Annotated in this window: 242 protein-coding genes (2 of these 242 only partly in view); 82 read left to right on the top strand and 160 right to left on the bottom strand. The window is 27.2% G+C overall.

Annotation, left to right across the window (positions count from 1 at the left end; genetic code table 11):
• The 3 genes in view from ACKU4C_RS05125 to ACKU4C_RS05115 are tightly spaced (at most 56 nt apart) and all read left to right on the top strand, a layout consistent with a single transcriptional unit that may run on beyond the window.
• Positions 1 to 586 carry the 3' portion of a cell division protein FtsX gene (locus tag ACKU4C_RS05125; RefSeq protein ID WP_321315029.1) on the top strand. The gene continues 233 nt to the left of window position 1, outside the view, so the window shows 586 of its 819 coding nt (coding positions 234-819); the start codon falls outside the window, past its left edge; its stop codon occupies positions 584 to 586.
• Positions 579 to 1,877, top strand: a complete 1,299-nt coding sequence (locus ACKU4C_RS05120; protein WP_321315027.1) for a peptidoglycan DD-metalloendopeptidase family protein — start codon at positions 579 to 581, stop codon at positions 1,875 to 1,877. The genes ACKU4C_RS05125 and ACKU4C_RS05120 overlap by 8 nt, the downstream gene beginning before the upstream one ends.
• 56 nt (positions 1,878 to 1,933) lie before the next feature.
• Complete coding sequence (locus ACKU4C_RS05115) at positions 1,934 to 3,775, top strand: GGDEF domain-containing protein (protein WP_321315024.1); 1,842 nt, start codon at positions 1,934 to 1,936, stop codon at positions 3,773 to 3,775.
• 52 nt (positions 3,776 to 3,827) lie between these two features.
• On the opposite strand, the gene ACKU4C_RS05110 is transcribed toward ACKU4C_RS05115, so the two are convergent.
• From ACKU4C_RS05110 to hypB, 18 genes are all read right to left on the bottom strand, one after another.
• Positions 3,828 to 5,015 (bottom strand): tetrahydrodipicolinate N-succinyltransferase N-terminal domain-containing protein, encoded by a 1,188-nt coding sequence (locus tag ACKU4C_RS05110; protein ID WP_321315022.1) that lies wholly within the window; start codon positions 5,013 to 5,015, stop codon positions 3,828 to 3,830.
• Between the two features lie 62 nt (positions 5,016 to 5,077).
• Positions 5,078 to 6,925: a primosomal protein N' gene (locus ACKU4C_RS05105; RefSeq protein ID WP_321315020.1), complete on the bottom strand. Its 1,848-nt coding sequence runs from the start codon at positions 6,923 to 6,925 to the stop codon at positions 5,078 to 5,080.
• Positions 6,922 to 7,353 carry a type II secretion system protein gene (locus tag ACKU4C_RS05100; protein WP_321315018.1) on the bottom strand — a complete coding sequence of 144 codons (432 nt, stop codon included), beginning with the start codon at positions 7,351 to 7,353 and terminating at the stop codon, positions 6,922 to 6,924. Before ACKU4C_RS05100 ends, ACKU4C_RS05105 begins: the two co-directional genes overlap by 4 nt.
• A gap of 2 nt (positions 7,354 to 7,355) precedes the next feature.
• Complete coding sequence (locus ACKU4C_RS05095; RefSeq protein WP_321315016.1) at positions 7,356 to 7,565, bottom strand: hypothetical protein; 210 nt, start codon at positions 7,563 to 7,565, stop codon at positions 7,356 to 7,358.
• Positions 7,555 to 7,758, bottom strand: a complete 204-nt coding sequence (gene zapB / locus ACKU4C_RS05090; RefSeq protein ID WP_320033615.1) for a cell division protein ZapB — start codon at positions 7,756 to 7,758, stop codon at positions 7,555 to 7,557. Before zapB ends, ACKU4C_RS05095 begins: the two co-directional genes overlap by 11 nt.
• A gap of 62 nt (positions 7,759 to 7,820) precedes the next feature.
• Positions 7,821 to 8,222, bottom strand: a complete 402-nt coding sequence (locus tag ACKU4C_RS05085; RefSeq protein WP_321315013.1) for a TerB family tellurite resistance protein — start codon at positions 8,220 to 8,222, stop codon at positions 7,821 to 7,823.
• A gap of 104 nt (positions 8,223 to 8,326) precedes the next feature.
• Positions 8,327 to 9,022 (bottom strand): ABC transporter ATP-binding protein, encoded by a 696-nt coding sequence (locus ACKU4C_RS05080; protein ID WP_321315011.1) that lies wholly within the window; start codon positions 9,020 to 9,022, stop codon positions 8,327 to 8,329.
• Entirely contained in the window at positions 9,015 to 9,782 is a 768-nt protein-coding gene (locus tag ACKU4C_RS05075) for an ABC transporter ATP-binding protein (protein ID WP_321315009.1), read from the bottom strand. Before ACKU4C_RS05075 ends, ACKU4C_RS05080 begins: the two co-directional genes overlap by 8 nt.
• The gene (locus ACKU4C_RS05070) at positions 9,779 to 10,810 is read right to left on the bottom strand and encodes a branched-chain amino acid ABC transporter permease (protein ID WP_321315922.1); all 1,032 of its coding nucleotides are present in this window, start codon (positions 10,808 to 10,810) and stop codon (positions 9,779 to 9,781) included. The genes ACKU4C_RS05075 and ACKU4C_RS05070 overlap by 4 nt, the downstream gene beginning before the upstream one ends.
• A gap of 17 nt (positions 10,811 to 10,827) precedes the next feature.
• Complete coding sequence (locus ACKU4C_RS05065) at positions 10,828 to 11,724, bottom strand: branched-chain amino acid ABC transporter permease (protein ID WP_321315006.1); 897 nt, start codon at positions 11,722 to 11,724, stop codon at positions 10,828 to 10,830.
• Between the two features lie 117 nt (positions 11,725 to 11,841).
• The gene (locus tag ACKU4C_RS05060) at positions 11,842 to 12,957 is read right to left on the bottom strand and encodes an ABC transporter substrate-binding protein (protein ID WP_321315003.1); all 1,116 of its coding nucleotides are present in this window, start codon (positions 12,955 to 12,957) and stop codon (positions 11,842 to 11,844) included.
• Between the two features lie 119 nt (positions 12,958 to 13,076).
• Positions 13,077 to 14,987, bottom strand: coding sequence for a diguanylate cyclase (locus ACKU4C_RS05055; protein WP_321315001.1), 1,911 nt, complete (start codon positions 14,985 to 14,987; stop codon positions 13,077 to 13,079).
• A gap of 95 nt (positions 14,988 to 15,082) precedes the next feature.
• Entirely contained in the window at positions 15,083 to 15,424 is a 342-nt protein-coding gene (gene hypA, locus ACKU4C_RS05050) for a hydrogenase maturation nickel metallochaperone HypA (protein ID WP_321314999.1), read from the bottom strand.
• A 45-nt stretch (positions 15,425 to 15,469) separates the two neighbouring features.
• A complete protein-coding gene (hypE, locus tag ACKU4C_RS05045; RefSeq protein ID WP_321314997.1) occupies positions 15,470 to 16,465 on the bottom strand; it encodes a hydrogenase expression/formation protein HypE in 996 nt (331 codons plus the stop codon).
• Entirely contained in the window at positions 16,458 to 17,177 is a 720-nt protein-coding gene (locus ACKU4C_RS05040) for a glutamine amidotransferase (RefSeq protein WP_321314995.1), read from the bottom strand. The genes hypE and ACKU4C_RS05040 overlap by 8 nt, the downstream gene beginning before the upstream one ends.
• Positions 17,178 to 18,302, bottom strand: a complete 1,125-nt coding sequence (gene hypD, locus ACKU4C_RS05035) for a hydrogenase formation protein HypD (protein ID WP_321314993.1) — start codon at positions 18,300 to 18,302, stop codon at positions 17,178 to 17,180.
• 1 nt (position 18,303) lies between these two features.
• Positions 18,304 to 18,588, bottom strand: a complete 285-nt coding sequence (locus ACKU4C_RS05030; RefSeq protein WP_321314991.1) for a HypC/HybG/HupF family hydrogenase formation chaperone — start codon at positions 18,586 to 18,588, stop codon at positions 18,304 to 18,306.
• 160 nt (positions 18,589 to 18,748) lie between these two features.
• Positions 18,749 to 19,543 carry a hydrogenase nickel incorporation protein HypB gene (hypB, locus tag ACKU4C_RS05025; protein ID WP_321314989.1) on the bottom strand — a complete coding sequence of 265 codons (795 nt, stop codon included), beginning with the start codon at positions 19,541 to 19,543 and terminating at the stop codon, positions 18,749 to 18,751.
• Between the two features lie 186 nt (positions 19,544 to 19,729).
• Here hypB and ACKU4C_RS05020 point away from each other — a divergent pair, with 186 nt between their 5' ends.
• From ACKU4C_RS05020 to ACKU4C_RS05010, 3 genes are all read left to right on the top strand, one after another.
• On the top strand, positions 19,730 to 20,344 hold the full coding sequence (locus tag ACKU4C_RS05020; protein ID WP_321314987.1) for a hypothetical protein: 615 nt from the start codon (positions 19,730 to 19,732) through the stop codon (positions 20,342 to 20,344).
• Positions 20,345 to 20,459: 115 nt separating this feature from the next.
• On the top strand, positions 20,460 to 20,753 hold the full coding sequence (locus tag ACKU4C_RS05015) for a DUF3817 domain-containing protein (RefSeq protein ID WP_321314985.1): 294 nt from the start codon (positions 20,460 to 20,462) through the stop codon (positions 20,751 to 20,753).
• Position 20,754: 1 nt separating this feature from the next.
• Entirely contained in the window at positions 20,755 to 21,231 is a 477-nt protein-coding gene (locus ACKU4C_RS05010) for a DUF420 domain-containing protein (protein WP_321314983.1), read from the top strand.
• Here ACKU4C_RS05010 and hypF read toward each other — a convergent pair.
• The 14 genes from hypF to ACKU4C_RS04940 form a co-directional block, all read right to left on the bottom strand.
• On the bottom strand, positions 21,228 to 23,447 hold the full coding sequence (gene hypF, locus ACKU4C_RS05005; RefSeq protein ID WP_321314981.1) for a carbamoyltransferase HypF: 2,220 nt from the start codon (positions 23,445 to 23,447) through the stop codon (positions 21,228 to 21,230). The two genes, ACKU4C_RS05010 and hypF, sit on opposite strands and share 4 nt — an antisense overlap.
• A gap of 18 nt (positions 23,448 to 23,465) precedes the next feature.
• Positions 23,466 to 25,091, bottom strand: a complete 1,626-nt coding sequence (locus ACKU4C_RS05000; protein WP_321314979.1) for a hypothetical protein — start codon at positions 25,089 to 25,091, stop codon at positions 23,466 to 23,468.
• A complete protein-coding gene (locus ACKU4C_RS04995) occupies positions 25,075 to 25,638 on the bottom strand; it encodes a HyaD/HybD family hydrogenase maturation endopeptidase (RefSeq protein WP_321314977.1) in 564 nt (187 codons plus the stop codon). The genes ACKU4C_RS05000 and ACKU4C_RS04995 overlap by 17 nt, the downstream gene beginning before the upstream one ends.
• A complete protein-coding gene (gene cybH, locus ACKU4C_RS04990) occupies positions 25,638 to 26,306 on the bottom strand; it encodes a Ni/Fe-hydrogenase, b-type cytochrome subunit (protein WP_321314974.1) in 669 nt (222 codons plus the stop codon). The genes ACKU4C_RS04995 and cybH overlap by 1 nt, the downstream gene beginning before the upstream one ends.
• A gap of 9 nt (positions 26,307 to 26,315) precedes the next feature.
• Positions 26,316 to 28,046, bottom strand: coding sequence for a nickel-dependent hydrogenase large subunit (locus ACKU4C_RS04985; RefSeq protein WP_321314972.1), 1,731 nt, complete (start codon positions 28,044 to 28,046; stop codon positions 26,316 to 26,318).
• Between the two features lie 3 nt (positions 28,047 to 28,049).
• Positions 28,050 to 29,237: a hydrogenase small subunit gene (locus tag ACKU4C_RS04980; protein WP_407933766.1), complete on the bottom strand. Its 1,188-nt coding sequence runs from the start codon at positions 29,235 to 29,237 to the stop codon at positions 28,050 to 28,052.
• A 331-nt stretch (positions 29,238 to 29,568) separates the two neighbouring features.
• Entirely contained in the window at positions 29,569 to 31,104 is a 1,536-nt protein-coding gene (locus tag ACKU4C_RS04975) for a hypothetical protein (RefSeq protein ID WP_321314969.1), read from the bottom strand.
• The gene (locus tag ACKU4C_RS04970) at positions 31,095 to 31,670 is read right to left on the bottom strand and encodes a HyaD/HybD family hydrogenase maturation endopeptidase (RefSeq protein WP_321314967.1); all 576 of its coding nucleotides are present in this window, start codon (positions 31,668 to 31,670) and stop codon (positions 31,095 to 31,097) included. Before ACKU4C_RS04970 ends, ACKU4C_RS04975 begins: the two co-directional genes overlap by 10 nt.
• 128 nt (positions 31,671 to 31,798) lie before the next feature.
• The gene (locus tag ACKU4C_RS04965; RefSeq protein WP_321314965.1) at positions 31,799 to 32,524 is read right to left on the bottom strand and encodes a cytochrome b/b6 domain-containing protein; all 726 of its coding nucleotides are present in this window, start codon (positions 32,522 to 32,524) and stop codon (positions 31,799 to 31,801) included.
• A gap of 1 nt (position 32,525) precedes the next feature.
• Complete coding sequence (locus tag ACKU4C_RS04960; protein WP_321314963.1) at positions 32,526 to 34,262, bottom strand: nickel-dependent hydrogenase large subunit; 1,737 nt, start codon at positions 34,260 to 34,262, stop codon at positions 32,526 to 32,528.
• Entirely contained in the window at positions 34,262 to 35,503 is a 1,242-nt protein-coding gene (locus ACKU4C_RS04955) for a hydrogenase small subunit (RefSeq protein ID WP_321314960.1), read from the bottom strand. The genes ACKU4C_RS04960 and ACKU4C_RS04955 overlap by 1 nt, the downstream gene beginning before the upstream one ends.
• A 269-nt stretch (positions 35,504 to 35,772) precedes the next feature.
• The gene (locus tag ACKU4C_RS04950; protein WP_321314958.1) at positions 35,773 to 37,128 is read right to left on the bottom strand and encodes a nickel-dependent hydrogenase large subunit; all 1,356 of its coding nucleotides are present in this window, start codon (positions 37,126 to 37,128) and stop codon (positions 35,773 to 35,775) included.
• A gap of 22 nt (positions 37,129 to 37,150) precedes the next feature.
• Positions 37,151 to 38,038 (bottom strand): Ni/Fe hydrogenase, encoded by an 888-nt coding sequence (locus ACKU4C_RS04945; RefSeq protein WP_321314956.1) that lies wholly within the window; start codon positions 38,036 to 38,038, stop codon positions 37,151 to 37,153.
• Positions 38,028 to 38,618, bottom strand: a complete 591-nt coding sequence (locus ACKU4C_RS04940) for a TetR/AcrR family transcriptional regulator (RefSeq protein WP_321314954.1) — start codon at positions 38,616 to 38,618, stop codon at positions 38,028 to 38,030. The genes ACKU4C_RS04945 and ACKU4C_RS04940 overlap by 11 nt, the downstream gene beginning before the upstream one ends.
• A 188-nt stretch (positions 38,619 to 38,806) precedes the next feature.
• Between ACKU4C_RS04940 and ACKU4C_RS04935 the strand changes: the two genes are divergently transcribed.
• The 6 genes from ACKU4C_RS04935 to ACKU4C_RS04910 are packed head-to-tail and all read left to right on the top strand — an operon-like array spanning position 38,807 to position 44,414.
• Positions 38,807 to 39,583 (top strand): DeoR/GlpR family DNA-binding transcription regulator, encoded by a 777-nt coding sequence (locus tag ACKU4C_RS04935; protein WP_321314952.1) that lies wholly within the window; start codon positions 38,807 to 38,809, stop codon positions 39,581 to 39,583.
• The gene (locus ACKU4C_RS04930) at positions 39,583 to 40,656 is read left to right on the top strand and encodes an ABC transporter ATP-binding protein (protein ID WP_321314950.1); all 1,074 of its coding nucleotides are present in this window, start codon (positions 39,583 to 39,585) and stop codon (positions 40,654 to 40,656) included. The genes ACKU4C_RS04935 and ACKU4C_RS04930 overlap by 1 nt, the downstream gene beginning before the upstream one ends.
• Positions 40,657 to 40,683: 27 nt before the next feature.
• A complete protein-coding gene (locus ACKU4C_RS04925) occupies positions 40,684 to 41,952 on the top strand; it encodes an ABC transporter substrate-binding protein (protein WP_321314948.1) in 1,269 nt (422 codons plus the stop codon).
• An 8-nt stretch (positions 41,953 to 41,960) separates the two neighbouring features.
• Positions 41,961 to 42,824 carry a sugar ABC transporter permease gene (locus tag ACKU4C_RS04920; protein ID WP_321314946.1) on the top strand — a complete coding sequence of 288 codons (864 nt, stop codon included), beginning with the start codon at positions 41,961 to 41,963 and terminating at the stop codon, positions 42,822 to 42,824.
• Positions 42,825 to 42,831: 7 nt separating this feature from the next.
• Positions 42,832 to 43,629, top strand: a complete 798-nt coding sequence (locus ACKU4C_RS04915; protein WP_321314944.1) for a carbohydrate ABC transporter permease — start codon at positions 42,832 to 42,834, stop codon at positions 43,627 to 43,629.
• Positions 43,629 to 44,414, top strand: a complete 786-nt coding sequence (locus tag ACKU4C_RS04910) for an HAD-IIA family hydrolase (RefSeq protein WP_321314942.1) — start codon at positions 43,629 to 43,631, stop codon at positions 44,412 to 44,414. The genes ACKU4C_RS04915 and ACKU4C_RS04910 overlap by 1 nt, the downstream gene beginning before the upstream one ends.
• A 16-nt stretch (positions 44,415 to 44,430) precedes the next feature.
• Here the strand turns inward: ACKU4C_RS04910 and ACKU4C_RS04905 are convergent, their stop codons facing one another.
• The gene (locus ACKU4C_RS04905; protein WP_321314940.1) at positions 44,431 to 47,007 is read right to left on the bottom strand and encodes a bifunctional aconitate hydratase 2/2-methylisocitrate dehydratase; all 2,577 of its coding nucleotides are present in this window, start codon (positions 47,005 to 47,007) and stop codon (positions 44,431 to 44,433) included.
• A 329-nt stretch (positions 47,008 to 47,336) separates the two neighbouring features.
• Here ACKU4C_RS04905 and ACKU4C_RS04900 point away from each other — a divergent pair, with 329 nt between their 5' ends.
• Positions 47,337 to 47,777: a YiiD C-terminal domain-containing protein gene (locus ACKU4C_RS04900; protein ID WP_321314938.1), complete on the top strand. Its 441-nt coding sequence runs from the start codon at positions 47,337 to 47,339 to the stop codon at positions 47,775 to 47,777.
• Here ACKU4C_RS04900 and ACKU4C_RS04895 read toward each other — a convergent pair.
• Entirely contained in the window at positions 47,767 to 48,663 is an 897-nt protein-coding gene (locus ACKU4C_RS04895; protein WP_321314937.1) for an EamA family transporter, read from the bottom strand. The genes ACKU4C_RS04900 and ACKU4C_RS04895 overlap by 11 nt on opposite strands.
• A gap of 87 nt (positions 48,664 to 48,750) precedes the next feature.
• Between ACKU4C_RS04895 and ACKU4C_RS04890 the strand changes: the two genes are divergently transcribed.
• Both ACKU4C_RS04890 and ACKU4C_RS04885 read left to right on the top strand, forming a co-directional pair.
• Positions 48,751 to 49,539 carry a DUF3108 domain-containing protein gene (locus ACKU4C_RS04890; protein WP_321314936.1) on the top strand — a complete coding sequence of 263 codons (789 nt, stop codon included), beginning with the start codon at positions 48,751 to 48,753 and terminating at the stop codon, positions 49,537 to 49,539.
• A 104-nt stretch (positions 49,540 to 49,643) separates the two neighbouring features.
• A complete protein-coding gene (locus tag ACKU4C_RS04885) occupies positions 49,644 to 50,702 on the top strand; it encodes a CsgG/HfaB family protein (RefSeq protein WP_321314934.1) in 1,059 nt (352 codons plus the stop codon).
• Positions 50,703 to 50,714: 12 nt separating this feature from the next.
• Here the strand turns inward: ACKU4C_RS04885 and ACKU4C_RS04880 are convergent, their stop codons facing one another.
• Positions 50,715 to 51,425: a YebC/PmpR family DNA-binding transcriptional regulator gene (locus tag ACKU4C_RS04880; protein WP_321314932.1), complete on the bottom strand. Its 711-nt coding sequence runs from the start codon at positions 51,423 to 51,425 to the stop codon at positions 50,715 to 50,717.
• A gap of 93 nt (positions 51,426 to 51,518) precedes the next feature.
• Between ACKU4C_RS04880 and ACKU4C_RS04875 the strand changes: the two genes are divergently transcribed.
• The 8 genes from ACKU4C_RS04875 (at position 51,519) to ACKU4C_RS04840 (ending at position 58,491) form a co-directional block, all read left to right on the top strand.
• Positions 51,519 to 52,370, top strand: coding sequence for a M23 family metallopeptidase (locus ACKU4C_RS04875; RefSeq protein ID WP_321314929.1), 852 nt, complete (start codon positions 51,519 to 51,521; stop codon positions 52,368 to 52,370).
• Between the two features lie 67 nt (positions 52,371 to 52,437).
• Complete coding sequence (locus tag ACKU4C_RS04870) at positions 52,438 to 53,292, top strand: VacJ family lipoprotein (RefSeq protein ID WP_321314928.1); 855 nt, start codon at positions 52,438 to 52,440, stop codon at positions 53,290 to 53,292.
• Between the two features lie 3 nt (positions 53,293 to 53,295).
• Positions 53,296 to 53,880: an ABC transporter substrate-binding protein gene (locus ACKU4C_RS04865; RefSeq protein WP_321314925.1), complete on the top strand. Its 585-nt coding sequence runs from the start codon at positions 53,296 to 53,298 to the stop codon at positions 53,878 to 53,880.
• Complete coding sequence (locus ACKU4C_RS04860; RefSeq protein ID WP_321314923.1) at positions 53,877 to 56,345, top strand: MMPL family transporter; 2,469 nt, start codon at positions 53,877 to 53,879, stop codon at positions 56,343 to 56,345. The genes ACKU4C_RS04865 and ACKU4C_RS04860 overlap by 4 nt, the downstream gene beginning before the upstream one ends.
• A gap of 2 nt (positions 56,346 to 56,347) precedes the next feature.
• Positions 56,348 to 56,542 (top strand): CPXCG motif-containing cysteine-rich protein, encoded by a 195-nt coding sequence (locus tag ACKU4C_RS04855; protein ID WP_321314920.1) that lies wholly within the window; start codon positions 56,348 to 56,350, stop codon positions 56,540 to 56,542.
• Positions 56,542 to 57,114, top strand: a complete 573-nt coding sequence (locus ACKU4C_RS04850) for a TIGR00730 family Rossman fold protein (protein WP_321314918.1) — start codon at positions 56,542 to 56,544, stop codon at positions 57,112 to 57,114. Before ACKU4C_RS04855 ends, ACKU4C_RS04850 begins: the two co-directional genes overlap by 1 nt.
• A gap of 273 nt (positions 57,115 to 57,387) precedes the next feature.
• Positions 57,388 to 57,795 carry a ModE family transcriptional regulator gene (locus ACKU4C_RS04845; protein WP_321314916.1) on the top strand — a complete coding sequence of 136 codons (408 nt, stop codon included), beginning with the start codon at positions 57,388 to 57,390 and terminating at the stop codon, positions 57,793 to 57,795.
• Between the two features lie 60 nt (positions 57,796 to 57,855).
• Positions 57,856 to 58,491, top strand: coding sequence for an HAD-IA family hydrolase (locus tag ACKU4C_RS04840; protein WP_321314914.1), 636 nt, complete (start codon positions 57,856 to 57,858; stop codon positions 58,489 to 58,491).
• Here ACKU4C_RS04840 and ACKU4C_RS04835 read toward each other — a convergent pair.
• Positions 58,477 to 59,592 (bottom strand): aminotransferase class I/II-fold pyridoxal phosphate-dependent enzyme, encoded by a 1,116-nt coding sequence (locus tag ACKU4C_RS04835; RefSeq protein WP_321314913.1) that lies wholly within the window; start codon positions 59,590 to 59,592, stop codon positions 58,477 to 58,479. The genes ACKU4C_RS04840 and ACKU4C_RS04835 overlap by 15 nt on opposite strands.
• A gap of 329 nt (positions 59,593 to 59,921) precedes the next feature.
• Between ACKU4C_RS04835 and ACKU4C_RS04830 the strand changes: the two genes are divergently transcribed.
• Positions 59,922 to 60,671, top strand: coding sequence for a hypothetical protein (locus tag ACKU4C_RS04830; protein WP_321314911.1), 750 nt, complete (start codon positions 59,922 to 59,924; stop codon positions 60,669 to 60,671).
• A gap of 72 nt (positions 60,672 to 60,743) precedes the next feature.
• Complete coding sequence (locus tag ACKU4C_RS04825) at positions 60,744 to 61,211, top strand: ferritin family protein (RefSeq protein WP_321314909.1); 468 nt, start codon at positions 60,744 to 60,746, stop codon at positions 61,209 to 61,211.
• 16 nt (positions 61,212 to 61,227) lie between these two features.
• Here the strand turns inward: ACKU4C_RS04825 and ACKU4C_RS04820 are convergent, their stop codons facing one another.
• The 6 genes from ACKU4C_RS04820 to ACKU4C_RS04795 all read right to left on the bottom strand — a co-directional run bounded on the left by ACKU4C_RS04820 (position 61,228) and on the right by ACKU4C_RS04795 (position 65,827).
• Positions 61,228 to 61,524, bottom strand: coding sequence for a hypothetical protein (locus ACKU4C_RS04820; RefSeq protein ID WP_321314907.1), 297 nt, complete (start codon positions 61,522 to 61,524; stop codon positions 61,228 to 61,230).
• Positions 61,525 to 61,538: 14 nt separating this feature from the next.
• Positions 61,539 to 62,732: a hypothetical protein gene (locus tag ACKU4C_RS04815; protein ID WP_321314905.1), complete on the bottom strand. Its 1,194-nt coding sequence runs from the start codon at positions 62,730 to 62,732 to the stop codon at positions 61,539 to 61,541.
• Between the two features lie 92 nt (positions 62,733 to 62,824).
• Entirely contained in the window at positions 62,825 to 63,382 is a 558-nt protein-coding gene (locus tag ACKU4C_RS04810) for a TlpA disulfide reductase family protein (RefSeq protein WP_321314903.1), read from the bottom strand.
• A gap of 8 nt (positions 63,383 to 63,390) precedes the next feature.
• The gene (locus tag ACKU4C_RS04805) at positions 63,391 to 63,819 is read right to left on the bottom strand and encodes a disulfide oxidoreductase (RefSeq protein ID WP_321314901.1); all 429 of its coding nucleotides are present in this window, start codon (positions 63,817 to 63,819) and stop codon (positions 63,391 to 63,393) included.
• A 58-nt stretch (positions 63,820 to 63,877) separates the two neighbouring features.
• The gene (gene mltB / locus ACKU4C_RS04800) at positions 63,878 to 64,873 is read right to left on the bottom strand and encodes a lytic murein transglycosylase B (RefSeq protein ID WP_321314900.1); all 996 of its coding nucleotides are present in this window, start codon (positions 64,871 to 64,873) and stop codon (positions 63,878 to 63,880) included.
• Between the two features lie 27 nt (positions 64,874 to 64,900).
• Entirely contained in the window at positions 64,901 to 65,827 is a 927-nt protein-coding gene (locus ACKU4C_RS04795; RefSeq protein WP_321314899.1) for a methyltransferase domain-containing protein, read from the bottom strand.
• Positions 65,828 to 65,958: 131 nt separating this feature from the next.
• Here ACKU4C_RS04795 and ACKU4C_RS04790 point away from each other — a divergent pair, with 131 nt between their 5' ends.
• Positions 65,959 to 67,335, top strand: coding sequence for a PhoH family protein (locus ACKU4C_RS04790; RefSeq protein WP_321314898.1), 1,377 nt, complete (start codon positions 65,959 to 65,961; stop codon positions 67,333 to 67,335).
• A gap of 74 nt (positions 67,336 to 67,409) precedes the next feature.
• Positions 67,410 to 67,772: a hypothetical protein gene (locus ACKU4C_RS04785; RefSeq protein WP_321314896.1), complete on the top strand. Its 363-nt coding sequence runs from the start codon at positions 67,410 to 67,412 to the stop codon at positions 67,770 to 67,772.
• 18 nt (positions 67,773 to 67,790) lie between these two features.
• Here ACKU4C_RS04785 and ACKU4C_RS04780 read toward each other — a convergent pair whose 3' ends face one another.
• From ACKU4C_RS04780 to ACKU4C_RS04765, 4 genes are read right to left on the bottom strand one after another with little or no spacing between them, the layout of a single operon-like run.
• Positions 67,791 to 68,072 carry a peptidylprolyl isomerase gene (locus tag ACKU4C_RS04780; RefSeq protein ID WP_321314894.1) on the bottom strand — a complete coding sequence of 94 codons (282 nt, stop codon included), beginning with the start codon at positions 68,070 to 68,072 and terminating at the stop codon, positions 67,791 to 67,793.
• A gap of 43 nt (positions 68,073 to 68,115) precedes the next feature.
• The gene (gene dbpA, locus ACKU4C_RS04775; RefSeq protein WP_321315921.1) at positions 68,116 to 69,447 is read right to left on the bottom strand and encodes an ATP-dependent RNA helicase DbpA; all 1,332 of its coding nucleotides are present in this window, start codon (positions 69,445 to 69,447) and stop codon (positions 68,116 to 68,118) included.
• Positions 69,448 to 69,500: 53 nt separating this feature from the next.
• Positions 69,501 to 71,807: a PAS domain S-box protein gene (locus ACKU4C_RS04770; RefSeq protein ID WP_321314892.1), complete on the bottom strand. Its 2,307-nt coding sequence runs from the start codon at positions 71,805 to 71,807 to the stop codon at positions 69,501 to 69,503.
• 2 nt (positions 71,808 to 71,809) lie between these two features.
• Positions 71,810 to 72,340: a DedA family protein gene (locus ACKU4C_RS04765; protein WP_321314890.1), complete on the bottom strand. Its 531-nt coding sequence runs from the start codon at positions 72,338 to 72,340 to the stop codon at positions 71,810 to 71,812.
• A 567-nt stretch (positions 72,341 to 72,907) separates the two neighbouring features.
• Here ACKU4C_RS04765 and ACKU4C_RS04760 point away from each other — a divergent pair.
• A complete protein-coding gene (locus ACKU4C_RS04760) occupies positions 72,908 to 74,059 on the top strand; it encodes an EAL domain-containing protein (RefSeq protein WP_321314889.1) in 1,152 nt (383 codons plus the stop codon).
• Positions 74,049 to 74,852, top strand: coding sequence for a diguanylate cyclase domain-containing protein (locus ACKU4C_RS04755; RefSeq protein ID WP_321314887.1), 804 nt, complete (start codon positions 74,049 to 74,051; stop codon positions 74,850 to 74,852). The genes ACKU4C_RS04760 and ACKU4C_RS04755 overlap by 11 nt, the downstream gene beginning before the upstream one ends.
• On the opposite strand, the gene ACKU4C_RS04750 is transcribed toward ACKU4C_RS04755, so the two are convergent.
• The 4 genes from ACKU4C_RS04750 to ACKU4C_RS04735 are packed head-to-tail and all read right to left on the bottom strand — an operon-like array spanning position 74,839 to position 77,631.
• Positions 74,839 to 75,753 (bottom strand): biotin-dependent carboxyltransferase family protein, encoded by a 915-nt coding sequence (locus ACKU4C_RS04750; RefSeq protein ID WP_321314886.1) that lies wholly within the window; start codon positions 75,751 to 75,753, stop codon positions 74,839 to 74,841. The genes ACKU4C_RS04755 and ACKU4C_RS04750 overlap by 14 nt on opposite strands.
• Complete coding sequence (gene pxpB / locus ACKU4C_RS04745; protein WP_321314885.1) at positions 75,750 to 76,427, bottom strand: 5-oxoprolinase subunit PxpB; 678 nt, start codon at positions 76,425 to 76,427, stop codon at positions 75,750 to 75,752. Before pxpB ends, ACKU4C_RS04750 begins: the two co-directional genes overlap by 4 nt.
• Positions 76,427 to 77,158, bottom strand: a complete 732-nt coding sequence (locus ACKU4C_RS04740) for a 5-oxoprolinase subunit PxpA (RefSeq protein ID WP_321314883.1) — start codon at positions 77,156 to 77,158, stop codon at positions 76,427 to 76,429. The genes pxpB and ACKU4C_RS04740 overlap by 1 nt, the downstream gene beginning before the upstream one ends.
• 38 nt (positions 77,159 to 77,196) lie before the next feature.
• On the bottom strand, positions 77,197 to 77,631 hold the full coding sequence (locus ACKU4C_RS04735; protein WP_321314881.1) for a hypothetical protein: 435 nt from the start codon (positions 77,629 to 77,631) through the stop codon (positions 77,197 to 77,199).
• A gap of 82 nt (positions 77,632 to 77,713) precedes the next feature.
• Here ACKU4C_RS04735 and ACKU4C_RS04730 point away from each other — a divergent pair, with 82 nt between their 5' ends.
• Positions 77,714 to 78,520, top strand: coding sequence for a DUF4197 domain-containing protein (locus ACKU4C_RS04730; RefSeq protein WP_321314879.1), 807 nt, complete (start codon positions 77,714 to 77,716; stop codon positions 78,518 to 78,520).
• A 3-nt stretch (positions 78,521 to 78,523) separates the two neighbouring features.
• Here ACKU4C_RS04730 and ACKU4C_RS04725 read toward each other — a convergent pair whose 3' ends face one another.
• Together ACKU4C_RS04725 and ACKU4C_RS04720 are read right to left on the bottom strand one after the other, a co-directional pair.
• Entirely contained in the window at positions 78,524 to 79,144 is a 621-nt protein-coding gene (locus ACKU4C_RS04725) for a hypothetical protein (RefSeq protein WP_321314878.1), read from the bottom strand.
• Complete coding sequence (locus ACKU4C_RS04720) at positions 79,134 to 79,691, bottom strand: hypothetical protein (protein ID WP_321314877.1); 558 nt, start codon at positions 79,689 to 79,691, stop codon at positions 79,134 to 79,136. The genes ACKU4C_RS04725 and ACKU4C_RS04720 overlap by 11 nt, the downstream gene beginning before the upstream one ends.
• A 137-nt stretch (positions 79,692 to 79,828) precedes the next feature.
• On the opposite strand from ACKU4C_RS04720, the gene ACKU4C_RS04715 reads away from it, so the two are divergent.
• Positions 79,829 to 80,221 carry a hypothetical protein gene (locus ACKU4C_RS04715; RefSeq protein ID WP_321314876.1) on the top strand — a complete coding sequence of 131 codons (393 nt, stop codon included), beginning with the start codon at positions 79,829 to 79,831 and terminating at the stop codon, positions 80,219 to 80,221.
• A gap of 3 nt (positions 80,222 to 80,224) precedes the next feature.
• Here the strand turns inward: ACKU4C_RS04715 and ACKU4C_RS04710 are convergent, their stop codons facing one another.
• The 4 genes from ACKU4C_RS04710 to ACKU4C_RS04695 form a co-directional block, all read right to left on the bottom strand.
• Complete coding sequence (locus tag ACKU4C_RS04710) at positions 80,225 to 81,175, bottom strand: tetratricopeptide repeat protein (RefSeq protein WP_321314874.1); 951 nt, start codon at positions 81,173 to 81,175, stop codon at positions 80,225 to 80,227.
• Between the two features lie 77 nt (positions 81,176 to 81,252).
• Positions 81,253 to 81,732: a GNAT family N-acetyltransferase gene (locus ACKU4C_RS04705; protein WP_321314872.1), complete on the bottom strand. Its 480-nt coding sequence runs from the start codon at positions 81,730 to 81,732 to the stop codon at positions 81,253 to 81,255.
• A gap of 41 nt (positions 81,733 to 81,773) precedes the next feature.
• Positions 81,774 to 82,592, bottom strand: coding sequence for a LysR family transcriptional regulator (locus ACKU4C_RS04700; RefSeq protein ID WP_321314871.1), 819 nt, complete (start codon positions 82,590 to 82,592; stop codon positions 81,774 to 81,776).
• A 45-nt stretch (positions 82,593 to 82,637) separates the two neighbouring features.
• Positions 82,638 to 83,381 (bottom strand): sulfite exporter TauE/SafE family protein, encoded by a 744-nt coding sequence (locus tag ACKU4C_RS04695; RefSeq protein ID WP_321314870.1) that lies wholly within the window; start codon positions 83,379 to 83,381, stop codon positions 82,638 to 82,640.
• Between the two features lie 157 nt (positions 83,382 to 83,538).
• Here ACKU4C_RS04695 and ACKU4C_RS04690 point away from each other — a divergent pair, with 157 nt between their 5' ends.
• Positions 83,539 to 83,883, top strand: a complete 345-nt coding sequence (locus ACKU4C_RS04690; RefSeq protein WP_321314869.1) for a DUF6172 family protein — start codon at positions 83,539 to 83,541, stop codon at positions 83,881 to 83,883.
• 17 nt (positions 83,884 to 83,900) lie between these two features.
• Here the strand turns inward: ACKU4C_RS04690 and ACKU4C_RS04685 are convergent, their stop codons facing one another.
• From ACKU4C_RS04685 to htpG, 4 genes are all read right to left on the bottom strand, one after another.
• Positions 83,901 to 84,233, bottom strand: a complete 333-nt coding sequence (locus ACKU4C_RS04685; protein ID WP_321314867.1) for a HepT-like ribonuclease domain-containing protein — start codon at positions 84,231 to 84,233, stop codon at positions 83,901 to 83,903.
• On the bottom strand, positions 84,226 to 84,522 hold the full coding sequence (locus ACKU4C_RS04680) for a nucleotidyltransferase domain-containing protein (RefSeq protein WP_321314865.1): 297 nt from the start codon (positions 84,520 to 84,522) through the stop codon (positions 84,226 to 84,228). Before ACKU4C_RS04680 ends, ACKU4C_RS04685 begins: the two co-directional genes overlap by 8 nt.
• A 100-nt stretch (positions 84,523 to 84,622) precedes the next feature.
• Positions 84,623 to 85,201, bottom strand: a complete 579-nt coding sequence (locus tag ACKU4C_RS04675; RefSeq protein WP_321314864.1) for a hypothetical protein — start codon at positions 85,199 to 85,201, stop codon at positions 84,623 to 84,625.
• Between the two features lie 1,195 nt (positions 85,202 to 86,396).
• Complete coding sequence (gene htpG / locus ACKU4C_RS04670; protein WP_321314862.1) at positions 86,397 to 88,310, bottom strand: molecular chaperone HtpG; 1,914 nt, start codon at positions 88,308 to 88,310, stop codon at positions 86,397 to 86,399.
• Between the two features lie 218 nt (positions 88,311 to 88,528).
• Here htpG and ciaB point away from each other — a divergent pair, with 218 nt between their 5' ends.
• The 4 genes from ciaB to ACKU4C_RS04650 all read left to right on the top strand — a co-directional run bounded on the left by ciaB (position 88,529) and on the right by ACKU4C_RS04650 (position 92,573).
• Positions 88,529 to 90,409, top strand: coding sequence for an invasion protein CiaB (ciaB, locus tag ACKU4C_RS04665; protein ID WP_321314860.1), 1,881 nt, complete (start codon positions 88,529 to 88,531; stop codon positions 90,407 to 90,409).
• Positions 90,410 to 90,599: 190 nt separating this feature from the next.
• Positions 90,600 to 91,172, top strand: a complete 573-nt coding sequence (cysC, locus tag ACKU4C_RS04660) for an adenylyl-sulfate kinase (protein ID WP_321314859.1) — start codon at positions 90,600 to 90,602, stop codon at positions 91,170 to 91,172.
• Between the two features lie 539 nt (positions 91,173 to 91,711).
• Positions 91,712 to 92,290, top strand: coding sequence for a hypothetical protein (locus tag ACKU4C_RS04655; protein ID WP_321314857.1), 579 nt, complete (start codon positions 91,712 to 91,714; stop codon positions 92,288 to 92,290).
• 4 nt (positions 92,291 to 92,294) lie between these two features.
• On the top strand, positions 92,295 to 92,573 hold the full coding sequence (locus ACKU4C_RS04650) for a hypothetical protein (protein WP_321314856.1): 279 nt from the start codon (positions 92,295 to 92,297) through the stop codon (positions 92,571 to 92,573).
• Between the two features lie 27 nt (positions 92,574 to 92,600).
• Here the strand turns inward: ACKU4C_RS04650 and ACKU4C_RS04645 are convergent, their stop codons facing one another.
• The 30 genes from ACKU4C_RS04645 to ACKU4C_RS04500 all read right to left on the bottom strand — a co-directional run bounded on the left by ACKU4C_RS04645 (position 92,601) and on the right by ACKU4C_RS04500 (position 125,961).
• Positions 92,601 to 93,200 carry a hypothetical protein gene (locus tag ACKU4C_RS04645; protein ID WP_321314854.1) on the bottom strand — a complete coding sequence of 200 codons (600 nt, stop codon included), beginning with the start codon at positions 93,198 to 93,200 and terminating at the stop codon, positions 92,601 to 92,603.
• Between the two features lie 2 nt (positions 93,201 to 93,202).
• Positions 93,203 to 93,709 carry a prepilin-type N-terminal cleavage/methylation domain-containing protein gene (locus ACKU4C_RS04640; protein ID WP_321314852.1) on the bottom strand — a complete coding sequence of 169 codons (507 nt, stop codon included), beginning with the start codon at positions 93,707 to 93,709 and terminating at the stop codon, positions 93,203 to 93,205.
• Positions 93,706 to 94,101, bottom strand: coding sequence for a prepilin-type N-terminal cleavage/methylation domain-containing protein (locus ACKU4C_RS04635; RefSeq protein WP_321314851.1), 396 nt, complete (start codon positions 94,099 to 94,101; stop codon positions 93,706 to 93,708). The genes ACKU4C_RS04640 and ACKU4C_RS04635 overlap by 4 nt, the downstream gene beginning before the upstream one ends.
• Entirely contained in the window at positions 94,102 to 95,607 is a 1,506-nt protein-coding gene (locus ACKU4C_RS04630) for a GspE/PulE family protein (RefSeq protein ID WP_321314849.1), read from the bottom strand. It abuts the gene before it with no gap.
• A 2-nt stretch (positions 95,608 to 95,609) separates the two neighbouring features.
• On the bottom strand, positions 95,610 to 97,532 hold the full coding sequence (gene gspD / locus ACKU4C_RS04625; protein ID WP_321314848.1) for a type II secretion system secretin GspD: 1,923 nt from the start codon (positions 97,530 to 97,532) through the stop codon (positions 95,610 to 95,612).
• Complete coding sequence (locus tag ACKU4C_RS04620; protein WP_321314846.1) at positions 97,519 to 98,334, bottom strand: site-2 protease family protein; 816 nt, start codon at positions 98,332 to 98,334, stop codon at positions 97,519 to 97,521. The genes gspD and ACKU4C_RS04620 overlap by 14 nt, the downstream gene beginning before the upstream one ends.
• Complete coding sequence (locus ACKU4C_RS04615) at positions 98,318 to 98,845, bottom strand: hypothetical protein (protein ID WP_321314844.1); 528 nt, start codon at positions 98,843 to 98,845, stop codon at positions 98,318 to 98,320. The genes ACKU4C_RS04620 and ACKU4C_RS04615 overlap by 17 nt, the downstream gene beginning before the upstream one ends.
• Entirely contained in the window at positions 98,845 to 99,240 is a 396-nt protein-coding gene (locus ACKU4C_RS04610; protein ID WP_321314842.1) for a hypothetical protein, read from the bottom strand. The genes ACKU4C_RS04615 and ACKU4C_RS04610 overlap by 1 nt, the downstream gene beginning before the upstream one ends.
• Positions 99,237 to 100,157, bottom strand: coding sequence for a hypothetical protein (locus tag ACKU4C_RS04605; RefSeq protein ID WP_321314841.1), 921 nt, complete (start codon positions 100,155 to 100,157; stop codon positions 99,237 to 99,239). The genes ACKU4C_RS04610 and ACKU4C_RS04605 overlap by 4 nt, the downstream gene beginning before the upstream one ends.
• Positions 100,138 to 100,782 (bottom strand): hypothetical protein, encoded by a 645-nt coding sequence (locus ACKU4C_RS04600; protein WP_321314840.1) that lies wholly within the window; start codon positions 100,780 to 100,782, stop codon positions 100,138 to 100,140. Before ACKU4C_RS04600 ends, ACKU4C_RS04605 begins: the two co-directional genes overlap by 20 nt.
• 3 nt (positions 100,783 to 100,785) lie before the next feature.
• A complete protein-coding gene (locus ACKU4C_RS04595; protein WP_321314838.1) occupies positions 100,786 to 102,003 on the bottom strand; it encodes a type II secretion system F family protein in 1,218 nt (405 codons plus the stop codon).
• A complete protein-coding gene (locus tag ACKU4C_RS04590; protein WP_321314837.1) occupies positions 101,993 to 102,535 on the bottom strand; it encodes a prepilin-type N-terminal cleavage/methylation domain-containing protein in 543 nt (180 codons plus the stop codon). The genes ACKU4C_RS04595 and ACKU4C_RS04590 overlap by 11 nt, the downstream gene beginning before the upstream one ends.
• A 3-nt stretch (positions 102,536 to 102,538) precedes the next feature.
• Positions 102,539 to 102,913 carry a type II secretion system major pseudopilin GspG gene (gene gspG, locus ACKU4C_RS04585; RefSeq protein ID WP_321314835.1) on the bottom strand — a complete coding sequence of 125 codons (375 nt, stop codon included), beginning with the start codon at positions 102,911 to 102,913 and terminating at the stop codon, positions 102,539 to 102,541.
• A gap of 75 nt (positions 102,914 to 102,988) precedes the next feature.
• Positions 102,989 to 103,756: a GGDEF domain-containing protein gene (locus ACKU4C_RS04580; protein WP_321314833.1), complete on the bottom strand. Its 768-nt coding sequence runs from the start codon at positions 103,754 to 103,756 to the stop codon at positions 102,989 to 102,991.
• Between the two features lie 44 nt (positions 103,757 to 103,800).
• Positions 103,801 to 103,926, bottom strand: a complete 126-nt coding sequence (locus tag ACKU4C_RS04575; protein ID WP_321314830.1) for a hypothetical protein — start codon at positions 103,924 to 103,926, stop codon at positions 103,801 to 103,803.
• Between the two features lie 55 nt (positions 103,927 to 103,981).
• Entirely contained in the window at positions 103,982 to 105,667 is a 1,686-nt protein-coding gene (locus tag ACKU4C_RS04570) for a pentapeptide repeat-containing protein (RefSeq protein ID WP_321314828.1), read from the bottom strand.
• 18 nt (positions 105,668 to 105,685) lie between these two features.
• Complete coding sequence (locus ACKU4C_RS04565) at positions 105,686 to 110,770, bottom strand: hypothetical protein (RefSeq protein WP_321314826.1); 5,085 nt, start codon at positions 110,768 to 110,770, stop codon at positions 105,686 to 105,688.
• Positions 110,771 to 110,958: 188 nt separating this feature from the next.
• A complete protein-coding gene (locus ACKU4C_RS04560; RefSeq protein ID WP_321314824.1) occupies positions 110,959 to 112,245 on the bottom strand; it encodes a SagB family peptide dehydrogenase in 1,287 nt (428 codons plus the stop codon).
• Between the two features lie 122 nt (positions 112,246 to 112,367).
• Positions 112,368 to 112,577, bottom strand: a complete 210-nt coding sequence (locus ACKU4C_RS04555; RefSeq protein WP_321314822.1) for a hypothetical protein — start codon at positions 112,575 to 112,577, stop codon at positions 112,368 to 112,370.
• Positions 112,578 to 112,697: 120 nt separating this feature from the next.
• The gene (locus tag ACKU4C_RS04550; protein ID WP_321314820.1) at positions 112,698 to 115,895 is read right to left on the bottom strand and encodes an NAD-glutamate dehydrogenase domain-containing protein; all 3,198 of its coding nucleotides are present in this window, start codon (positions 115,893 to 115,895) and stop codon (positions 112,698 to 112,700) included.
• A gap of 88 nt (positions 115,896 to 115,983) precedes the next feature.
• The gene (ybaK, locus tag ACKU4C_RS04545) at positions 115,984 to 116,451 is read right to left on the bottom strand and encodes a Cys-tRNA(Pro) deacylase (protein WP_321314818.1); all 468 of its coding nucleotides are present in this window, start codon (positions 116,449 to 116,451) and stop codon (positions 115,984 to 115,986) included.
• Positions 116,448 to 117,521, bottom strand: a complete 1,074-nt coding sequence (locus ACKU4C_RS04540) for a DNA alkylation repair protein (RefSeq protein WP_321314817.1) — start codon at positions 117,519 to 117,521, stop codon at positions 116,448 to 116,450. Before ACKU4C_RS04540 ends, ybaK begins: the two co-directional genes overlap by 4 nt.
• An 11-nt stretch (positions 117,522 to 117,532) precedes the next feature.
• Positions 117,533 to 117,886 carry a hypothetical protein gene (locus ACKU4C_RS04535; protein ID WP_321315923.1) on the bottom strand — a complete coding sequence of 118 codons (354 nt, stop codon included), beginning with the start codon at positions 117,884 to 117,886 and terminating at the stop codon, positions 117,533 to 117,535.
• 88 nt (positions 117,887 to 117,974) lie between these two features.
• On the bottom strand, positions 117,975 to 118,343 hold the full coding sequence (locus tag ACKU4C_RS04530) for a HepT-like ribonuclease domain-containing protein (protein ID WP_321314816.1): 369 nt from the start codon (positions 118,341 to 118,343) through the stop codon (positions 117,975 to 117,977).
• Entirely contained in the window at positions 118,336 to 118,626 is a 291-nt protein-coding gene (locus ACKU4C_RS04525) for a nucleotidyltransferase family protein (RefSeq protein ID WP_013135040.1), read from the bottom strand. Before ACKU4C_RS04525 ends, ACKU4C_RS04530 begins: the two co-directional genes overlap by 8 nt.
• A gap of 29 nt (positions 118,627 to 118,655) precedes the next feature.
• Positions 118,656 to 119,402: a DUF2971 domain-containing protein gene (locus ACKU4C_RS04520; RefSeq protein ID WP_321314814.1), complete on the bottom strand. Its 747-nt coding sequence runs from the start codon at positions 119,400 to 119,402 to the stop codon at positions 118,656 to 118,658.
• Between the two features lie 548 nt (positions 119,403 to 119,950).
• Positions 119,951 to 121,252 carry a 2-isopropylmalate synthase gene (locus tag ACKU4C_RS04515; protein WP_321314812.1) on the bottom strand — a complete coding sequence of 434 codons (1,302 nt, stop codon included), beginning with the start codon at positions 121,250 to 121,252 and terminating at the stop codon, positions 119,951 to 119,953.
• Positions 121,253 to 121,433: 181 nt separating this feature from the next.
• Positions 121,434 to 122,216 carry an AraC family transcriptional regulator gene (locus ACKU4C_RS04510; protein WP_321314810.1) on the bottom strand — a complete coding sequence of 261 codons (783 nt, stop codon included), beginning with the start codon at positions 122,214 to 122,216 and terminating at the stop codon, positions 121,434 to 121,436.
• A gap of 2 nt (positions 122,217 to 122,218) precedes the next feature.
• Positions 122,219 to 124,765 carry a bifunctional diguanylate cyclase/phosphodiesterase gene (locus ACKU4C_RS04505; protein ID WP_321314806.1) on the bottom strand — a complete coding sequence of 849 codons (2,547 nt, stop codon included), beginning with the start codon at positions 124,763 to 124,765 and terminating at the stop codon, positions 122,219 to 122,221.
• A 275-nt stretch (positions 124,766 to 125,040) separates the two neighbouring features.
• Positions 125,041 to 125,961, bottom strand: a complete 921-nt coding sequence (locus tag ACKU4C_RS04500) for a manganese-dependent inorganic pyrophosphatase (protein WP_321314805.1) — start codon at positions 125,959 to 125,961, stop codon at positions 125,041 to 125,043.
• 151 nt (positions 125,962 to 126,112) lie between these two features.
• On the opposite strand from ACKU4C_RS04500, the gene ACKU4C_RS04495 reads away from it, so the two are divergent.
• The 5 genes from ACKU4C_RS04495 to ACKU4C_RS04475 all read left to right on the top strand — a co-directional run bounded on the left by ACKU4C_RS04495 (position 126,113) and on the right by ACKU4C_RS04475 (position 131,581).
• Positions 126,113 to 126,619 carry a ferritin gene (locus ACKU4C_RS04495; protein ID WP_321314804.1) on the top strand — a complete coding sequence of 169 codons (507 nt, stop codon included), beginning with the start codon at positions 126,113 to 126,115 and terminating at the stop codon, positions 126,617 to 126,619.
• Positions 126,620 to 126,728: 109 nt separating this feature from the next.
• The gene (locus ACKU4C_RS04490; RefSeq protein ID WP_321314803.1) at positions 126,729 to 127,697 is read left to right on the top strand and encodes an HlyD family efflux transporter periplasmic adaptor subunit; all 969 of its coding nucleotides are present in this window, start codon (positions 126,729 to 126,731) and stop codon (positions 127,695 to 127,697) included.
• 8 nt (positions 127,698 to 127,705) lie between these two features.
• Positions 127,706 to 129,403: an ATP-binding cassette domain-containing protein gene (locus ACKU4C_RS04485; RefSeq protein ID WP_321314802.1), complete on the top strand. Its 1,698-nt coding sequence runs from the start codon at positions 127,706 to 127,708 to the stop codon at positions 129,401 to 129,403.
• Entirely contained in the window at positions 129,396 to 130,499 is a 1,104-nt protein-coding gene (locus tag ACKU4C_RS04480; RefSeq protein ID WP_321314801.1) for an ABC transporter permease, read from the top strand. The genes ACKU4C_RS04485 and ACKU4C_RS04480 overlap by 8 nt, the downstream gene beginning before the upstream one ends.
• Positions 130,499 to 131,581 (top strand): ABC transporter permease, encoded by a 1,083-nt coding sequence (locus tag ACKU4C_RS04475; RefSeq protein WP_321314799.1) that lies wholly within the window; start codon positions 130,499 to 130,501, stop codon positions 131,579 to 131,581. Before ACKU4C_RS04480 ends, ACKU4C_RS04475 begins: the two co-directional genes overlap by 1 nt.
• Here ACKU4C_RS04475 and ACKU4C_RS04470 read toward each other — a convergent pair whose 3' ends face one another.
• Entirely contained in the window at positions 131,582 to 132,076 is a 495-nt protein-coding gene (locus tag ACKU4C_RS04470) for an asparaginase domain-containing protein (RefSeq protein ID WP_321314797.1), read from the bottom strand.
• Positions 132,077 to 132,078: 2 nt separating this feature from the next.
• Positions 132,079 to 133,482, bottom strand: a complete 1,404-nt coding sequence (gene aspA, locus ACKU4C_RS04465) for an aspartate ammonia-lyase (protein WP_321314795.1) — start codon at positions 133,480 to 133,482, stop codon at positions 132,079 to 132,081.
• A gap of 580 nt (positions 133,483 to 134,062) precedes the next feature.
• Here aspA and ACKU4C_RS04460 point away from each other — a divergent pair.
• From ACKU4C_RS04460 to ACKU4C_RS04410, 11 genes are all read left to right on the top strand, one after another.
• Positions 134,063 to 135,307 (top strand): diaminobutyrate--2-oxoglutarate transaminase, encoded by a 1,245-nt coding sequence (locus ACKU4C_RS04460; protein ID WP_321314793.1) that lies wholly within the window; start codon positions 134,063 to 134,065, stop codon positions 135,305 to 135,307.
• A gap of 10 nt (positions 135,308 to 135,317) precedes the next feature.
• Positions 135,318 to 136,712: an NAD-dependent succinate-semialdehyde dehydrogenase gene (locus ACKU4C_RS04455; RefSeq protein ID WP_321314792.1), complete on the top strand. Its 1,395-nt coding sequence runs from the start codon at positions 135,318 to 135,320 to the stop codon at positions 136,710 to 136,712.
• Positions 136,713 to 136,737: 25 nt separating this feature from the next.
• Positions 136,738 to 137,922: a M24 family metallopeptidase gene (locus tag ACKU4C_RS04450; RefSeq protein ID WP_321314789.1), complete on the top strand. Its 1,185-nt coding sequence runs from the start codon at positions 136,738 to 136,740 to the stop codon at positions 137,920 to 137,922.
• A gap of 94 nt (positions 137,923 to 138,016) precedes the next feature.
• The gene (gene dctP, locus ACKU4C_RS04445) at positions 138,017 to 139,024 is read left to right on the top strand and encodes a TRAP transporter substrate-binding protein DctP (protein WP_321314787.1); all 1,008 of its coding nucleotides are present in this window, start codon (positions 138,017 to 138,019) and stop codon (positions 139,022 to 139,024) included.
• A 90-nt stretch (positions 139,025 to 139,114) separates the two neighbouring features.
• Entirely contained in the window at positions 139,115 to 139,687 is a 573-nt protein-coding gene (locus ACKU4C_RS04440; RefSeq protein ID WP_321314785.1) for a TRAP transporter small permease, read from the top strand.
• A 9-nt stretch (positions 139,688 to 139,696) separates the two neighbouring features.
• A complete protein-coding gene (locus ACKU4C_RS04435; protein WP_321314783.1) occupies positions 139,697 to 141,460 on the top strand; it encodes a TRAP transporter large permease in 1,764 nt (587 codons plus the stop codon).
• Positions 141,461 to 141,476: 16 nt separating this feature from the next.
• Complete coding sequence (locus ACKU4C_RS04430) at positions 141,477 to 141,929, top strand: universal stress protein (protein WP_321314781.1); 453 nt, start codon at positions 141,477 to 141,479, stop codon at positions 141,927 to 141,929.
• A 173-nt stretch (positions 141,930 to 142,102) separates the two neighbouring features.
• Entirely contained in the window at positions 142,103 to 143,257 is a 1,155-nt protein-coding gene (locus ACKU4C_RS04425; RefSeq protein ID WP_321314780.1) for a zinc-binding dehydrogenase, read from the top strand.
• Positions 143,254 to 144,288, top strand: coding sequence for a proline racemase family protein (locus tag ACKU4C_RS04420; RefSeq protein WP_321314778.1), 1,035 nt, complete (start codon positions 143,254 to 143,256; stop codon positions 144,286 to 144,288). The genes ACKU4C_RS04425 and ACKU4C_RS04420 overlap by 4 nt, the downstream gene beginning before the upstream one ends.
• Before the next feature lie 11 nt (positions 144,289 to 144,299).
• Positions 144,300 to 145,454, top strand: a complete 1,155-nt coding sequence (gene doeB2, locus ACKU4C_RS04415) for a N(2)-acetyl-L-2,4-diaminobutanoate deacetylase DoeB2 (protein WP_321314777.1) — start codon at positions 144,300 to 144,302, stop codon at positions 145,452 to 145,454.
• 15 nt (positions 145,455 to 145,469) lie between these two features.
• On the top strand, positions 145,470 to 146,015 hold the full coding sequence (locus ACKU4C_RS04410; RefSeq protein ID WP_321314775.1) for a YgjV family protein: 546 nt from the start codon (positions 145,470 to 145,472) through the stop codon (positions 146,013 to 146,015).
• A 1-nt stretch (position 146,016) separates the two neighbouring features.
• On the opposite strand, the gene ACKU4C_RS04405 is transcribed toward ACKU4C_RS04410, so the two are convergent.
• From ACKU4C_RS04405 to ACKU4C_RS04385, 5 genes are all read right to left on the bottom strand, one after another.
• Positions 146,017 to 146,691, bottom strand: coding sequence for a response regulator (locus tag ACKU4C_RS04405; protein WP_321314773.1), 675 nt, complete (start codon positions 146,689 to 146,691; stop codon positions 146,017 to 146,019).
• Positions 146,692 to 146,694: 3 nt separating this feature from the next.
• Positions 146,695 to 147,816: a HAMP domain-containing sensor histidine kinase gene (locus tag ACKU4C_RS04400; RefSeq protein ID WP_321314772.1), complete on the bottom strand. Its 1,122-nt coding sequence runs from the start codon at positions 147,814 to 147,816 to the stop codon at positions 146,695 to 146,697.
• Between the two features lie 69 nt (positions 147,817 to 147,885).
• Positions 147,886 to 149,328 carry an alanine/glycine:cation symporter family protein gene (locus tag ACKU4C_RS04395; protein ID WP_321314771.1) on the bottom strand — a complete coding sequence of 481 codons (1,443 nt, stop codon included), beginning with the start codon at positions 149,326 to 149,328 and terminating at the stop codon, positions 147,886 to 147,888.
• 75 nt (positions 149,329 to 149,403) lie between these two features.
• Complete coding sequence (locus ACKU4C_RS04390) at positions 149,404 to 149,613, bottom strand: 4-oxalocrotonate tautomerase family protein (protein ID WP_321314769.1); 210 nt, start codon at positions 149,611 to 149,613, stop codon at positions 149,404 to 149,406.
• 8 nt (positions 149,614 to 149,621) lie between these two features.
• Complete coding sequence (locus ACKU4C_RS04385; protein ID WP_407933765.1) at positions 149,622 to 150,806, bottom strand: YbfB/YjiJ family MFS transporter; 1,185 nt, start codon at positions 150,804 to 150,806, stop codon at positions 149,622 to 149,624.
• A gap of 97 nt (positions 150,807 to 150,903) precedes the next feature.
• Here ACKU4C_RS04385 and ACKU4C_RS04380 point away from each other — a divergent pair, with 97 nt between their 5' ends.
• Together ACKU4C_RS04380 and ACKU4C_RS04375 are read left to right on the top strand one after the other, a co-directional pair.
• Positions 150,904 to 151,728 (top strand): LysR family transcriptional regulator, encoded by an 825-nt coding sequence (locus ACKU4C_RS04380; protein WP_321314767.1) that lies wholly within the window; start codon positions 150,904 to 150,906, stop codon positions 151,726 to 151,728.
• Between the two features lie 95 nt (positions 151,729 to 151,823).
• A complete protein-coding gene (locus tag ACKU4C_RS04375; protein WP_321314766.1) occupies positions 151,824 to 153,710 on the top strand; it encodes a HAMP domain-containing sensor histidine kinase in 1,887 nt (628 codons plus the stop codon).
• Here the strand turns inward: ACKU4C_RS04375 and ACKU4C_RS04370 are convergent.
• Both ACKU4C_RS04370 and ACKU4C_RS04365 read right to left on the bottom strand, forming a co-directional pair.
• Positions 153,707 to 154,873 (bottom strand): MFS transporter, encoded by a 1,167-nt coding sequence (locus ACKU4C_RS04370; RefSeq protein WP_321314765.1) that lies wholly within the window; start codon positions 154,871 to 154,873, stop codon positions 153,707 to 153,709. The two genes, ACKU4C_RS04375 and ACKU4C_RS04370, sit on opposite strands and share 4 nt — an antisense overlap.
• Before the next feature lie 16 nt (positions 154,874 to 154,889).
• Positions 154,890 to 155,606 carry a sulfite exporter TauE/SafE family protein gene (locus ACKU4C_RS04365; protein ID WP_321314763.1) on the bottom strand — a complete coding sequence of 239 codons (717 nt, stop codon included), beginning with the start codon at positions 155,604 to 155,606 and terminating at the stop codon, positions 154,890 to 154,892.
• A 63-nt stretch (positions 155,607 to 155,669) separates the two neighbouring features.
• Between ACKU4C_RS04365 and ACKU4C_RS04360 the strand changes: the two genes are divergently transcribed.
• From ACKU4C_RS04360 to ACKU4C_RS04335, 6 genes are all read left to right on the top strand, one after another.
• Complete coding sequence (locus ACKU4C_RS04360; RefSeq protein ID WP_321314762.1) at positions 155,670 to 155,915, top strand: CBU_0592 family membrane protein; 246 nt, start codon at positions 155,670 to 155,672, stop codon at positions 155,913 to 155,915.
• Complete coding sequence (locus tag ACKU4C_RS04355; RefSeq protein ID WP_321314760.1) at positions 155,912 to 156,163, top strand: hypothetical protein; 252 nt, start codon at positions 155,912 to 155,914, stop codon at positions 156,161 to 156,163. The genes ACKU4C_RS04360 and ACKU4C_RS04355 overlap by 4 nt, the downstream gene beginning before the upstream one ends.
• Positions 156,156 to 156,941 (top strand): exodeoxyribonuclease III, encoded by a 786-nt coding sequence (locus tag ACKU4C_RS04350; protein ID WP_321314758.1) that lies wholly within the window; start codon positions 156,156 to 156,158, stop codon positions 156,939 to 156,941. The genes ACKU4C_RS04355 and ACKU4C_RS04350 overlap by 8 nt, the downstream gene beginning before the upstream one ends.
• Positions 156,942 to 157,009: 68 nt before the next feature.
• Positions 157,010 to 158,140, top strand: coding sequence for an FIST N-terminal domain-containing protein (locus ACKU4C_RS04345; RefSeq protein ID WP_321314756.1), 1,131 nt, complete (start codon positions 157,010 to 157,012; stop codon positions 158,138 to 158,140).
• 3 nt (positions 158,141 to 158,143) lie between these two features.
• On the top strand, positions 158,144 to 159,130 hold the full coding sequence (locus ACKU4C_RS04340; protein WP_321314755.1) for a HAMP domain-containing sensor histidine kinase: 987 nt from the start codon (positions 158,144 to 158,146) through the stop codon (positions 159,128 to 159,130).
• A gap of 280 nt (positions 159,131 to 159,410) precedes the next feature.
• Positions 159,411 to 160,439 (top strand): cytochrome-c peroxidase, encoded by a 1,029-nt coding sequence (locus ACKU4C_RS04335; protein WP_321314753.1) that lies wholly within the window; start codon positions 159,411 to 159,413, stop codon positions 160,437 to 160,439.
• Between the two features lie 25 nt (positions 160,440 to 160,464).
• Here ACKU4C_RS04335 and ACKU4C_RS04330 read toward each other — a convergent pair whose 3' ends face one another.
• From ACKU4C_RS04330 to ACKU4C_RS04315, 4 genes are read right to left on the bottom strand one after another with little or no spacing between them, the layout of a single operon-like run.
• On the bottom strand, positions 160,465 to 160,884 hold the full coding sequence (locus tag ACKU4C_RS04330) for a hypothetical protein (protein WP_321314751.1): 420 nt from the start codon (positions 160,882 to 160,884) through the stop codon (positions 160,465 to 160,467).
• A gap of 8 nt (positions 160,885 to 160,892) precedes the next feature.
• On the bottom strand, positions 160,893 to 161,759 hold the full coding sequence (locus tag ACKU4C_RS04325) for an ADP-ribosylglycohydrolase family protein (protein WP_321314749.1): 867 nt from the start codon (positions 161,757 to 161,759) through the stop codon (positions 160,893 to 160,895).
• Positions 161,760 to 161,770: 11 nt separating this feature from the next.
• Positions 161,771 to 163,210: a DUF4139 domain-containing protein gene (locus ACKU4C_RS04320; RefSeq protein WP_321314747.1), complete on the bottom strand. Its 1,440-nt coding sequence runs from the start codon at positions 163,208 to 163,210 to the stop codon at positions 161,771 to 161,773.
• A 1-nt stretch (position 163,211) separates the two neighbouring features.
• Positions 163,212 to 163,475, bottom strand: coding sequence for a DnaJ domain-containing protein (locus ACKU4C_RS04315; protein ID WP_321314745.1), 264 nt, complete (start codon positions 163,473 to 163,475; stop codon positions 163,212 to 163,214).
• A gap of 174 nt (positions 163,476 to 163,649) precedes the next feature.
• Here ACKU4C_RS04315 and ACKU4C_RS04310 point away from each other — a divergent pair, with 174 nt between their 5' ends.
• From ACKU4C_RS04310 to ACKU4C_RS04300, 3 genes are read left to right on the top strand one after another with little or no spacing between them, the layout of a single operon-like run.
• Positions 163,650 to 165,461: an ATP-binding protein gene (locus tag ACKU4C_RS04310; protein WP_321314744.1), complete on the top strand. Its 1,812-nt coding sequence runs from the start codon at positions 163,650 to 163,652 to the stop codon at positions 165,459 to 165,461.
• A complete protein-coding gene (locus tag ACKU4C_RS04305; protein WP_321314742.1) occupies positions 165,448 to 166,806 on the top strand; it encodes a dihydrolipoyl dehydrogenase in 1,359 nt (452 codons plus the stop codon). The genes ACKU4C_RS04310 and ACKU4C_RS04305 overlap by 14 nt, the downstream gene beginning before the upstream one ends.
• A 3-nt stretch (positions 166,807 to 166,809) precedes the next feature.
• Positions 166,810 to 169,086, top strand: a complete 2,277-nt coding sequence (locus ACKU4C_RS04300; protein ID WP_321314740.1) for a fatty acid cis/trans isomerase — start codon at positions 166,810 to 166,812, stop codon at positions 169,084 to 169,086.
• On the opposite strand, the gene ACKU4C_RS04295 is transcribed toward ACKU4C_RS04300, so the two are convergent.
• The 3 genes from ACKU4C_RS04295 to ACKU4C_RS04285 form a co-directional block, all read right to left on the bottom strand.
• Complete coding sequence (locus ACKU4C_RS04295) at positions 169,041 to 169,715, bottom strand: gamma-glutamyl-gamma-aminobutyrate hydrolase family protein (protein ID WP_321314738.1); 675 nt, start codon at positions 169,713 to 169,715, stop codon at positions 169,041 to 169,043. The genes ACKU4C_RS04300 and ACKU4C_RS04295 overlap by 46 nt on opposite strands.
• Positions 169,682 to 170,701: an amidoligase family protein gene (locus ACKU4C_RS04290; RefSeq protein WP_321314737.1), complete on the bottom strand. Its 1,020-nt coding sequence runs from the start codon at positions 170,699 to 170,701 to the stop codon at positions 169,682 to 169,684. The genes ACKU4C_RS04295 and ACKU4C_RS04290 overlap by 34 nt, the downstream gene beginning before the upstream one ends.
• A gap of 123 nt (positions 170,702 to 170,824) precedes the next feature.
• Entirely contained in the window at positions 170,825 to 172,516 is a 1,692-nt protein-coding gene (locus tag ACKU4C_RS04285; protein ID WP_321314736.1) for an L-lactate permease, read from the bottom strand.
• A gap of 203 nt (positions 172,517 to 172,719) precedes the next feature.
• Between ACKU4C_RS04285 and ACKU4C_RS04280 the strand changes: the two genes are divergently transcribed.
• The 5 genes from ACKU4C_RS04280 to ACKU4C_RS04260 all read left to right on the top strand — a co-directional run bounded on the left by ACKU4C_RS04280 (position 172,720) and on the right by ACKU4C_RS04260 (position 176,128).
• Positions 172,720 to 173,208: a DnaJ domain-containing protein gene (locus ACKU4C_RS04280; protein ID WP_321314734.1), complete on the top strand. Its 489-nt coding sequence runs from the start codon at positions 172,720 to 172,722 to the stop codon at positions 173,206 to 173,208.
• An 18-nt stretch (positions 173,209 to 173,226) separates the two neighbouring features.
• A complete protein-coding gene (locus ACKU4C_RS04275) occupies positions 173,227 to 174,138 on the top strand; it encodes a hypothetical protein (protein ID WP_321314732.1) in 912 nt (303 codons plus the stop codon).
• Between the two features lie 147 nt (positions 174,139 to 174,285).
• Positions 174,286 to 174,768, top strand: a complete 483-nt coding sequence (locus tag ACKU4C_RS04270; RefSeq protein ID WP_321315917.1) for a glutathione peroxidase — start codon at positions 174,286 to 174,288, stop codon at positions 174,766 to 174,768.
• A 54-nt stretch (positions 174,769 to 174,822) separates the two neighbouring features.
• The gene (gene pnuC, locus ACKU4C_RS04265) at positions 174,823 to 175,392 is read left to right on the top strand and encodes a nicotinamide riboside transporter PnuC (protein WP_321314730.1); all 570 of its coding nucleotides are present in this window, start codon (positions 174,823 to 174,825) and stop codon (positions 175,390 to 175,392) included.
• A complete protein-coding gene (locus ACKU4C_RS04260) occupies positions 175,373 to 176,128 on the top strand; it encodes a phosphotransferase (protein WP_321314729.1) in 756 nt (251 codons plus the stop codon). The genes pnuC and ACKU4C_RS04260 overlap by 20 nt, the downstream gene beginning before the upstream one ends.
• Position 176,129: 1 nt before the next feature.
• Here the strand turns inward: ACKU4C_RS04260 and ACKU4C_RS04255 are convergent, their stop codons facing one another.
• The 5 genes from ACKU4C_RS04255 to ACKU4C_RS04235 are packed head-to-tail and all read right to left on the bottom strand — an operon-like array spanning position 176,130 to position 178,238.
• Positions 176,130 to 176,459: an HD domain-containing phosphohydrolase gene (locus ACKU4C_RS04255; protein WP_321314727.1), complete on the bottom strand. Its 330-nt coding sequence runs from the start codon at positions 176,457 to 176,459 to the stop codon at positions 176,130 to 176,132.
• Between the two features lies 1 nt (position 176,460).
• Complete coding sequence (locus ACKU4C_RS04250; protein ID WP_321314725.1) at positions 176,461 to 176,928, bottom strand: HD domain-containing protein; 468 nt, start codon at positions 176,926 to 176,928, stop codon at positions 176,461 to 176,463.
• 14 nt (positions 176,929 to 176,942) lie between these two features.
• Positions 176,943 to 177,320, bottom strand: coding sequence for a DUF1987 domain-containing protein (locus ACKU4C_RS04245; protein WP_321314722.1), 378 nt, complete (start codon positions 177,318 to 177,320; stop codon positions 176,943 to 176,945).
• Entirely contained in the window at positions 177,321 to 177,878 is a 558-nt protein-coding gene (locus ACKU4C_RS04240; RefSeq protein WP_321314720.1) for a SiaB family protein kinase, read from the bottom strand.
• Positions 177,879 to 177,881: 3 nt separating this feature from the next.
• Positions 177,882 to 178,238 (bottom strand): response regulator, encoded by a 357-nt coding sequence (locus ACKU4C_RS04235; protein ID WP_321314718.1) that lies wholly within the window; start codon positions 178,236 to 178,238, stop codon positions 177,882 to 177,884.
• A 132-nt stretch (positions 178,239 to 178,370) separates the two neighbouring features.
• On the opposite strand from ACKU4C_RS04235, the gene ACKU4C_RS04230 reads away from it, so the two are divergent.
• The 3 genes from ACKU4C_RS04230 to ACKU4C_RS04220 are packed head-to-tail and all read left to right on the top strand — an operon-like array spanning position 178,371 to position 183,186.
• Complete coding sequence (locus ACKU4C_RS04230; RefSeq protein WP_321314716.1) at positions 178,371 to 179,084, top strand: transporter substrate-binding domain-containing protein; 714 nt, start codon at positions 178,371 to 178,373, stop codon at positions 179,082 to 179,084.
• Entirely contained in the window at positions 179,081 to 182,245 is a 3,165-nt protein-coding gene (locus ACKU4C_RS04225; protein WP_321314714.1) for a transporter substrate-binding domain-containing protein, read from the top strand. The genes ACKU4C_RS04230 and ACKU4C_RS04225 overlap by 4 nt, the downstream gene beginning before the upstream one ends.
• Complete coding sequence (locus ACKU4C_RS04220; protein ID WP_321314712.1) at positions 182,242 to 183,186, top strand: HAMP domain-containing sensor histidine kinase; 945 nt, start codon at positions 182,242 to 182,244, stop codon at positions 183,184 to 183,186. The genes ACKU4C_RS04225 and ACKU4C_RS04220 overlap by 4 nt, the downstream gene beginning before the upstream one ends.
• Here the strand turns inward: ACKU4C_RS04220 and ACKU4C_RS04215 are convergent.
• On the bottom strand, positions 183,183 to 184,910 hold the full coding sequence (locus ACKU4C_RS04215; RefSeq protein ID WP_321314711.1) for an ATP-binding protein: 1,728 nt from the start codon (positions 184,908 to 184,910) through the stop codon (positions 183,183 to 183,185). The two genes, ACKU4C_RS04220 and ACKU4C_RS04215, sit on opposite strands and share 4 nt — an antisense overlap.
• A gap of 299 nt (positions 184,911 to 185,209) precedes the next feature.
• Between ACKU4C_RS04215 and uvrC the strand changes: the two genes are divergently transcribed.
• The 6 genes from uvrC to ACKU4C_RS04185 all read left to right on the top strand — a co-directional run bounded on the left by uvrC (position 185,210) and on the right by ACKU4C_RS04185 (position 191,263).
• Entirely contained in the window at positions 185,210 to 187,042 is a 1,833-nt protein-coding gene (gene uvrC / locus ACKU4C_RS04210) for an excinuclease ABC subunit UvrC (RefSeq protein WP_321314709.1), read from the top strand.
• A gap of 4 nt (positions 187,043 to 187,046) precedes the next feature.
• Positions 187,047 to 188,069 carry an alanine racemase gene (locus tag ACKU4C_RS04205; protein ID WP_321314707.1) on the top strand — a complete coding sequence of 341 codons (1,023 nt, stop codon included), beginning with the start codon at positions 187,047 to 187,049 and terminating at the stop codon, positions 188,067 to 188,069.
• Entirely contained in the window at positions 188,069 to 188,734 is a 666-nt protein-coding gene (locus tag ACKU4C_RS04200; RefSeq protein ID WP_321314706.1) for a tetratricopeptide repeat protein, read from the top strand. The genes ACKU4C_RS04205 and ACKU4C_RS04200 overlap by 1 nt, the downstream gene beginning before the upstream one ends.
• 102 nt (positions 188,735 to 188,836) lie before the next feature.
• On the top strand, positions 188,837 to 189,265 hold the full coding sequence (locus ACKU4C_RS04195) for a RimK/LysX family protein (RefSeq protein ID WP_321314704.1): 429 nt from the start codon (positions 188,837 to 188,839) through the stop codon (positions 189,263 to 189,265).
• The gene (gene rimK, locus ACKU4C_RS04190; protein ID WP_321314702.1) at positions 189,266 to 190,207 is read left to right on the top strand and encodes a 30S ribosomal protein S6--L-glutamate ligase; all 942 of its coding nucleotides are present in this window, start codon (positions 189,266 to 189,268) and stop codon (positions 190,205 to 190,207) included.
• A gap of 3 nt (positions 190,208 to 190,210) precedes the next feature.
• The gene (locus ACKU4C_RS04185; RefSeq protein WP_321314700.1) at positions 190,211 to 191,263 is read left to right on the top strand and encodes a succinylglutamate desuccinylase/aspartoacylase family protein; all 1,053 of its coding nucleotides are present in this window, start codon (positions 190,211 to 190,213) and stop codon (positions 191,261 to 191,263) included.
• A gap of 9 nt (positions 191,264 to 191,272) precedes the next feature.
• Here ACKU4C_RS04185 and mgtE read toward each other — a convergent pair whose 3' ends face one another.
• The 15 genes from mgtE to ACKU4C_RS04110 form a co-directional block, all read right to left on the bottom strand.
• Complete coding sequence (mgtE, locus tag ACKU4C_RS04180) at positions 191,273 to 192,634, bottom strand: magnesium transporter (protein WP_321314698.1); 1,362 nt, start codon at positions 192,632 to 192,634, stop codon at positions 191,273 to 191,275.
• A 1-nt stretch (position 192,635) separates the two neighbouring features.
• A complete protein-coding gene (locus ACKU4C_RS04175) occupies positions 192,636 to 193,610 on the bottom strand; it encodes a zinc transporter ZntB (RefSeq protein WP_321314697.1) in 975 nt (324 codons plus the stop codon).
• Positions 193,611 to 193,619: 9 nt separating this feature from the next.
• A complete protein-coding gene (locus tag ACKU4C_RS04170) occupies positions 193,620 to 194,363 on the bottom strand; it encodes a sensor domain-containing diguanylate cyclase (RefSeq protein ID WP_321315916.1) in 744 nt (247 codons plus the stop codon).
• A gap of 29 nt (positions 194,364 to 194,392) precedes the next feature.
• Positions 194,393 to 195,226 (bottom strand): hypothetical protein, encoded by an 834-nt coding sequence (locus ACKU4C_RS04165; protein ID WP_321314695.1) that lies wholly within the window; start codon positions 195,224 to 195,226, stop codon positions 194,393 to 194,395.
• Between the two features lie 59 nt (positions 195,227 to 195,285).
• Positions 195,286 to 196,005 (bottom strand): 2OG-Fe(II) oxygenase, encoded by a 720-nt coding sequence (locus tag ACKU4C_RS04160; protein ID WP_321314694.1) that lies wholly within the window; start codon positions 196,003 to 196,005, stop codon positions 195,286 to 195,288.
• Positions 196,006 to 196,134: 129 nt separating this feature from the next.
• A complete protein-coding gene (locus ACKU4C_RS04155) occupies positions 196,135 to 196,896 on the bottom strand; it encodes a molybdopterin-binding protein (protein WP_321315915.1) in 762 nt (253 codons plus the stop codon).
• Positions 196,893 to 197,462, bottom strand: coding sequence for an adenylate kinase (locus ACKU4C_RS04150; RefSeq protein WP_321314693.1), 570 nt, complete (start codon positions 197,460 to 197,462; stop codon positions 196,893 to 196,895). The genes ACKU4C_RS04155 and ACKU4C_RS04150 overlap by 4 nt, the downstream gene beginning before the upstream one ends.
• Before the next feature lie 86 nt (positions 197,463 to 197,548).
• Positions 197,549 to 197,986 carry a hypothetical protein gene (locus ACKU4C_RS04145; RefSeq protein WP_321314692.1) on the bottom strand — a complete coding sequence of 146 codons (438 nt, stop codon included), beginning with the start codon at positions 197,984 to 197,986 and terminating at the stop codon, positions 197,549 to 197,551.
• Positions 197,983 to 198,393 carry a thioredoxin family protein gene (locus ACKU4C_RS04140; protein ID WP_321314690.1) on the bottom strand — a complete coding sequence of 137 codons (411 nt, stop codon included), beginning with the start codon at positions 198,391 to 198,393 and terminating at the stop codon, positions 197,983 to 197,985. Before ACKU4C_RS04140 ends, ACKU4C_RS04145 begins: the two co-directional genes overlap by 4 nt.
• Positions 198,394 to 198,402: 9 nt before the next feature.
• The gene (locus ACKU4C_RS04135) at positions 198,403 to 200,133 is read right to left on the bottom strand and encodes a YgiQ family radical SAM protein (protein ID WP_321314688.1); all 1,731 of its coding nucleotides are present in this window, start codon (positions 200,131 to 200,133) and stop codon (positions 198,403 to 198,405) included.
• 62 nt (positions 200,134 to 200,195) lie between these two features.
• Complete coding sequence (locus ACKU4C_RS04130; protein WP_321314685.1) at positions 200,196 to 202,784, bottom strand: chemotaxis protein CheW; 2,589 nt, start codon at positions 202,782 to 202,784, stop codon at positions 200,196 to 200,198.
• Between the two features lie 281 nt (positions 202,785 to 203,065).
• Positions 203,066 to 203,863: a metal ABC transporter solute-binding protein, Zn/Mn family gene (locus ACKU4C_RS04125; protein ID WP_321314683.1), complete on the bottom strand. Its 798-nt coding sequence runs from the start codon at positions 203,861 to 203,863 to the stop codon at positions 203,066 to 203,068.
• Between the two features lie 16 nt (positions 203,864 to 203,879).
• On the bottom strand, positions 203,880 to 205,643 hold the full coding sequence (gene aspS, locus ACKU4C_RS04120; RefSeq protein WP_321314682.1) for an aspartate--tRNA ligase: 1,764 nt from the start codon (positions 205,641 to 205,643) through the stop codon (positions 203,880 to 203,882).
• Positions 205,644 to 205,710: 67 nt separating this feature from the next.
• Entirely contained in the window at positions 205,711 to 206,814 is a 1,104-nt protein-coding gene (locus ACKU4C_RS04115; protein ID WP_321314680.1) for a hypothetical protein, read from the bottom strand.
• Positions 206,811 to 207,476: a uracil-DNA glycosylase gene (locus tag ACKU4C_RS04110; protein WP_321314679.1), complete on the bottom strand. Its 666-nt coding sequence runs from the start codon at positions 207,474 to 207,476 to the stop codon at positions 206,811 to 206,813. The genes ACKU4C_RS04115 and ACKU4C_RS04110 overlap by 4 nt, the downstream gene beginning before the upstream one ends.
• Positions 207,477 to 207,596: 120 nt before the next feature.
• Between ACKU4C_RS04110 and ACKU4C_RS04105 the strand changes: the two genes are divergently transcribed.
• Positions 207,597 to 207,809, top strand: coding sequence for a hypothetical protein (locus tag ACKU4C_RS04105; protein ID WP_321314677.1), 213 nt, complete (start codon positions 207,597 to 207,599; stop codon positions 207,807 to 207,809).
• Between the two features lie 82 nt (positions 207,810 to 207,891).
• Here the strand turns inward: ACKU4C_RS04105 and ACKU4C_RS04100 are convergent, their stop codons facing one another.
• The 24 genes from ACKU4C_RS04100 to rpsJ all read right to left on the bottom strand — a co-directional run bounded on the left by ACKU4C_RS04100 (position 207,892) and on the right by rpsJ (position 219,822).
• Positions 207,892 to 209,139 (bottom strand): GGDEF domain-containing protein, encoded by a 1,248-nt coding sequence (locus ACKU4C_RS04100; RefSeq protein ID WP_321314675.1) that lies wholly within the window; start codon positions 209,137 to 209,139, stop codon positions 207,892 to 207,894.
• Between the two features lie 74 nt (positions 209,140 to 209,213).
• The gene (gene infA / locus ACKU4C_RS04095) at positions 209,214 to 209,432 is read right to left on the bottom strand and encodes a translation initiation factor IF-1 (RefSeq protein ID WP_072682044.1); all 219 of its coding nucleotides are present in this window, start codon (positions 209,430 to 209,432) and stop codon (positions 209,214 to 209,216) included.
• A 16-nt stretch (positions 209,433 to 209,448) separates the two neighbouring features.
• Positions 209,449 to 210,213, bottom strand: coding sequence for a type I methionyl aminopeptidase (gene map / locus ACKU4C_RS04090; protein ID WP_321314671.1), 765 nt, complete (start codon positions 210,211 to 210,213; stop codon positions 209,449 to 209,451).
• 5 nt (positions 210,214 to 210,218) lie between these two features.
• Positions 210,219 to 211,481, bottom strand: coding sequence for a preprotein translocase subunit SecY (secY, locus tag ACKU4C_RS04085; protein WP_320033399.1), 1,263 nt, complete (start codon positions 211,479 to 211,481; stop codon positions 210,219 to 210,221).
• Between the two features lie 2 nt (positions 211,482 to 211,483).
• Positions 211,484 to 211,882 (bottom strand): 50S ribosomal protein L15, encoded by a 399-nt coding sequence (gene rplO / locus ACKU4C_RS04080; RefSeq protein WP_321314670.1) that lies wholly within the window; start codon positions 211,880 to 211,882, stop codon positions 211,484 to 211,486.
• Between the two features lie 3 nt (positions 211,883 to 211,885).
• Positions 211,886 to 212,329: a 30S ribosomal protein S5 gene (gene rpsE / locus ACKU4C_RS04075; RefSeq protein WP_128981879.1), complete on the bottom strand. Its 444-nt coding sequence runs from the start codon at positions 212,327 to 212,329 to the stop codon at positions 211,886 to 211,888.
• Positions 212,330 to 212,338: 9 nt separating this feature from the next.
• Positions 212,339 to 212,701 (bottom strand): 50S ribosomal protein L18, encoded by a 363-nt coding sequence (gene rplR / locus ACKU4C_RS04070; protein WP_321314666.1) that lies wholly within the window; start codon positions 212,699 to 212,701, stop codon positions 212,339 to 212,341.
• A 10-nt stretch (positions 212,702 to 212,711) separates the two neighbouring features.
• A complete protein-coding gene (rplF, locus tag ACKU4C_RS04065; RefSeq protein WP_321314665.1) occupies positions 212,712 to 213,248 on the bottom strand; it encodes a 50S ribosomal protein L6 in 537 nt (178 codons plus the stop codon).
• Positions 213,249 to 213,257: 9 nt separating this feature from the next.
• Positions 213,258 to 213,656 carry a 30S ribosomal protein S8 gene (gene rpsH, locus ACKU4C_RS04060; RefSeq protein ID WP_321314663.1) on the bottom strand — a complete coding sequence of 133 codons (399 nt, stop codon included), beginning with the start codon at positions 213,654 to 213,656 and terminating at the stop codon, positions 213,258 to 213,260.
• A gap of 13 nt (positions 213,657 to 213,669) precedes the next feature.
• On the bottom strand, positions 213,670 to 213,855 hold the full coding sequence (locus ACKU4C_RS04055) for a type Z 30S ribosomal protein S14 (protein WP_114838563.1): 186 nt from the start codon (positions 213,853 to 213,855) through the stop codon (positions 213,670 to 213,672).
• The gene (gene rplE, locus ACKU4C_RS04050) at positions 213,855 to 214,403 is read right to left on the bottom strand and encodes a 50S ribosomal protein L5 (protein ID WP_321314660.1); all 549 of its coding nucleotides are present in this window, start codon (positions 214,401 to 214,403) and stop codon (positions 213,855 to 213,857) included. The genes ACKU4C_RS04055 and rplE overlap by 1 nt, the downstream gene beginning before the upstream one ends.
• Before the next feature lies 1 nt (position 214,404).
• Positions 214,405 to 214,644 (bottom strand): 50S ribosomal protein L24, encoded by a 240-nt coding sequence (rplX, locus tag ACKU4C_RS04045; RefSeq protein ID WP_320033393.1) that lies wholly within the window; start codon positions 214,642 to 214,644, stop codon positions 214,405 to 214,407.
• On the bottom strand, positions 214,644 to 215,012 hold the full coding sequence (gene rplN, locus ACKU4C_RS04040) for a 50S ribosomal protein L14 (RefSeq protein WP_321314657.1): 369 nt from the start codon (positions 215,010 to 215,012) through the stop codon (positions 214,644 to 214,646). The genes rplX and rplN overlap by 1 nt, the downstream gene beginning before the upstream one ends.
• Positions 215,012 to 215,266, bottom strand: a complete 255-nt coding sequence (gene rpsQ, locus ACKU4C_RS04035) for a 30S ribosomal protein S17 (protein WP_321314656.1) — start codon at positions 215,264 to 215,266, stop codon at positions 215,012 to 215,014. The genes rplN and rpsQ overlap by 1 nt, the downstream gene beginning before the upstream one ends.
• Before the next feature lie 11 nt (positions 215,267 to 215,277).
• The gene (gene rpmC, locus ACKU4C_RS04030; RefSeq protein ID WP_321314655.1) at positions 215,278 to 215,469 is read right to left on the bottom strand and encodes a 50S ribosomal protein L29; all 192 of its coding nucleotides are present in this window, start codon (positions 215,467 to 215,469) and stop codon (positions 215,278 to 215,280) included.
• Positions 215,456 to 215,881 (bottom strand): 50S ribosomal protein L16, encoded by a 426-nt coding sequence (gene rplP / locus ACKU4C_RS04025; RefSeq protein WP_320033389.1) that lies wholly within the window; start codon positions 215,879 to 215,881, stop codon positions 215,456 to 215,458. The genes rpmC and rplP overlap by 14 nt, the downstream gene beginning before the upstream one ends.
• Before the next feature lie 2 nt (positions 215,882 to 215,883).
• Positions 215,884 to 216,585: a 30S ribosomal protein S3 gene (gene rpsC, locus ACKU4C_RS04020; protein WP_321314652.1), complete on the bottom strand. Its 702-nt coding sequence runs from the start codon at positions 216,583 to 216,585 to the stop codon at positions 215,884 to 215,886.
• On the bottom strand, positions 216,585 to 216,917 hold the full coding sequence (rplV, locus tag ACKU4C_RS04015; protein ID WP_321314649.1) for a 50S ribosomal protein L22: 333 nt from the start codon (positions 216,915 to 216,917) through the stop codon (positions 216,585 to 216,587). The genes rpsC and rplV overlap by 1 nt, the downstream gene beginning before the upstream one ends.
• 2 nt (positions 216,918 to 216,919) lie before the next feature.
• Entirely contained in the window at positions 216,920 to 217,195 is a 276-nt protein-coding gene (rpsS, locus tag ACKU4C_RS04010; protein WP_321314648.1) for a 30S ribosomal protein S19, read from the bottom strand.
• Positions 217,196 to 217,204: 9 nt separating this feature from the next.
• Entirely contained in the window at positions 217,205 to 218,032 is an 828-nt protein-coding gene (rplB, locus tag ACKU4C_RS04005; RefSeq protein ID WP_321314646.1) for a 50S ribosomal protein L2, read from the bottom strand.
• 12 nt (positions 218,033 to 218,044) lie between these two features.
• A complete protein-coding gene (locus ACKU4C_RS04000; RefSeq protein WP_044415633.1) occupies positions 218,045 to 218,326 on the bottom strand; it encodes a 50S ribosomal protein L23 in 282 nt (93 codons plus the stop codon).
• Between the two features lies 1 nt (position 218,327).
• Positions 218,328 to 218,918 carry a 50S ribosomal protein L4 gene (gene rplD, locus ACKU4C_RS03995; RefSeq protein ID WP_321314644.1) on the bottom strand — a complete coding sequence of 197 codons (591 nt, stop codon included), beginning with the start codon at positions 218,916 to 218,918 and terminating at the stop codon, positions 218,328 to 218,330.
• Positions 218,915 to 219,490, bottom strand: a complete 576-nt coding sequence (rplC, locus tag ACKU4C_RS03990) for a 50S ribosomal protein L3 (RefSeq protein WP_321314641.1) — start codon at positions 219,488 to 219,490, stop codon at positions 218,915 to 218,917. The genes rplD and rplC overlap by 4 nt, the downstream gene beginning before the upstream one ends.
• A gap of 17 nt (positions 219,491 to 219,507) precedes the next feature.
• Entirely contained in the window at positions 219,508 to 219,822 is a 315-nt protein-coding gene (rpsJ, locus tag ACKU4C_RS03985; protein WP_044415638.1) for a 30S ribosomal protein S10, read from the bottom strand.
• A 251-nt stretch (positions 219,823 to 220,073) separates the two neighbouring features.
• Here rpsJ and ACKU4C_RS03980 point away from each other — a divergent pair, with 251 nt between their 5' ends.
• Positions 220,074 to 220,487: a hypothetical protein gene (locus tag ACKU4C_RS03980; protein WP_321314638.1), complete on the top strand. Its 414-nt coding sequence runs from the start codon at positions 220,074 to 220,076 to the stop codon at positions 220,485 to 220,487.
• Here ACKU4C_RS03980 and ACKU4C_RS03975 read toward each other — a convergent pair.
• Positions 220,484 to 221,110 (bottom strand): CPBP family intramembrane glutamic endopeptidase, encoded by a 627-nt coding sequence (locus ACKU4C_RS03975; RefSeq protein ID WP_321314636.1) that lies wholly within the window; start codon positions 221,108 to 221,110, stop codon positions 220,484 to 220,486. The two genes, ACKU4C_RS03980 and ACKU4C_RS03975, sit on opposite strands and share 4 nt — an antisense overlap.
• A gap of 131 nt (positions 221,111 to 221,241) precedes the next feature.
• Here ACKU4C_RS03975 and ACKU4C_RS03970 point away from each other — a divergent pair, with 131 nt between their 5' ends.
• Both ACKU4C_RS03970 and ACKU4C_RS03965 read left to right on the top strand, forming a co-directional pair.
• Positions 221,242 to 222,525, top strand: coding sequence for an FAD-dependent oxidoreductase (locus ACKU4C_RS03970; protein ID WP_321314634.1), 1,284 nt, complete (start codon positions 221,242 to 221,244; stop codon positions 222,523 to 222,525).
• Between the two features lie 111 nt (positions 222,526 to 222,636).
• Positions 222,637 to 222,960, top strand: a complete 324-nt coding sequence (locus ACKU4C_RS03965; RefSeq protein WP_321314631.1) for a ribonuclease E inhibitor RraB — start codon at positions 222,637 to 222,639, stop codon at positions 222,958 to 222,960.
• A 13-nt stretch (positions 222,961 to 222,973) separates the two neighbouring features.
• Here the strand turns inward: ACKU4C_RS03965 and ACKU4C_RS03960 are convergent, their stop codons facing one another.
• From ACKU4C_RS03960 to def, 3 genes are all read right to left on the bottom strand, one after another.
• Positions 222,974 to 224,221 (bottom strand): FAD-dependent oxidoreductase, encoded by a 1,248-nt coding sequence (locus ACKU4C_RS03960; protein ID WP_321314630.1) that lies wholly within the window; start codon positions 224,219 to 224,221, stop codon positions 222,974 to 222,976.
• 103 nt (positions 224,222 to 224,324) lie between these two features.
• Positions 224,325 to 224,675, bottom strand: coding sequence for a RidA family protein (locus ACKU4C_RS03955; RefSeq protein WP_321314628.1), 351 nt, complete (start codon positions 224,673 to 224,675; stop codon positions 224,325 to 224,327).
• Positions 224,676 to 224,705: 30 nt separating this feature from the next.
• On the bottom strand, positions 224,706 to 225,230 hold the full coding sequence (gene def / locus ACKU4C_RS03950; protein ID WP_321314627.1) for a peptide deformylase: 525 nt from the start codon (positions 225,228 to 225,230) through the stop codon (positions 224,706 to 224,708).
• Between the two features lie 137 nt (positions 225,231 to 225,367).
• Between def and ACKU4C_RS03945 the strand changes: the two genes are divergently transcribed.
• Positions 225,368 to 225,637 carry a hypothetical protein gene (locus ACKU4C_RS03945; protein ID WP_321314625.1) on the top strand — a complete coding sequence of 90 codons (270 nt, stop codon included), beginning with the start codon at positions 225,368 to 225,370 and terminating at the stop codon, positions 225,635 to 225,637.
• Between the two features lie 636 nt (positions 225,638 to 226,273).
• Here the strand turns inward: ACKU4C_RS03945 and ACKU4C_RS03940 are convergent.
• The 5 genes in view from ACKU4C_RS03940 to ACKU4C_RS03920 are tightly spaced (at most 54 nt apart) and all read right to left on the bottom strand, a layout consistent with a single transcriptional unit that may run on beyond the window.
• A complete protein-coding gene (locus ACKU4C_RS03940) occupies positions 226,274 to 227,401 on the bottom strand; it encodes a protein kinase domain-containing protein (protein ID WP_321314623.1) in 1,128 nt (375 codons plus the stop codon).
• 12 nt (positions 227,402 to 227,413) lie between these two features.
• Positions 227,414 to 227,905 carry an HIT domain-containing protein gene (locus ACKU4C_RS03935; protein WP_321314621.1) on the bottom strand — a complete coding sequence of 164 codons (492 nt, stop codon included), beginning with the start codon at positions 227,903 to 227,905 and terminating at the stop codon, positions 227,414 to 227,416.
• A gap of 54 nt (positions 227,906 to 227,959) precedes the next feature.
• Complete coding sequence (locus ACKU4C_RS03930; RefSeq protein WP_321314619.1) at positions 227,960 to 229,399, bottom strand: UDP-N-acetylmuramoyl-tripeptide--D-alanyl-D-alanine ligase; 1,440 nt, start codon at positions 229,397 to 229,399, stop codon at positions 227,960 to 227,962.
• Complete coding sequence (locus tag ACKU4C_RS03925) at positions 229,399 to 230,118, bottom strand: alpha/beta hydrolase (RefSeq protein ID WP_321314617.1); 720 nt, start codon at positions 230,116 to 230,118, stop codon at positions 229,399 to 229,401. Before ACKU4C_RS03925 ends, ACKU4C_RS03930 begins: the two co-directional genes overlap by 1 nt.
• On the bottom strand, positions 230,119 to 230,686 hold the 3' portion of the coding sequence (locus ACKU4C_RS03920; RefSeq protein WP_321314614.1) for a D-alanine--D-alanine ligase. The gene runs 467 nt beyond the window's last position; the window shows 568 of its 1,035 coding nt (coding positions 468-1,035); the start codon falls outside the window, past its right edge; its stop codon occupies positions 230,119 to 230,121. It abuts the gene before it with no gap.

Genomic DNA, 230,686 nt, shown 5'->3' with positions numbered 1-230,686 from the left:
AAATATAAGTTCAAGTTTATCTAGTACTTCAGTTGATTTATTAAAAAGAAAACTTCCACATTTTTATAAAATAAAACTAGAAGTTTTTCCAACAACAAGTGAATTAGATAGTATTAAAAATGAACTTTATGAAAATAAAAATATAAGAAAAGTAGAAATATTTTCTAAAAATCACAATAGTATCTATCTTCTGCTTCTTCTGCTTAGTCAAATAAGTATGATACTTTTTTCTATTATTACTATTTTTGCAATTATTATGATTTCAAAACAAATAAGAATTTGGTTTTATGAACATCATGAAAAAATTACAATTTTAAAGTTACATGGTGCCTCTATTTTGTATAGTTCTGCAACTATATTGAAATATGCTATATTTAGTTCTCTAATATCATTTTTTGTAGTTTCAGCAATTTTTATATATTTAGTTGGAAATATAGGAATTATATTACCTGATGATTTAGAAAACATTGTTTTAGTTACACTCACAATAGAAGATTCACTTATGAAGATATTTCTTCTATCGTTTGGTATTTCTATATTAACTATAATTGGTGTACTTTTAAAATATAAAATGAAACATGACTAAATTTTTATTTATTTTTATTTTAATTATCTCTTTTTTAGATGCATCTACTAAAACTATTGATAAAAAAATTGAAAAAAATAAACAAATATTGGAAAAAAATAAAAGTAAACAAGAAAAAGCAGATATTCAAGTTAAAATATTAGCAAAACAAATCTCTAATCAAAATCAAGAATTAAGTAAATTAGAAAAAGTTATTGATATTGTAAATAATGATATTAAAAAACATCAATCACAATTAGAAGATGCTAAAAAATCTTTAGGCAATCTACAAGAAGATTCAAAATCTTTAATGAAAAAAAGAGAAGATAATGAAAAACAAATCATAAAAGTTATAATAGATGATTTTTCCTCTTCTATTGCACTTAAACTTGCAGGGGAAAGTAATCTTAAAGAATTAGTAGATTCAGAAATATATTCAATACTTTCACAAAACTCAAAAGATGAAATACTTAAACTAAATAATAGCTATGAGCTTATTACACAAAATAAAAAAGAAAATCAAAAACGTATTAAAAAAATATCTGCATATATTGAAGATAGGAAAAAGAAAAAAAATGAACTAAATATTTTAAAAAAGAAATACTCTAAATCTTTAGTTAGCCTAGAAAAAAAACATAAAGAATACCAAGCTGAATTAAAAAAGACTGTACAAAAACAAGAATCTCTAAAAGACCTTTTAGGTAGACTTAATATCTTAAAAAAAGAAGAATTAGAAAAAGAAAGAAAAGCTAGAATAGCAAAAGCTAGAAGACTTGCAAAACAAAAAAAGAAAAAAAGAAAAAGTTCTTCAAAAAAAGATTATACTTTAGATGAAGAGGCTAGAAATAGTAAATATGCAAATGACATTGATATAGATGTTAGAATGATTGGTTCATCAACTTCTGGTATAAAAATGACAAAATATAGAGGAAGAAAAACAATCGCACCTTTAGATTCATTTAATGTAGTTAAAAAGTTTGGTAAATATTTTGATCCTGTATATAAGATTGAGCTTTTTAATGAGTCAATTGTATTAAAAACAAAAAAACCCCAGGCAAAAGTAAAAGCAATATTTAATGGTAAAATAGTATATGCAAAGAAAGATGCTGGTATGCTAGAAAATGTAGTGATAATCCAGCATAAAGATGGATTACACACAATATACTCACATTTAGATCAAATATCACCATCTTTAAAAGTTGGTCGTTGGATAAAAAAAGGTTATGTTGTAGGAAGAGTAAATGATACACTTACTTTTCAAGCTACAAAAAATGAAAAACACGTAAATCCTAAAGACTTATTTAGAATATAAAAATAAGCTATTAAGAAAAATTATAATAAAATAATATTCTTAAAGGTATTTATAATATGAGTCGAAATATAATCTTAAATTCTGTTTTAATGGTAATTGCATTATCTATCTCAATTACTGCATTAAGTTTATACAACTTAAGAAGTGCAGGTATTAAATCAGCAATTCATAACGCTGTTTCTATTTCTGAAGCTGTAAAAAGTGGATTAACTTCACATATGGTTAATGGAAATATGGATCAAGTTGGAACTTTTATCCAATCAATATCAAATATGAAAAATGTTAATAAACTTTGGATATCAAGAAGTGATCATGTTAATGAACAATTTGGTAATGTAAGAGATTTACCACAAGATGATATTGATAAAAAAGTATTAAATAGTGGTGAGATGTATTATGAACTTGATGAATCAATAACCCATACAACTGTTAGGGTTACTATTCCATACAATGCCATAGCTGAAAAAGGGATTGATTGTTTACAATGTCATAATGTAAAACAAGGAACAACCTTAGGTGCTGTGTCACTAGTTTTAGATATAAGTACACTAAAAGAGATAGGAATTGAATCTATTTATATCGTTTCTGTATTTATTCTACTGACGATTATATTCTTCTTAATTTATAATAAAAAATATATAATGCCATATTTTAGACTATATGAACTATTTAAATCAAATATATCAAATGCAACACAAGGTATATTTGATAAAATTGATGCACCAAAAGAGTTGTCAAATGATATTATTCATATTACAAATGATTATAATAATCTACTTGAAATTTTTAAAGATACAACAAGTGATATTGATAAAAAACTACAAGTTTATACAGGATTTAAAACTTCAAATATACAAAGAAATCCTTTAATAGAATCTAAAGAGATTATCGATAACTTATCAAATCTTTTTGAATACAAAAAACAAATCGAATTTGATAGTACTTTAGATGAAATCTACTGTAGACTAAAACAAGTTATGATAAATAGATTTGACTTAGAAAATTTTACTTTTGTTGAAATAGATGTAGCAAAACATAAAATGAGAAAAGTTATTGAGTATGGTGATTCTTTTTATTGTGAAAAAACTATGACTAGTACACCTGAATTGTGTAGATGTGCTAGAACTAAACACGATGTAGTATCTATTGATTTTCATAATAGTTGCCAATATTATACAAACACGGAAAAATTCTATTATTGTATAAATATTGATATTTCAAAAAGTCATTATCTAATTATTCATATCACATGTGATACAAAAGAAAAACTAGAAAAATTAAAAGAAAAAGTTACATTTATCAAAAGTTATTTAACTGAAACTGCTCCCGTAATAGAAGTTAAATTATTAATGGCAGTATTAAAAGAATCTGCATTTAAAGATGGACTAACTGGTTTATATAATAGAAAATTTTTAGAAGAACACTCTAAAAAGCTTCTCCCTCAAATAAAAAGAGAAAATGGAAATATTGGTATCTTAATGCTTGATATGGACCACTTTAAAGCTGTAAATGATGAATATGGCCATGATATTGGGGATTTAGTATTAAAAGAATTAGCTCAAATACTAGAAGATACAGTTAGGGAATCAGATATTGTTGTTAGATATGGTGGTGAAGAGTTTATTGTACTTCTTGTAAATATTAAATCTGAAGAGGATGCTTTAAATGTGGCACAAAAAATTGCCCAAAGAGTTAGAGAAAATGAGATTGATGTTTATGCAGGAAGTAAATTGAAAAAGACTGTAAGTATTGGTTTATCTATGTATCCTCAAGACTCAACAAAACTAGATACAGTAATTAAAAATGCTGATATAGCACTTTATGAAGCTAAAAATAGTGGTAGAGATAAAGTAGTTAGATTTAAAGAGGAACAAGTTACTAGTGTAGATCTATTTTAATCTACACTAATCAAAAAAGATATAAAAGGTTTTCACCTTTTATATCTTTTTACTAGTGAAGGTCAGCGTTAAGTTTAACTTCTCTAGTACTTCTCATAGCAATAATTTGCCCTGTAACAGAGTTTTGTCTAAAGTGAACTCCATTTACTCCTAAGAAGTCCATACCTCTCATAAGTGTTTTAATCTCTTTATCTGGATTAATCTCAGCAATTGCTGCTACAGCTTTTTCAGAAAGAGTAATTTTTGTTCCTGGTAAGATTGTTACACCTGCATCTAAAATACATCCATCACCAATAGCTGTACCAGTACAAGAGTTAGCACCAAGAAGTGTATTCTCACCAATAGAAACAGGTACACCATCAGTTCCAGAAAGAACACCAAGAATAGAAGCTCCTCCACCAACATCTGAACCAGCTCCAACTACAGCAGAAGAAGAGATTCTTCCCTCAACCATTACTGAACCTTCAGTACCAGCATTAAAGTTAATATATGCAGCACCAGGCATAACTGTTGTTCCAGCTGCCAATTGAGCACCAAATCTAACTTTACTAGTTTCTAAAATTCTTGTATTATCAGCAGGAATTACATGAGATAAAAATCTTGGGAACTTATCAACCATTGTAACTTCTGGATATTTACCACTTAATTTTAGTGAAATCTCATTCTCTCTTAACCAATCTAATTCAATAGGTTCATTTCCAACCCATGCACAATTGTGAAGTGCTCCAAAAATACCATTTAAATTAAGTGATCTAAGAGCAGCTTTTCCAGTTGAAAGTGCATATAGTTTTAAATATGCAGCTTCTACAGACTCAACTGTTTCATCAGCGAAAATAAATACAATCTTATAATCATCACCAGAAAAACCTGTATCTATAGGTAATGAAGCTAATTGTGAAACAACTTGAACATTTCTATGCTCAGATCCTTTTGCTTCTGGAATATATGGTCTAAAAACTTCAATACAAGAAGTTAAAAATTCATCACTTACACTACATACAAATTCAGACTTTGAAGTATCTACTTCAACACCTGATTCTTTTAATGCATTTAAGAAAACTGCTGCTGAACCATAATTTTCTTTCCAGTTTACTACAGGATAAGTAGCTTGTAGAATTTTATCTTTATTTAATTGTCCTCTATCAACTCTTGCAATACCAAAACCTAAAGGTTCTTTATACCAAGGTTGAGATTGAATCTCTTCAATTTTATTTTTAAAATCATCTTTTGTAAATGCCATAACTTTTCCTTATAAAATTTTGAGGCTGATTATACTCAAATTTGTCATAAAAGCTTCTAAACCTAAAAGTTAGTATCCATATCAATAGTTGCCATAGAAGAATCAATACTATGTAAAGCAGTTAATAGAGCTTTTATATTTGAAGAGCGTAAAATAATCTCATATCTATATTTATTTGCCAACTTAAAAATTGCACTTTGTCCAAAGCCTACTACTTCAATATTCTCAATCTTTTTCAAAATCTTTATATATTTATCCATTTCATCTTTTACTTTTAAACCATTTGAATGGGCAAATAATACTTTTGCCATCTTTAAAAATGGAGGATAAAGCTCTTCTCTAAACTCTAATTCACTAGATAAAAACTCTTCATAATCACAATCATTCATATAAAATTCAAAGAAGTCTTGATTTTGCGTTTGAACTATTACTTCACCTTCACCTTTTCTTCCACTTCTTCCAGCTATTTGTATAAGTAAAGACAAGGCTCTTTCCCTTGATTTATAAGAGTTCATATTTAAAACAGCATCAATTCCTAAAACAACTGCTAATTTAACATTGTGATAATCATGCCCTTTTGAAAGCATTTGTGTACCAACTAAGATATCTATTTTATTGTTGTTAAAATCATTTAACACAGATTTTAGTTTTGTATCTGTTTTTATCTCATCTCTATCAAATCTTTTTATAGATTTTTCTGGAAATAACTCTTTTAATCTCTCTTCTATCTCTGCTGTACCAACTCTTAAATTATGTATTACCCCAGTATTACAAGAGGGACAGGTTTCAGGTATTTTTTGTGTGTATCCACAATAATGGCACTTTAAGGCTAAATCATTTTTATGTAAACTCATTGATACTGAACAAAAAGGACACTCTACAGATTTTCCACAATCTGTACATATTTGATATTTAAAATTTGCTCTAGTAGGTAAAAATACAATTACCTGATTTTCATTGTTTAAAGTTGAAGCTATTTTATTGATAATCTTAGGAGATAATTCTAAAGAGGAATCATCAAATAAAATCCTTTTTTTAGTTTCATAAAATGTTTGTTTTAATCTATAATATGGAATTTTATGGAAAGAAGAGATAGAAGCTGTAGCACTTCCTAATATAAGTCTTAAATCATATTTTTTAGCAATATATAAAGATAAATCTTTTGCATTGTATCTTGGTTTACTATCACTTTTATAAGACTCATCATGCTCTTCGTCAACAACTATTAATTTTAAATCCTTAAAAGGTAAAAAAAGTGCGGATCTTGCTCCTGCTATTAACTTTATTTTATTTGTATAAACACCTTCTAATATTTCATTTTTTCTTTTTTTAGATACTTTAGAGTGCCATATTGCAACATTTTCACCAAAAACTTTTTCTAATCTATTTTGCATTTGAGGTGTTAGGGAAATTTCAGGCATAAGAAGTACTGCATTTGATCCACTATTTAAAATTTTTTCTATAGTTTTTATATAAATTTCTGTTTTACCACTACCAGTATTTGCAAAAAGCAAAGCTTGTTTTTTCTCTTCACAAAAGTCGAAAGCTTTTTGCTGTTCAGTAGATAATTGTATATTTGAGTTATAATTAATCTCATCATTTATATATTCTATCTCTTTGTTATATGGGGTAAAAATGCTTAATGCCTCACCTAAAGAACAAACATAATACTGAGAGATAAATGTTGAGATTCCAATCATCTTGTCATTATAAAAGTATTTAGTAATCTCAAGTATATCATTACATTTAAAAGATGGCTTTTCAACATTTTTAATAACTACAGCTTCACATAAGTTTTTTCTATTTCTTATTGAAACTAAAACTTTTGAACCAATTTCTAGTTGTTCATCACTCTGATAAGTTAATGGTGACTGAGGAGATTTTAATATAACAAGTTCATAATAATTCATTCATAACTCACACATAATTCTTTATCACTTTTACATACAAAACTGTTATTTTCAAAAGTAAATTCTAAATATTCATCATTTGAGATATAAATTATATATCTATTTGATGAAGTTTTTATCCACTTTCCTAACTCTTTTTTGTCTTCACTTGTTGAGATTAAAGGAAAATCCAAAATATTTTTAAAAAGTAAACTTCCTTCTAGATTAACACTCTCTTTATCTAAATATATATTTTCATCTTTATTTAGTAAAACATTGGAGCTAATTTGTTTACTTATTCCGTTTCTAATAAGTGCAATTTCTGATTTAACTTTTGTTTTATTAGCAAATTCCGAAGAGTCATCAAATTTTGACAAAATAAATACAGATAATATTGAGATAACTACAAGTACTAATATTAATTCAATTAGTGAAAAAGCTTTCCTCATAATTAAAGTTTGGGTATTTTTTCAGAAATCTCTTCTAAATCGTTCTTAAAACTACTAAATTCTTGCGAAATTCTAATATAAGCAGCTAATAATTCTCTTGTATCTAAATTTTTATCTAAATCTAAATATCGAGTAATCTCTTTTGCTATTTTTTCATCTACAACAATAGTATAAGCCATATTATTTATATGAAATGTCAATTTATTTTCCAATATTCTTTGCCTCTACAAAAGTTAGAGTACTATCAATTCTTAGAAGCATATCTTGGTTATTTCTCTCCAACTCATCGTTTTTATTTTTTAAATCATCTAAATCTTGACGTAAGTTTTCATTCTCTTTTTTCAAGAGTTCATATTGATATAATAGTTTGTCAATTTTCATATTTAATTTTTCAATGATTTCCATACATATTATTTTATCTAATTTATCCTAGAAAAACTGTTTAAACAGTAAAAATTATTTTTTTATTAGTTATTAATAAAAAGTTTTCCCTGTGAATATAACGCTGCAACACCTTTTCCCCATTGTGAACAAAACTCTAAATTTTGTGGAGATAATTTAAAAGTATCATTTATTTTTGAGATCAATGTTCTTTCTTTTAAATCAAATTTATCATCAGCATGTATTAAAATCATTAATTCTAATACAACAATTTTTTTACTCTTTTCCGTTCTAAAATCTTTTAATGTATCTTCTAAAGAAAACTCATTTATATCAAAATTATCATCATTTTCAATACCCATCTCTGCACAATATTCTAAAATAATTTCTTGTTCTTTTTCACCATAATCATTATCAATTCTCGCTAAATAGTGCGCAAGTTGCAAAAAAGAGAATTTCTCTCTTGCTTCAAGTTTCATTAAAAGCATATCTATCCTAATTTAAATTTATCATTGTAATTATAGTGATAAAAAGTTAATAGTTTATAAATAGTTTTACTATTAACTTTTTAAATTTTGCAGAAAATATTTAATTAAGCACCTAAATATTTTTTTCTTATTTCATCTGAGTTAATAAGTTCTTTTGCATCACCTTCTAAAGCTACTAGACCATTTTCTAATACATACGCATAATTAGATATATCTAAAGCTGCAAAAGCATTTTGCTCAACTAAAAGAATTGTAATACCCTCTTCTTTTAATTTTATAATTGTTTCAAAAAGTTCACCCACAATTTTAGGAGCTAAGCCTAATGAAGGTTCATCTAACATTAAAAGTTTAGGTGAAGACATCAATGCTCTAGCAACTGCAAGCATTTGTTGCTCTCCACCACTCATTGTACCTCCTAATTGACCTTTTTTATCAATCAATCTTGGAAATAATTTAAACATCCTTTCTTGATACTCTTTGTATAACTCATCATTATTAAAAGCACCCATTCTAAGATTTTCTTCTATAGTTAAATTTTGGAATACTCTTCTTCCTTCTGGAACTAATGAAATCCCCTCTTTTATTATCTTATGTGTTTTATGATTTGAGATATCTAAATCATTAAAAATAATCTCACCTTTTTTCTTTACATCATTAACAATTGATTGCAAGGTTGAAGTTTTACCAGCACCATTACTTCCTATTAAAGAAACTATTTGCCCAGCTTTTACTTCAAAATCAATTCCTTTTACAGCCTTAATTAAACCATAATATACTTCTAAATTTTTTACACTAAGCATGTTTAAAATCTCCAAGATAAGCTTTTATAACTTCTTCATCTTTAATTGCATCTTTAATATCACCCTCAAAAATAGTTTTACCATAATCAAGTACCATAACTCTATCACAAAGTTTGTTTACAAATTTCATATCATGTTCAATTAATAAAATTGTAATATCAAATTCATCTCTAATCTTAAAAAAAAGTTCTGCTAACTCATGGGTTTCTTGAGGATTCATTCCTGCAGCTGGCTCATCTAATAATAAAAGTTGAGGAGAAGCTGCCAAAGCTCTTGCTATCTCAACTTTTCTTTGCTGACCATAAGAAAGTGAAGTTGCCATCTCATCTGCATATTTAGAGATACCTAGTATTTCCATAATTTCAAAAGCTCTTTTTTTAACTCTTATTTCTTCTTTAAAAAATCTAGGTAATCTAAAAATAGCTTCTAAATAAGTATACTCCGCTTGATAATCAAATCCTATTAAAACATTATCTAAAACAGTCATAGATGTAAATAATCTAATATTTTGAAAAGTTCTTGCTATTCCTCTATGTACAATTTTATGAGGCTTTATACCATCAATTCTTTGACCATGAAATTTTATTTGTCCTTGAGTTGGTTCATAATTACCTGTAATAATATTAAACATTGTAGTTTTTCCAGCACCATTTGGACCAATTAAACCATAAATCTCTTTCTCTTTTACATGAAAAGATGTTTCATTTATAGCTGTAACTCCACCAAATTTTTTTGTTACGTTACATACTTCTAAAATCATTTACCACCCTTTCTTTTTTTGAAAAATTTCAATTCAAATAATTCTTTTTTACCCATCATTCCTTCTCTTGCAAATAACATAACTATGATAAGAATAAGAGAGAATACAACCATTCTCATTCCAGGTAAACCTTCTGTTTGATAACCAAATATATTCATTGGTTCATCTAAGAATCTAATCCATTCAAGTCCAGCCATAACAAACACAGTACCAATAATAGCACCTGTTGTACTTCCTAAACCACCTAAAATTATTATAATTAAAAGTTGGAAAGTTAAGAAGAAAGTAAATAAATCTGGAGAAATAGATGTTAATAAAGCAGCTAACAGACCACCACCTACACCTTCAAAAAATGCTGAAGTTGTAAATGCTAATGTTTTCGTTTTAAAAGTATTAATCCCCATAGCTGTAGCTGCATCTTCATCATCTCTAACAGCTTTCATAGCTCTACCATACTTTGAATAGATTACATTTAAAATTGCTAAAACTGCTAAAATACAAATACCACCTGTCCAATAAAGATTTGAAAATTCAGGTATATCATTTAAACCTAAAGAACCATTTGTCACTTGAGGGTTATTGATTGCTAAAATTCTAATAATAAAACCAAATCCTAGTGTTACTATCGCTAAATAGTCACCTCTTACTCTAAATACAGGAAATGACAAAGATAAAGCTAAAAGTGATGAAACAATCCCAGCTAATAAAAGCGCCCAAATAAAATCTGCTTGTAAAACTAGTATCCATCCAGCAGGATCTTCAATATCAAATTGATAATACATAGCATCTGCATCTAAAGTTAAGATTGCTGTAACATAAGCTCCTACAGCAACAAATCCATTTGGTTCAAGTGATAATTGACCTGTAATACCATTTATTAAATTATATGAAACTGCAAGTATAATAAAAATTGCAACATTGTTAATTATCCTTACAGTATATTCATCAAAAAAGTTTTGTGCAAACCAAGTAAACCAAATAGCTGTAATTATAATCGCTAGATTTATTAATCTTTGTTTTGTAAAAATTTTATCTTCTATCATAATTAAAACCTACTCTTTTCTAAATCTTCACCCATAATTCCTGTTGGTCTAAATAAAAGTACAAAAATAAGGAAAATAAAAGCAAATGCATCTTTATACCCACCAAGTTCAGGGAAAAATGCAATAACTACAACTTCAGTAAATCCTATAATAAATCCACCAAGAACAGCACCTGTCACAGAACCAATTCCTCCAACAACAGCTGCAGCAAAAGCTTTTAATCCTACTAATACACCCATCATAGGTTCAACAGAAGGATAATTAACTGCCCAAAAAATACCTCCTACCGCTGCTAAACCTGAACCTAAAGCAAAAACCAATGAAATAATTTTATTTGCATCAATACCCATTAGATTTACTGTTTTAAAATCAAAAGATAAAGCTCGAATAGCCATACCATATTTTGTTTTATATAAGATATATAGTATTCCTGCAAGTAATATTAATGTAACAATAGGAACCATTATAGAGGATACAGAAAAGGTAACACCAACTACATTAAAAATATTTTCCATATATGCTGGAACAGGAAATGCTCTTGGAATTCCACCTGCAAAAACAGTAAAAGCATTTTCTAAAAAGAAAGATACTCCAATTGCAGTAATTAATAAAGATATTCTTGGAGCTTCCCTTAAAGGTTTATAAGCAATCTTATCTGTTAGCATCCCTAATAATGCCGAACCAATCACTGCTAATAAAACTGCTAAAGGAAAAGGTAAACCAAAAATTGCAATAAATGCATAACCTAAAAAGGCACCAACCATCATTATATCACCATGTGCAAAGTTAATAAGTCTAAGCACACCATAAACCATAGTATAACCAATAGCAATCAAGGCATACATAGATCCTAAAGAGAATCCATTTACCATCTGCTGCATAAATGTTAATAAATCCATCGAGTCTCCCAAGTTTTTTTAAGACTTTTACCATAAGAAAAGAAAAATTATTTATTTTCTTATAACAAAAAAAAAGAGCTTGGCAAAATATGCCAAACTCATAAAATCATATTTTAATTATGGATTAACAGTAGCTTTAAAACCTGCTTTACCATTTTTAATCTCTTTTATAACAGCTGATCTAGTTGCATTACCAGTTTTATCAATTGTTATAGTTCCTGAAACACCATCGAAGTTTGTTGTTTTTTTAATTTCATTGTTAACACAAATAGAGTCAGTTGGATCTTCACATCTATTCATTGCATCAAGTAAAATATTATAAGTATCAGCTCCAAGAGCAGTAAATGAATTAACCTCTTTATTTCCAGTCTCTTTTTCATGGAAAGCTACAAAGTCTGCTGAAGTTTTAGATGGAGGATTTGTATAATCAAAAAAGTCAGTAAACATATAACCTTCAATTGAATCTCCACCTAAATCAATAAATGTTTGATTTGCAACACCATCACCACTAAACATTGGTTTATCTAAACCTAACTGTTTAGCTTGTCTAGCAATCATTGAAGCTTCTGGATGATATAAAGGTAAGAACATAAAATCAGGATTTAAACTTTTAATTTGAGAAACAACTGCTTTAAAATCTTTATCCCCAGATGTTACCATGATTTTTTTAAGTAGTTTTCCACCATTTTTCTTAAATGCTTTTTGAAAAGCTTTTGCAAGACCTAGAGAATAAACTTGTGCCTGGTCTACAACTACAACTGCAGTTTTATAACCTTGCTCTTTTGCATAATTTGCAACAACTTCTCCTTGAAATGAATCTGTAAAACAAACTCTATTTGCAAAACTTCTTCTTGCTGTAAGTTTATCATTTGTAGCAACAGAAGCAATAACTGGAACTTTCTTTTTATCTGCAATTGCAATAGTCTGTGCTGTATTAGTAGAAGTTAATGCACCTAAAATAGCTACAACTTTATCTGATGAAATCAATCTAGTTGTTGCATTTGCAGTTTCTACTTTATCACCTTTATTATCTAATAAAACAAGCTTTATAGTATCACCATTTTTTAGTGTAGGTTGTAATTTATTTGCTAATTCTAAACCTAAATAACAAACTTGACCATAAGCAGCTAATGGCCCTGACATTGGCATTACTGCTCCAACTTTAATCTCTTTTGCTAATGCTATACCACAAGTTAAAGCAGAAGCTAGTGCTAAACTAATTAGTTTCTTCATATATACTCCTTTTAAATCTATTGGGAGATAATAACATAAAATTATAAAAACTTATTATAAATGCTGTATAAATTATTTATAAATTACATGTAAGTTTCTTTTTTTTGCAAGTTAGATATTTAAATAATACAGTTTTTTCCTTGGGCTTTTGCCTTATAAAGATGTTTGTCTGCTCTTTTAATTGTGTCAACTATACCCATATCATCTTTTTCATAATTTGCAGATCCTATACTAATTGTAAAATTTATTTCAAATGATTCTAGTTTTTCATTTCTTTCATTTATTTTTTCAATAAGTTTTATTGCTATTTTTTTGCAGTTTTTAAGATTACTACTTGGTAAAAGTATTAAAAATTCATCCCCACCTAATCTTACTATAAAATCATTTTTTCTTATTACTGATTTTACAATGGAAACAAGAGTTGTAATAACTTCATCTCCTCTATCATGTCCATAAGTATCGTTTATATTTTTAAAGTTATCAATATCTACTACAAATAAAGATAATCCCTCTTTACTTGATGATATTTCATTTGAATATTTATTTGAAAACTCATCTAAAAATCTTCTGTTATAAACTTTAGTCAAAGAATCAGTCAATGCAAGTTTTTCATTAAAAGCAACCTTATATTCCGACTTAATAAGCTCTCGGTTTTTTTCTTCTAACTTATCTGCCATTTTATTAAAATTATCATTTAGCAAATCAATCTCGTATACTCCACACTCTTCAAGTTTTTCAGCTGATTTTTTATTTCCAATATTTTTAGTCATCTCAATAATTTTTGATAAAGGAAGATTTATTTTTCTTACAAAATCTTTTGCTCTAAAGTGTAAAAAAACAAAAAATGCTAAATAAAAAATTATAATAGAGGCAATAATTGTGTACCCAAGATTTTTATAATAACTTTCTAAACTTCTAACCTCTGAAGTAATATTATCCTCATTTATTAAAGATACAACATACCATGATGTTTTTTTTATTTTTTCTGAGAAAAGAAGATATTTTTTGTTATTTAAATAAATCTCTCTTGAATAATTTTCTTCATTTAACACTTTACTAAATATCTCTCTTATTTTTTCGTCTTTATGATTTAAAATATTAAAACTATCCCTTTTATATATTGTTTTACCTATTTTTTCATCTTTAAAATGTTTATAATCACTACTATCTTTTAGATTAAGAGTATCTTCACTGTTTTTTGTCAGACCAATTATACTTCCATGTTTGTCTAAAAGTATTGATGACGCATTGTAAGGAATTTCTGATTCAAGAATATTTTTAATAATATTCTCAACTGTAATATCTATTCCTGATACCCCTTCTAAAAAATCATTATTGTAAATTGGGACAACTACACTCAACATCCAACCTTGACCAGCTGGATCTAAATACACATCTGTCCATACAGCTTTTTTCTCTGGATTATTTTTTTTATTTGCTTCATAATAAAAATTGTAGTTTGAGATTTCAAAATCAGAAGGGAAAACATTATATGCATTTTTTAAAAAAGGATAATACCTAATATAATTTCTATGGGAATTATAATAAGCAGCAGTTATTAAATTGTTTCTATCAACAAGTGTTTTTAATGTATTATCAAAAATTTCTGTTTTAAATATTTCTTCTTTTAAACTCCTATCTATTTTTTCCTTATTTGATACAAAAAGTGAAGCTCCATCTATATTTTTATATTTATAGAAAACTCCATTATTTGCATACCTATAATATTTACCATCAAAATCATTTAATTTAACAACATATTTAAAAAAGTTTTGATGTTCATTTTGTAAGATATAAGATAAATTTTCTATATTATTAAATTTTTGTTCAGTATCTTTAATAGAATTTTTAATCGTCGAATAAACACTTTTTTCTATATCACTCAATAAACTTTGAATGCTTATATTAACAATTTTATTATTTACTGTGAAATATATAATTAAAAGTGCAAGTTCAATAAATAGAATAGAGAATACAGATGTTTTTAAATAATTTTTATATATTAGTTTTTCAAGTCTAATCTTATTCATAATGAATCTCTATATAAAGTTTTAACTATTATATAACCTAAAGATAATTTTTATAAATAAAAAAATCAACTAAAAAAAATTCTTAAGTTTATTTATTATTCCATCTCTAAACTCATAAGAAACATATCCTCACCATCAATAACTTTTACTTGATTTGATTTACATTTTGGGCATAAAAACTCATTTTTTTCTAAAACTGATTCCTCATCACAGGATAAACAATGTATCACTACTTTCTGATGGTTAATAATAAATTGTGCATTATCACAAACTGTTTTTTCTTTAAATGTGTCAAATGCTGTCTGAAGTAAGTCTGGTTCAACACCTGAAAGTACTCCAATCTTAACTATTACTTTAGTAACTTTTGAAGATTCATTTTGTTTTGCGTGTTCCTCACAACTATCTAATAATGATTGTACAATGCTGTATTCATGCATATATGCTCCTATTTTGATGGGGACTAAATTCTTATTTATCTTCTTTTAACAAATTCTTGGAAGAAGTTCACCTGTAGGCAAATCAATAAATCTTTGAGTTCCCCAAGCTGTATTTAAAACAACTTTCCCTTTATGTTTAGATGTAACTTGTCCAATGATACTTGCTTCTTTTGAAGTTTCAATTGATTTTAAAACTTCCATTGCTTTTGAAACCTGCTCTTTTGAAATAGCCATTACAAATGTTCCTTCATTTGCTAAACTTAAAGCTTCAAAGCCTAAAAGTTCACAAACCCCATTTACCTCATCACATACGGGGATTTTTTCTTCTTCAATCTCTACGCAAATATCAGATTGCTTTGCCCATTCATTTAAAACAGCACTAACTCCCCCTCTAGTTGCATCTCTCAAAGCTCTTACATCAATCTTCGCTTCTATAAGTTTTTCAACAACTGGCCATAAAGATGCACAATCAGATTTTAAATCTGTAGAAAAATCTATCCCTTCTCTTGCTGCAAAAATTGTTGCTCCATGTTTACCAACAGAATTTGATACAATTATTACATCATCCTCTTTAATTGAGTTAGAAGAGATCCCTTTTTGTTTTATCTCGCCTATTCCAGTAGTATTAATAAATATCTTATCAACACTTCCTCTTGGAACAACTTTAGTATCACCACTTACTACAATTGCACCATTTAACTCTAACTCTTTTTCCATACTAGATACAATTCTTTTTAAAGTATCGACTTCAAAGCCCTCTTCTATTATCACAGAACAAGTAAGATATTTAGGTTTTGCTCCCATCATAGCCAAATCATTACAAGTACCACAAACTGCTAACTTACCAATATTTGCTCCTGGAAACTCTAAAGGACTTACAGTAAAAGAATCAGTTGAAAAAGCTAAAGTTCCATTTTCAATAACTGCGGCATCTTCACTTTTTGATAATATTTCATTTTTAAAAGCTTTATAAAAGATCTTTGTTATTAACTCATTATTTTCTTGTCCACCATTTCCGTGTGCTAGTGTTATATTAGTCATTTTTAACCTCTTCTTCAACTATCTCACCAAACCTCTTTAAAACTAGATTTGCATATGGAGTTTTTTCTATATTTTTTATCAATTCTTCAACAGGAATATTTTTTGACTTCCCTACTTCTTCTATATATGATTTCATAATTTCTTCATTGTATTCAGGATGAAACTGTACACCCCAAGCATTTTTCCCTAATCTAAAAGCATGATTTTTATCATGTTTATTATATGCTAGATTAATACTACTTTTAGGTAGTTCTAATACAGATTGAGAATGAATAGTATGAGCCATAAATGATTTTAGAATTCCTTTAAACAAAATGTCATCTTTAGCATTTTTTGATAAAGTTATTTCTACACTTCCTATTTCTATTCCATTGGCATGATATCCACTTACTCCACCCATACTTTTACCTAACAGTTGGTGTCCATAACATATACCTAATAATGGAATTTCATTTTTTATTAAAATTGGAATCCATTTTTCTATAGCCACACTCCATGACTCTTCATCAGTAACCATAGAATGTGAACCAGTTATAACAACTCCTGCAATAGTATCAAGTTCAGGTAAATAGATTTTTTCTTGAATATGAATTACTTCTATATCCAAATTTTGATTATCTAATTTATCAATTACCCAAGTATCAAAATCTTTATACGATTTTTTTGTATTTTCAAAAGTAATACCAGCTTTTATAATAAAAAGTTTTTTCATCTACAATAAATTTCCATATTTATAATAAGCACTACATGCACCCTCACTACTTACCATACAACTTCCTAAGGGTGAACTTGGCTTACAAGCCGTTCCAAAAACCTTACAATCATTTGGTTTTGCAACTCCACGCATAATATCCCCACAAATACAAAGTTTATGATCATCAATTTTTTCATTTGGCAAAATATCTTTATAAAGTATTTCCGCATCTAAAAAAACAAACTCATCTTTTAATCTAAGTGCAGAGTGTGAAATATCACCTAAACCTCTCCATCTAAAATGTGTAGCTCTAGTAAAATATTTATCATTTAATTTTTGTGCAGCTAAGTTTCCATCATAAGAAACTGCTCTTGAGTATTCAATCTCTAATTCACATCTATTTTCATTAAACTGTTTGACAATTGCTAATATTGATTGCATAACATCAACTGGCTCAAAACCTGCTACAACAACTGGTTTATTATAGTTTGATACAAACTCTTCATAAATCTTTGAACCTGTAATCACACTCACATGAGAAGGACCAATAAAAGCATCTATTTTACAATCTTCACTATCAAGTAAAACTCTCATTGGTTCTGGTACAGTTATATGATTTATATGAAAAAAAACATTCTTTAATTTATTTTTTGTTACATGTTCTAAAAGTGCAGCTGTCATAGGAGTTGTCGTTTCAAATCCTATTGCAAAAAATATAATCTTTTTATTTGGATTTTCTTGGGCAATTTTTATAGTATCTAAAGGTGAATATACAAATCTTACATCAGCACCTTTACTTCTTGCATCTTGCAAACTTCCACGACTTCCTGGAACTTTAATCATATCACCTAAAGTAACTAAGATTACATCTTCTTGTAAACTTAAAATATATGCATGGTCTATTCTCTCTTTTGGCATTACACAAACAGGGCAGCCTGGACCATGAATAAACTCAATATTTTTTGGCATAAGTTGATTAAGCCCATATTTCATAATAGTATGAGTATGTCCTCCACAAACTTCCATAACATTTATTTTTCTTGGAAGTTTTGAAGATTCTTCATCAATCAACTTTTTTAAGGCTTTAATAGCTTTTGGATCTCTAAACCCATCATATAGGTCTTTTAGTTTTAATTCTGCCATTTTAAGCTCTATTGGCACAGGCATCATCTTCAAGTATTGCCTGACGCCTATCATCCTCTTCCATTTTTTCTATAATTTCTCGATAAACTTCTAATGATGCCAAAGCATCCTTTTCATCTATTTTATTCATTGCAAAACCAATATGAATAAGTACATAATCTCCAACTGTAACAGGCTGGTCTATTAAATCTAAACTTGCTTGTCTTTCAACTCCCATTGTATCTACAGTTGCTATATTATTTTCTTCATCTATTTTTGTAACTTTTGATGGTATTGATAAACACATATTATTTTCCTAAAAAATGTCCCATTTCCAGGGACCTTTATAATCTTTAATTACTTTTATCAAAACTTGTAAAAAGTTTTGAATGTCCCTTTTCAAAATCTAGATTTTAAAAAGCACATTTTGTAACAAACTTTAAAGAGTGTAACGAGTTACACCTAAACTATCTAAACTTTCTTTTAAAATTAATCCAATCTACAACTGCTTGTAAAGAGTCTTTATCTTTAGTAGAAACTTCCAAAATATCAACATTTGGTTTTAGTTTTCTTGCTACTTCTTTCTCTTTTTCTAAATCATATTCAAAATAAGGAAGGAGATCAGTTTTTGTAAATAAAATCAGATCAGCAGCACGGAACATAACAGGATATTTTGCTATTTTATCTTCCCCTTCTGGAACTGAAACTAATACAATATTCAAATGAGTACCTACATCATAAGATGCTGGGCAAACTAAATTTCCTACATTTTCAACAAAACATACATCTAAATCATCTAAAGGCATATCGTGTAACCCTTTATGAACCATAAAAGCATCTAAGTGACATGCACTTCCTGTTTGTATTTGTACAGCTTTTATATCCTTCGCTTTTAATCTATCAGCATCTTTATTTGTTTCTAAATCACCTTCTACTACTCCATATTTAAAATCAGCCAAATCAGCTAAATGCTCTAATAGTGTAGTTTTCCCACTTCCTGGACTACTCATAAGATTTATTCCTAAAACTTTGTGATTGTTAAAATGAGCTCTATTATGAGCTGCTTCGTGATCATTTTTATCTAAAATCTTTTTTATTACAGAAACTGTTTTACTATCATTTAATTGTGGGTTATGATGTAAAGTTTCATGTGCAGCTTGATGAGAAGATGAATCTCCATGTTCATGTGAGTGTTCATGACTATGCTCATGGTCGTGGTGGTGATGATGGTCTGTTATACTACATCCGCAATCTTGACACATTTTTTATCCTTTTCTTTGTTGTGAATATCTGTTCATTTTAGACAGTCTAGTAAATCTAAACTAAAACTAAACTAATATTATGGTACACTTATGTATTATTTGAACCATTAAATTTATAATGTTACATTTTAAATAAAATTATAAGAAGAAATAGCTATGAGATGTCCCTTTTGTAAAAGTAAAAGATTGTATAACCTACAAAATAATTATAAAAAATGTAGTGTATGTAAAAAAAAATTTTCTCTTAAAAAACTAGAAATAGACAAAAGAGTTATTGAGCTTTTTTGTAATAATATTAACGCGAATAGATGTGCAAAAATATTAAATGTAAATTATAGAACTATACAAAATAGATTTACTCTTTTTAGAAAACTTATTGCTTACTATTTAGAAGAACAACATTACAATACAGTACAAGATAATAGTTCATATGAAGAATACTATTACTTTACAAACAGACAAAAAAAAGATAAAAGTCGTTCCCTATATGAAGCTATAAATATAATAGGTTTTTACTCAAATAAAAAAGTTTTTACACTTTTAATGCCTAAGCTTAGTAGATATGATAGAGGAGAAGATAATAAAAACTTCGAAAACTATTTAAAATGGCATAAAATATATTCTCAATACGCATATACTACACCTTTACATATTTTTTGGAAATATTTAGAAGAAAATCTTAAAAAATACAAAGGTGTAGATGAAGAAAATTTTTTTTACTATTTAAAAGAGTGCGAATTTAAATTTAATTATCTGCAAAACAAACAAATTGAGATATTAAAAGAGTTATATTATAACTAATTCTTATAATTAGCTTTTTATTATATTAATTTTTTATAAAATGATAATTTTTATCAATTAGCTAAAGATAATATAATCTTAATTCATTATAATATCAAAAAATTTAAGGACGTTTATGTTTAGTAATGCTTTAAGTAGATTTAGACTTATATCTGCAATTGAAGGTTTATCTTATTTAATTTTAGTTTTTGTTGCAATGCCTATAAAATACATTGGAGAAAACCCTTACCCGGTAAAAGTCTTTGGAATGATTCATGGTGTTTTATTTATAATTTTTATGATTTCATTATTTGAAGCAAAAATAAAAGAGAAATGGAATACTGGTTTAATGTTTCAACTTTTTGTATTATCTCTTATCCCTTTTGGCGCATTTGTTATTGAGAGAAAAATAAAGCCTAAAGCAGTTTAATATGTTTTTATTAGAACAGGGCTTTTTAAATACAAAAGCCCCTTTTTTTTTAGATTTAATCACTATCTATTTTGCTTTTTTGCCTATTTTATTAGCAATAAGCATAAGGTTTGCTATAAAGAAAGAGTATAAAAAACATTTAACTTCTCAATCGATTATATTATTTTTTACTCTTTTTATGATTATAATATTTGAAACAGGAGTTAGAATTACAGGTGGTTTTATTGAATTCTCTAAAGAGTCAACTCTAGTATCTTACTCATTTTTATTAAGTTTTCTAATAATTCATATAATCATTGCTATTTTTTCAGTTGCTGGATGGCTTTATCTTTATATATACTCATATAAACTATATAAAAATAATCAAGTGGAAAAACTTAAAAGTAGTAAACATAAAAAAATTGGTAAATATATTTTTCTATGTTTAACTTTAACATCTTATAAGGGAGTAGCTATTTATATTCTACTATTTTTCTAAATTTGTGAATATAGTTGTCCCATTGCAATTCCACCATCATTTAAAGGGATATTTTTAGAATAATAATATCTCTTTTTGCTCTTTTCCAAATTTTCACAAACTGCTTCTAGGAGTGTTTTATTTTGAAATACGCCACCTGTTAATACAATAGGAAGTTTATATAGATTTGATATATCTAAGATTAGATTAACAAGCATATTTATAAACTTAGTACATATAAGTTCTTTATTATTATCTTTTATAATCTCTTTGATAGCCATTGATAAATCTATATCTTCATCTTCAATCTTATAAGTATAAGCTTCTTTAATATTTCTATTATATGCCATTTCAATTTGAAGACCTGTTTGACCTTCATAAGTTTGAATTTGTAATATGCCACTAAAAGATGCTATGGCATCAAATAATCTTCCAAGTGAGCTTGTAAAAGGGGCATTTAAACCTTTTTGCCAAACTGTATGCATTATTTTAATCTCATTTGTTGAAAATGCTTTTACAGTAGGAGTATCTAAAGTTAATATTTCATCAAGTGAAAAAGTATCAAAAAGTAAAGAAAGTGCAACTCTTTTAGGCTCTTTTACTGACTTTTCTCCACCTAAAAGTTTAAAATATTTAAAATGTTTAATTCTTTTATACTCTTTTTTATTTGCAATAAAAACCTCTCCACCCCAAATATTTTTATCATCACCATAACCTGTACCATCAAAAGAGAAAGCTAAAACCTGCTCATCTAATTTATATTCTGCCATAGTTGATAAAACATGTGCATAATGATGTTGTATTTGTACGATTTTAATATTTTGAGTTTTTGCCCATTTAACACTTTCATAATTTGGATGTTTATCACAAACTATAATATCTGGTTTAAAGTCATAAAAATTTTTAAAAGTATTAATTGTTCTTTCAAAATATTCCATTGAGGTAATAGAGTTTAAATCTCCTATATGAGGAGATAATACTAAGTTGTTTTCAAATGCTAATGCAATAGTTGCTTTTTGATTTGCACCTAAAGCTAATATCTTTTTGTCTGTTTTTTTATCAAGTTTTATTGATGATGGTGCGTAACCTCTTGCATTTCTTAAGACAGAGATATCATCATTTACAACTTGAACAACAGAATCATCACAAGCATTTATTATCTCTCTATTGAAATCTAAAACAAAATCTATAACGTTTCCAAGCTTTTGAAGTAACTCCTCTTTTTGTCTAATTATTGGTTCATCTGAAAGATTGGCACTAGTTGCAACAATTGGATTTTTTAGATGCTTAAAAAGTATTATATGTAAAGGAGTATAAGCTATAAAACACCCTAATCTATCAATATTTGGTGCAACTTGTGAACTCAATTTTGAACTTATAGTTTTAACTAAAGTTATAGGTTTCTCTTTTGAGACAAGTATCTCTTCCTCTTTTTTTGTTAATTTTGCAAACTCTTTTATCTGAATAATATCTTTAAACATAACTGCAAATGGTTTTGTAGGTCTATTTTTTCTTTCCCTTAATTTTCTAACTACTCTATCATTTGTTGCATCACAAATTAAATGAAAACCACCCATACCTTTTATAGCTACAATTTCACCTTTATCTATTTTTAAAGCAATATTTTTAATTGCACTTTCATTAGATGATATTAATTGATTTTTTGAATCATACAAGGCGATTTTTGGTCCACACTTTTCACAAGCTACTGGTTGTGCATGGTATCTTCTATTTGTTGGATCCATATACTCTTTTTCACAATCATTACACATCTGAAAATTTGCCATAGAAGTATTACATCTATCATAAGGAACTGTTTTTATAATAGAATACCTAGGTCCACAGTTTGTACAATTTGTTAAAGCATAGTTATACCTAAAGTTGTTTTTATCATTTATATCATTAATGCAATCATCACATACTGCCATATCAGGGGAGATAATTGTGGTTTTATTTGAAGTATTTTCACTTTTTGTTATTTCAAAACTATTATAGTTTTTTTGTTTAATTTTAGTTTTTTTTATTGAATCTATTTTTGATAAAGGTGGTGCATAGTTTTCAAGTTTAGTTAAAAAGTTGTTTATAGAAGTAGTGTCACCTTCAAGATGAATATTTACACCTTGGTCATCATTGTTAACCCATCCATTAAGATTGTTTGAAATAGCTAAGTTATAAACAAAGGGCCTAAAACCCACCCCTTGAACAATACCTTTTACTTCAATAAAAACTGCTTCCATTTATTTTCCATTTATTTTTTATAATTGTATTGGAAAATCCTTATTATAATATAATTTAGAAGTTTTATTGAAAGCTTTAGCAATTAGTTTATTTATAATCTCCTCACCTATATAATCTCCGCAAAATGAGACTCCATCAACTTCAAACTGTTCATTTACCTCATCATATAAATCACTAATAAAATATATAAAGCTTTCAACATAGCCTAAAGATAGAGTTTTTTCTTCAACTCCTGCAAGTTTAAAACTAATGCCACTTTTTATAAAACTAACAATATCAAACTCTTTGTTAAATAATTTATCACTTTTTTTAAGTTTATAATCTATTCTTGGTCCCTTTTGTAAAAGGCAAGATTTTGCAGTTTTATAAATATCATCCAAATCCAAAATAGTTGAAGCTATTTTCCACAAGTTTGTAATAGAATTTAGATTATTATCTATATTTGACTCTATTGCTTTTTTATAAATATCTGGAAATTTTTCTTTATAACTATTTATTAGTTTATCACCATTTTCAGTTTTTTCAATATTTTCAATAAGCTCACTTATACTATTTGGAATATTATATTTTACAATATCAACAAGACCATCAATTTTTGATGAATACAGATTGATACCATCATCATATTTTGAAGAGATAAAAAAGTTTAAAACTGTTTTTTCATAAAGTTTATTTTCATCTAGTAAGACCATAAATTGAGACTTAGACTTCTCATCAAAACTATTATAAACCTTATTTAATCTTTTATCATAACAATTGTTTTCAAGTATATAGATATTGTTTTCTGTTACAGAAATTTTTGGAAAATTTAACTCTCTTTTATATTCAACTGTAACACTAGATTCTTGATTATCTTGCTCAATACTTAAAAAATCTATATTTAATTTCTGTAACTCTTTTGAAAGTAAATATATTACTAAATCCCAAGAAGCAATCACATTGATCTTATCAAATTCTATTTCCATACTTTTTTTATAGATTGCATTTAGATTAAATTCAATAATTGGTTTTTCAAGACTTAAAAGCAATATATTTTTTTGTTTTGAACCAACTGCTATTTTTGACAGATTATTAATATCTGTACATAATACAGTTTGATTTTCATATTCAACTTTTTCCAATTTTTTTAGATATATTTTTTTATTTGCATTTTTTATCTCTAATGTTTTGCCTTGGGCAATTTTAGAAGCTAAAAATTCAAAACTATTTTTGAAATTATCAAATTCAATTTTTTCTTTATTTTCGAAGATATCAAGAGATTTAACATTGGAAGTTGTACCACAAAGTTGACAATTTATGAAGGGATTATAATAATTTGTCATTTCTTTATTTTCGATTTCTGCTAAACAATTTGAACAATAAGACTTTTGGCAACTATCTAGGGTATATTGATAGTTTATAAGAGGTATTTGTGATACAACTTCCAATGCAAAATCTTTTAAAAATATTGATATTGGAAGTTCATTTGACAACTCATCTGAAATTTTTAGTAATCTTTCTTCTTCATCTTCTACATATAAAAATATATTTTCATTTTCTCTATTAATATAATATTTTGTCTCCTTTTGTTTTAATATGTTATCAATATACTCAACAAAATAATTATTGTTTGATTGATAAACAAATTTATATTCTAGAATCATTTATAATCTCTCTTTTAAAAGATATTTTTGAAATATCTTCAATAGTAATATCTTTGTTTCTAATAGATATCTCTACACCCATCTCTTCTAATGATTTAATAAGTGTATGTTCCATAGTAGCTGTTGCTTTTACAATCTCTTCACTTAAATCAAAAGTTGTATCATCTGCTATTCGTTTAGGAATAACTCCAATAACATGAGTTTCAGGCAAATCTCCATTCATTTTTATCATATTTAATGTCTGTAACATCTCAATTTCATGGGCACTACCTTGCCAATCAATCTCGGAAGGTGCCTTTAAATAATCAAAAAAATAAACATCACCTGCTTTTGAATCTAGTGCATCAATACAATCAACCACATAAACTTTATCAAATTTGATGATTAGAGGAATTAACCTTTGGGCTAAAGTTCCTCCATCAACTATATTGACACTATGTTTGTCAGATGAAAACTCATATTTTTCATCTATATAATGTATAAAATGAGCACCTATACCCTCATCTTGAAACAAAATATTACCAATTCCTAGTATTAATATATTCATTATTTTTTACTTTTAATCCATCTGTAACCACTGATAATTGAATCCATAGCTCCACTTTTACCGTATACAGAATTAAATACTGCTAGATATACATGTATTGGCAAGAATATAATAAATACCCACATAAATATATGGTGTAATTCTCTAACCCATGCTAATCCACCTAAAAGTACTTCAAAACTTCTCATTACATCAAAAAGTACTCCGCCCATTCCCTCATGATAAACATGTACATATAAAATAAGTCCTGTTAAAGATATCATCACTATAGATATATATATACCTACATATGCCATAAATTGAAGAGGATTATAAACACCTTTTCCATGTGGATGTTTAGTTATTAACATATAATAACCTATTTGTTGTATCCAAACTTTTGGATTTATAAAATCCCAGAAAGAATCCCTTTCTAATCTACTTTGCTTATCAAAAATAAATAGATAAAATTTTCCTATTGTAACTGCAATTAAAAGAAAACCAAAAATAATATGCCACGATCTAAATAAAGCATTTAAAAAATTTGTTGGTTCTCCCCCATTTGTTGCAGGAGAAATAAAAGGATAGGCAATATAAAATCCTGATGCAGTTAATATTACAATTGCAATTGCCCTAACCCAGTGAGTTACTCTAAGCCAATATGAAAATTCATAATGTTTTTTTATCATAATTTGCTCCTAACAGCTAGTTCCATAAACTGGGTCAACTTTGTAAACTCCCAGGTTATTACCTTTTTTATCCATTACATGAACAGCACAAGCAATACATGGGTCAAAACTATGAATAACTCTAATAATCTCTAAAGGTTTAGAAATATCTTCTACTTTTAGACCAATTAGATTTGTTTCATAAGGACCTTTTTGACCTTTAGAATCCTCAGGACCAGCATTCCATGTTGAAGGTACAACTGCTTGGTAGTTTTCTATAACACCATTTTTAATTCTAATCCAGTGTGATAACATACCCCTTGGAACATCACCAATAAATCTTCCTTTATACTCTTTATCTTTATCTATAAGATAAGAAGCACAAGTATCTTGGTCAACTTTTAAGTTTTCAATTAATGTATTAAATGTCTCATCACCATTTTTAATGATTGCCATAGCTTGTAAACATCTAGCAGCTGTTCTACCTAGTGCAGTAAATAAAGCTTCTGTTGGCAATCCAGTTTCTGCTAAAAATTCATCTACAACTTTTTTAATTCTTTTATTTCCACTAGCATAAGATACTAATACTCCAGATAATGGTCCAACCTCCATCGGTTTTCCATCATATCTTGGTGATTTAATCCAAGAGTATTTACCTTTATCATCTACTGATTTAGAATGAATCTCTTTCCCATCAGGCCCAACAGTCATTCTATCATTTAATCCAGTATATTTTGGATTTGTTTTTCCATTATATGGATGTAAAGGTTCATCATCTGCATACCATGCATGAGTTGCTTCTTCTGTGATTAAATCTTCATTGATTGGATAAACTTTTGATAAATCTCCATTCATAATAATACCAGTATCAAATAGATACTCAGTTCTGTTTAATTGCATCTCTTGATGTGACATAAAGTTCATAGTTCCAGCTTTTTGAACAACACTTTCTTCACTTGCATAAACACTTGCAGCCATTTTAATATCTGCATAATATGCATGTTCAATAAACTCTGCAACCTCTTTATACTTAACCATATATTCGCCAAGTCTTGATGGATCTAATAGATCCATTACACAAGTAACCCCACCAACAGTTAAACTTTGAGGGTGTGGTTGTTTACCACCAAACATTGCCATAAGTTGTGCAGCAGTTCTTTGTACTTCTAGTGCTTTTAAATAGTGAGAAAGTGCAATAAGGTTTTGTTCTGGAGTAAATTTAAATGTCCCATGTCCCCAATATGCATTTGCGAAAGGCCCTAATTCACCCTTATCAACAAAAGCTTTTACTCTATCTTTAACTTTTACTAAATCATTTTCTCCTGTTGCAATTGGATATTTAGTATATTTGAAAGCTTCTTTTGCTGCTTTTGCAGGATCTGCATCAAGTGCTGATACAACATCAACCCAATCTAATCCATGTAAATGATAAAAATGTACAACATGGTCATGCATAAATAGTGCTTGATTCATTAAACTTCTAGTTAATTTTGCATTTAAAGGAGGAACAATTCCTAAGGCATTTTCAACTGCTTCAATTCCAGCTCTATAGTGAGAGAAAGTACATACACCACAAATTCTTTGCATAAGAAAACCTGCATCCCTTGGGTCTCTATTTTTTACAATTGTTTCTAACCCTCTCCATAAAGTAGCTGATGAGAAAGCATCTTGAATTACATTATTTTCATCAACCTCTACTTCAATTCTTAAGTGTCCTTCAATTCTTGTTATAGGGTCAACAATAACTCTTTTTGTTGCCATTTTCTACTCCTCATCTTTTGGGTTTTTAAATTTTGAAATTGCAGCGTGTGCAGCTATACCAATACCAGTAACTGCTAATAATCCAACACCAATTTTATCTGCTGTTGCATCTGCACCTAAGCCACCAAATACAGTATCATATAATCTATCAGCAACTGGTTCTTCAAATGGTCCCATAGTATCCCAAAAATCTGGTTCAGAACAACCTATACAACCATGTCCTGCTTGAATTGGCCAAGAGGTATGTTGGTTAAATTTATTTTTAGAACAGTTATTAAATGTATATGGTCCTTTACAACCAACTTTATATAAACAATAACCTTTTTTCGCACCTTCATCACCAAACTCTTCAACAAACTCACCTGCATCAAAGTGACCTCTTCTTTCACATAAATCGTGAATTCTTTGTCCATACGCCCATTTTGGTCTATTATAAGCATCTAATGCTGGCAGTGTACCATAAAGAATAAAATGTAATAAAGTTCCTACAATATTTTTCTCACTTGGAGGACATCCTGGAACATTAATAACTGGTTTGTTAGTAATTTTACTTAAAGCAACTGCTCCAGTTGGATTAGGAATTGCAGCTTGAACACCACCAAAAGATGAACATGTACCAATAGCAAAAATTGCTTTTGCACTTTCACAGGCTACTTTAGCACTATGTTCACCAGTATTACCATGACCACCAATTGTTAAATAAAAATTTGTATCTCCACTTGGAATACCACCCTCAACCATAAGGATATAGTTTCCTTTATGCTTTTCAATTGCATGCTCTAAGTTATGTTCAGCTTGCCACCCTGCACTAGCCATTAAAGTTTCATGATACTCTAAAGAGATATAGTCAAAAATCAATGAATCTATAGTAGGGGCATCAGTTCTTAATAAAGATTCAGAACATCCCGTACACTCTGCCATATGAAGCCAAATAATTGGCAATCTATCACTTATTTCAGCAGCTTTTGCAACTAATGGTGTAAAGTTAGCTGGTAAAGCTAACATAGCTGTAACTGCTGTAGCCCATTTCATAAAGTCTCTTCTTGAGATACCTTTCTCTTCTAAAACTTGTGGAATAGATTTTTTTTCATCTAATTTTGGAAGTTTTTCAAGAGTCTCTAATCTTTTAGAAAGTCTGTTAAATAAACTATTCTCTTTCACAATTTTTTCCTTTATTGAACAATTATTCATTCATAATTAGATTATAAAAAATCAGGGCAAAAAAATTTGACACCAATAAATATTTGAATGAATATTCATTATTTATAAAGAATATTACATGACTTAAACTTAACTTTAACTAAAATACTAGTTATTTTATAAAAATTTTTTATTATAATTAATTATAATCTTTCTAATGTGACTTTAGTGTGACAATTAACCAATTTTTTATGCTTTAGGACATTATTTTTACATTTTAGTTTATATACAAATAATTAAAATAAGATATTAGATAAACTAATATCTTATAATTAATTAAAATGCTTTTATAGATTGATTTTTAAATTGTAAATTTTTTTTACTAAAAATCTAAAGGATACTCTTTTGGAATATGTAAATTAATATTTTTAAGATTTTTTCCTATTTTTGAAAGTAGTATTGAGTTTGCAAAAAGATTTCCACATATTATTAAATCATTTGATTTTATCTCTTTTTTTATAGTATTTACATTATCTGTAATAAAATCAGATAAACTTTCAAAGAAAGAGTATGCAATCATAGTATCTTCAACACCAGCCATTTTATAACTCATTGAACTTTGAATTATTCTTCTGTAATCTAAATAGTTTTTACCATCTATTTTAATCACATTCATATCTATTTGAATTCCACCTTTTCCATTATATAATAAAGCACAATCTTCAAACTCTTTATAATCTCTCATTCCTAATGTATATGCAAGAATATTCATTATTGATGCAAAACTATCACTATCTCTGTCTATAAACTCTTTTTCAAAATATTTAGAATATTTATTTTTATAATTTTCTACTAATCTTTCACAATTTTCATCAATAGACTTTATATCTTCTAAACAATTATCCACACTGTTTAGTACATTTGGAACATAAATCACATCTTTTGTTCCAACTTCAGGAAGATTTATTTTAATTGCCGATTCATCGCTATCGTATGAGAAGTAAACTCCTATAGTAGGAACATTTTTTAAGCTAAACTGATCAATTTTTGCTTTAAATACTGAACCATATTCATCAAAATAATCTTTGCAAGAGTTTACTTGTCTATTTAAATTATAATCATATTTAGGGAAAAGGGTTTTTTCTCCATGTATTACAATATTTTGTTTATCATTATATGTAACTTTTAAACCATCTTGATAAATCTCATCATTAACATATAATAAATAATCAATTCCATTTTCTTTTAAAGCATTTGAAAATAATACAGTCTCTTTATCATCAGGTATTTTTGCATAAATAAATCTAGTATTTGAATACTCTTTATTAGAATTTTGTAAAAGTTTAAATCTAAGTTTTACAAGAGGTCGTTCGATTGAACATAACAATTGTAAATCTTTTTGTGATACTTCTAATAAGTTTGATACTGCATTAATATTTGTAATTAAAAGCTTAACTTCATAACCTTTTGCTTCAAAATCTTCTCTTAATTCATATGAAGGTAAAAATAAATCTTTTAACCCATTGTGAGTTTCATATCTAGATACTCCACCATCTTTTATTTTGTTTATGTCATTTGAAAAATCAATATGATTTTCTTCTAAAATTCTTTTAATTTGATTATTAGTAAGTAATGATATATTTAGTTTTATTCCTTTATCTTCTAACTCTTCATTATTTTCAAAATCAAAACTTTCTAAAACTTCTGCACTTGATAAATATATAGATAAAGGTAGTTGTTGTTCCAGATTTTTAAAAAAATTTTCTACTTTTTCTTGTGTATCATCACAAACTAAAAGAATAAAACCTTTATACATTTTTGTACTAACATTAACATTTGATTCTTTAGCAATATCATCTATAATATTTTTAAAATAAAAATTTGTACTTGAAAAATTGATTTTATATATTAATTCCATGTTGTATCTTCCTCATTTGGAATTCTAGTTAAATGTTCACCATTGTAACTTCCAATTAATTCTTGAGCAATTTGTTTAATAGATTTATTATCTTTTCTTTTCATATTAATTCCTATAGATTCAAGCTCCTTTAAAGCTTGTCCTATATATTCGTCAAATCTTTCTTCAATAGTTTTTGTAAGACCAATATCAACACTTTCGATATCTTCTGGTATTATTCCTAAAATAGTAACTTCTGCATGTTTATCTAAAACAGAACAAATCTCTAACATCTCCACAATTTCAACTTCATGGGCAGTTTTTCTATATTGACCAAGTCCCAATAATACATCAGAAGGCAATCTAAAAATCTCCCCTGCTTTATCTTCGATTGATACTGTATCTAAAATAATTACATTATCATACTCTTGAAAAAATGTCATTAATTTAAATCCTAATGTACCACCTTCAATTATCTCTAAACTATCATCAAATTCAAAATTCTCATCTAAGTATTTTGAGGCATAAATCCCTACACCTTCATCTTTAAATAGTACATTACCTACACCAATAACAATATTTTTCATTAAAATCCCTGCGTATAAAGTTTTATTAAAATTAAAATTTATAATCTAATATTTTAACTTAAATAAACTTTTATAAAAAAATAGGCTGTGATAAAAAAACACAGCCTATTACAAATAGAAACACTAATCTATTTTCCTTGCGATTCTACTTTACCTTTTGAGTTAACGATATTTTTATTAACAAATTTAGTTCCACCAAATACAATATTGATATCACCCTCTCTCCAGAAAACGGTTCTCCAGATTTGATAATAAATATGTGACATAACCCACATAATTAATATATACATAGCTGTATGGTGAGCAATTCTAACTCCCATATTTCCACCAAATACCCAAAGTGTCCAATCAGTAGAAAAGTGTAAAATCCATGGCCACCATGCTCCAATAGAACTTTGACCTGAAGCTAAACCATGTACATACATTTGAAGACCAGTTAATAACATAAATACTAATAAAATATGAAATAGAGTAAAGAACATAATATTATAACTATCACTATGTTCTGTATCAAATTTTTTTCTTCTATTAAAAGTAATTAAGTTAAAAAATACTTCACAAAACTCAATAAAATTCTTTTTAGTTGGTAATATCTTCTTATAAGGTTTTTCAAATCTTGAAAAAAGATATAAGTAACCAATTAAAATTGCTGTTACATCAAATATAATGGCAACAATAAAATGTCCCCATCTATTCCACGCCATCACATATTTATCAACTGCAGGATCTGCAATAAAAGTTTGATAATATGGATGACCTATATATAGCCCGGTTATGACTGCAACAACCATACAAATTGCATTCATCCAGTGAATGGTTCGCATGATTGGAGTCATTCTCTCAACCCGCTTCATTTTAGGCACGGCATCCTCCTACTGGATCTACTTTATATACTGCCAATTCTTTACCTCTTGTATCAACAATGTGAACTGCACAAGCAATACAAGGGTCAAAACTATGCACTGTTCTAATAATCTCTAAAGGTTGGTCAGGGTCTACAACTTTAGTACCAACTAAAGAAGCTTCATATGCACCCATTCTACCTTTATAATCTTTTGGAGCAGCATTCCAAGTTGAAGGAACAACTGCTTGATAATTTGCAACTTTTCCATCTTTAATCTTAACCCAGTGACCTAAAGCACCCCTTGGAGCTTCTGCCATACCATAACCTTGAGCATCTTTTGCAACTTTGTCAAAATCAAATTCAGTCCAAGTTGATAAATCTCCCGATGCGGCATTAGCAGCTAATTCATCACACCACTCTAAAACAGCATCTGCCATCAATTCAGTTTCAATAGCACGTCCTGCTGTTCTTCCAACAGTTGAGAATAATACTTTTGTTGGTAAATTTCCATTTTTAAGGAAAGTTGTAACATGCTTAGTGATTCTCTCATCACCCCTTGCAACACCAACAATCATTCTAGCTAATGGTCCCACTTCCATTCTTTGGTCATCATATAGTGGAGATTTAATCCAAGAGTATTTTTTATCTGTATCTAAATATGCAATTCCATCTTTTTTCTCTTTAAATCCAGTATAATTAGGATTTGTTTTCCCACTAAATGGGTGAAGATTTTCATTTCCTTCATACCAAGCGTGAGTTACATCTTCAGTGATTTTTGATTGATCTAAATCAAACACTTTTGATAAATCTTTATTCATTACAATACCACTTGGGAAAAGTTTTTTTGCTTCATAAAATGGTGTATCATCAAGATTAAAGTCACCATATGACATAAAGTTTCCTAATCCTCCACCAACACCAGCTAGTGCCTCATCAGCATACATAGTACCAGCCATATATACATCTGGAAGATATGCTTGTTTTATAAATTTTTGAGCTAATTGAATAATATCTTTAAACTCTGCAATTCTTGCAGGGTTTTTAATATCTTGTACACAAGTTACTCCCCCAACAACAATTGATTGTGGATGTGGATTTTTACCACCAAAAATAGCTTGAGCTTTTGCAATTTTTCTTTGTAAATCTAAAGCATCTAAATAGTGAGAAAGACCAATAAGGTTTTGTTCAGGAGTTAACTTATATGCTTTACTTCCCCAATAAGCATTCCCAAATATACCAAGTCTTCCTTGTTTTACATATTTAGTAACTCTTTCTTGAACTTCAGCAAATACATCTTCACTAGCATTCCAAGGTCTAGCCCCTGAAACTTTTGCCCATTTTTGAGCCTCTAAAACAGTTGCTTTTGGATCAGCTTTTAAAGCTTCTGTAATATCTACCCAGTCTAATGCATGTAGATGATAGAAATGAACAATATGGTCATGAAGATATAATGCACCTTGCATTAAGTTTCTAACAAGTCTTGCATTTTTTGGAATAGTAACACCAAATGCATGCTCAACCGCTTCAATTGATCTTTGATAGTGTGTACCTGTACAAACTCCACAGATTCTCATAGCTAAAAGACCACAGTCTCTAGGGTCTCTACCTTTTAAAATCTCTTCAATTCCTCTAAACATTGTAGATGAACTAAACGCATCAGTAATTACATTATTATCATCAATTACTGCTTCTATTCTTAAATGTCCCTCAATCCTTGTTATTGGATCTATTACTACGTGTTTACTCATTACTCTTCTCCATCTTCACTATGAACTGTTCTTTTTCCAATTGCAGCACTTGCTACCGCATGTACACCGATACCAATTGTTGTTGCCGTTAATAATCCTAAACCAAACTCATCAACTGTTTTTTCTACCCCACCAGTTGGTGCTTTGATATTAGCATCTGCCATTGGTCTTTCATAAGCATATTTATCCCAGAAATCAGGCTCAGAACAACCAATACAACCTCGACCTACACCAATTGGCCAGTTTGCACCTTCGTTATATCTAATAATAGAACAATTATTAAATGTCATAGGACCTTTACAACCCATTTTATATAAACAGAAGTTGTTTTTAGCACCTTCATCTCCCCACTCTTCAACAAATTCTCCAGCATCAAAGTGAGCTCTTCTCTCACAGTTGTCATGAATTCTATATCCAAATGCGAATTTAGGTCTTAATAATGAGTCTAACTCAGGAACTTGACCAGTTAATACATAATGTAAAACAACACCAACCATATTTGCAGGGTTTGCCGGACAGGCAGGGATATTAATTACTGGTTTACCTTTAACTAAATCCATAACACCAACTGCACCTGTTGGATTTGGAGCAGCAGCAGGAATCCCACCAAAAGTAGCACATGTTCCAACAGCTACAACAGCAGCAGCATCGTTAGATAATCTTTCTAAGTGTTCTTGGAAAGTTTCACCACTTGCACCAATTGTTCCATATTGACCATTCATAGCTGTAGGAATTGCACCCTCAACAAATAATAAATACTTCCCTTTAAAGTGATGAATTGCATCTTCTAATTGTGCATCAGCTTGATGTCCAGAAGCAGCCATAATAGTTTCATGGAACTCTAAACTTAATACATCAAATATTAAATCATCTACAGTTGGTGCAGAAGATCTTAATAAAGCTTCTGAGTTACCTGCACAATCTTGTAATTCAATCCAAATTACAGGAACCCTATTCATTAACTCTGTAGCTTCAGCAACTAATGGAGTAAACATAGGAGGTAACATTAATGTAGCAGTTGTTGCACTTGCCCATTTCATGAAATCTCTTCTATTCACACCTTCACTCTCTACGATATCCATCATATCAATATCTTTAAGTGCTGGTTGCTTTTTTAATGCCTCTAATCTAGTTTTTGCTTTTTCAAAAAGCTTACTATAATATGCATCACCTTTATTTGTATCGACTCTAGCAGAATTCTGGGTAAAAACTTTTTTTACCATGTCGTGAGAATCAACCATTAACCTCTCCTTTGTCTTATTTAAATGAATGTTCATTTAGCATCATTGTAAAATTATCCTTTAGATACTTAAGCTAAACTTATTATTTTTAACTAATATTTAGGGTGAAAAAATAAAAAAATATTTTTTGTTTTTATATAAATAAGATTAAATGCTATGTTTTCGTTGATTAATAAAATATGAGTATTTTTATCTTATATTAATATAATTTTTTTTATATTATTTTTTAAGTTTTAATTTATTTTATAGTTGTTACAAAAAGATACACTTTAATGTGTAGTACAAACTGAACATACATCAAAGCTTCTTAATATAATTTGTGCTTTTTGTATAGAGTTATTCCCAATTATTGCTTTTTGGGCTATTGAAAGTTCATTTAAAGTTCCCGGTCCTAAATTCCAAACAGTTGGTGTAATTATATTATAATTATCAATTTTCCCATCTTTAATGTTTATTTCATGTAATAAAGAACCTCTCGTTGCTTCAACTGTAGAAATACCTTTTCCCTCAGATATTTCATTTAAAGAAAAATTAGGCTTTATAAATGAGTTTTCATTTACATCAATTTTTTTTATCATGTTTTTTGTTTCATAAAGTAAATAAGCTAATTCATCCATTCTTCCTAATACTCTTGTTAAGACAGAATCTGAATATTTTTCATGAATTTTTGATATAAATTTTCTTTTTGAAATTATAGCTCTTGATAAGGGACCTGTTTCATAATAGTTTTCACCATATTTAACACTTTTAGACCAACCATAAGCTTGTGAAGATTGCTTTGTTTTATCTATATTAAAAGTGTATTCATTATTTTCTCTAATTCTTTCTAAATCAATTTTGTTTATTAATCGTTTATTACTTTTACCAGCTTTAAATAATTCGCTATTTGTTAAAACAATATGTCTATTATGACTCTTCCCTTCATTTTCTAAATTATTTTCGAAACATAAATCGATAAAATCTTTTAAATCACAGTCAATTTTCTCAATATCTCTTACTTTTGAAAAATTTAAATAGTTTTCTAAATCTACTCCAGCAAAATCCTTTTCAAAAAAACTTATTGCATTATCTAAATAATTACCCATTGTTGATAAATCTAAAAGTGTTGGATCACTTACTACTCCTCCAGGAATCATATATGAAGTATGAGGCCACTGACCTCCAATAATAGCTAAAGCTTTTATAGTTTCACTTGCAACAGATGAAGCTCTTAGCCATTTTTCCCCTTTTAAAGGTTCATATGAAGAGAAATCTTTATTTGATAATTTAATCATATCAGGCATTATAAACATATAGAACCACTTTATATGTGAATCTATTATCTCTATATTTAACCCCACTTCTCTTAAGATTTCTGCTTTTTTTGTAAGTTCAACTTTATGATCTGCAGTTTCATAAATTGACTCTAAAGCTTCAACTGTTGCCTTTAGATGTGCCTGCCCACAAATTCCACATATTCTTGGAGTATAAACTAAAGTATCTAATGGCGCTTTATTTTCTAATATATATTCAAATCCCCTAAAGTTTAAGAATTCAATTCTTGCATCTTCTATTAAATTATCTTTCCAAGTGCAAACTAATTTTGCTTCACCTTCAATTCTTTCTATAATATCAACTGTTTTCATATTTGCCTCTTGAATATATAATTTAAATAAGTTTTTTGTGAAGTCTATCTATTTTAAATGTTTTAGCAACACCAGCTGCTGAGAGATATGCTCTTTTAGTAACACCTAATGGCACTTCATCAGGAATTCCTATATTTTTTTTAGTTTCAAGCATATTTTCTCTTGGAAAATCAAATTCTGTACAACCAATACACGGCATACCTGCTCTTGTTTTACTATTTACATCATTCCATAATATTTTATTACAATTTGAGTGGGTCATTGGACCTCTACATCCTTGGTCATAAAAAAGGCACCCCTCTTTTTGACCAAAATGCCCTTCTATTTTCCATTCGAAATACTCATTTCTAGTACACCCATGATGAGCTAAACTATAATATAACTCTTTTGGACGCCCCTCTTCATCAAGGATGATTTTCCCAAAATCTTTAAGTGAAAAAAGAGTTTGAAAAATCCATTCTGGATTAACAGGACAACCTGTAAGATTTACAATAGGATGCTTCAAAATATATAAGTTTTCAGGATCAAGAGAATCTTTAATCCCTCTAATATCACTATTTTGTTCAAACTTTGCATGTATACCACCATATGAAGCACATGAACCAACAGCAATTAAATATTTTGTTTGTTTAACTAATTTATTAAATAATTCATGGGGAGAATATCCAGAAGTTGAGAAAAAATGAGTATCAGAAGTAATTGCTCCTTCAACTAATAAAAAATCAATCTCTATTCTTTTTTTAATAATTTCCGTAATAGTTATATCTGTAGTTAATGAAGGGTGATAAATCAAATCAAAACTATTTAAAAATAGTTTCATTCTATTATCATTAGCACTTAAAAAAGAGTGGGTATTACCATTACAAGTTATGGCTTGAAGCCATAAAACTTTTGGTTTTTTAGTCTTCATATTTAAGTGCTCTGTAGATGTTTTCTGCTACTTCATCAGAGTACGTTAAAATATCCTTATCTAAAACTTTTTCTCCCGAAAGAAAAGCAAATCCTCCCAAAGCTCCCATAATCATAGCAAAAGCTGGAAAAAATTCTTGTTGTCTAAACTCTTTTTTAGCTGCACCTTCATCTAGTAATATCATAACCTCAGTTACAAATTCACTTACGCATAAAAACCCTTCACAACCTTCCGCAAATACTTCTCTATTTGAAAGATATACTCTTAAAAAATACTCTATTACTTCAGGTGATTTTTTTACACTTTCTAAATATTTTTTAGTAAAGATAAATATCTTCTCTTTTGAAGTTATATCCATTTGATTAATTGCTTTTAATTCTTTAGCCATTACATTAGTAGAGTATTTTATAGCATATTTTGCCAACTCTTCTTTAGATTTGAAGTAGTTGTACATATTACCAACACTCATCTTCATTGACTTAGCAATATCAGGAATTGTTGTATTGTAAAAACCATTTTTAGAAAATAGTTTTAAAGAGTTTTCAATGATAGTATTCTTTTTCTCTTCTTTAGATGACAAAATCTATCCTTATCTTAATTTTATTCTTAATTATATTATTAAAATAATTAATTGTGAATGAAAATTCATAATTAAAGCTAATAATTCTTCTTTTTGTAACATGTAACTGATCTGTAATATTTTATATTTATAATTCCTTAATTTTTTTTCGAACGAAAGATTTTTTTACTTAACAACGAAAGGTATTAATGAAACCAAAAGAGAGACAAGCTTACATTTTAGAAAAGGTTAGACAAGAAAAATTTGCTTCAGTTGAAGACTTAAGTAATATTTTTGAAGTAACTGTACAATCGATTAGAAAAGATATCAATGATTTATGTAAAAAAGGTTTACTTAGAAGAATCTATGGAGGAGTAGAGATACCTGCAAAAACTGATAATATATCTTATACAAGTAGAAAAATTATCCATTATGATGAGAAAAGAGTGATTGCAAAAATGATTGCAAAACAGATACCTAACAATAGCTCACTATTTTTCTCTATAGGTACAACTCCTGAAATAATTGCAAAAGAGTTAATCAATCATGAAAATCTAAAAATCTTTACTAATAATATAAATGTTGCTCTTGTATGTTGTGAAAATCCAAGCTTCGAAATCGTATTACATGGTGGATTAATAAGAAATAAACATAGAGATATTCTTGGAAATGATATAGAAAAATTTTTTAGTTCTTATAGTGTTGATTTCGGGATATTTGGTGTTGGAGCAATTGAAGAGGATGGTTCCTTACTTGATTTTACACATGAAGAGGTTCAAGCAAGAGTTACAATAAATAAATTTAGTAAAAAAGTTTTTTTAGCTGCTGATTCTTCTAAGTTTAAAAGAAAAGCTTATATTAGAGGGGGCAATATCTCTATGGTTGACAATTTCTTTTGTGATACAAAACCTTCAAAAGATATCTGTAAAATTTTAGAAGAAAATGAAGTTAAATTAACCTATGCAAATACAAAAGGAATCAGCTAATGCCATATATAGAACTAAAAAATATATCTAAAAAATACGGCAATAAAACAGTAATTGAAAATCTAAATTTTAAAATAAAAAAAGGAAGTTTTACAGTTTTATTAGGACCTTCAGGTTGTGGTAAATCAACAACTCTTAGAATGATTGCAGGTTTAGAAGATATAAGTTCTGGACAAATTTTAATTAATGGAAAAGATGTATCTAAATTAAACTCTTCAAAAAGAGGAATCTCTATGGTATTTCAATCTTATGCCTTATTTCCTCATCTAAGTGTTGAAGATAATATTTTATTTGGATTAAAGGTGCGAAAAGTTGCAAAAGAGGAAAGGGAAAAAAGACTTAAAAAAGTTGTAAAACTTGTAGGTCTTGATGGTTTATTAGAAAATAAACCATCACAATTATCTGGAGGACAAAAACAAAGAGTTGCTTTAGCAAGAGCATTTGTAGCAAAAAATAAAATTTGTCTTATGGATGAACCCTTATCAAATCTTGATGCAAAACTTAGACATGAAATGAGAATTGAGATAAAAAAATTACAACAACAATTAGGTATGACTGTTTTATATGTAACCCATGACCAAACTGAAGCTATGAGTATGGCTGACCATATTATTTTATTAAATAAAGGAGAAATAGAGCAAGAAGGGAAACCAGAAGAGTTATATAAAAATGTTGCCAGTACATTTGTGGGTAAATTTATTGGTACACCTCCAATGAATATTATAAATATAAAAAAGGAGAAAGAGAGAATATTGATAGAAAATCAAGAATTAAAATCAACTTATTCAAGCCGTATTACTGAAGATATAAATTTTCTTGGAATTCGTCCAGAGGATATATATTTTGAAGAAACCAATATTGGATTTTGTGGTCGGATAGTTTATAAAGACTATCATGGTTCAGATACAGTTTTAGGTATCCAAACTTTAAATGATAACTTAACAAATCCAATATTAATGAGAATACAAAAAGCTGACAACTATAAAAATGGTGATAGGGTTTGGATAAATTGGAGTGAAGCTAAAGTTAACTTCTTTAATTCACATGGTGAGAGAAGAGATATCTTATCTTAAATTACATATTAGTAGGAGTAAATAAGTATGTTAAATATTCTTAAAAAAGCAGCATTAGTAAGTGTTTTAGCTGCAAGTTTTTTATCAAGTGCAAACGCACAAAAAACTGAACTTACAATGTATTATCCAGTTTCAGTTGGTGGCCCACTTACAAAAATAGTTGACTCAATGGTTGAAGAGTTTGAGAAAAAAAATCCAGATATTGATGTAAATGCAATCTATGCAGGTAATTATAATGATGCTAGAATTAAATCATTAGCTGCATTAAAAGCTGGAAAACCTGCACAATTAGCTGTAATGTTTTCAATTGATACTTATGATTTAATAGAGCAAAATGCAATTGTATCTTTTTCAGATATTTTAAAATCTGAAGAAGATAAAAAATGGTTAAACTCTTTTTATCCAGCATTAATGGAAAATGGAACAACATTAGGTAAAGTTTGGGCTATACCCTTTCAAAGATCAACTATTGTAATGTACTATAATAAAGATGCTTTCAAAAAAGCAGGATTAAATCCAGAAAAACCACCTAAAAATTGGGATGAAATGGTATCAATGGGTAAAAAACTTACAAATGATGAGCAATGGGGTGTTATGATTCCATCAACTGGTTATCCATACTGGATGTTTGGTGCATTAGCAAAACAAAATGGTGAAGTTCTTATGAATGGAGATGGTACTAAAACATATTTTGATAATCCTAAAGTTGTAGATGCTTTACAATACTGGAAAGATTTATCACATAAATATAATGTAATGCCTCAGGGGACAATTGAGTGGGGAACACTTAGAAAAAATTTCCTAAGTGGTAAAACTGCTATGATGTGGCACTCAACTGGTAATTTAACTGCTGTTAAAAAGAATGCAACTTTTGATTTTGGTGTAGCTATGCTTCCTGCAAATGAGATGAGAGGAACACCTACAGGTGGAGGTAACTTTTATATCTTTAAAAAAACAACTCCTAAACAAAGAGAAGCTTCAATAAAATTAATCAAGTTTATGACAAGTCCTGAAAACTCTGCAAAATGGTCAATTGGTACAGGGTATATTGGTATTTCACAAGCTTCATACGATACTCCAGCACTTAAAAAATATGTAGAAGAGTTTCCACCTGCAAAAGTTGCAAGAGATCAATTAAAGTATGCTACAGCTGAGTTATCTACTTATCAAACAGGAAGAGTAAGAAAAATCCTTGACGATACAATTCAAGCTGTTTTAACTGATAAAAAAAGTGCAAAAAAAGCTTTAACTGAAGCTCAAGAACAAGCAACAAAATTATTAAGAAATTATCAATAAGGGTTTATATGAGACACATTTATGGTTGGTTACTGTTACTTCCAGGATTTATACTTATAGTTGCATTTACACATTATCCAACTGTAACTACTTTTATTAACTCATTTTTTTCTAATCAAACAGTTATCAAGCCCAAAAAATTTATTGGGCTTGATAATTATGAATATATGTTAAATGATCCAGTATTTTTACAAACTTTTAAAAATACTTTGATCTTTGCTCTTACAACAGTTCCTTTGTCAATAACTATATCACTAGCAATGGCTGTATTTGTACAAGATAAAATAAGAGGACGTTCACTTGTAAGATTGGCATATTTTACCCCAACAATTTTACCTATGGTTGCAGTTGCAAATATTTGGTTGTTTTTTTATGCACCAGAAATTGGCTTAATAAATCAGATATTTCAATATTTTGGTATTGAGCAACAAAATTTTTTAGGAGATTCTAATTTAGTATTAGGAGCAACTATAGTTATGACTGTATGGAAAGAAGCAGGTTTTTTCATGATTTTTTATCTTGCAGCTCTTCAATCAATTCCAAAAGAATTACTTGAAGCAGCTAAAATAGAGGGTGCATCTTCATGGACAGCTTTTTGGAAAATCACATTTCCATTATTGATGCCAACAACTTTTTTTGTAATGATTAATGCACTTATAAACTCATTTAAAATGGTTGACCATCTTTTTATACTTACAAAAGGTGGACCTGATAATGCATCTAATCTTCTATTGTATTATATTTATGATGTTGCATTTTCATTTTTTGATTATGCCTATGCTGCAACATTAACAATAGTATTATTATCACTTTTAATTATAGTTTCACTAATACAGTTTGGATTAGTAGAAAGAAAAATACACTACAAATAGGAAAACTATGAAAATTTTACAAAAAACTGCAACATATACCCTTGCAATAATTTGGATACTACCTTTAATATATACTTTTTGGGCAGCATTTCATGAAGAAAAATATTCATCAAATTTTACACTTTTTGCACCTTTAAGTACTCAAGCTTTTTTTGATGCTTGGATTCAAGCACCGTTTTTACAATATCTTATTAACACTTTTTTATTAGTTACATTGATACTTATAGGACAAATGATACTTTGTACCCTTGCAGCGTATGCTTTTGCAAAGTTTGATTTTTATGGTAAAAATATTGCATTTTTTTTAGTATTAATGCAATTAATGATTATGCCAGAAAATTTGATTATAGAAAATTATAAAACAGTTGCAGATTTTAATCTAGTTGATACAACTTGGGGAATGGCTATCCCTTATATTGCTTCAGCATTTGGCATATTTTTATTAAGACAAACTTTTAAAACAATCCCAAATGAATTAGATGAAGCGGCCAAAGTTGAAGGTTGTTCTCAACTTGGAATATTATTTAAAGTTTATATTCCTTTAGCTAAACCAACTTATCTAGCTTATGCTTTAGTATCTGTTTCATACCACTGGAATAACTTTTTATGGCCTTTAGTTATAGCAAATTCAAATGATGTTAAACCACTCACAGTTGGTCTTGCAATATTTACAGCACCTGAATCAGGTGTGCAATGGTCAACTATCTCAGCTGCAACACTAATCTCTGTTGCACCACTGTTATTAGCTTTTTTAATTTTTCAAAAACAGTTTGTAAACTCATTTTTACATACAGGAATTAAATAATGTATAAAATACTAAAAGATATTGATTTTATAATTTTTGATTTAGATGGAGTATTTTATAGAGAAGATGAAAATATATTAGGTACAAAAGAGATTATTGATTATTTAGATTTAAAAAATATTCAATATTGTTTTTTTACTAATAATTCAAACTATAAAACAAAAAGATACAAAGAGAAACTTTTAAAAGGTAGTGTAGATGTAGATGAAAATAAAATCTTCACAACAACAAAACTAATAGAGCATTATCTATTTGAAAATAGTGCAAAAGATATTTATGTTTTAGGAAGTACTCAACTTCAAGAAACTTTATATAGTAAATATAAAAAAAACTCTATTTCACCAGAATTTATTGTAATTGGAATGGATAATAATATAACTTTAAAAGATATATCAAATACAATAAATCTAATAAAAAACAATACCCAAATCATAGCAGCTAATCCAGATAAATTAATACCTTTAAAAGATAGATTTGAATTGGAGTGTGGAGTTATAAATAGTATAATCTCTGAATTTACAAATAAAGAGATAAAAATTATAGGTAAACCAAACTCTTATGGATATGAAACAATTCTAAATAAATTTAAAAAAGAAAAAGAAAAAACAATGATGATTGGTGATACTTATGATACTGATATTTTAGGAGCAATTAATTCCAATATAAATCCAGCTTGGATAAAAACAGGTAATGATTTACCAAAATTTGTTGTAAAAAAAGATTTTATGATTTTTGATTCATTAATAGATTTAAAAGAAAAGTTAGAAAAAGCAAAGAGGGATTAACCTCTTTGTTTTCTTATTAAGAGTGAACTAAGTTAGTTAGTTGCTCTGGAGAAACTTGGTGGAAGTTTAAGTATTTATAAACACCATCTTTGTTTTGCTCTGTAATTTTTGCAGGTACAATTTTCATATACTCTTCAACACTTGGAAGTCTTCCAAGAAGTGCAGATACTGCTGCCATTTCTGCAGAACCTAAGTATACTTTAGAGTTTTTACCAAGTCTGTTATCAAAGTTTCTAGTAGAAGTTGAGAATACAACTGACCCCTCACTTACTTGTGCTTGGTTACCCATACATAATGAACAACCTGGAATCTCTATTCTAGCTCCAGCTGCTGCAAATGTAGCATAATATCCCTCTTCAGTTAATTGAGCTTCATCCATTTTTGTTGGAGGTGCAACCCATAATTTAGAAGGAACTTCACCCTCACCTTTAAGAACTTCACCAAGTGCTCTAAATAATCCGATATTTGTCATACAAGAACCAACGAATACTTCGTCAATTTTCTCAGTTGGTCTATTTGGATCAGCTAAAATGTTAGAAAGTGTATCAACATCATCTGGATCGTTAGGACAAGCTAAGATTGGCTCAGTGATTGTATTTAAATCGATTTCGATTACTGCTTTATATTCTGCATCTTCATCTGGAGTAATTAATTCTGGATTTGCTAACCACTCTTTCATTTTATCAGCTCTTCTTTGAAGAGTTCTTGCATCTTCGTAACCCTCTTCAATCATTTTTTCAATTAAAGCGATGTTTGAAGATAAGTATTCAATAATTGGTTCTTTATCTAATTGAACAGAACAAGCTGCTGCTGATCTTTCTGCTGCTGCATCTGATAATTCGAATGCTTGCTCAACTTTAAGATCTGGTAAACCAGCAATTTCAATAATTGTACCAGCAAAAACATTCTTTTTGTTTTTCTTTGGAACAGTTAATAAACCATCTTGAATAGCTTGATATGGAATAGCATTTACTAAATCTCTTAGTGTAATACCTGGTTGCATTTCACCTTTGAATTTAACAAGTACTGATTCTGGCATAGTTAAAGGCATCATACCTGTAACACCTGCGAATGCAATAAGACCTGATCCAGCTGGGAATGAGATACCAATTGGGAATCTTGTATGTGAATCTCCACCAGTACCAACAGTATCTGGTAAACAAAGTCTATTTAACCATGAGTGAATAACACCATCACCTGGCTTAAGTGTAACACCACCTCTTGAGTTGATGAAATCTGGTAAAGTGTGTCTTAATTTGATATCTGCTGGTTTTGGATAAGCAGCAGTGTGACAGAATGATTGCATAACCATATCAGCACCAAAAGATAATGCTGCAAGCTCTTTAATCTCATCTCTAGTCATTGGTCCAGTAGTATCTTGTGATCCAACAGTTGTTGCGATTGGTTCAACGTACATACCTGGTTTAACGCCTTCAACACCACAAGCTCTTCCTACCATTTTTTGTGCTTGAGTATATCCCTTACCGTTATCAGCTGGTTGCTCAGGTGCAATAAACATATCAGTAGCTTCTAATCCTAAAGCTTCTCTTGCTTTTGCAGTAAGACCTTTACCAATAATTAATGGAATTCTTCCCCCTGCTCTCATCTCATCAGTCATAGTATTTGGAGCTAATTTAAATTCAGAAACAACTTTTCCATCTTTTTCGATTACACCAGCATATGGTTTTACAACAATTTCATCACCAGTTTCTAATTCATCAACTGGAGCTTCAATTGGTAAACATCCTGAATCTTCTGCAGTGTTAAAGAAAATTGGAGCAATAATAGAACCAATTACAACACCACCTGTTCTTTTATTTGGAACACCTGGAATATCTCTACCCATGTGCCATTGAACAGAGTTAATACCTGATTTTCTAGAAGAACCAGTACCAACAACATCACCAACATATGCTAATGGGTTACCTTTTTCTTTTAAAGATGCCATAGTTTCAAGTGGTTTTTCCATTCTTGATTGTAACATTGCAGTTGCATGTAATGGGATATCTGGTCTAGTGAATGCTACTGTTGCAGGAGATAAATCATCTGTGTTTGTTTCACCAGGGATTTTGTAAACAGTTAATTTAATTTCTTCTTCTAATGCTGGTTTATTAGTAAACCATTCTGCATTTGCCCAAGATTCAATAATCTCTTTAGCTTTTGCATTTCCAGCATCCATTAAATCTTTTACATCATTAAAAGCATCATATACTAAAATAGTATTTTTTAATTGTGTAGCAGCTAAATCAGCTACTTCATCAACTTTTAATGCTTCAATAAGTGGAGTAACATTAAATCCACCCATCATTGTTCCTAAAATTTCAACAGCATCAGCTTTTGAAATTACAGAACATGTTACATTTCCTTGAACAATATCATTTAAAAATGCAGCTTTAACATAAGCAGCATCATCAACACCTGGATTAATTCTATTTTTAAATAATTCTAAACAGTATTCAGCTTCTTGAACTGGATTTGCTTTTAATAACTCAACTAACTCAGCAGTTTGCTCAGCTGTTAAAGCTAATGGAGGTAATCCACCTTCATTTAATCTTTCTTCTGTATGTGCTTTATAAGTAGCTAATAAACTCATATACATCTCCTATAAAATTTGTACTTCAAGTATAACATAATGTTTATCACATGCTATGTACAATTTTTGTTTTATTGTTACAATTTTTTATAATTAATATAAAAGTTACTAAAAGTAATAAAAAAAATAGTATGTGCAAACTGCCAAATTATAATGTAGTTCTATAATTTAAGCAGAATGAAATATATCAGGTTTTTTTTTGATTAGTTAATCATTTGATGTACAATAATTGTACATCAAAGTTTAAAATGTACATAGTTTGATTTTATTATTTTATTTTTATATATATTATGTAAAACTTCCAAATATAAATAATAGAAAGTAGTTTTATGTTAGAAGATTTACAAAAAAAATTATATTCAGAAATACCCTTAACAAAGTATATGCAACTAAAATTTACCTTGGTAAATGAAGAAAGTTTAATTTCAACAGCACCTTTAACACCAAATATAAATGATAAAGGTACAGCATTTGCAGGAAGTTTAAGTACACTAGTTACAATTTCAGCGTGGAGTGTTTGTTATTTAATAGTAAAAAAATTAGCTTATAAAAATGCTATGATTGCAGTGATTAAAAGTGATACGTCTTATAGAGCACCTGTAACTGATACACTTAATTGCGAAACTATATTTCCAAAAGAAGAAGAGATTGAATTATTAAAAGATAAATTAAAAAAGAAAAAAAGTGCCTCTATTAAAATTAATTCTAATATATTTCAAGATGACACTTTATGTGTAGAATTTAAAGGAGTATATGTAATTAAGGTTTAATAAAAAGTTTTTTGATAACCTTAATATACTCTTTTGAACTGATTATTGAACCTAAGATAATAAGTACACATGCAATAACAACAGAAGTAGTTAAATCTGAAATTCCTACAAATACTAAAATTAGTGTTGATAAAAGTGGTGCTAAATAAGCTAAAGAACCTAGTATTTTTATATCACCATTTTTAACTGCAAAATCCCAAAGATAAAAAGCTCCTCCAACAGGTCCTAAGCCTAGCATAACTGCAGCAAATAACTGGGTAAAAGTTGGAATTACTGTAACTTCTAAAAACAGATGAGCTATTAAAGATAATACTGCTGTTAAAAAACAAAAACCTGTTACAGCAAAAGTTGGAATATGTTTTAATGTTTTTGAAATAACTGAATATGAAGACCATAACAGTGCAGCAACTAAAGCAGAAAGATATCCTTTTGAATACTCCTCTTTAAAATCTAACTCACCACCTTTTAAAACAAGTAAAGAAGCTCCAATTAAAGCTAATAAAGTACCTACTATATGATACCACTTTAATTTTTCGTTTGGAAGAAATGCCGAAAAAACAACAATTAACAAAGGCCATAAATAGTTCAATAAATTTGCTTCAACAGCTGGAGCATTTTTCACTGCAACAAAATAAAAAAAGTGATAACCAAACAAGCCATATATACCTATTAAATAAACTTTTAAAGGAATTGTTAATAAATCTTTTAATGATTTATTTTGCTTTTTTAACATAATAAAACCTATAAATGATGCAATAAAAAATGAGATAGTTAACAATTGAAAAGGTGGTATATTTCCTGATAATACTGTAAATAAAGCTAAAGATGACCATAATAGAACAGTTAGCAATCCTAAAATATTGCCTTTTGTATTTATATTTTCCAAATTAATCCTTAAAAAAAATGGATTTTACAGCGATTTTTCTTAAAATCTAATCTTTGTTTTAATTATTTATTGTGTTATAATTTTTAAATGAAAAAATTTATTATAATTTTATATATTCTCACTTTAAATTTAATCGCATCAAATATGCAAATTAACGGTATTTATGATATTGAATATGGTTCATTTTTACCTTTAGGTACAGCAGATGCAAAACTTATAATAGATGAAAAAAACAATTATGAACTTTCTATTAGTGCACAAACTACTGGCTTAGTAAAAGTACTGTCAAATAATAGAAGTGAAGAGTATAAAAGTTTAGGTAAAATAATCAATGGTCAATTTATTCCTGAAAAATTTATTAAAATTAAAAAAGATAATGTTAAAGAAAGAATTAGAGAATATACTATTGATAAAAATGATAAAAAAATATATGTAAATGACTATACTGAAATAAAATCAAAATTTTATGATTCAAAATTAAATGTTAAATATAAAACTCTTAAAGCTCAAAATAATTATATTTTAGACTACTTTGCAAAAGATGATATTTTATCCCTATTTTTTAATCTAAAAGAAAAATTTTCTAAATTTAAGCAAAATATAGATTACAAACTCAAAGCTTTAGGGGCAAACAAAACTAAAGGAATTATTAATATTTTCATTCCTAAAGATAAAAAAGAGATTAATAAATATCTAAATACCAAAAGTAATATGAAATTTATTGCTTATATAAATCAAAAAGTATTCCAAAGTGAAAGAGGAGAGCTTCTTATTTCTATTAATAAAAAAGGGTTTTGTGATTATGCTGTTTTAAAAGATGTTTTACTTTTAGGAGATATAAAAGGAGAATTAGTAAGTCTTAAAGTTACTAATTAAAATATTTTCTTAAAAAAACTACAATTTTCAAGAGAACTAAAAATAATTTATTGTAACATTAGTGACACTAATTGAAATTAAATTAACATAAGGAAATGAAGGGTATGAAGAGACTTAGTAAATTAACTGCAAGTTTATCACTTGCAATATTAACTACTGGCGCATTCACAGGTTGTGTATCTGGTATGACACAATCAGGTGCTGCAGATGCGAAAACAGCAGGTACAGGTTCAGCAGGAGGAGCTAATTCACAAGGTGCTAATAAAGGTCTTGAAAGATGTGTTGCTCCAATTGGAACTGTATCATTTCATGAAGATAGAAACGATACATGGTATCAATACTTAACAAGAGACTTAAGATTACCATCAACAATTCCTGTTCTTAGACTATTAACTCAACAATCAAATTGTTTTGTTATTGTTGAAAGAGGAAAAGGTATGAATGATTTAATGAGAGAAAGACAACTAATGCAAAGTGGAGAATTACGAGGAAACTCTAAATTTCACAAAGGACAAATGGTTGCAGCTGATTATACAATCATTCCATCAATCACTTTTAGCGAGCAAGGAACAGGTGGTTTAGGAGCAATTGCCGGTGGACTATTTGGAAGTGTAGCTGGTGCTGTTGCTGGAGGATTTAAAACTTCTGATGCAAGTACAATGTTGACTCTTATTGATAATAGATCTTCTGTTCAATTAGCAGCAGCAGAAGGAAGTGCTAGAACTACTGACTGGAATGTTCTAGGTGGTTTATTTGGTGGAAGAGGTGGTGGAGGACTTGGTGCCTACACAAAAACTCCAGAAGGTAAAACAATTGTATCTGCTTTTATGGATAGTATGAATGGATTAATTAGATCAGTTAAAGCATATAAAGCACAAGAAGTTTCAGGTGGTTTAGGTGCTGGTGGTCATCTTGGAGTACAAGGTGGAAATACTCAATATGGACTTGAAGGTGTACTTACAAAAAGAGTTTATAATTCAAGTAGACAAGAATTTGATTATGAAATCATCAATAAAGAGAGAACTCAAAAATGGACTTTTAGTTCAAGAAAAAAGATTCTTTATAAAAACGATTTAATCAGATTTAACCTTATAAATGGAACTCCAGAAGTTTCTTCATTTATTAAATTAGAATCTAAATATAAACAAAAATATTGGAACTAAGACCTGAAGGTCTTATCCAATATTTGTATAAACTGCTTGAACATCATCATCATCTTCAAGCTTTTCTAAAAGTTTACCAATCTCTTCTTGTTGTTCTTCTGTAAACTCTTGAGGATTGTTTGGAATTCTTTTTAATTCTGCTTTTGTTAACTCAATTCCCATATCTTCAAATGCTTTATTTAAAGTACCAAAATCAGTATAATCAGCAGTAACTAAAACAACACCATCCTCCTCTTCAATCTCTTCTAATCCAGAATCAATTAATTCTAATTCTAATTCTTCTAAATCCATATCTTCAGTTTTATTAAACTCAAAGATTGCTTTTCTATCAAAGAAAAACTCTAAAGAACCAGTTGGTACAACTTGTCCACCGTTTTTATTAAAATGCATTTTAACATTTGCAACTGTTCTTGTATTATTATCTGTTGCAGTCTCAACAAATACTAAAACACCATGTGGACCTTTACCTTCAAAGTTTACATCTGAATAATTTGCTGCATCTTTTCCAGTAGCTCTTTTAATGGCTGCATCAATATTTGATTTAGGCATATTTTCAGCTTTTGCATTTAATATTGCAGTTCTTAACGCAGAATTCATTTCAGGATCACCACCACCTGCTTTTGCCGCTATTTCAATTGCTTTAGCTAATTTTGGGAAAACTCTTGACATATTTCCCCATCTTTTCATTTTTGCTGCTTTTCTATATTCAAAGGCTCTACCCATCTTATCTTACTCCAATTAAATTCTCATTTTTGTCGGGATTATACCAAGATTGTAATTAAGATACAAAAAGAGTTTTTTTGTTAATATGTCAAGATGAAAAAAATACTACTGATATTAATAAGTTTTTTTATTGTTTTAAATGGAATTGAAATAAAACCTAAAAATGTTAAAAATGCGAATACTGCATTATTAATTTTAGAAGAGAAAAATATTAAAAACCCTAAATTAACTTTTGATTCACAAAATATTGATTTTTATTCTTATCCAAATAAAAAAGATAAATATTATGCACTTATACCTATCTCTTATTATAAAGAGAAAAAAGATTTTAGAATTATAATTTCATATATAAAAAATGAAAAAAAAGTTTTCAAAGGTATAACTATAAATGTAATTGATGGAAAATATAAAAGTGAAACTATAAATGTATCTAAAGGTAAAGTAACTTTATCCATAAAGAACAAAGCAAGAGTACAAAAAGAGTATGAAGAAGCTATGTCAATCTATAAAACAGTTAGTCCAAAATTATATTTAAAAGAAAAATTTATATATCCGATAAATAGTAAAATTACAAGTGAATTTGGTACAAAAAGAGTATATAATGGAACTTTAAAGTCTTACCATTCTGGTACAGATTTTAAAGCTAAAATAGGTACTAAAATAAAAGCTGTAAATGATGGTATAGTTGTATTATCCAAAAATAGATTTTATGCAGGAAATTCTATAGTTATAGACCATGGCCAAGGTATTTATTCATGCTACTATCACTTAAGTAAATTAAATTTAAAAATTGGCCAAAAAGTAAAAAAGGGTGAGGTTGTTGGGCTAAGTGGAGATACAGGAAGAGTAACTGGTCCCCATCTACATTTTGCATTTAGAGTACATGGAATACAAGTAGATCCACTACAATTAATCACTTTAATAAATAAAAATAATATTTATTAAGTAATTTTTATAAAAGAATTAGATAATATATTTATTCGCACACACAAAACACACAAGGTAAAGTTTTATGAAAAGTTTAATTGTTTCCACTCTTATGCTTTCATTTGTTATAGGATTTAATGGTTGTACTGTAACAAACCATTATAGATTGAACTCAAATTTAGAGTTTGAATATATCCCAAAAAACGAAAGAAAAACATATGAGCTTTTTGCAGATGAACAATTTGCAAAAGAGATTAAGGAAGAGTCTTCCTTTGGTTCATTTGATGATGAGTTTAAAGTTGAAAAAGAAGAGATTGACCCTTTAGAAGGCTTTAATAGAGTAATGACAACATTTAATGACTTTTTATATATCAATGTTCTTAATCCCGTTGCAAAAGGATATAAAGAGGTTGTTCCGCAAGAAGGAAGAGTTGCTATATCTAACTTTTTTCACAACATAACTTATCCAGTAAGATTTGTAAACAATATTTTACAATTTAAATTTGCTAATGCAGGAGAAGAGAGTGGAAGATTTTTAATCAACTCTACAATTGGTATATTAGGTTTTATGGATCCTGCTTCAAATGAGTTTAATTTAAATGAACATAATGAAGATTTTGGACAAACATTAGGATATTATGGTTTTGATGGCGGATTTCATATAGTTTTACCTGTTTATGGACCATCAAATTTAAGAGATGTTGTAGGGATGACTGTAGATTCAGCTATTACACCTTTAACACATACAGAATATGATGAAATACAATATAAAATTCCAGATAGACTTGAAAAGACTCTAGGATTAAAATCATTTGAAGTATTAAACAGCACTTCATTAAATTTAGGTAAATATGAAAACCTAAAAAAAGATGCAGTAGACTTATACCCTTTCCTTAAAGACGTATATACACAAAATAGAAATAAAATGATTAAGGAATAAAAAATGTTTGGAAAAATAATTCTATCATGCTTTTTAATTATTAGCTTCTCATTTGGGATGTCAAAAGATGAAATCAAATCTGAAATGAGTAATAAAATAGATAAAGTTTTAATTATCTTAAAAGATTCTAAACTTAACAAGGATAAAAAAACAGAAGAGATAATAACAATTATGAATTCTCTTTTTGATTATACATTAATGTCAAGATTATCTTTAGGTAGAACTTGGAGTGAAATAAATGATAAACAAAAAAATGATTTTGTAAAACTTTTCACTCAAAAACTAAAAAACTCATATGTTGATAAACTAAATTTATATACCGATGAACTTGTGGAAATACTAGGTACTGAACAGCCAAAAACAAACAGAATAGTTCTAAAAACACAACTAGTTGGAAAAGAAGATAAATATAATATTGATTATAAATTCTATGAAAAAAATAGTGATAACTGGTTAATTTACGATGTAAATCTATTGGGAGTTAGTATTATCCAAACATATAGACAACAATTTGCAGGATTCTTAAAAGACAAAACTTTTGAAGACTTAATGGCAAACTTAACAACTATTCAAAACAACACTAAATGATTAAATCACTTTTTGATAAATCTATTATCAAACACCCAATAAAAATTCTATTTTTACTTTTATTGGGTGTATCTTTCTTAGGATATTATGCTACAAAACTTGAAATAGACGCTTCTTCAGAAACTCTACTTTTAGATGATGATAAAGATTTAAAGTTTTACAGAGAAGTAAATGAAAGATATCATTCTCCTGATTTTTTATTGGTAAGTTTTAAACCAAATAAAGATTTACTTTCAGAGGAGAGTTTAAAAACAATAAAACAATTAAGTGATGAATTTATCAAACTTGAAAAAGTTGCCTCAATAACATCAATTTTAAATGTTCCTTTATTGCAATCTCCTGTACAAGAACTAACTAAACTATTAGATGGAGTTAGAACATTAGAGAATAGCAAAGTTGATAAGAAACTTGTAAAAAAAGAGTTTTTAGAATCTGAACTTTATAAAAAAAGCTTAGTGAGTGAAGATTTTAAAACTACTTCTATTTTAATTAATCTAAAAGAGGATAAAAAGTATTTTGAGATATTAAATAAACGAAATAATCTATTAAAAAAGAAAAGAGAAAATACTGCTTCAAAAGAAGAATTATTAAAATTAAAAGAGGTAGAAAAAGAGTTTAAAGAATATAGAGATTATATTAGAGAGGGTGACCACAAAAATATCACAAATGTAAGAAACATTATAGAGAAATATCAAGATAGAGGAGATCTTTTTCTTGGTGGAGTAACAATGATTGCTGATGATATTATCAGCTTTGTAAAAAGTGATTTAGTTATTTATGGTTCAACATTGATTTTACTTTTAATTCTTATATTATGGATAATTTTCAGACAAATGATTTGGATTTTACTTCCTGTTGTAATATGTATATTATCAGTAATTTCTACATCTGGAATGTTAGGATTATTTGGTTGGGAAGTTACTGTTATCTCCTCAAACTTTATCTCTTTGCAACTAATTATAACAATCTCTATAGTTTTACACTTAATTGTAAGATATAGAGAATTAACACAAATATATAAAAATGCAAGTCAATATAAACTTATAATAAACACTCTATTATCAAAATTAAATCCATCATTTTTTGCTATTATTACAACTATTGCAGGATTTGGATCATTGGTTTTATCTGGAATTGAACCAGTTAAAAACTTAGGATGGATGATGAGTACAGGTATTGCAATCTCACTTCTAATCTCTTTTATTGTTTTTCCATCTATTTTAATACTTATGAATAGAATCGATATTGCAAAAAATTCTAACTTTAAACTAAAAATTATAGAAAAAAGTACAAAACTTGTTGAAACAAAAGGTTCATATATAATCTTTTTATCTATTTTTATAGTGATATTTTCACTTACAGGTGCATCTAAAATCATTGTGGAAAATAGCTTTATAAACTACTTTAAAAAATCAACTGAAATCTATAAAGGGATGGAAGTTATTGATAACCAATTGGGTGGAACAACACCACTTGATGTTATTTTAACTTTTAATACTAAAAAAGAGGAAAGCTCAACTAATAAAAATGATGACTTTGCTGATTTTGAAGATGAGTTTGCACAAACAGAAAATGATGAAAAATATTGGTTTACAATAGATAAAATGAAAACAATAACAAGGGTTCATAATTATTTAGATTCATTATCAGAAGTTGGTAAAGTCTCATCACTTGCTACACTTTTAAAAACGGGAAAAATTCTAAACAATGGAAAAGATTTAGATGGTTTTACCCTTGCTTTACTTTATGAAAAACTTCCTAAAGAGTATAAAGACTTAATTCTTTCTCCTTATATAAGTATAGAAGATAACCAAGCTAGAATCAATACTAGAATTATAGATTCAAATCCAAATTTAAGAAGAAATGAATTAATTGAAAAAATAAATAAGAAACTGCCAAGTATTATAAATGATTCCACTGTAGAGTTTCGATTATCAAATTTAATGATACTTTATAACAATATGTTGCAGTCTCTTTTTGATTCTCAAATTAAAACTTTGGGTTTTGTGGTTGGGATTTTATTTATTATGTTTTTAATACTATTTAGGTCAGCTTTAATTGCATTAATTGCCATATTAGCAAATCTAGTACCTATCTCGATTATATTTGGAATAATGGGATGGTTAAATATTCCACTTGATATCATGACCATAACTATTGCTGCAATATCTATTGGTATTGGAGTAGATGATACTATCCACTATATCCATAGATTTCATGAAGAGTTTAGAAAAGACCATAACTATATAAATGCTATGAAAAGATCACATGAAAGTATAGGTTATGCTATGACGTATACCTCTCTTGTAGTGATTGTTGGGTTTTCAATTTTAGTATTATCAAATCTAATTCCAACAATATATTTTGGTCTATTAACTGTTATAGTAATGGCTACAATGTTAGCATCTGCTTTACTTTTACTTCCAAGATTAATTATCCTTTTAAAACCATACTCTAAAAGATAATAATGTACGAAAAAGAACTTACTTGCCCATATTGTTTAGAAGCTATTACAATCTTACTTGATATGGGCTCGGATTATAATTCAGAGATAATTGAGGATTGTGAAGTTTGTTGTAGACCTATTGAGATAAAATATAGTTTTGATGAAGATGAACTAATATATTTTAATTACAAAAAAATAGAAGGAAATGAATTTTAATGAATGTTGCTATATATTGTGGTACAGCTTTTGGTAAAAATCCAATTTATAAAGAAAAAACTATTGAATTAATTAATTATTTAAAAGAAAAAAACTCTAAAATAGTTTATGGTGGTAGTAAAGTTGGACTTATGGGTGTAGTATCAAATCATGCTATGTCTTTAGGTATGGAAGTTTATGGAGTTATTACTTATGGCTTGTCAGGTAAAGAATTAGAAAATAAACATATTACAAAACTATATAAAGTTGAAACTATAAGAGAAAGAAAAGCCAAGATGGAAGAGCTTGCAGATAGTTTTATTGCAATGCCTGGAGGCTTTGGAACACTTGAAGAGATTACAGAAATTTTTACTACTATTCAAATTGGTAATTCAGAAAAACCTTGTGCTCTTTATAATGTAAATGGATATTATGATAAATTTATCGAATATTTAAGTTTTTGTGAAAAAGAGGGATTTTTATTAAAAGAGCATCTTGATGCAATTATAGTTAGTGATGATATTGAATATATCTATAACAGTTTTGAAAACTATATTCCACCTAAAAATAAATGGGATATATTAAAAGTTTAGAATTCATTATAAAAGTTAACTTTTCATTAACTATCCATTACTTTAGTATTAATTGTGAACTATTATAATCTTTATATAAAATAAGTAGAGCGAACTACTTATAGTTTTTGCGAACTATTCTCCTTAAGAAAGACAAAACATTACGTTTTGTCTTTTTTTTTTACATTTTTTTATTTTGTTTATAAAATATTCTTAATTGTCACACAATTTTAACTTTAAAATCGTATAATTAATATTATTAGGTAAAAATATTTAAAAAGGTTATAATTTCTTATGAAAAAGCTTGATAACACTCAATTAGATTTATTAATGACAAATTTAGATGAGGATGGAAAGCTTTCATGTCTTAAAGCATTTAAAGTTGCAAGGTTAATTGGGGTAAAACCCAAAGAGATGGATGCTATTACAAAATCATTAAATATAAAAATAACTAACTGTGAACTTGGCGTATTTGGAAAATTAAAATTTTCAGATATGGATGACAAAATATATAATAAATTATCAGAGAACTTTAATCAAGATTCAAAGGTTGAATGCCAAGTAGCTTGGTATACTGCAAGAGATAAAGGTTCTAGCTTAAAAAAAGTAGGCTCAACTATAAACAATTCAGATATAAAAGTAACACACTGCCAATTAGGTTGCTTTTATGATGAAGAGTTTGAAAAATATGATGACGCATAATTTTTAAAACTTCTTTTAGTTAACTTTAGTATACTTCCAAAAAACTAAAGGGATTCTTTTTTGAAAAAATATATTTTATTTGACAATGATGGGGTTTTAGTTGAAACAGAACCTCTTTACTATGAAGCAAGTAAAAGGGCTTTAAAAGAATTTTTTAATGTAAATCTTCAATTTGATGATTATATGAAAATAATGACCGATGGGAAAGGTGTGTGGGTAGCTGCACCTAATGCAAGTCAAAAAGAGATAGTAATTGCAAGAGAACAAAGAGATGTTTATTATCAAGAATACTTAAAAAAAGAAGATATAGCAATAAATGATGTTCATGAAGTTTTAAATGAACTAAGTAAAAACTATAAAATGGGAATTGTTACAACTTCTAGAAGAGTTGATTTTGAGATAATCCACAATAATAGAGGAATAACAGATTTTATGGATTTTGTTTTATGTGTAGAGGATTATCCTAAATCAAAACCTTTTCCCGATCCATATTTAAAAGGTGTAGAGATTTTTAATGCAAAAAAAGAAGAAACTTTAGTAGTGGAAGATTCACAAAGAGGATTAATCTCTGCAAACAAAGCAAATATTGATTGTGTTATAGTTCATAATCAATTTACTCAAACACAAGATTTTTCAACAGCTAAACACAAAATAAAAGATTTAAAAGAGTTGTTAGAAGTTTTACCCTCTTTTTAAATACTCTTTTAATCTTTTTATACCCTCTTTCATATGTTCAATATCTCTTGTATAGGCAAATCTTAAATATCTATTTGTATTATTTGAACCAAAATCAATCCCAGGTGTTGTAGCTATATGTATATTTTCTAACAATTCTTTTGCAAAGGAAAAACTATCATTGGTATATTTTGATACATCAGCCCAAAGATAAAATGCTCCATCAGGTTTAGCATCCACTGTAAATATCTCATTTAATTCATTAAATAAAAAGTCTCTTCTTTCTTTAAATATATCTTTTATAGAATCCAAATACTCATAATCAAAAGCTTCTAATGCTCCATATTGTGACAATGTTGGTGCTGATATAAAAATATTTTGTGCTATAATTTCAGCTTCTCTACTTAAATATTTTGGAACAATCATCCAACCCAAACGAAGCCCTGGCATACAATAATATTTTGAAAAACCATTAATAACTATTACATCATCACTAAAATTAAGAGCTGAACTAGCATTTTTTTCATAAACTAAACCATGATATAACTCATCAGATATAAAAGCTATCTCATTTTTATTACAATACTCTATTAACTCTTTTAAATTTTTATCACTATAGATATTTCCTGTAGGATTAGAAGGTGAAGAGATTTGTAAAGCATCAATTTTATTGTTTTTAAGATGTTCAGTATTCAACTGATAATCACATGATTTATCAATATTCATAAAAACAGGGTCTATATCAAGCATATGAGCAAAGTTTTTATAACAAGGATAAGATGGGTCACTTAGACCTAATTTTCCTTTATGCTTTAAAGTTAAAGTATATGCAACTAAAAATGCTCCTGAAGTTCCAGGAGTAAGTAGTACTTGAGAAGAGTCTATATTTACATCATAAACTTTTTTATAGTGTTTAACAATCTTTTCTCTAAGTTCTAATAAACCTAAACTTTCAGTATAAGAGAATTTATCACTTTCTAAAGCTTTTTTCAACCCTTCTTTTACTTTTGGCGTAGGATTTAAATCTGGTTGCCCTATTTCAAAGTGTATAGAGTCTTCATATTTTTGAGCGTCTCTAACAATATCCATTACAATAAAAGAGCTCATTTTTTCATATCTCATATAATATTCCTAATTTTAAAAGAAAAGATTATATCAAAAAAGTTATAAGTGGGATTTAAAAAAGATGCAATGAAATTAGCAAAAGCGAAGGAGAAGAATAAATACTTTGCTAATTTTCATTGCGTTTTGGCTGTGTTATTTTACATCAAATTTTTTAATGTATTGAAATCTTAACAGAATAGACTTAAACATTTTCATATATAAAAAACAAATAGGATAATTTTAGTCTTATTTAAGTTTAAATGATAATTTTTATCGTTAAATAGAGTTTTTACGTAATAATATGCTCTTTTTAGATATTATTATAAAAAAGAATACTAAGGACATATATGCAATATTTTGGTGTTATTGAAACTAAATATGAAGAGATTTTTTTAACTTCAAGTTTTTTATACTTTAATAGAGAAGATGAAGAGATAAGTGTTAAAGAGTTAAAGCAATTAATTAAAACAAATAAAGATAAAAAAAAGAATATCGCAGGAACAATATTTTTATACAATCCTGTAATAACACCAGTAGGGTATGATTCTAATTCTTTCCTTTTAGACCAAGACTTCGATAATTTTGGAGAATATATTGAATTAAAACAAGAAAACTATATTACAGCCTTTAAACAAGCTTTATGTGCAAACTATGAGGGGAAACTTGTTGAGATAAAAAATCTATTTAATCTTAATGAAGAAAATATTGATGCATCGCAACTTCTAACAAAATTTAATTCTGATTTAGAAACATATAACTCGACACAAAATACAGAATTTGACAGAGATATAATGTACTTTGATGCACAAACTTTTATTCCAAGTGGTAAATTTGTATTTTTTGCTTGGGGAGAAAAAATCAACTCTAAAGAGTTTCCTTATATCGATAGTTATGCAAGAACAATTTATGATAGAGTAAAACAAATGGGTAAAAAAATAGCTTTTGTTTATAAAAAAGAAAAAACTCAACCTTGGTGTGAAGAGCATCTTCAATTTGCTGCATTAACAAAAAATAATAACAAATATAAACATGCAATCACACATTCTATTAAAAAATCATTTGAACAAGTGCCACCTGTACCTGTAGCATATGAATAAATTAATTATTTCATTGACTTAATTTATATTGTGTGATATTATATTACATAAACTTATTTTAAAGGGACTAGTATGAACGTTTATGAATACGCAATGAAAGTTGAAAAAGAGGGTGAAGCTTATTATAGAGAGATGGCATCAAAGGCACAAAATTCTGGATTAAAAAGAATTTTTACAATGCTAGCTGATGAAGAAGTTAAGCATTACAATATCTTTAAAAGTATGATGAAAAAAGAGGATATGGATTTAGATAAGTTAGATCTTATTACAGATACAAAAACTATATTCCAAACTTTAAATGAAGAGAAAGATAATGTTACTTTAGATGCTGACCACATTGAATATTATAAAGATGCAATCGCTAGGGAAGATAACTCTCACGATTTTTATGCTACTAAAGCCCAAGAGTTAGAAGATCCAAAAGAGAAAACAGTTTTTTTACAAATTGCAAATGAAGAGATTAAACACAAAAAAATACTAGAAGAGATTGTAATTTATTTACAAGAACCTGCTGACTGGGTAGCTAGTGCAGAATTTTAAAGGTGATTTTCCACCTTTAAAAGGAAGCCAGCTTAGATATTAATGCTTTAACTTCTGCTTCATCAAAGAATATATTATTATGTAATTCTTTACTTGCTTGTTTTAAAAATTCTATCTTTTTTTGAGACAAGATATCTTTATCATTTTCATATTTTGAAATCAATTTCATCATCTCATATTCATATTTTTTTGTAATCTCTTCTTTTTTTAAATAAGATGGTTTAGCATTTATAGTTGATCTTCTAAAAAGTAATACAACTAATCCTACTAGAAGAATAAACATAACTAAATATACAAAAGTATTATCACCCACAATTTTCTCCAGAATTAATTATTTTGAATATTGCTAGATAGTGGTCTTTTATTTAAAGACTTTGCTTCTAAAGCAATAGATTCAGCTCGTTTTGCTATTGTTAATGCTTCTTCTATCTTTTTTGTATTTTCTTCATTTAAAGCAATATTATCAACTCTTTCTATCAATGTTCTAAACTCCATATGACCTAATACTTCAATTACACCCTTTGATTTTGATACAAATTCAATATGCTCTTTATCTCTCCAATTATTTGTTAGAGATTCATCAATATATTTTTTATATTCATTTTCAATTTGAAGAGGATTTGCAATAAAAGCTAAATCTAAATAAATATCATCTTTTTTATCAAAAAACAGATTATATAATTGTTGTAAATAGTTTGAAAGTTTTAAAGTAGAGATATAATTATAAACTTTTTCATTTTGTTTTGATTCAATTAAATATTCTAAAATATTAATTGAAACTTCAAAATTTCCATCTTCAAATATAGCATCTAATTTTTCTTTACAATATTTATAGATCTGTTTAGACTTTTCCTCTTCCATAGATTCAACTAGTTTATATATATCACTATTATAACCGAAGCTAAACCTATCTAATTCTTTTTTCATAATATTTAATATATATTCAGGATTTGAAAGAGTATTTGCATAAGATACAATTGCATTTATGTTTTCAAGTTCATTAGTATTGTAATTTGTATTTTCACAATAATATTTTATATCTAAAAACAGATTTTCCTCTAAAACTTCTTTTGATTTTGTTTCAAAAAATTTTGTAAGTTCAGTATTATTGTATTTTTTAGAACCTTTTGCTAAATTTTCAAAACTTTTACTTAAACTTGAATAACTATCAATTTTTTTATTGATATCTAAATTAGCAATTAGCTTTGCTGCTCTAAATAATATATGTTCTTTTAAAGAGTTTAAACTTGTAGCAACCTCTTCTCCACGCCTAGGAAGTTCCTCAACAAGAAGTTTTATTTTTTTATCAAAATCATCAAAAGATCTTAAATCTTGAATAGTTTCTACTAGTTTTAAAGCATTTTTCCTTTTTATTGAACGATCAATAAAAAAATATCCTATTAGAATTAAAACAACTATAATACCCAATGTAATCAATGTTTCATTAGGTGCTTTTTGATAAATATCTGAGATGTTAAAAGAAGAGTCTTTTACAATAGTTATAAAATCAGGTAGTGACATTTTGCTCCCTCTATATTTTTGTAATTAGAGTATACAAAAATATAGCTGATATTTGAAATCAAGAGCAAAACTATAAATAGTTTTAAAATACCTTAGTTACTTTTTATATAGTTTTCTAAGTCTTCTTTATCAACTTCACCTATATAATCTTTTGCAAAGTTACCCTCTTTTGAGTAAAGATAAGATTCTGGGACTTTCTTTACATCATTGAAAGCTTTTGCCATTCTAAAGTTTTCATCACCAACTGTAACAGGAAATTTAATATTATATTTTTTTATAAACTCTTCAAGTTCTTTTGGGTCTTTATCTTTTTCAAATAATACTGCAACTATTTCAAATTTATCTGAATACTTTTCATATAATTCGTTAAATATAGGAATCTCTTTAATACACGGTGGACACCAAGTTGCCCAAAAATTTACTAAAACAATTTTATCTTTTATTGTTTTTGATTTTAAAGTATTATTTTCAACAGTTAAAGAGATAGTTTTCCCTTTTGTTGTTTTTAAAGTATATGTTTTATTACTTAAAGCTTTTAACTCTTCAAAACTTCCGCTGTTGTCAACTATCGGTTTTGCTTCCTCTTGGGAATTACATCCTGTAAAAAAAACTACTGCTAAAATTGAAAATAAAAATAAAAAATTTTTCATCTGCATCCTTAATATTTTTTTGATTTATTTTGACCAATTAGTAATAAAATTAGTATTAAACTAAAAGCACTTAATGAAAGAAAAGGTATATTTATAAAACCAAAATATTCAAAATATTCTGTTGAACATGGAACCCCATGTTTGCAAGGTACAACATCATCACTAATTATTCCCCACATTAAAAGATTATGATAAAAAGAGAAACAAAAACCAATAAAAGCTAATGGTATTGCATATTTAAAAATACTATAATCACTCTCTAATAAATTAACTAAAAATAAAAAAACTAAAGGATACATAAATATTCTTTGGTACCAACACATTGTACATGGAATAAAATCCATAAACTCACTAAAAAACAAAGACCCCAAAGAAGCAATACTTGCAATTAAAAAACAATAAAAAATTGTTATTGATATAACTTTTTGATTATGCATAACTATCCTATAAATAAAATATATTTTACCTTTTATATGTGTAGTGAGTGTGGATTCACTATATTTTTCTATATAAGGATTTAATCTCTTTTGCTAGTTGATAAACTACCATAGCATAGTAAGAACTTCTATTATACCTAGTGATTACATAAAAGTTTTCTGTACCATACCATAACTCATCATATCTTTTTCTATCAAGTTTTATTAAATGTACTCTTTTAGGATAATAAAATCTATTTGATTTTGGTTTAATTCCTGTAAGTTTTGAACGTTTGTATTTATATTTATATCCCGTTTTAAATCTATTAAATCTTTTTCCTTGATAACTAACTCTAGTTGCGACAGGCACAGTTCTATTCCACCCTGCTTTGCTAAGATAGTTTGCGACACTTCCTATTGCATCTATCTCATTATTTAAATCTACTATTCCATCATTATTAAAATCAACTGCAAGTTTTTCAAAATTGCTTGGCATAAATTGAGCTAAACCAATTGCACCTGCGTATGAGCCATATATTTTTTTTGGATTCTTTCTATTTTTTTTAGACAAGATCAGAAATTGTTTTAATTCACTTTTGAAAAATTTATTTCTTCTATTTTTTTCAAAACTCAATGTTGCTAATGTATCAAAAACAGGATACTTACCTGTATGCTTTCCATAAAAACTCTCAACACCTAAAATTGCAGTTATATACTCAGATTGAACTCCAAAAGTTTTATATGCTCTTCTTAGTTCTTTTTTATATTTTTTCATAAAAAGTGCACCTTGAGAAACTCTTTTGTCAGTTATAAATATTTTTTTATATCTATCCCAAGTACCTTTTCTTTTTTTATTTTTATTTTTTTTAGGCTTTTTATAAAAATTTAAAGCACTCTTCTGAATTTCAATTTTTGAAAAAAGTTTTTCTAACTCTTTTTTGTTAAAACTATAATTTTTAGATAAATCATTTATAAAAATTTTAACTTCTTCTTTTTTACTAAAATTTTCTATTTGTGCAAATAAAGTACAAGGAAAAATAAAAATCATTAATATTTTAAGATATAAATTATTCATAGAAAACCTTTTTGTCTAAATTTACCTCTATCTTATAGATGTAGCAGTTAAAAATATATAATATTGACCTGTTAATGTAACTCTAAATTTCTTTTGTTGTAAATACTTTTTACAAAAATAGGCATCTTTAAAAAGTACAGACAATTCAGGAAAAGAATAGTTAGCAGCTTTTGCGCCATATATAATCTCACCATCAATCCATCTAGAATTTGGAAATCCTAAAATCATGCTTCCATCTTTTTTCAAATAGTTTTGAACAATATTCATAAATGTTTTATTAAATTCCAAATTTGAACTTTGAAATGTACCAATTGATATTATTAAATCAAACTTACCTAAATGTAATTTATCAATCTCTTTAATATCAAAATTAATTAGTTCTACATTTTTATCATCAATAAAAATACTTTTCGCTTCTTCAATAGCAGAGGAACAATAATCAATTCCTACAAAATCAGTATTTTTAAAAGAATTAAAATATTGTTTTATCAATATAAACTCATTGCCATTGTTAATTCCAAGATTTAAAACTCTTTTCTTCTCTTCAATTTTTACATTTTTCAAACTATTTAAATATGTTAATAGAATTTCTGGTTGTTCATTTTTATTTATTGAATAAAATTTAGAATCAACTCCATATTTCTCTTTATCATTAATCTTTATATTATGAAAAGAGTCTTCAGTATTAAGTTTTTTGAAAACTAATTCAATAGTGTTTGAAGATTTAATTTTAGGTGTTAAGATTTTACAAAATAGCTTTTGAGCTAAATCTGTCCAATCTTTATAACCTCTATATTTGTAAACTGTATTATCAACATCAATCAATTCACCACAATAAGAATTAGTTGAACAATCAGGGTTTAAAACCTCAATAGAAACTTTATTATCAGATTCTAAAGATAATTTTAAATAATCAATAATTTCATATAGATTTTCATTTGTAAACTTCTTCATAGCTCTTCTTTTTATTCTTATTATAACTAAATTATTCAAACTATTTTTATATATACTTCTAACATAACTTGATTACAAAATATATACATATTAGTAATTGTATTATAAATATTTAATGCTATAATTGTTCTATGAAAGAAAAAGTTTACGTAATAGATACAAATATCATCTTACAAAACATACAAAACTTAAATAGAATATCTGACAATAAAACAAACACAATTGTAATTCCTGAAACAGTTTTAATTGAATTAGAGGACAAAAAGAAACTGGCAAATGAGTTAGGTTACTATTCAAGAGAATTTGCAAGACTTTTGGCAAAGATGAAGATAAAAGAGGTTGACTATAAAATAGGCTTTAAAGTTGTAAAACTTTTTAATGATGAATTAAATCTTCATATAATTTCAAAAGAGAAATATGAATCTGAAATTGAGCAAGTTCACTTAAGTGAAAGCAATGATAAAAGAATAATTGAAGTTGCTGCTATTGCACAAGATTATTATAAAGGTGCACAAACACACTTTTTGTCTTTAGATGTTTATGCAAGAACATTTGCTTTATTTAAAGGGATAAAAACTGAAACCTTACATGATGACAAATCAACAGTTCCAAACTTTGAGTTTGTAAAAAATATTAAACTTGATTCCTCAATTTTTAATTCACTTGATGGTGCAGATATTAAAAAATTTGACGAAGAGTATACATATGAAAATTTCGGATATATCTTTGAAAGTAAAGATGGAAATACAGCATATGCTATTATTGTGAATGAAAGAATTAATCTCTTAAATGATTCTGATTTTAAAGCTTTACAAGTAAAACCAGTAAACTTAAAACAAAAACTTTTTATGAAAGCTATTTTAACTGATATGTTTGATCTACTTGTAATTGATGCAAAAGCTGGTTCAGGTAAAACTCTTATGTCTATTGTAAGTGCTATGAGGCTTATTGATTTAGGACACTATGATAAGATTGTATATGTTAGAAACTCAATTGAGTCACTTGATAAAGGGGCAGATATTGGATACCTTGCTGGAAATGATGAGAAGTTTAGAATCTATAATATGGCTTTACAAGATACTTTAGAATTTATTGCAAAAAAACATCTTAAAAAAAGTGAAAATAGAGAAAACAAAGAATCTATTGAATCAAAAATTTCTGAGCTAACATCTAGATATTGTATTGAAACACTTTGGCCAGGAGAAGCTAGAGGTAGAACTTTATCTGAAGCAATTGTAATAATGGATGAATGGCAAAACTCAAGTGAAAAAACCACACAACTTATTTTAAGTAGACTTGATGAATCGTGTATGGCTATTGTTATTGGGTCAAATAGACAAATAGATAATTTGTATTTAAACAAATACAATAATGGTCTTACTACACTTTTAAAACAAACAAGGAAAAAACATCCTGAGATAAATATGTTCGCAATAGAATTAGAAAAAGCTGTAAGGGGTAAATTTGCAGAATTTACAGAAAGAATTTTTGAAAAGAAAAAACAATAATTATTGCAAATTGAAATATTTTAAATACTAAATAAAAAAACAGGGTAAGATTTCAATAAAAAAGGAGTTTTACCATGTCTATCTTAGGCCAATGCCCATACTGCAAAGGCAATGTTATCTCAAAAAAATTTAATACAAATGGAAAACAAATCAAACTTTATACTTGCGAAAATGCAAAAAAAGAGTATGATGAAAGTGAACAATATGTATTTACAGCCGATTCAACTTGTAAATTTAGAGTTTATTCAAATGCTTTTTTAAGATGGAATAAAAAAAGTTTTTCTGAAAATGAGATGCGAAAACTATTAAGAGAGGGACAAACAGTTGTAAGACTTCATGGAAGAAAAGGTACAGGTGAATATTTTAAATATGTAATTACTCATGAAGAGTATGGAGTTAGTATACTTTGGGATGAAGAGGTTGAGCAAAATGCTTAACCTCTGAATAATTTTTTATTAATCTTCTCTTGAAGTTGTTTCTAAAAGATGATATCCAAATTGTGTTTGAACTGGTCCATGTACTACATTTACAGCTTCATTAAAAACTACTTTGTCAAACTCTGGAACCATATCCCCTTGATTAAAAGTTCCTAACTCTCCACCTTTTGCTCCTGATGGACATTGAGAATACTCTTTTGCTAAATCTTCAAACTTTTCACCATTTTCAATTCTTGTTTTTAGTTCATTACAAAGCTCTTCACTTTCAACTAAAAGATGTCTTGCACTAGCTCTTGCCATATTTTTTCCTTTTGTATTTTATAAAAGAAAAATTCTATCATAACTACTTTTCAATAAGTTTAAATAGTTTTTTCTTTATTTTAATCTTTCCTAATTTTAATAATCTATCATCTAGTACTTCATTTTTAACTGCTACAAAAGATACAAAATCTAAAATAGTTATATTTCCAATTAAATCTTTATCTAAGCCTTCACCAGCAGTAAGAGCACCTAAGATATCACCTTTTCTTAGTTTGTGTTTTTTACCACCAGTTATTAATAAAGTTTTATATTCTGCTTGTGGCTTATAAGAAGAATCTTCATATTCTAAAACATCACAAAACTCAATATCAGAAAATTTTTCATTTATTGGTTTAACTTTATACAATTCATCTTTATCATATAAAGTTATAGCTATACCTTTTTTTTCACCTCTTGCTGTTCTTCCTATTCTATGTGTATGAATTGTTTCATCTCTGGCAATATTAAAGTTTATTACAAAATCTATATTATCAATATCAATACCTCTTGAAACAATATCTGTTGCAATTAAAATAGGTAAAGAACCATTTGAAAAAAGAATTACAGTTTCATCCCTTTCTCTTTGATCTAAATCAGAATGCAAAGTCAAAGATTCAACTCCTCTATTCCATAATTGTGTAGATAAATCTTCACACATTGCTTTTGTATTACAAAAAATCAAAATTGTTTTCATCTTATAATGGGAAATAACTCTTAATAAATCATCAACTTTTCTATCTTCATTTGTTTCATAAAATTTTTGTGTTATCGATTCTTGTTTATGAGTTTCTACATTTTCTATAAAAAGAGGTTTATCTAAAAGTTTTGAAGATAACTCCTTAATCTCTTTTTCATATGTTGCTGAAAACAATAAAGTTTGTCTTTTTTGTGGGATATATTCTGCAATTTTTACAATATCTTCATAAAACCCCATATCTAACATTTTATCTGCTTCATCTAAAACAAAACTATTTACACTTGAGAAATCTATTTTTGTTTCATGTATATGTTGTAAAATTCTTCCCACTGTACCAACAACTATATGTGCACCAACTTCTAAAGAAGCTACTTGTGGTTTAAAAGGTGTACCCCCACATAAACTTAATACTTTTATATTTGGTATAAACCTTAAAACTTTTTTTATCTCAAGACTTATTTGATTTGCTAATTCTCTAGTTGGTGCTAAAATTAAACTTTGTATAACCATTGGTTTGTTTTTGACTTCATTTGCCAAAGGCAAAGCAAAACAAAGTGTTTTTCCTGAGCCTGTTTTTGATTTTACAATTACATCTTTTTTTTCTAAAATATCTTTTAAACACAAAGATTGTATTGTTGTCATTTGTTCAAATTTTTCAAACTCTAAAGCTTGTAAAATCTCATTTTTTATTTTTAATTCATTAAATTTTTTAATTTTTTCTTCCTAATTTATTATTTTGTTAGTGGCAAAGTGATTATAAACTTTGCCCCTTTATATGTATTATCTTTATGGGTAAAAATTTCATTTTCTACACTTATTTGACCATCCATATGTTTTACTATAATCTCTTCACACATATATAAACCAATACCTGTACCTTCACTATTATGTTTGGTTGTAAAGTATGGCTCAAAAATTTTTTCTATAATTTTTTCGTCTATTCCTTTACCATTATCTTTTATCTCTAAAATATATTTATCATCTTTTATATATGAACTAATCAATATTAGTTTCTCGCCATCTATTTTCATTAATTGATCTCTTGAATTATTTAAAATATTAATAATTACTTGCAAGAATTCATTTTCCAAACCATACAATTTATAATCTTGGATATCTTTGATAATATCTATACTTCTATTTTTAAATTGTGGTTTTACTAAAGAAATAGCTTTATACATTACATCAGACATTTTAAAATATTTTTTTTCAGAATTTGGCTTAAAAAAGTTTCTAAAATCATCAATCGTTTTTGATAAATATTGTGTCGTATCGTTAATAGTTGTAAAGGTTTCATCAAGTTTTTCATCAGTTAATGCGCCAATTTCACGTTGAATCTTAGCTCCAGTTGCTGCTGTACTAATCAAACTTAAGGGTTGTCTCCACTGATGGGCTATATTAGATAACATCTCTCCCATAGCTGCCATTTTAGACTGTTGTAATAACATTAAATCTTTTTGCTTTAACTCTTTTTCTGTTTCAACTCTTTCAGTTATATCATTTATTGTACCCATAGATTTAATAAGTTTATTATTCTTATCATGAATATATTCACCCTTGACTTCAACATACCTAAGTATGCCATCTTGTCTAATAATTCTATGTTCAAAACTAAATTGATTGTCTTTATTTAGAGCAAAAGTTTTATTTTCATCTAACTTACTTCTATCATTTTCATGCACACTTTTCTTAAACTCATCAAACTTTAATTCACTAATATTCTCATCATATCCAAATATTCTTTTTGCTTCATCAGAAAATGATATTTTATTAGTAATGTAGTTATGTTCCCAATTTCCTATATGTGCAATTCTTTGTGCATCATTTAATATTTTTTGTGATTTTAGTAGTTCTCTATTTTGTTTTTCTAAAATCAATTTTAATTTATCTTCTTTTGTTATATCAATTCTATAAGATACAAATTCTGTAATTTCGCCGTTATTATCTAAAATAGGTCTTGCAATAACAATAAAAGATAAAATTCTCCCATCTTTTGATATGTTTTTAACAGTATCTTTAATACTTTTTTTATTCTTTAATAACTCAATAAAATTAACTTTTGAACTCTTTTTTTCATCTGAATACTCTATAATACTATATGGCTTTCCAATAATTTCTTCTTTTAAGTAACCAAAAGTCTCACAGAACCCTTCACTAACATAAGTAAATTCTTCATTTTCATTATACTTAGATACTATAGTACAGTTTTCAAGAATAGTTGTATATTGTTTTAAATACTCTTTTGACTCAATCAATTTTGTTTTTTCTTTTTCAACTTGAACTTTAAATTTATTAATAGTGTTCGTAGTGTACTTATTGATTTTTAAAATAAAAAAAATTAAAAATACTAAAAAGAAAACTGTAATCTGAATATAACTTTTTAATTCTTCATATATATTTTTTTTTATTTTTTTATCAATTAAACCTAATTCATCTTCAATATCTGAAATAAAAAATCCACTCCCAACAATCCAATTCCATTTGTTTAAAAGTACAAAACCTTTTTTATACATCTCTTCTTTTGTTTTAGGATGAATAAATGAATAATCTAAAAATGCATATCCATCTTTAAGAACACTATTTTGAAAATCTTTTACAAATTTTTTTCCATTTAAATCTGTTCTATTTAAATCAAGTATTTTACCTCTTGGAACATCAGGATGAACAATAACCTTTTCTAAATAAGTATTATCTTTTTGTTTAATTAAATCAAAAATAAAAAAATACTCTTTGGGATTTTTTTTATTAAATTTTTCATAATAATCAATAACATATTTTTGTTTTTGTTCTTTAGTTAAATTAATACCTTCAATTTTCGACATTAGAAGTTCATTTACAGTTTTTACATAAGTCTGAATATCTTCTTTTTTATGTTCTATATATTTCTCTTGTAGTTCAATTTTTAACCTACTATAGCTTTCTTTTTTAAAATAGATAGCTGAATATATTATTGCCATTGCAAATAAAAATACAAGCAATAAATTTACAATAAGATTAACTTTACCTATATTGTTTTCGTTTATAGGTTTATTTTTCAATATTAAATCTTTTTAAAATAATAAGAAACAGTAAAAACTATAAGTAATATAATTCCTACACCATAATATTTATACTCATCAGCATATGTTAAAATCACTTCTCCCATAATATAACTAGCATATCCAACAACTATAGCCCAAACTGCTGCTGCGACAGCATTATAAATTGTAAACTTTTTAAAAGAATATTTAGTTAAACCCATAGCTAAAGGTATAAGAGTTTTTATTCCATAGATATATTTTTGTAAAAAAACAACTGGTGAACCATATCTTCTCATCCATAAATGAGCAAGTGCAACTTTTCTACCATATTTATTCATAGTCTCTTTAGCATACTTTTTATTTGTTCTTGCCATATAAAATAAAAATTGATCCCCAATAAAATTTGATACTGCAGCTACAGCCATTGCTATATACAGATTCAAATCTCCTGTAAAAGATAAAACACCAGCTACTACTAAACCAACAAATCCTCCACCAAATGAGTATAAAAAAAGGGCAATATAACCCCAATCTCTAATAATATCTTCCAAATTAAACCTTAATCGTAATAATAAATTTTAAAAATTATTTTTTATTTTAAAAAATTATCAAAAAAAATAAATTTTGCTGCCTATTATTAATAAAATTAACTATTATTATAAATAATAGTAATAATAATATCTAAGCTTATAAAATTTATGTTATAAAACTTTTTAATATTCTAAAATAATTAAATTGAATTTTAACATCTTTTATCGATATTTATTTATAAAAAAATATAAAATATAAAATATCCAAAAAAATAGTTAGATTAACAAAATATTTTATAAATACAACACTATTCTACATAAATTTAAAAAATCTATTTTAATTTATTTTAGCAAAATATTGTTAAATTTTGTTTTTTTATACAAAGTGTATACTAGATAATATTTTTTATACAATTTTTTTATAAATTTTTTTATTGATTGAGTTAATATATACATTTCTTAAGATTAAATTACATATACTGAGAATATTGAATATAAAAAAGGTTTAAAATGTCCTTATTTCAGAGCTTTTGCAAACATTTTTACAAGAATCGGACTAAAACTATCTTCATCGTTGATGTACTTTATATGAAAGATTTAAACGCTTTTTATGGATTTAAAAATGGCGATTTTATCTTATTACAATTATATAAATTATTAAAAAATAAGGTAAAAAAAGAGATATCATCTTACCTTAAAAAAAATATTTGTATTGATATAAAAAATGAACATGTAGATGTCTTTACTGTTACTATATATGATGAGCTTGTAGAAATGGATATTATGGAAGTGAAAAATATTATTTTTAACAATATCATAAGTTCACAATTTTTTCTTATAAATACAAAAAATACTATTGATATTGATGTAACTATTGGTTGTTCAAAAGGTTTAGATAGAGATTTATTAGTTTATGCAGAAAGAGCTTTACACAGTGCAAAAATGAATTATATACACTTTATGTATTATGATTCAAAACTATATAAAAATCATTTTATAAATGAAGAACTTTTAACTACTCTTCATAGAAATATAAATAATAAAACTGTTGAACCATATTTTCAAGCAATACAAGATAACAAAACATCTAAGATAATCAAATATGAAGCCTTGATGAGAATTACAGATAAAGAAGGAAATATTATAATGCCTCAAGCTTTTATTGAAAAGGCAAGAAAATATAGGCTTTTCAATAAAATGATGGAAATACTTATATTAAAAGTTATCAAATATATAAAAAAATATAAAATTGAAGTTAGTATAAATCTTGATTACAGTGATATTTTAAATCCTACAATGAAAAATATAATTATAGATAATATTAAAAATAGTAATGTTGGTAAATATTTAACAATTGAGATACTAGAGAGTAAAAAAATCAGTAACTATTATTTAGTTAATGATTTTATTAATGACTTAAAAGCATATGATGTAAAAATTGCAATTGATGACTTTGGAAGTGGTTTTTCAAATTATGAACATATTTTAAATATTAATACTGATTATATAAAACTTGATGGAAGCTTGATAAAAAAAATTGATGTTGATGTGTATTATAATCTATTAAAAAGTATAGTCCAGTTTTGTAAAGAACAAGATATAAAAGTAGTTGCAGAGTTTGTAAGTGATTTAAAGATCCAAAGATATGTAAAATCTTTGGATATAGATTATTCACAAGGTTATTATATTGGTAAACCAGAAAAAATTGATATATTAATGAAAGGTGACAATGAAAGCTAAATTGAAAGAGATAACAGATTCTACTATAAATGAACTTTTGAGTAATGAAATAATCTTACCTTCTTGTTATTTCCAATGCTTCGATAAAAATGCTAAAAATATTGATTTGGATTTGGGAAGTGAAAGTTTTGGCAAAGAGTTAAATAATCTAATATTTAAAGAATATAATGAAATAAACTCTTATATAAATGATGCAGTAAAAACTATTGATAATGCTGCGAATATAACAAAAGAAGCTGAAAAAGCTATAGAATCAAATGATTCTTTATTACTAAAGTCTTTATACAATCAAATTGTAAATTTGAAAAAAGAACTTGAAAGTATTACAGATAATGTTTATAAAGACTATTTAACAAAAACATATAATAAAAAATGGCTTTACCAAAACTATTTAATTGATAAATCAAGTTTTAAAAATGATACTATAATCACTCTAATAGACGTTAAAGACTATGAATATATTTCTAATACTTATAATAAGCTTATCGCTGATAACCTTTTAATGTACATATCAAGTTTTATAAGTAACAGATTAGAGGAAGAGGATTTAGATTTTAAATTTGTTAGATATTTAACTAATAAATTTATTATAATATTTGAGGAAAAAGATATTCATCAAATAAATTCAATGGTAAATTTAGTTTCAAATATGTTATTTGAAGCAACATTAAAAAGCAATTCAGGAATATTAATAAAACCAACTTTTGAATATGCTATAAAAGAAGCTAAAAAAGAACAAATATTTCACGATATATTAGAAACATTAATAAAAGAAACAACTAACAAAAACTAGAATAAAATTTTTTTAGTTTTGCTTGTGCTTCAGTTATATCAATTTGTCTAAATTTTATCTTTTGTCCTGGTTTCATTTGAGCTAATTTAAAACAATCTATACTAAGAACTGAACCAATCTTAGGGTAGCCACCAATTGTTTGTCTTTCTTTTAATAAAATAATTGGTTGTCCATCTTTTGGGATTTGAGTTGCTCCAAAAGCGATCCCTTCTGAAACTATTCCATCTAAGCAAGATTCAATTTTTTCACCACTTAATTTACATGCCATCCTATTAAAATCAGGTGTAATAGTATACACAGAATTAAAAAACTTATCTTTTTCTTTTTTAGAAAATGAGTCATCTTGGTAAGATAAAACTACCCTAAGAGTTAATATAGAATCATAACTTGGGATATACTCTTTTTTCAATCTTTTAGGAATATAATGTTTATATTCATTAAAGGGTAAAAAGTCATTGTTTTTAAGTTGAGTTCCACTTAAACCACCAAGCTTTTCTTTTATTGTAACAGAGCTACTACCTAACTCCTGTTTTACATTAAATCCACCTTTCACAGCTAAATAAACTCTTTGACCACTAAGTATCTTTTTAATTTCTAAAATATCATCTTTCTTAATATTATATGTTTGCCAAATATTTTTTTCAAAGCCATTTATTTTAAACTCACATCTAGCTCCTGTGATACTTATAATTGTATCTGCAGTAGCTTTTAATTTTAATCCAGCAAATGCAATTTCTAGTAAATTTAAACTTGAATTATTATCTAATAATTTATGAGCTTTTAAAGCAGCATATTCATCTAAATAACCAGAACTAGTAATTCCTAAATGCATAAATGAAACTCTTCCAATATCTTCTATTAAAGTAAACACTCCTGCTTTTATTACTTCAAAGCCTTTCATATAGTACCACCTTGAGAAATAAATTCATCCTTGGAGATAGGATTAAATTTTATCTTTGATTCTATTGATATAGCAGATAACTCTTTTAATCTTTTATCAAAAAGCTCAAAGGCAGTTCGTCCTAAAATATTCCATCCTCCAGGGCTTTCTTTAGGATAAATTGCAGTTTGCATATCAGCAATAGCGACACTCCCTTTTGGTATTTTTTTTCTTGGAGTTTCTAATCTCGAAGTTTTTATTCTCTCATCAATAGATGCTAAATATGCAAATCCTGGAAGAAAACCTATTGCATACACATCATAAACTTTTGAACTGTGAAGATTGATAACCTCATCAACACTAAGATTTGATTTTGAAGCAACTCTTTGTAAATCAAATCCAACCTCTTTATCATAATAAACATCAATTGTTATAAGATTTGATTCAGTATCTTTATACTCTTCTAATGATGATAATTCTTCAAATAAAAAACTCTTTATTGTTTCATAATCATAATAAAAAATATCATAGGTAACTAAGATAGAAGTATAAGAGGGGATTAGTTCAACTATTCCCTTTCCTTTAAACTCTTTTAAAACTTTATATGCTGCTTTTACTTCTAATGAGCATTGTTTTGAAATAGTATTACTAAAATATAAAATTACAGAATCTACAGATGCTATTTTTATTGTCATTAATTTAATACTTTATAAAGAGCTTGGATAAAAGATAAAGCATTTTCACCATCACCATGAACACAAATCGTATCAGCTTTTATATACAATCTTTTTCCATTTATACTTTCAATAAAACCATATTCTTTTAGAGTTTTTACTCTTTGCATAATATCTAATTCATCCTCTATTACAGCATTTGGAAGCATTCTTGAAACTAAACTTCCATCATCATTATAATTTCTATCTGCAAATACTTCATATATCAAAGCTATATTATACATTTTAGCTGTATACTCAAAAGTCTCATTATCAGGATTTGATAAAATCATTAGTTTAATATTTTTGTCAAAAGATGAGATTGCACTAAGAATCGCTTTAAAGATATTTTGATCTTTCATCATATCATTATATAAAGCTCCATGGGGTTTAACATAAGAGACTGTTGTTCCATGAGCTTTGCAAAAAGAGTATAAAGCCCCAATTTGATAGAGAACTTTTGATTTAATCTCTTCTAAAGAGCAACTCATACTTCTTCTACCAAATCCTACTAAATCTTGATATGAAGGGTGTGCACCTATTGTAACATTATATTTTTTTGCCAATTCAACTGACCTATTCATAGTAACAGCATCAGAAGCATGAAAACCACATGCTAAATTTGCCAATGAGATATAAGGCATAATATGTTCATCTGCACCCATTTTCCAAATACCAAAGCTCTCACCCATATCACAATTTAATCTAATCATCTTATTACCTTGCATAAATTACTTTATTTTAACATATCCTAATATTGATAAATATGATACTTTTGATTCTCTTTTGATTTTCTATCTTCAATTTTCTTATACGTATTTAAAGCTTTTTGGTATAACTCTTCATCAACCTTTCCACCTTTAAACTCACTAATCAAAGTATTTAAAACTAAAATATATACTATTGAGTTTAATTTCATAGAATCTTCATTTTTCATCAATTTATCTAAATCTATAGCATAGACAGCTTCTTGAAAAGTAAAAAAAATTCTTTGTTTTATATCTTCAAGTCTTAAGCAATATCCTAATATGGTCAGGTAATTTTCCTCATACTCTTTATCCAACTGTTTATTTATAATCATATTTGCATATTCTTCTATTTGTACACCATACTCTAAAACCAAAACCTCAGTCTCTATAATTTTATTTTTAAAACCATGGAAAAAATCTGCTATCTTTTCAATCAAAACTTCACCTACTTTTTAATTCATAATCTAATGTATAATTTTATCTTTTTTTATCTATAATAAAAGAAAACAGGGAAAAACCATGAAAAAAAATATTATATGTACATCAATTATTCTTTCATATACTTTAACTTTTGGCTTTGATTTAGAAAGTATTGCAAAAGATGTTATAGGAAATACAACTAAAAATAGTGCAACTACAACGGAATCTTCAATATCAAATTTAAGTGATTCAACAGTCTCAAATGGTCTAAAAAATGCTTTAAAAGTAGGTGTTAACTATGCTGTAAAAACTCTTGGAAGCGAAAATGGATATCTTAATAGTTCATTAGTAAAAATCCCATTACCTGAAAATCTACAAAAAGCAGAAACACTTATTCGTAAAGTTGGTGGCAATAGAATTGCAGATGATTTAATAAAATCAATGAATAATGCAGCTAGCCAAGCAGCACCTAAAACAGCAGAAGTTTTTATAAAAGCTATTGAAAAAATGTCTCTAACTGATGCAAAAAAAATATTAAGTGGAGATAAAAATGCTGCAACAAACTATTTTAAAACTAATACAAGTGATTCTTTAAAAAAAGTTGTTAAACCTATAATTCAAAAAACGATGGAACAAAATAGCGTTGCAAGTTATTATAAAAGTTTTAATAGCTATTATAAACAATATGGAAAAGAGTATGTTGAAAGTAGTTCAGTTATGAATCTTGCAAAAAATTTTGGTGTTGATTCATATTTACCAAGTAGTAGTGATGAAGATTTAGATGATTATGTTACACAAAAAGCAATTGATGGCTTATTTACAATGATAGCAAAAAAAGAGGCTGCTATTAGAACAAATCCTGTTGAACAGACAACCTCTTTACTTAAAAAAGTTTTTGGTAATTAAATACTATTTCTGAAATGGTAGTTCTGCATAAAAATATTTATGTACAATATTTTTTCTTGCAAGACTATCATTATAATTACCACTATATCTAGGTTCACTTAAAAACTTATTTTTATAGTTTTTATCAAAACTTTGTATTAATTTTGTATATAGTAAACCATTGTAGTCTAAAATAAATTTACTTTTATCCGATGCATTATAAATATATATTATGCTAAAATATTTATTCTCATTAACTTTATAAGTTTTAAATACATAAGCATTTATTTCAATTTTTTCAACAGTTTCCATTTCATCAAATTTTAATTGTGATTTAACACTTGATTCAAAATGACTTAAAGGTAAACCACTCCAATGACAATTAGAATCTAAATTTATCGATTCGATAAAAAGATTTCCATATTCAATATTTTTGTCTGAAATTGTGTACGAATTATCAGTACATGAATATGAATGCCATTTTAAAATTGGCTTATTAAGTTCTAAAACTACCGGATTTGCTTTATTCCCTATTTTTATTGCTTTACTACCCAAACCAATTGAATCATTTTTAGCTGAACAACTAACAAGGAAAAGTGAAGTTGCAATAAAAAGTATACTATTTCTAATTATTTTATAATCCAAAATAACTCCTTATACTATTTTCTTTTACTATTGAGATATTAAAATTAACATCACCTCTATTATATGTACTATATTTATATTCATATTTACTATCAAGTTTTAAGAGTAAATTTTTATATAAATCACCTTTTGTATCAAGTATCATAATATTTAATACTGGAGAATAAATATAAATCATATGCAATACAAAAGAATTGTCTACATTATATAACTTAAAAATATAATTATCTATCTCTTTTTTTTCTAAAGTATCTAATTCATTTATATTTAATTTTTCTTTTATAAATCCTTCATAAATAGAAAGAGCTTGACCTTTCCATTGAACATTTTGGTCACATTTAATATATTCCATAAAAATATCATTTGTACTAAGTGTATAAGCTTCATTTATATAAGAATCATGTCTAGTCTTAATATCATAATCATTTAACTCATACTCATAGTACTGGTCATTTGATAATTTGAAAAACAATTTATTATTTTCAAACTTATACGTTGGCATTGATGCTTTTGCTATAAAATCAGCTATTTTCTTTAATATACCCATATGATAATCCTATTTTGAAGAATAATTTATTGTAACATATTCTTATTAAGTATTTAAATTTTTAAACTTATGGATTAGTTATTGCATAGATTAATTTTTCAATAGTAATATATAAAAAAATTACAAAAGGAACAGTAATGAAAATAGCAATACCAGTTAAAGATGAAAATTTGACTTTTTTTCCAAATGCAGGACATACTCCTAAATTTGCAGTATTTACAATGAGTGGTTCAAGTATGTTTAAATCTTTTACACTAGAGGTTGTTAAAAACAATCCAAGAACAGATATCGATCATGAACATCCAGAAGAAGAACATGCTTGTGCTCATGACCATGATGACCATGAACATATTGAACAACACAACAAAATGGGAAGAGCTTTAAAAGAGTGTAATTATGTAGTTGTAAAAACAGCTTGTAAAAATACTGCTAAATCTTTTACTAGCGAAGGTATAAAACTTGTAAAATACAATGGAGAATCATTTTTGGCTGATGAGATATTAAAAGAGGTATCAGCAAAATTTATTTAAGGACTAAAAGGAGTTATTACCAAATTTCTCCTTATCCTTAACTACTTCTGCTGAAGCTACAATATTCATAATCATTTCATTTTTACTTTGTGAAAATTTTTCTATAATAGTATCGCAAACTTTTATTAATTCATCCTCTTTGTTTAATTCACTTAAAAGAATAGATTTATTGTGTAATGCGAGGGCAACTTGATTTTTAAATTCCCCTTGATAATCTTCAAACTTCTCTACAACTTCATTGTATAACTCTAAAGCCTCTACATAATTATTTAAATTTCTAACTTTTGACGCTTTATTAACAAGAGATTTAGCTACTAACTCTAAAATATTTTCATCTTTACTATTTTCAAATTTTTTAATCACATAATCGTATGCTTTTATAGCTTCTTCATCATCATTTTTTTGTCCATAAATTAAAGCTATATTGTATGCAGCTTGTGCCATTTGTAAAACTACATCACTTTGTGCTGATTCTTCAAAATTCTTAACTAATTCTTTATATACAGGTAGTGAGTTTTCAAAACCTTCTAATTCAGTAACACATATTGCTTTATTCATATATGCTTTTACTAATACTATTTCTGTATCAGTAGAGATATCACCAATATATTTTTCAAGTAATCTATTATAAGTTTTTAACTCTAATTCAAATTTCTCTACTCTTGCATAGGCTAAAGCTTTATTATAATATGCATAAATTAAAAACTTTGAAACTGTATCATCTTTAGAATCTTTAAAACTTTTTATTATCTCTTTATATGTTTCAATAACTTCTTCATTTTTTTCTAAATTTGTAAGTACTGCAGCTTTTCCCATAAGTGTGTAGAATTTATCAATTTCATTTTCAGCATAATCAAGTAAAACATCTACTAAATATAGTGCCTCATCAAAGTTTTGTTCATTTATTCTTTGATTAAATTCATTATAAACTTTTTCAAAATTTTCTAAACTCAAGTACTTATCCTTTTTAAATAATATATATTTGATTTTTATTATTATACATAAACTCACTTAAGGAGTTAAAAAACTAATTAACTGTTTGCAAAGTTAATTAAAGAATCACCTTCTAATCTATAACCTATCCATTCATCTTGAGAAACAGCACCTATGCTTTCGTAAAATTTTCTTGAAGGAGTATTCCAATCTAAACAAGACCATTCAAACCTACCACAATCCTCTTCTAGTGCTTTTTTTGCCAAATATCTTAACATAGCCTTTCCTGCACCAACACCTCTTTTTGCTTCACTCACATATAAATCTTCTAAATAGATTCCATTTTTACCAAGCCAAGTTGAATAGTTATAAAAATATATTGCAAGGCCTATAGCCACACCATCTTCTTCACAAATTATCGCTTTTACAGTTGAATTTTTCCCAAATATTTTCTCTCTAGTCTCTTCAACTGTAGTTTTAACAGCATCTGGTTCTTTTTCATAAACTGCTAATTCAACAATAAAATTATAAATTGTTTGTGCATCACTTGATATTGCTTCTCTAATTTTAATTGACATCATAAATCCTTAATAAATACAGCATATTACTAAATTACACTTTAAAGTTTTATCTCTCTTAAATATCCTTCAATTACTGATTTATAATCTCTCCTACAAACTAAAGTTGTATGTAAATCAAAATCAACTTTAGTAAGTTTTAAGTCCTGTAAATATCCAAACTTCTCAATTATACTTTTAGAAAGAAGTGTTACCCCAAAACCCGCCTTCACACAAGCTAAAATAACTTCATAATTTTCAAAAATTGTAGTTTTATATTTATCTTTTTTATTCTCTTTTACATATATTTCTAAATACTTACAATGTACACAATTCTTTTTATAAGCTAAAATTCTTTTTTGTGCTTCTTTATTTTTTGGTTCAATAAAATATATCTCTTCTTCAAACCTATTTAACTCTATCAGGTCTTTATGTTTTGCTTTACCATTTAAAAAAGCTATATCAATCTTATAATCTACTAATTGTTCAACTAAATTTGTAGTACTATCTATCTTAAAATCTAAATCTAGTTTGGGAAAATCCTCATTTATCTGATTTATAAATGTTGTTAATCTTATTGTTGCATTTGTTTGAGTTGAACCTACTCTAAGTAGTTCAAGATTATCTGTATTTTTCATATTGATTAAGGCTTCATCGACTTTTTTTATAATCTCTAAAGCATAAGGATAGAACTTTTCCCCCTCTTTTGTTAAGACTACACCTTTATTTGTTCTATGAAACAGTTCATGCCCTAATATCTTTTCTAATTGCTTAATCCTCAAAGTTACATTTGATTGTGTAAATCCTAACTCTTTTGCACCAAGAGAGATACTTTTTGTATTTTTAACCGCAACAAAAACTTTTAAAAGATTTGAATCCAAAATTATTCCTTTTAAATGTCCCCTAAAGAGGAGTATTTATTTATTCTAAAACTGTATTGTCTGAACAACTAACATTGAAGCTATTATAAAAAGTAGAACTTTTAATATCTTCACATAAAGTTTTGCATCAATTAGTTTTTTAACTTTTATTCCTAAAAACATACCTATAAATGTAGCAGCAAGACCTATCATAGAGATATTAAAATCTTCAAATGTAAAACTTCCATATAGTAAAAAAACTGTAATCTGACCAATTTTAGTAAATAAAAAACAAAGATTTGATAACTGAACAGTATCTTTTCTTGTGTATTTTAATTCTAATGTATACATTATCATAAGAGGTGCTACTATATTTGTTAGACCTGATAACATTCCACCAAAAACTCCTAAACCATAAGTTGAACTTCTAGGATATTTTGATACAAAGGTTGCTTCAATTTTAACAACTGATTGTAAAAGATATAAAAAGATTATTGCGGCAAGTAACAGTTTAAAAAGATCAGAATTTGTATAAAGAAGTAAAACTGTACCTAAAGCACTACCTATTACCATCAAAGTAATTATAAACCAAAACTTTTTTAAAGCCTCTAAAAACTTACCTTCACTTAAAATACTTAAAATATTTGCACCCATAGTTGGGATAAGCATATATAAAATAGTAGTTTGCATATCGGTAAAAAGTGCAATAATAGGTGTGGAAATCATCCCAAAACCAAAACCAATAGCTCCATGAACAGTTGAAGCAAAAAACAAAGTCAAACAAAGAGCTAAAATAAAAGTGTATTCCATATGAGAATCCTTAATATTACATATAATCATTTGTAATACCAAAATATATTACTAATCATTATATCAAAACTCACTAAATTGTAAATAAATTTATAATAAAAAATAAAAATAGTCTAAAAGTTGAGAAATAAGGATACAATTGCAAAAAAGGAATTTTTTGAAAAAAACTTTTAACCTACAAGTGGAAAACAAAAATCAAGATAGAACAGTAGAATCTATTAAAAACGAAATAAGAAAATATATAAAAAGAGAAAAAAGAAAACCCCTTCCAAAAGGGAAAGATTTTTGGTTTTTTGATTGTAAATTTGCAAAAGACGAAGAAACACCAGAAGAGATACCATTTTCAGATATTATAAGATTTGTAAATGAAGCAGTTGAAACCAACAGTAAAACATTTTACTTAGAAATAGAAACAAGAGCAGAAGAGAGAACAAAAAAACTTGATATTGAGGATATGGAAAATATTCCTGAATTGTCAGAAGATGATATAAAAGAGAATTAATCCTCTTTTATATTTCTCTAATCTAAAATATTTTCGATATCCTTTTTTAATGGTTTTATTTTTAAAGTAATTATTTCCCAAATCTCATCCGCATCTATACCAAAATAATTATGTGCAACTATATTTCTAAAACCTTTAATTTTATGCCATGGAATATTAGAATGTTGAGTTTTAAAAGTATCATCAATTTTTGAAATCATTTCACCTATTATTACAAATTGCATCATAGTAGCATCAAAATCTCTTTCACTGTGATAAAAATCATCAGCATTTGAATACTCTTTTGTATATCTTTCAATTTTTTCAATAGCTTCAATAATTGAAAGTAAAGAAAGTTTAGTTTTAGACATAAACTACTTCTTTTAGGATATACTCTTTTGCAATAGGTTTTAAATATTTTTCTCTTGCAATATCAACATTTAAATGAAAATGGCTTTCTAAAGTCTTTTTTAAATCTAACTTTTTTTCATATATATTAGAAAGGTTATTTTCAAGTTCAATAAGAATATCAATATCACTATTTTCATTTGCTTCATCCTTAGCATATGAACCAAAAAGACCAAGCTTAGTAATACCAAACTTTTGTGAAAATTCATCTTTATTGTTCTTTAAATAGTTGATAATATATTCTTTTGTCACATTTAATCCTTATTTTATGGATTTATTATAGCATATAAAAATAAACAAAAACTATGTAATATCCTATTTATTCTCTTCTACATAATAGAATCAAAAAATATTAATTTGTATTTTTCTTATTTTCTTTTATTTTTAACTCTGTTCCTGATTTAATTTTCTTAATCTTCTCTTTTTGTGAATATTTTAAGTTATCAATCCACTTTATCAATTCTTTATTATTCATCTTTTCAAAATTTTCATAATTAATATTTTCATCTTTTAAATTAACCATAATCTCACACTTATTAATAATTTCATTAACTTTTAAATCTTTTGTTAAATTAACACTTCTCTGAGTATATTTTGATAAATCTTTAATTGGAAGTCTCTTTAAAAAAGAACCATTTAATATTTGATTATTTATTAATATTGTGTCTAACTTATAAGAATCAAATTTTTCATCTGATTTAACAAAATTTAAATTATCTATAATTTCTTTACAATTTTTTAATTCTTTTTTATTCTTTACTAATTCTAATTCTTTAGATAAAAAAATATTTTTATTTTCTTCAATATTATAATAAAAAATAAATTTATTATCATAACCAACCATCAATTTATATTTATTATCTTTTTCAAGTATCCTATATTCTTCTTTAAATTTCAAATAGTCTCCAATAGAAATATTTATATCATTCATTTTAATTGTTCTATTATTTGGGATTTCTATTTTATATAATGTCAATATAGGTTGATAAAATAAAAATTTCATAAGGGGACAAATAATAAATAATAGAATAAAAATAAAATTTAAAAAAACACCCATTTCTAAAAGATTAAAAGTTAAATGATATTTTTTTTTATAATAAGAAATTACAAATATAATAAAAAATATTATTACTAGTGACATTATTAGCATACCATTAAATATTGAAAGAAGTGAAAAAGCCAAAAAAATATCAGTAAATATTTTCTGAAAAAGAATTGATACATTTACATTAATAAAAGATAAAGGAATCCCAGATAATTTAATCATTTCATAAATATAACTATTAATAATACTATAAGATAATAAAGAAAAAATACTTATAAAAACAATTAATTGCTTTATTGAATAAAAATAAAATTTATTGATATAACTATTCAATAAAAAATAAAATTTATAATTTACATAGAATTTTTGCATAGGTAAAGAAAAGAAGGATACTGAATTCTCAGTATTATACAAACTTCTTTTTATATTATCAAAAGAATCACCTATATCATTTTTATCAATTTTCCCACTGGAAAATATAGATTTATTACTTTTATTATAAATAATATAATATATATTATTAAAAGTAAGTTTTTTTAATATTTCATCTTTTAATAAAAATAAATCTTTTATATAATTTTCTCTATCATAATTAAAAAAATTCATTTCTTTTAACAAATATTTAGAATAAACTTGGAAAGTATTATAGGTATCTTTTTTTTCAAAAAAAAATACACAATATAAATAATACAAAATTGAGCAAGAACCAAATATTAAAATGAGTTTAATATTAAGTTTTTCTTCACTGATAATGTCACCATTTTTAGCATAAACAGATGAAATAAATAAAAAAAATAAAAAATAAACTCTAACCATTAATAATAATCCTAATAAAATATATTATTATATTTTATCGAATATCAATAATAATCAGCCTTAATTATAAAAATATTTTAATTGTAAAGTTTCTAAAATAGATAATTGTAGAAAATCTTATCTCAACCTTAAAAAAACTAACTTAAACAGCTAATTTCATTCAAGGTCAAGGCGAAGGTGAATTTTTATGAGGGAGCATACTAGAAGTATGTGACCGATTAAAAATTCACCTCCAACGCAGAAATTGGATTAAAGTAGTTGTTTATTATAGTGCCTTTGCAGTAATTCTACTTAATCTTTGTGCAAATGCCACAGTATCAGTTATCTCCATACCTTCACTTAATTTAGCTTGGTCTAAAAGTACCCACGCTACATCACTAACCAAAGAATCATCACTTAAACCATTTAGTTTAGTAACAATTTCATGATCTGGGTTGATTTCTAAGATTGGTGCAGTTTCTGGCATCTCTTGCCCCATTGCTCTCATCATTTGTGCCATTTGAGCCATTTGTGCATCACCTGCATCTTTTACAACACAAGATGGAGATTCTGAAAGTCTGTTAGTTACTTTTACTTCTTTAACAGCTTCACCTAAAACCTCTTTGATTTTTTCAGTGATATCTTTGAATTTCTCTTCAACTTCTTTTTTCTCTTCTTCTGTTTGTTCTACTTTTGGAGCTTCACAAGCAGTAATATCTTTAAATTCCCACTCTTTGTATGCACCAAACATTGGAGTTACAATTTCATCGATTTCTTTATCATCTAAGATAAGAACTTCAATATCGTTTTTCTTGTAGCTTTCAAGAAGTGGAGAATTTCTTAGAACATTTTCATTATCACCAACAATGAAGTAAATAGCTTTTTGTTCACTATCTGCTCTATCTTTATAAGCTTCTAGTGAAGTCATTTCACCTTTTTCTACTTTTGTTGATTTGAATCTGATTAGTTCAAGAAGTAAATCTTTATTTGTAAAGTCTTGATATGCACCCTCTTTTAAAGGTCTGTTGTATTGTTCAATAAACTCTTTATATTTTTCTTCATCTTTTGCTAATTTTTTGATTTCATTTAAAATCTTTTTAACAGACCCTTGTTTGATGTTTGCTAAGATTCTATTTTCTTGTAAGATTTCTCTACTTACATTTAGTGGTAAATCTTCAGAATCAATAATACCTCTAACAAATCTCAGATATGTTGGTAATAACTCTTTTTCATCATCAGTAATAAATACTCTTTTAACATACAGTTTAACACCTGGTTGATAATCTGCTCTATACATATCCATTGGTGCAGTTTTTGGAATATAAAATAGTGTAGTATATTCGTTTACACCCTCAGCTTTTGTATGTACTGTTACCATTGGGTCTTGAGAGTCATGAGAGATTGATTTATAAAAATCATTATACTCTTCTTGTTTTAACTTAGCTTTTGGTTGCATCCAAAGTGCTGTTGCTTCATTTGCCTTTTCTATTTTATTTTCAATTGTTTTTTTAGGCTCTTTACCAGCTTTTTTATCCTCTTCACTTAACTCTTCAGTTACCTCTTCACTAAAATTTAAGAAAATTGGGTATGCAATATGGTTAGAGTATTTTTTAATAATAGTTTCAACTCTATATTTTGAAGTATAATCTTCTACTTCATCATCTTTTAGTTTGATATAAATAACTGTACCATTTGTGTCTTTAACACAAGGTGATAAATCAAATTCACCTGTACCAGTACTTGACCATTTATAAGCAGTTTCTTCACCTGCTTTTTTAGAGATTACATCAACTCTATCTGCTACCATAAATACAGAATAAAAACCAACACCGAATTGACCAATAAGGTTTGAATCTTTTTTTGCATCACCTGTTAAAGCCTCAACAAAAGATTTTGTACCTGATTTTGCGATTGTACCAATTGAAGAGATTAAGTCTTCTTCATTCATACCAATACCATTATCGGCAATAGTAATAGACTTATCTTCCTCATCAAGTTTTACATTAATTGTTCCTGCCCAATCCTCAGGAAGTGCAGCTTTCATTTTTTCATCTGTAAGTTTTAAATAGTTTAGTTTATCAATTGCATCACTTGCATTTGATACAAGCTCTCTTATAAAAATCTCTTTATTTGAATATAAAGAGTGTGTCATTAAATGTAGTAATTGTCCTACCTCTGTTTGAAATTGATGTTTTGCCATGTTATTCCTTTCTATTTAGGGCATGGTTAGGTTGCTTACGCAACGTATGCCATAAATTTCTTCTATAAATTAAATTTTTAATAACTGAATTTTATCAAAACTTTATAAAAGGAAGCTAAAGTTTTGACTTTTTTTAGCACTTTTTATATCAAAGTGCTAAATTAAGTTAATTTAATGTTTCAATAAGATAAAATTTCTTTTATATAAAAGGATTGATTATGGAAAATAAAAAATTTATTGATGACCTTACAGAAGTTTATGAATTTTTGGACGCACAAAAAAACAATGTAAATAAACTAATATCATATTTAGAAAACAACGAATTTGACAAACTAACTATTATAGATGATTTTGCTAAGGCTTTAGATTTAGAGATGAAAGATGATTTAAGAGTTGCACTTATTACAAGACTAGTAAATCTAAGAGATGATTCATTAGTTCAAGTTCTAAAAAAACTTGGTAAAGATGAAAAAGAAATAATAGCTTTACAAGAAAAAGCATATATTTTTGTTAGAAATTTTTGGCATGAAAAACATAAAAATACAATCAACTATATGAAAACAAACAATCTTTTAACACCTTTTTATCAAACAATTTTTGAAGGGGTTTATGATGTAGGGATTAAAATGTCATCTTGGCAAAGCCAATGGACATCTCACATTATAAATGGAGTAAATAAAGAACTTCTAGCAATGTTTGATGGAGATGATAAAAAAGTATATGAATATTTAGAAGAAAACTCACTATTTGACTTAGGTCACAATGGCATAGTTGCAGATAGATCTTATTCAGCTTTAGTACAAGAGGATGGAAAATATTCATCAAAAGCATATATAGAAGCTTTTAAAGAGCAAACAACAGCTGTAGTTGATGCTTTAGAAAAGTTTGAAGAGAGTCTAATTGAACTTGAAGATGAAATATATGATGAGAAATGGAACTATATCTTATATATCCAAAGTCTAATCAAAGCTTTTAGTGAAGATAAAAATCATAGATTAGTAGAAAGATGGGCAGATGTTGATAGAGCATGGATGAAAATAAAATCTCCTGTTCAAATTGGGCATCCACTTGAATACTATGAAGACCATTTTAGAAAAGCAGTTGCATTGGAATGGGATATCAGACTTACGAATCCAAAATTCACTCAAAATGACCATAGAGTAAATAAAATAAAATCTGCTTTTGAAAAGATTTTCAATAAAACAGATAAAACAAAAAATTATGAAGAGATATATAACTTCTCACTAAAATCTCTTGATAAAGTACAACTATATATAGGAAGACCTGCCCTATTCTTTGGAGCTGAATTCAATGGACTATTTTCAGCACAAGTTGTACCAAATGATGAGATTGTATCAAAAGAGGAAGGTAAAAAGATATTTGCCTTTGCAGATGAGATTTTACAAACAAGCAGAGCAAAACCATTTTTAAAACTTTCACAAGAGATATTTGGGGAAAAGTTCCTTTCAGAAGATAGAACATTTTTATTTAATGAAGATGAAGCTTGGCACCAAGTTTATGATATCACAACTATTGGTCATGAGTATGGTCATATTTTATGGTGCGATGATGAAACTGAATCACTTATGAACAAAACAGGAAACTTTAAAAATATAGAAGAGTTTAAAGCTACAACAGGTGGTTTAATCTCATTTTTCCTAGATGAATCAAATGATGAAAAAGATTTAGAGAAACAAGTATTAATGGATACTCTAAAAAGAGCTGTAGGACTTATAGGATGGATGGAAGTTGATGAAGTACAACCATACTATTGCGAAGGACTTATTCACTTAAATGCTTTATTTGACACTAAAATCTTAAATTGGGCAGAAGAGGAATTAACTATTGATATCTCAGCTGTAAAATATGAAAAACTAAAAGAATGGTATATAAATACATATACTGATTTAGCAAAACACTATTTAGATAAAAAAGATGCAACAGAATTTTTAAATAGATTTGTTAAAAAAGATGGAAAATATTTTATGCCAAATAATCCTAAGATAAACTCTTTTGTAAAATACTATTTTAAAAGATATCAAGAGATTGGGCAAGAGCTTGACACCCAAGACTCAAAAGAGAATTATATACTAAAATAGAAAAAGATTTAAGCTTATAAATAACTATTTTAAATCTAAATATTATATGGTGGTTTTAGAGATGATGTTTCTATTCTCTCCAATTAGGAAGACTTCTTTGTCTTCCTAATTCTTTTTGTATATACCAGCTAAAGAATAAAATAAACTTTTTTTAAATATAATGAAAAAGAATATATAAAAAAGATAAAACATGAATAATATATTTTTACATGAAAATTCTATAAATAAAGAAAGTAGAATTAAACTACTAAATCAAAAACCATATATTATATGGTTGACAGGTTTAAGTGCAAGTGGAAAATCTACTTTAGCAAATGCTTTAGAAGTAGAGCTTTATAAAAAAGGGTTTAAAACTTATCTTTTAGATGGTGACAATTTAAGGGATGGATTAAATAATGATTTAGGTTTTTCAAAAAAAGATAGAGAAGAAAATATAAGAAGAGTAGCTCACTTATCCCAAATACTCTTAGATGCAGGTCTTATAGTTATAACAGCATTTATCTCTCCATATAAAAAAGATAGAAAATATGCTAGAAGTTTAGTAAAAGAAGATGAGTTTATAGAAGTTTTCGTAGATACACCTTTAGAAATTTGTGAGAAAAGAGATCCAAAAGGTTTATATAAAAAAGCAAGAGCTGGTAAGATAAAAGATTTTACTGGAATAGATTCAGCTTATGAAAAACCAGATAATGCAGAGATTATAATAAAAAATGAAAATATTGAGAAAAGCTTATATAAAATTATTAACTTTTTAGAAAAATAAAATCTATTTCAAACTTAAATTTCTCAATCTCTTTTTTTAAATTTTTGTAGAAAATCTATTAGTATAAATACTTGTAACAAATTTGTTAGCATGATTTAAATTAAAATCACTTACATCATCATATGTAGAAGATAATATACATGAAAAAACCAAAATAATATGAAAAAAAGAATTTTATGTTACAATAAAAATTATTTAAAATTAAGTAAGGAATTATTGATGACAGATCATAATCAACCTTAACTTCTGATGCTGATACAAGTGGTGATAGTGATATTACAATTACTGTTGATGATGGAGTAGATACTACTACTAAAACATTTAATTTTAAAATCTTAACTTTTAATGATGGGGATAATGTAAATGAAAGTGGTAGTGTTAGTGTAACAACTAATGCAGATGGTGATGAAGTTACAACTGTTGATGTACCTGCTGATAATTTAGTTGTTAAAAAAATTGTTAAAAATGATGGTTCTACTGAACAATCTATTATTATTAATGGGGTAGAAAGTAAAGTTGTTTCTGGTTCCCCTTCTTCTGTGATTGAAATTACTGAAGATGGAGTGACAACTACATTTACTAATAATGGTATTGATGCTAAAGCTGATACTACTGTTTTAGGTAAAACAACTCATAGATTAACTAAAAATGGTCAAACTACTAAAGCTGTTTCTAATGTATTAGGTTCTAATACTACTATTTCTGAAGATGGAGATGGTAATCCTCAGATTGTTACTACTGTTGGTAATATTGAAGTTGATGCTAAACCTGATGGTTCTGCTGTTCATATTGTTACTAATGGTTCAACTTCATCTAAAACTACCTCTTCTATTTTAGGTGCTGATACTATTATTAATAATGATAATGTTCAAACCTTAGCTGGTAAACTAACTTCGGGTTCTTTTACTATTAAAGCTAAATCTGTTACTAAAGATGATGGTACTACTGTTACAAGGTTTGTATCTGTTGATGGTTCTGGTAATGAAACTGTTTTAGGTGATACTTTAAATGATGGTTCTGTATTTGCTAATGGTAATACAGTTGAAATATATGAAGATAATGGTGCTATTTTTATTAAAATCACTGCTCCTTTATCTGATGATTTAGTTGTGGAGTAGTATTATGAAAATTTTATATAGTTTAATTATTGCCTTGTTTGCTTCTTTAGTATTTAGTGCTTGTGGCAGTGGTGATGGGGGATTTAGTTTTATTCCTTCATCTGATAATGAGATTATCAAATGTGATGCTACTAATGATATACCTAATGGTTATACTACTTTAAATAGTGGGGATACTATTGTTAAATCTTCTGAAAATACTGTTATCTCTATTTTTCATGATAACAATAATAACAAAAAAGTTTGTGTTGTTTCTGGCGATGCTTATATCTTATCTAACTAGGAAGACTTCTTTGTCTTCCTTGTTTGTTTAGAACTTTTTAATAAGAAATTTTTTTACATACTCTTTCTTATTTGCAAGTTTACACCAACCAAAACTATCACAATATTCTATTTTTACAACTGTGTCTTTTTTTAGTGTAGAAAGGACTTTTGAATTAGGATATGCTCTATTATAAACATTTATAAGCTTTCCTGAAACTATCATTGTTTTATATTTATTATTTTTTACTTTTTTATCTAATGGTTTTATATCATTGATTTTTTCTTTTTTTACTTCTTTTAGTTTTTCTATCTCTTTTTTTAGTAAAATAACTTGTTGTTTCAACTCTTCTACTTCAGTATTTTTTTCTATATTTTCAACTTTTGTAACTTCTATACCTTCGCTTGTTAAAACACTTTTCTCTTTATATAATTCTGCTAAAATTAATTCGACTTTTTCATTTAATGCTTTAATATCTTTTTCATTTAATTTAGTTTTTTCACTATTAATACTAACATCTTTTAAAAGTGATTCAAATCCAACTTTAAACAAAAAAAGTTCCAATTCGGAAGGTTTTGTTGTTTGGTCATTTTCTTCAGCAAGGAGTGAAGTTAAACTCAAAAAAACTATAAATATATATTTAAACATAATTATCCTCTCATTTTAAAAGTAGGAAACATAATTTTCTTTCCATCATTTAATTCAATTATAAAAACAAATTTTTTATCTTTTTTTATAATATTAAAATTTTTTACATCTTCAAGTAATACATCAACATAAGCATTATCATAAAATGTCAAATCACTCTCTTGTTTTTTAAATTTATCTTTACTTTCAATTCTCACAAGTTTATTATTTGATGCCAGCATATAAGTTATGTTTTCATAATATACATCATTAAAACTATTAGTGCTTTTAAATAGCATAATGCTATTTTTATTTTTATCTTCTGCTAAATCTACATCAGCATACATTTCAGCTATATCTTCAGCTACAATTTTATAAATATCAATAGTATTTTCACTTTTTGATATATAGCTTTCAAATTTTTCATTTTCTAATTTTGTATCATCTAATGCTTTGTATATAAAAGTAATTATTATCATAAAAATAGTGATAGATATCACTACTTCCAAAAGTGTAAATGATTTTTTCAAAGCTCTATCCCAAATCTATATATAGTTTTTTTTATCCCTTTATTAAAACTATAAGATGTTTTATAATAGTTTCTTCTTATTGTAATATTTTCAAAACGATTTTCATCATGCCCTATTATTTCATCTTCAACTTTGATTTTTATCTTTTTAAATTCTTTTCTAATATCATCATTTTGTATATTAAAATATTTGTCCAAATATATGTTTTTATTTCTTTTTGAATAAGTTTTTGTATCCATAGCTAGTGACAAGAAATCAATTGATTTTTTACTCTCATTTGATTTTTCAAGTAAAAAAATACTATTGCCTTGTATTTTATATAAAGATACCATAACAACAGATAGTAATGCAGTAGCTATTATCACTTCCATTAAGGAAAAAGACTTTTTCATCTACTTTATTCCTATTCTTACTGCTTCATCAACAGAAGTTTCTCCATCAATCAACATCAATTTTAATTGTTCATTTAAAGGAAGCATTCCGTTTTCAATAGCTAATTTCATAAGAGTATTATCATCAACTTCACCTTTTAAATACTCTTTAATATCTTCACTTATTACAAATAACTCGCCAATTGCAACCCGACCACTATACCCTGTAAAGTTACAAGATTTACAACCTACACTTTTATAAATTTTATCACTTTTTTTAAGTCCAAAAAGTTTATGGGATGCATTTGATTCATCTTCAATTTTACAATCATCACAAAGTTTTCTAACAAGTCTTTGAGCTAATACGGCTAATAAAGAAGATGATATTAAAAACTTTTCAACTCCCATATCTATAAGTCTAGTAATAGCTGCTGGTGCTCTGTTTGTATGTAATGTAGAAAAAAGTAAATGTCCTGTTAAAGCTGCTTGAATAGAGATTGAAGCTGTTTCACTATCTCTAATCTCCCCTAACATAATGATATCAGGATCTTGTCTTAAAATTGATCTTAATCCTGAGGCAAAGGTAAGCCCTACTTTGTTATTAACTTGAATTTGTGAGAAATCATTTGATTTATACTCAACTGGATCCTCAACTGTAATGATATTTTTTTCTTCACTAACAACTTGATGTAATAATGAGTGTAAGGTGGTAGATTTACCACTACCTGTTGGTCCAGTTACTAAAACCATTCCATAAGAATTTTTCACTGTTTTAGCTAACTCTTTTGTAATATATGAAGGGAATCCTAACTCTTTTAAATTTAAAAGTTCATCACTTTGCATAAGGATTCTCATAACAACTCTTTCCCCATAAAAAGTTGGTAATACAGAAACCCTTATATCTAAAGTCTTTCCTGCTATTTTAATTTGTGTTCTCCCATCTTGAGGAATTCTTTTTTCACTAATATCCAAGTTCGAAATAACTTTTATTCTTGAGATTACAAGAGACATGATATTTTTATCAAGTTCAATATGTTTATTAAGAACACCATCTATTCTATATCTAACTTCAGATTTTTGTTCATGCATCTCAATATGTATATCTGAAGCTTTTTTCTTTATTGCTTGATAAAAAAGTGAATTAACAAATTTAATAATAGGTGCAGACTCTTCAGAAGTTAAAATATCACTACCAACTTTTAAAAACTCACTAACAGAAAAATCTTCATCATCTAAAGTAGCATCCTCTTGTTCTTGTTGGATAGCACTCATCTCTTTATCTGTTTTTATCTCTAAAAACTTGTTATATAGTTTTTCAAAAGAGATCTCATCTAAAAAAATTATTTCATAACTATAATCATACTTTGACAAATAATCAAAAGATATACTCATGTGTTCAGCTGACAATGCTATAACAATTTCATTGTCTACTGTTGTAAAAAGTACATAGTTTTTTAGAGCAATAACAGAGTTTTCAATATCTTCAAAGGGTTGAAGATTTATATCATGTATCTCTTCTATATTCATTTTTAATTACCAAAATATTTATTAACTAATTTTTTATTTGCTGAAATAGATGGAATCTTTTTCATTGAGTTTAACTCTTCATCTAGTTCATCCATCTGCTCTTTATACTTTTCTTCCTCTTTCATTTTTTCTATTTTTTTCTTTTTTAATCTAATTAATGATTTTTTTAAGTATCTATCCTCCAAAGCTTTTAATCCAGCTAACTGATTTCTTACATATGATAGATCTTTTGATTTTGGAACAATATACGGAGTTACAATAATCACTAAATTCTTTTTAGAATAATTTGTTTTATCGTGTTTAAATAGTTCACCTAATAAAGGTATATCACCCAAAAGAGGAACTTTATTTTCAGTTGATTCTTCTTTATCTTGAATAAGTCCCCCAATAATTACACTCTCACCATTATTAACAATAGCGGTAGTTTCTACCTCTTTTTTTGATGTATCGGCATTACCACTTGATGTTTCTGTGGTTTTAACATCTTCTAAGATTGTATTTATCTCCAATGTAACCTTATTATCATTTGAAACTCTTGGCTTTACTTTTAGCGTAAGTCCAACATCTTCCCTTTGGTAATTTTCGTTTGTATTTCCACCATCAGTTGTTGTTTGTGAAGTTTTTATAGATATTGTTTCACCTACATAAATTGAACTCTCTTTATTGTTTATAGCTAAAATTGATGGTTCTGAAACTATATCTAAAGCACCATCTTGATTTAGAAGGGAGATTGAAGCACCTAAAGCTAAACCTTCAGTAATATCTGGTATCTCTAAGCCTATATCCCCTGGAGTAAAAGATAAGGCACTTCCACCATTTAAAGAAGAGGCAAAAGTAGCTAATCCATCACTTCCTGAACTACCACCTAAAATACCATATTGAATACCTATCTCATTTAGCAAGTTATCATTTAACTCAATAATCTTAGCTTCCACATAAACTTGTGGTTTTTCCTTATCAAGTTTATCAAGTATATCTTTTATATAATCAACCTCATCACTAGGACCCATTAAAACTATAGAGTTTGTTTCTTCATCAACAGAAGATAGGGGTTTATCATTTTGATCTAAAAATTTCTTTTTCCCTATTATATCTTCAATTATTTTTGTTACATTTTTTGCTTCTACATTTTTTAGAGGATAAACTTCAACTATTCTTTTAACCAAAGATTCTTTTGAATCCATTTTTATAATATATTTTTTAAGATATTTTACATTTTCTTTTTTACCTATAATTACCAAAGAATTTGTTTCTTTATTTGATACAATATCAACTTTTTCTACATTTACTGTTTGATTAAAAATTGCTTTTGATATTAAGTCTAAATTCTTTTTTGCATCAGTAGCTTGAATATTTTTTAACTCTACAATTTCCATAGTTCGTTTAGAACCAATAGTCATTATATTTACTATTTTTTTAACTGTTTTAATATTATCCATAAAATCAGTTAATACAATAGTATTTGCTTCTTTATTTGATACTAACTTTGCATCTCTAGAAATTAAATGTCTTATTTTTGAAGCAATATAATCTACATTTGAACTATCTACTTTAAATATTTCTGTAACAATTTGATTATAATTGTGTTTTTGTTTTGAAGTTATAACAGGTACATTACTTTTAGCACTTACATTTAGTTTAACTATTCTTAACATATTGTCATTTGTTACAAGAGTAAAACCTTTTTCTTCAAGTACATATATTAATATTTTTATCAATTCATCTTTCGAAACAGGCTTATTTGATATAAAATCTACATTTCCTTTTATATCTTGAGTAACTAAAATATTTTTGTTAATAATTTTGGATGTGATTTTTACTAAATCCATAATTTTTAGATCTTTAAAATTTATATTTATTTTTTCATTAGCTAATGAAAAAACTGACAACAACAATACTAATATACCTACTTTAATTAATCTCATAATTTAACTCCACAACCTCATTGTTCCTTAAAACTTCTAATCTTAAATAATTTAACTTATTTATTCCATTATATATTTTAAATGCATCAGCATAAGATTTAAGGATATTTCCATTTATTGATTTTATAATATCATTCTTTTTTAAACCTAGTTTTTCAAAAACTGAATTTTTATTAACTCCATTTATTTTAAAACCATCAATTTTCCCATTTTCCCTTATCTCTTGTATTGCAATATTTTTCCAAACTTTTCCTAAATCATTTACATATGTATTTAAATAATCTCTTTGAACTACAACATTCCCCTCTTTTACAACAATATTTTCTTTTATTGAATTATTGTTTTCAATTTTATATGTAAGATTCTCTTCTTTTGGTAATTCTAATTTATATTCTTTTGAGTTTTTTTCAAATATTACATATTTTTTGTATAACTTTGTCAAAGTATATCCATTAAACTCTTCAAGCTGTTGTAAAATAGTTGTATCTTTAGATGATTTACTCTCTATTATTATCCATCCAGAATTACTTGATGTAGAATAAATAGCTTTTAAAATATATTTTGAAAGTGAATCTAAACTTTTATTAGCTCTATTTTTAAGCCTATTATTAATAACTACACCATTTGATGAATAAAAACCACTATAATTTTTATACTCTAGTTGATTTAAAGATACATCTTCAAAATCTACACCATTTTTTGGTAAAAAAAGAAAAATTATAGTAGATATTATATATGCAGCTAAAGCTATATATATGTATGGAAATATTGTTTTTAAAATCTTATTAAAATTTAAATTCATAAATATACTTCCCATCTACTTTTTTAAATCTATTTAAAAGATTTCTATATTTTGTCATCATAATATTTGAAGGTTTTAGTTCACCTACAATTTTTCTCTCAAATATTAAAATATCGCCTTCAAACTCACCAAAATCACCTTTACTTAATATTAATACTTTATTTAAATTTATAAGTGAATAATTAAGATTTAAAGAATCTATTTTTGATGGTAAAAATTTATTAAAAGATTTAGCTACTCTTATATTCTCTACATTAATATTATTATATAAAATCAATGTAGTGATATCTACATTATCAATCAATGAAAAATTTATTCCATCATAATATAAATTAGCATCTTTTATTTTCAATCCAAAAGATTTTTCATTGACTATTTCATTGGAAACTATCAAATTCATACTTGAGATTTTATTTTCTAGGAGATAATAAAACTGTTCTTTTGGTAGAAATATTAATAATACAAATACAAAAAATAGAATATAAATTATAGATTTTAAAATAAATTTCACTATATTAGTCCTATTTCAAGATATATACTTGTTTTTTCTATATCAATTTTTTTCAACAAAAACTTTTCATTTAATACTCTATTTAAAAAACTATTTAAAAGCTTTGTATTATTTGATTCAAATTTAATTCTAACTAAACTATTTGTCTGTGTTTTTAAAATTTTCTCATTTTTATAAGCTGTATTTTTAATAATTCTATCTACTTTATTTATTATGGCAGTTTTATTAAACCAATTATTTTTATACTCAGAAAATATTTTCCCTTTTGTATTCAAATCTATTACATATTTATTTAAATTTTTAAATTCATTTTCTTTATTATTTAATATAGAAATAGATATAAGAAACACAACTACAACAAAGGCTAAAATGTATATTGGGTTTATTTTATTCATAAAGTTATACTCACCTTTAATAAAAATTGATTTTCTTTTATATTTACTGCTTTAAATTTTTTCTTTAAAAAAGAATCAACTTCTGCTTTTTTAGTAGAGATATATTCTAATATAATTAGATTATTATCTACAGCTAATGATTTTAAATTTAATTTATTGTTAGAAAGGATATAACTAATAGCATCTCTTTTCTCTTTTTCCAAAGATATAGATTTATTGTATTTACTTAATATACTTCTAACTTGTAAAGAACTAGAAGGCAAATTATAATTTTTTCTAATCTCTTCTACTTGATTGTTTAAAGTTGATATTTCACTTGAATAATTGATATATTTAATTAAATTCATTAAAATCAATATAGATAACACAGCAAAAATTGAATAATAAAATTTTATATTAAAAAAATTGTTATAAAGTTTTATATGTAATTTATAAGAAGAAAGTTTTATATTATTTATAATTTTATTTAAAACTATACTATCTTTAGCTATTGAATTAGGAATTTTAACTAATATCCCATCTCTTGTGTAAATATAGTTTTGTTCATCAACTTCAAAACTTTCAAATTTTTTACATTCATTTTGTGCAAAATATACTGAGCTTATATTTGATATAGGAATATTAGCTTTTTTTATTGCTTCATATATTTTTTTATCACTATAAGCAAAACATAAAAAAAGATTCTCTTCTAATTTAATTGCTTGATAAGTTAAAGAGTCATTTTCTTTAATTAAATCTTCAAATAAAGTAGGAAGTAAATGTCTTGCTTGGGTTTCAGTTTTTACTGGTATATCAAACTTTCTTACCCAATAAAATTCTGGGGATATTATTAAACTAACTTTATCTGTAATATTATTAACTTTTGTATTTGTTGTTAAAAATATTTTTTTTGTAGTTTTATTTGAAACTAATGTCAAAATATTCTACCTCTCCACTCTTATTTAAAATATAATATGCTTTTGCTTTTGCATTCAAATATTCGGCATTGACATTAAGTTCATATAAATCTTCTCCATCAATAAAGCCTAAATCATTAATGATTTTTTCTATTTCACTACTTTCATCTCTTATAGTAAAAGTATTTATTATATCATATAATTGACTTCTATTTGTAATATTTTTGTTACTTCTTTGTAATATTTCTGTATATATATCTAAAAACAAATAAAAATTAAAAATATTATTATCCATAAAAAGTTTATTTATTTCACTTTTGTCATCTTTTGATAAAGTATTTATATCAACCTTTTCATATCTATTAAAAGTTGAATCGATTTTCAAGTCTTCTATATTAATTTTTAATGGAATTGAACTATCAAGTAATGTATCTTCTAAAAACTTATCAACAGTATTTTTATTGTTAACTAATATTTTTGAAACTTGTTCCTGTGTATTTTGAATAGAAATCAGAAGTTGTGTATTCGAAACTATAAAATTTTGATTTTCTAAATACTTATCAGTATTATCTAAATTTTTTAAAATAAATATTGAAATTATAGTAACAAAAGCTATAGTTATAAAAAGAACAACCCCTTTTTTCATCTATTAACCTAGATTCATTGAAAATATTGGAAGTAACATTGCTATAACTATAAACCCTATTGTAGTACCAACAAACAACATAAAAATTGGTTCTAACAAAGATAAAAATATATCAGTCTTATCTTTATTTGACTCATTGTATAAAGAAGCCAAACTATTTAATATTTCACTTAATCTACTTGTATCTTCACCAATTGCTACGGAGTGAATAAAAGATTCATCTATTTTATATCCACTACTTTGAGCAAGTAAAGTTGAGAGTCTTTTTCCTTCAACTACACTTTTTGAAGCATCAAGAAAAATCTTTTTTATTACAGTATTTTTTAAAATATTTGCACTTAAGTTAATTGCTTGAACTATAGGAACACCCGATTTTATTAATATAGAATTCATGTAAGAAAATCTTGCTAGTTCACTATACTCTATAAGTTTTGAGAAAAATGGAAGTTTTAATAAAAATTTATCAAAGGCATATTTAAACTTGGTACTCTTTTTTAACAAAAAAACAAATAGAAAAATAAATACTAAAAAAGAAGCTATAACATAATGATAATTTTGAGAAAAAAAATCTCCTAGTGCTATTACAATTTTTGTACTTTGTGGTAATTCTTGGTCAAACTGAGTAAAAATTGATGTAATTTTAGGAACAATAAAACTCAACATAAAGCCAACCATAAAAAAAGATACAATAAGAATAAAAAGAGGATATGCTAAAGCAGAACTTACTTGTTTTCTAATCCTATCTTGTTCCTTTAAAAATACTGACAATTCCAATAATACAGTCTCTAATAAACCACCACTCTCACTAACTTTAATTGATTGTTTATAAAAATCTGGTAATTTGATTAAATTCTGAGAATCTAAAGCATCATAAAAAGTTTTTCCTTCATCAAGATAATTTTTAATAGTATCAAAAAAAGAAAAAAGTGTTTTATTATCTTTATATCGTTGTTTTAAAAGATTAATTGAAGCAATTAGAGTAACACCAGATTGAAGATAAATACTCAAATCTCTACTTAAATAGGATAAAGTAGATAAATCTAATTTTCTCTTACGTTTAAAGGAGATTTTACCAAAATCTAAACTATCTTCTTTTATAGATGTATACAAAATACCTTTTGCTTTTAATTTTATTTTTGCTTTGTCTAAAGAGTCTGCTTCGATCTTAGATTTTATTTTTTTCCCACTATTTGTCTCTATTCCTATATATTTAAAAAGCATCTCTAACCTCTATTGAATTATCATACATCATATCTAAAACTTCATTTGTATTTTTAAATAGTTTTATTTTTTTTGAAATAGAAGAAAATAAATAAACTTTATCCTCATAAGTATCTAAAACAATATTTTTATGTTTCTTATCTCTATTTATTTTTAATTCAAAAAAAGGTTCATATTCATAATTATCAACTTTTATTTTCCCAAATTTATAATCACTTAATTCTTTATCAAAGTTATAAACTTTTGGTACTTGATTAAATAGATTCTTTATAATTATATCTTCTTTCATAATACCATCAACAAATATATAACAATTTAATCCATCTTTTTCTATACATTCTAACTCTAATTTATTCTCAAATTGAAAGTTATTAAGCATGAATTCTTTTACATTTTTTAGTTCAAGTTTATATTTTTTTTCTTGATTAAAATTAAAATTTGGAATAAGAATTAAAGAAACTATAGAGATTAATAATATTACTATAATTAACTCTATTAGAGTAAATCCTTTTTTTACTCTAATATTATGCATATATTATTCACTACATTTAGAATAATATATGTCATCAGCAGTATCTTCTTTTTTATCTGCACCTTTTGAAACTAAATCAAAACTATTATCTTCTGAAATATATATAAACTCATTACCCCAAGAATCTTTTGGAGTTTTTCCATCATCAAAATATTTTTTCTCAATTAATAAGTTTAGTCCCTCTTCTGTAGTTGGGAAAGTAGAGTTATCTAACTTATACATTTTTAATGTTTTTGCTATACTTTGCATCTGTACACATACAATTTTCACTTTTGCTTCTTCACTTTTTCCTGTAAGATTAGGCAACACAAAAGCTGCTAATAAACCTAAAATAATAATTACAACCATTAATTCCATTAATGAAAATGCTTTTTTCAAAATTATTCCTTTTATTAAATAATCAGGATTATAATAAAAACTATGTTAAAGATAATTAAAAACTGATAAATAATATCAATTTACTCTGTCTCTACCACTTATTTTTGCTTTCTTTAAAGAGTTTTGTGCACTTTTTATTAAATCATCTATTTGTTCAGGATGAACAGGTAAAATATAAGATGTTCCTATACTTATTGTTAAGACATTTGAAGCAATTGAATTATCATGTGGAATATTTAAAGATTTTACTGATTTAACACACTTTTTTGAAACTGCTTTTGCATCTTTTGTATTTGGCAATAATACATAAAACTCATCACCACTAAACCTTGAAACTAAATCAGTAGGTCTATTACAATGATTAACTAGAATATTTGCAATAAGCTTTAAACACTCGTTCCCTTCATCTCTTCCATAAATATCATTAAAAGCTTTAAACTCATCAATGTTTACAATAAACATTGATATATATTGTTTTTCTCTAATTGCCCTTTTAAACTCTTCATTAAATCTTTCCATAAAATATTTTTGATTTAAACATTGGGTTAAAGGCTCAATATGAGAATATATTTTTAAGGTTTCATTTTCGTTTATAATATCTTCTGTTCTTTGTTTTAATTCTTTTTCTATATAACTTTTTTTGTAAACTTTAAATAAAATAAAAATAAAAGCAGCAACAAAAAATAGTACTCCTAAAACTACTATTTTTATTAAAAATGTACTTTCCTTATATTTTTCATGATTAAAATCACTATAATCAATATAAAATGAGATACTTACATATAATGCTAAAATTATAGAAAAGAGAACTGCTAAACTACACAGGGAAAAGTTTTTTTTCATTAGATGCCTTAAAAACCATATAAATAATTTTACAATCTTTTTCTTTATTTTCCTATTGCTAAGGCATATAAACCCTGTGTATATTCTCCTAAAAACTCACAAACCTCATCATCATAATATGCACCAATACCACTACACCCTATACCTAGATAGTTTGAGGCTAAATACAATCCATATACTAATGATGCAATTTTACTTCTAAAATAACCTTCTTAATAAAAAGTTTTAATTAAAATCAAAACATATAAAATTATCTCCCCATGTATTAGAGCTATCACTTGGCTCAGCTGTATTAACGCAAAATTTTTTTGGTATATATCCATCACTACTAAAATAAATATTAATATTATAAATATTTGTATATATTAAATAATTGTCATCCCAAGAGGTATCAGAGTTTTCAAGAAGCCTAACTTTTGGAGTTTTATTATGGTCTCCATTATCATAAAAATACCATGTGCCAAGTTCTTTAGTACATAAATAATTATCATCCCAGTACCCTGCATCAAAAGAATACAAAGTTGTATTTGTACCCTCATTCCAATTAGTACAATCTGTCCACTCGCCTGATGGCTTACCAGAATATCCCCATGCAATAACAGATTGTTTTGCATTTGTTAAGTCCACAAGATCTTTTTTAGCAATCTTTGATAACTGTTCTGTTGTTGTATTTGTAAAATCCGCATTAGTAAAATTTGTATTTAATAATGTCACACTATCAAAAGATGTATTTTGCATATTTGCATTTGTAAAATCTGCATTTGATAAATCAGTAGAAATAAAAGTCGTATTACTAAAATTCGTATTTGTTAAATTGCTATTATAAAAATCTACTCCAGTTAAATTTGCCTGAATAAAACTAGCTGTACCAAAATCTATCTCACTTAAATCTGCATTTTGTAAATTTGCCCCTTCAAAGTTAACTCCTTGTAAAGAAATAGCTTTACTATCAACAGGTTTGAAACATAAATTTTGCATTTGGGCATTTTTAAAAGTGTTATTTTCAAAACTAACTGAACCATCAATACATTCATCTTTTGTAAAAGTAAATATTGAAGAACTAAAATCTACCCCATTTAAAACAGCATTTCTAAATAATGCATTAATATCTAAAGGGGAAGCTTTATTTATATCTATAAATTCAACATTTTTAAAACTTGCATTATCTAAATATGATGAATCAAAAGTTGTATTAGTATATTTAACATCAGGGAAATCACTCGTGTCTTTTATAGAAAAAAATTTAACCTTATCAAATATAGTATTTTCAAGATGATAGTTACTAAAATTTACACCTTTTAATGTTGCACAAGTTAAATCTATATTTCTTAATTTTTTAGTTTTCAACTCTTTTATAACATCATTTGTTAATGTACACCCTTTACAACTACCAGTATTTAGTGAATCAATTACATTATCTGCAGTTGTAGGATTACAAGAATCATCTAAAGATGAACCAAATTGTAAAAACACAGTTTGACTTTCATCAATACCGTTATGGTGTACACAAACTTGATATGAATCTTTTTTTATAAATGAATATTTATCTGCTTTTCCCTTATAAAAGTAATCTAAACTATTAGTTGTTTCATCTTGTATTGATATATATTCAATAGGCATATTATCATCTATAATAATTGTAATTTCATCTAAGTTTGTTATAGGAACAAAATTATAACAATCACTTCCTCTTTCATCTAAGTCATTTTCTAATTGTGTTGTTTCTAAACCAGTTTCTAACTCAAGCATCACTATATGATTTTCATTTACACTAGATACAGCTTTAGTTGATAAACTATACTCTGAAACAATATTTTTGTATTCTATTTCCATACTATTATTTATTGCTGAGCTATTATTGCATCCAATAAAAAGAATACTTAATATTAAAATTATTAAATATTTAATCATTATTTTTCCTTTGGTTTTTTACTTAGATGCTATTGAGGCTTCTGATAAGTGTATTAAAAAACTTAAGCCTACATCTACAAAGCCCATTATTTTGCTACTAATCCATAAAACTGCATAAGCACCAATAACTATCAAATAGGCTATTAATGCAACACCTGTTTCACTAGCCAATATTGCTTTTACAAAAAATGAAAAACCAATATAGCCAAATATCATTTGGGAAATATCAAGAAAATATTTGGAGCTCATAGCTATAAAACTTAAAATTTCCAAAATAACTACCCCTCCTATTTCTGCATCTATTAAAAGATCGGATATTCCTGAAACACCAAGTGAAATAATAAGTTTAGTAATATTAAATGAAAAAGCAAGCAAAGAGAATAATATATTTACTGTACCAGCAATAATAAATCCACAAACTGCCAGTGCAGCTACATTAGTAGGATCATAGGTTGCATTGTCGCCTGGCTGTCCCTTTACAAAAATATATATTGCTTGAAAAATATAATCTACAAAATTAAGAACATAAACAATACTACTTGAAATAGCACTTGCTACCGTTGCTGCAATTTCAGATTTACTTTTTTTTGCATCTTCTGCAAACTTTATATCTAATATCTTTACAGGGATTTTAATCAACTCCATTATCCCACTAAATAACATAAATATAGAAGATAATCCATCAGATATAGGTTTTTTTATAGGAATATTACTAACTAATCCAAAAAAAGTACTAATAGCACCTAAAATTGTCTGAATAATATCAATAATAATACCTAAGTGTTTTATTGCTAATTTACTAACTGAATCAAAAATTCCACTTATTTGATCAATGGAATTGCTATTGGATGTTAAATTATTAGATGAGGCTGTATTATTTAAAATAGACTCTAATATTGCTCCTGAATATCCTATATATTCATTGAACTTATTACGAAGATTATTTGATGAATCTAAAAAAAGTTCTTGAAAGTCAATTGGTTTAGATAATACTTTATTTGCTTCATTTATTGTAGATTCAGCAATAATAGGAGCAATAAATAAACTAAAACCCATGCCAAAAGTTGCCAAATCTTCAATATTTTTAAATTTATGAGAATCCAAGAATAATAAAGTTCCCAAAGGTTTAAAAATTTTATTAAGTAAATCCCCACTTTGTGTCATAAAAGAAAAAATCTTGTCATCTTTTAAAAATTCTGTTGGAAGGTGATGACCAAATTTATTAAAATTTTCTATTTCTGAAGTTAATAAATTTTTTAATCCATAAATTGTACTCTGTGTATCATTAAACATATCTACAGCACTACTTGATCCAGTTGCAAAATTTGTAATTGAATTTTTAGATTGAAAGATATTTTTTTGTATTTGTCTTATCAAACTATTTGGAGCGGGATCATCTCCATTGCTTAATCCTGGATGATACTCTATAGTAGCAACTAATTGTTCTTTTGAATCTACTTTAAAAAAACTAAGTAGATTATCTTCCAAATATTTAGGAAATGAACCACTTAACATTTCATCTAAAGTGACTCCAAATATATTATTCATTAAAGTATTTAAATCATCTTTAAATTTTTCCTCTTCACCTTTTACATAATCTATTAATTTGTTGATTTTTAATAATTCTATTAAACGATCGATTTGATCTACAATATGGGTAATGATTGTAGAGTTATTTTGCATATTTTTTTTATCATTATCTACATTAGTTTTATGAGTATCCATTTTTTGGCTAATATCTTTTATATTATTTCCAAATATTGCATCTAGTGATGTATCAATTTTTTCAATCATATCATCACTAATCTCCGAGACCATATCTTCAGCACTTTCCATAATAGTATAAGCATTATGGGAATAAATATTTTGTGAATTACTATCATTTAATGGTTTAAGTTGATCGAAACGTAATTGTTTAAGCTCTTGTCCAATATTATAAGCAGTTTTAAAGTCAAGAACTGTTCTTAATATATCCCAAAGTTTTTGTGCAAAACTTGAAACATCATTCCAAAGTTTTTCTACAGCAGCAGCTATATCTTCTATTGCTTCATCAATATCATCAGTAATATTACTTATAATAGTAGTGATATCTTTTGATAAAGTTGATGCTGCTTGTTTTGCAGCTTCTAAGAGTTTTTCAATATTACTTGATGCTGTATAAATTGAATGACGTATCCAATTTACTGCTTTAAAATGAGTAACCGAACTAGAAAAACCTAAGGCTAATAAGTTATTATTATTTATTTGGACTTTATTTAAACGCACAAGCTGAGAATCATTATTTGGACTTGTATTCTCTAAAACTTTACTAAAAGCATGCGATATATCATGTGATGAAGAAGAGTTAATATTATCCAAAACTGTTTTTGCAGTATCAGAATCTTTTGAAGCTCCTATTTGAATATTGTCATAGTTTTGGGTTGATAATTTTTGATAAGTTTTAAAGGAAATATTACAAGATTTGAAATCTGTAGTAAGGCTATTGGAATCATTTGTAACAATTGCCAATGCTTTATCACTTTGTTTAATCAAATTACTTTTATCAATCAATCTATACTGCATAATTGCACCATTATACTTATCATCTTTTGTCCCAGCATCTATTTGTAAAGATACTTTTCCTTTAGAGTCTGTACTTAAAAATATGCTATTATTTGCACTAGGATGATATGTTTTGATATTAGTTATATCTGTATAATCTTTTATAGAGACTCTTTTATTGAAACGTATTTCTACATATATATCTGCATTAGCTTCTTTCTCTTTTACTTGTGAAATTTGGTCATCACTTAAATTTGAAAATAATTGAGTGTTTTTATATAATGAAACTTCATTTCTATAACAATTTGTTACATGTAAATGAACCTGATGTAAATCATTTTTTACAAGATTTGTTTCAATAGTATCACTTCCAAAATCAACATGAATCTGTTCCTCTCTCATATTCCAAACTTTTTGAGTCAGATTGCAAGATGAATGCATATAACTTAATAGATTTTTATTGCTATTTTCAATTAGCTGATTATTACTATTTATCTCATTTTGACGAATAGAACTATAAAGAACTTCTCCATCTTCTGCAATTCCATGCCAATGAAATAACTTAAGAGGATTATCTATTGATATGGGCATTGGTGGATAATGTTCTATGCCTAGTTTATTTATAATATTATCGTGATTTTGATATGCAAACTTAGTTGTTTCTTCAATTCCTTTTTCATTGCAACCAAGAAGGATACTTTTTTCATCACTGTATCTAATCAAAAGATAATTTCTTAAAAGACCTTGATGATTATGTGTTGCATGAAAATCAATAGTTCCAATTCCACCTTTTTTATGAACACAATCATATAAACTACTATATCCAGACAAGATGTTATTAAACCATAAATCTTTATATTTACCATCATCAGAACTCATATCCTCAAATAAAATATTGTTTGAATAAACATTATTAACAGATATTTTAGTATTTAAATCAATTTCTATTGTATGATGGGATAAACCAAATTCCATATTTGATTCACTATAATGAGTACTACTGGTTAAAACCTCATAGTTTGACCCATTACTTTTAATTGATCTTACAAACATATGGTCAACTTTATTTGTTTGTTTATTATATATACTTTCCCAAATATCAGTGGAAATAAATTCATGTTCTTTATAAACAGAAAATGAAAAATGTAATTGATTTGAAGCTATCTCAATTTTTCCAAATGAATCATAATCATCTAGTGTATATACTACCGAACTTGAAGCTACATCTTTATGTTCAACAAGCATAGGATATCTTTTTACAAAATCACTGTTTATATTTGAAAACTTGAGTAAATCATATCCTGAGGTATTAGAAACTGTTTCATCCATTGCACTTAAACAATAAAAGGAGAAAATAAATTTTGACTGAAGATTTCCTTCATCATCTACAAGTTGAGCTAAAGGTGTAAAATTAGCTTTGGAAAAAATTAAAATATCACTTAAAGGAGTAACTATCGAAGCAGAATTATCATTATAATCCTTAATCAAGTTTGAAATACCTTCTGAATTGTAACTCATAAATTGTGCTGAAAAAAATGTTATCGCAGGTCTTACATTTGTTACATCAATTTGTGTAAAATCATCATATGATATTACAAAACCATAATTATAATAGTTGTCAAATCTTATAGTACCATATATAAAACTGTGGTTATCTCCACTAGTATAAGTGTTTATCTCTGCAATTTTATAACTATTAAATGAAGCTGTAGGTTCTTGATTTTTAAATTCTTTAATCAAATCAATGTAATTATCCCAATTTGTAGTTGATATAAAATTTTCATCTGGCAATAAAAGTTTTGCAAATTCTGTCCGATAATATAACCTCAAAGCAGAAGTTTGACTATAATCATGAGTATCATTTTTATTAGATAAAAGTACCATTTTTTGTTTGTGTATAAAATTATCTTTTATTTTATTGTGAAAAGAACCATTGGTAGCAACAATAGAATCATAATCAATTAATGATGTATCTTTAAGCTTAATAATTGTTTGTTTTAAGCCCTGATGTCCATCATTATCTTTTTCATATATTGATAAATTATAATCACTTTCATTGCTTTGCTTTTCCAAATGTAAATGTTCAGGAATACCATATGTTCTTGTTGGAAGATTTAAACCTATACTTGTTATCTCATCTTCATTACTAGCTGTCATTATATGAGGATTAAAAGATTCCATTATAGAATGACTAATAATAGTTGAATCTTCTGATCCTACAGCTGGCAAAGGTGTATAGGTTGTAAAAGCTTCTTGAATCTCTGAATCAACAGCAATATTACAGGGAGTTGTGACAGTAGACATATCACTATCTGATATAGTCCAATCAATTGAATTAGATCCATCATCTTCCCATTGTGATGGTGGTTTATTACAACCATATCCAATAAGCACAGATAATGCAGCTAAAGATGTAGTCTTAAGAAAATCACGCCTTGTCATAATTGAATCAAATATCTCTAGCTCTTTTTTAACTAAATTATTATTATTCGGGATCCAATCTTTTAAATAACCTTTCATTTGTTTTCTTAATAACTTAATTGATTGTTCTGGACTATTCATAGATCTATCCTTTAAAAAGCATTAAAATTAATTATTAAATTAATAATTTATTTTAATTATATAATATTACTTCTTATAAAGTTTAAATTGTATTTTCAACTTTTAGTTTATAATTAATCTTAATTTTTGGGGAATATCTATTAAAGGTTATTTTATATTTTTTAAAGTAGCTAAAAACTAGATTTACATCAATTTCCTATTGCAAGTGCGTATAAAACTTGCGTATTATTTCCAATAAATTCACAAACTTCATCATCATAATATGCTCCAATTCCACTACAGCCTATACCAAGATAGTTTGAAGCTAGATATAGTCGATGTCCTAATATTCCAGCTTTTTGGTACATTGCTTGATAATTTTTAGAATTTGAAGTTAAAAAAAATGTAACGGCTGAGGATTTTCCTAAATCTTGTTCTAAACAAAGATATCCTGCTTTGTTCATAAAATCACCCTCTTTTATATATTCTGTATTTTTCAAAATACCTAATTTCATATCTTTTACTCTATTTATAACACAGTAAATATCAATTGTTTCATCACAATTACTTGATATTGGCTGATTTAAGATATTAAGGATTGATTCAAATTCTACTTTACTTATACTTTGTTTTGCAAACTCTCTAATTGATCTTCTATTTAAAATTACCTCTTTAAAATAACTTTTATTAAAACTAAAATTAGGTAAAGATATCTCTTTTTTACAATCTTTTGCTTTTATAGAATCTTCATAAGCTTTTTCTATTAAGTCATTTTTTTCAAAATAGTTACTTCCATCTACTGTTGGCAAATCCAAAGTTTCTACTTTTTTTACTTTTTTTGAAGTATTGTATGTAAGAAAAACAGCACTTGTAAAGAATTCTTTATTATCAAAATTAAATAGTTGATTTAGTGAAGATTTATCAAAATCATAAATTATGTCATAGTTTTTATTGTGTAAGTATGAAGAGGCTTCAATTGAACCTAAGATATGTCCAGCATCAAGTAAACAATATCTAAAAGCTCTATTTTTATACTTCCAAGAACTTCTATAATAAATTGAAGAGATTAAAAAGATAAATCCATTTGCCTTTTCTTCTAAACCAAAGTATGGTTCAAGTCCAATATCATCAATATTTTCTAAAAGTGTTATACTCGAACTTAAAATATCAAAATGATAAATACCATCGTCAATCCCACTATTACCTCTACTTTGAAAATATATCTCATTTGGGTAAAGTGCCCCTGCACTAGGATTAACTCTTAAATAGTATTCAACACCAGGGTAAGTTTTTTTTGCTGTAATTCCAGCTACATAAAATATGAAACTGTGATTTTCATTTTCCAAGTCTAATTTTATTCTAGTATATTTTTCAGGATAATTTTTAAATGCCTTTGGCTGGTTATTCCAATCTAATCTATTAGGAAAGCTTCTAACAGAAAAATAGGAATGTTTTGTTTTCATATGATATTCAAAGAAAGAATCAAAAGTATTCAAAGTTTTACCTTTTATTTAAATTACTTAAATTCTACTATTTAATAATTGTTTTACAATAAAAAGTAAAAACTATAGTCATTTTTTATATTTTTTTAAAGAGTGTACTATGCACTCTTTAAAATTTATTGTTTTGTTGTAATTATTCCTGGTGCTTCTTTTGTACCAATATAGTCATCAACACTACTTGTAGATTTTATTACTGCAAAAATTGCACCAACTGCTAAGCAGAAAACCACTACAAGTTTAACAATATTTCTTTTTTCTTTTGACTCTTTTCCATTATAATCTTCTATTTTATCTAAAGTTAATTCATCATCTGTATTACTTGTCATGAAAACTCCTTTTATTTAGACTTTATCATATGAGAACTTAAAATAATAGTCATAAGTTAAAGTTATATTATTTTTTAATTTATAATTAACTTTTCCTTATGCTATTATCATAAAAATAACTTATAATAAAGAAACCATCATTTGATTAACTGTTACGGCAATCTCTTTAATATCTTTATTATCTTTTGTCATAAAACTATCAAGAGTATCTCTAACTTTATAAAAAGTATCTTTTTCATTGTTAATAAAGCTTGAGAAAGCTACATCTGCTTCTTCATTTATTCTTTGGAAATTTAATATCTTTTTAGTGTAATGAACAACAATAAACTCAATAAACTGTAATACTTGATTTCTAAGTACTAAATCATTTTTATTTGCAATTTTAATTTTATTTAATGCTACTATAATATCCAAAATATTAAACTCATGGATTAATGAATAAAAGATTACAACTACATCTTTAAATTGATGATTTGTAGTACTTTTAATAACTATTGCCGGAATAGCAAATCTTAAATAATTAATCACAGAGAAGAATAAGTTAAATGTATCATCATCTTCAATTAATACTTCAATTTTTTGTTTATGAACTTGTTCAAGTAAAGAGAATAACTCTTTTTTATGATCTAAAATATGCGCAGAATCTAACTGATTTTTCTTTAAATATTTAACCATCCATCTAGTACTTGCTGATAATATGTATTCTAGTTTATTTATCAAGGCATATTGTTTTTCAACATCCATAATATAATCTTGAGAATAAATTTTCTCTCTAATCTCTTTAGCACCAAATAATCTTTTTGCAACTAAGTAAGATTGAATTTTTAATAAAAATCTTTCATTTCCAAGTTTTTCATAATCACTAATAAAAGTACAACCTTGAGAGTTTACTATAGCATCAGCAATTTTTGTTGCAATAATCTCTCTTTTTAGAGGATGATTTAAAATATCATGTTCATAAGCACTTATAAATGATTTTGGGAAATATCTATATAAATATGGTAAAGCAAATTGTTCATCAATAAGTGTTGAATCTAATAAAATTTTCTTGATGAAAATTTTTGAATAAGATAACAATGAGCATAAAACAGGTCTAACAATAGAATCATTAATATCTATAACCTCATGAATATTCTCATTCTTAGGAATAAAGAAAGAGGCTCTATTAAAAGCTTCAACATGATTTTCTAATACTTCTATTGCACTTAAAAAATTGTTTAAATGTTTTCTTGAAAATTTTTCATCTAACGATATTGCCAAAGATTGATTATAATTACTATCTAATACTAGTTTTACTACTTGCTCAGTCATCGATTTTAAAGTATTTTGTCTCTCTTCTGAACATAAATCTTCATGTGTACTAACTGTATTTAAAAGAATTTTTAAATTTACTTCGTGGTCAGAAGTATCAACACCACCTGCATTATCAATACCATCTATATTTATTCTTCCACCACCTAAAGCATATTCAATTCTAGCTCTTTGTGTAAAACCTAAATTACCACCTTCACAAACAATTTTTGCTCTTAAATCTGTGGCATCAATTCTAACTGCTTCATTTTGTTTATCACCAATATCAATAGAGTTTTCATCACTAGCTTTCACATATGTACCAACTCCACCATTGAAAAATAAATCAACATCCATTTTTAATAAAAATACACAAAGTTCTTCACCACTTACAACTTTTCTCTTTGTATTAAAAAGTTTTTTCATTTCATCAGATAATTCAATCTCTTTATCACTTCTTAAAAAGATTCCACCACCTTTTGAAATTTTTGATTTATCATAATGTCCCCAACCACCTGATTTTGATTCAAAAAGTCTCTTTCTTTCTTTAAAGCTTTCTTCTAAATCAGGATTAGGGTCTATAAATATCTCTTTATGACCAATTGCACCATAAAGTTTGAATTTATCAGATTCAATCATTCCATTACCAAAAACATCCCCACTCATTGAACCAATACCAACTACAGAGATACTATCTTTGTACATATCAATTCCCATTTCAACAAGGAACCTTTTAGTGGACATTAAAGCCCCTCTGGCAGTAATACCTAAATCTTTATGTCCATATCCATTACTTCCCCCACTTGCAAAAGCATCTCCTAGCCAATAGTTTCTACTTATTGCAATCTCATTTGCAATATCACTCATAGCTGCAGTTCCTTTATCAGCAGCAACAACAAAATATGGGTCTTCTCCATCATAAGCCACAATATTTTCATCTTGTACAACTTTTCCATCAATCATATTGTCAACTAAGTCTAAATTAGCATTGATATACATAGAATAAATATTTGTAAAATACTCTTTTGTAACATCTGATGTATCTTTGTTTATTACAAACCCACCTTTTGAACCATCTGGAATAATAATTGAGTTTTTACCCTCTTGAGTTATCATTAATGATTTAACCTCTTGACGATAATCATCATGTCTATCACTCCATCTTAATCCACCTCTACTAATATTACTCATTCTTAAGTGAACACCATAAAAATCGGGATGATAGATAAAGTTTTCAAGATTTGGTTGAAGTCCTTTAAGGTTTTCTCCGAAACTCTTTGTATCAATTTTTAAGGATATTGTTTCTTTTTCTAAAAAATAGTTTGTTCTTAATATACATTGTAATAATGAAAAAGTTAATTTTAAAATTCTATCATCCATAATCTGAGGAATTTGTTTAATTTTTTCTTCAATTTTTTCTTCAATGTTTTTTATTTTTTCATCTCTTTTTTTAATTTTAGGATCAAATCTAGTAATAAAATAGTTTACGAATAAATCAGTAATAATATGATGATTTGTTAAAGTGTTTAATATCGTTGCACTATTTATTGTTAAAACTGCTTGATCTAAATATTCTATAATCGCTCTCAAAAGCATAAGTTTTCTAAAATCAAAATTTTGATTATATACTAATGAAAATACTTTTGAATGTTTTACAGAAGGATCTTTTAAACATTTAGTGATTATTTGTTCTAAATTATTTTTGGAAGCTTCTATTCTTCGTAACTCACTGTCTTCAAAAATTCTTAAATTAAATCTTGAAACGTAAATAAGTTTTGAACCATTTCTAATATTATAAGTTACTTCATCTACAATCATAAATCCTATATCATGTAAGATTGGTGTTATAGAAGATAAAAAAAGCTGATATGTAGAGTATATTTTTATACTTTTTGAATCTTGACTATCAGTGATGTGAGTAACTATGTTGTTCTGAATAACTTCATTAAATAACTCATTGGATATTTTTAGATCTTCAGGAGCTAAAAGTTGTGAACAAATTGCATTCATATCTGACGTAGTAGCCATTGTTAATCCTTTTTTTTTATATTTACAATAATACTACTCTTAAAATATTAAAGAATTGTTAAAATAATATACAAAAGTATAGTTTATATCAAATACTTATTTTTTCTGATTTTGCACTTAATAACTTTTTTAAGTCATTTGGATTTAACTCAATATCTAAGCCCCTTTTACCACCGCTGATATAAATAGTTTCAAAGTCAAATGCACTTTTTTCAATTACTGTTTTAAGCCTCTTTTTTTGACCTAAAGGAGAGATTCCTCCTAATAAATAACCTGTTACTTTTTGGGCCTCATCTTTATTTGCCATTTGTGCTTTTTTTACACTAAATGTAGAAGCAACATCTTTAAGACTTAACATCTTTGATACAGGTATAACACAAACTACTAATTCTTTTGGTGTTAATTGGGTTAAAAGTGTTTTAAAAACTCTATTTGAATCTAAGTTTAATTTTTCCACCGCCTCTTTCCCAAAATCAGTATTTGCTGGGTCATGGTCATATTTGTGTATATCAAACTTTATTTTATTTTTCTTAAGTAAATTTATTGCTGGTGTCATATTAAATTAAATTCCTTTTTTATCTTTTCTTCCCCATTTAAAACAATAGAGATATAGTGTAAACCTTTATAATGTTTTCTTGTTGTCATATCTTTAAAACTCTGTTTTTTTGTAAAAGCTTTTTCTTTTATTTTCATTTCACCTTGACTTATCATAAAAATTTTTTTATTGTGAGTGTTATTTGATTTTTTATAATAAATCATATATTCTACTCTAACATTTCCAAGGGCTTCCAAACTACTTAGTCTAAAAGAAAAGTTTAAATCTTCTGAGAGCTTTACATCTTTATCTAATACAAAATCTAAGATTTCAATATGTGAAGATTTTTTATATCCAAATAATTCTAAAACTCTTTTATTTCCATTTTTAAGAAGTGTTCTAGCAGCATGTTTACATATCCAATCAAGATTTTTAGTCTTACCTAAGTTTTTATACAAAAACTCTATAACTATATCTTCATTATCTTTTGATATGTCATTAAGATTATTTGCTACTGATTTTTGTACATATTTAGAAGGGTCATTTTTAAGAAGTTCAATTATCTCAAAAACTTTTGATGGATTTGCTTTAAATCTAGGAAGTGCCACAGCCCAAGGAAGTCTAGGACGACAACCTTCACTTGCAAGTCTTCTAATATGTTCATTTAAACTTTTAGCCCAAAGTTTCATTTGCTTCATAGTTTTATCTTCATACTTCAATATAAACTGTCTTATTGCAAACTCAGAACTAGAATCAATAGTAAATACTTCTAGTGCATCCATAGAGTTCTCAAAATCATCTAAACCGTAAACTTCTACAAAGTCTTGAAAAAACATTGCTTCAAAACCACTAAAATCTTTTGTTACAGGTTTTAGTATTTCAAGTTGCTTTTTATAAGCTAAGGGTAAATACTCATTAAGTGTAATTGCAATATGTCGCATTCGCATTTTTAATTCTAAAGTTTCCCAAGTAAGATTAAATATAGAGTTTATAAAACTATCGCTATCAAAGTTATTGTAATTTTCTTTTATCTTTATACTTAAGTTTTTTATATACTCTTCTGTATATACATTTTTTAGTTGTTCTGCCATCTTTTCTCTTTTTAATCTAGTTTTGATATTAAATCATTTGCACTTATATCTATCTTAGAAAATGCAAACCATTTTTTACCAAGGTCTTTTATACTTGCACCTAGATGATAAACCTCTTTTTTATCTATTATCAAAAATCTATCATGGGAATTTTTAGTGATTGTCGTAAAATTTGCGACAGTTGAAAATTTATCCAATTCACCTTCATTAAAAACATTATTGATATGTTTCCCAACAGTTTTTATATCTCGCCCAAATAATTCAGATAATTGATTTCTGTTAAGGTAAACTGTGTTATTTCCCATTGAAACTTTTAGTTCCAATTCTCCATCATTATAAACTACTATATTAGATATATCATTCATAAGAGTACCTTTAAAATTTATTGATCTTGAACTATATCGTAGAAAAAATGGGCGGGTTAAAAATATTACAGATTGTAAAGTTTTATTATTATAATTCTTGTTTTATAAGTTTTATAGTTTCTAATAGATTTCCAAGTTTTGTATCACAAACATCATATATCTCTTTTGCATCAATATCAAAATAATGGTGAGAAATAATATCTCTCATGCCTTTTGCACCTTTCCAATCTATTTGAGGATATTTTTCTAATAACTCTTTATTTGTAATTTTATCTATATTCTTTAAGCTTTCACCTATTGCGATTAATTGCATACAAATACTATCAAGCTTTTCCATACCTATTGATGTATTAGTAAAATAATCTACATCATCAACTACTTCAAATCTTTTTAACGTAATTTGTATTGAATTTTCTACTTGACTTAATATCTCAAAAACTAAAGATTTGTCATACATATATAGCTTCTTTTTCTATTCTATTTTTTAAAAAAGGATTCATTTTTTCTCTTACTCTTACTATATCAATATGGCTTGACATTAGTTCTTCTAATTCTTCTTTTATATGAACCATGGTAAACATGTCAGCTTTAGAAGTTTTTATACAAATATCAACATCGCTAGAATCTTTAGCTTCATTTCTAGCTACAGAACCAAATAGTCCTATTGCTTCTATACCGTACTTATCTTTATTTTTATTTTTAAATGTTTCAAGTATATTTATTGCTAATTTTCTTTCCATGATGTTATTCACTTTTTTTGTTTTGTTTATTATAACAAAATTTCATATGGATGTAATTTATATTCCTTATTATCTAGTTTAAATTGGTACACTTTTATATGTTTCCATTCTTCATTATTTTTTATTTCTTTTATATATTCAATATCCTTATTATCAATATTTATTCCTAAATAGACAGCCTTAATTAAATTAGTAGGAAATTTTATATTATACTTATTTGAATCATCTACTTCATCTAATAAAATCGTCATCCTATATTCATCTTCATATTCCCATATTATATTTTTTGTTAAATAAAATTTTTCATCCATAAAAGCTGAAAGGTCCTCAAAAATTAATCTATCTTTCACATAATTAACTTTTTTCAAACCATATGGTAATATCTTTAATTCGTAATTATTCAGTTTATTTTTAAAAAAATCATGCTCAGCATCTAATTCTAAAACTATTCCTCTATGATTATCTGAATAATGTGACCACATCAAAATATTATCTTTTTTCCCTGATAAACACAATGTTCCTATACTTTTAAGGCTATAGTCAAGAGTTGCATAATGTAATTTATCATTTGTATTTAGACAATTTACGGTTTCATTAAGCTCATCAGATTCACTTGGATTTAAGTTTTTGATAGAATATTTAAATTCAAATGGATCATTAAATTTAAGAGGACTACTAAATCTCAATACCTTATCTTCAAATATATATTTTAATGAATTTCTTTCTTTTCCATCTTTAACATATTTTTTTGTACTCATATACTTATATAATCTCATTATTTATCCTAAAATAAGTTTAATAAATATTATCACAATTTTAATTTATTATCATAAACATCTAAAAGTCTTTGCTTTCTCTTACTTTGTGTGGATTAAGTAACAAAAAATCACCAACCGTATCAAAGCCCTTTGGGTACCCTCATTTATTATTTATCTTTTATGAGTTTTGTAACTCTTTTCTGAAAAGAGAAATAAACATTCGGCTTTTGCAAATGTTGGAATAAAGAGGGGACAAGGACATTTACATTTTTAATTGTCTTATATTAAAACTTTTACTTAGTAAATTTACAAATGATAGTTTGAACTATAGGAATTTCTTTCTGCCTTTGATGAAGCTAGAAGTTAGATATTTATTTTTGGTAAAGCCCGTAAGTGTTTGAACGTTAAGAAATGACCTAAATGGTCATTTTAGTAAGTTTTGCAGGGCAGAAAATAAATATTTAACTGGAAGGTAGCTTCGTCTTCATCAATTCGGCAGTCTTTTTTGCTTACTTTTTCGAGATCAAAAGTAAGAAAGCGAAGAGGTTTTCCTCTTCAAGAGAATATTATTTCTTATACTTCTTATAAAGTTCTATAATCTCCTCTTTGCTTAACTCCCTTTGAACTTTATCACTCTTTTTTTTCACCAATAGTCCAAACTCTTTTGCTTCTTGTTTATCTAACTTATCTCCAAAAAATTCACTTATGATAAAAGCAACTCCCCCTTTTCCTGATTGGGAATTTACTCTAATAACATCTTCATATCCCCTTTTTATATCTTTTGGGTCTATTGGTAAGTATGGGACATTCCACTCTTGGCAAGAGTTTTCTCTGTAAAAATCAATCCCTTTTTTTATAGCATCTTGATGTCCTCCACTAAAGGCTGTGAAAATCATATCTCCCACATAGGGATGTCTTGGATTTATATTTAAATTTGTTAAATTCTCATACATCTTTTTTACTTCATCAACAATTGATAAATCAAGGGTAGAATCAATTCCTTGTGAATGTAAATTAAAAGCAAAATTGATTAAGTCCAAGTTCCCTGCTCTCTCCCCATTTCCAAATAGTGTTCCCTCTACTCTATTTGCACCTGCTAAGACTGCAAGTTCTGCTGAAGCTACTGATGTTCCTCTGTCATTGTGGGGATGAACACTTATTATAAGTGACTTTCTATTGTTTAAATTATTGCACATCCACTCTATTCTATCTGCATAAATATTTGCAGTGCATGCTTCTAGGGTATTTGGCAAATTTATTATCATCTTATTTTGTATAGTTGGTTTTACTACATCGATTACTTTATTACATATTTTCACAGCAAACTCTAAATCTGTTTGGGAAAAACTCTCTGGGGAATAATCATAGATAACATTGCCCTCAAGTTCTTTAGTAAGTTCCACTAAGTATTTCATTGATTCAACTGCCATAGAGATTATTTCTTCATCACTTTTTTGAAATACTACTCTTCTTTGGAACTCATTTGTCGGATTGTATAAATGAAAAATCCCATTTTTTACTCCTCGCATAGCTTCAACACTTCTTTTTATCCACTCTTTTTTTGCTGGGATTAATACTTGAATAGCAACATCATCAGGGATTAGCTTCTCTTCAATTAATTTTCTTGTAAAATTAAAATCAGTATCACTAGCACTTGGATAACTTACTTCAATTTGCTTAAATCCCATCTTTACTAAAGTATTAAAATACTGTAACTTTTGTTCTATATTTAAAGGGTTTACTAAAGCTTGATTTCCATCTCTTAAATCTACACTTCCATAAATAGGTGCTTTTGTGATTTGATTATTAGGCCAAGTTCGTACGAAATCTTTGACAATAGGATATTGTCTATATTTTTTATAAGTCATTTTATTCTCCAAAATGTAAAATTTATTATTGATTGTTTTTTATGTTAAAGGGTAAAATTAGAGGAAGAGAAGTTTAGTATTTTTAATACTTATTGAATTAAAAAAATTCTTTATCATATAGTCTCTCCTTTTTAATTTTATAAAAGTATAGAGAAAAATGAAAATTAATTCTTGTACAAAATTAACATTTATCAAAAATATTTTTTTGAAACTGTTTTGGTGTGATTTGGAAAACCCTTTTAAAAGATCTATTTAGATGACTTTGGTCAAAGAAGCCACTTTTTAAGGCAACATCAACAATTGGAAGTTTTAATAGCAATAACTCTTTAGCTTTATGAACTCTTTTATTAATAATATAAGAATGTATTGGTAGACCAAAACTTTTTTTAAAAATACGAATTAGGTGAATTTCACTCATTTGGAACTTTTCTACTAATTGTTCTAAACTTATATCTTCCAAATAATTTTCATCTATAAAGGATTTTATTTTATCTGATAATGTGTCCTTTTTATCTTCTTCCTTAGATATTGAAAGAGTAAAGACTTCTAGACAAAAAAGATACAAAAGCTCCATTTTTTCTCTTATAGAGATTTGTGTATCAAAAAGTTCATCACAAAATATTATAAATTTTTCGTACAATTTTTTTTCTTTGATATGTTTAAAACTGCTAAAAGAAGACAATTCATTTTCAATAAGAAATTGTGGATCCAAATACAAAACATAACCATCTTGTGAAGGTTTTTCCACAGTTGCACAATGTACAACATCTTTATTTATTATTGCAAGTTCATTAATATTCAATAAAAAATTGTTTTCATTTAAGATTATATTTAATTGCCCTTGTTTAATGGCTGTTATTGTAAGTTCTTTATGTAGATGCATTTTTGAACACTCAGGTATGTTTTTCACATACCTAAGCTCAATAAAAGGTAGAGCCTTATGTTTAAAAATAGCTGTTTGCATAACTATTTTCTTGTTGATAAATTACCTGATGGCTTACCTATATAAAATCCTTGTGCATAATCAACCTCAATTTTTTTAAGAAACTCTAAGATTTTTTCATCTTCTACAAATTCTGCTATTGTGAAAACCTCTAACTCTTTTGCTAAAGCCACAATTGATTTTACAAAAGCTAAATCTTTTTTGTCTTTATATAAATTAATAATAAAATCACCATCAATTTTTATATAATCTATTGGGAATTTTTTTACATAATGGAAAGTAGAGAAACCTGAACCAAAATCATCAATAGCAAAACTAAAACCTTCCATTTTAAGGTTTTGTACAAATTTTTCAAGTAAAGAAAAGCTTTTTACAGTTTCCCTTTCAGTTATCTCAAATACTATATTTTTCTTATCAATATTATATACATGTGTAAGGTTTACAATTTTTTCTATAAATTCTCCAATAATTAGTGCTTTTGGAGAAAGGTTAATAAATAATAATCCAGTATAGTTAGTTTCATTTATTTTCTTAAATGCCTTTTCTATTACTATATAATCCATTTTATGAACTATTCCCAGTGATTCAGCTGTTTCAATAAATTTACCTGCTGTTAAAATCTCATTTTCAATCTCAATTCTCATAAGTAATTCATTTATCTCTATTGTATTATTAGAAGTATTCATTATTGGTTGAAAGTGAGGAATTATTTTTTCATTTTTAATTGCATCAAGTACTATCATAGATTTATCTTCTATATCTTGATGTATCTTTTCTATATCATATTCACTTGGAAATCTTATTGCATTTTTACCTTGACTTTTTGCTTCATACATCATTCCATCAGCTATATTAAATAACTCTTTTGATTCAGTTGAATGATCAGGGAAAATAGCCATACCAATTGATACAGTAACACCAACTTTAGTCCCATCAGGAGCATCTATTTCTAGTTTTTCTACCCTTTCAAGTATTCTTAAAGCAACTGTATAAACCTCTTTTTCTGTACTTTCTGGCAATATTAGAGTAAATTCATCTCCACCATATCTAGAAAGGATATCTTCATCTCTTTTTGAACTCTCAAGAAGATGGGCAAATTCTACTAAAAAATCATCTCCAAAACTATGCCCATAGGTATCATTGATTGGTTTAAAATTATCACAATCGATAACTAAAACACCAAACTTATATTCATGTCTTCCAGCCCTTTTTATCTCATAATGAAGTAAATCTCTAAATACTCTTTGTGAAAAAAGTCCAGTCAGTGGATCTCTTGTTGCATAAAACTCAAGATTTTCTGTATATTTATTTATTGCTTTAATTGAACCAACAAGATTTAAAAGTGTAGTTAAGATAGAATCAATAACAATAGAATGAATTGAATCTTTTTCAGTATTTGACTGAATACCAAGTCCTACTATTCCTCCAATTCTTGGGGCATCTAAAAGTATCGATTTTGCTTCATGTTCAATATCATCAATAGTTAATTGTAAATCGTGTTCTTCTGTTGAAATATTATGTTTTAAAGCATAATCAATAACAGTCAAATTATGATATTCAGTAATCATATTAATTGCTGTTTTTTCAAGATGATTTTTTATATTTTCATCAGGTTTACCAAGCCAGAATATCTCTATTTCATAGTTTTCTTCATCAGTTTTAAATATAGTAATTAAACAATAAACAGGTAAAACATTGTGTATTTCATGTAATAAGTCTTTTATATATTCTTTCCAATCTTTAATAATATCAGAAGTAATTACCATCTTATCTAGAAGTTTAACCTCAAACTCCAATATACTTTTATCAACTGCAATATTTTTTAATTTTCCACTTAAAATATCTAAACCTGTCATAATCTGTTCAAACTCTTTGAAACTATCTTTGGCATGTGTTGTATCAATATTTTTAAAATCTTTCACTGAGTTTACATTTTCTATTTTTCCTTTGAAATTTTCTATAGCAAAATTAATTCTTTTTAATATTTTTAAAGAGATATAATAAGCTATTAAAAACATAATTGGAAGAATAATCAAAGAGAAAAGTAAATATTTATTTTGTGTTATGTTAACCATCTCTTCAAAATTATAATCAACTTTAACTGCACCTAAAATATCCCCCTCTTTCGAGTTTGTATGACATTTTAAACACTCATTTTTTGCAATTATTGGTAAGACACTCTTCATAGACTTTTCATCAGATTCAAAAAGTTTTTCTTTTGTTTCAAATACCTTTTTTATATCATTAGTAATTTGACCTTGCTCAATTTTTCCAAATAATGCTTCAACTTTTTGAGCTCTATATATATCAACAGAATATGAACTTCCTTCAAATGAATTTTTTGTAACATTAATAAAATCCTGCAATTGTTCCCTACTCCAACCTTGTCTCATAACTTGATACATAGAATTGAAGACTTGTTTTGATAAGGCTTCTGATATTTTTTGATTCTCTTGAATTGCTAAATTTGTATGAATATATGATGAAAAAAGATAAAAAACTAAAAATAATGAAAAAGTAATACTTACCATTGAGACACGAAAATAGTTTTTGAGTGTTTTTATTTGCATGAAAGTTCCTATAAATGATTAATTAAGTATTTTACTAAATTTAAACTTTTAATAAAGTTTTAGGCTTAAGGTTATTTTTACTATTTATAATATTATTTATTAAATAACTTTTAGTAACATACATATAGTTTAAAGTCCTAGAAAAGATATTTAAATTAGATTTGTATAAATTAAAATATAAAAACAAAAAATATTATTAAAATAACTAAAAATATATTTTAAGATTATAAGTAGATTTTATTTTAAAAGAAGACAGAAATTCTGTCTTCTTTTTTTTATGCAAAGGCTGGTTCTAAGAAAGGAATAATTTGTTTTTTTCTAGATAAACAACCATCTAACCAAACTTTTTTATTTTCAAGTTTACAATCAAAAGCTTTTTCAAAAACTGATGAATCTTCACTAGAAACTAAAATCTCACTTCCTTCTTTCATAATATCAGTTAAAAGTAAGCAAGCAGTATGAAGACCTTCCTCTTCTCTTAATTTTTCTAAGTCAGCTTGTAAATCAGCTTTTACATTATCAAAAATAGCCAAATCAATAACTTCAAGTTGACCGATTCCTACCTTACTACCGTGCATATCAAATGGCTTATAATCTCTTAAAATTAAATCCCTTGAAGGTACACCTTCAACAGCAGACTTCACCTTAAACATCTCCATACCAACTGCACCAAAATCTTCAATTCCAGCAATTGCTGCTAATTCTCTAACAATTTTAATATCTGTTTCAGTACATGTAGGAGATTTGAAAATAACAGTATCTGAAAGAATTGCACACATCATAATACCAGCAATATTTGCAGGGATTTCAACACCATGATAATCATACATCTCTTTTACAATTGTATTTGTACAACCAACTGGTCTAATCCAACACTCTAATGGAGTAGAAGTAGTAATATCCCCTAATTTATGGTGGTCAACAATACCAACAACAGTCGCCTCATCTAAATCTTTTGGAGCTTGTCCTCTATCTGAATAATCTGTTATAAATAATTCACAACCAGCAAACTCAGTTTTAAGTTCTGGTGCTTCAAAACCAAATTTATCTAAGATAAACTGTGTTTCTGGAGATACTGCTCCTTGTCTTGCAGGTATTGCTTCTCTTCCAATCTTGTTTAAAAGATAAGCTAAAGATATTGCTGAACAGATAGAATCTGAATCAGGTGTTGTATGCCCACATGTATAAATTGCCATATTTGTCCTTTTAAATTACTCTTATTAATATTTTGGGATTTTATCTAAAAAATAGTTATGTTACTTTTAAAAAGCTATCTAAGTTATAAATGTAATCGTATCATTAGCTTTTATCTGTTATAACTAAACATACAACAAAAAAGGAGCAAAAATGATTAGTAAAGAATTACAAAATGCATTAATAGAACAATTAAACAAAGAATATCACTCTGCATATTTATATCTTGGAATGAGTGCATATTGTTCAAAAGAGGGTTTTAATGGTTCTTCAAACTGGTTTTTAATTCAATATCAAGAAGAGATTGCCCATGGAATGAAGCTATTTAAATACTTAGAAGACCAAGATGTAGAGATTAAACTACCTTCAATAGAAGGGGTAAAAGTTGAATATAATTCTCTTTTAGATGTATTTAAAAAAGCACTAGCTCACGAACAAAAAATGTCAAAAAATTTAAATATTTTAAGTGATATTGCAATGAAAGAAAAAGACCACGCAACATATAACCTACTTCAATGGTATGTTACTGAACAAGTAGAAGAGGAAGCAACATTGAAAGAGATTAGAGACCACATTAAATTAGTTGGTGATAATGGATATGGACTTTATACAATAGACAAAGAGTTATCAACTAGATCTTTTTCTGATCCAACAGCTTAATTGATATGAGATTTTTATCTCATATCATATAATTTAATTAATAATCACTTTTTATATTTATAAACACATTTTCGATATAATTACGCACTTACGCAAAACAGGATTTTTTATGAAAAAAATAACTATTTATACCCTAGCAATCATTATTTTTATATTTTTTACAGGATGTTTTAAAAAAGAAGAAACCAGTAAGTTTTATGGAAATGTGGATTTAAGAACAGTAACATTAGGATTCAGAGTATCTGGTAAAATTGAAAATTTAACTCTTGATGAGGGACAAAAAGTAAAAAAGGGTCAGGTTTTAGCAACTTTAAATGATGATTTATATGAACAAAACTATAAAGCGATTCAAGCTCAAATAAAAATGCAAAAAGCACAAATTGACAAGCTTGAAAATGGATATAGACAAGAAGAGATAGCCAAAGCAAAAGCTTCATATGATAGAAGTATTGTTTTACTAAATAAAGCAAAAAAAGATTATGAAAGAAATAAAAAGTTAAAAGAAACAAATTCTATTTCTGATCAGATTTTTGATGATTATAAATTTGCCTATAAAGAAGCAAAAGCACAGGTTGATTTAGCAAAAAGCAGTTATGAGCAGATGAAAAATGGATATTTAAAACAAGATATACAAATGGCATATGCGAAACTTGAAACCCTACAAGCAAATCTTGAAGAAGCAGCAATTCATAAAGAAGATACAAAACTTATCTCACCTAGTGATGGAACTATATTAACAAGAGCCCATGAAATTGGAGCAATTGTTGATGTGGGTACACCTATTTTCGAGATAGCTCTTACTGATGAATTCTGGATTAGAAGTTATATTGATGAAAAATATTTAGGTTTAATCCAAGCTAATATGAAAGCAAAAGTATATACAGATAGTAAGCCAAATAAACCTTATGATGCTAGAGTTAGTTTTATCTCTGCACAAGCAGAGTTTACTCCTAAGAGTGTCCAAACTCAAGAGTTAAGAACACAACTTGTTTATAGAGTAAGATTGATTATCGAAAATCCTGATAAGTTTATTAGACAAGGGATGCCTGTAACTATTGAATATCAAGATCTAGATTAAGATTAATTATGTCACTGGTTAAAACAGTTAATATTTCAAAAAGTTTTGGAAAAACAAAAGCTATTTCAAATATTAGTCTAAATATAAAAGAGAAAAAAATCACAGGTCTAGTTGGACCTGATGGTGCAGGGAAAACCACTTTAATAAGATTAATGACTGGTCTTTTAGATATAGATGAAGGTGAATTAAGTGTATTAAATTTCTCTCTTCCAAAAGAAGCAAAAAATGTCCAAGAAGAGATTGGATATATGCCACAAAAGTTTGGTTTATATGAAGATTTATCAGTATATGAAAACTTACAACTATATGCAAACTTACAATCAATAGAAAAGTCAAAACAAAAAGATAGAATAGCTGAACTTTTAGAGTTTATAAATCTAAAAAACTTTAAATCTTTTTTAGCAAAGGATTTATCAGGAGGTATGAAACAAAAGTTAGGTTTAGCTTGTGCTTTAATAAAAAAACCAAAACTTTTGCTTTTAGATGAACCAGGAGTTGGAGTTGACCCTATTTCAAGAAAAGAATTATGGGCAATAGTAAATCAATTAATTGAAGAAAATGTTACTGTTGTTTGGAGTACAGCATATTTGGATGAAGCTGCATTATGCGATGAAGTTATACTTTTAAATGAAGGAGAAATACTTTTCAATGGAGTTCCTTCAAATTTAAGTGATACAATGAAAGGAAAAGTTTTTAAAATTCAAGGGGAAATTAAAGATAGAAGAAAAACATTAAGATTAGCATTAAAAAATAAAGATATCAAAGATGGAGTTATTTTAGGAAATAGTGTAAAACTAATATGTGAAGATAAAGACAAGCTTCCTAAACTTGATAGTATTGAAGCTTATAATTGTAAATATGAAGAGATTGAACCAAACTTTGAAGATGGCTTTATGAATATTTTAAAGGGTGAATTCAATGGAGAATCACTTTTAGCAAAACAAATGAAGCAATTAGATGATAATGATTACACCCATCTAATTGAAGCAAAAAACTTAACTAAAAAATTTGGAAATTTTACTGCAACAGATAATGTTAATTTTAAAATAAAAAAAGGTGAAATCTTTGGTTTTTTAGGACCTAATGGTGCAGGAAAATCTACAACTTTTAAGATGTTATGTGGGCTTATGGAACCAACATCAGGTAATGCGGAAGTTTTAGGTATGAGTTTACAAAAGTCTTCATATAAAGCAAGAAAAGAGATTGGATACATGTCTCAAAAATTTTCTTTATATGGAGATATTTCAGTATATGAAAATCTAAAATTTTTTGCAGGTGTTTATGGTTTAAAAGGTAAAAATAAAAATAAAAAAATTCGAGATATGATAAAAATATTTGAACTTGAAAAATATAAAAAAACAGCTTCTAAAAATTTACCACTAGGATACAAACAAAGACTCTCTTTAGCTTGTGCAGTTATGCATGACCCCGTTGTATTGTTTTTAGATGAACCAACTTCAGGGATTGATCCACAAACAAGACGAGAGTTTTGGAACCATATTTATGCAATGGTACAAAAGGGGATGACTATTATGGTTACTACTCACTTTATGGATGAAGCTGAATATTGTGATAGAATTGCACTTATATACAAAGGAAAAGCTATTGCTTTAGATACGCCACACAATCTAATAAGTCAAATCTCTTCTGATGCAACTATGGAAGAAGCTTTTATTGAACTAATCAAAAGGGAAGATAATGCCTAATTTTCAAAGACTAAAAGCAATATTTATCAAAGAGAGTTTACAAATTATTAGAGACCCTAGTGCTTTGATTATTGCTTTAATTTTACCTTTAATGTTACTATTTTTAATGGGTTATGCTATCTCTTTAGATTCTAAAAATATACCTGTAGGAATAGTTGTAGAAAAGACTTCAAAATATACTACGAGTTTAGTAAAAGCCTTTGAAAGTAGTGAAAGTTTTAATGTTACTGTTTCAAAAGATAGAAGAGTTTTTGAAAAAAACCTTCAAGAGGGAAATTTAAGAGCAATGGTAATAATACCTTCAAGTTTTGATAAAGATATCTTAAATCATAAACCTAAAATCCAAATTATAACAGATGGAAGTGAACCTAATATCGCAGGATATGTAAGTAAATATGCCCAAGAATTATGGCAAAATTGGTTATCTTATGAAAATCTTAAAACAAACGATTTAATAGATATAAAAACAAGATATTGGTTTAATGCACCTTTACTTAGCAGTTACTTCTTACTTCCTGGTTCAATTGCTGTAATCTTAACACTAATTGGTACACTTTTAACTGCACTTGTTGTAGCAAGAGAATGGGAAAGAGGTACAATGGAAGCTATAATGTCAACTCCAACTACAATCTTAGAGCTTTTACTTGGTAAACTTTTACCCTATTTTGTACTTGGCATGTTATCACTTACTATTTGTATTTCAATCACTCTTTTATGGTTTGATATACCCTATAGAGGTTCATATACAATGTTATTTCTTAGTTCTGCTATTTATTTAATACCTTCATTGAGTTTAGGATTGTTGATTTCAACATTAGCAAAGAATCAGTTTGTAGCTTCGCAAATGGCATTAATAATTGGATTCTTGCCAGCTATGATACTTTCTGGTTTTATATTTCAAATAAGTAGTATGCCCTCTTGGCTTCAAGTTATAACAAACTTTATACCCGCAACTTATTTTACAACTATTTTACAAACTCTATTTTTAACAGGTGATGTCTATGAAATCATTGTCCCAAACACTTTATGGATGTTACTAATAGGTTTTGTACTTTTTACAATAATATTTATAATCACAAAAAAGAAGTTAAATTAATGTTTTATCAATTACTTGCCCTAATAAGAAAAGAGTTTTTAGCGATTTGGAGCGATAAACGTTCACGTATTGTAATTATTATACCTCCTTTAATTCAATTAGTACTTTTTGCTTTTGCTGTAACTTTAGAAGTAAAAAATGTTTCTATTGGTATCTTAGATAGAGACAATTCTAATGAAAGTAAAGAATTAGTTCGTGCACTAAAATATAGTGATAGATTTTCAGAAGTGTTATTTCTGAAAAGTGATAAAGATTTAAAAGAGAAATTAAACTCTCAAAAAATAATGGTAGCAATAGATATTTCTCAAGAGTTTTCAAACAAATTAAATAAAGGGCAAAAAGCAGAGATTGGGATTATAGGAGATGGAAGAAAATCAAATAGTTCCCAAATAACCATAGGTTATATTCAAATGATTATAAACAATACTTTTTCAAAAAATTCACAAAGCATATTTATAAGAAACTGGTATAACCCAAATCTTGACAATTTTTGGTGGATACTTCCAAATTTAATTGGAAGTTTAACCATGATTATTGCTTTGATTTTAACCTCTTTATCAGTTGCAAGAGAAAGAGAACTTGGAACTTTTGAACAAATCTCAGTGGCACCACTTAGTCCTATGACTTTGATAATTGGAAAAACTATTCCACCTATGGTAATTAGCATTATTGAAGCATCTGTTATTTTTCTTTCAGCTATTATATTTTTTAAAGTTCCATTTCTTGGCTCTTTTTGGATTTTGTCAGTAGCAATTTTTGCTTTTGTATTTTCTATTGTGGGGTTTGGTCTTTTTATCTCTTCCATATCTTCAACACAACAACAAGGGATATTAGGGGCTTTTGTTCTTTTAGTACCCTCTATTTTAATGTCAGGATTTGCAACACCTGTTGAAAATATGCCTGATTGGCTTATACCTTTTACAGACTTTGTTGCTTTAAAATACTTTTTAATAGTTTTAAAAGGGGTGTTTTTAAAAGATATTTCATGGGATATTGCAATCTGGGAAATAGTTCCCATGATTGCATTAGGAGTTGTAACTCTTAGTATAGCTACTTGGTTTTTTAAGAAAAAAGTTACTTAATTAATTTTGAATTAAAAACTGTCCTAACTCTCTATTTTTAACAAGTTTAGAAGAATCTACAACAACTCCGTGCATCGAGATATAAGTTCCATTTTCTACATTTGCATTTAAAAATCCTAATGCTTGTGAAAAATTCATAGTCGCTTCTACAGTATCAATACTCATAGGTACCATAGCTCCTGTGAATACAATCTTCTTTTCTATTTTTTCTTTTTTAATTAATGCTGAAGTTAAGTGAACAGTATCTGTCCCATGAATTATTATGATATTATCATTTTCAGTACTTTTTATTGCATCACATATAGTTTTTCTATCATTATCATCCATATCCAAACTATCTTTTGAAACCACATTTTTAATCTCAAATTCAACATTATGACAAGAAGCAAGAATTTTATCTAATGCTATATTGTCTGTTGGTACTTCTAATTTACCTTTTATTGGATTATATCTTTTATTAAAAGTTCCACCAGTATTAATAATAGTTACATTCATCGTTATCCTTTAAAATTACTTACCATATTTTTAGGGTGAAGAAGTTCATCTAACTCATCTTTTGTAAATAATTCTTGCTCTAAAATTATATCATATACTCTTTTGTTTGTTGCAAGGGCTTCTTTTGCTATTGCTGAACTTTTTTCATATCCTAAAATAGGATTTAAACAAGTGACTAAGGTAACTGAATTTAAAATATTTTCCATACATACATCTTCATTTGCAGTTATACCTTTTACACATTTTTTAGCCAAAGAATAAAAAGATCTTCTCATCATATTAATTGAAGTAAATAGTTTATATGCAACTAATGGTTCAAATACGTTAAGTTGCAATTGACCACCTTCACAAGCAATTGATATAGTAGCATCAGCTCCTATAACCTCAAAAGCTACTTGGTTTACAACTTCAGGAATTACGGGATTAACTTTCCCTGGCATTATTGAACTTCCTGGTTGCATTTTTGGAAGGTTGATTTCATTTAGTCCTGCTCTAGGACCAGAACTTAAAAGTCTTAAGTCATTACATATTTTAGAGATTTTAATAGCAACTCTTTTTAAAATTCCAGAAATATGAACAAAAGCACCAGTATCTTGTGTAGCTTCAATTAAATCTCCGGCACTTTCATAATCAACACCTGTTACATCTCTTAGGTTATTAATAACTTTTCTTCTATACTCTGGTTTTGTATTAATTCCAGTACCTATAGCTGTTGCTCCAAGATTTACCTCTTTTAATAAAGCTTGTGCTTCTCTTAATCTAAAAATATCTTCATCAATCATTACAGAATATGTTTTAAACTCTTGCCCTAAAGTCATTGGCACAGCATCTTGAAGTTGTGTTCTTCCCATTTTAAGTACATCTTTAAACTCAACTGCTTTTTCATCAAAGGTATCTCTTAAATATCTAAGTGAATCTTTCAATTTGTAGATTAATTCATATAAAGTTAGTTTAATTGCAGTAGGATATACATCATTTGTAGACTGACTCATATTAATATGATTATTGGGGTGGATAATATCGTATGAACTTCTAGGTTTGGCTAATATTTCTAAAGCTCTATTTGCTATAACTTCATTTGCATTCATATTTGTTGAAGTTCCAGCCCCACCTTGAATTGGATCAACTATAAATTGATCATGAAATTTACCATCTATTATCTCGTTGCAAGCTTGAATTATTGCATCTCTTTGCATATCATTTAAATCACCTAACTCAAAGTTAGTTAAAGCGCAAGCTTTTTTAACTTTTGCTAAAGATTTTATAAACGTAGGAAATAAAGATAAACTTGTATGAGTTATATCAAAATTTTCCCTTGCTCTTAATGTTTGAATACCATAATATGCGTCTTTTTCTATCTTTTTTTCACCTAAAAAATCGTGTTCAATTCTAAATTGCTCTTCCATCATTTCGCCTCGAAATTAAATTTTCAAAATAATATAAAACAAAAGTATGTAAAAAGTGTGCTTTTTGTTTTAAAGCAAAAGTATATCAGTTTAAAAAAAAATTCCAAGGGTAAAATTAAATTTATTTGAAATGTTGTAAAAAAGTTGTAGTTAAAATCTACTCAAATGTTTCAAAAAATCACATAATAATTGTACAGTTTCTATACAAAAAAAATTTGACTAAAAAAAAAATTTTAGTTACTATTTTCATATAATTAAAAAAAGGAGATATGATGTTTTTTTTCTGTTACCAATCATCAATGTTAAAACACGTTGTTAACATACTCCTTATCGACTTATACAAACAAGTAGAAATACTTACTAGACCTGTTAAACAAATCCAAAACTTACTTATTCAAGATAAAAACTTCATAATGGCTGCCAGTTAGACCCCCGCAATTGATCCTGTACAATGTTAATTGCGATTTTGGGCTAATTCCATTTAATATACTTAAATATTAAATAACGTTATTAATTAGTCTGACTTAGAGGGTCATTCCATATTTTAAAACAAACTAATATTTTATTTAAAGGAAAAAAAATGGCAAATGAAACAAATATTTTTGAACAACACGAATCTGAGATTAGAGCATATTGTAGAGCAGTACCAACGGTATTTAAATCTGCAAAAAATGCAGTAATGATAGATGAAAACAATGATGATTATATAGATTTTTTTGCTGGAGCTGGAGTTTTAAACTTTGGTCACAACAATCAAAAAATGCAAGATGCAATTATAGAGTTTATAAAAAATGATGGTGTAATCCAATCTTTAGATATGTTTACTGATGTAAAAAGAGATTTCATTCAAACTTTCGTAAAAACAATTTTAGAACCAAGAGGAATGGGTGATTACAAACTTCAATTTACAGGACCAACGGGAACAAATGCAGTTGAAGCTGCATTAAAACTAGCTAGAAAAGTTACAGGAAGAACTGAAGTGGTGGCTTTCCATAGAGGTTTTCATGGTATGACATTAGGAGCATTAGCTTGTACAGCTAATAATGCATTTAGAAGTAGTTCAGGGGTTCCATTAAACAATATTATTAGAGGTACTTTTAATGATATGCATGCTTTAGAACTTATGAGACAACAAATAGAACATACAGGTTCTGGTTTAGTTCCACCTGCTGCTTTTTTAATTGAGCCATTACAAGCTGAAGGTGGAGTTCATGAAGCTTCAAAAGAGTGGATTCAAGCTGTACAAAAGTTAGCAAAAGATACTGGTGCACTTCTTATCCTTGATGATATTCAAGGTGCAAGTGGTAGAACAGGTAGCTATTTTAGTTTTGATGATATGGATTTAGACCCAGATATTATTGTTTTAGCAAAAGGTCTTGGTGGTATTGGTACTCCTATTGGTATGTGCATCAATAAACCAGAACATGATAAAGCTTGGGGACCAGGTCAACACACAGGTACATTTAGAGGACAAGGTTTATCTTATGTAGCAGGGAAAGTTGGTATTGAATTCTTTAAAGATGAAACTTTTAACAATGAAACAAAAAGAAAAGGCGAAATAGTAAGAAAAGTGCTAGATGAACTTGATAACAAATATTCTCAAGTTGTTGATGTAAGACAAAAAGGGATGATGTTAGCAATTCAATTTGATTCTCCTGCAACAGCAAAAGCTATTACAACAAAATGTTTTGAAAATAGACTTGTAATTGGAGCTTGCTCTACAGGTGAGATTATTAAGTTTATTCCCCCTTTAACTATTGAAGATAATATTTTAGAAGAGGGATTAAAAAGATTTACAGATGCTGTTACAAGTGCATTAGGTTAAGGAGTTAAAGATGGGATACAGTTCAACACATTTTAAATCAATTAATCCATATACTGAAGAAACAGTATATGAAGTTCCTATGCATACAAAAGAGGAAGCTAGAGAAATTATTGAAAAAGCTCAAAAGGCCTATGTTGAAGAATGGATAAATACAACATTTGAACAAAGAGCAAAACTTTTAAAAGCTGTAGCAAATGAGATGAAAGAAAATCTTGATTACTATGCTTTACCTATGACAGAAGAGATGGGTAAACCAATAAACGAAGCTAGAGGAGAAGTAAATAAAGCTGCTTGGGCAGCAGAGCATTATGCCGATTTTGGAGAAGATTATCTAAAACCTGAGTATTTAGAATCTGATGCAACTGAAAGTTATGTTCAATACATCTCTTTAGGTGTAACAGTTGGAGTTTTACCTTGGAATGCACCATTTTGGTTAGCATTTAGATATTTATCACCTGCACTAATGTCAGGGAATACTTGTATTATGAAACACGATTCCCATACACCTTTATGTGCAATTAGAATTGTTGAAGCCTTTGAAAAAGCAGGTTTTCCTACAAATGTAGTTCAAAATCTAATGGTAGGTCATAAAATCTTAGAAGATGTTATTAGACATCCTAATGTAATGGGAGTATCACTAACTGGTTCATCAAAGGCTGGAGCCGCAGTTGGAGCAATTGCTGGAGGTGAAATCAAGCCTGTAGTTTTAGAATTGGGAGGAAGTGACCCAGCTATTATTTTAGCAGATACAAAAGATTTAGAACATGCAGCAGATGTTGTAGTTCTTTCAAGATATATAAACGCTGGACAATCTTGTATAGCAGCAAAAAGAATTATTGTAGAAGAACCTATTTATGAGAAGTTTATTCAACTTTTAAAAGAGAGATTTGAGAAGTTAAAACTTGGTGACCCAAAAGATGAGTCAACTACTATAGGCCCAATAGCTAGACGTGAATTAGTTGAAGAGATGCATGAACAAGTAGATAAATCTGTTGATGCTGGAGCAAGACTTGTTTTAGGTGGTGAAAGAATTGAAGGTAAAGGTTTTTTCTTCCCTGTAACTGTATTAGCTGATGTAGAACCAGGTATGGTTGTTTCTTGCCAAGAAACATTTGGACCAATCGCTTCAATTATAAAAGTAAAAGATGTTGAAGAAGCAATAAAAATTGCAAATGCTACAGATTATGGCTTAGGTGGGTCTATTTGGACAGGAGATGTAGAAAAAGCTAAAAAATTAGCTGGAAGAATTGTTACAGGTCAAGTATCAATTAATGGAATCGTAAAATCAGATCCAAGGCTTCCAAGCGGTGGAGCAAAAAAATCTGGACTTGGAAAAGAATTAGGACCTCATGGTATAAGAATGTTTGTAAATACTCAACAAGTTTGGGTAGGACCTGTTAAGTAGTTAAGGAATATATTAAGGAAAAGATATGAAAGCAAAGTTGCCTTTTACAAAAAAAGAATATATTCAAAGGGTTAGAAAAGTTAAATCAATGATGCAACAAAGAAGAATTGATGTATTAATTGCTACAGACCCAGGAAATATGAACTGGTTAACAGGATATGATGGTTGGTCTTTTTACGTTCATCAAGGGGTAATTATCTCCCTTGATGAAGAGGAACCAATTTGGTTTGGAAGACTTATGGATAAAAATGCTGCATTAATTAAATGCTTTATGAAAGAGGAAAATCTTTATGGTTATCCTGAAAAATATGTACAAAATTTAGATGAACATCCTATGACTTGGATTGGAGAAAATATTTTTAATAAAAAAGGTTGGACAAAAGGGATAATTGCAACTGAAAGAGATACTTACTATTACACAGCTGAAGCTCACTTTAGATTAATGGCAACACTTCCAAATGCAAACTTTATAAATGCAAATAATCTTGTAAATTGGGCAAGAGGAATTAAGTCTAAAAAAGAGATTGAGTATATGAAAATTGCTGGGAAAATTACTCAAAAAATTCATCAAAGAGTTTTAGATGTTGTTAGAGTTGGTATTCCAAAAAGTCATGTTGTATCACAAATTTATGAAACAGCAATTGAAGGGGTAGATGGTTATGGAGGTGATTATCCATCAATTGTACCATTGCTTCCATCGGGAGCTGATGCTTCAGCTTCACACATTACTTGGGATGAAAGACCATTTAAAAGAAAAGAAGCTACATACTTTGAAATCTCAGGATGTTACAAAAGGTATCATGCACCAATGTCAAGAACAATATTTATGGGTAGACCTGAACAAAAGTTTCTTGATGCAGAAAAAGCCTTAGTTGAAGCAATTCAAGCAGGTCTTGAACAGGCAAAACCTGGTAATAGAACTTGTGATATTGCAAATGCTGTTGATTTGGTTATGAAAAAATACGGTATTGATAGAAATGATGCAAGATGTGGATACCCAATAGGAGTTAGTTATCCACCAGATTGGGGTGAAAGAACTTGTAGTTTAAGAAGTTCAGATTTAACTGTTTTAGAACCAGGAATGACTTTTCACTTTATGCCGGGAATTTGGCAAGATGATTGGGGAATGGAGATAACTGAAAGTATCTATATTACTGATACTGGAGTTGAAACATTTTGTGATTTTCCTAGAGAACTATTTATAAAATAGATTAAATCCCATAAGGAGGTATGATAATTAAAAAAATCACACTAAAAAAATAAGTACTAAATTAAAACTAAAACAATATAGAAAGGAATTAAAGATGAAATTATTTAAAAGTTTAATTGTAGCAGGACTTATTACTGTTACAAGTTTAAGTGCAGCAACGTGGAAATACGCATTTGGAGAGGGAACAAGTGATCCACAAGGTATTTATGCAACAGCATTCAAAAGTTTTATAGAAGAGAATTCTAGAAATAAAATTGAACTTTACAAAGTTGGAAGCCTTGGGGAAGAAACAGACTTAATGGAACAAACAAGAGCTGGATTAATCCAGTTTTTAGGTCAATCAACAGGATATATGGGAGGAACAATTCCAGAAATGGATATCTTTACATTACCATATGTAATGCCTACAGATACTAAACAATTAGACTATTTTTTCAAAAATTCTAAAGTTATTAATGAGATGCTACCATCAATTTTTCATAAACATGGTTTAGAACTATTATCTATCTTCCCTGAAGGTGAGATGGCAATTACTACTTTTGAAGAGTTTCATTCACCAGCAGACTTACAAGGTAAAAAAATGAGAGTTATGCCAGGTTCTCCAATTTTAGTTGAAACATATAAAGCATTTGGTGCTTCACCTCAACCTATGTCATGGGGTGACTTAGTTGGAGCTCTTAAGACTGGTATGGTTGATGGACAAGAAAATCCAACTGTATGGATTGAAGCTTATGGATTAGATGATTTAACTAAAGTATTAACATACACTGGACATGGACACTTTAACGCATCAGTTAGTGCAAATAAAAAATTCTATGATGGTTTATCAAGTAGAGATAAAAAACTTGTTCAAAAAGCAGCCGAATTTGCACATAAAACTATTTTAAGAGAAGCTCAAAAATTAGATGCTTATGGACTAGGAAGAATTATCAGAACTAACCCTACATATAAAATTGTTACATTAACACAAGATGAAAGAAAAGTATTCAAAGAAAAAGCTAAAGCTGTTCAAGAATCTTTTGCATCAAAAAGTGCATCAAACAAAAAAGTGATGGAACAAATGATGAAAGATTTGGCAGCAGCAGAAGCTAATGCTAAATAATCTTTTTAAATTATAGTAGTCCACATTTTGTGGATTTACTATAGTAGATTTCAAATATTTGTAATCTACTATGGTAAAAAAGGAATTAATATGAATGATGATACAAAGAAAAATCCTTTTATAAAAACCTTAGATATGTTAGATAATATTTTAGGTAAATTTGAGGGGCTAATGTTAGCATTAGGTGTTATAGCAATGGCTATAACTACAATAGCTGCTGTTATTTCAAGATTTGTTTTTAATGATGCTTTAACTGTTACAGATGAACTTAATATGATTTTTATTGTCATTGTTACTTTTGCTGGTTTAAGTTATGCTGCTAGGAATGGAAGACATATTAGAATGTCAGCTATATATGATGCAATGCCAACAAAGTTAAGAAAAATTGCAATGATTTGTATCTCTCTTATCACTTCAATATTTATGTTTATATTAGCAAAATACTCATTTGGTTATATCATAGAAGTATATCAAAGTGGAAGAATTCTTCCAGCTTTAGGTATTCCTGTTTTTTATGTTTATTTATGGGTACCAATTGGGTTTACAGTTACAGGACTACAATATTTTTTTACTGTAATAAAAAATTTAAGTGAATCAGATGTATATCTATCAACTTGTACAAAAGATGGATATAGTGATGCAAAAAATGATATAGAAGTGTAAGGAAAAGCTATGCAAAATAATTTCAAACAAATTTTTATCACATTTTTTCTAATTCTATCTTTTTCTATACCAAGCTTTGCAAAAGATATGGTTACTTTATATTTAGATGATGTGATTTTAGATACAAAAACACTTAAACTATCAATTTATGGTTCAGCAGAGTCTGATGACTTTCAATCACACAAATGGAAAAATGTTGATATAGTTGTAACAGATTCAAAATCAAAAACAATAAAATTTGAAGAGGAATCAGATAAAAAAGGTTTTTGGGAAGTTGAAGATATAGACATTACCAACTTAAGTGATGGTAAATTATCTATTGATATAAAAATGTTTGATAATGAAGATAATGTCATAGGCCATCTTTTAAATGAAAATACAATCAAAGACACCAGTTTTAAATTAAGTGAATATTTAAAAGAACACCTTGCAGTTTCTATTTTTTTATTGATGGTTATTCTTCTGCTTTCAGGTTTTCCTATGATGATACCTCTAATAGCTGGAACTACTCTTGGTATTTATCTACTTTTTGATGCAGATTTTTCAAAAATGGAGTTTCTAATTCAACAAATGATGGGAGGAATTCGACCTGCTGCACTTATTGCGGTTCCTATGTTTATCCTCTCAGCTGATATAATGACAAGAGGGAAATCTGCTGAAAAACTTATTGATTTAGTTATGGCATTTGTAAGGCATATAAAAGGTGGATTAGCAGTTAGTACAGCTGGAGCATGTGCAATGTTTGGTGCTGTTTCAGGTTCAACTCAAGCAACTGTAGTTGCAATTGGTTCACCACTTAGGCCAAGATTAAAAAAAGGTGGATATAAAGAATCATTTATTTTAGCGTTAATTGTAAATTCAAGTGATATAGCCTTTTTAATTCCTCCTAGTATTGGGATGATTATTTATGGTATTGTTGCAAAAACCTCTATTCCTGAACTTTTTATTGCAGGTATTGGTCCTGGACTTCTTATTTTAGTTTTATTTTCCATTTATAGTATTATTTATGCATATAGACATAATATTCCAACTGAGCCTAAAGCAACATGGAAAGAAAGAGGTATTGCAGTTTATAGAGCATTGTGGCCATTAGGTTTTCCAGCTATTATAGTAGGTGGAATATTTGGTGGAATATTTAGTCCAACTGAAGCTGCTGCTGTTAGTGTTGCTTATGCAATATTTTTAGAAGGTGTAGTTTTTAAAACAATGACATTAAAAGATCTTTATGCAACTGCAAAATCAACTGGACTAGTAACAGGGGTTGTATTTATCTTAGTTGGTGCAGGAGCTGGTTTTGCATGGGTTTTATCTTTTGCACAAGTACCACAAGAGATATTAAATGCTATTGGTATAACTTCTATGAGTGCTTATGAAGTACTCTTTGTAATCTCAATTGCTTTCTTTGTTGGGTGTATGTTTGTAGACCCAATCGTAGTAATTTTAGTACTTGTTCCAATTTTTGCACCTGTTGTTAATTCGGTTGGTTTAGATCCAGTTTTAGTAGGTACAATTATTACTTTACAAGTAGCCATTGGTTCTGCTACTCCACCTTTTGGATGTGATATCTTTACTGCTATTGCTGTATTTAAAAGACCTTATATTGAGGTAATAAAAGGAACTCCACCTTTTATTATAATACTTTTAAGTGTTTCAGTAGCACTTATATTTATTCCAGAAATTGCTTTATTTTTAAGAGATATAGCTTTTAGAGATGTAAGTGTATTAGATAGTATTCAAAGTATGTTTGGTTTAGCACCAGAAGTTATTGATTAATAAAAAAGGAGATAAGATGTTTAAAAAAATTTTAGTACCAACAGATGGTTCAGAGCAAGCAAACAAGGCTTTAGAACTTGCTTGTGAAATTGCAATAAAAAATGATTCCCAAATAAATATCTTATCTGTATTTAGACACCATAGTTTTATTGAAGGTTCTTTATCAATGTTGCCAAGACAAATAAATGATAAAGCATATAATCTTGAAGATGCATTGGGAGAATATTCAAAAGAGATTGTAGGAGAAGCAAAAGAGATTGCTTTTAATTATGGAATAAAAAAAGAAAATGTAAAAGGGTTTGTTCGTATAGGGCAAATTGCAAAAGAGATATTAGAGTTTGTTGAAGATAAAGATATAGATATTATCATTATTGGGAAACAAGGGAAAGGTGACCTTAGTGGATATTTATTAGGTGGGGTTTCACATAAAGTTGCAGGATTAGCTGATATACCAGTTCTTGTAGTATGATGAAAAAAATAATTACATTAAAAAAGATTTTAAGTATTTATGGTTTTAACCGTATTTATTCAAAAGTAGCTTATTCGTCCAGTTAAACTAGGGGTGATTCTTTATGTCTTACTCCTGTAAAAAGTATGCTTTTTACAAATTGATTAATACTATAAATTTTTACTGGAGAGATTATGAAAAACAGTACAATGAAAGCTATGGTTCTAATGGCCCATGGAGGAATAGAGAATTTAGTTTATAAAGATGTAAATATACCGAAACTAAAAAATGGTGAAGTACTTATAAAAATCACAGCAACTGCAAAAAACAATACAGATAGAAAAGCCAGAGAGGGTTTATATCCAGTTGATGATAATAATAAAAATGAAATCACTTCTTTTAATATGTCAGGGGATAATACCTTTCAGTTTCCTAGAATACAAGGTGCAGATATTGTTGGAACTGTTGTAAAAACAGCCCAAGATGTAGATAAAAATCTAATTGAAAAAAGAGGCTTAGTTGATTTCAATATCTACTTATCAGATAATTTAGATCTAAATTTAACACCAGATTATTATGGTCATGGTGCAGATGGTGGATTTGCAGAATATGTTGCAATACCAGGTGACAACTTCTATCCTATAGAAAATAAAGATTTAGACGATGCTCAATTAGCATCACTAGGAATGTGTTCATATCAAACAGGATTTAGAATGCTAAATGCCTCAAGAGTTAAAGCTGGGGATAAAGTTTTAATAAGTGGTGCAAGTGGTGGTGTAGGAACTGCTTTAATACAAATGTGTAGAGTTTTAGGAGCTATTCCTTATGCAATAAGTTCAAAAGATAAAGAGAAAGAGTTGCTTTCATTAGGTGCACAGAAAGTAATAGATAGGGCAGATTCATCAATTTTATATAAAAATATACTTGAAGCTACAAATGGCGAAAATATTGATGCAGTTATGGACTTAGTTGGTGGAGAGTTTACAAATATTTTCATTGATACTATGCTAGTTGATATGAAAAAAAGAGATGATTATCCAAGACTTAGTATAGCTGGAGCTAGTTCATACAATATAACTGAAATCTTATGGTCAAAAATATACCTTTATCAAGTTGAAATACATGGAGTATCCCATGGGACTAAAAATGAAGCAAATCAATTAATGCAATGGATAAAAGAGGGAAAATTAAAACCTATTTTACACGCAACATTTAAATTATCACAACTTCATGAAGCAGAAAAATATTTTGTATCAAGAGGAAAAGGGTATTTAGGGAAAATAGTTATTGTTCCTGATTCTCAATGGGAAGAGCATGGTAAAAAATACTCTTTGAAGGTTAAATCATGACCAAGCCACATGAAATAGGATTGATAGATACCCATGCAGGAGGAGATGTAAGTAGAATTGTCTTTACAGGGATCAAAGAATTACCAGGAGAAAGTGTTCGAGAACAAATGTTATATTTGCAAAAACATGCCGATGATTTAAGAAAAACACTTCTTTTTGAACCTTATGGAATTCCAGAGATGTCAATAGATTTAATTGTTCCAGCAAAAAATAAAGAAGCAGTTGCTGGATATATTATTATGGAAGTTATGGGATATCCAATATATTCTGGCTCAAATACAATGTGTACTGCAACAGCAGTTATAGAAAATGGTCTTGTAGAAAAAAAAGATGGTATTTTAAACTTTAAATTAGAAGCCCCTGCTGGATTAGTTGATATTGAAGCAAGAGTTGAAAATGGAATAGTTGAATCTATAACTTGCGAAGGACTTCCAAGTTATATTCACAAATATAAAGAAAAAATCATAATAAAAGAGTTAGGGGAAATTACATACTCAATTGCATATAGTGGAGGTTTTTATATTTTAGTTGAAGCGAAAGATTTAGGATTTCAACTAAGTATTGATGAAGAAAAAAAATTAAGTGATACTGCTTATTTAATAGTTGAAGCCGTAAGAAAAAAAGAATCATTAAAACATTATGCTTTAGGAGATGTTGGACCTGTTCCTTTTTTACACTATATGGGTGAAGTAACAAAGAAAGAGGAAGGTTTATATAGCTCAAGGTCTGCAACATATGTACACCCAGGTGTCATTTGCAGAAGTACCACAGGGACTGGTACTTCTGCTAGATTAGCATACTTAGAATATGAAAATAAAATTAAGCCAGGTGATAGTTTAGAAACTGTAAGTTTAAGAGAAACAAAATTTATTGGAACCTTTGATTGCATTGAAAGGTGTGAAGGTTACAAGGTGATAAAAAATAGAACAACAGGTAAAAGTTATATAATTGCTAAATCTCAAATTTTAGTCAATTTTGACGATACTCTAACACAATATAATGGTTTAACAAAAATAATTAAAAATTTATAAAAGGAATAAATATGTATAAAAATTTTGATGAAGTAGTAGAATTTGCAACTAATTTTAGACATAAATTACATGAAAATCCTGAATTAACATGGCAGGAAAATGATACAGCAAAAGCGATAAGAGAGATTTTGAAGATGCATAATATTGAATATAAAACTTATGCAGGAACTGGAACAGTAGGAGTTTTAGCACAAGATAAAGAAGGACCTCATATAGCATTAAGAGGAGATATTGATGCTCTTCCATTAGAAGAAAAAACTGATGTAGCATATAAATCAACTAAACCTCAATGTATGCATGCTTGTGGACATGATGGACATACAGCAACTCTTATTGCAGCAGCTATTTGGTTAAAACAAAATGAAGATAAATTACCAAATCCAATCTCACTTGTTTTTCAACCAGCAGAAGAAGGTGGACATGGAGCTAAAAAAATGATTGAGGAAGGTTGTTTAAAAGGTGTTGATATGATATTTGGTTGGCACAATTGGCCAGCAATAAAATTTGGGCAAGCTGTATGCCCTGATGGTACTGTAATGGCAGGGAATGGAACATTTCATATTACCTTAAAAGGTCAAGGGGGACACTCTTCTCAACCTGAAATTTGTCGTGATCCTGTTTTAGCAGCATCTGCTGTAACAATGGCTTTACAACAAATAGTTGCCAGACAAGTTGCACCTCAAGATACAGCTGTAGTTTCTGTTACATCTATTGATGCAAAAAGTGAAGTAACTGTAATACCTGATATTGCAAAAGTTGAAGGTAGTATTAGAGTACCAAATAAAGAGATAAAGGAAAAAGTATTTAAACAAATTAAACAAATCACTGAAAGTGTAGCTACTGGATATAATGTTGATGTTGATGTTGAGTTAAGAGATAGATACAATGCAACAATAAACCATGAAGATGAAGCTGCAAAAGTAAGAAAAGTATTAAGTGAAACTCTAGGGGAAAATTGGAAAAGTGATATTGCTACTCCAATTATGGCAAGTGAAGATTTTAGTTATTATCTTAACACTATTCCAGGAGCTTTTGCACTTATTGGAAGTGATGATGGAGAAGAGAAACATCAAAAAGCTTGTCACAATGTCTATTATGACTTTAATGATAAGCTGATAAAACCAGTAAGTATTTCATTAATGAAACTTGCTAATTTTGATTTCTAATTAAAAGAAACAATTATGGTATCGGCATCAATTGCTTTTTTAGGCATTCTGGCAATCATTTTTAATGCTGTTGGAATGGCTATTAAAGATTTAATTAAAACAAAAATATTATTAGGAACTTCAGTACTATTAATAATCCCTGATTTATATAATAGTGGGGGAATGCATGGAGTTTTCCAATCAGCTATTATTGCTATAATGTATTATATCGGGGCTTTAGAATATAAAAAACTAGAAAAAGCAATACTTTATTCTATACCATTTTTTTCTATTTTTCTTTTACTTGGACTAAAAGAGTATGAAGGCTTATTATTAGTAATTGCATCTATTACTACACCACTAGCTACAATTTCTAAAGATTCTTTAAAGATGAAATTATTACTTTTGGCTTCTACTCTATCTTGGGGGACATATGCCTTACTAGTAGAAGCTTGGTTTGCTTTTCTTTTTGATGCTTTAGGAATGATAGCACTAATATACTTTTTTGGACAATATAAAAGAGAAAAAAAAGCAAAAGAGATGTTAGAAAAAACTAAAGATTTTTTTCAAACTGATAATTAGTTTAAACTAAAGTATAACCCTCTTGGGGTACATTTTTTATAATATTTACAGGCAACTTCGCTCTTAATTCTTTAATAAAAGATTTTAGAGCGTGAGTTGTCATCTCTTTATCTATCCAAAGTTCATTTTCAATTTCATAATATGAAAGAATTGCACCTTTTTTTTGATATAAAAGATATAAAAACTCTTTTTCCCTTTTTCTTAATATAATTATCTCATTTTCTTTAAAAATCAATTCTCGTTTTTTCAAATCTAAACTTAATTGATCTGATAATTTTATTAAACTATTTTTAGCAAAAAGCTTTATAAGTGCATCATTTAATTTTTTTGCATTTAATGGTTTTAGAATATAATGACTTATATTTAAGTTTATTAATTCCATTAGATACTCTTCATTTGAATAAGCTGTAAGCATTATTATAATTGTATTAAAATCATCTTGTCTGATTTTTTTTACAAGTTCAACCCCGTCACAGTTTTTCATTTGTATATCGGATAATATTATCTTTGGTTTATAATCTTGATATATTTCATAAGCTTCATAACCATCTTTTGCTTCGTAAACCTCATCAAAATAGTACTTCAGGGTATCAACTATAACTTTTCTAATCCCCGGTTCATCCTCTACACATAAAATTGATAATTGTTTTAATTCTTCTAATAACTCTTTTTCCATACCCTACCCTACTAATACTATTCTGAAAACTGCACCATCTTTATCATTATAAACACTAAGTTCTCCACCCATATTTCTTTCTATAATCAATTTAGAGATATAAAGTCCTAATCCTGTTCCTTTTGAAGAAGATTTAGTACTGAAATATGGATCAAATATCTCTTCAAAATTTTCCTCTTTAATACCACCTGCATTATCTTTTACTTCAATAATACTATTAAAACCTTTTTTATCTATCAAAACTTCAATTTTTGGATTATTTATATTATTTTCAATTAATACATCTTTTGCATTTGTTAATAGATTTAATATAACTTGTGAAAATTCTGTTGGATATCCAAAAATCTCTCTATCTTTTTTTACATTTATATTATATTTTATACCATTTTCTTCCAAAGTAGCATCAATAAGGTTTATAGCTTTTTGACAAGAATCAAATAAAAAGAAATTTTCTTTCTTTTTATCTGGCTTATAAAAGTTTCTAAAATCATCAATTGTTTTAGACATAAACTCTATCATATTATCACTCTTTTCAATTGAGTTTAAAATATGTTCTTCATTTACTTTTTTAAATCTTGTAGCTGTTTCTAACTCCATTAAAATACCTGAAAGTTCTGTTAAAGGTTGTCTCCATTGATGAGCAATCATACTTATCATTGAGCCCATTCTAGCAAGTTTTGATTGTTGTAAAATCGCTTTATCTTTTTGTTTTGCTTCTTCAATACCTTGTTTAACTTTTAAAGCCAAATTTTTATTTAAATTTTGTAGTTTCTTCTCTTTTGTTTCAACTTGTTTTTTATATTTTTTTATTGTTTCATTAATAATTGAAGTCATTAAAAGAGTAAATAAAGCCATAAAAACAAGTATCGTAATTGTCAAAACTTCAACAAACTCTATAAACTTCTGTTTCTCTTCTTCATACTCTTTTATTCTTTTTTTCTTTACAACAGAAAAAGTTTCAGCAGAATTGCTTTTTAAATATAAAATTTTATACTCTTTTAACTCTTTTTCAAAACCTTCATCACTTATTTTCATATAGTAAGAGATACTAAAAAAGGCTATAAATATAATACTTAAAAAAGGTATCATAATTACAAAAAAAGGGATTCCCTCTTTATTAAACATATTAAATCTTTTTTTTATTTATAATATCAAATTTTTATATATAAAAAGTGTAAGCTTTTTGCTTACACTTTATTTGTTTGACCTTATATCATTAATATTATCAACAATCTCTTTCCAAATATTCTTATCGATTTTAAACTCACTATAATCGTTATATCTAAGAACAGGGTTTTTCCCCTCTTTTAATTGTCTGTCATAACCTCTAATAAGTCTAAGTACAGGTTTATATAATAATGCAATTGCTATCATATTTATAACAGCTAATAGTCCCATTGATAAATCAGCAAAAGAGAAAATAGAACCTAAATCTTGCATTGAACCCCAAATAATCAAACCTACAACAAATAGTCTAAATAGAGTAAATAAAACTTTATTCCCTTTACTAAAAAAGTTAAGACTATTCTCTGCTAAATAGTAATTATATAATATAGAAGAGAATCCAAAAAGTAATAATGCAATAGTTACAAAATATCCACCCAATGGACCTATGTGTTCAATTAATGCATTTTGAGTTAAAAGAACTCCATCCACACCACTAGCACCTGGAGTATAAACCCCTGATAAAAGGATAATAAATGCCGTACAAGAACAAAGTATAATTGTATCAATAAAAACAGAGAATGATTGAACAATACCTTGTTGAACAGGGTGTGCTACATAAGCAACTGCTGCAACATTTGGAGCAGAACCAAGTCCTGCTTCATTTGAGAACATTCCTCTTTTTGCACCTTGTAAAATAACTGCACCTAGTCCCCCACCAATAGCTGAACTTGGGTTGAAAGCTTCTGATACAATCATTGAAATAAGTGTAGGAATTTCTGATATATTTAATGCTATAACAACTATTGCAATAAGTAAATAACCTACTGCCATAATAGGAACAATAACTTCAGAAATTTTCGTAATTCTTTTGATACCACCAAATACTGCAAAAGCAAAAAGAATTGTTAAAGCAATACCTGTAATCCAAGTTGGAATATCAAATGAAGATTGAAATGAAGTTGTGATAATAAATGATTGTGTTGCATTAAAGGCAAAACCAAATGTTATCATTAGAAGAATTGATATAATAACTCCAAGCCATCTTTGTCCCAAAGCTTTTGTTACATAATAAGCTGGTCCACCTCTATATACACAAGAATCTTCACCATCTTTTTCTTTATATAATTGTGCCAATGAACACTCAAAGAAACTTGTACTCATACCAATAAGTCCAATTATCCACATCCAGAAAACTGCTCCTGGACCACCAAGTGTTATTGCAACAGCTACACCTGCAATATTTCCACCACCAACACGTCCAGCAACACTTAGCATTAAAGCTTGAAATGAACTAATATGTCCTTGTTTATCATGTACTGTATCTCTTAAAATGTTAAACATCTTAAAGAAATATCTAAACTGTACAAACCTAGAACTAATCGTAAAAAATATACCAAGAGCTGGTAATAAATAGATTAGAATATTACCCCAAATAAGGTTATTCAAAAAATCGTTAATCTCTGCTAACATAATTTTCTCCTTTTATTTAAAAGAAGTTTATCATCCAAAAGAGGGTTAAAAGTGTGAAATCTATATATAATATTACTATTTTTTCTTGTTTCTTATATTAGTTATGGTTTCTCCACCTATGGCATAATTATCCATTGGCACTTCATCAATAGTAACTACACAAGTTTTCTCTCCTCTATTAAATATCTTTACAAAAGCCTCTGTTAATTCTTTTGCTAAAAGCTCTTTTTGTTCTTTTGTAGCTCCACCATCTTCATGGGTCATTTTTACATTTATGATTGGCATCTCTTTCCTTATATGATTTTTTGATTTTGTGTAGCTATATTTTTTGCAATAAAAAGTAATATAACTCCTAAAAAAACAATTGAAGCAGTTACATATAAAGACTGACTGTAACTACTATAAAGTTCAACTAATTTTACACTATATAAAGGAGCAACAACTTGACCAATTCCATATGCTGTAGTTAAAGCCCCCATTAATATAACTGGATTATTACCAGCAAGTTTTCCACCTAAATTCATAAATAAAGCAACTAAACCTACAAAAGTTCCCCCATATAAAACTCCACTAAATAGATTTAAATAAACATTTGTAGTAAGTGCAGAGATTAAGATACCTACAATTTGAACAAGCATTGCTATTATGATTATATTTACACTTCCAAATTTATGGGCTAAAGTCATCCATATTATACAAGAGGGAATTCCAGCAAGACCAACTAGGGTCCAAGTAAAACTTCCATATCCTTCTAAGCCCTCTAAAGAGTTGATTATATCAGGTAAAAAAGTTGCCTGAACCACAAATCCTACACCTTCTGTAAAATATGCAATTATTAGAAGAATAACAAAAGGGGAAAACAATGCAAAATCAAATTTGTGTTTTACAACATTTTGTTTTATTTCTTTATCAAAAGATAAGATATACATAGAATAAATTGCAGCAAAAAGACCAAATATTGATAAAACTATCCAAGCACCTTTCCAATCATCTTGAAAAGTAAAAAAGGCTCTTGTAATTAAATCGGTAACTAAAATAGAAAAACCTATTCCACTAAAATGTATCCCCATTGCTTTTGTTTTATTATCCATTTTAAGTTTAGTCATAACTATTGCCGAACCAACAACTAAAGCCATTGCTGAACCAAAACCAGCAACTATCCTTGAGATACCCCAAATAATATCATTATCACTAACACCTAATACAAAAGATGAAACAATACACAAAACCATCCCTATTCTAAAATACTTTACTTTTGTGTTAATATCTTTTATTAATGTAGCAAAAATTGATCCACTTAAATAACCTGCATAGTTTATTGAGGCTAAAACTCCTGCAAAAGTTACTGTTAAATAGTTATCTAACATAGGTGGGAGTAATGATGTAAATACAAATCTTGCCACACCTAAACCAACAACTATTGATAATATACCAGCTAATATAATAGCCATATTGCTATTTCTATCTAATAAGCTCATAATATCTTTCCCTTTTTTTCACTTTTATGTATAATATCACTTAAGATGATGGAAAGTCAAATATAAAATCATGATATATGATATAAGGAAAAGTGATATGGATTCAAATTTATTAAAGATTTTTGTAGTGGTTGCCGATAAAAAAAGTATATCCCTTGCTGCACAAAATTTAGGTTTTGCACAATCTAATGTGACTTCAAGAATAAAACAACTTGAAAAAAATATTGGACATACCCTTTTTCATAGAATCCCCAAAGGGGTTAAACTAACAGTTGAGGGGGAGAAACTATATCCCCATGCAAAAGAGATTATAAAAAAAATAGAAAATACCATTTTAGAGATGAAAACCTTAGAGGAACAACCCTTACTAAGAATTGGTTCTACTGAATCAAATGCAGCAACAAGAATCTCCTCTTTTTTAGTAAAACTTCATAAAGATTTTCCAAACATGGAGTTAGAACTTATAACAGGAACAACAGATACAATAACTAAAAAATTGTTAGATTTTGAATTAGATATTGCATTTATTAGTGATATTCCAAAAAATACTGAACTTCATGTGCTAAATATATTTAAAGAAAAAATTGTATTACTAGAACCCAAAATAGGTAATATCCCTAATGTAATACTTACTTTTAAAAAAGGTTGTGCATATAATGAATATCTACATAAACACTATTCTGAAAATGGGATATGTTCACATAGAAACTTTGAGTTTGGAAGTTTAGAAACTATATTAAGTTGTGTGGAAGCAGGAATGGGAAGAACCTTATTACCTATTACAGTAATAGAAAAACTAGGGTTTAAAAATAAACTTAAGATAATTGAGATAGATGAGTTAAATGATATTCCAACTACATTGGTTTGCAGAAAGGATTGTATGCCCAAAATTGCACCTTATTTAGAAAAATTTAATATTTAATAATTTAGCTAAAGAGTATTATTTATATTTTAGAAATAATACTATTATAATACATTTTAGAGTTATAATATACAAACATATTTAAGAGGTTCGTTATGAAAAATTTATTTAATAACTTTAATAGCGTATTTAATAACTTTAATGAAACAATAGGTTATTTAGTTTTCAAAAAAATATTTTTAGGTTACCTTACAATAGTTATAATCATCTCTATATATCAAGGTATCGTTGAGATTAAAGAATCTCAAAAAATACTTCAAAAAAGTCTTAAATCTATAGAAACTCTATTTTCAGATCAAATTAGAAGTGCAGTTATGACAAAAGATGATATACAAATAAACAAAACATTAAATATAATATCTAAAGAAGAGATAATAAGTGGTATCTTACTAGTAACAAAAGATAAAAAAATATATTTTCCAGTTGATAGAAGATATTATAGTAAAGAAAAATATCAAGCATATAAATTTAGAATTTATGATAGCCCATATTTTAAAACAAATTTTGTAGCTGACGTAGAATTTTATATAGAAAAATCTATTCATCAAGACAGAGTATTAACACAATTAACTAGAATTGGTACTTATTTTATAATATTTACTTTTCTATTTTGGATTTTAATTGTATTTTATACAAATAAATATCTAACTATACCTTTAAAAAAATTAATTGATGGGATTAGAGAGTTTGAGGAACATGATGAGGAAAAGAGTCATATAAAACTTCAATTAAACAATTTAAGAGAATTAACAATATTAGCAGATGCTTTCAATAAAATGTCTGGTAAGATTAGTGAAGATATTATCAACTTAAAACAGTTAACCATGATTCAAAATCTTCAAAAAAAGGCTCTTGAAGATGCAAATAGAGCCAAAGATGATTTTTTGGCAAATATGAGTCATGAATTAAAAACTCCATTAAATTCTATTAATTTAATTAGTTCAATAATGATGAAAAATAAAAACAATAAATTTGATGAAAAAGATGTTAAAAATTTTCAAATAATAAACAACTGTGGTAACGACTTACTATTTCTAATAAATGATGTTTTAGATATTTCAAAACTAGAAGCAGGAAAACTTGAACTTTATTATGAAACTTTAAATGCTAAAAGATTAATGTATGAAATAAAAGATATGTTCGAACCTCAAGTTTTAGAAAAAAATCTAAACTTTGTGTTTAATTTTGATAAAAATATAGAATTTATATATAGTGATAAACAAAGAATAAAACAAATAGTGAAAAATCTTCTAAGTAATTCGTTAAAATTTGTTCATGAAGGTGAGATTAGATTTTTAGTTGAAGATGAATCTGATTTTATAAAAATAACTATAAGTGATGATGGGATTGGTATTGAAAATGAGAAATTAAATACTATTTTTGATAGGTTTAAACAAGTAGATGGAAGTACTACTAGAAAATATGGTGGTACAGGTTTAGGACTTGCCATTTGTAAAGATTTAGTTGGACTGTTTAAAGGTGAAATTAAAATAGAAAGTGAAATTGATATAGGTACTACAGTAACTGTATTAATTCCTAAAAATCTTGATAAAGTAAATAAAGAAACAGCTTGTGAAATTGAAGAAAAAAAAGTTGCAGAAAAAAAGAAAATCAATGAAGTTAAAGACTTTTTATTTGATAAAGAGGAAGAAAAAATAGAAAAAGAGGAAAAAAAGAATATTTTGATTTTAAATAACAATCCAATCAATTATATGCAACTAATAATTGAATTAAATAAAAAATATAAAGTAAAACAAGATTCAAATATAAAAGATTTTATCTCTAAAATAGAAAAAGAAAACTTTGATCTGTTAATTATTGATATGGATTGTTTGACAAAAGAACAATTAAATACTTATATTTTACATAAAAATAAAAAGGCGATTTTGGTTAATGATGAAGAGATAGAAGGATTTGAAACGATAAATAAACCATTTGATAAAAATCAAATGGTTAACTTAGTAGAAAAAAACATCCTTTAAGTTTTTAGTGTTGTTTCAAAACCTTGTTTTGGATTTCTTGGAACAAGAAAAGATAAAAGAAATGATAAAACAGCAATTGAAGCACCTATTATAAAAACTAAAGAGTTTGAGTATAGCCATAACATACCTAAAACAAAAGGTAAAAATACTGCTGCAATATGATTTATAGTAAAGGATACAGCACTAGCACTTGCAATATCTTTTGGGTCTGCTATTTTTTGAAAATATGTTTTAAGTGCAATTGCCATAGAAAACAGTAAATGATCAATAATATACAATATAAAAGCTATATATTCATTGTTTACAAAAGCATATGATATAAAAATTATTATCAATCCTAAATATTCTATATTTAAAGTTGTTCTTTCACCAAACTTTGAAATAAATCTTCCAATAGCAGGTGCAAAATACATATTTAAAATAGCATTTACAAACATAAGTGCTACCATATTATGAATATCTACTCCAAACTTTTCTACAAGTAAAAATGCAGCAAAGACAATAAAAATTTGTCTTCTAGCCCCTGCAAAAAGAGTTAAAATATAAAATAGCCAATACTCTTTTTTAAGTACAATTTTTTTCTCTTGCACTACATCATCTTTAAAATGTTCAAAGAAAATCCAAATTAAAATACCAATAACAAAAGTTATTCCACCAAAAAATAGATATACATATTTATACTCTACAGAATAATATTTCATCATTATATAAATTAAAACAAAAACTATTAAAGAGGTAAAAGATTTTGCAGCAGTAATTTTTCCTAATATTATTGGTGCTTTTTCTTTACTTAACCATTGTAAGGATAAGGATTGATTTAATGTTTCTAAATAATGAAAACCTACAGACATTATGACTGTTGTTATATAAAGACCTAAAGCATTTGGGAAAAATCCTGTTAATAAAACTCCTAGTCCCAACAATATCATTGAGATATATGCCAATCTTTGTTGTGCTATAAACATAATAGCAATTACAACTGTAAAAGCTAAAAAACCTGGTATCTCCCTTAGACTTTGTAATATACCAATTTGACTTCCATCAAAAGAAGCAGATTCAATTACAAAGTTATTAAGTAAACTCATCCATGCTGAAAAAGAGAAAACCATCGATATCGTCATAATATATAATAAGGCTTCTCTTGATTTAAATATTTTATTCATATAGTTCCAATCCAATTTAAATAAAAACTGATAAAATTGCTTTTAAAGCTAAAATAGATAAAAATATTTTTAAAAATATTAAAAACTTCTTTCCATTGATTTTATCTCTCAATTTTGTTCCCATATAGCTTCCTGAAATTGCTCCAATTATCATAGCAATTAAAATTCCAAGATAATCAAAAAAAACAAATCCAAAAAACATAAAAGCAAAAACTTTTAATAAGTGTGTAATAGACATCAATGCAGCTGCAGTTGCAACAACAGTATCTTTATCATTATAATCTTTAATCAAAAGAGCTGTTGCTATTGGACCAGTTGCTCCAACAACAATAGATAAACCTGTTTGAAAAAAACCTATTAGAATATAACTTTCATATTTTTTAATTTTCTCATTAAATTTATTACTCCACAAAGAGAATAGAATATAAAAACCAATAAATAAAGGAACATACTCTAAAGAAATAAAATACAAAATACCTGCAAAAACAGAGATACCAATCAATGAACCAAATAAAAACTTTGGAATAACCTCTAGTTTTATATCTTTATACCCAAAATAAGCTCTACTTAAATTACTTGATAATTGAGTTAAACCATGAACAGGAACCAAAGCATTAATAGGTAAAAAAGATGGAAGAACTGCTATTAAAATCATTCCTCCACCAAGTCCAATTACACCTGCAACAGTTGAAGTAAAAAAAGTTATTAGACCTAATAAAATTTCATCTGCCATTTAATATCTTTATAATAAATTTACCGTAAAATAGCAAATTTAGACTTAATAATGAGGAAAGATATGGATATATTCCAACTTATAGGCTTTTTAGGTATGGTTTTTGTTGTTGTAGCTTACTTTTTGTTACAAACTGAAAAGAAAAAAATAACTTCTTGGACTTATCAAGTATTAAACCTAATTGGTGCAATATTACTTTTAATTTCACTTTTTGTACATTTTAATTTAGGTTCTTTTATAATAGAAATATTTTGGATAATAATAACAATTCTAGGAATGTATAAAAATTTAAAAGGAAATAGAAAATGAAAATATATATTTTTGTTTTATCATTTTTTATATTTTATTTATCTTCATATGCTTATGAAAATGGAAAAATTGATACCCATGGAGGGAAAGGTGATCCATTAGTAAAGTCCGGTAGCTTCTTAGATAAAATTGGACTTTTAAATAATAGTTCAAAAAAAGATAAAAAAATTGAAAAAAATGATAAAAAATTTATTGAAATTGATAAAATAGAAAAAATAAAAAAAGAGGAAAAAAAGAATAATGACTAAATACAAATTTGTTTCATGGAATGTTAATGGTATACGAGCTGTAGATAAAAAAGATGCTTTAAAATGGGTTGATAATGCAAATATTGACATTCTAGGGGTTCAAGAAACAAAATCTACAAAAGAGCAAATACCAGATTCTATATTTGAAAAAAACTATGAAACGGTATTCGCTTCACAATCAGCTATAAAAGGTAGAAGTGGAACAGCTGTATTTACAGATATTACTCCTAATTTTCAATCAACTTGTCCTAGTGTAGATATACTTGACGAAGGTAGAATAAATGAATTACACTTTGCTTTAGAAGATAAAGAGATTGCATTTTTCAATGTATATTTTCCTAATGGTCAATCAAAAGAGGAAAGATTAGTTTATAAAATGGAGTTTTATGATAGATTTTTAGATTATTGTGAAAATCTAAAAAAAGAGGGAAAATCTATTATTGTTTGTGGAGATGTAAATACAGCTCATAAAGAAATAGATTTAGCCAGACCAAAAGCAAATGAAAAAACTTCTGGCTTTTTGCCGATGGAAAGAGAATGGATTTCAAAATTTTTATCTTATGGTTATATTGATACTTTTAGACATATAAATGGTGATTTAAAAGATAATTATAGCTGGTGGAGTTATAGAGCAAATGCTAGAGCAAATAATGTTGGCTGGAGAATTGACTACTTCTATGTAAGTGAAGATTTAAAAAATAATATTTCTAATGCATATATTATGTCAGAAATAATGGGAAGTGACCACTGTCCTATAGCACTTGAACTAGAATTTTAACAAAACAATAATTTATTTATATCATGATATAATCTTTTTATAAAAAATAAATTTATAAAAAGATTACTATGCAAACACAAAGCTACTTTTATGAAGAGAATAATTGGAATGCTCCTTTTGATGAATCATTAGATAGTGAAAACACTCTGATTATATGTTTTGGATCAACAAGATTTGAAGATATAAAAGATGGCTTTGAAAACTTAATATCCACATATAAAAAATCTAAAATTATTGGTTGTTCAACTGCAGGTGAAATATATGATGACTTGGTATATGAATCAAGTCTAAGTGTAGTTATAATGAAATTTGAAAAATCAATTATAAAAATTTGCTCAGAAAAGTGTATCAATTCAGAAAATTCATTTGAAGTTGGTGAAAAAATCTGTAATAATCTTTTTAATGAAGAACTAAAATCGATTTTTGTTTTATCTGATGGTCTAAATATAAATGGTTCGCAACTAACAAAAGGTTTTAATAAAGTTTCTAAAAATACGATAATCACTGGTGGTTTAGCAGGAGATGGAGCAGACTTTAAAAAAACTTGGGTTTTAGTAGATAATAAACCTGTTTCAAACTATATAACAGCTGTAGGACTGTATGGAGATAATATTCATACTGCATATGCAAATGGTGGTGGATGGAAAAAATTTGGTATTGATAGAATGGTTACAGAAGCTAAAAATAATATATTATATAAATTAGATTATGAACCAGCACTTCAAGTTTATAAAAAATATCTTGGTGATAAATCAGAGAATCTTCCAGCTTCTGGACTTTTATATCCATTAATGATAAAAGAAGAAGGGTATAAAGAATCAAAAGTTAGAACAATTTTAGGTATAAATAAACAGGAACAATCTATAACTTTTGCTGGAGATATTCCAAATGGAAGTGAAGTAATGTTTATGAAAGCAACTTTTGATGAACTAGCACAAGGTGCAAAAGAGGCAGGAGATAAACTACAAAGATTTGACTATAAAAACAAAAATGCTACTTGTATAGTTGTAAGTTGTATAGGTAGAAAATTGATTATGGGACAAAAAATAGAAGAGGAACTAGAGGCCATAAAAGATATTTTAGATAATAAAATTAATCTAATAGGATATTACTCATATGGTGAAATATCTCCATTAAATGATGGTACTTGTGATCTTCATAATCAAACAGTAACATTAACCCTATTTTGGGAAACATAAATTATGAATGTAGAAAACAAAGTATTAGCAAGACAATTAAAAAAATTACGAATTGATAATTATGAAAACCTAAATGAAAAAAAATTTGAAAAACTTTTAAATTTAATAGCCAATGAATATGACAATGCAGACTCAAATATATACAGATTAGAACGTGCTCTTGAAATCTCAACTAGTGAATTAAGAAAATTTAATGACTCTTTAGAAGAAAGAATCGAAACTGAAGTTGAAAAAAATAGAGAAAAAGATAAACAGCTATTTATACAATCTAGATATGCAGGTATGGGAGAGATGATTGGAAACATTGCCCATCAATGGAGACAACCACTTAGTGCTATTAGTACAGTTTCAAGTGGTATGCTACTAGAGTTAGAATTAAACATGTGTGAGAGAAAAGATATTGAAAAATCTTTTGAAAAAATACTTGAATTTACAAAGTTTTTAACACAAACTATAGAGGACTTTAGAAGTTATTTAAAAAAAGACAAAGAAAAAGTTGAATTTGATATTTTAGATATTTTTATAAAAAGTTTAAATATTGTTGAGAGTACTTATAAAAACAATAACATCTATATTAACATAAAAAAAGATGGACATTTTTCAAAAAAAAGTTTTGGTTTTGCAAATGAATTAATACAAGTTTTTCTTAATATACTTAATAATGCTAAAGATGCTTTACTGGAAAGTGAAGTAGAAGATAAAAAAGTTTTTATAGATATAGTTGAAGAAGATAAGTTTAACACTATCAGCATAATTGATAATGCTGGAGGAATAGACGAAGATATTATTGAAAAAATTTTTGATCCATACTTTACAACTAAACATAAAGGTCAAGGTACAGGTATTGGACTTTATATGAGTAAAGATATAGTTGAGAAAAATATGCAAGGAAAACTTAGTGTATCAAATATAGATAAAGAACTTGAAGGCTTTAGATATAAAGGTGCATGTTTTAATATCTCTATTCCAAAATCTAATACTCCAAATTAATTCTTTTTTATTATAATATAAAACTAAAATTAAAAAACTATATTTGATGTATTTAATAAAATATTTGAAATAAATCTAATAAAATTAATTTTTTTATTTAAGTAAACTTTATAATTTAATTGATTTATCACTCAATAATTACAAATTTATACCCATATAATCCATTTTCTTAAACTAAATTGAACTTTTATATTTAGAAAATTTTTTTCATCTAATTTAATTTTCGTTTAATAAAAATTATCCTATGATTTAAATTATCTATTTTATAAAAGGAGAAGATATGAAAAAGATTAGTTTAGCGTTAGCTACAATTATGTTTACGGGGGTAAGTGCATTTGCAATGTCTGATGCTGCATTAATTAAAAAAGCAAAAGATGCAGGATTAAAATCAATTCCACAATCTCAACTTGAGATTTTAAAACTTGTTGATAATCCAAAAAATCCAATTACTGATGCAAAAGTTGAACTTGGTAAAAAATTATATTTTGATCCAAGATTATCAAAATCAGGAATTATTTCATGTAATACCTGTCACAATTTAGCTATGGGTGGTGTTGATGGTGTTGGTGCTGCAGTGGGTCATAAATGGACTCCAAATCCAGCTCACCTAAATTCACCAACTGTATATAATTCAGTATTGAACAAAGCACAATTCTGGGATGGTAGAGACCCACACTTAGAAGCTCAAGCGCAAGGTCCAGTACAAGCTGGTCCAGAAATGGCTGCACCTAAAAACTTAGTTGTGCAAAGAATCACTTCTATGCCTGGATATGTTACTGAATTTAAAAAAACATATGGAGATGATGTAAAGATTACATTTGAATTAATTACTGATACTATTGCTGTATTTGAAAGAACTTTAATTACACCATCAAGATATGATGCATTCTTGGATGGACACTTAAAAGCATTAAATGATGCTGAAAAAGAGGGATTAAAAGTATTTATCGATAAAGGTTGTGCAAGCTGTCACAACGACATTGGTTTAGGTGGTACTATGATGCCATTTGATGCTTCTAAATATGACTTAAATGTTGGTGGATTTACTGGAACAAAAGATGGTATGGTTAAAACTCCAACACTTAGAAATATTGAAGAAACTGCTCCATATTTCCATAATGGTAATGTTTGGTCATTAAATCAAGCTGTTAAATTAATGGGAGATATCCAATTAGGTATGAAAATTTCTGATGCAGATGCAAATAAAATTTCTACTTTCTTAAAATCATTAACTGGTGAAAAACCTGAGATTAAATATCCTCAGTTACCTGTAATTACAGAAAAAACTCCAAAACCAGATATGAACTAAAAACTTTAGGGACTTTCCCTAAAGTTTAACCTTCACCTTTTTTCATTTTTTTATCTATTAAATATGTGTATGAAGTCTTTACAGCTAAATATCTAACTAAAAGTAAAAATAAAATTACCCCTGAAATAACTAAAAGATTATGATTTAAACTACTAGCAAATAAATCATCAAATGATTCTATATTTTCATTATTGATTTTTACTAAATTTACAATCAATTCTCTTAAAGCTAAAATAATAAAAGCATCTACTAAAGATGAGATTATCACTCTTTGCTCTCTAACATAATTTACTACTGTTCTTACAATTTCTAAAAAAATGATAAAATATAACATATATATAATAGCTTCCATCAATTTATTCATCGAAAGTGCTACTAAAAATAAAATTGTAGCTACTATAAATTCTATATAAAATCTATCTTTAAAAAATTTTAATGGTTCCATTCTTTACCTTATATAATTGTTGCTTTAATATTCAACCAACTAGAAGGAATAGAAGCAAGTGTTTTATTTTTTTGTGCCATAAAAATCACTGAGGCAATCATAGCTCTTGAGCTACTATCTCCCCCTGCTTTTGCATTTGCAATTAACATCTCTTTTAAATTTGTATATTTACATAAAAGATGAATAACTCCTTGAAAACCACCTTCAATGTCACAAGCTGGACCAAAATCTCTAATTGACTTAAAAGTATCATCTGTCTTTGAAGCAATTCCACTATAGATATATGCTTGAATTTTTGTATTAAACTGCTCTTTTAATAATAAAATTGATTCTTCTATCCCTTTACCATCTAATACTTCAAGTAATAGTTTTGCAAAATACTTTGAAGTATTTATAGCTTCTAAAGAATTATGAGTTGCTTTTACAAAATCTTCAACATTTTTTAAAAACTCCTCCTTTGTATTTGAAACTAACAATAATGGAGTAATTCTTCCAACAACAGATAAGTCTGTTGATTCTGAACCTGTGGGGATAATACTATTTTCAATATTTTCTACAGTTTTTCTAGTTGCTGAATCAATATAACCATTATATATATCTACTTTAGTTTTCCAATATTTAATATATTCATCAATTTCAAAACTATCTTTATTTTGTATAAATTGATATAGCCATAATAGTTGATCTCCATAATGAGTAAATTCTCCTGCAAGTTTTCCCTTATGCCAAACTGATTTGGCATTGTTTAATTCTTCCCAATTGATATCTAACTCTTCTAATTGTTTTTCATCATAAACCCAATGTGCTCCTAAACAATAGGCATCTGCTACAAGTGAAACTAGAACTAATTCTTTTATTTTTTTCTTATCAAACATTATTTATCTCCTCACTTCTTATTAGGTTTTTCAATCTCATATCCAAAATTTATCTTTTTAGTTTTATTAGGTTCTAAATTAAACTCAAAATAAATTTTACCATTTTTTTCCAATTTTGTTTCTTTTGATTTTCCAATTAACTTGACTATTATATCTTCATGTTTAGAAACAGGAACTCTTTCTATTAAAACTATTTTTTGTGAAGCACTACTATTATTTGTAATTTTATACTCCCATATTTTTTCCGTTTTAATTTTATTGATTGTAAAAAATGGCTTCTCTTTTAAATCTTTTAAAAGTTTTTTCTCAACATCTATAAATCTGTTTGTTGAAAAATATATAGATGAATCTTTATCTTTTTTTATTTCATTTAAATTGCTTTTCCCTACATAGGTTCCATCTAAATATAAGTTTGCATTGCTAATCCCATAAAGTTTTTTACTTTTAAAATCAACTTTAAAAAATGCTTGTGATTGAGAATATCCATCTATCTCCAATATATCATCTGCTTTATAAATATCATTTGCAAATAAAACTTTATTTTCTTTTCCACTTATAAGGTTTATATGTGAAGCTTTAAAAAATGATTTAGTGTTCTCTTCAAGATAAGTAAATGTTGGTGCTTTAAAAACTCTAGTAGTTTTTGCCATAGCTGGTTGCATATCATTTAAAGCTTTTTCATATGCAATCTCAGGTTTTGGTTCAAGGTCTAAATACTCAGGAATAAAACTATTTGGTTTAATTTGGTTTATATAATTATATGTATATAAATTTATATCAATATCTTTTAAGTCCATACCACTAAATTGAGTAATATATAATAGATTTTTTAGTTCTAAGTTTTTTCCCTTTGTATTATAATTTATATCATATAAGGCTTGTTTTTTTAGATTATAAATAGGATAATTTACAACAACCTTGTCTTTACAATCTACATCATAATCTAATTTAGTATATTTACTATTAGTTCTTTTTTTATTTAATTCTTGTAACAGTGCTTTATCTTTTTTTATCTCATTTTCTAAATTATAAATTTTATTATAATCTTTTAAAATCTGTTGAGTTATATATGTAGAAGTTTTTTCTAAAAGTGAAAGCTCTTTTAAATTTGATATATTGCTTTTTTGTAAAAAAGAGATATTACTATTTAATGCTTTTATACTATTTTGCTTTTTACTTATCTTCTCTTCTAAACTTTTTATATCTGTACTTAGTTTATCATTTTCATAATCTTTTACTTCTATATCAAAACTATTTACTTTACATGAAGAATTCATTAAAAATCTAATATCTTCAAGCCGCACAACACCTAATAGATTTAAACTATTTTTACTAGAATCTAAAGACTGATTTACAAAGCTTTTATTTTTAAAAATATCTAAGCTTTTAATATTGTTATTTGCAAAAACTAAACTTGTCGTAGCAAGAAGTAAAGGTATTATAATTTTCATTTTATCTCCAATTTTTATAATTTGTAAATGATGGGAATTGAGTTTTAAACTCCTCTTCATCAAAAGAATAAGCAAATGAATCCATATATCTATTTAATAATTCATAATTATCCTGAAGTTCTTTAAATTTTTCTTCACTACCTTCAGGCATATCAGGATGATATTTTTTTGATAACTTTAAATACTTTTTTTTCAAATCTTTTTTTGATGTATTTGTAAGTATACCAAAAAAATCAACTGCTTTTTCAAACTCTTCGTATTCCATTTTATATCCCTAAAATTATTAAAAAATATTGTATATTAACTGTGAAACAATCATACTTTATCTAAATTAATATCTTATTAAAATAAAATAATAATAAAATCATAATATAAAATATAACATTTACTTTTAGTATTGTTTATGATAATATATCTTTATCTATAAAAAGGATAGATATTGAAAAAGAATCTTATAATAAAATTTTCAATTTTATATTTTCTTATTACAACTTTATTAATAACATTATATGTTTTACAATATGAAAAAAATATTATAAATTATCTTGACAAAAAAACAAACCAACACCTATTACAATTTAAAGCGATATATGATGAATATAAAGTATTATCAAACTTAATATTTGATACAGATATTAATACTGACCAAACTATAAATATCTTTAAAAAAGCATACAAATCTGATGAATTGGAAAAAAATAAAATAAGAGAAAAGTTATTAAATCATTTAGCTTTAAAATATGAAAAATTAAAAATATATAACCTAAAGCAACTACATTTTCACCTTCCAAATAATGAAAGTTTTTTAAGAATGCATAGACCTAAAAAATATGGCGATAATTTAACTGATATAAGGTCAACAGTAAAATATGTTAATGAATATAAAAAATATATTGATGGATTTGAAGAGGGTAGAATTTTTAATGGTTTTAGATTTGTATATCCTTTATTTACAAAAGAAAATGAACATATAGGAAGTGTAGAAATATCTTTTAGTGTTTTAGCAATGGTTGAGACTATGTATAGAACATACGATCTAAATTTGAGTTTTTTGATAAGAAAAGATATTGTTGAGAAGAAACTTTTTAAAGATGAACTTCACAACTATATAGATAGTCCAAATAAAGATTTCTATTTTGAAAAATCAATTTATAATAAATATCCACCTATTAGTACATCAACAAATTCTAAAGACTATACTGACATATTAACTAAAGGAAAACCTTTTTCTGTTCTTGAAAATGATTTAAATATTGTTAAAACAATGATACCAATAAAAAATCCAATTTCAAAAGAAGTTGTTGCTGTGCTATGTATCTGTGAACCAGATAAATTTATGTTAAATGATAGAAATGAACTTGTTAGCAAAATAATAGTTTCATATTTACTTTTAGCCCTTGTATTTTTCTTATTTTATAAACAAGCATTGGGAAAAGACAAATTAATGAAGTTAAATAAAGAACTTGACAAAAAAGTTTCCTTAGAAGTTAGAAGAGGACGAAAACAAGATATACATATTTTCAACCAATCTAAGATGGCATCTATTGGTAGAATGATTACAAATATTTCTCACCAATGGAGACAACCTCTAAGTATAATTACAACTTGCGCAAGTGGTTTGAAAATTGAAAAAGAGATGAATATGTTAGATAATAAACACTTTGAAAGTTTTACTAACTCTATACTTAAACAAGCTGAGTATTTATCTAAAACTCTTGATAGTTTTAGGGAATATATTGAAGTTGATGATAAGAAAAAAGAGCCTATTGAGGTCAAAAATAATATGGATAAAATTTTAGAGTTTTTAAATCCAACATTTCGAGATAATAATATAGAAGTATTAAAAAAATATGATGAAGATGATATCTATATTTTTGCTGTAAAAAGTGAATTGATAGAGATTTTTAATGCCATATTAACTAACTCAAAAGATGCTTTTGAAAAAAATCAAAATATAAGCTCAAAAACTATAGATATCACAATAAGAAAAAAGAATAAAGAATATGTATTAATAACTATAAAAGATAATGCAGGAGGCATAGATACAAATATCATTGATAAGATATTTGACCCATATTTTACAACTAAACATGAATCAATAGGCACAGGTATCAGCCTTTATTTAACCTATAAACTTGTAACAGAGAGTTTAGAAGGAAATATCTATGTAAAAAATAAAGATAAGGGTGCTAAATTTTATTTAGAATTTCCTTTATTTAAAATAGAAGGTAATGATGATGAAGAAATTTGATTTAATAATTATAGGAGGAGGGAGAGCCTCTTCATTAGCTTCAAAAGTTGCTAAACTTGGGAAAAAAGTTGCTTTAATAGAGAAATCAGCTTTAGGAGGCACATGTGCAAACAAAGGTTGTGTACCTTCTAAATTATTAATTGGTTATGCTGAAGTTATAAGAGCAATTCAAGAATCTAAAAAACACTATATTGACTCACAAATAAATAAAATAGATATTGAAAAAATTTTTAAAGATAATAATAAATTTATTGAAAGTGTAGATAATAACTATCTATCTAGACTTCATGAAGAAGTTACACTTTTTAGAGGTGAAGCTAGTTTTAGCTCAAATAAAACAATCTCTATAAACAATGAAGAGATTAGTGCAGATAAAATTGTAATAGCAACAGGAACAAGACCTAAAAAGCCCCCTTTTGAAAAAGCTTGGACTAGTGATGATATTTTTCCATTAGAAAATATACCAAAATCAATTAGCATAGTTGGTTCTGGTTTTATTGCTTGTGAATTAGCTAATGTATTTGATGCATTAGGAGTTGAAACAAAACTTATAGTAAGAGGAGATACTCTTTTATCAAATGAAGATGAAGAGATTTCTAAAACTTTTATTGAAGAGTTTTCTAAGAATATTGACATTGAATTTAATACTACAGTTAAAGATGCTAAATATGAAAATAATCGATTTGATATAGAATTAGAGAAAAAAAATAGTGAAATAAAAAACTATAAAAGTGAAGCTTTACTTTATGCTATAGGTAGACAATCAAATGCAGATTTATTAAAAATCGAAAATACAAATATTAAATTAGATGAAAAAGACTATATAAAAAGAGATAAGTATTTTGAAACGGATGAGAAAGATATATTTGTTGTAGGAGATGCAGCAGGTAAATATATGCTTCAACATGCAGCTGCATATGAGATAAATCATTTATATAAATATCTATATGAAAACGAAAAAGAGGCTTTAAAGTTTAAATATATGCCCCATGCAGTTTTTACCTATCCAGAAATTGCCAGCGTTGGAATAACTGAAAAAAAAGCAAAAGATGAAAATCTTGATTATGTAGTTTCAAAAACTTCTTGGCAAGCAAGTGCAAAAGCACAATCGAAAAAAATCAAATATCCATTTACTAAATTTATTGTAGATAAAAACACTTATGAGATCCTTGGTTGTCATATGATTGGACCTGAAAGTGCAACAATGATTCATCAAGTTTTAACTGTGATGCACATAAACAATGATATTAGACATTTAAAAGATATGTTATATATCCACCCTGCCCTAAGCGAAGCTTTATTACCAGCTGCTATAAATACAATAAAATTAATCGAAAGCAAATAATATATGAACAAACTCCTACTTATCTTACTAATGTCAACTACTGTTTTTGCAAATGCAAATTTATCTTTTCAAAAAGATATAAAGCCTATACTTGATAAACGTTGTGTTGTATGTCACTCTTGTTATAACTCACCTTGTCAATTAAAACTTAGCTCCTTTGAAGGACTTATAAGAGGAGCCACAAAAGAAGAGATTTATGAAAATAGAATCAAACCAGCGAACCCGTCAAGACTCTTTATAGATGCTTCAAATAAAAAAGAGTGGGAAGAGTTAGGTTTTTATTCTGTTTTAAAAAACTATAAAAATACAAATATAATGAAAGAGCTCTTAGTTCAAAAACAACAAAAACCTGAAAACATAGGAAGTTATTCTCCTGAAAAAGATGATTTAACTTGTAGTAAAGATTTAAAAGAACTTGATAAATATTTGAGCGATAATCCATATCATGGTATGCCTTATGGGTTCCCAGCTCTAAATAAAAAAGAGCATGAACTTCTAATCTCTTGGCTTGAATCTGATATAAAAAATGATAAAAAAGAGGATGAAAAACTATCTAATAGTTTAGTAAGCTTTGAAAAATTTTTAAATAAAACTGATATAAAATATAAAGTTACAGCAAGATATATTTATGAACATCTATTCCTTTCTCATATCAAGTTTGACGATAGTAAACATTTTTATAAACTTATTAGAACTTATGATAAGCAAGGCAATATTCCAGTTAAGACAAGAGTTCCATATAATAACCCTAAACAAAAAATTTATTATAAATTTCAAAAAATCACTTCAACTATAGTACATAAAACACATATGGTTTATCATTTAGATGCAAATAAACTAAAAAGATACAAAGAGTTATTTATAAAACCAAGATGGAATGAATCTCCTTATTTACCTAGTTTTAATCCAAAAATTGCAGCTAATCCTTTAGAGGCTTTTAAACAGATACCTGCTGTTTCAAGATATAAGTTTATGTTAGATAATGTTCACTATTTTATAATGACATTTATTAGAGGTCCAGTATGTAAAGGACAAGTTGCACTAAATGTAATCAATGATCAATTTTGGGTAGCTTTTAAAAATCCAGAATTTGACTACACAATACAAGACAAAAAATTTTTGGAACAAAATTTTGCTAATCTTGCCTTACCAAATGAATATGGTGGAGATAGTAAAATTTCAAATATTATTGATATCTACAAATATAATGAAGATACAATTAACTACTATGAAAATAAAAACTCTTTATATAAAAGATATAACAATAATGTAAGTTTGAATTCTTTATGGAAAGGGAATAATTACGGTAAAAAAGATAATGATGCTATTTTAACTATTTACCGACATTTTGATTCAGCTTCTGTTCATAAAGGTGCTTTGGGAAATCTTCCTAGGACTATGTGGGTTATTGATTACCCTTTACTTGAAAGATTATATTATTCTTTAGTAGCAGGATTTGATGTATATGGGAATACTCAGCATAAACTATTAGTTAGAAAATATATGGATAGACTTAGAATTGAAGGTGAAAGTAATTTTTTAGAATATCTACCTAAAGATAAAAGACAAACAATATTTAATAGCTGGTATAAAGGAACTTTAACAAAATATTTAGTTACCTATACTCCCTCAAATAACAATTCAAAAATCGATTTAAACTATAAACAATTAGTAGAAAATATTTTAGACTATACTAAAACTCCAAAAGATAATATAAATTATATCCAAAATCCAAATTTAAAAAGGTCAAAAAAATATAAAACAAAAGAGGATATAGAAAATGAATTAAGAAGTATTGCTTTTAACAATAAGATGAATAAGTTTAAAGAGTTTTCTAGCAATAATTACAATCTTATTTATATGAAATTTCAACTAAATAATGAAGATTTAGTGTATACAATGGTGATAAATAGATGGCACGATAGTGTTGCATTTATGTTTAATGAAGAGGAAAGATTAGATGTCACTAAAGATAGAGTAAATTTTATTGAAGGTTTTATTGGTTCTTATCCAAACTATTTTATAGTAGTAGATCAAAAAGATATAAAGGAGTTTTTTGATTTATTAGAAAAGAACATAGATGAAAAAAGATTATCTAAATTTTTTGTTAATAGAAACAACAAAAACTTTTGGGAAGTATATGATTGGTTTCAAAATAGATTTAATGAATCAAACCCAATTGAAAGTGGTTTATTTGATTTAAATAGATATTATCAAAAAGGTTTAGAGGAGAGTCATTCTTTTGTATTTGCTACTAACATCTTAAAAAGTTTTAAATGATTTTTCATAAAAAAAAGATACTCAGGATGCCATTGTACTCCAAAGATTAGATTATCTTTAGTTTTATATGAGATAGATTGGATTATATTATCTTTATCTATTGCTTCAACTTTAAATTTTTTAGGAACAGTTTTAACAGCTTGATGATGGAGAGTATTTATTCTTATCTCTTTTTGTTTAGTTAAAAGATTTAAAAGCCTTCCTTTTTTTAAGAAAATATCTTTCCATGCAAAAGGAGTATATTTATATTTATATCCATCTTTTCTTATATCTTTATATAAATCTCCACCAAAAAAAACATTTATAAGCTGATACCCTCTACATATCCCAAACACAGGTTTGTTTTCCTCTATTGCCCTATGAAGCAAACGATACTCTAAAACATCTCTTTCGTAATTTATAATATCATCTAATTGGCAAGTTTCATTTTCAATAAATGCATTATATAAATCATCCCCACCACTTATTAACAAGGCATCCATTTGTATATCATATTCTGGGTTATTTGGAGTAACAACTTTACTTCTTGCTCCACTTAAAAAAAGTGCAAATTTTATAAAAAATCTAGATATAAAACCTTTTTTAGGTCCAGTTATTACAACAAGTGGTTTATTATACATTGATGACATTTTTCTATCCATTCATTTTTATTAAATATTGCATTATCAAGCTGTTTTAGAAAAGATTTACTCATTTGATTAAATACCTCATCATTTGATGCTAATAGTTCAACAATAACCCACAATTGAAGTTCTTGAGAGATAAACCATCTAAATTGATCTACTTTACTATTTGGTAATCTATAGTGAAATGTTGGTCTTTTATTTATTTTCTCTTTTGGTAAATATTTATTTATAATATCTTCATCCCAAAAAGCAATAATGGGTAACATATCTAAAACTCTATTTCTTGTTGGATTATAATCAATATAATCTTTTATAAATTGCTCTTTTGTTGGCCAATACTCAATATCTATAACTAATGAGATATATTCTTTTGAAAAATTATTTATAAAAGGAGAAATTTTTCTAGCAATATCAACTTCACTTTGAACTTCAATCCATTTTTGAAGAATTAAAAAAGATTTGAAAAGTCTCAATACATCATCAATATCTTGACTTGGTGGTTCAATGTTTAAATGAACACCAAAAGCATATTGAAAAGAGTATGTTGTACCTAATGCACCATTTAATCTAAGTTTTTGAACTAACTTATCAACTTTTCCAAAATCAGATATAGGAATTGGAGGCATTGCAATCTCAAAGGGAACAAAGTTTTTTGAAGTTTTATCAACAAAATTATCTAAATCATTCGAGATTTTTCCAATAATATTTCCTAGTTTTTCAAAAAGATTGTCATCTTGCATCTTTTGAAGAAGTTGTGCATCAAGTTCAAATTTAAAATCACCATAATCTGTATCTTTTAAAGATATCTCATATTTTGTTTTTTCAACAATCTCACCTTTAAAAATCTCTTGAGCTAATTGTGCACTTTTTTTCAAATCAAGATTTGAGTATTCAATTTCAACTCCAACATGACGATTTTTATTATCTTTTGTATAAAAAAGTTTTGATAAGTATTTTTCTTCAATTATATTTTTTTGTTCATAATTCATAATTAACCTTTTTTTGAAGGTAGATATAATTTAACAAATCAAATTGAAAATAAGCTTAATTATTTTTTTAAAATTATTTTATGAGTTTTTAAATTTTAAAAAAGGAGCAAGTGCTCCTTTTTTTTATCCAACTAATGGATCTGTTATTCCTAAAATATACATTCCTATAAGTCCTAAAATACCAGCTATTAAACAATAATAAAGTGTAGGTATTACTGTTCTTCTTAGTGTTTCACCCTCTTGGTCTAATAAACCAACTGTAGCACTTGCTGCAACAACATTATGAATAGCAATCATATTTCCTGCTGCCGCTCCAACTGCTTGAAGAGCAATCATTAATGCAGTCGATACAGAAAGTGCATCTGCAACGCCAAATTGAAACTGTGATAACATCATATTTGATACAGTATTACTTCCTGCAATAAATGCACCCAATGCACCAATCATCGGTGCGAATAACGGATAAATATCACCAACTGCATTTGCTACAAAATTAGCCATTGCAACTGGCATTGAATCAAAACCAGATTCATTTACACCTGAGTTAATTAACACCCTAACTAATGGAATAGTAAATACAAGAACAAAACCTGCACCTAACATAACTTTTGAAGACTCACTAAAAGCCTCTTTCATCTCTTTAAATTCCATTTTATGTAAAAAATAAGTTATTAAAACAACAAATACTAAAATACCACCTGGTAAATATAAAGGAGTAATTGAATAACCTAAACCTTCACCTAATAAATCTTTAAAAGGTATAACCCAAGCTTTTACAAATGCTTTTGCCTCATCTGAGACTCTTGTTAAAACTAGGATTAAAGCAACTAATACATAAGGAGCCCATGCTCTAGTTAAAGACATATCTGTTTTAACAGTTAAAGAATCTAATTTTACTTCTAATTTAGAAACCCAATGACCTGGCCACTCCTCTTTTGGAGCAAAATCCCAAGTATCTTTTGGAATTAAGAAACCTTTTTTTGCTGCCATTGTAACTATTGGTAAACCAATTAATGCCCCAATAAGAGATGGGAACTCTGCACCTAAGAAAACTCCTGTTAAAGCATAAGGGATTGTAAAACAAAGACCACCGAAAATTGCAAAAGGGATAATTGATAAACCTTCAGTCCAAGATTTATTTTTACCAAAAAATCTAGTCATCATAATAGTCATAAATAAAGGGATAAGTGTACCTGTAATTGCATGTACAATTGCCACTTCACTAGTAATAATTTGTAAATATGCATCCCAGTTTGAACCAACACTTTCTAAAGTTTTAGAAATACTTACTGAATCTAATCCTTTATTTACACCTATTAAAATAGGTGTACCAACTGCACCAAAAGATACTGGTGTTGATTGAATCATCATACCAACCATAACAGCAGCCATGGCAGGGAAACCAATTGCAACCATAAGTGGTGCAGCAATTGCTGCTGGTGTTCCAAATCCCGATGCACCTTCAATAAATGAACCAAATAACCATGCAATAATAATAACTTGAACTCTTCTATCTGGACTGATATTATTAAAACCTTCTCTAATAACTTTTATTGCTCCAGAATGCTTAAGTGTATTCAATAACAAAATTGCACCAAATATAATCCATAAAACAGCAACTGTTATAAGTAAACCTTGCAGTGTTGATGCTAACACTCTGTTAAATGTTACATCCCATACATAAATTGCTACAACAGTTGTAACAATATAAACAATTGGCATTGCTTTTTTAGCAGGCAATCTAAAACCTACTAGAAGTATAGCTGCTACCAAGATAGGTAATGCAGCAAAAAAAGCTTGCGTACTTAATTCCATATCGACTCCTTCATTTAATCAAAGAAAATGATAGGAGAAGAAAATGATAAAGATATGATAAAGTAGCAAGAAAGTAGCAATTATTTAAAAAAAATTAAAATTTTTAATTAAAGTAACACTTAAAAATTTGTTTTTATATGAAAGCTAATAATTAAGATAAAATACTATAATATCACTTTTAAAATATATAGGATTTTTATGTTATGGGAAGAGAATTATCGTACTTTATTTCTAGTTTAATTAAATGGGCAATATTTTTTGGAATATTATATTTAATATTCACAAACTTTGGTACATTTTTAATTATTCTTTTTGTATTGGTATCAATAGCTTATTATTTAGTTTATCAATTTAAAAAGAAACTTAGACAAAATAGTAATAGTTTTAAGTTTACTTTTAATGGGCAAGATTTTTCAAGAGCTAATACTGGTTTTAACTCAAGTGATTTTGATTTTGAACAATTTCAAGAACAATTTAGAAGAGGTAATTTTAATGCACAACCACAATTTGGTGAAGTAGAAAAAGCTAAAGAGTTTTTTGGTTTTACATCAACACCAACAAAAGAAGAGATAAAGAAAAAATATAAAGAATTAGCAAGAAAGTATCATCCTGATATAAATGATCAAGATGATACTATGATGCAACAACTGAATCATTATAAAGATGTTTTAATGAAAACATATGGAAACTAAAAAAAGGGATTATAGAAAGTGACAAAAAAAATTAAGTCTTTACTAGTATTTTTAATAATAACACAAAACCTATTGGCTAATATTCAGGCCAATCCAACTGAGATAAAAAATAAAAATGAAGAGACAATTAAAAAAGAGACTTTGCTAATAGGATATTATGGTAGACCAAATACAAAATCATTAGGAATTTTAGGTCAAAGTAATATTGATGAATTAGTAAAAAAAATGAAACAAAAAGAAAAATATTTTGAAGATGAGTTAGAAAATAAAATAGATATAAAAATGGCATTTCATATTATATATGGCTTAGCAACATCAGATCCAGGTAGAAGAGATACCTATATGTTAAGACTATCTGAAAAAAGTCTAATGCCTTATATATTAAGAGCACAAGAAGAAAATTTTGAAGTAATTATTGACTTACAAATGGGTACTAATACTCCAGTTGAAGCACTAAAACCAGTATTAAAATATCTAAAATACCCACATGTTCATTTAGCTTTAGATCCTGAATTCAAAATACCAAAACACAAAAGATATCCTCCTGGTAAATATATAGGACATATCTATGCTGAAGATTTAAATGCAGCCCAAGAGTTAATCAACAATTATATTATAGATAATAATTTAGAAAAAAAACAATTAATTGTGCATATGTTTCATAGTAGAATGTTAAGAAAAAAAGAAGAAGTTAAAAAATATGATAATGTAGATTTAATCTATAATATTGATGGACATGGAAACCCTGCAGTTAAAATAAAAATTTATAATAGTTTATATAGTAAAGAGCAAGAAAAAATTGCAGAGAGTGGATTTAAAATATTTTATCACGCAGATACAAGAATTATGACTCCAAAAGAGATATTAGGTTGGAAACCTGCAAATGGCAGACAAATACAGATACAGCCAACATATATAAACTATCAATAAAAATTAACTTCTATAAAATAACTTTAAACATATACAAACTTATCCTTTTTTATAATAAACTATAAAAAAGGATTTAAAATGACACTAAAAAAACTATTACTTACATTCTTATTTATTACTACATCAATTTTAGCAAAGGAGAGTTCGATGAATATATACGATTTTACAGTGAAAGATATTGATGGAAAAGAGATATCAATGTCAAAATACAAAGACAAAGTTTTATTAATAGTAAACGTTGCTAGTAAGTGTGGATTTACTAGTCAATATGAAGGTTTAGAAAAACTTTTTGAAAAATATAAAAATAAAGACTTTATGATTTTAGGTTTTCCTTCAAACCAATTTGCAAATCAAGAACCAGGAACAAATAAAGAGATAAAAGAGTTTTGTAGTTTGACTTTTGGGGTAAACTTTGATATGTTTGCAAAAGTTGATGTTAATGGAGATGAGGCAATACCTTTATACAAATATTTAAAAAGTAATTCCCCGGGGATATTAGGAACAGAAGCTATAAAATGGAATTTTACAAAGTTTTTAATAGATAAAAATGGTAAAATTATAGAAAGATATGGTTCAGCTACAAAACCAAAAGATATTGAAGCAAAAATTGTTGAACTTTTGGCTCAATAGAAGGATAAAAAAATAGAAAACTTTATAACTGTTCTTTTAGAGTCATTAAATCTAATGACAACTTGGGAAGCTATAGCTATGTTTTTAGCTGTAGCTTATCTACTTTTAGCGATTAAACAAAGTTTATGGTGCTGGGTAGCTGCTTTTGTTTCAACTTTGATATATTCAATTATATTTTTTGATGTTTCTTTACTTATGGATAGTGCTTTAAATGTTTATTATTTGATAATGGCTATTTATGGTTGGTATTCTTGGAAATATGGTGGAAAACTACAAGAAGTAGAACTAAAAATCTCATCATATGGCATTTCAAAAAATATAAAAATCATTATTGTGTTAGGGGTTATTTCAATATCTTTAGGTTATATTATGGATAACTATACAAGTGCAGATTTTGCATATATTGATTCTTTCACAACTGTTTATGCTATATTTTCAACTTATATGCTTGCAAAAAAGATTATCGAAAATTGGATTTATTGGATTGCAATTGATGCGGTGTCTATTTATATTTATATACAAAAAGGCTTAAATTTAACAGCAGTATTATTTTTAATCTATACAATTCTTGCTTTTGTAGCTTATAAAAACTGGAAAAAAGAATATGAATATTCAAGAGTTTAAAAATTTATCTCTTTTTAAATATGAATTATTAGAAAACCTTGAAAAGCTTCCTTATCAAGGTTACTGTAATATCAACTATCAACTCTCAAGTAACAAAAATAAATATCTTGTAAGAGTATTTAAAGATGAAAGCAGTGTAAATATAAGTAGAGATTTTGAATACTTTATTCAAAAAAAAGCATCAATGATAAATATTGCTTCAAAACCTTTATTTATGGATAAACATAGAAAATATATGATTACACAATATTTAAATGGTATACATAAAGAAAAGCTAAACAAAAGAGAATTAACAAAACTTATAGAAACTATTAAAAAACTTCATAATTTAAAAGTAAAAAACAAATCCTACAAAATAGAAAAAGATTTAAATAAATACAAGAAAACCTTACAAGATAAAGTGTCAAAAAAACTAATCATAAATACAAAAAAAGAACTATACAAAATAAAAAAATATGACAAATACTTTGTAACAACTCACCATGATTTAAATCCAAAAAATATCATATTTTATAATTCAAAAATAAAATTTATAGACTGGGAATATGCTGGAGTAAATAGTGCTTTTTTTGATTTGGCAACTATTTGTGTAGAGTTTAAAATAAAAAAAGAACAATATAGATTTATATTAAAGAAATATTTCAAGAAAGTAAAAAAAGAACATAGACTTTTATTATCAAGTTATATAAAAATCTATTCAAATATATGTGAACTTTGGTTTAAAACATTAAAATAGATTATTTTTCATATTCATCTTTTAATGTTTCTCTTATTTCTAAGAACTCATCTAAATGTTCAAAAAAGATATCTACTAGTTTTGGTTCAAAATGTTTTCCTCTTTCCTCTTTAAAAAGATTAAATATCTTTTCATCATCCCAAGCTTCTTTATAGCATCTATCACTTCCTAAAGCATCAAAAACATCAGCCATTGCTGTTATTCTTCCATATATATGAATCTCTTCACCTTTTAGTTTTCTTGGATATCCTGTGCCATCCCATTTTTCATGATGTTCATATGCTACTGTCGCTGCACATTTTAGTAAAGATCTATTTGAGTGTTTTAACATGTCATACCCTAACTGGGAATGGGTATTCATTATTTTTCTTTCCTCTTCTAAACCTACCTGGTTTATTCAAAACTGCATCAGGAATAGCAACCTTCCCTATATCATGCATGGGACTAGCTTGTTTTAACATCTCTGCTTCTTTTTCAGGTAAACCATAATATAAAGCAAAAACTTTTGAATACTCAGCTACTCTTTTTACATGATTTCCTGTTTCTTTACTTCTACTTTCCCCAATAGCACCCATAGTAAAAACAACTTCTCGTTGAGTCTCTTCAATCTCTTTACTTAAAGCTTCAACCTCTTTAAGTCTTACTTGAAGTTCATCATACTCTTTTTGCTGTCTTTTATCACTTTGAGCCATAATTTTATCATGACGATTAATATCTTTAATCAACTTATCAGTTGTTTTTTTAAAATTATTTTGTAGTTCATGTAGTTCTGAAACTAGTTTATTTTCATTTCCAAGCATATTATTTCCAATAATTATTTTTCTATTAAATTAAAATTTAAATCTTCAAAATCCTCTTTAAAATCTTCTCCCGCTTCTAATGCACTTTCATTTTCTTCATCATAAATCCAATTTATCTCAATAGATTTACCATTATTATGTGCTTCTTCTAAAAGGTCAAAAAAATCAAAAAATAGTTTTGAACTACTAGAATTAAAATAAATAATTTCCATATTCACTATAGTTTTTTTATCATTTTTTTCAAAATACTCTTCAACCCAATCTAACATTGGTTTATAAAACTCGAATGTATTTTCAGGATAGGATTTTCCAACTAATTCCATTAATCCTTTTTCATTATCAAGTTTTATAAAAGGAGTATATTTTGTTTCCTTAATTATTAACTTTTCCATTTATTTCTTCTCCTTTTTTGTAACAATTTTTGCAATAAAATGAAAATAAAATTTATCTTTGTTTATTTCCCTAAAACTAAACTTTATTTCATCACTTCTTTTTGCAATTTCATAAAAGCCAATTCCCCCACCTTTACCATGCTTATCTTTTCCACTTCTTCTTAATTCTCTATATCTTTTTTTTACTTCTTCTCTATTTAAATCAATTAGCTCCTCTAATTTTGGTTGAATTTTATCTTTGTCTTTTTGCGTAATTATATTTTGACTATGAATAAAATAGTTTTCTTCTAAATCTTTTGTAACAATAATTAAACCTTGTGGATTTAACTCATTACAATCAATATTTTTTGTTTTTGAATAATTCATCATATTTTGTGTTAATTCAATAAAAATAGTAAAAATATTACTTGCAACACCTAAATTTAAATCTCTTTCTTTTGCTTCTTTTTCCAAAGCTTCCATCATAGATGAAATTAATGATTGAGAAAGAAAACCTCCATACGTTAAAAATATAATGCCATCTTCTTCTACTATATCTTGAATCATTTTTATATTCATATTTTAACCTTTTATCTCTTCAATAGATTCTTTTAATTTTTCTATTGAAAAGGGTTTTGTAATAACTTTTTTAATTCCTATTCTATACGCATTAATTATCTCTTTTTTATCTAAAATAGATGTGATTAATATGATTTTTACATTTGGATCTATTTCAAATAATTTTTTTGCAGTATCTATTCCATTTAATTTAGGCATCTCTAAATCTAGTGTAATATAAGAAGGTTTTAGTGATTTAAACTTATCTATTGCATCTAATCCATCAATTGCTTCACCTAAAACTACATAATTTAATTCATTTAAATATGAATTTAATCTTTTTCTAGCAATTTTTGAATCATCTACAATTAAAAATTTCACAATTTACCTTAATTTTATGATTAAATAATAATTACAAAAATATACTTTAATACAACTTTTGTATAATAAATAATATCACTTTATAATTACTTTTTATATACATTATAATATAATTTTCAATAAAGGATAAAAATGTTTAAAATATTTTTCTTTTTGACAACACTTTTTACAATATTACTCAAAGCAGATAACCCTTTATTTATAGTGTATGAAGAGAGAATACCTTATGTAGAAAAATATTCAAATTCAATAAAAGGATTAGTTGCTACTCCTGTATTAAAAGCATTACAATATTCTGGTGTAAAATATAAATTGAAAGAGAAACCATCAAAAAGACATTTATATGAAATTAAAGCTAATATAAATAAAATGTGTGCAATTGGATGGTTTAAAAATATACAAAGAGAAGAGTTTGCAAAATTTACTCATCCTTTATATCAAGACAAACCCTTAGGAATAATCTCTAGAAAAGAGAATGAGAATATATTAAAAAATATCTCCGTCGATAATTTATTAAAAAATAGAAACTTAAGCTTACTTTCTAAAGCTTCTTACTCATATGGTTCTTTTTTAGATGAAAAAATAAAAAACTTTAAAACAATAAAAAAAGAAGTTTATACTAATAACAAAAAAATGCTTTCAATGATTGTTGCAAAAAGGGCTGATTATTTATTTATTTCAGAAGAAGAAGCAAAAATTTTATTAAATGATAAAGCAATGAATAATCTTAAATTTTTTAGTGTAAAAAATATACCAAAAGGAAATAAACGATATCTAATTTGTTCAAAAAATGTTTCAAATGAAACTATAAAACTTATTAACAAATATATAAAGCCTCTTAAATGATACTTAAAATTTTTTTAACAATTATTCTTATATTTTCTAGCTCATTTGCCATAAGTACAAACAAAGATATAGCTAATCAAATTGCTAATCCATTTTATGTATTAGATGAAAATGAAGTGATTAATATTTTGAAAAATCATATGGACAAAAATGATCAAATCAAATATATTACTCTATATGATTCTTTGACAAGCAAAAGATTTTTGTTTTTATATAAAAATAGAGAACATGAGATTGCACAAGAAAATTTTGATGAAGAACATCTACAAATAGAATGTAAAAAAGAAACATATGAAATCACCTATAAGGATGAATTAATAGGTAGAATGGATGTTTGTTCAAAAAAACAAAACATTAGAATAGAATTAACAAAAGAGGAAAAAAAGTGGCTTACTGAACACCCTATAATAAAAGTTCATAATGAATACGATTGGGCTCCTTTTAACTTCAATAAAAATGGTTTACCACTTGGTTACTCAATAGACTATATTAATTTATTATCAAAAATTGCTGGTTTTGAAATAAAATTTGTTACTGGAACTTGGAATGAATCTTTAAATAGAGCATATAACAAAGAGATTGATGTTATGATGAATATTGCAAAAACTAAAGACAGAGAAGAAAAACTCTCTTATGTAGGTGTTTATGCAAGAAATGTAACTTCAATATTAACAAAAGATGATAGAAGTGATATAGCAGATATCGAATCACTTTTTGGCAAAAAAGTATCTGTTATAAAAGGTTTTATATATGAAAAATATTTAAAAAACAAATACCCTAAAATTGAAATTGTTATATATAATGACACTTTGGAAAGTATAAAAGCAGTAGTATATGGAGAAGTCGATGCGACTTTAGGTAAAACAGCTATATTAAACAATATTATGCAAGAAAATGTGATTAAGGGATTAAAATATACTGCTGATGTAAAAGCTGATGACCCTGAAATGGAAAACTTGTATATTGCAGTAAGAAATGATGCACCTGAATTACACTCCATACTAAAAAAAGCAATGAAAAAAGTATCTATTCAAGATATTGATAAACTCAAACTAAAATGGTTTGATAAAAAAAGACAAATTAATTTTAGTAAAAAAGAGTATCAATGGTTAGATAAAAAAACAGTTGTTAAATATAGTGAAATAAATTGGAAACCTTTATCAATTATTGAAAATGGTTCAATGTCAGGTATTATGGGAGATTATTTAAATTTTGTATCAGAAACTACAGGTATTGAGTTTAAATTCGTACCTTCAAACTCTTGGTCTGATGTACTTAAAAAGTTTAAAAATGGTGAAATTGATTTGGTCCCAGGAATTGGTGATTCAAAAGAAGAGATACTTTTAGGATTAATTTCAAATAGATATGCCTCTTATCCAATGGTTATAGTTACAAATGACAATATTGATTATGTTGAATCTTTAGATAAAATTAAAAATAAAGTATTTGCAATACCAAAACATTATACAAGCTACAATTATATAAAAGGTTTATATCCTGATATTAAAATAATAGAAACCAGAAGTATTTTTGAAGCTTTATTAAAAGTATCTAACCATGAAGCAGATGTATTTATAGGTCATATTGCTCCTGCACTTTATAATATTTCAAAAATAGGAAAAGACAATCTTAAACTTGCTGGGCAAACAGGAAAAGACTTTAACCACCACTACCTAATAAATCCTAAAATGCCTGAGTTACTTTCAATAGTAAACAAAGTTTTTAGAACAATATCAGAAATAGATAGAGAAAGAATTTATAATGGTTGGATCAAAGTAAAAGTTGAAGAAAACAAAGGTTTCTCACTTAAAAAAGTTTTATCATATATATTCCCAGTAATTATTATTATTCTAATTGTTATATCAATAATTGTATATTGGAATAAAAAATTAAGGCAACTTGTTGATAGAAAAACAGCAGATATAAAAAACCAAAAAGAACAACTTGAAAATACTTTAATATCTTTAGATAAAAATGTAATCTTCTCAAATACAGACAAAAAAGGAAATATTAAAAAAGTAAGTACAGCATTTTGTAATATTTCTGGTTATTCTAATAAAGAATTAATAGGTCAACCCCATAGTATTGTTAGACATCCTGATATGCCACAAAAACTATTCAAACAACTTTGGAAGAGTTTAAAGAAAGGTAAAACATGGGAAGGTGAAATAAAAAATAGAAAAAAAGATGGTACTGCATATTGGCTTTATTCAAAAATAGAATTAGATTATGATAAATACTCAAATCACATAGGATATAAAGCAATAAGTCAAGATATTTCAGATAAAAAAATTGTTGAAGATTTAAGTAAAAACCTTGAAATTAAAGTTAAAGAAAGAACTATAGATTTAGAAAAAGCAAAAAAAGAGATTGAACTTATACATCAACAAACTAAAGATAGTATTGAATACGCTTCTTTAATACAACATGCCTTAATTCCTGAAAATTCATCTTTTAAAAAATATTTTAGTGACTATTTTGCAATCTGGCATCCAAAAGATATTGTAGGAGGAGATATATATTTATTTGAAGGATTAAGAGATGAAAATGAATGTATTCTAATGCTTATCGATTGTACAGGACATGGAGTACCAGGTGCTTTTGTAACAATGTTAGTAAAAGCAATAGAAAGACAGATAGTATCAAATCTAAAAAACAAAGATGAGATTGTAAGTCCTGCAAAAATATTATCGATTTTTAACAAAAGCATGAAACATCTATTAAAACAAGAAGATGAAACATCTATTTCTAATGCCGGCTTTGATGGAGGAATTCTATATTATAATAAAAAAAATAATATAATCAAATATGCAGGTGCAGAAATACCTCTTTTTTATGAAGAAAATGGAGTGTTTACTGTTTTAAAAGGTGATAGACAATCTATTGGATATAAAAAATCTGATAAAAATTATGAGTTTACAGAACACACTATAGAATTAACTAAAGGGATGCAATTTTATATCTCAACAGATGGTTATTTAGACCAAAATGGAGGACAAAAAGGATTTCCTTTTGGTAAAAGAAGATTTAAAAAACTTCTTGAAGATAATTATGATTTACCATTTTCTGATCAACAAGAGATTCTTCTTTATGAAATAATGGAGTATCAAGGTAACTTTGAAAGAAATGATGATATGGCTCTAATAGGATTTAAAATATGAGAAAAGACAATCTAAATAAACAATATGTAGGAAAATTTCTAAAAAAAGATTATGACCATTTTAAAGATGGTTTACTTGAATTATTAGAGGATTATAAAAGAAAGAGCGAAAGACTTGACAAAATCATCAAACAAAGTGACAAAATGCAACTAAGATTGTTAGAAGCAAATGAAGAATTAGATGAATATAAAAACAATCTTGAAAAAAAAGTTGAGGAAGAGATTGAAAAAAGAGAAAAAAATGAAAAAATCCTATTAGAACAATCAAAATTTGCTGCCATGGGTGAGATGATTGATGCAATAGCACACCAATGGGCTCAACCACTAGGAATATTAAATCTTAAATTAAGTATGTTAGATTTAGACTTCCAATCTGGGCAAATAGATGAAAAATACATTAATGATTTTCAGGGAAAGATGACTGATGTTATAGAACATATGAATACAACATTAAATGAATTTAGAACATTTTTCAGACCAAATAAAGAACAATCATATTTTAGTGCAAAACAGATGATTGATAAAGTTTTAATGTTTATAAAAGATGAATATATCAAATATAAAATAGATATTAAGATTGAAAAGATAAATGATTTTAAAATTAAAGGTATTGAAAATGAATTTAAACATATTTTATTAAATATATTAAACAATTCTAAAGATGCTTTTATTTTTAAAGATAGAAAAGATAGAAAAATTCTTATAAAAATATATCAAAAAGACAATTTTAATATTTTAGAAATAAGCGATAATGCCGGTGGAATAAAAGAAGATATTATTGATGAAATATTCAAATCTAATTTCACTACAAAAAAAGAAAACGGTACAGGAATTGGACTTTATATGAGCTGTCAAATTGCTAGGAAAAATAATACTCTTCTTAGTGCTGCAAATATAGAAAATGGAGCAAAATTTACCCTTAAACAAGCTTTATCAAATTAGTTTTGACAACTAAAAGGTAAAGATATAGTAAACATTGCTCCTATATATGTTTTTTCATTAAAATTATATTCTACATTTTCAACTTTTATATTACCTTTCATACTTTCAGTAATAATTCTATATGACATATATAAACCTAATCCCGTCCCATTTGACTCATTTTTAGTAGTAAAATAAGGATCAAAAACTTTATTTATGATATGATTAGGAATTCCATTAGCATTATCTTTAATAATAATTTCTACATCTTTATCTGTTTTATTTGTTTCAATAAATATATATTTTTCTTTTACATTTTGTTCTTTTAATGCATCTTTTGCATTATGAACAATATTTATAAATACTTGAGTTAATTCATTAGGAAAACCTTTTATATACTCTTTATGACAATTTAATACTAAATTTATTTGATGAATTTTTAAACTGCCTTTTAATATCTCAATATTTTTTTCAATATTTTCTTTTATATCAAACTCTACTGCACTTTTATCATTTTTTACAAAATCCATAAAATCATCAATTGTTTGAGAAAGATATTTAGTACTATTTACAATTCCATTTACTGAATTATGTAAAGTTTCATCATTGAGTACACCCAATTCATTTTGAACTCTAATTCCACTTGCACTTGTTGAAATTACACTTAAAGGTTGTCTCCATTGGTGGGCAATATTACCTATCATTTCACCCATTGAGGCAAGTTTAGATTGATGTAACATCATTTTATCTTTTTTTAGAATATTCAAATATAAACTATCTATCTTTTTTAAAAAGTAATTTAAGCCCATATTTAAAACTACAAAAAGTATTATGATTACTAAAAAAGTTATCATAAGATTCTTTTCAAGCATTTCATCAAACTCTTTTTTGAAAGCAGTTAAATCGTAAGAAATAAGCATTTTTGCAGCAGTTTTACCTTTGTGATCAAAAAGTTTTATAGTATCAATATAGTAATTTTTTCCTTTATATTCTATTTTTGATATTTTTTTATCAAAATCAATTTTTTGTAAATTGTCTTTTATAAGTTTACTTCCCCTTACAAAAATAAAATCATTAACTTTATACTTATAATTATCCTCTATTTTGTGTAAAGTAAATTCCAATTGTTCATTTTTTACAAAGAGTGAAGACTCTATATTAAAAATATTATTAATCTTTTCAATTATATATTCAGGTTCAACGCCAATCTCTACAACACCTATCAACTTATTATCATAAAATATAGGAGTTACAATTCTATGGGTCATTTTTAACTTTCCAACTTCAAAACCAAATTGTCTTTTTTGACTTAATATAGTGTCAAGTATAATTTTTCTTTTTTTATCTAGACTATCTCCAAACATCTTTGGCTTATGTACTCTTAAAAAAGCACTTCCATCAGGAAGTCTAAAAGTCATTATTTTTAAATACTTATTATTATTACGCATTCTTTTAAAATGTTCTTTTGCATTTTTATATAATGCTTTTCTATCCCTATTTTTTAATGCTAATCTAGTATTATAACTAAGCATAAAATTTGTTCTTTCTGCAATATCTTTATCTAATTCATCAATAAAAAGATTAAAAGTTTTATTTATATTTTTATTTTTAGTACTAATATCATGTTCAATATGATTTTTAATTAGATAATTTTCATATGAAATAATTACAATTCCAGTAGTTAATAAAATCATCAAAATTAAAATTAGTATTCTATTTTTTATCTTTTTTTCAATAGCAATCATACTTAACATTTCCTTTAAAAAATTTATTATATATAAAATTTACTTTTATTATCTTTTAAAACTTAAAAAAGATAAAAAAATAACTTATTTTAATTAATATTTAGAATAAATAGTTAATTAAATATAAGTCTACAAAATCCATAAAATGATTATATTTTAATACTTTTAAGAAAAAATATGATTATAAAATAAGAATATTCTTAATTATTTTTTATAATTTATAATTTAATAATAAAAGCAAAAATTTAAATATTTTTTAAAGAAATGATTTTAAAAGATAATTTAGATAAAATTCCAAAATGAATTTAGAAGAGAAATTAAAACAACTACCAAATGAAGCTGGAGTTTATCAATATTTTGATGAAAAAGGTAAACTTTTATATATAGGAAAAGCAAAAATTTTAAAAAATAGAGTTAAATCTTATTTTAAATTTACTCCAAAACTACTACCAGCAGATAAACTAAGTCCACGTATATATAAAATGATAACAGAGGTTAAATCATTAGAATGGATAGTTGTACCAAATGAACATGATGCTTTAATTTTAGAAAATTCTCTTATAAAACAACTAAAACCAAAATACAATATATTACTTCGTGATGATAAAACATATCCTTATATTTATATAAATTTCAATGAAAACTTTCCAAGACTTGAAATTACAAGAAGAGTATTAAAAGAAAAAAATATTAAATATTTTGGTCCCTACTCTACTGGTGCTAGAGATATGCTAGATTCTATATATGAAATAGTTCCTTTAGTACAAAAAAAATCTTGTATCAAAGGTAAAGAAGCTTGTCTTTTTTATCAAATAAAAAAATGTTTTGCACCATGTGAAGGGAAAATTTCAAAAGAAGAGTATTCAAAATTAGTTGATAATGCTTTAAATTACATTTACAATAAAAATAAACTTATCTCCAAACTAACAAAAAAAATGGAAGAATATAGCAATGAGTTTAGATTTGAAGAAGCTATGAAATTAAGAGATAGGATAAAAACTATTGAAAAATCTCAAATACAAACTGGTATGGATTTAGCTACAAATGAAAATATTGATCTTTTCGCAATAAAAATAAAAGATACAAAAGCGGTACTAGTAAGAATGTTTTTTAGGGATGGGAAATTAGCTTCTAGTAATCACAACTATATAAAGCCAAATAAAGAAGATATTACTATCGATATACAAGAAGCTTACGAAAGAGCTATAATTAACTACTATGATAATGAAATCCCTGTTTTACCTGATGAGATTATCATTACAACAGAATTAGAAGAAAAAGATGAAATTGAAAACTTTATAAAAGAAAAATTCTCTAAAAAAATACCAATTATAACACCAAAAAGAGGAAAGAAAAAAGAGATTTTAAATGTCGCATTAGATAATTGTAATGAGCTATTAAGACTCTCTTCCGTAAAAGATACAAGCTCAGTATATTCACAATTAAAACAATTATTCAATCTTGATAAAGTTCCTAATAGATTTGAATGCTTTGATAATTCACATATGATGGGACAAGCTACTGTAGGAGCTATGGTAACATGGGAAGAGAAATTTGAAAAAGGTGATTTTAGACATTATAATCTAGAATCAAAAGATGAATACTCTCAAATGAGAGAAACTCTATTAAGAAGAGTAGAAAGTTTTGAAAAAAACCCCGCACCAGATATGTGGGTCATAGATGGAGGTGAAACTCTTCTTAAACTTGCAATTGATATTAGAAACTCATGTGGAGTAAATTTAGATATTGTAGCAATTGCAAAAGAGAAATTAGACTTTAAAGCTCATAGAGCAAAAGGTAGTGCAAAAGATATTATATTTTTTGAAAACAATGGTATAGTTGAAAAGTTAGATTTACTTCCTAGTGATAAACGTCTACAATTTATACAAAGATTAAGAGATGAGGCGCATAGATTTGCTATATCATTTCATAAAAAACAAAAAAGAAAAGAAGATACACAAATCTCTTTATTACAAATCAAAGGTATAGGTGAAGCAAAAATGAAAAAACTTCTTTTATATTTTGGAACATTTGAAAATATAAAAAACTCTTCTTTAGAAGAATTAAAAGATGTTCTAAACGAAAAAGATGCTATGCTTATAATAAATTATTTTAAAACTCTTGAAGGTTAAAACCTTGGCAAAAATCATTTTAAATAAATCAAACTATTTTCATAATCTAAAACTTGCTGAAGAAAAATTAGGTTCTAAAGATAAAATTGCAGTTGTATTAAAAGATAATGCATATGGACATGGACTTATAGAAGTTTCTACAATGGCAAAAGAATATGGAATAACTAAAGCTGTAGTAAGAACTATCGAAGAAGCAGAAAGAATTGAGACATTTTTTGAGCAAATCTTAATTTTAGCTGACACTGATATTCACACTTATTCACATACTTTTCACATAGCTGTAAATAGCCTTGAAGATATTGAAAGGTTACCCGAAAACACGAATGTTCATATAAAAGTTGATACAGGAATGCATAGAAATGGGATTTCAATAGAAAACCTAGAAGAGGCTATTCATGGGCTTTTAAGAAGAAAACTGAACTTAACTGGTGTTTTCACTCACTTTAGAAGTGCAGATGAATTATCATGTGAATTCTTTTGGCAAAGGTCAGTTTTTATACAAGCAAAAAATCTTATAAAGTCCTTATGTGAAAAACTTTTTATAACTATCCCTAAGTTTCATTCTGCTAATTCTTCAGCTTTATTTAGATTTAAGAATTACGAAGAGGATTTTGCTCGATTAGGAATAGCTCAATATGGATACTTAGAAACTAATTCAGTGTTTGATAATCCAAAATTAAAACCTGTCATGTCTCTTTGGGCAGAAAAAATTGTAACAAGAGAACTAAAGAAAAATCAAAAAGTTGGTTATGGTGGAAAATATTTAGCAAAAGAAAATATGAAAGTATCAACTTATAAAGTTGGTTATGGAGATGGATTTTTAAGATTAAATGCTAAAGACACATATTTTACACCAAAAGGTTATCAAATCTTGGGAAAAGTTTCTATGGATAACTTATCTATTAATTGTGAAGATGATGAAGTATGTATTTTTGATGATGTTAGAAGCTTAGCTAAAATACATGACACGATAACATATGAAATAACCACTACTTTAAATCCAAATATTCCAAAAGAGATTCGATAATGAAAACTTTATTTTTTCTACTTTTTATACTTAGTCACATGTATTCATATACCTTTGAGCAAGTAAAAGAGTTTGAGAAAAATAATAGCACATTAAAATCAATCTCTTTATACAAAAAACTAATTGAAAAAAATAACACCAATGCAATGTTTCATTTAGCAAAAATATATATTCAAGGTAAAGAGATACAAAAAAATATAAATGAAGCAAAAAAACTTTTAGAAAAGGCAAGTGAACTAAACCACAATAAATCATCTTATCTTTTAGGAAAACTTTATTTATCTAAAAAAACACATTTTCATAATTTAGCAAAAGCTTACAATAGTTTTGTAAAAGCAGCCAATAATGAATATGCCCCAGCACAAAATATGGTTGGACAATTTCTAGTAAATGGGATTGCCGTTGAAAAAGATTATAAATTAGCAGTAAAACTGTTTGAAAAAGCTTCTAAACAAAACTACATTGATGCACAATGTAATCTAGCTTTTATGTATGCAAGTGGAAAAGGTGTATTCCCAAACTTTGGTAGAGCTCATCAATTTGCCAAAAAAGGGAAAGAACTTGGCAATAAAAAATGTATAAAAGTTTGGAACGATTTTAATCTTGCAAAGTATCCAGAAGACAAAGGCTGGAAATTTAATTTCTATACTAATCCCGAAAACTAGTCATATTTAAAAAAACTACATTTTCTTTGTATTAATTCTTATATTTTTTACTATAATATACGTTACAGTTATTATATTAATTGAAATCTTTTGGGAATAAAAATGAAAGAAAAAAAAATTGTTGGAAGAAAAGAGATAATCTCTATTTTAGATTTAAATCTAATTGACTTAGATGCAAAAGTTGACACAGGAGCAGATTCAAATGCTTTACATTGTGATGATATTACAATTCATAATGATAGTGTAGAGTTTACCCTTTTAGATGAAGTTCATCCATCTTATCACGGGAAAAGGATGAAATTACCAATATATAAGATAAAAAAAGTTAAAAGTTCAAATGGACAAGTACAATTAAGGCCTTCTATAAAAGTTAGTGTTGAGTTTATGGGGAAACATTATAAAAGTGTTATTTCACTAACAAATAGAGCAGATATGAAGTTTCCAATGCTTATAGGAAGGCGTTTTTTAAATGATAGATTTTTAGTTGATGTTTCACAAGAATATATAAGTAAAAAGAAGAAGGAACTATAAATGTTAGTATATATTTTATCAAGAAATTCGGAATTGTATTCAACAAAAAGACTTGTTGAAGCAGCTGAGCAAAGAGAATGGGAAGTAAGAGTAATAGATTATTTAAAATGTAGTATTGAGATAATGAAAGGTGAACTAAAAATAAATTATTTAGGTAAAGAGTTACCAAAACCTGATGCAATTATTCCTAGAATTGGTGCAAGTAGAACTTTTTATGGTACGGCTATGGTTAGACACTTTGAGATGATGGATGTATTTAGTGTAACAGGAAGTTTAGCAATAAAAAGAAGTAGAGACAAATTAAGAAGTTTACAAATATTATCAAAAAATGGTGTTGATATGCCAAAAACTGTATTTGCATCAAATAAATCTAGTGCAAAAGATGTTATTGCTTTAAGTGGGGGAACACCATTAGTTTTAAAAATTCTTGAAGGTACTCAAGGAGTTGGAGTTGTACTAGTTGAAACACTTAAAGCAGCAAAATCAGTACTTGATGCTTTTTATGGTATGGATGTAAATCTACTTGTTCAAGAGTTTATTGAAGAAGCAGGTGGAGCAGATATTAGAGTATTTATTGTTGATGGCGAAGTTGTTGGAGCAATGAAAAGACAAGGTGCAGAAGGAGACTTTAGATCAAATCTACACCAAGGTGGAAGTGCAAGTGCACACAAACTAACTAGAAAAGAAAAAAGTACAGCTTTAGCAGCAGCAAAGGCTATGGGGCTTGGAGTTTGTGGAGTTGACATGATACCTTCATCAAGAGGTCCACTTGTTATGGAAGTTAACTCTTCTCCTGGACTAGAGGGTATAGAGAAATCAACAAATATTGACATTGCAGGTAAAATCATGGACTTTATCGAAAAGAATGCTTCACCTGAAGTTGATGATGAAGAGAAACCAAAAAGAAAAAGAAGAATAAAAAAAGATAATATTGGAGCATAAAACTTGGATAAAAGTAATGATAAATTTATATTGTCTGGTAAAGAGATTGAAAAAGGTACTATAACTACTTTACATATTGAACTTCCAAAACTTTATCAAACTCCAGCAACTCTTCCTATAAAAATTATTAGAGGGAAGAGAACTGGTCCAACTATATTTATAAGTGCAGCTATTCATGGAGATGAATTAAATGGTATAGAGATTATTAGAAGATTTAAAAAATTAAATATCCTAAAAAGAGTCAAAGGAACAATAATATTAATCCCAATAGTAAATATATATGGGGTTATGACCTTGTCAAGATATATGCCAGATAGGAGAGATTTAAATAGGTCTTTTCCTGGTACAAAAAAAGGTTCTCTAGCAAGTCGCGTTGCAAAAACTTTTTTTGATGAAATTGTTAAAAAATGTGATTTTGGAATTGATCTACATACTGCATCTATTCACAAATCTAATCTTCCTCAAATAAGAGCAAATATAAATGATGAATTTACTTTTAAATTGGCAAAAGCTTTTGAAGCTCCTGTAATTCTTCACTCTGAATTAAGAGATGGTTCATTAAGAGAAGCAGCTCAAGAGGATGATATCCCTATTCTTCTTTATGAAGCAGGGGAAGCACTAAGATTTGATGAAACTTCTATTAGAATAGGAGTAAAAGGTATTGTAAATGTTTTAAGAGAATTGGAAATGATACCTAAAACAACTGTAAAAAGAAAAAGACTTCCAATAATTACAAAAAGCAGTCAATGGATTAGAGCAACAGAGAGTGGAATTTTAAGAACTATTAAAAGACTTGGTGAAACGGTACATGAAAATGAGATAATTGCTTATATTGACGACACTTTAGATGATGAGAGTTTTGAAATTAAAGCACAATTTGATGGAGTTATTATCGGTAAATCTGAGATACCTCTTGTACAAGAAGGGGATGCTATTTTCCATATTGCAAAATTTAAGAACCTAGAAACTGCCGAAAATAAAATTGAATACTTTAATGAAAATGCTATTGAAAATAGTGAATTTATAGAATTAAATAAAGAAGAGATTATCGAATAATCTTTTCTTCTACAATAAAATTACTGTTGCTAGTCCTAAGAAACTAAAAAAACCAACTACATCTGTTACTGTTGTTAAAATCACTGTTGAACCAATAGCTGGGTCAATATCAAATTTTTCTAAAAGTATAGGTATAACTGCACCAAAAAAACCTGCACCCAAGAGATTTATTACCATCGATAAAGCAATTACTAATCCTAAAAGAGGAATTTTAAACCAAAAAAATGCGATAAAACCTATGATAAAAGCAAAAATAAATCCATTTGCTAAAGAGATTAAAACCTCTTTACTTATAGTTTTTTTAGCATCTTCATAACTAATCTCACCCAAAGCCATCTGTCTTACTGTTACTGTTAATGTTTGTGTTCCTGCATTTCCACCCATTGATGCAACAATTGGCATTAAAACTGCAAGTGCCACTAAAGATTGTATAGTTGCATCAAATAAGCCTATAACAATTGAAGCTAAAATAGCTGTAATTAAGTTTATTCCTAACCATATTGCTCTTTTTCTACCAATTAAATATATACTCTCTTCGTGTTCTGCATCATCATTAACCCCTGCTAAAGAGTATAATTGTTTGGTATCTTGTTCTTGAATAACATCATGAATATCATCATGAGTAATTCTTCCCAATAATTTTCCATTATCATCAACAATAGCTAAAGCACTTAAATTATAGTGGGTGAACATCTCAACAACTTCACTTATATCACTTTTATGACTTGAAGAATAGTTTGTTATTTTATCTTCAGGTATTTCATTGAATTTTTGTTCTTTTTCATAAAGAATTAACTCTTCTAATCCCAGTCCACCTATTAGCTTTCCATTTTTATCAACTAAGAAAACATGGAAAATATTATCTAATAAATCATCTTCTTTTAATTTTTTTAATCTTTTTATTGCTGTTCCTATATCTTCATCCAAAGTTGCACTAAACAACTCACTTTGCATATATGAACCAGCTTCATCATCTTCATAAGAGTTTAATCTTTCAATTATCTTTTTATCTTTATCATCAAGTTTTGATAAAATTGTTTGTGCTAATTCTTCATCTTTTTGTGAAATATTATAAATAAGTTCAGAAGCATCATCACTATCCATTTTTGATGTAATATTTGCAATTTTCTTATCACTTATAACCTCTGTAATCTCTTCTTGGATATAACTAGGCATTTCACAAAGCATCTCTGCAAAAAGTTCACTTGGAATCTTCTTACAAATATACTCATACTCTTTTTCATCTAAATCTCTTAACTTTTCTAACTCTTTTGCTAAATCATAAGGGTGTACTTCAGAGTTACCTGCTTTATAATCCTCAATAGCTTCTAATAATAAATCTTTCACATCTTTAACTTTTAACTCATCCATATTAAATCCATTTAAATTTTTTTAATAAATAGTATTGTAGTACACCCATCACTAATAAAAACACAGTAAAAATCATAAAAGAGTTTGTATTTTCAGCTCCTGGAATTCCTCCTACATTTATACCCAAAAGACCTGTTAAAAATCCAAGTGGTAAAAATATTGCAGAAATAATAGATAAAAGATACATTCTTTTATTCATCTGTTCAGTAACCTTATTTGTCAATTCATCTTGAACTAAAGCAACTTTATCATTAATTGAATCTAACTCTTCTACATATCTTATTAGTTGGTCATTTATCTCTCTTAATTGAATCTTATCATAATCATTTATCCATGAAATCTTCGCATGATACAAAGTATATATAGCTTCTCTTTGAGGAGATAGATATCTTCTTAAAGCAATAGCTTCTCTTCTAATAGTTGAAATTTTTGTTCTAAGTTCTAAACTATTTGATTCTATAACTAATTCCTCAATCTCTGAAGCATTATCTTGAATATTGTCAATTGTCCCTTCCATTCTACAAGTTAACCTATCTGCAATAGCAACTAAAAACTCTGAACTATTTATAGGTCCTTTGTTATGATTTAGACTATTAACAATATCTTTTACAGATAATAAATCTCTTTTTTTTGTACTGATAATTAGATTTTCACTTATATATAACCTAATAGAAATCATATCCTCAGGGTCAGAATTAGGATTAAGATTTACTCCCCTTAATGCAATTAAAATATTTTCATCAAGAATTGTTGTTCTTGGTCTTGTTTCATCTGTTAATAAAGCTTCAACAGCAATAGGGTCAATTCCACTGTATTCTGCTATCCATTCATTTGCTTCAGAACTTGAATAAACAAAATGTACCCATAATAATAAACCATCATCATATTCATAATTTTTTAAGTGTTCATAAGAGATCTCTTTTGCTGAACCTTTTTTATCAAATACTAATGCATGAACTAAACCCTTTTGACTCATCTATTTTCCTTATAAAAATTCAACTCTATTTTTACCAAGCTTTTTTGCTTTATATAGGGCTTCATCTGCTCTTTTTATCAAAGTATCTATAGTATCTTTTTCATTTACTGTTGCGACACCAAAACTTGCAGTTTTTTGTCCAATATCAGTAAAAGTATAATTTTCTAGTTCTGTTCTTGCTTTTTGAGCTAAAACTTGAACTCCTTCTACATCAGTGTAAGGACAGATTATAAGAAATTCTTCTCCACCCCATCTACAAAAGCTATCTACATCTCTGATAGTTTTATTTATAACATTTGTAAACTCAATTAACACTCTATCACCTTGATTGTGTCCATATAAATCATTCACTGATTTAAAATCATCTAAATCAATAAAAATTAAACTAAATGGTTCTTTAAATCTTCTCCATACAGTAAATTGATAATCAATTATTTCATTAAATTTTCGTCTATTATAAATACCTAATAAAGAATCGGTTAAAGACAACTCCTCAACAAGCTTTTTATCTGTTATATCAAACCTAACAGATTGATACCCCATAACTTCACCAAAAGCATCATATATTGGCTCTATCTTTACATTTACCCAATAAAAATCCCCGTTTTTTTTCTTATTCTTTATTTCACCTGACCAGACTTCACCTCTTTTTATAGTTTTCCACAACTCTTCATATATAGAAGAGGACATATCAGGATGTCTAACAATGTTATGAGATTTTCCTATTAACTCTTTTTTACTATATCCACTAATTTTACAAAAAGCATCACTAGCATAAACAATTATCCCTTTAAGTTAGTTATCGAGATTAACACATATTTATCTACAGTTTCAACATAAGTATCAAGTCTCTTTTTCTGTTTTATAATCTTCATCATGCTAAGGATATTTGTATTAAACTCCTCTTTATCGACAGGAACAGTGATAAAATCTTTTACACCACTTTTATAAAATTTTCCTCTTATCTCTTTTAATTCCATTAAATCATTTTTATTTTGTGCACCTGAGAATACAACTGTATCTTTAAACTTAATATCTTGTTTTATCTCTCTACAAAGTTCTATACCACTTCCACCTTTTATACTCTCATCAATATATATTACTCTTAAATTATCTTCTTTACTTAATATACTTTTTGCTTCTTTCATTGAAGTTGCTAATAAAGGCTCAAATAATAACGAATTGAATATTTGTACGAGAGATTCCAATTTGTCAGCTTTTCTATTGTCATAACAGATTAAGACTTTTCTGCCATTAAAATACTCTAAACCTTGTAATAAATCTGCTAAATAAAACTTACCTGCATAGTTATTATTTATTACATAATCTATAATTGAATACTTTTCTAACTCTCCATATTTACTAGATGTAAGCTCTTCAACAGTAGCTATAGTAGGAATTTTTTTTTCTAAAACATATTCAACAATTTTTTTGCCATCATCATCTGTTTTTTCAAAATCTACAATTGCTGCAAAAAAGCTTTCATTTGTTAATTGTTCTAATACTTGTTCTAAGGATAAGGCTAAAATAAACTGAAATCTTCTGTCTTTTATTCTTTCTTGTAAAAAAGCTACTAACTTAATATCATTATCTGAAACTAGAATTTTATGTGTCAAGATTACACCTTTGTTAAGTATATAATATTAATCTATTATATCAAAAAAAAGGATAAGAGTTAAACAACTAAAGCATCATGCCATTGTACAATTGATAATCTATACCCCTCTTTTACTTTTAAAACTTCATGGGTAAAATAGGGGTTACTTAAAAAAAGTACCATATCTCCTGCTTCAGGCTTAAAATTTATTTGATTTCCATCTTTGTCATATAAATAATTAAATACTAATTCACCACCACTAAAAGTATTAAAAGAGGAATTATTATCATAAGAAGTTGCAAAAAGAACACTTGTCAGTTTCCTATTTGGTACAACACATTTAAATCCAATAAGTTTATCATTATCCATAATCATATTCGAATCGTCACTATGAGCAACATAAAAAGAATCTTTTTTATACTCTAAGACTTGTATTTTTGTACTTGTTGTAAGTGCGATATTAAAATATTGCTCTATTTTTGATTGATAAAGTTTAAACATTTTATTATAAAGAGTTCTATATTTTTTATCTAGTTTATAAATTTTTGTTTTTCTAATATTTTTATCAATATGATTTTCATAATTTTCAGATTTAACTTTTGCATCAATTGCATCATTGTCTTTTATTTTTGAATTAACAATCTCATCACAAATATCTTTTGAAAAAAAGTTTTTGATTACCAAAAATGGATAATCATGATAAGGATTAGGAAGTAGTTTTGTTTCAATGTCAAGTGAGTTTAAAAAACTATCACAATAAACATAATTGCTTATTTGTTCAAGCTGTTTTGGATTCATAATTACCTTCTAAAAAAAATTAAGAAAGGAATTATAAACCAAAATCTGGAAAATAATCTAAAAAAAATCTTAAATTCTTTTTAGATTAAAAAAAGCTCTATTTTATAGGAAATATTTAAAAGAAATTTATTATTTACTTATATCTTTAAGAAGATATTTTACAGAATTTTTTTCTAAAAAATCTACAAATTTTGAGAAATACTTATTAACAAGAGTTTCATCTATTCCATTTAAAGAGATTACTACCATCCTTTTTTCATCTATAATTTTAGGTAAAGAGGATAATTCAACTTCAACTGGCACTGTTTTCATAATATCTATCAAATCATTTTCTCCACAGTAAGCAGTTAACGATTTTCTATATTTTTGTAATCTATTTTTTTCATAATGTTTATCTAAAGCTTCAACAACCATTGATTGACTCATTGAAGGGAAACCTGGAGTAAAGAAAAATCTATCTTCTAAATAAAATCCCGGTACGTTATTTACTACATTTTTAAGAAGTTTTGCATTTATTGGAAGATGTGCCATATTCACTCTATGAGGATAAGCTTCATCTCCAAATTGATTTATTATTAACTCTTTTGATTTCTCATGGTATTCCATTTTCCCATCAGTAAAAACTTTTGCAGCTACTTGTCTTGTATAATCGTCTGGTGTAGCACCGATTCCACCATAAGAAAACATAACAGAGTTTTCATCAGCTTTAATAAGTTTATAGATATTTTCCATCAATTTTGTATCATCTTCAATTACAAAAGAAGCTTTATGTGTCCAACCTCTTTTTAATAATTGTTCATTTAAAAATGTAAAATGAGCATCTTTTCTTCGTCCGTTTAATAATTCTGTACCAATTATTACAGAATAAAAATTAACTTCTTTATTCATTATATTTTCGATTGGATAAATTGATCTATTTCAGAAACAATTTCCGCAATTGTTCTCTCACCATCAATTTTTTTCAAAATACCTTTATTTGAATAAAATTCTTGAATATCTTTTAGTGGTTCAGTATAAACATTCATTCTGTTATTAAAGACCTCAACATTGTCATCTGCACCTCTTGCACGACCTAAAACTCTATTTCTTGCAACCTCTTCAGAAACTACCACTTCTATAGTATTAACTAATTCAACTTCTGTTTCTGTTTCTAAATATTTATTTAATTCTGTCATTTGTTCAACACTTCTTGGATAACCATCAATTATAACAATATCTGTTGGAGCACTTTTTATAGCACTTAATATTGTTTCAATAGCAATGTCAATTGGTACAAGATTTCCTTTTGATACACAAGACTCAATTACTGCACCTCTTTGTGAGCCACTAGCAATCTCAGCTCTAAACATATCTCCAGTTGAATAATGTGTGATTTTTTTATGTTTCTCAGCAATCAATTCTGCATCAGTAGTCTTTCCAGAACCAGGGGCTCCAATGATTAAAAAAAGCTTTTTCATTTATAATATCCTTGCCAATTGTCTTCATGTGTGTTAAAAAAAGATTGACATTTTATCTAAAAATATCTATAACTTAAATAAGACAATTAATTTTCAGCTTTATACTGTTCGATAAAATCCTCAAGTAAATAGTCAACTACAGATTCATAAATATCATTTTCTAAATCTTCTGCTTCAAAACTATCATCTTTTTTATATGTTATGGCTAAAGCTTCAACAGAGGTATCTCTAGCAGGCAAAACATCTTCAGAAATAAATATTGAAGTTTGGACAAATTCAACATCTTTTATCTTGTTTATCTTTATTTTTACAAGAAAATTAATATATTTATCTGTAGTAGTTTTTATACCAAGTTTTTCAAGTTTATTTTTTATATTTGTTTCAAGTTTATTTTCAAGCTCTTTTGAAATATTTTCTTTTTTATTTAATATTTTTATATTAAGCTCTTTTACATTTTCAAGATTAAATGGAGTTATACCAAATGAGTAAACAACAACTGTAAACAGCAAAATCAACTTTTTCATTTACTACTTGCCTCTTTTAAAATATAATAGAACTCTTTTTTATTTTTATAACCTAATACTTTTGAAACAATCTCTTCATTTTTATTTATAAAATAAGTTGTAGGAAACACTTTTGCTTGGAATTTTTTAGGATAATTATTTGATGCTTCATCAACAATTAATGGGATAAAATCTCTTTTTATCAAAGAAGCAATATTTGATTTTTTTAAAGTTTGTTTTTCCATTTTTCTACACCAAGGACAAGAATCTTGAACAATAAACATCATTATAGATTTATTCTCTTTTTTAGCTTTTATTAAAGCTTTAGAATAAGTTGTTTCATAAGCTAATTCATTAACTAAATCTTCTGAAATAGCAAATAGATTTGTACAAATAAGTACAAACAATGATAATAAAACTTTTCTCATATTTTTTCCTTAACTTTGCATTCCTGCACTTGATTTATTACGTCTTTGATAATACTTCTTGTCGATTACTATATTTTTTTGTTTCTCTTTTCTAACTCTATCTTTTTCAACATATATTTTTTTTCTTGTAACTGGATCTAACTCTGTATAATACATAACAGAAGAGTAAGTTCCAGGTGTTGGAGTGAAGACCTGTGCTTGTTCAGGATTCATTTTCAATTCATGGGTTGTAAACTGCTTCAACTCATGCATATCTTTCTCTTCACATCCAGGATGAGCTGCAATTAAATAATATGTTAAAAACTGTTTTTTCCCAGCTTCTTTATTTAGTCTATCATACATTTTTTTAAACTCTATTAAGGGCTGTTTCCCTGGTTTTCCCATAAGTTTTAGAACTCTATCAGAGGTGTGTTCAGGGGCAACTTTCATTTGTCCACTAATATGATGATTTACTAACTCTTTTAAATACTCATATCCATGCTTTTTATCGGCTGGGATAAAATCATACCTCAAACCAGAAGCAACAAAAGCTTTTTTTACACCCGGTACTTGTCTAATATCTCTTAAAAGCTTAAGGTGTCTACTATGGTCAACTTTCATAACTTTACAAAGTCTATCATAATCAACACATCTTATATCATCACAAGTACCTTTTTTAAGTTTTTTACCACATTCATATCCATACATATTTGCTGTTGGTCCACCAACGTCAGAAATAATACCTTTAAAACTTTTATCTTTTGTAAACTCTTTTGCTTCCCAAAGAATATTCTTTTCACTTCTTGTACGTATTGTTCTTCCTTGATGAACACCAATAGCACAGAAGTTACACTCACCCCAACACCCATGGTGAGTTTGAATAGAAAACTTAACAGTTTCTAAACATTTTACTTTTCCTTGAGGTTTATGATATGGATGTAAATCCCTTTCATATTTATATGAAGCAACTTCATCCATCTCATTTTCATCTAAATAATCACATGGAGGATTTTGAATAGCATATCTTGTATCTACTTTTTGGCAAAGACCTTTTGCATTTATTGGGTCATTGTTTTTATAGAAATCATCAAAAAGATCTATATATTTTTCTTTATCTTTTAAACACTCATCATGGCTAGGAAGTTGGATATAATCTTCAACTGGCTCTTTAGAAATATAACAAACTCCTCGAACTTTTTTTGGATCTAATCCTTTATCTAAAGCTGTAGTGAATTCTCTAATTGCCATCTCACCCATACCATAAATAAGATAATCAGCTTTTGCATCAAAAAGTACAGGTTTTCGTAATTTGTTTGACCAAAAGTCATAATGGGTAACTCTTCTTAAACTAGCCTCAATACCACCTAAAACTATTGGTGCAGTATCTTTATAATGTCTTCTAATAAGATTTGTATATACTAATGTTGCCCTATCAGGTCTTTTGTCATTTGTTCCACCAGGAGTATAATCATCTATATTTCTAAATTTTTTTGTAGCGGTATAGTTTGATACCATTGAATCAATACTTCCACCACTAACTCCCCAGTAAAGTCTAGGTTCTCCTAATCTTTTTATATCATCATTTCTTACATCTGGCTGTCCAATAATCCCAACTTTGAAGCCTAATGCTTCTAGGATTCTTCCAACAACAGCAACTCCAATAAAAGGAGAATCTATATAAGCATCTCCTGATACTAAAATCACATCACATTGGCTCCAGCCTCTTTTATTCATCTCTTCTTTTGTTGTAGGTAAAAACATTCTTTATCTTTAAAATTTTTTTTCAATTTTATCTAAAATGTTTTAACCTATTATATAAATTTCTAATTAGTTGAATCTCTTTGTGTTAAATTGTTATCTATTTTTTTAATATCTAAAATCATTGCAACTTCAGGTTCATCCAAATCATCAATCTCAACTATACTTTCTATTAAAGCCCCTGCCCCTAGAAAATGGCTTTGAATTTGTTGAATTGATTTTGACTCCACTAAAGATATACTCTCTAAAGAGGATACGAGTATTCCAATACAATGCTCTTTATTATCTTTGTCATATTCTAAAAGTATAATTGTTTTTAACTCTTCGTCTTTAATCTCTTCATTTATAAAACTTCTAATATCTAATACAGAAATAAGTCTATCTTTATGTAAAACCATACCTTTAAAAGGATTTTTCTTATCCATATCGATAGATTTTTCTAGTTTTTCAATACCAATTGATTCTATTACATTTTTTGCATGAACTGCTAAAAATTTTTTACCTAATCTAAAAGTTGCTAACTCTACACTATTTGAATCTAATGATTTTTTCAAAATATTATTATTTATAAATTTTTTTCTTTTTATTTTAGATAATCCATTTAAACACTTTTTCCCAATATAGATAAAAACTAAACAAAAAACATCGTTTTCATAATCATCTTCACTACTTTTATATTCTCTATATCCTTTTGAGCATCTAACTCCTAAAGCATAGTATTTATTATCTATTTCAATAATTTCACTTAATTTTTCATTGTTTTTCAATTTGAAAAACTTATCATCTATATTTATCTTTGAATTTATACTAAGCTCTTTATTTGTTGAGGAGATAACATTTTTATCTCTATTGGCAAATATTGCAAAAACAGTTGAATTATCACTTGGTAAAGACTCTTCTAGCATCGCATGAAATTGAGGAGTAGAATCAAAAACTATTGCTATTCCACCATTTATCTTTGAATCATCTTCAAAAGATCTAATTGCACTACAATATACATAAGTTGATTCATTATTATAAAGATTTGTTTTTTCAAAATCGGATACACAATACTTTTGTGTATTTTTTAAATTCAAAGTATTTTCAACCCAAGGAGTAGAAAGAACTTTTCCTATCAAATGTTTCTCTTTATCATTAGAAACTGCAATAATTTTCCCATCTTTATCAAATACAAGTAGATTTGTATATACTGTATAAAGGTCATTTATATATTTTAATATAGATGAAATTTGCTCCTCTTTTTGCTCTAGTGTATCTCTATCATCTAATGCTTTTCTAAAATATGTAGTTAATGCCCACCATCTACAATCATTTGCTCTTTCATATAGATTTCTATCCATAATATCTATAGCTAGAGATGATAAAAACTCACTATCTTTTAAAATAGAATTAATAATTGTTCTATTCAGATTATTTAAAGATGAATTTGCTTTTAATCCAGTTACACCAATCTCTGATAATAAAGATTTGGAAAACTCTCTATTTGATGAATTTATTTTACTTTGAGCAACATTTCCATTCCAAATCACCCTACTTAGATTATCTTGGATATTTTTACTTTTGTTAAATACCTCTTTTAAATCCTTTGAAAAGTGTTGTTCATTATTCATCATAGCTTCAATTATATTATCATCAACAACTTTTTTAGTATTTGATTCTTCACTTAAAAATGCATATTCTAAAGGTATCATAATATGTCCATACCATTTTAGACCATTAAAACCTTGATAACCATTTGTTAGACAAGATTTTGATATAAAATCTCTACCCGCAAAAGATACAATCTTATATTTGGAATCTATAATAATCTCTTGCTTAGAGTTTAAAGGGATACAATCTTCATCGCTTGAAGCAATTACATATCCATCTTCATCAAGTAAAGTTATTGTTTCTTTGTTTTTTTTATCAACAAGATTATTGAAAATTCCTTTCATCTCATCTGTAAATTTGAAACAAAGACACAATACACCAAGCGATTCAGAATTAAAATCATTGGTTCTTGTAACTTTATATGAATAAACTAAAGATTTGTTATATTGTGGTAAGAAGTTGTGCGCTCCATATGTTTCAATATACTCTTCACTTGTATTTAAAACTTTATTGATAAAATTTAAATCAATATTTTCTATATTTATATTTTCATCTAATCTTGCAACTACTTTCCCCTTAGTATCTGCAAGAACAATATCATAATACACAGAATATTTTTTCACATATTCCAAAAATCTTTTTTGTATCCCCTTTTTTAAAACTGTACTCTCTTTATTGTATTTTGAAACATAATGCAGTAAAAAATCTCTAATATCGTCATCTGTAGCTAAAAAGCCAATATCTGCCGTACGCTCAAATAGATTTCTAATTACTATATCAATTGCAACTTGTGCTTTAAAACCCATCTCAGCAGTAACTTTTTTAACAGTTTCATCACTTAAATGATTTAATAATGTAGTAGTAAGATTTAAAAAATTTTCTTTTGTTTTTCCTATATCTATATTGATATCACCCAACTGCCCTAATAATGCAAATATATCCCAAGATGAGCTAAGTCTTCCCAATTCTTCCCTATACTTATCTACATCTTCAATATGTTTTATTATTGGATAAAGCTCTTTTTTTACCTTTATCCCTTTATAATCCATTAAATTTCTTGACATTTAATACTCCCTTTATAGTATTTGAATATTACTACAAAATCAAAAAATAATTTTATATTATCTGTATAAAATATACACAACTATATATTTTTATATACTTTCTTATTATTGCATAGTGAGTTATAGTTAAATGAATAGATTAATCAAATGTCGATAGATAGGGATTTGGATTTTTTTAATATAATTGTTTTATATAATTATTATGGAATTAATATGTAATTTTATTGGTAATATTTTTTTCATTATAAAATATACTTTTGAAAAATAATTTTAAGCCAATGTTAAAAATTCTCTATACCTCTTAAAATTGTATAAAGATTTACTTTCCAATGTCTAGTATAAATATTATATTCTATAATCTTGCCATCTATATAACCTTTAAAGGATTGGGCAACTCTAAAATCTGCCTCGTTTGAAATCAAAATATGTTTAATATTTTCTTTTCTTACAAACTTTAGTAAAGAAGAAACTTCATCAATATGTAACATTCTATATTCACGATGGTAATTATTTATTCTAAATCTATTTGTAAAATAGTCTAATTCATTATTAAATGAAAAAATACCATAAAGTTCACTTTCATCAAGCCTTTTTTTAATATCTAAATATGTTTCATCTAATTCATTTAAAAAATTCTCATAGTTTACTTTATAAATATCTTTGTCATATGGTCTAATTTTAATAATAGCCTCATATATATTTTTTGCAATATCTCTTGCAGATATAGGGTCTAACCAGATATAAGGATTAAATTTCCCATTTTTTAGTTTTAAAAAAAGAAGAGATTCACTCATATTAAAAACTTTTAAATTTGGATTTCTCTTTTTAAAATAATCTTCTATAGTTTTCTCTTCATCTAATCCAAAATTAAAATAGTAATGACTTGTTGCAAACTTTTTAGTCTCTTCTAAATTATCAAGATTAAACTTTGTTGCACTTTGTTCAATTACTCTTATATAAACAGTTTTATCTGCAATTTTTTTTAAAAAGAAGGCTTCAATTGGATAAGTTACAGTTACAGCCGTCATAGAGAAAGCTGATGAGAAGAAAAGCAATAATATGAAAAAAATTTTAAACATATTATTGCCTATATTTTTATGCCTCGATTTTTCTTATTCTAAGGCTTAATTCTTTTAATTGGTCAGTATCAACAGCAGATGGGGCATCTGTAAGAAGACATTGAGCTCTTTGCGTTTTAGGGAAAGCAATTACATCTCTAATAGAATCAGTTCCAGCTAAAAGCATAATTAATCTATCAAATCCCATTGCAAATCCACCATGGCTTGGTGCACCATATTTAAGTGCATCTAATAAGAATCCAAATTTTTCTTGTGCATCTTCATCTGAAATTCCCATAAGTTTGAATACTTTTGATTGAATCTCTTCTTTATGAATTCTGATTGAACCACCACCAAGCTCAGTTCCATTTAATACAATATCGTATGCAATAGATTCAATATCTTCTATATCTTCAATATTATCTAAATCACATTTTTCTAAATTTGGCATTGTAAATGGATGGTGTAACGCTTTTGTTCTTCCATCTTCAACTTCAAACATTGGGAAATCAACAACCCAAACAAACTCAAAAGTATCACTAGGGATAATATCCATTTGCTCTGCAAGGTATAATCTAAATCTTCCCATATAATCACATACAGTTTTTTTATCCCCTGCTCCAAAGAATACTACATCACCAACTTCAAGAGAAGTCAATTTTATAATCTCTTCTAAATCAGCCTCAGAGAAGAATTTAGTAAGTGGTCCTTTTAGACCATCTTCTTTCATTTGGAAGTAACCAAGACCTTTAGCTCCAAATTTTCTAACGTAATCTTCAAAACCTTTCATTTGTCTTTTAGAAAAAATATTATCTCCATTTGGACATTTTAAAGCTTTAATTCTATTATTTTTTGTATCTTTTGCAATTGAAGCAAAAATCTCATTTGTTGAGTTAGCAAAAACATCAATTACATCCACCATAGCCATATCAAATCTTAAATCAGGTTTATCAGAACCATATTTTTCCATAGCTTCTTTATATGTAATTCTAGGGAAAGTAGTAGGAACATCTTTTCCACAAGCTTTAAATGTATCATGAATAAGTTTTTCAGCTACTTGAATAACATCTTCTTGTGTACAAAAACTCATCTCAACATCTATTTGAGTAAACTCTGGCTGTCTATCTGCTCTTAAATCTTCATCTCTAAAACATTTAGCGATTTGAAAATATTTATCAAAACCAGATACCATTAATAATTGTTTAAATAATTGTGGTGATTGTGGTAATGCATAAAATTCACCTGGATGAACTCTACTTGGAACAAGATAATCTCTAGCACCTTCTGGAGTAGATTTAGTTAAAATTGGAGTTTCAACATCTAAAAACCCTAATTCATTTAAACAGTTTCTTACTGCAATATTTGCAGTACTTCTTAGTTTGAAAATATCATATGATCTTTTTGTTCTAAGTTCTAAAAATCTATTTTTTAATCTAATCTCTTCATTTACTTTTTCATCACCTAATTCAAAAGGCATAGGTTTAGATCTGTTTTCTATAGTTAATGATTCTACTACAATCTCAATCTTTCCTGTAATAAGATTTGGGTTTTCTAAACCTTCACCTCTTTCTCTTACTTTACCTTTTGCAATAAGAACAAATTCATCTCTAACACTATCAGCCACTTCCCAGGCTTCTTTATTATCAGCAGGGTCACAAACTAATTGAACTAGTCCCCCTCTATCTCTTAAATCAATAAAAATAATTCCACCATGGTCTCTTCTACTGTTTACCCATCCAGCAACAGTAACAATTTCACCAATATTTTTCTCAGTTACTTCAGTACAATAATGCGTTCTCAATTCCTACTCCATCTTTTATTTCTTTTACTTTTTTACTTAAAATTTCGCGATTATACCTAAATATGACTTAATTTGCTAGTACTTTTTCAAAGCCATAAATAGTACCTTTATATAAAGTCTGTTCATAATCAGCTTGATTTTCAATAATTTTTGTTTTAATTAATTCTGATTCATTTTCATTAATAAAATAATTTGCACCAATAAGTGCTGAATAATCAACCCATTCGTAGGCTACATTTGAACCTAAAAGTTTAGTATAATCTTCTATAAAACTATCAATTTTACTAATTGAGCTTACAACATAAAAATTTTCTCTATCTTTTGGCTGAGTTAGTTTTATTAATAAAGGATTATAGTTTAATTGTGTTGATAAAACTTTTTCAGGTTCGACCTCAAATGCTGTAAGTTGTGATAATATGATAGATGACTTAACAATTGGAGTATTTAATATTATTGTACTTCCAATAATTCTTTGATCATCCATTATATATTTATATCTATTGTTTGTTCTTTCAATCTCTTTTATTACACCCGAATTTAAAAACGTTTTTTCATAAATATTCTTTAATTTACTTCCTAAATAAGACTTAACATAAAACATAGTATTTTTTTCACTAGTTAAACTTTGTAAAAGGTTTAATTGTTCCTCATAAGAGATTCCACCAAAAATAAAATTTTGATTGTATGTTATAACTTCAGCTTTATTTATTAATGGAAAATAAAACTTAATATCATCTATATCTAATGATTGATTTAAAACATCAAAACCATCTTTTGTGAACATAGTTATAACTTTTGTAAAATCTTTTTGTTTTATAAGCTCTAATTGTGCAGCGATATTTATAGGGTTTTCATTATAAGTATCAAAGGCTTCTAAGTGAAATTTTTCATTATTGTATATTAAAAATGCACTAATTGTATTTATAGTTGAATTAGCATATCTACCTACTTTAGAAGAAGGATAAAGAATTGCTATTTTTTTAATATCAGACTCTAAAACTTCAGTTTCCTCTACTACTGGTTCACTTGTCTCTTCTATCTCTTGTTTTTTCTCTTCTTGAACTGTTTTAACTACTTTTTCTTTTTTTATTGTTGGAAATTTAAATTCATTTTTACTTGAACAACCAATAAATAATAATGATACAAAAACAATTAATAATAAATTTTTCAATTTGACTCCAAAGTTGATTTAATTTTTAGCATATCATAATATGCTTCTTTCTTCGAAGATGGATTTCTTAGAAGATAACTAACACTAAATGTTGGTAAAACACTATAAGTTTTATAATTTATAAACTGCCCTCTTATTTGATTAAAAGGAACTACATCGGAACATAAAAAGTTATATGCTTTTTCACCAAGTGTAACTATTAACTTAGGATTTACCAATTCTATCTCTTTAAATAGATATGCACTACAACTACTAAAATGTGATGCATTCATTCCACTTAAACTTTTACACTTAACTAAACTTGTAATATAAATATCTTCTTTTTTTAAAGGCAAAACATTTTCAATCATTTTAGTTAATTGCTCACCATTTTTACCAGCATAATGACTTTTTAATTCATCCTCTGTTGCAGTTGGTTCATCTGTAATCAACATCAAAGATGCATTTTGATTTCCCTCACCAAAAAGAGCATGTTTTCTTACTTTTGATAATTCACATAAATAACAATTTTCAACTAATGATTTTAATTCATTAAAATTATTAGGCAAAGAATCAGAACTTAATTCTTTATTGTTAATTTCAATAATTTCATGATAACTATATCCAATAGATTTCAAAAAATTTAGGTTGTATAAAACTCTTTTTTTTACCGATTTTGTCATATGAAATTGTACAAAAATATATCTTTTGTAACAATTTGTTCCAATATATTGAACAAAAATAAACTTTTACTTGACTTTTATATAAATAGTTTGTACAATGTGATTATGAAAAGGAGTGTAATGAGTGTACCTAGCTTTAGAAAATTAGAAAAAGATTTAGAAGTAAACAAAACAACTTTGCATAATTGGAAGAAAAATAGACCGAAACTTTACGAGTTTATAATTGAGTCTTATAGAGATAAAGAATTATTAAAAAATCACCTAAATTTTATGATAGAACAAAAAAAATATTATGAAAATGAAATAGATTTAACAAAAAATAGGGTAATATAACGTCAAATAAATTTATGAGGCTTATTAGTTAGTTACTTTTTAAAGGCGCGATAACTAACTATAAGCTTCATAAGTGTGTTTATTATATCACTTCACCGTTATCAAGAATTATTTTATTACGACCCAATTCTTTAGCTTTATAAAGTAAAGTGTCAGCTTTATTTAGTGTTTCCTCATAAGATTTATAGTTTTCTCTTAATGCAGCCCCAGCTGAAAATTTTATTGTCAATTTTATATCTTTATATACAAATTTATTATTTTTTATAATATTTTTCATACGTGTTAAATAATTTCTAATATCTGAAACATTTTTATAATGTACCAAACAAATAAATTCTTCTCCGCCATACCTTGCAATAATATCTTCATCTCTTGTTAGTTTTTTTAATATTGAACCAAATGTAGTAAGCACACTATCTCCACAATCATGCCCATAAGTGTCATTTATATATTTAAAATGGTCTAAATCAATAAAAATTAGAACATATGTTGAATCAAAAGCATTGTATTCTCTCTCAACTTTTTCTGCCTCTTCTGTATAGGCTCTTCTTGTAAGTGCTTTTGTTAAGAAATCAATTGATTTCTCTTCTTCTGCTAGAGATAAATTATGTTTTAGTTTTTCAATCTGAGAATATAGTTCTTCACTCTCCTGTTTTGCTTTTATAATTTCATCATTATTATTATTGACTACATCAGAAAACTCTTCAATAACTAAAGAAAATTTTTCATATAATTTTTTTAAATCATCATCAGATGATTTCGCCAATTTCAAAGAATTTATTTCATGTTTAATATTATCAACTTCATCTAAAGTAATTATGTTTTTTTCTATTCTATTTCTTAAAAATGTTGATAGAAAAGACATAAGTTTTTTTAAATCACTATTTTTTTCATTAAATATTTTCTTATCTTCATTAATTCTAATATTTGTAATTTTTCTTAATTTTCTTATTATATTAACATTAATTAAGTTTTTTGGATCATTGGATAACTCTGTACAAACTTTATTTATTTCATCTTTAACTTGTGAAGACAATGAAGGTAACATAAAATATGAAAGATGTTTTAAGAAATATTTTAAATCTTCATTTTTAACTCTTGAAGATAAAAGTTTTGAAATCTCTCTATAAGATATTGAATTTAATGATTTTTTATCTGTTGTTGATAGTTTATTTATTAATTTATGAAATTCATCAATTTCATTAAAATGTATATTATTTTTTTCGACAATTGAAAAAAATTCTTTTTCGTAATTTTCCGGTGTTGCTTCTATGTTGTGTTGGGAAAGGTTTTTTAAAGTTAGTTTTACAACTTCACTAATTTCTTTCATATAGTTATACTCTCTAATTTAGATTGTATAACTATACAATAGAAAAAAAGATAATATGCTTAATATTATCTTTTTTATTTATATCTATGTGTGATTCTACCTTTATCAAGTGAATAAGGTGTAATTTCAACTTTCACTTTATCACCAGGTAAAATTTTAATATAGTGCATTCTCATTTTACCAGAAATATGACATAAAACCACATGACCGTTATCCAATTCAACTCTAAACATAGCATTTGGTAAAGCTTCAATAACTTTACCATCAATTACTATTACATCATCTTTTGCCACTTTATCTCCTAGTTTACTACTCTTCTACTTGACTTAAAATAACTGCTTTTCCACCGACTACAGCAACAGTATGCTCATAATGACTACCTCTTAATCCATCTGAAGAAACAACATCCCAATCATTTTCTAAAATAACTGGTTCTCTCTCTTTTTGACAAATCATAGGTTCAATACAAAAAACCATACCATTCTTAATCTTAGGTCCTGACTTTGCATTTCCTGATTCTAAATAATTTGGAATTTCTGGTTCACCATGAGGTTTTTTTCCTATACCATGACCACAAAATTTAACTAAAGGTTCATAACCTCTGTCTACAATAAATTTTTCAATCTCTAAAGATAGTTCTTTAAATCTCATACCCTCTTTTATAATACTAATAGCATGATATAAAGAGTCTTTTGCACAAGCAATTAATTCTTCATCTTCTTTTGATATCTTTCCTATAGGCATAGTAATTGCTGCATCACCATACCAGCCATCGATTTCACTTCCAATATCTAGACCTAAAATATCACCCTCTTTTAATACAGTATCATTTGGTATACCATGAATGATAACTTCATTTAAAGAAGTACAAACACCAGCAGGGAATCCATATAAACCTTTAAAAGATGGTCTAACACCAAGGTTTGCCATAAAGTCTTCACCCATTTGGTTAACTTCTTTTAAAGTCATACCTGCTTTAACATTTTGTTCTAGATGATTTAAAGTCTTCGCAACTGCTTGAGAAGCAGCGCGAAGTTTTTCGATTTCATTTGGTTTTCTTAAAGGAATAGCCATAATTTTTATAGCCCAACCGCACTAAGTGTTTGATACTTATTCATATATTGTTGTGCTTCAATTTTTCTCATTGTATCAATTGCAACTTGAACAACGATAAGAACTGCTACACCACCAAAATAGAATGGTACTCCCATAGCTTTTACTAAAAGCCAAGGCACAGTTGAAATAAGTCCTAAATAAACAGCTCCCCAAAGTGTAAGTTTACTTGCTACATCATTTAAGAAATTTGCAGTTGATTCACCAGGTCTAACTCCTGGAATAAATCCACCTTGTTTCTTTAAGTTTTCTGAAATATCTTTTGCATTAAAAGTAATTGATGCATAAAAGAATGCAAAGAAAACTACAAAAAGGAACATTAAAAAATTAAATGTATATGAAGTTGGACTTAAAAAGTCTGCAACTGCAAGTAAAATTTTATTTTGACTACCTTGTAAAACAGTAGCTGGGAACATTAAAATAGCTGATGCAAAAATTGCAGGAATAACCCCTGACAAGTTTACTTTAATTGGAATGTAATTCATAACTCTTTTGTTTTGATTTTGCATCATAACTTTTCTAGAGTATGAAACTGGAACTCTTCTTTCACCTAGCTCAACATATATAATTGCACCAACAGTTGCTAATACAATTACTAAAATAGCTATTACAGTTAAGAAGTTCATTTGTCCATTATTAACTAAATCTACAGTACCACCAATTGCACCTGGAATCGCCGAAACAATACCTGCAAAGATAATAAGTGAAATACCATTACCAATACCTTTTTGTGTGATTTGTTCACCAATCCACATAAGAAGCATTGTACCAGTTAACATAGAAATTGAAGAAACAGCTACAAATGTGTTCATATCAATAGATATTGCGCTTTCTCCACTTTGACCTGTTAATGAATTTAGACCCATAGATACACCTACAGATTGAATTAATGTAATTACAATAGTTGCATATCTGATGATTTGCATATATTTTTGCATACCATCTCTCTCTTTTTTCATTTTACCAAGTGCGGGAAAAGTTGCTGCTAGAAGCTCCATAATAATAGAAGCTGTAATGTAAGGCATAATACCTAGTGAGATAATAGACAGTCTTTCAACTGCATTACCACTAAACATGTTCACAAGACCTAATGCATTATTTGCATTTGAATCGAAGAATTCTTTAACTACATCAATATTTACTCCAGGTACTGGCACATAAGCCAGTAACCTGTAAAGAAGAATAAAGCCTAATGTAATAAGAATCTTATTTATTAGATCTTTACTCATAATTATTTTCCAGTAGTTGTTACGTTTTCGTCTTTAATTTTAGATGCTAAATCTTTAGCAGCTGAACCAACTAATTTGACTTTTGTAACTCTTTTAGAAAGTTTATATACAGACTTAATTGTTTCAACTGTAATTTCTTCAAGTGCTGCCACTTGTTTTACTTTATCTACATTGATAGAGTAAGGTTTAGATACTCTAGAAAAGAATCCAATTTTTGGAAGTCTTTTTTGTAATGGTTGTTGACCACCCTCAAAACCTCTTTTAATTTTATATCCAGATCTAGATTTTTGACCTTTTTGACCTCTAGTAGAAGTCTTACCCATACCTGAACCTTGACCTCTACCTACTCTTTTAACATTTTTTGTACTACCATCTGCTGGTTGTAAATTATCTAATGCCATCAATTATCCTTTAATTCTTGCTAATGCTTCAACTGTAGCTTGTACAAGGTTGTTTGGATTATTTGAACCTAAAGATTTTGCAATAATATCTTTAACTCCAGAAAGCTCAAGAACTGGTCTTGCCGCACCACCTGCGATAAGCCCTGTACCTTCTGATGCTGGTTTTAGTAAAATTTTACTTGAATTATATTTATGTTCAATATCATGTGCAATTGTTGTACCATGAATGTTAACTTTTACTAAAGATTTAAATGCATCATCTAATGCTTTTTTAATTGCATCAGGAACCTCTTTTGCTTTTCCTGTACCAAATCCAACTGTACCGTTTTTATCTCCAACAACAACTAAAGCTGTAAATCTGAATCTTCTACCACCCTTTACAACTTTTGTTACTCTTCCGATTTTAACGATTGCTTCTTGAAAATCTTCTCTATTTACTGCTGCCATCATTAACCCTTATAATTTAATACCATTATCTCTAAGTGCATCAGCGAATGCTGCAACAACACCATGATAAAGGTATCCATTTCTATCAAATACTACTGTTTCGATTCCAGCAGCTTTTAAGCTCTCAGCGAATGCTGCTCCAACTTTAACTGCATTTTCTCTATTAACGCTTAACTCTAAAGCTTTAGAATTAACTGCTGCTAATGTAACACCTGCAACATCATCAATTGCTTGTGCACTTAAATATTTGTTTGATTTAAATACAGTTACTCTAGGTGTTTGTGCAGTACCTTTAGCTATATTTCCTCTAACTCTTTTTTTTCTGATTGCTCTTAAAGAGTTCTTTTTTGCTATATCTTTTGCTCTACTCATTTTTCACACCTTATTTCTTAGCAGTTTTACCAGCTTTTCTAACGATATGCTCGTCAGTATATTTAACACCTTTACCTTTATACGGTTCAGGTTTTCTAAAGCCTCTAATAATTGCAGCAGCTTGACCAACTTGTTGTTTGTCAGCACCTTTAACATGAATAATGTTTTTCTCTACAGAAATTTCTAATCCCTCTGGGATATCATAGTTAATAGGGTGTGAATAACCTAATTGTAACTCTAATACTTTCCCTTTAACAGCTGCTCTATAACCAACACCGTTAATTTCTAAAGATTTAGTAAATCCTTCTGATAAACCAGTTACAGCATTATTAATTAAAGCTCTATATGTTCCCCAGAAAGCTGAAGATTCTTTATCTTCACCAATTCTGTCTAAAACAACATTATTGTCTTCAACTTTAACACCAACTCTTCCATGAGTTTCTACTGGAATAGCTTTATTCCCTTTTTTAACTGTTACTACTGTACCATCAACTGCAACTTCTACACCTGATGGAATTGCGATAGGTTTTTTTCCAATTCTAGACATTACACTCTCCTACCATACAGTACATAAAACTTCACCACCAACATTAGCAGCGAAAGCTTCATCATTTGCAATTACACCCTTGTTTGTAGAAACAATGATTGTACCATATCCGTTTTTGAAACTTTTAATTTCAGAAGCGCTTTTATAAACTCTTCTTCCTGGAGTTGAAATTCTTGTTAATTCATTGATAACAGATCTATCGTTGTCATCATATTTTAAAGTAACTTGAACAGTTTTTTTATTGTTCTCACCTTCAATTTCTTTGAATCCGTCAATATACCCTTTTTGCTCAAGTACACTTAAAATTCCAACTACTGTATTAGAATGTAATAATGTTGCAACTTCTAATTTTCTCATTGCAGCATTTCTAATTCTAGTTAAAGCATCTGCGATTATATCATTCATCATAGCTTTTATTCTCCTACCAACTAGATTTTTTAACGCCAGGAAGTAATCCCTCGTTAGCCATTTTTCTTAAACAAACTCTACAAAGACCAAAATCTCTGTATACTGAATGTGGTCTACCACAAACTGAACATCTTGTATATGCTCTTGAAGAGAACTTAGGAGTTCTCTTTTGTTTAGCAATCATAGATTTCTTTGCCATTACGCTCTTCCTTTAGTAAATGGAACTCCAACAAGCTCTAATAATCTGTAAGCTTCTTGATCGTTATCAGCAGATGTTGAAATTGAAATATTCATACCATGTGTTTTGATAATGTTATCATACACAACTTCTGGGAACATTAATTGCTCATCTAAACCAAAGTTGAAGTTACCTCTACCATCAAAACCGTTTCTATTTAAACCTCTAAAGTCTTTTACTCTTGGTAATGCGATAGAACATAATTTATCTAAAAATTCATACATTCTTTCACCTCTAAGAGTAACTTTAACACCTACAGGAGAACCTTCTCTTACTTTAAAACCAGCAACTGATTTTTTAGCAATAACTTGAACTGCTCTTTGACCAGAGATTAAAGAGATAGTATCTTGAATGTTTTGCATTAATTTACTATCTTTCATAGCTTCACCTGCACCAACAGAGATAACTACTTTATCTAACTTAGCAGTTAACATCTTGTTTTTAGGAAACTCAGTTTCTAAAGTTGGTTTGATTTCTGCATTATATCTTTCTAATAATCTTGCTGCCATCTTACTCACCTTCTACTTTTGCTACATTTGAGATATCAATAGGCATCTCTTTGTTTACAAAACCACCTTCTGGGTTTTTCTCTTGATCAGGTTTAACTGTTTTTTTAGCTACTTTACAATCTTTAACAATTACTTGTCTTGTTGAAGGGATAACAGCTAAAACTTCACCAGTTTTACCTTTGTCATCACCAGCGATAATTTTTACAGTATCACCTTTTTTGATTTTTAACTTAACAGCCATTATAGTACCTCCGGAGCAAGTGAAACAATTTTCATGAAACCTGCGTATCTAACTTCTCTAGCTACAGGTCCAAAGATTCTTGTTCCAATTGGATCTTTTTTACCATCAAGGATAACTGCAGCATTGTCATCAAATCTAATTAAAGATCCGTTTTCTCTTTGAACTTCTTTGTGTGTTCTTACAACAACAGCTTTAACAACAGCACCTTTTTTAACTTTTCCAGTTGGTAATGCTTTTTTAACAGAAGCTACAATAATATCACCAACAGATGCATATCTTCTTTTAGATCCACCTAAAACTTTAATACACATGATCTCTTTTGCACCAGTGTTATCAGCTACATTTAATCTAGTAAAACTTTGAATCATTATTTAACTCCTGTAGCTACAATTTTTTTCAATCTAAAAGATTTTGTTTTTGATAAAGGTCTACACTCAACAGCAATTACAGTGTCACCTTCATTTAATTCGTTTCTTTCATCATGAACTAAGTATTTTTTAAATCTCTTTACAGTCTTGTGGTATTTTGGGTGTAAAACATATCTTGTAACTAATACAGATGCTGTTTTATCTCCAGCTTTTTTTACCACTACACCTTGAATCTCTCTTTTATGTGTATTCATACTTTAGATCCTTAGTTAGCTTTTGCAGCAGTTATAGCTGTTTGAATTTGTGCAATCTCTTTTTTGCACGCTCTTAATTCAGAAGTATTAGTTAACTGCATAGTTTTTAGCTTAGCTTTTAATTCAAAAAGAAGCACCTTTTTCTCTTTTAATAACTCATTTAGCTCTTGTAAGCTTTTCTCTTTTAAATCAGAATAATTCATTTTCACTTTCTCTACTTACAATTTTAGTTTTGAATGGTAACTTATGTTGTGCTAAAGCTAAAGCGTCTTTTGCTAATCCTTCAGCAACACCTGCCATCTCGAAGCATACTCTACCTGGCTTAATGTTCATAACCCATTTATCGATAGCACCTTTACCTTTACCCATTCTTGTTTCAAGTGGTTTAGCAGTAAGTGGTTTATCTGGGAATACCATAATCCAAACTTTACCTTGTCTTTTAATTGCTCTTGTCATTGCAATTCTGGCAGCTTCGATTTGTCTTGAATCAATTCTTCCGTGCTCTAAAGCTTTAATACCAAATTCACCGTAAGCTAAAGAGTTACCTCTATGCGCTTTACCTCTGTTTCTACCTTTTTGGTATTTTCTATATTTCATTCTTTTAGGCATTAACATGATTACTTACCTCTTCTTTTAGATGGTCTTCTTTTTTGCGGTTTAGAAGCAGTATCTTTTTCAGTAGGAATACCTTTAGCAAGTACCTCACCTTTGAAGATCCAAACTTTAATACCAATACAACCATAAGTTGTATGAGCTTCTGCAAAACCATAATCAATTCTAGCTCTTAAAGTATGTAAAGGAACTCTACCCTCTAAGTACCACTCAGTTCTAGCCATTTCAGCTCCACCAAGTCTACCAGAAACAGAAACTTTGATACCTTTTGCACCAGATTTAAGAGCATTTTGCATAACTCTTTTCATAGCTCTTCTAAATGCAACTCTTCTTTCTAATTGTTGTGCAACATTTTCAGCAGAAAGTTGACCAGAAAGTTGTGGTTTTCTCTCTTCTTTAATGTTAACTGCAATCTCTTTACCAACTAAAGCAGAAAGATTGTTTTTTAGTTTTTCTACGTCTGCACCTTTTTTACCAATAATGATACCAGGTCTAGCAGCTACAATTGTAACTCTAACTTTTTTTGCAGTTCTTTCTACGATTGTTTGAGCAACACCAGCGTAGTATAACTCTTTTTTAACGTATTTTCTGATTTTATCATCTTCAGCAACGTTAGCAGGCATGTTTGAAAATTTAGGAAACCATCTAGATTCCCAGTTTCTATTGATACCTAATCTTAAACCTATTGGATTAACTTTTTGACCCATTACTTGTCTCCTTTTTCAGCAGCCGCTACTTCAATCATAATGTGTGCAGTTGGTTTATGTTTTGGTGATGCACTACCTCTTGCTCTAGGTGTATATCTTTTAAGTACAGGACCTTTATCAACTCTTGCACTTGTAATAACTGCGTCTTCTGGTTCTAAACCAGCATTTGCTACAGCTGAAGCGATAACTTTTGAAATAACACCAGCCGCTTTATTAGGAGTAAATTCTAATGATGCAATTGCATACTCAGCATTCATTCCTTGTACTTCTCTAGCGATAAGTCTAGCTTTAGTTGGAGAAAGTCTAATAAATTTTAATACTGCTTTTCCCATCATTACACCTTTCTTTGCACAGAACCTTTGTGCCCTTTAAATGTTCTAGTTGGAGCAAATTCACCTAATTTGTAACCAACGTGGTTTTCTGTAATTAAAACTGGTACAAAGTTTCTACCATTATGCACATTAAATGTTAAACCAATCATATCAGGTAAAACCATTGATCTTCTTGACCATGTTTTAATTGGTTTTTTATCGTTAGCTTCAACAGCTTTGATAACTTTTTTCATTAAGTGTGCGTCTACAAATGGACCTTTTTTTATTGATCTTGCCATCTTAAACCCTTACTTCTTTCTTCTTGAAATGATTAATTTGTCACTAGCTTTTTTCTTTCTAGTTTTATAACCTTTAGTTGGCATACCCCAAGGAGTAACTGGATGTCTTCCTGAGTTAGTTTTACCTTCACCACCACCATGCGGGTGATCAATTGGGTTCATTGCAGAACCTCTAGTTTGTGGTCTAATACCAAGGTGTCTAGTTCTACCAGCTTTACCTACTACCATGTTTGTGAAATCTTCATTTCCAACAACACCAATTGTTGCCATACAAACACCTAAAATTTTTCTCATTTCACCTGAAGGCATTCTTAAGATAATATATTTACCTTCTCTACCCATGATTTGAGCATATGCACCAGCAGATCTTGCAAATTGTGCACCTTTTCCAGGTTTAAGTTCAACATTATGAACCATAGTACCTACAGGAATAGATTGAAGTCTCATTGCATTACCTGGTAAAATATCAAGTCCTGATTCAGCAGCTTGAACTTTTGCTCCAACTTTTAATCCAGATGGTTGAATAATATATCTTTTATCTCCATCTAAATAAGTAACTAAACAAATTCTACAATTTCTGTATGGATCGTATTCAATAGTTGATACTGTACCTTCTACACCAAACTTATCTCTTTTGAAATCAATAATTCTATATAATTTTTTAGCACCTGCTTCTTTGTGTCTTGAAGTAATTCTACCGTTATTATTTCTACCAGCATTTGCTTTAACTTTTACAAGTAAAGATCTAACTGTTGGTTTAGAAGTAATATCAGAAGTGTCCATAACAGACATAAATCTTCTAGCAGGAGTTATTGGTCTAAATTTTTTAATTGCCATCTTCTATACTCCTTAAGCTGATAGGTTCGCTATTTCAGCGCCTTCAGGTAATGTTACATAGAATTTTTTGAAGTCAGGTCTTCTACCAGGTCTTCCTCTAAATCTTTTCACTTTACCACTTTGTCTTAAAGAATTGATTTTTGAAGGTGTAACTCCAAAATATTCTTTAAATACTTCTTTTAAACCGTTTTTAGTCATTCTTGGACTAGTTTGAACAACGATTACACCATTTTCTTGAAGCTCGATTGTCTTTTCTGTATATAATATTGCTTTAATATCTGTAATATCTGCCATCTTACGCCTCTTTTGTTAATGATTCAAGTACTGATTTTTCAACTAGTACTGAGTGATATGCTGCAACAATGTAAGCATTTACTTCTTGTTTCTCAATCATATAACAATTTTTAATGTTTCTAAACGCTAAGTATGTTTTCTCTTCAATTGTATCAACAATTACAAGAGTATCTCTTTGGTTTAATCCATTAATAATTGAAACCGCATCTTTAGTTTTACCAGACTCAACTTTAATTGAATCAGCTACAAATAAAGAACCATTTTCAGCTTGAGCGTTGATAGCATAACTTAATGCTAAAGCTTTTTGCTTTTTATTGATTTTTTGATTGTAGTTTCTTTTTGTTGGTCCGAAAACTTGTCCACCACCAACAAATAATGGTGATCTTTTAGAACCCCATCTAGCACCACCAGAACCTTTTTGAGCTTTTGGTTTTTTACCACCACCGCTTACTTCAGATCTGTTTTTTACTCTAGCAGTGTTTGCTCTTTGAGCAGCTAAGTAAGATTTAACATAAAGATATAAATTGTGTGAGTTAATGTCTTTGAAAGACTCTGGTAACTCGTTTGTTTTTACTGCTACTGCGTTACTCATTTAGCAATCCTTACTTTTCCTAATCTACCATTTGATCCAGAAACTGAACCTTTTACAACTAATATACCTGTTTCTGCGTCAAATGAAACAATATCATTTTTAACAGTTACATTTGTATTTCCGTATTGTCCTGGCATTTTTTTACCTGGCATAACTCTACCTGGCCATTCACAGTTACCAATAGAACCTGTTCTTCTACCCATTCTGTGTCCGTGTGATGCTCTACCACCAGCGAAGTTCCATCTTTTAACTCCACCTTGAAAACCTCTACCTTTTGTTTTAAAAGTTGTTTTTAAAACAGCAGCTTCAGCTAATACAGATACATCTAAATCACCAGCTTCAGTATTTGCTACATTTAATGTTGCAAATCTGTTAAACTCTTTGCTTAAACCATATTTTTTTTGTTGACCTTCGATTGCTTTATTGAATTTCTTCCCTGAAGCATACGAAACAAGTGCTACACCATCAGCTACATCACATACTTTTGTATCAAGAACTTTTAAAAGTGTAACTGGTGTTGCAGGAACTGAAACAGTTCTACTCATACCGATTTTTTCTACGATAAATTCCATTTATTACCCTTTCTTTATTACTCTTGACCCATTGATCTAACTTCAACATCAACTTCAGGAGCTAAGTCTAGTTTCATTAATGAATCTACTGTATCAGGAGTTGCAGCAATGATATCAATCATTCTTGTGTGCACTCTGATCTCAAATTGCTCTCTTGCATCTTTGTTTACGTGTGGACCTTTAAGAACTGTATATTTTCTGATCTTTGTTGGAAGAGGAATAGGACCTCTCAACTCAGCACCAGTTCTTTTAACAGCTTCAACAATTGAAGCAACACTTCTGTCTAAAACTCTATGATCGTAAGCTTTAAGCTTTAATCTAATTTTTTCCATGTTTTTCCTTTAAAGAACTCGTTAGACGTACCATAAAAAGCACTCTAACCACTTTTAGTGGGCGCGTATTATAATAAAATTTTTATTAAATGTCAATAGTTATGGTACTTCTATGTATAAATTCTCTTTTTTCTTTCCTTTTTTAAAGGAAAACTATATAGTTTTATGAAACATTTTAAGGTAAACACAAGAATTCTAGTTTTATATATTTTAAAGAGAAAATTATATAAAGTAAATTTTTAGGAGAAATTATGATAAGAAAACAACATCTAATTGAAGATAAAAACAACTATAAAAAATACAACTATTTTGAGATTAGTGAAAACTTAGAAGAACTGCTTGCTGATGATTACTATTTATATGACAGCAGTGATTATGATTCTGATATTCCTGAACAACTATATAAAAAGAATTTTTTAGATAAATATGATAGAGAAAAAGATAAGCAAATTTATACCTTATATATAGATGATAAGAAGTTTGAGAAAAAAGTTAAATTTATATATTCAGTCATTAACTATAAAAAGTATATAAAGTTTGTGGCTCAAAATATGGAGATCGATGATCCCTCTTCATATTTTATCAATTATTCAATCTTAGATTCTGAAGGTGTAAAAGTTCAAGTTTTTAATATAAATATAACAGAAATAGCTTTTGTCTTTTAAGTTATATTTCCATGATAAAAAAACTCACCTAAACCAACTGTAAAAATAAAATTTCCATATAAACTATGTTCAATACATACAAGAGTAAAAGATTTACTCTCTATGTATGTTTTCATAAAAATATATCCACCAACTAAACTAAATAGTACTGCAATATAATTTTGAAATATTATATGTATAAAAGAAAATACCAAAGCATTTAATATAATCAATGCTTCTTTTCTAAAAATCAATTTATATCTAAAAAGAAAAAACTTTCTAAAAATCAACTCTTGAGGTATAACAGATAATATTGGATATAAAAACAATACAAAGATAAAAACTTTTGGTTTTTCTAATATAAAATTAAATAATCTGTCTTCATAAAATATATATGTAAAGATAAATAAAAAACAAGCAAAATAGAAGAATCTTTTTAATACATAATATAAATCAGATTTTTCAATTTTGTCAAAAATAACTTTACTACTGCCTACACTAGTTATATATATAATGTAAAAAGTTAATATCCATAATATTGGTATTATAAAAAAAGGTGGTAATATTTTATAAAAAAACAGCAATGGCAAACAAATAAAAATAAACAAAAATTCAAAAAATTTATAATAAGAGATACTAAGCATAATTTTCACTTTAATAATATATTTAAATAATCATTTTTATTATATCTAAGTTTGATTACATATTGGTAATATATTTTAAATATTTTAATATTTTTCTGTATTTAATTTTTTAGTTTAGATATAATTAATTTATGAAAAATATTAAATTAAACTCTTATTACGATGTAATTATTGTAGGGTCTGGGCCTTCAGGTCTAGGTGCAGCTTTTAAACTGGCAGAAAATTCAAATAAAAGTATTCTACTTATAGAAAAGAAAAAAATTAGTTCTGGAGGTTTAAGAAATGACTGTAAACAGAACTATACATACCCAGTTGGATTTCCTTTAGAACATTGGGAAAAAGATGAAGCACAAAAACTATTAGTTGAAGTTGCAAATCATTTAAAACCTAAAATGGAAACAAGATTAAATATTGAGAAATATGTTCAAAGAGCACAAAAACTGGATGTAAATATTTTAGCAATAGACCAAGCACATGTTGGTACAGATAAATCATCTACTTTGATAAAGGGATTAATTGATCAGTTAAGAGATTTAAATGTAACAGTAGCACTTGAAACTGAAGTGAAAGAACTTGCTGCAAATAAAAAAGAATTGACCCTAAGTAATGATTTTAAAATAGAATTTGAAAATATCATTTTGGGACCTGGTCGTGCAGATTATGACTGGATGCAAGAACAAATGGATAAATTAGGTGTAGGTTATAGTGATAATATTGTAGATATTGGGATAAGAGTTGAAACTAGAGAAGAAAACTATCCTATTGTCAAAGAGTATTATGACCCTAAAATACTTTTTCCAAATAAAGTAAGAACATTTTGTACAAACTCAGGTTGCGCTCATATTGTAAGAGAAAAATATAAAGGCTATTATTCTGTAAATGGACACTCGATGTCTAGAGATAAAAAACCTAATAATCTTGTAAATTTTGCTATGTTAAAAACTATTAAATTAACGGAACCTGTAGTAAGTGGTCAACAATTTGGGAAAATACTTGGTGAAATGGTCATGCAACTAAGTGGTGGTTCTGTTATTATGCAAAGAGTAGGTGATTTTAGACTAGGTCAAAGAAGTAAAAAAGAAACTTTTAATGATGATTTATATGATTTTAAACCAACATTATCAAATGCTGTAGCAGGTGATTTAAGTTTAAGTATGCCAGCAAAAATTTTAAGAGATATTTGGAGTGCGCTAAAAAAACTTGACTCCATTGTTCCAGGTATTTTACACCCCTCAACAATACTTTATTATCCAGAGATAAAAACATATTCAAATAAACCACAGTTTTTAAATAAACATTTTATGGTCAAAGAGGGATACTATATTATTGGTGATGGAGCTGGAACAAGTAGAGGTATAACTGCAGCTTGGGCATCAGGTATCAAAGCCGCCAATTTTATCTTAAATAAATCTTAATTTACTTAAATGTCACAATTATTGTCACAATTTTCGTAATAAAGTCTGTAAATTATTAAATATACTTATATTTTTTACCTAAAATTTAATTTTTAGATATAAAATTTTCATATGAAAAAAAGTATAGAAGAATTCTTTAATAAAACAGCAAAAGAGTACGACATAAATCTTAACAGTAGATTAAGCTGGGGATTTTATTTTAGTAATAGTGATAGTAAAGTTTTACGAAAAGCTAAAGAAATTTTAGATTATGATGGTTATTCAACACTTGAAATATGTTATGAAAATAAAACATATTATTTGTGTGTTGAAGAGATAAATATTCATACTAAAGATACTTTATATGATAGATGTAAAGAGTTTGAAAATATAGCTGAAAACTTACAAATCAATAGTTTTGAAGGTTTTGATGTAGAAGAAATGGGATTAAAGTAATCTGGTTTTTATCTTATTGATAAAAACCAGAGAACATTAAAATATCATCGCTTTGTGCATTTTTCTTATCATTTACTACTAGATCATTTATAATAGTACCAACAGCTGGTCCAAAAGTCATACCTAACCAACCTAATCCCATGGCATACGTTAAGTTATTTATATCCTCATCTCTACCAATTAATGGAATATCATTTGGTGTTAGTGGTCTAAAACCTGTCCAATATTTTTCATTTCTCATTTCAAATTTTTCATTGTATTCAAAAAAGTTCTTTTTTATACTCTCTATTTGTTTTTGTACTACACTTGTATCATCACTACCAATTTCTAATTTTGAAGTAAATCTTACATTATTTCTTCTTGGTGTCATTACTACAAATAAATCATTAAATATTGTAGATACTTTTGGAGTAAACTCTTTATCCATTTCAAAAGTTATACTATAACCTTTTGCAGGTGTCATCATCAAATCTTTATTACATTTACTAGCTAAAATAGTTTGATAACCTGTAGACATAATATAATGTTCTGCTTCATAAAAATTGTTTTTTGAAGATACAAGATGCTTTACCTCTTTTGCTTCTACTCTAATACTTTCAATTTTTTCATTTAAAATAAATTCCACTCCAGATTCTATAAGATGTCTTTTTAACTCTATCATAGTTAACCCTGGGTCAAACCTTGCATTCTTTTTAAATAAAATAGCACCTTTTATTTTATCACTATTAGCACTTGGCAAATACTCTTTTAATTCACTTTTATCTAAGATTTTAAATCTTTCTTCATCTATATAATCATATTTTTTTAATCTTTCATTGTAACTTTTATCTTCAGTAAAAACTGATAACATACCATCTCTATGAAAATCAAAATCTAACTTATCTTTATTTACCATTTTTTCATATAAATTTAAAGATATTTCTCCATATTTTTCAAAAAGCATCATAGTCTTTTTTGTACGCTTTTCATTTGCATTTAGCATAAAATTAATTAACCATTTATATACTTTTATATCGAAAGATGGATGTATAATTGCAGGAGATTGACCTCTTAACATCAATTTTAAAGTATTTAAAACAACGCCAGGATAACTTAAAGGAGATTTATCAAATGCTGATAAAAGACCTGCATTTCCAAATGATGTAGAGTCTGTAATATCATTTTCATCTATAATAGTTACTTTACGTCCACTTTTTTGTAAAAAATAAGCACTGCATAAACCAACAATCCCCCCACCAATTATGATTATATCTCTTTTCATAAGGTATCCTTTTTCTTTTATATTTTAATAATACTAAAATATTATCATATTTTTAAAATTTTTTTGTATATATTTTAATTAGATTAATATATAAATCAAATAATTATTCTTTTGCTGCTGTTATAACTAGTTCAACTAAAGTATTATGACTAGCCATGTTTGCTTGCACACATGAACGTGCTGGTTTATCATTTTGAGGAATCCATTCTTTCCAAATTTTATTAAACTCTTCAAAATCTCTATAGATATCCTTTAAAAATATTTCTGTTCTTAAAATACTATGTTTACTAACTCCAGCTTCTTTAAACCTTTCTTCTGCAATCTCTAAAGCTCTTTTTGCTTGCACCTTTATATCTAACTTTTTATCATCAGATACTATTCCTGCAAAATATACAACACCATTGTGTTCTACAATTCTACTCATTTTTTCATTTATTTGTTTTCTTATTATCATAGATTCTCCATTTTTTAATTTCATAAATATTTATGAAATTAACTTAAAATATAGTTCTTCTGAAACAATATCAATGTTATCTTTAACTCTATCTAAATAAACTTTCCCTATTAAGTGATCATATTCATGTTGAAATATTCTAGCGATAAAATCTTCAAATATTACTTTTTTTGTTTTCCCTTCAACTGTAGTATATTTCACTTCTATTTTTTTGTATCTTGGAACTTTTGCTCTAATTCCAGGGATGCTTAGACACCCTTCCCAATCTTTTACTTTTTTCTTTGACTTTTTTATAATCTCAGGATTAATTAATACTTCATTTTTCATAAGTGGAGCATTAGGATATCTGTCATTTGGATGGGAAGAGATTATTAATATTTGATATGGTTCAAAAACTTGAGGTGCAGCAAGACCAACTCCCCTACTCATTTTTACACAAGTTATCATTTTAGTTATAACACTTTGTATTTTTTCTGAATTAATATTTTTAACTTTTTTAGCTTTTTTTCTAAGAATTGATTCACCCAATTTTGCAATAATACATTGATCTCTCATATATACTCTTTTTTCTTTTTGACAATTATAATTGAATAATGTTTTACTTGGATTAAATATTATAAATAGTGCACAAAAGAAATAAAAATAAGGGGTTTTATAAGTTATAATATAAAAAATATAAGGATATATCAAATATGACACAAATTAAAAAAGATTTATTAGAAGTTATTGAAAACACTATGATACCAGAGGTAGAGGGATATTTAGAAGATTTACATACAATTATTGAAAAAAAAGAACAAACAGATGAGACTATGGAAGAGGTAAGAGATATTGAATCTTTTCTTGTGGAGTTACAAAATATTATTTATGCTGTAAATGAAGATAAGATTGATGATGAGCAAGCTACTGAAGTTTATGGGAAAATTCAGGAGTTAATTGCTGAGGGACATTCACACGAATAAGTTTTGAGGAGTTGGACACTCCTATTGGTCTCTTGTACTCACAGAAGTGAGTACGCTTTCATACTTTTTTGTTGAAAAAAGTATGGCAAAAAGCAACCAGACGGTTATTGAAGCTAAAGTTCCCTACAGATTTGTAATTATTTTCTGCCTTGCGAAACTCAATAAAAACGTGACATTTAGTCACCTTTTTATCTCAAACATTCTCAGGCTTTTTCGAAAATAATTAAAAACCTTCCGGCTTCAACAAAGTCTGGACTATAAATGCTCTAGCCGCAAACTTTTTGATATAAATTTAACACGACACCAACTCAAATAAAATGGTACTTAACAAATCAAATGTCCTTATCCAATTCCCTACATTTTTGAAGCTGAGTGTTTATTTATCTCTTTTGAAAACAAGTGAGTAAACTGTTTGAAGCGTTAAGAAACGTGATTAGATGTCACGTTTTAGCAAGTTTTTACTCACTCAAAAGAGATAAATAAAAAGCGAGGGAAGCTTCCGCCTTCAAAACTTCGCAGTGTGATTTCTTTGCTACTTTCTTTTTCATAAAAGAAAGTTGATAGAGAATATAAAGTACAGAAATAGTTTTGGGTATAGCTTAATTTATAATAATACTAAATATATAATTGTTTTGGTTAGAAAGGTATTTCGTCATCATCAATATATACATTATTTGAATATTTAGAAACATCATCAAACCTTGTTGATAAATGATATAAAATTATATTCTGCTTTTCTCTAGAAATACTTTTAAAGAAAGAAGTAAAATTTTGAATACTTTCAACTTCAACTAGCGTATTTGAAAACTGATATTCACCATTTATAAATACTCTTAATAAATGTTTAGAATTAACAAAGTCTTCAAGCATTGTCTTTTGATGTAATGTATCAAGATTTTTAATAATTTTATCAATATCACTAATTATATTAGAAGATTCTTCTCTTTTTACTATTGCAGTAGAAAAAGATTCTGCTAAATTTTTGTAAATACTTTTTTCATCACTATTAAACAAATTTAAAGTAAAAGATTTTTCATTAATTTCTTTCAGAATAAGTTTAAAAGAAGAGATTCTATATTCAGGATTTACTTCAATCATTTTTTTTAATATAGTTTTATATTTAAATGAACTGTTTATTTGACTCAGTATGTCTTCGAACAACTTACCAACAAAGAAAACTTCTGTAGTATGGTTATAAATTTCCATTTTAAAATCATCAGGTAATACACTGCTTATCCAATTAATTGATATACTCTTTTGATTGTCAGAATCAAAATTTATTTTTTTCGAAAATCCAAAATCTATAATTTTTACTATTCCTTTTTCATCAACAAGAATATTATTATCCCTAATGTCTCTATGTAATATTTTATGCGATTCTAAATAGGAAAAACCTTCAATTACTTGTTTAAATATATCATTCAAATTTTCTGGATACTTTTCTAAATAATCAGAAATTGTTTCACCATTGATATATTCCATCATTAAATAACCTAAATGCAATTTTGGATATAAGTAATAATTAAATACTCTTACAATATTTCTATTGTAAAGAAGATGTAAAGTTTTAATTTCATTAATGAAATTTTCATAAAAAGCTTCTTTATCTATAAATTCAAAAGGTGAATATTTTTTGCAAACAAATTCATAATCAATGTATTCATCTTTTAACAATACTGTTTCGCCAAAAGAACCTCTACCAATTTCTTTTATAAACTTAAAGTCTTTTTGTCTAACAAATTCAATAATTCTTTTAGGTTCCATTTAAAATCCAATTTAATCTACAAAATATTTAGAAGCCTGCTCTTTTAGCTTCAAAAAAATCTCATCAAAATCAGCTGGGTAAACTCTTACCCCACCAATACTAGATATAAAATTTGTATCCCCTATCCATCTTGGTAGTGCATGATAATGAACATGTTGCGCTATTCCTGCTCCAGCTGCTTTTCCTAGATTCATTCCTATATTTACACCTTCACAATTCATTGTATCTTTTAGTAAGCTTACTGCTTGTCTAATTCTTACACTCATTCTAGTCCAAACTTCATCTTCTAACTCTTCTATTTTATCTGTATGAAAATGTGGTATAACCATAAGATGACCTGGTGAGTATGGGAATTTATTCATAACTATGTAGCAATATTCATCATAAAATAATACTTGATATTTTTCCTCTTCTACATTCTTTGAGATATGACAAAAGATGCACCCTTCTATTTTTTCGTCAGTTACATAGTCATAACGCCAAGGTGCATATAAATGTTCCATAATAAAACTTCCTTTAAAATTCTCCCTATCTTAAAGGGACTTATATCTTTTTAACTAGATAAAATTAGGTGCATCATTTGCAAAAAGTATTAAATCCCCTGCTCTTGTTTTTTCTGCTAATACTTTTTCCATATCTGCTTTTTCTTTTAAGATAAACAGTTTATCCTCATCTATATTTGAACTTAACAAATGGGCATTTAATGTACCTGTAATAATTGCAAAATCAAATTTCTCATTTATCTCATTTGCTAAAAGAATATTTGCTTCAGAAGTTGATTCAACTAAACCTGGAGTTATAATCACTTTTCTTCCCTCATGATGAGAACAAATATTTATAGCTTCTAACATACCTTCTAGATTTCCATTAAAGCTATCATCTATAATAATTTTCCCACCAGCTTCTATTTTTTGAAGTCTATGCTCAACTTGTGGTAAATCTTTTAAAGCTAATTTAATTTCATCAATACTCATCCCTAATTCATGTGCAACTAAAATAACTGCTGTTAGATTTATTGCGTTGAAACTTCCTAATATTGGAGCTGAGAAATGTTCTTGTTTTCCATTTATAACAATATCAAACCAAATACCATCAAGATTTGACATTGTAACATGAAGATTATCAGGGAACTTAACAATAGTTTCATAATCTTTAATTGGAACAGATTCATGAACAAAACCTTTTTTCATCCTCGGTGATGTTAATATTTCCATTTTAGTTTGAATAATATTATCTAAAGTTTTAAAGTACTCAATATGTTGTTCTCCAACACTTCCTAAAACACAATAGTGTGGTTCCAAAAATGTTGTAATCTCTTCAATATCACCTTTTTCTCTAGCTCCTGCTTCTGCAATATAGATTTGTGAATCAAGGGGTAAATCTCTGTTTACATCTAATACAATTCCACCCATTGTATTTACAGATCTTGGTGTTTTATATACTTTGTATTTTCTTTTTAATAAGTGATATAAATAGTTTTTTATAGAAGTTTTACCATAAGATGCTGTAATAGCAACTATTTTTAAAGCTGGTATTGCATCTAGCCTCTCTTTTGCTTTATGTTTAAAAGATATAAAAAATATTTTTTCTAAAAGAGATGAAACTATATAAGCTATAAATATTGGTACAAACAATACAGCAGAAGAGTTACAATCTTTACTTGTTAGACAAAGTGCTATTATTGCAAAAGTTATAAAAAGTAGTAGTGCTAAAAATCTTTTTACTCTTCCTGTTAGAACTAAAGGTCTATCAAGTTTTTTATTCCAAAGAACAAAACTTGTCATAAAAAGTAGATAAAAATAGATAGTAAAATATAAATCAGGTAGTATATAAAAAAATACTATTGGCGAAGCAAAATAAGTGATATGCCACTGCCACTTATGATGTTTTAGTATTACTCTTTCAAGTTTATAATTATACCATTGTAAATTGGTTATTAAGTACCAGCCTAAAGACATTATAAGTAATATATGTGTAAATATATATAGATATTCCATTAACGAATCCCATTTTCAATTTTTTGACAAATATCAGATGCAAACTTTAAAAAAAAGTAGTGATCAGCTTTATATGAATCGAAACTACTATTTTTAATCAAAGAATGTATTTTTTTACCTGATTCAAGAGAAGTTGCTTTATCATCTTCTCCCCAAAAAATCATACCATTTTTTTCATAAGAGTTAAAATTATCAGTGAAATCTTCATTTACTACATTTTTAAATGTTTGATACATATTTTCACTCATTTTATCAACATCTTTACTTCTAAACGCTTTTGTAATTTTTCCAAGACCTAAGCTATTAAAAAATTTAGAAGCTTTAATTTTTAGCTTTACATCTAAAGGTTTATCTTCCAATATACCAGCTGTACTTAACAGAATTAAATTATCAGGATTTAAAAGTGTAGCAACTTTTCCACCAAATGAGTGACCCGCAATTGCTACAATATTTATATTTAAGTTTTTTAGAAAAGTATCAATTATATTTGCATAAGCTTTGGTAGTCAAACTATAAGAAGTAGCACTTTTCCCAAAACCAGGCATATCTATATAAATGTGTTTGTAATCTTTTAGATAAGAAGAAAAAGCTTGTTTCATAATCTCTTTATTTGAACCCCAACCATGTAGGAATACAATTGTCTTATCATTATTTACATTTACAATATCATAAGCGATATCAAACTCTTTATTATCTACAATTATACTCTTTAGAGCCAATTATTTTCCCTTTGCGCTTTGAATTTTATTTACATATTCATAGGTAATTTTAATTGATTTTTGTTTTGGTAATGATGAAGATAAAGAAACTAATGTTTTATTAAAATCTTCAAATAGGTAATTTGCCATTGATCCTGGTACTGGGTTTATTTCATTTAAATATACTTCATCATCTATTACAAAAAAGTCACATCTAATCAAAGCACCTTCAAAAGTTGTATTATATATTTTTTTAAATGATTCCTCTATTTTTGAAGCTAATTCGTCACTAATATCTGCTTTTAAAGCAGTTGATGTTCTTGCAAAATCTAAATATTTTTTATCAAAATCTAAAAACTCTGCTTTCTGAGGTTCCTCTATTATTGAAAAATTATACTCTCCATTTATTTTACATCCTGCAAGGTTGTATTCTTTTATTCCAGAAATAAATGATTCAACAATAACTGCATCATCAAATTCAAAAGCCACATCTAAAGCATATTCTAACTCTTCGTTAGACTTTACAATAGATACTCCAATAGAACTACCTAAAGTAACAGGTTTAATAATTACAGGGAACTCTTCTATT

The sequence above is a fragment of the Halarcobacter sp. genome (assembly GCF_963676935.1).
Lineage (GTDB): Bacteria > Campylobacterota > Campylobacteria > Campylobacterales > Arcobacteraceae > Halarcobacter.
This window is presented reverse-complemented; position numbering and strand designations above follow the sequence as displayed.

Bases quoted from the DNA above. Each gene is read 5' to 3' on its own strand.
- ACKU4C_RS04250 (WP_321314725.1), bottom strand. From the start codon at position 176,928: ATGCTTGGAAATGAAAATAAACTAGTTTCAGAACTACATGAACTACAA.
- ACKU4C_RS04000 (WP_044415633.1), bottom strand. From the start codon at position 218,326: ATGGCAGATATTACAGATATTAAAGCAATATTATATACAGAAAAGACA.
- ACKU4C_RS04945 (WP_321314956.1), bottom strand. From the start codon at position 38,038: ATGAAGACTAAAAAACCAAAAGTTTTATGGCTTCAAGCCATAACTTGT.
- ACKU4C_RS04435 (WP_321314783.1), top strand. From the start codon at position 139,697: ATGCAAAATAATTTCAAACAAATTTTTATCACATTTTTTCTAATTCTA.
- ACKU4C_RS04400 (WP_321314772.1), bottom strand. From the start codon at position 147,816: ATGTTTAATAAAGAGGGAATCCCTTTTTTTGTAATTATGATACCTTTT.
- ACKU4C_RS04555 (WP_321314822.1), bottom strand. From the start codon at position 112,577: ATGACAAGTAATACAGATGATGAATTAACTTTAGATAAAATAGAAGAT.
- ACKU4C_RS04975 (WP_321314969.1), bottom strand. From the start codon at position 31,104: ATGGAATTAATATATAAAATCAATTTTTCAAGTACAAATTTTTATTTT.
- ACKU4C_RS04580 (WP_321314833.1), bottom strand. From the start codon at position 103,756: ATGAAAAAAAACTTTTCCCTGTGTAGTTTAGCAGTTCTCTTTTCTATA.
- ACKU4C_RS05075 (WP_321315009.1), bottom strand. From the start codon at position 9,782: ATGATTTTAGAAGTATGTAACGTAACAAAAAAATTTGGTGGAGTTACA.
- ACKU4C_RS05105 (WP_321315020.1), bottom strand. From the start codon at position 6,925: ATGAATTATTATGAACTTGTTATATTAAAATCTCCTCAGTCACCATTA.
- ACKU4C_RS04645 (WP_321314854.1), bottom strand. From the start codon at position 93,200: ATGTTTAAATATATATTTATAGTTTTTTTGAGTTTAACTTCACTCCTT.
- ACKU4C_RS04225 (WP_321314714.1), top strand. From the start codon at position 179,081: ATGATACTTAAAATTTTTTTAACAATTATTCTTATATTTTCTAGCTCA.
- ACKU4C_RS04305 (WP_321314742.1), top strand. From the start codon at position 165,448: ATGAAGAAATTTGATTTAATAATTATAGGAGGAGGGAGAGCCTCTTCA.
- ACKU4C_RS04760 (WP_321314889.1), top strand. From the start codon at position 72,908: ATGAAAGATTTAAACGCTTTTTATGGATTTAAAAATGGCGATTTTATC.
- rpsC (WP_321314652.1), bottom strand. From the start codon at position 216,585: ATGGGTCAAAAAGTTAATCCAATAGGTTTAAGATTAGGTATCAATAGA.
- ACKU4C_RS04345 (WP_321314756.1), top strand. From the start codon at position 157,010: ATGCAAACACAAAGCTACTTTTATGAAGAGAATAATTGGAATGCTCCT.
- ACKU4C_RS04850 (WP_321314918.1), top strand. From the start codon at position 56,542: ATGAATGTTGCTATATATTGTGGTACAGCTTTTGGTAAAAATCCAATT.
- ACKU4C_RS04430 (WP_321314781.1), top strand. From the start codon at position 141,477: ATGTTTAAAAAAATTTTAGTACCAACAGATGGTTCAGAGCAAGCAAAC.
- ACKU4C_RS04410 (WP_321314775.1), top strand. From the start codon at position 145,470: ATGGTATCGGCATCAATTGCTTTTTTAGGCATTCTGGCAATCATTTTT.
- ACKU4C_RS04900 (WP_321314938.1), top strand. From the start codon at position 47,337: ATGTTAGAAGATTTACAAAAAAAATTATATTCAGAAATACCCTTAACA.
- ACKU4C_RS04880 (WP_321314932.1), bottom strand. From the start codon at position 51,425: ATGGGTAGAGCCTTTGAATATAGAAAAGCAGCAAAAATGAAAAGATGG.
- rimK (WP_321314702.1), top strand. From the start codon at position 189,266: ATGTTAGTATATATTTTATCAAGAAATTCGGAATTGTATTCAACAAAA.
- rpsE (WP_128981879.1), bottom strand. From the start codon at position 212,329: ATGGCAGCAGTAAATAGAGAAGATTTTCAAGAAGCAATCGTTAAAATC.
- ACKU4C_RS05065 (WP_321315006.1), bottom strand. From the start codon at position 11,724: ATGGATTTATTAACATTTATGCAGCAGATGGTAAATGGATTCTCTTTA.
- rpsH (WP_321314663.1), bottom strand. From the start codon at position 213,656: ATGATGAATGATATAATCGCAGATGCTTTAACTAGAATTAGAAATGCT.
- ACKU4C_RS04915 (WP_321314944.1), top strand. From the start codon at position 42,832: ATGAAAATTTTACAAAAAACTGCAACATATACCCTTGCAATAATTTGG.
- ACKU4C_RS03935 (WP_321314621.1), bottom strand. From the start codon at position 227,905: ATGGAACATTTATATGCACCTTGGCGTTATGACTATGTAACTGACGAA.
- ACKU4C_RS04860 (WP_321314923.1), top strand. From the start codon at position 53,877: ATGATTAAATCACTTTTTGATAAATCTATTATCAAACACCCAATAAAA.
- dctP (WP_321314787.1), top strand. From the start codon at position 138,017: ATGAAATTATTTAAAAGTTTAATTGTAGCAGGACTTATTACTGTTACA.
- rplV (WP_321314649.1), bottom strand. From the start codon at position 216,917: ATGGGAAAAGCAGTATTAAAATTTATTAGACTTTCTCCAACTAAAGCT.
- ACKU4C_RS04405 (WP_321314773.1), bottom strand. From the start codon at position 146,691: ATGGAAAAAGAGTTATTAGAAGAATTAAAACAATTATCAATTTTATGT.
- ACKU4C_RS04510 (WP_321314810.1), bottom strand. From the start codon at position 122,216: ATGCAAACAGCTATTTTTAAACATAAGGCTCTACCTTTTATTGAGCTT.
- ACKU4C_RS04335 (WP_321314753.1), top strand. From the start codon at position 159,411: ATGAAAAAGATTAGTTTAGCGTTAGCTACAATTATGTTTACGGGGGTA.
- ACKU4C_RS04950 (WP_321314958.1), bottom strand. From the start codon at position 37,128: ATGAAAACAGTTGATATTATAGAAAGAATTGAAGGTGAAGCAAAATTA.
- ACKU4C_RS04910 (WP_321314942.1), top strand. From the start codon at position 43,629: ATGTATAAAATACTAAAAGATATTGATTTTATAATTTTTGATTTAGAT.
- ACKU4C_RS03930 (WP_321314619.1), bottom strand. From the start codon at position 229,399: ATGGAATATCTATATATATTTACACATATATTACTTATAATGTCTTTA.
- rplD (WP_321314644.1), bottom strand. From the start codon at position 218,918: ATGAGTAACGCAGTAGCAGTAAAAACAAACGAGTTACCAGAGTCTTTC.
- ACKU4C_RS04935 (WP_321314952.1), top strand. From the start codon at position 38,807: ATGAAACCAAAAGAGAGACAAGCTTACATTTTAGAAAAGGTTAGACAA.
- ACKU4C_RS04815 (WP_321314905.1), bottom strand. From the start codon at position 62,732: ATGTCACTACCTGATTTTATAACTATTGTAAAAGACTCTTCTTTTAAC.
- ACKU4C_RS03940 (WP_321314623.1), bottom strand. From the start codon at position 227,401: ATGGAACCTAAAAGAATTATTGAATTTGTTAGACAAAAAGACTTTAAG.
- ACKU4C_RS04320 (WP_321314747.1), bottom strand. From the start codon at position 163,210: ATGAAAATTATAATACCTTTACTTCTTGCTACGACAAGTTTAGTTTTT.
- ACKU4C_RS04140 (WP_321314690.1), bottom strand. From the start codon at position 198,393: ATGAGAAAAGTTTTATTATCATTGTTTGTACTTATTTGTACAAATCTA.
- ACKU4C_RS04635 (WP_321314851.1), bottom strand. From the start codon at position 94,101: ATGAAAAAGTCTTTTTCCTTAATGGAAGTGATAATAGCTACTGCATTA.
- ACKU4C_RS04485 (WP_321314802.1), top strand. From the start codon at position 127,706: ATGTCACTGGTTAAAACAGTTAATATTTCAAAAAGTTTTGGAAAAACA.
- rplX (WP_320033393.1), bottom strand. From the start codon at position 214,644: ATGGCTGTTAAGTTAAAAATCAAAAAAGGTGATACTGTAAAAATTATC.
- ACKU4C_RS04750 (WP_321314886.1), bottom strand. From the start codon at position 75,753: ATGAAAGGCTTTGAAGTAATAAAAGCAGGAGTGTTTACTTTAATAGAA.
- ACKU4C_RS05040 (WP_321314995.1), bottom strand. From the start codon at position 17,177: ATGAAAAAACTTTTTATTATAAAAGCTGGTATTACTTTTGAAAATACA.
- ACKU4C_RS05110 (WP_321315022.1), bottom strand. From the start codon at position 5,015: ATGGCATTTACAAAAGATGATTTTAAAAATAAAATTGAAGAGATTCAA.
- ACKU4C_RS04490 (WP_321314803.1), top strand. From the start codon at position 126,729: ATGAAAAAAATAACTATTTATACCCTAGCAATCATTATTTTTATATTT.
- ACKU4C_RS04385 (WP_407933765.1), bottom strand. From the start codon at position 150,806: ATGAGCTTATTAGATAGAAATAGCAATATGGCTATTATATTAGCTGGT.
- ACKU4C_RS04125 (WP_321314683.1), bottom strand. From the start codon at position 203,863: ATGTTTAAAATTTTTTTCATATTATTGCTTTTCTTCTCATCAGCTTTC.
- ACKU4C_RS04855 (WP_321314920.1), top strand. From the start codon at position 56,348: ATGTACGAAAAAGAACTTACTTGCCCATATTGTTTAGAAGCTATTACA.
- ACKU4C_RS04450 (WP_321314789.1), top strand. From the start codon at position 136,738: ATGAAAGCAAAGTTGCCTTTTACAAAAAAAGAATATATTCAAAGGGTT.
- ACKU4C_RS04460 (WP_321314793.1), top strand. From the start codon at position 134,063: ATGGCAAATGAAACAAATATTTTTGAACAACACGAATCTGAGATTAGA.
- ACKU4C_RS04590 (WP_321314837.1), bottom strand. From the start codon at position 102,535: ATGCATAATATTAGAGTAAAAAAAGGATTTACTCTAATAGAGTTAATT.
- rplC (WP_321314641.1), bottom strand. From the start codon at position 219,490: ATGGAATTTATCGTAGAAAAAATCGGTATGAGTAGAACTGTTTCAGTT.
- ACKU4C_RS04595 (WP_321314838.1), bottom strand. From the start codon at position 102,003: ATGCTTTTTAAATATATAGGAATAGAGACAAATAGTGGGAAAAAAATA.
- rplF (WP_321314665.1), bottom strand. From the start codon at position 213,248: ATGTCTAGAATTGGAAAAAAACCTATCGCAATTCCATCAGGTGTAGAA.
- ACKU4C_RS04685 (WP_321314867.1), bottom strand. From the start codon at position 84,233: ATGTCTAAAACTAAACTTTCTTTACTTTCAATTATTGAAGCTATTGAA.
- rpsQ (WP_321314656.1), bottom strand. From the start codon at position 215,266: ATGAATACACATAAAAGAGAGATTCAAGGTGTAGTGGTAAAAAAAGCT.
- ACKU4C_RS04340 (WP_321314755.1), top strand. From the start codon at position 158,144: ATGAATGTAGAAAACAAAGTATTAGCAAGACAATTAAAAAAATTACGA.
- ACKU4C_RS04145 (WP_321314692.1), bottom strand. From the start codon at position 197,986: ATGAAAAAGTTGATTTTGCTGTTTACAGTTGTTGTTTACTCATTTGGT.
- ACKU4C_RS04135 (WP_321314688.1), bottom strand. From the start codon at position 200,133: ATGTTTTTACCTACAACAAAAGAAGAGATGAATAAAAGAGGCTGGAGC.
- ACKU4C_RS04905 (WP_321314940.1), bottom strand. From the start codon at position 47,007: ATGAGTTTATTAGCTACTTATAAAGCACATACAGAAGAAAGATTAAAT.
- ACKU4C_RS03970 (WP_321314634.1), top strand. From the start codon at position 221,242: ATGAAAAATATTAAATTAAACTCTTATTACGATGTAATTATTGTAGGG.
- ACKU4C_RS04055 (WP_114838563.1), bottom strand. From the start codon at position 213,855: ATGGCAAAGAAATCTATGATTGCTAAACAAAAGAGAACTCCTAAGTTC.
- ACKU4C_RS03975 (WP_321314636.1), bottom strand. From the start codon at position 221,110: ATGCTTAGTATCTCTTATTATAAATTTTTTGAATTTTTGTTTATTTTT.
- rplB (WP_321314646.1), bottom strand. From the start codon at position 218,032: ATGGCAATTAAAAAATTTAGACCAATAACTCCTGCTAGAAGATTTATG.
- ACKU4C_RS04520 (WP_321314814.1), bottom strand. From the start codon at position 119,402: ATGAGATTATATAAGTATATGAGTACAAAAAAATATGTTAAAGATGGA.
- ACKU4C_RS04315 (WP_321314745.1), bottom strand. From the start codon at position 163,475: ATGGAATACGAAGAGTTTGAAAAAGCAGTTGATTTTTTTGGTATACTT.
- ACKU4C_RS04480 (WP_321314801.1), top strand. From the start codon at position 129,396: ATGCCTAATTTTCAAAGACTAAAAGCAATATTTATCAAAGAGAGTTTA.
- ACKU4C_RS04255 (WP_321314727.1), bottom strand. From the start codon at position 176,459: ATGTTAAAACACTCAAATAGATCTTTACTAAAATGTGCAGCGACAGTA.
- ACKU4C_RS04350 (WP_321314758.1), top strand. From the start codon at position 156,156: ATGACTAAATACAAATTTGTTTCATGGAATGTTAATGGTATACGAGCT.
- ACKU4C_RS04175 (WP_321314697.1), bottom strand. From the start codon at position 193,610: ATGAGTCAAAAGGGTTTAGTTCATGCATTAGTATTTGATAAAAAAGGT.
- ACKU4C_RS04865 (WP_321314925.1), top strand. From the start codon at position 53,296: ATGTTTGGAAAAATAATTCTATCATGCTTTTTAATTATTAGCTTCTCA.
- ACKU4C_RS04995 (WP_321314977.1), bottom strand. From the start codon at position 25,638: ATGAATATATTAATACTAGGAATTGGTAATATTTTGTTTCAAGATGAG.
- zapB (WP_320033615.1), bottom strand. From the start codon at position 7,758: ATGGAAATCATTGAAAAATTAAATATGAAAATTGACAAACTATTATAT.
- ACKU4C_RS04530 (WP_321314816.1), bottom strand. From the start codon at position 118,343: ATGTATGACAAATCTTTAGTTTTTGAGATATTAAGTCAAGTAGAAAAT.
- ACKU4C_RS05010 (WP_321314983.1), top strand. From the start codon at position 20,755: ATGTTTTTATTAGAACAGGGCTTTTTAAATACAAAAGCCCCTTTTTTT.
- pnuC (WP_321314730.1), top strand. From the start codon at position 174,823: ATGACAACTTGGGAAGCTATAGCTATGTTTTTAGCTGTAGCTTATCTA.
- ACKU4C_RS05080 (WP_321315011.1), bottom strand. From the start codon at position 9,022: ATGCTTAGTGTAAAAAATTTAGAAGTATATTATGGTTTAATTAAGGCT.
- ACKU4C_RS04150 (WP_321314693.1), bottom strand. From the start codon at position 197,462: ATGAAAAAGCTTTTTTTAATCATTGGAGCCCCTGGTTCTGGAAAGACT.
- ACKU4C_RS04330 (WP_321314751.1), bottom strand. From the start codon at position 160,884: ATGGAACCATTAAAATTTTTTAAAGATAGATTTTATATAGAATTTATA.
- ACKU4C_RS04365 (WP_321314763.1), bottom strand. From the start codon at position 155,606: ATGGCAGATGAAATTTTATTAGGTCTAATAACTTTTTTTACTTCAACT.
- ACKU4C_RS04425 (WP_321314780.1), top strand. From the start codon at position 142,103: ATGAAAAACAGTACAATGAAAGCTATGGTTCTAATGGCCCATGGAGGA.
- ACKU4C_RS04675 (WP_321314864.1), bottom strand. From the start codon at position 85,201: ATGAATGATATAAATATTTCTATTGGAGACTATTTGAAATTTAAAGAA.
- ACKU4C_RS04160 (WP_321314694.1), bottom strand. From the start codon at position 196,005: ATGAATCCAAAACAGCTTGAACAAATAAGCAATTATGTTTATTGTGAT.
- ACKU4C_RS04630 (WP_321314849.1), bottom strand. From the start codon at position 95,607: ATGAATATAGAAGAGATACATGATATAAATCTTCAACCCTTTGAAGAT.
- def (WP_321314627.1), bottom strand. From the start codon at position 225,230: ATGAGAGATCAATGTATTATTGCAAAATTGGGTGAATCAATTCTTAGA.
- ACKU4C_RS03980 (WP_321314638.1), top strand. From the start codon at position 220,074: ATGATAAGAAAACAACATCTAATTGAAGATAAAAACAACTATAAAAAA.
- rplP (WP_320033389.1), bottom strand. From the start codon at position 215,881: ATGTTAATGCCTAAAAGAATGAAATATAGAAAATACCAAAAAGGTAGA.
- ACKU4C_RS04370 (WP_321314765.1), bottom strand. From the start codon at position 154,873: ATGAATAAAATATTTAAATCAAGAGAAGCCTTATTATATATTATGACG.
- ACKU4C_RS04650 (WP_321314856.1), top strand. From the start codon at position 92,295: ATGAAAATTTTATATAGTTTAATTATTGCCTTGTTTGCTTCTTTAGTA.
- ACKU4C_RS04810 (WP_321314903.1), bottom strand. From the start codon at position 63,382: ATGAAAAATTTTTTATTTTTATTTTCAATTTTAGCAGTAGTTTTTTTT.
- ACKU4C_RS04440 (WP_321314785.1), top strand. From the start codon at position 139,115: ATGAATGATGATACAAAGAAAAATCCTTTTATAAAAACCTTAGATATG.
- gspD (WP_321314848.1), bottom strand. From the start codon at position 97,532: ATGAGATTAATTAAAGTAGGTATATTAGTATTGTTGTTGTCAGTTTTT.
- ACKU4C_RS03960 (WP_321314630.1), bottom strand. From the start codon at position 224,221: ATGAAAAGAGATATAATCATAATTGGTGGGGGGATTGTTGGTTTATGC.
- ACKU4C_RS05030 (WP_321314991.1), bottom strand. From the start codon at position 18,588: ATGTGTTTATCAATACCATCAAAAGTTACAAAAATAGATGAAGAAAAT.
- cybH (WP_321314974.1), bottom strand. From the start codon at position 26,306: ATGATAAAAAAACATTATGAATTTTCATATTGGCTTAGAGTAACTCAC.
- ACKU4C_RS04105 (WP_321314677.1), top strand. From the start codon at position 207,597: ATGAGTGTACCTAGCTTTAGAAAATTAGAAAAAGATTTAGAAGTAAAC.
- ACKU4C_RS04325 (WP_321314749.1), bottom strand. From the start codon at position 161,759: ATGTTTGATAAGAAAAAAATAAAAGAATTAGTTCTAGTTTCACTTGTA.
- rplR (WP_321314666.1), bottom strand. From the start codon at position 212,701: ATGAGTAGAGCAAAAGATATAGCAAAAAAGAACTCTTTAAGAGCAATC.
- ybaK (WP_321314818.1), bottom strand. From the start codon at position 116,451: ATGACACCAGCAATAAATTTACTTAAGAAAAATAAAATAAAGTTTGAT.
- ACKU4C_RS04830 (WP_321314911.1), top strand. From the start codon at position 59,922: ATGCAATATTTTGGTGTTATTGAAACTAAATATGAAGAGATTTTTTTA.
- ACKU4C_RS04920 (WP_321314946.1), top strand. From the start codon at position 41,961: ATGAGACACATTTATGGTTGGTTACTGTTACTTCCAGGATTTATACTT.
- ACKU4C_RS04420 (WP_321314778.1), top strand. From the start codon at position 143,254: ATGACCAAGCCACATGAAATAGGATTGATAGATACCCATGCAGGAGGA.
- ACKU4C_RS05115 (WP_321315024.1), top strand. From the start codon at position 1,934: ATGAGTCGAAATATAATCTTAAATTCTGTTTTAATGGTAATTGCATTA.
- ACKU4C_RS04395 (WP_321314771.1), bottom strand. From the start codon at position 149,328: ATGTTAGCAGAGATTAACGATTTTTTGAATAACCTTATTTGGGGTAAT.
- ACKU4C_RS04930 (WP_321314950.1), top strand. From the start codon at position 39,583: ATGCCATATATAGAACTAAAAAATATATCTAAAAAATACGGCAATAAA.
- ACKU4C_RS04300 (WP_321314740.1), top strand. From the start codon at position 166,810: ATGAACAAACTCCTACTTATCTTACTAATGTCAACTACTGTTTTTGCA.
- ACKU4C_RS05100 (WP_321315018.1), bottom strand. From the start codon at position 7,353: ATGAGGAAAGCTTTTTCACTAATTGAATTAATATTAGTACTTGTAGTT.
- rpsJ (WP_044415638.1), bottom strand. From the start codon at position 219,822: ATGGAAAAAATTAGATTAAAGCTTAAAGCTTACGATCATAGAGTTTTA.
- ACKU4C_RS04470 (WP_321314797.1), bottom strand. From the start codon at position 132,076: ATGAATGTAACTATTATTAATACTGGTGGAACTTTTAATAAAAGATAT.
- ACKU4C_RS04715 (WP_321314876.1), top strand. From the start codon at position 79,829: ATGAAAATAGCAATACCAGTTAAAGATGAAAATTTGACTTTTTTTCCA.
- ACKU4C_RS04535 (WP_321315923.1), bottom strand. From the start codon at position 117,886: ATGAATGATATATCTAATATAGTAGTTTATAATGATGGAGAATTGGAA.
- mltB (WP_321314900.1), bottom strand. From the start codon at position 64,873: ATGAATAATTTATATCTTAAAATATTAATGATTTTTATTTTTCCTTGT.
- ACKU4C_RS04885 (WP_321314934.1), top strand. From the start codon at position 49,644: ATGAAGAGACTTAGTAAATTAACTGCAAGTTTATCACTTGCAATATTA.
- ACKU4C_RS04955 (WP_321314960.1), bottom strand. From the start codon at position 35,503: ATGGTTGATTCTCACGACATGGTAAAAAAAGTTTTTACCCAGAATTCT.
- ACKU4C_RS04515 (WP_321314812.1), bottom strand. From the start codon at position 121,252: ATGACTTATAAAAAATATAGACAATATCCTATTGTCAAAGATTTCGTA.
- ACKU4C_RS04985 (WP_321314972.1), bottom strand. From the start codon at position 28,046: ATGGCAACAAAAAGAGTTATTGTTGACCCTATAACAAGAATTGAAGGA.
- ACKU4C_RS04230 (WP_321314716.1), top strand. From the start codon at position 178,371: ATGTTTAAAATATTTTTCTTTTTGACAACACTTTTTACAATATTACTC.
- ACKU4C_RS04500 (WP_321314805.1), bottom strand. From the start codon at position 125,961: ATGGCAATTTATACATGTGGGCATACAACACCTGATTCAGATTCTATC.
- htpG (WP_321314862.1), bottom strand. From the start codon at position 88,310: ATGGCAAAACATCAATTTCAAACAGAGGTAGGACAATTACTACATTTA.
- ACKU4C_RS04380 (WP_321314767.1), top strand. From the start codon at position 150,904: ATGGATTCAAATTTATTAAAGATTTTTGTAGTGGTTGCCGATAAAAAA.
- ACKU4C_RS05060 (WP_321315003.1), bottom strand. From the start codon at position 12,957: ATGAAGAAACTAATTAGTTTAGCACTAGCTTCTGCTTTAACTTGTGGT.
- ciaB (WP_321314860.1), top strand. From the start codon at position 88,529: ATGGAAAATAAAAAATTTATTGATGACCTTACAGAAGTTTATGAATTT.
- ACKU4C_RS05055 (WP_321315001.1), bottom strand. From the start codon at position 14,987: ATGAATAAGATTAGACTTGAAAAACTAATATATAAAAATTATTTAAAA.
- ACKU4C_RS04475 (WP_321314799.1), top strand. From the start codon at position 130,499: ATGTTTTATCAATTACTTGCCCTAATAAGAAAAGAGTTTTTAGCGATT.
- ACKU4C_RS04285 (WP_321314736.1), bottom strand. From the start codon at position 172,516: ATGGAATTAAGTACGCAAGCTTTTTTTGCTGCATTACCTATCTTGGTA.
- ACKU4C_RS04280 (WP_321314734.1), top strand. From the start codon at position 172,720: ATGGGAAGAGAATTATCGTACTTTATTTCTAGTTTAATTAAATGGGCA.
- ACKU4C_RS04845 (WP_321314916.1), top strand. From the start codon at position 57,388: ATGAAAAAGCTTGATAACACTCAATTAGATTTATTAATGACAAATTTA.
- hypA (WP_321314999.1), bottom strand. From the start codon at position 15,424: ATGCATGAATACAGCATTGTACAATCATTATTAGATAGTTGTGAGGAA.
- ACKU4C_RS04755 (WP_321314887.1), top strand. From the start codon at position 74,049: ATGAAAGCTAAATTGAAAGAGATAACAGATTCTACTATAAATGAACTT.
- ACKU4C_RS04835 (WP_321314913.1), bottom strand. From the start codon at position 59,592: ATGAGATATGAAAAAATGAGCTCTTTTATTGTAATGGATATTGTTAGA.
- ACKU4C_RS03965 (WP_321314631.1), top strand. From the start codon at position 222,637: ATGAAAAAAAGTATAGAAGAATTCTTTAATAAAACAGCAAAAGAGTAC.
- ACKU4C_RS04965 (WP_321314965.1), bottom strand. From the start codon at position 32,524: ATGAAGCGGGTTGAGAGAATGACTCCAATCATGCGAACCATTCACTGG.
- ACKU4C_RS04740 (WP_321314883.1), bottom strand. From the start codon at position 77,158: ATGATTAGATTAAATTGTGATATGGGTGAGAGCTTTGGTATTTGGAAA.
- ACKU4C_RS04220 (WP_321314712.1), top strand. From the start codon at position 182,242: ATGAGAAAAGACAATCTAAATAAACAATATGTAGGAAAATTTCTAAAA.
- ACKU4C_RS04980 (WP_407933766.1), bottom strand. From the start codon at position 29,237: ATGAATAATTGTTCAATAAAGGAAAAAATTGTGAAAGAGAATAGTTTA.
- ACKU4C_RS04200 (WP_321314706.1), top strand. From the start codon at position 188,069: ATGAAAACTTTATTTTTTCTACTTTTTATACTTAGTCACATGTATTCA.
- ACKU4C_RS04505 (WP_321314806.1), bottom strand. From the start codon at position 124,765: ATGCAAATAAAAACACTCAAAAACTATTTTCGTGTCTCAATGGTAAGT.
- ACKU4C_RS04295 (WP_321314738.1), bottom strand. From the start codon at position 169,715: ATGTCATCAATGTATAATAAACCACTTGTTGTAATAACTGGACCTAAA.
- ACKU4C_RS04610 (WP_321314842.1), bottom strand. From the start codon at position 99,240: ATGAATAAAATAAACCCAATATACATTTTAGCCTTTGTTGTAGTTGTG.
- ACKU4C_RS04260 (WP_321314729.1), top strand. From the start codon at position 175,373: ATGAATATTCAAGAGTTTAAAAATTTATCTCTTTTTAAATATGAATTA.
- ACKU4C_RS04970 (WP_321314967.1), bottom strand. From the start codon at position 31,670: ATGAAAAATATTGTTATTGGTGTAGGTAATGTACTATTTAAAGATGAA.
- ACKU4C_RS04805 (WP_321314901.1), bottom strand. From the start codon at position 63,819: ATGCATAATCAAAAAGTTATATCAATAACAATTTTTTATTGTTTTTTA.
- rplN (WP_321314657.1), bottom strand. From the start codon at position 215,012: ATGATTCAAAGTTTTACTAGATTAAATGTAGCTGATAACACTGGTGCA.
- uvrC (WP_321314709.1), top strand. From the start codon at position 185,210: ATGAATTTAGAAGAGAAATTAAAACAACTACCAAATGAAGCTGGAGTT.
- ACKU4C_RS04790 (WP_321314898.1), top strand. From the start codon at position 65,959: ATGAAAGAAAAAGTTTACGTAATAGATACAAATATCATCTTACAAAAC.
- ACKU4C_RS04455 (WP_321314792.1), top strand. From the start codon at position 135,318: ATGGGATACAGTTCAACACATTTTAAATCAATTAATCCATATACTGAA.
- ACKU4C_RS04290 (WP_321314737.1), bottom strand. From the start codon at position 170,701: ATGAATTATGAACAAAAAAATATAATTGAAGAAAAATACTTATCAAAA.
- ACKU4C_RS04705 (WP_321314872.1), bottom strand. From the start codon at position 81,732: ATGTCAATTAAAATTAGAGAAGCAATATCAAGTGATGCACAAACAATT.
- hypE (WP_321314997.1), bottom strand. From the start codon at position 16,465: ATGACTAATATAACACTAGCACACGGAAATGGTGGACAAGAAAATAAT.
- ACKU4C_RS04620 (WP_321314846.1), bottom strand. From the start codon at position 98,334: ATGAATTTAAATTTTAATAAGATTTTAAAAACAATATTTCCATACATA.
- rplO (WP_321314670.1), bottom strand. From the start codon at position 211,882: ATGGCATTAGATAATTTACAACCAGCAGATGGTAGTACAAAAAATGTT.
- cysC (WP_321314859.1), top strand. From the start codon at position 90,600: ATGAATAATATATTTTTACATGAAAATTCTATAAATAAAGAAAGTAGA.
- rplE (WP_321314660.1), bottom strand. From the start codon at position 214,403: ATGGCAGCAAGATTATTAGAAAGATATAATGCAGAAATCAAACCAACT.
- mgtE (WP_321314698.1), bottom strand. From the start codon at position 192,634: ATGGATGAGTTAAAAGTTAAAGATGTGAAAGATTTATTATTAGAAGCT.
- ACKU4C_RS04570 (WP_321314828.1), bottom strand. From the start codon at position 105,667: ATGATTAAATATTTAATAATTTTAATATTAAGTATTCTTTTTATTGGA.
- ACKU4C_RS04495 (WP_321314804.1), top strand. From the start codon at position 126,113: ATGATTAGTAAAGAATTACAAAATGCATTAATAGAACAATTAAACAAA.
- ACKU4C_RS04215 (WP_321314711.1), bottom strand. From the start codon at position 184,910: ATGATTGCTATTGAAAAAAAGATAAAAAATAGAATACTAATTTTAATT.
- ACKU4C_RS04375 (WP_321314766.1), top strand. From the start codon at position 151,824: ATGAAAAATTTATTTAATAACTTTAATAGCGTATTTAATAACTTTAAT.
- aspA (WP_321314795.1), bottom strand. From the start codon at position 133,482: ATGGAAGAGCAATTTAGAATTGAACACGATTTTTTAGGTGAAAAAAAG.
- ACKU4C_RS04785 (WP_321314896.1), top strand. From the start codon at position 67,410: ATGTCTATCTTAGGCCAATGCCCATACTGCAAAGGCAATGTTATCTCA.
- ACKU4C_RS04525 (WP_013135040.1), bottom strand. From the start codon at position 118,626: ATGGAAAGAAAATTAGCAATAAATATACTTGAAACATTTAAAAATAAA.
- ACKU4C_RS05085 (WP_321315013.1), bottom strand. From the start codon at position 8,222: ATGCTTTTAATGAAACTTGAAGCAAGAGAGAAATTCTCTTTTTTGCAA.
- ACKU4C_RS04960 (WP_321314963.1), bottom strand. From the start codon at position 34,262: ATGAGTAAACACGTAGTAATAGATCCAATAACAAGGATTGAGGGACAT.
- ACKU4C_RS04195 (WP_321314704.1), top strand. From the start codon at position 188,837: ATGAAAGAAAAAAAAATTGTTGGAAGAAAAGAGATAATCTCTATTTTA.
- ACKU4C_RS05000 (WP_321314979.1), bottom strand. From the start codon at position 25,091: ATGATTCTAGAATATAAATTTGTTTATCAATCAAACAATAATTATTTT.
- ACKU4C_RS04695 (WP_321314870.1), bottom strand. From the start codon at position 83,381: ATGGAATACACTTTTATTTTAGCTCTTTGTTTGACTTTGTTTTTTGCT.
- hypB (WP_321314989.1), bottom strand. From the start codon at position 19,543: ATGTGTCAAGATTGCGGATGTAGTATAACAGACCATCATCACCACCAC.
- ACKU4C_RS04130 (WP_321314685.1), bottom strand. From the start codon at position 202,784: ATGTCAAGAAATTTAATGGATTATAAAGGGATAAAGGTAAAAAAAGAG.
- doeB2 (WP_321314777.1), top strand. From the start codon at position 144,300: ATGTATAAAAATTTTGATGAAGTAGTAGAATTTGCAACTAATTTTAGA.
- map (WP_321314671.1), bottom strand. From the start codon at position 210,213: ATGGCTATTCCTTTAAGAAAACCAAATGAAATCGAAAAACTTCGCGCT.
- ACKU4C_RS04720 (WP_321314877.1), bottom strand. From the start codon at position 79,691: ATGGGTATATTAAAGAAAATAGCTGATTTTATAGCAAAAGCATCAATG.
- pxpB (WP_321314885.1), bottom strand. From the start codon at position 76,427: ATGACAATAAAAATAGCATCTGTAGATTCTGTAATTTTATATTTTAGT.
- ACKU4C_RS04355 (WP_321314760.1), top strand. From the start codon at position 155,912: ATGAAAATATATATTTTTGTTTTATCATTTTTTATATTTTATTTATCT.
- ACKU4C_RS04550 (WP_321314820.1), bottom strand. From the start codon at position 115,895: ATGGCTACTACGTCAGATATGAATGCAATTTGTTCACAACTTTTAGCT.
- ACKU4C_RS04730 (WP_321314879.1), top strand. From the start codon at position 77,714: ATGAAAAAAAATATTATATGTACATCAATTATTCTTTCATATACTTTA.
- hypF (WP_321314981.1), bottom strand. From the start codon at position 23,447: ATGGAAGCAGTTTTTATTGAAGTAAAAGGTATTGTTCAAGGGGTGGGT.
- ACKU4C_RS04565 (WP_321314826.1), bottom strand. From the start codon at position 110,770: ATGAATAGTCCAGAACAATCAATTAAGTTATTAAGAAAACAAATGAAA.
- ACKU4C_RS04245 (WP_321314722.1), bottom strand. From the start codon at position 177,320: ATGGAAAAGTTAATAATTAAGGAAACAAAATATACTCCTTTTATAAAA.
- ACKU4C_RS05120 (WP_321315027.1), top strand. From the start codon at position 579: ATGACTAAATTTTTATTTATTTTTATTTTAATTATCTCTTTTTTAGAT.
- secY (WP_320033399.1), bottom strand. From the start codon at position 211,481: ATGAGTAAAGATCTAATAAATAAGATTCTTATTACATTAGGCTTTATT.
- ACKU4C_RS04795 (WP_321314899.1), bottom strand. From the start codon at position 65,827: ATGAAGAAGTTTACAAATGAAAATCTATATGAAATTATTGATTATTTA.
- ACKU4C_RS04875 (WP_321314929.1), top strand. From the start codon at position 51,519: ATGAAAAAAATACTACTGATATTAATAAGTTTTTTTATTGTTTTAAAT.
- hypD (WP_321314993.1), bottom strand. From the start codon at position 18,302: ATGGCAGAATTAAAACTAAAAGACCTATATGATGGGTTTAGAGATCCA.
- ACKU4C_RS04780 (WP_321314894.1), bottom strand. From the start codon at position 68,072: ATGGCAAGAGCTAGTGCAAGACATCTTTTAGTTGAAAGTGAAGAGCTT.
- ACKU4C_RS04925 (WP_321314948.1), top strand. From the start codon at position 40,684: ATGTTAAATATTCTTAAAAAAGCAGCATTAGTAAGTGTTTTAGCTGCA.
- ACKU4C_RS04110 (WP_321314679.1), bottom strand. From the start codon at position 207,476: ATGACAAAATCGGTAAAAAAAAGAGTTTTATACAACCTAAATTTTTTG.
- ACKU4C_RS04540 (WP_321314817.1), bottom strand. From the start codon at position 117,521: ATGGCAGAACAACTAAAAAATGTATATACAGAAGAGTATATAAAAAAC.
- ACKU4C_RS04825 (WP_321314909.1), top strand. From the start codon at position 60,744: ATGAACGTTTATGAATACGCAATGAAAGTTGAAAAAGAGGGTGAAGCT.
- ACKU4C_RS04270 (WP_321315917.1), top strand. From the start codon at position 174,286: ATGAATATATACGATTTTACAGTGAAAGATATTGATGGAAAAGAGATA.
- ACKU4C_RS04100 (WP_321314675.1), bottom strand. From the start codon at position 209,139: ATGAAAGAAATTAGTGAAGTTGTAAAACTAACTTTAAAAAACCTTTCC.
- rpmC (WP_321314655.1), bottom strand. From the start codon at position 215,469: ATGAATTATTCTGATTTAAAAGAGAAAAGCTTACAAGAGCTAAATGAG.
- ACKU4C_RS03955 (WP_321314628.1), bottom strand. From the start codon at position 224,675: ATGATAATAAGAAAACAAATAAATGAAAAAATGAGTAGAATTGTAGAA.
- ACKU4C_RS05015 (WP_321314985.1), top strand. From the start codon at position 20,460: ATGTTTAGTAATGCTTTAAGTAGATTTAGACTTATATCTGCAATTGAA.
- ACKU4C_RS04890 (WP_321314936.1), top strand. From the start codon at position 48,751: ATGAAAAAATTTATTATAATTTTATATATTCTCACTTTAAATTTAATC.
- ACKU4C_RS04870 (WP_321314928.1), top strand. From the start codon at position 52,438: ATGAAAAGTTTAATTGTTTCCACTCTTATGCTTTCATTTGTTATAGGA.
- ACKU4C_RS04390 (WP_321314769.1), bottom strand. From the start codon at position 149,613: ATGCCAATCATAAATGTAAAAATGACCCATGAAGATGGTGGAGCTACA.
- ACKU4C_RS04360 (WP_321314762.1), top strand. From the start codon at position 155,670: ATGGATATATTCCAACTTATAGGCTTTTTAGGTATGGTTTTTGTTGTT.
- ACKU4C_RS03945 (WP_321314625.1), top strand. From the start codon at position 225,368: ATGACACAAATTAAAAAAGATTTATTAGAAGTTATTGAAAACACTATG.
- ACKU4C_RS04240 (WP_321314720.1), bottom strand. From the start codon at position 177,878: ATGAATATAAAAATGATTCAAGATATAGTAGAAGAAGATGGCATTATA.
- ACKU4C_RS04600 (WP_321314840.1), bottom strand. From the start codon at position 100,782: ATGAAAAAAGGGGTTGTTCTTTTTATAACTATAGCTTTTGTTACTATA.
- rpsS (WP_321314648.1), bottom strand. From the start codon at position 217,195: ATGGCAAGATCAATAAAAAAAGGTCCATTTGTAGACGCACACTTAATG.